Raw genomic sequence first — 230,686 nt, 5'->3', positions numbered from 1 at the left:
ATACCTTGCGGTACAGGCAAAGAGCGATGTCGAGCAGGTGCGCGGACGCCTGGACGCGGTCACCCACTCGAGCACCGCCCTGTTCGCGGCCACCGCGCTGCGCGAGCGCCGCGAGAGCGGTCGAGCCGACGCCGAGGCGCGCGCGGAGGCCGCCGACCGCGCCTACGAACAGGCCCTCACCGACCGCGAAACCCTGCAGCGCTCCAGCGCGTACGAGGGTAAGCAGCAGCTCGACGACCTGGCGGACGCGGTCAGGCGCCTCGAGACCTCCGCCGCGGTACACCGCGACAAGGCCACCAAGGCCCAGCAGGCCGTGGGCCAGCGCGGCGCGGAGGCCGAACGGGCCCGCACCGCGGTCGAATCCGCGGCCGCGGCCCTCTCACGCGGCGAGGACGAGCTGCGCGCGGCCGCCGAGGAAGCCGGGATCGCCTGGTCGGCGCTGCCGGAATCCGCACGCGCGGAACATCTGACGACGACCGTTCGCAGTCATGCCGAGGAGCGCGATGCCGACGTGCGCGCGGTCCGCCAGGCGCTGACGCTGGTCGACACCGCCGCCGCCGACCGGACTCGCACCGAGCGCGCCGCCCAGCGCGCGGGCGAGCAACGCGACACCGCCGCCGCCGACTTGGCCCGTGCCGAGGGCTCGGTCACCCTGGCTCGCTCCGAAACCGCTGCGGCGCTGCGAGAATGGTGGGATACCCACGGCCGCGCATGGCGCGAGAGCGACGACGAGGCCGCCGGGAACTCCCCGGCCGGACTGTTCGCCGCGCTCGATGCCGCCCTGAGCCAGGCGGGCGCCGGCGATGCACCCACCCTGCCCGAGGTCCTGGCCGAACACACCGAACCGCTCACCGACGCGATCCACGCCCGACGCCAGACCGCGCTCGCCGCCGCCGAGCAGGCCACCACCCGGACCTCCGCGCTGCGCGCGGAGCGGGACCGGGTCGCCGCCGAAAAGGACGACGCCCCACCGCCGTTCCCCGCCCGCACCGGCCCCCGCGACGCCCACCTGGGCGCACCGCTGTGGCGCCTGGTGCGCTTTGCCGACGACGTCTCCCCCGAGCACGCCGCGGGGATCGAGTCCGCCCTGCAGGCGGCCGATCTGCTCGACGGCTGGGTCTGCACCGGGGCCGAACTGCCGCCACATGATTCGGATCAGTTCCTCGTCCCGCTGCCTCCCGAGCTGCGTCCGGCGGGGCGCACTCTCGCTGACGTGCTTGTGGTAGAGGATGATTCGGATGCCCTGACCGTTCCTCGCGAGACCGTCCGCGGCGTACTCGCCTCCATCGCGCTCGCGGACGCAGTCAACCGCGGCGATACGTCGACGCCAGGGACCCCCACTCGTCGATCGCCCGGCGGAGCAGCCCGGAATACGTCGACGACGCCCGGTGATGCCGCGACCCGGCCCGAGGGCAACGCGACCACACCCGAGAACAACGCCACCGCACTCGGCGGCACTGCGACCACGCGCGCCGACAACGCCGCCGCGCCCGGCGGTTGTACCGCCCCGTCGGCAACGGGAACGGACGTACTCAGAGTCGACGGTGCGATCTCCGGCTCGTCCCGTGCGCAGACCGGCCACTCGCGCGCGGCCGGCGCCCGCACCGCCGGTGACCCGGTGCTCATGACGGCCGGCACCGTCGATGGAATAGCGTCCGCCTCCATCACGATCGCCGCCGATGGCCGCTACCGCCAGGGCGTGCAGCTGGGCCGCCACACCAAACCGCACGCCGAATTCATCGGGGCCACCGCCCGTGCACGCCGCCGCGAGCTGCGGCTGGCCGAGCTCGCCGAGGCGATCGAGGCCACCGAGCAGGCGCGGCATGACGCCGTCACCGAGCAGGAGGCCGCGACCGCCGAGCTGACCCGAATCACCGCCGCCGCCAAGGCATTACCGCGCACCCACGCCGTCACCGCGGCTTTGCGCGCGGTGTCCGAGGCCGCAGGGATGCTGCGCTCGCGCACCGAGGGCGCGACTCAGGCCGAGCGCGATCTGGATCAGGCGGTGAGCGAATTCACCGTCGCCGACAAGAAGGTCCGGGCGGTCGCGGCCGCCCACAACGTCCCGCGCGATGCGGCCGAGCTCGACGCCCTGGCCGCCGCCATCCGGCACTTCGAGAACACCGGCACCGCACTGCTGCGGCTGCGCGGGGACCATCAGCGCGACCACGAACGCGCGCGCGAGACCGACGATCGTCTTGCCGAATCGCGAGATCTGGCCGAGGCATTCGCCGAGGAGGCCGAGTCCGCGCGCGCCGGGTACGAGGAGCAGTTGCGCAAGCTCGAGACGCTGCGGGAGGCCCTCGGCGCCGGGGCCGCCGACATCGACCGCGAGCTCGATCAGGCGCGCGAGCGGATCGAGGCGGCGCGCGCCGAGCAGAAGGCCGCGCGCCGGGCGGCGGCCGAGGCGATCGAGGGCGTGGGCACCGCCGAGGGCGCCTTCCGGGCCGCGCACGACGCGCTGGGCACGGCATTGACCGAACTGCTCTCCGATGTCAAACATCTCGCGCCCTACGCCCGACCGGATCTGCTGAGCCTGCTCGGTGCGCCGCCCGAGAGCCGCTGGCCCAGCAGCGAAGCCGCGTGGTCCACCGCCGAGCAACTGCTCTACCGCATCGAGACCGGCGGCCCGGAGATGGAGCTGCGCGTGCTCCCGGATGAGGTACAGACGCTGTTCGACAACCTTTCCGCCGCAACGTCTTCGGTGCGGGCGGGCGAGGCGGCCCGCAAGTCCACACGCAGCGCGGTGACCGCGGCGCTGCAGGAGTTCGACGCCGCCCTGGCCGCGGCCCGCCAGGACTACCGGCTGCAGTGGGACGCCGCCGACGGCCTGACCGTGGTCCAGGTGCACGACGATCAGGGCGTCGCGGCCCTGGCCGACTTCGCGGGGCGCATCGCCGCGGCTCGCTCGGATCAGGAGCTGCTGCTGACCGACGCCGAGCGCCGGATCCTCGAGGACGCGCTGCTGACGGGCCTGGCCCAGCAGATCCACGAACGCACCTGCGACGCACGCGATCTCATCGCCCGCATGGGCACCGAGATGAAGCAGCGCCGCATGTCCTCGGGCAACACCATCGGCGTGCACTGGGTGCTGGCGGACAATCTGTCCGAGTCGGCGCGCGCGGTGTGCAAGCTGCTGGACCGCGACGCGTCGGAGCTGGGCCCGGACGAGCTGGCCACCATCCGCGCTCATTTCGCCGCCGAGATCCGCTCCGCGCGCGCCGCGCACCCCGAGCGCTCGTATCCGGAAATCCTGGCCACCACACTCGACTACCGCACCTGGCGAATCTTCTCGTTCACGCTGATCACCGGCGACGGCAACGAGGACCGCCTCACCGTGGCCCGGCACAGCGCGCTGTCCGGCGGCGAGCAGTCCGTCTCCTTGCATCTGCCGCTGTTCGCCGCCGCCCACGTGATGCTCGATTCGGCCGATCCACAGGCACCGCGGCTGCTCGCGCTCGACGAGGCGTTCGCCGGCGTCGACGACAACGGCCGCAGCGAATTGCTGGGCCTGTCGGTCGATTTCGATCTGGATCTGTTCATGACCGGCTACGACCTGTGGATCACCTACGACCACGTGCCTGCCTGCGCGCACTACGACCTGGCCCACTCGGCGGCCGAGAACACAGTCAGCGCAACGCTTCTGGTGTGGGATTCGCGCGACCTGCTGGCCGAGCACGACGGTTCGGACCTGACCACAGCCCTGGGCTCGCCGAACCGCCGCCGCATCGCGCACACGGTCGAGGGGGCCATAACGCTGGACGAAGCGCTGGCCACCCCCTAGTCCCACTGCCGGCCGTCTTCTCGGTCCCCGCAATTCCGGCGTGCTGTCCACCGTCGTACGGCCCGCCTCGGCCGGAATCCGCTGGTTCGCTGAGGATCCCGACCCGAGCATGCCGGGCCGACCGCGGCAACGACGATCGACCGCCGGAAGGAGGTTGGACACCAGGTGCGCGGGGGCGATCGCGCTCTCACACGGTGATGCCCAGCGCCCCCGCGACAGCCCGGGTCGAATGCGCCGTGATCTCCGCGGGCTGCCGGCCGCGATGCTCGGCCAGGTCGTAGATGACGCGTTCGTCGAAGATGGTGATCCACAGCAGGACCGCGTAGGTGAGGTCGAGTTCGCGCTGGTCCTTCCCTCGCGCGCGAGGGCGCCCAGCACATCGGCAAGCATGGCGTGCATATCGGTGATCGCCTCGTCACCGTCGTTGAGCCGCTCGATGAATCCGGCGCCGCTGCGGATGTAGCGCACGGCCGGCCCCCACTGCATGGACTGCTCCACCCAGGTGGCGCAGAAGCGGTGCCGGTGGTACCCCTCCATCCTGAACGAACCCGCGCCCCGCCATGCCGACCGGGTCGGCATGGCCGCGCCGTCACAGCCGGTTCAGCAGGCCGATGCGCGGGGACACGGCCGAATCCAGCTGCAGCGCAATGATCACGGCGATGCTCAGATAGGTGCTCAGTGGGCACAGCGCCACCGCCGCGGCGTACAGGCCCTGCACGGCGACTATGCGGCGGCGGATTGCCCGCAGGTCCCGCGGGCCGGTCTGCTCGCCCAGCAGGCCCGCGCGTTCGGCGTATCGCAGCCCGGCGAGCTGCACCAGGCCCAGATACACCAGGTTCACCCAGTAGACCAGCAGCGCCAGCCGCGCGGCGGTGAACGCCGCCAGCAGCGCCGTCGCGAACGGCACGACCGCGATTCCGAACAGGAACATGATGTGGATCCACGCGAGCGTCCGGTCGCCACGGGCGATCAGGTTCAGCTGAGCCTGCTGGCCCAGCCAGAACATGCCCAGCGTCACGAAGCCGAGCAGGCAGATCGCGAACTTCGGGCCCACGTCGGTGATCACCTGCCAGACCGGCGCCTCGGCCGACGCCGCCCCCGGCGCCCACAGCAGGTGCTCGTGCCACACCTGGGTGGCGGGTACGTGCAGGTCGAGCACCAGCAGTGTCATTGCGACGGCGAAGATTCCATCGCTCAGCGCGGCCAGGCGACCGAGATCCTGTCCGGCGATGCGGTTGTAGTGGGCCATCACCCTCCTTGCGTGCCGGGCCAGTGTGACATCCGCGCCCGCGCCACTGTCGAGTAGAGAACTGCTGGTGCTCATCATGGCGCAGCCGAATCCGGCGACCGGCATGATGCCGTACTACCGGCACGCCTGGGCGCTCGCGCCGCTGCTCATCACGGTGATCTTCGCCGCGTACCTGTTCGCGCTGACGCCGGCGCTGCCCCTGCTCGGTACGCCCCCTCACGCAGGGGGTGGTGGTGGCGCATCGGGGTGGGCGCCGATTGCGCGATGGCACTGGCACATTCGGCCTGGATCGCCTGCCTCGCACGAATCTGCGCGGGCCTGTCGGTGGGCTTGGTCACCGGATCGCCGGCCGGGCTCATCCTCGAGCGCCGCGGCGAGCGCGGCCGCACCGCGATGGCAAGCGCGACCGTATTCGGTTCTGCGCTGGGCATATTCGCCGCGGCCACGGTCGCGCAATATCTGCCCGCCCCCGGGGTCACGGTCTACCTCGCGCACGCGATCGCGCTCGGGCTCGTCACCGCGCTCGTGCTGTCCGATCGTGCGGCACCCGCCGCGGCCGCCATGAGCACCGCACCTGCCCCGGCGGCAGACAGGGTCTGAAGCACGAAAACACCCGGTCGACAGGGTGATACAAATCGATGGCGCAGAATTGGCACCGAGTGCCGTGGCCCTACACCGACGCGAACCGCGCTGCGGCGCGGCGGTTCTCGGACGAGATGGTGCGTCACGCACTCGCCGTGGGCGGCACCGCCACCGGCGGGCACGGCATCGGTCTCGCCGAGAAGGAGTACCTGCGGCCCGAACACGGTGCCGCCGTGGACATCATGGCCGCGGTGAAACACGCCCTGGATCCGGACGGACTGCTCGATCCGGGCAAATCCTGGACGCGTGAGCCGGTCCGCTACTCAGCGCATTCCGGAATCACCGAGCACGGCACCGACGCTGGGGACCGACCCATCCCCGATGCCGGGCACGACGACCGCGGGGATCGGTGCGTCCCTGGTCGGCCGGCCGTGCTGGGCATAGCCGAGCCAGCCGGTGCCCACGAAGACCGCCAGCAGCAGCGCGGTCGGAAACTCCAGTAACAGCCACCCCGAGGAACCCCACAGCCCAGCCCATGCCCCGCCACGCTCCGGGCCGGTACCGCGCCGCGCGTCCACATCGTGTTTCCGGCCACCGAGGGGCACCGACCAGCCGCCCGAGTCCGCAACCCGCCCTTGCAACCCAACCTCCATTGTCTCGCACGGTCCGGTCAGATGCCCGGACGTCGCCGGATACCCACAATGCCGGTTCCCAATCTACGCCACACCGGGGATGGACAGCACATCCGGCGCGTTCTTCACAGTTAGCTGAAAGTCGGCCTCCAGCAATTTGTTACGGATGTCCGATTCGTTTCGGAGCGCGATCAGCGAGGCCATCGCGGATACCCCGATTCCGGAGACCAGCATCGATCCAGCAATTCGCGTGTGCATGCCGAGATGGTAACCGGCAATGTGCCACAGTCCGCGCGGGGCCCGCCGCCTTTGCTGACAGCCTCGAGAAAATCGCCTACCGAGCACTAGCATCGACGCGAGAAGTGTGCATTCCGGCGAGATCTCCATGCACTTACATGCCGTTAACCAATCATTCGCTACGCTGTCGCCCAGGCGCTCGATCGATCCACCGGTGCGCCATTGCTTCCCGGCCCGACGGACTCACGCTCAGGAGGTACCGACCGATGCCGCGCATGATCCGGATACTCTCCGCCGCACCGATTTTCGCGCTGAGTCTCGCGGCGTCGGAAGTCACGGCGGCCGCCGCACCGCCGGATCCGGCGACCGCCGAGCTGACCCTCATCCCTGGGCAAGGGGATGGCCTCCGGGGCGGCCACCGCCGCCAACTCGAACAACGCCATCCCGCCCCGCGGCACGGGATCGCCTCCAGCGCCGGCCCATCTGCTGTTCGCGGCCGCCGCCACGGTCGGCGCCGCGGCGTTGCTCGCGCTCACCGCCCTGTCCCCCGCGCGGACCGACGCCGGATCCGGCCGCGTATACCGGGTACCGTCGGACACCTGTGCCGACCGAAAAACCCCGACCCCGTGGAGCGCATCCGGTGAATTCGCATGACCGCCGCGGAGTATCCCGCCGCGCCCTGCTGAGAGGAGCAGCCGCGCTCACCGCCGGCGCGGGCGCCCTGACGTCCACCCCGCCCGCGGGGGCCTATCCGGCGGATTGGGACGGCCTGCGAAAGCGATTGCAGGGCACGCTGTCACTTCCCGGCGATGGCGACTACCGCTCCGCCGCACAGCTTTTCGATCCGCAGTTCGACTCGCAGACCCCTGCCGCCGTGGTTCAGGCCACCGGCGAACCGGATGTGCTGGCCGCCACCACCTTCGCACGCGATCACCGGCTCCCACTGGCCGTCCGTGCGGGCGGCCACTCGTATGTCGGCGCCTCGGCGACTACCGGCGCGGTGGTGATCGACCTGCGCGGCCTGTCCGCCATCACCCCCGACGGGGATCGGGTCACCATCGGCGCCGGGGCCACCGCCCACGCGGTGCTGGCCGCGCTGAACGCATCGGGCAGATCGCTGCCGCTGGGCACCTGCCCCACGGTCGGCGTCGCCGGACTCACCCTCGGCGGTGGTATCGGCGTCGACTCGCGCCGCTACGGCCTCGCCTGCGATCGGCTGGTCTCGGCGAACGTCGTACTGCCCGAAGGAGGTTCGGCGCAGACCTCCGCTACGCAGCTGCCGGGCCTATTCTGGGCGCTGCGCGGCGGCGGCGCCACCGCCGGCATCGTCACCTCACTGACCTACCGCACCTGCCCCGCCGAGAGCCGGGACATCGTGCGCCTGAGCTTCCCGGCCGGCGCGGCGGCACAGGTGCTCACCGGCTGGGCACGCTGGCAGCCGATCGCGGCCCGCACGGTCTGGTCGAACGTCGAAATATCCTCGGCGGCGGGCGAACTCGGCTGCGCGGTGCTGATCGTCACGCCCGCCGGACAGGGCGCCGCCGCCGGGGCCGCGCTCACCGCCGCCGCGGGCGCCACACCCACCGGCATCAATCGCCGGACCCTCGACCACATGGCGGCCGTCGACGATCTCGGCGGCGGCTCGACCACGCCACGCTCGACGAAGGTTGCCGGATCCGATGTGCTGGCCGAGCTGACCGCGGCGGTCGCGACCACCATCGTGGATATCGTCACTGCCCGATCCCGTTCGGGCGCATCCGGTTACGTCCTGATCGATCCGCTCGACGGCGCCGTCCGCGACACCGCCGCGGACGCCTCGGCCTTCCCCTGGCGCTCCCACGCCGCCACCCTGCAGTGGATCGTGGACGCCCCCGACGACCCCGCCGCCGCCCGCGACTGGATCACCGGCGCTCATCGCATCCTGGGGTCCGCGAGCGCCGGGGCGTACGCCAACTACATGGAACCACCGGCCGATCCGGCGCGCTACTACGCGGGCAACCTCGACCGCCTGCGCGCGGTGCGACGCAGCGTGGACCCGGACGGGCTGTTGCGCTCGGGGATCGACTGGTAGGCCACCGCGCGCTGCCGTAATCCGCTGGACCCGAGCGGATTACGGCAGACCCCGGCTACGGGCACGCCGGGAACCCGCCCTCAGATGCGTTCCTTGGACCGGGTGCGCACCCGCAGCGCGATCGGCTTCTGCGTCTCGGCGAAGAAGTCGTTGCCCTTGTCGTCCACGACGATGAAGGCCGGGAAGTTTTCGACCTCGATCTTCCAGACCGCCTCCATGCCGAGCTCCTGATACTCCAGGACCTCGACGGATTTGATGCAGTCCAGCGCCAGCCGCGCGGCGGGGCCGCCGATGGAACCGAGGTAGAACCCGCCGTGCTCCTTGCACGCCCGGGTGACCTGCGCGGACCGATTTCCCTTGGCCAGCATGACGAACGAGCCGCCCGCGGCCTGGAACTGGTCGACGTAGGAGTCCATGCGCCCGGCCGTGGTGGGACCGAACGAACCCGAGGCGTAGCCGTCGGGCGTCTTGGCCGGTCCGGCGTAGTAGACGGCCATATCGCGCAGGTACTGCGGCATTTCCTCGCCCGCGTCCAGGCGCTCCTTGATCTTGGCGTGCGCGATGTCGCGGGCCACGACCAGTGGCCCGGTCAGCGAGAGCCGGGTCTTCACGGGGTATTTCGACAGCTCGGCGCGGATCTCGGACATCGGCCGGTTCAGGTCGACCTCGACGACGTCGCCGCCGAGGATGGCGTCGGTCTGCTCCGGAAGATACTGCGCCGGTTCGCGTTCGAGCTGCTCGAGGAAGACGCCCTCGGGGGTGATCTTCGCCAGCGCCTGGCGGTCGGCCGAGCACGACACCGCGATTGCCACCGGGCAGCTCGCGCCGTGCCGCGGCAGCCGGATGACGCGCACGTCGTGGCAGAAGTACTTGCCGCCGAATTGCGCTCCGATGCCGAAGGATTGGGTGAGCTTGAACACCTCCTGCTCGAGCTCGAGGTCCCGGAAGCCGTGCGCGGCCATGGATCCTTCGGTCGGCATGGTGTCCAGATAGTGCGCCGAGGCGTATTTGGCCGTCTTCAGGGCGAACTCGGCCGAGGTGCCGCCGATGACGACTGCAAGGTGGTAGGGCGGGCAGGCGGCGGTGCCCAGCGAGCGGATCTTCTCGTCGAGGAACTCGAGCATCCGCTCCGGGTTCAGGATCGCCTTGGTCTCCTGGTACAGGAAGGACTTGTTGGCCGAGCCGCCACCCTTGGCCATGAACAGGAACTTGTACGCCGGATGCGCGGGATCCGTGGCGGTGGAATACAACTCGACCTGCGCAGGCAGGTTGGAGCCGGTGTTCTTCTCGTCCCACATGGTGATCGGGGCGAGCTGGGAGTAGCGCAGGTTCAGCTTCGTGTAGGCGTCGTAGACGCCGCGGCTGATCCATTCGGCATCGTCGGCTCCGGTCAGAACTCCCTCGGACTTCTTACCCATCACGATCGCGGTGCCGGTGTCCTGGCACATCGGCAGGATGCCGCCCGCGGAGATGTTGACGTTCTTGAGCAGGTCCAGCGCCACGAACCGGTCGTTGCCCGAGGACTCGGGATCGTCGATGATCTTGCGCAGCTGGGCCAGATGCGCCGGGCGCAGGTAGTGGCTGATGTCGTGCATCGCCTCGGCGGTCAGCATCCGCAGCACGTCGGGCTCGACCTGCAGGAACGTCCGCCCGCCCGCGCTGAAGGTGCTCACGCCCTCGGTGGTCAGCAGCCGGTACGGGGTCTCGTCCGCGCCGGTCGGCAGCAGATCCGAGTACAGGAACTCAGGCGCGGTCACGAATCGCACACTCCTCGAACTTTGGGGGCCTGGGCCGCCGCACGTGCGCGTCAGACGGCATTTCGCACTGTATCCAGCGGCCACCGCCGCCCATTTGTAAGGCAAACCTAATGACATATAGGTTGCACCTTCAACAGGGTGGGTGTACCTCTCATTGAGGGGGGTGAACGAACAACGGATGAAGGCGAAGGCGTGACGAGACGCGGTGTGGGTGCGGTAAAGGTTGTGGGCAATGTGAGCGCTACCAGCATGAACGATTACGGGCCTGGTGCAACATCGTGACTGAAACCCGCTGGCTCGACACCGTCGAGAGCCGGGCCTGGCTCGGGTTCGTGTTCACCCGGGACCTGATCGCCGCCGCCGTGGGCCGTGATTCGCTGCGCGCGGCGAACCTCACCTATGTGGAGTACACCGTGCTGGCGCGCCTGGCCGACGCGCCCGACCACCGGCGCAGCTTCGCCGAGCTGGCCGCGGTGCTCGAATGGTCGCAGAGCCGCCTGTCGCACCAGATCACCCGCATGGAGAAGCGCGGACTCGTTGCCCGCGAGTCGATTCCGGACGACGCCCGCCGCACCGCGGCCGTGCTCACCGGCAAGGGCTCCGACGTCCTGACCACCGCCGCGCCCGCGTACGTCGACAGCGTCCGGCGCAACATGATCGACGTGCTCGACCGTGATCAACTCGCCGCGCTGGCTGATATCTACGACACACTGCTCGACCATCATCGCGGCCCGTCGGACAGGCGGATCACCCCGGGAGACGGGAAGATCGGTAATCTCAACGGGCATGCGGGCTGAGTCACCGTCGTGCTATCAATGTTTCGTTTGGCAAGCAGCGGGTATCGGCTAAGACTAGGCTCGGCAAGGCATGCGAGATGCGGCCGTGTGCGAGCGACCCGAGGAGCAACCGACCTACCCTTACGGAAAGGGGCAGGAGTTTTCATGTCCGACGTGCCCACCGGCCTTTCGGCGGATTCGCTGCTGACCGGCCCGGTCGACAACCTGCTTCCGCAGCTGGTCGAGCATCTGCGTCAGAACCGCACCGAGCTGCGCGAGGAATGGGCGCGGCGCATCACCGACGCCCAGCTGCTGACCGCGATGACGCCCGAGGAGGTCTTCTCCGAGGCCACCTCGATCTACGACAACTATGTCGAGGTGCTCGAGACCGGTAGCGTCGAGGCCCTGCAGGCCTACGCCCGCGACCTGTCCGAGCGCATCATCCCGCGAGGCGTCGAGACCGACGAGGTCATCGGCATCGTGCTGTTGCTGCGAGATGTACTGGCCCGCAGCCTGTTCGAGAAGTACCAAACGGACTTCGAACTGCTCAAGAACGTGCTGGACGCGTACGAGCCCGCCGCGAACCGCATCGCCAACACTGTGGCCATCTCCTTCGTCCAGGAGCGCGAGCGCGTCATCCGCCAGCAGCAGGAGGCCATCCGCGAGCTCTCCACGCCAGTGCTGCAGGTGCGCGAGCAGCTGCTGATCCTGCCGATCATCGGTGTGCTGGACAGCCAGCGCGCCCGCCAGCTCACCGAACAGCTGCTGCGCGCGATCCGCGCGAATCGCGCGAAGGTCGTCGTCATCGACATCACCGGTGTGCCGATGATCGACTCCACGGTGGCCAACCACCTGGTGCAGACCGTCGACGCGTCGGGCCTGATGGGTGCGAACGTCATCCTCACCGGCCTGTCCTCGGAGATCGCGCTGGCGCTGGTGACCATCGGCCTGGACCTGACGAAGATGAACGCGGTCGGCGACCTGCAGGGTGGTATCGAAGAGGCGGAGCGATTGCTCGGATACGAGATCTCGCGCCTCACCGATCGCGACGGACGGTAACCCGGGGCGGGAATTATGCCTGTACCCATTCTGAAGCAGGGCACCTACCTGATCGCATCCGTGCAATCCGCGCTCACGGATGCCGATACCGAGCGCCTGCAGGACGACCTGATGACCTACGTCAGCAGGTACCGCGCGCAGGGAATCATCGTGGACGTCACCGCGATCGACGTAATGGACTCGTTCGCGGCACGCTCGCTGCGTACGATCGCCCATATGACCAAGCTGCGCGGCGCGGAGACGGTCATCGTCGGCCTGCAGCCCGAAGTCGCGTTCGCCATGGTCCAACTCGGCCTGACCTTCGAAGATATGCACACCGCCCTGGATCTCGAAGAGGGCCTGTCCTGGCTCAACAAGAAACTGAGCAGCGGCCGCCGCAACCAAGACGGAAATAACCGTGGTCGCTGACAATATGGTGATCGCGGTCAAGGTGTCGGGAGACATCGTTACCGCACGTCAGGCCGGGCGGGAACTAGCAGTGCAGCTTGGTTTCACCCTGACCGACATCACCATGATCTCCACGGCCATCTCGGAGATCGCCCGCAATATCACCAGTTACGCCGGCACCGGCGAGGTGCGGATCGCCGTGGAGGATCGCGAGGGACGCCGCGCACTGGTGGTGCAGGCCCACGATCAGGGGCCCGGCATCATCGACATTCCGCGTGCGCTGGAGGACGGCTATTCGACCGGGCACGGCCTGGGTCTCGGGCTGCCCGGTGCGAAGCGCCTCATGGACCGGCTGCTCATCGACTCGGCCCCCGGGCAGGGCACGCTGGTGGAGATGTGGAAGTGGGTACCCCGCGGTGCATGAAGACGGGCTCATCGGCACCATCGAATGGGCGACCGCGGGCCGCGCGCTCCCGGGACAGAAGGTGTGCGGCGACCGGGCGGTGGTGCTGGACGCGGGCGGCGATTCGGCGCTGTTCGCGGTGCTCGACGGCCTGGGGCACGGCCCCGCCGCCGCGGAAGCGGCCGACCGTGCCGCACAGGTACTTTCGGAGAACCGGGCCGAACCGCTGGACGTGCTGGCGGTGATGTGCCATCGCGCGATGACCGAAACCCGCGGCGCGGCACTGTCTCTCGCGAAGTTCATCTCCGGGGATCGGCTGGAATGGCTCGGGGTCGGCAATGTCGAGTCGCGCATCGTCGCGGCGGCGCCCGGCAAACCGGCGGTCCGCGCGGCCGCCCTGCTCACCGCGGGCATCGTCGGCTACCGGCTGCCGCCGAGCCTGCCCACCCAGATCGTGCCGGTGCGCCCGGGCGATCTGCTGCTGATGTCCACCGACGGCATCGTCAGCGACTTCGTCGACGGCATCGACCTGGCCCGGCCGACCGCCGAGATCACCGCCGACGTGCTGGCCAAACACTCCAAGGACACCGACGACGCGCTGGTGCTCGCCGCGCGCCAGCGCGGGCACACGGGTCTGGCGCCATGAGGGCAGCGCATGCCGGAGCCGAGCGCCAGCGAGGCGCGGGCATGAGCGGGCCGAGGCGGGTCACCGCCACCGGCAGGCCTCCACTATGACCAACGTGCTGGCCGAATTCCGCGAGGCATACACCAATGCCCTTCGCCTGCACCTGGATTCGCCGACCCAGTACACCCTCTCGGAGGGCTACGAGCTCGGCAGGCGCGCCCTCGTCGAGGGCGTCAGCATCCTGGACCTCACCGAACACCACTTCCGGCTGCTGGGGCAGTGGCATCTGCTGGCCTCGTCCGAACAGGTCCGCCAGCGCGGCGAGGATCCGGAATCCAACCGGACCGCGCTGGAATTCCTGCTGCAGACCCTCGCCGCGCTGGACGTGGCCACCCGCGGCTTCCTGGACAGCACCCGCTCCTACGAGCTGCAGCGGCTGCGCGCCGACGATCTCGAGGGCCGCGACGTCTTCCGCACCGCGCTGGTCGAATCGCTGCAGGACGGCTTCTTCGTGGCCGATTCGCGCGGCACCGTCACCGAGGTCAACTCGGCCTTCGGCGCGCTGACCGGATACGGCCCGGACGCGGTGCCGTACGCGGTGCCGCACCCCTGGGCGATCTCCGACGACTCGCACTATCCCGATCTGGGCACCGAGGCGGCCCGGTTCGTGATGCCGGTGCGGCACCGCGACGGCCGCCAGCTGTGGCTCGCGGTCAGCACCTCGTCGCTGATCCGTCCCGAGGACGACGAGCGGATCTTCGTCGGCACCATCCGCGACGTCACCGCCGAACACGACGCGCAGGCCCGCGACCAAGCCGTCTCGCGGCTGGCGACCGCGGTCGCCGCCTCCACCAGCGTGGTCGAGGTGCTCGCGGTCGGGCTCGAGGAGCTGCGCCACGCGATCGGCGCCGAGACCGCGGTCGTGTCGATGTGGCCGAACCGCCAGACCGGGCCTGAACTGTACGTCTCGGGCGGCGACGCTGCACAGTCGCGGCAGGTGCTCGACGCGCGGGCCCGTGCCCTGCTGGACCGGGTCCGGCTGCGACCCGGGCGCACGATGTTCGCGATCCCCGAGGGCGCGGCCAGCTCCGAGGGCATCGTGGCGCCGCTGGGCGAGACCGGCGACGCGGCGCTGTGGCTGCGCTTCGCCGCGCCGCGCGCGATCAGCCCGGGCGACTGGTCGCTGTTCTCGCTGCTGGTGGGGCAGCTCAGCCTGGCCGTGCAGCGCGCACGCAACTTCGATGCCGCCCGCTCGACCTCGCTGACCCTGCAGCGGGCCATGCTCGGACCGATCGAGCTGCCGCCGCGATTCTCGGTGCACTACGAGCCGGCGCTGCCGCCGCTCGAGATCGGCGGCGACTGGTACGACGTGGTGCAGCTGCGCGACGGCGCGATCGGCCTGGTGGTCGGTGACTGCGTCGGCCGTGGCCTGTCCGCGGCCGTCGTCATGGGCCAATTGCGCACGGCCGCACGGGCTCTGCTGCTGCGCGGCGCGGGCCCCGCGCAGCTGCTCGCCGAACTGGACACCGTTGCCGCCCGCATTCCGGGCGCCATGTGCACGACGGTGTGCGCGGCGATCCTGGACCCCGAGCGCGGCGTGCTGCGCTATTCGAACGCCGGGCACATGCCCCCGGTGCTGGCGGCGCCCGGCGCCAAGGGCCGGCTGCTCGAGGGCGGGCGCGGCGTGCCGCTGGCCACTTTCGACACCCAGCGCCCCGAGGCCACCACCGTCCTCGAGCCGGGCTCGACCCTGGTGCTGTTCACCGACGGCCTGGTCGAGCAGCGGGGCATCGACATCGATCTCCGCTTCGACGAGCTCGCCGACGAATTGTCCGGTGCGGCAGCGGATCTGCCGCGTGAGGTGGCCGACTCGGTGCTCTCGCGGCTGCGCCCGGCCGCGGGCTACGACGACGACGTCGCGATGGTCGTCTACCGGCAGCCGCCGCGCGCGCTGCGACTGGACGTGCCCGCCGAGGCAGGGCGGCTGGCCGAGCTACGGCGTGAGTTCGCCGCATGGCTCGGCGCCGCCGCGGTGCCGCACGAGCTGGCCACCGATCTGGTCGCCGCCGCGAACGAGGCGTGCTCCAACAGCATCGAGCACGCCTACCTCGGCGGCTCCCCCGGCCGCGTCGTGCTGTCCGCCGACTGCGCGCTGGACCAGGTCACCATCGAGGTGTCCGACAACGGCGTCTGGCGCCCGCTGCCGGACGATCCGGGCTACCGCGGGCGCGGCATCGCCATGATGCACGCGCTGACCGACGAGTTGGTGATCGACCACCTGGGCGTGGGCACCCGCGTGCATATGATGGCCAAACTGCCCGCCGAATCGTTCTCGGTCGCGAGCCGGATATGAATTCCCGGATCGGGTGCCGTAGCTGGGGTTTTCACATCGGAGAAAGCTACGAATCATCGGTGAATACGGCGGACGATGCGGCGCGGAGCGCTGGTTCATGGCAGATTGTCTTGATGTGACCAACACTTCCGGAGACGCGAACCCCCTCGCCGACGCGATGACCACATCGGTCTCGGTGCACGACGAAGCGACCGTCCTCACGGTGGCGGGTGAGGTCGATCTGGCGACCGCCCCGGCGCTGGAGAATGCGATCGAGGCAACGCTGGGCGGCAAGCCGGCGGCCGTGATCATCGATCTGTCCCAGGTGAGCTTCCTGGCCTCGGCCGGGATGGCCGCCCTCGTCGCCGCGCATCAGCGGGCGGGCGCCGACACCCGCATCGCCGTCGTCGCCGACGGCCCCGCCACCGGCCGCCAGCTCAAGATGACCAGCCTGGATCAGGTCTTCTCGTTGCATCCGACGCTGGAGGAAGCCCTGGCCGCGCTGCGCCGGGGATAGGCGGGCGCACCCGTCGTCCCGGCGTGCCGCCGGGACGGCAACCACCACCGACCGGACGATCGGGATCCCCACCGAGGGATCCCGATCGTCGTGTTCAGACCAGTTCGCGCAGCTGCTCGATCAGCTTCACCCGGTCGGCCGCCGTCTCGGCCATGGGCACCACGTTCAGCACGGTCACCCCCGCCTCGCGGAAGGCCTCCACCCGCTCGGCGACGAAGCTCGCCGAGCCGATCAGCGAGATGTCGCGTACCAGGTCGTCGGGCACGACCTTGGCGGCAGCCTCCTTCTCCCCCGACAGGTACAGCTCCTGGATGCGATCGGCCTCGGCGCCGTAGCCGTACTTGGTAGCCAGAGTGTGGTAGAAGTTCTTGCCCTTGGCCCCCATGCCGCCGATGTACAGCGCCAGATGCGGCTTGATGAACTCGCGCAGGCCCTCGACATTGTCGCCGATCGCGAGCGCGGGCCCGGCGAACACCTCGAGCTCGCCCAGCGCCGCCTCGCGCTTGGCCTTGCCCGCGCGCAGCGCGTCGCCCCACACGTCGTTCGCCTTCTCCGGCACGAAGAAGATCGGCTGCCAGCCCTCGGCGACCTCGGCGGCCAGCTCGACGTTCTTCGGCCCGAGCGCGGCCAGCAGCACCGGAATGCGCTCGCGCACCGGATGATTGATCAGCTTGAGCGGCTTGCCCAGCCCGGTGCCCCGCTCGGCCGGCAGCGGGATCGTGTAGTACTTGCCCTGGTGCTCCAGGCGCTCGCGCCGCCACACCTTGCGGCAGATCTCGATGACCTCGCGGGTGCGGCCGATCGGCGCGTCGTATGGCACGCCGTGGAAGCCCTCGATCACCTGCGGGCCCGAGGCGCCCAGGCCGAGGATGTAGCGACCGTCCGAGACGTAGTCCAGGCCGGCCGCGGTCATCGCGGTCAGGGTGGGGGTGCGAGTGTAGAGCTGCAGGATGCCCGAGGCCAGCTGCACGCGCTCGGTCTTGGCCGCCAGGTACCCGAGGGCGCTGACCGCGTCGTAGGAGTACGCCTCCGGGACGAACACGATGTCCAGGCCCGCCCGCTCCAGATCGGCGACCTCGGCCGCGACCTCCTTGAAGCCCCCCGCATAATTGATGCCCAATCCGATACGCATGAACGACAACCTACTGACACCGGGTACGGCCGCCCAGCAGGGGTCGTGACAGGCGGTGACGAGGGTCCCGGTACGGTTGTCCCAGGACGCATACGCCCGGGTAGTACGCGCCGATCGATCACCGAAACGGGAGGCCCCGCAGCATGTCTCAGGACACCGCATCGTCCACCGCCGCCACGACCTTCGGGGATGCGGCGATCGGGCGGTACCTGGACGATCTGGCGGCCAAGATCCCCGCCCCCGGCGGCGGCGCGGTGGCCGCGCTGCATGCCGCGCAGGGCGCTGCGCTCGTGGCCATGGTGGCCCGCTACACCACCCGCGCCAAGGATGCCGACAACCGTCCGGTCGTGGACCGCATCATCGCCGCCGCCGACGCCGCCCGCGCCCGCTCGCTGGCCTTGGCCGACGCCGACGCCGCGGCGTTCACCGCCGTCGGCGCGGCCTACAAGCTGCCCAAGGACACCGACGAGCAGGGCGCCGCGCGCGCCGCGGCCATCGGCGCCGCCCTGCTGGAGGCCGCCCGGGTGCCCGCCGCGGTGGTCGCCGAGGCCGACGAGATCCTTTCCCTCGCAGCCGATCTGCTCCCCATCGGCAACCCGAACGTGGTCACCGATATCGGTGCGGCCGCCGACGCGGCGCGCGCCGCGGCCACCAGCTCGCGGCTCAATATCGCCATCAACGTGGCCTCGCTCGGCGCGGAACAGGGCGCGGAGTTCGCCCCGGTGCTGCAGCGGATCGACGAGCTCACCGCCCGCGCGGACGCCGTGCACGCCGACGTGATCGCGGCAATCACCCGCTGAGCGCGCCATAACGGCCCCGTCCTGGGCATCCCCCTTCCGCTCGGCTCGAGACGGGCATCCGGCATGCACACGGGCCCTCGCACGCCGCGGCACGACATGCGGTAGTTTGGTAACGATGCGAGCACTTTTTGTAGATCGACATGATCATGGCGCATTAAAATGAAATGCCTCATAACCACACCATCCGAAGGGGGTGGGGCATGCGGCACATGATTCGTCATGGTTATTTCGCGCTAGCGATCGCGGCCCTCGCGACAATCACCACGGGCACCGCGGCGGCGGCATTCGTCGCGCCCCAATCGCAGTTACCTGCCGTGCAATCCATATCACCATCGAACGGTGCACTGGTGGGTATCGCCGATCCGGTCACGATCGATTTCGCAGCACCCGTGGCCGATCGCGCGTTCGCCGAGCGGGCCGTCACCGTCAGCGCCGATCGACCGTTGGCCGGGGCGTATGCCTGGAACGGCAACCGCGAACTGGTCTGGACGCCGACCCGATATCTCCCGGTGGACACGCAATTCACCGTCCGCGCGGGTACCGCGCACACCCAATTCCGCAGCAACGGCGGCACGCGCGCCGACGCCGATATGTCCGCGCACACATTCACCGTATTCCTGCCCGGTCAGGGACCCCGGGTGATGCTCGCTTCGATGGGTAAACCCGGACACGAAACACCGGTCGGCACGTTTCCCGTCCTGGAACGGCAGTCGCACGTCATCATGGATTCCAGCACCATCGGTATTCCGGTGAACAGCTCCGAGGGTTATCGTCTCGACGTCTATTACGCCGAACGGCTCACCTGGGGTGGGGTTTACGTCCATTCCGCACCGTGGTCGGTCAACCAGCAGGGCCACTCGAATGTCAGTCACGGTTGCATCAACCTCGCACCCGCGGACGCCCAGTGGTACTACAACAATGTAGGAATCGGCGACCCGGTCACCGTGCACTGGTGACCTGAGTTCGCCACGGAAACCTAGGCGCGGCTCGCGGCCGCGGCATCCACGACGTGCCGCATCAGCAGGGCGGTCGTCACCGGGCCCACGCCACCGGGCACCGGGCTCAGCGCGCTCGCCCTGCCCCGCACCGATTCAGCATCCACGTCGCCGACGATCTTTCCGTCGGGCCCCTCGTTGGTGCCCACGTCGATGACCACCGCGCCCTCGCGCACGTGCTCGCCCGTGATGAGCCCGGCGCGGCCCGCGGCGGCGACCACGATATCGGCGGCCCCGGTGACCGCCGCCAGATCCGTTGTGCGGGAATGGCAGACGGTGACGGTCGCATCCTCGGCGAGCAGCAGCTGGGCCAGCGGCTTGCCGACCACGTTGGAGCGCCCCACCACCGCGACATGCTTTCCGGCGAGCGGAATGTCGTGATGTTTGGCCAGTTCCACGACCGCCTCGGAGGTGGCCGGGGGGAATCCGGGCAGGCCCGCGGCCAGCAGCCCCAGCGAATGCGGGCTCACGCCGTCGACATCCTTGGCCGCGGCGATCGCGAGGCTGACATCCCGCAGGGCGACACCGGCGGGCAGCGGCGTCTGCAGCATGACCGCATCCACCGCGATATCCGCGCACAGCGCGCGCAGCTCGGCGCGGATCGCGTCGGCCGTGGTGTTCGGGCCCAGATCGACCGTGTCGCAGTCGATTCCGAGGCGCTCGGCGGCGCGCTGCAGCGATTTCACGTACCACCCGCTGGCCGGGTCGTCGTTCGCGACCACCAGCACCAGCCGCGGCGCGGCTCCGCGTTCGGCGAGCGCGGCGGCGCGCTGCTTGGAATCGGCATTGAGGGCGGCGGCGAGATCCTTGCCGGTGAGCGAAATGGTTTCCACGAACCCACACCCTATCCGGCCGCCCGCCGGACCCGCGCTCCGGGCGCGCCGTTCGGCAACCCAACCGCTACCGACATGAAACCGTGAATGTCGCAACGCCAAATCCTCGCCGGCCGACCATTCCGGTCGTATCGTGGTGGCGATCGAGCTCGAGCCAATTGCCAGCTACACATGCGTCACCCCGTTCTTTCCGGAAAGGTGTCGACAGCAGTGAAGATCGCAAGGCGTGTCAAAGCTCTCGTCGCGGCCGGTTCGGCCGTGCTCGCCATCGCCGGACCTCTGACGGGCATCGCGTCCGCCGAACGCACCGCCGCCGTCCCGGCGCTCGCCAGTCCCCTCTACGCGCAGGTCCAGGACAGTTTCATCGGCGGCAACGACGCCGCCGGGCTGGCCGGGCTCCGCACCATGGTCGGTGCGGCCCCCGACAACCCGCAGGCCTTGGCGATCCAGGCGATCTGGGCCGACTACGCCGGGGATCTGGTCACCCGCGAGACCGCGTTCGCCAGGCTGAACGTGATCGATCCGGGAATGGCCGCCGGGGCGCGGGGCGTGCTTGGCGCCATCGGCGCAGGCGTCGGCACCCTGCCGAATCCGATTCCAGCGATGATCGACGCGCAGACCGCCCTGGTGGTGCTCGGCTTCGGCCTGCTTCCCGACGGCACCATGCGGTCCGAGCTCGTGAACCGGCTGGAGGCGGCGTGGCTGCAGGCCGTCGCCGCGCCCGCGTCCACGATCGTCGTCACCGGCGGCGCCCCGCACAACGGCGTGACCGAGGCCGCCGCGATGGCGGGCTGGCTGATCGGGCACGGCATTCCGCCCTCGCGCATCCTGGTGGAGGATCGCTCGGGGTCGACCGTGCAGAACGCACTGTTCAGCACCCGGCTCATGCGCGCCCGCGGGATCGGCGGCGCCGTGGTCATCACCTCGCCCAACCACATTCGCCGGGCCGTGACCGATTTCATCGTCGCGGGCACCCGGGTGGTGGGCGCGATGACCTCGCCGAATTCGATCATCTCCTCGCTGGTCCCGCCGTCCAAGGCCGCGCAGTGGGGCATGTACGTGGATGCGGTGCATACGTTCCTGCCGAGTTCGTAGGGCCGGGCTGGGCGGCCCGTCGGTGCGACGTGCCGCCGGAATGCACGGCCGCGACACGAAATCTGGCCCGGGTCCCGGCACCGCCCGCCGGGATGACCTGGGTCGCCGCACGTCGGACACAATGATTCGGTGACGACGGCCGACAACGGAGCCCTGGTCGCCCGGCTGAGGGCGGCAGGGTGCGTATTCGCCGAGCAGGAGGCTGACCTGCTGACCGACGCCGCTTCGAGCGCGGCCGAGCTCGAAGCGCTGGTGACGCAGCGGGTTTCGGGAACCCCGCTGGAATATCTACTGGGCTGGACGGAATTTCGTGGGCTGCGGGTGGCGGTGCGCCCGGGCGTTTTCGTGCCACGGCAACGCACCGGCTTTCTCGTCGAGCGCGCCGTCTCGCATGCGCTCGGACAGGAGAGTGGCACGGCGCGCGTCGTGCTCGACATGTGTTGCGGCTGCGGTGCGCTCGGGCTGGCCGTGGCCACCGAGCTGTCCGCCGCCGGAATTCCCGTCGAGCTGGCCGCGAGCGATGTCGAGCCCGCCGCCGTGGCCTGCGCCCGCGACAACCTGGCACCACTCGGCGCGGCCGTGTACCAGGGTGATCTGTTCGCCCCGCTCCCGGCAGATCTGGCCGGGCGGGTCGATCTGCTGCTCGCCAACGTGCCGTACGTGCCGACAGCGGGAATCGCCGAGATGCCACCCGAGGCCCGCGATCACGAACCGCGCACCGCCCTGGACGGCGGCGCGGACGGCCTCGACGTTTTCCGTCGAGTCGCCGCGGCCGCGCCGCGATGGCTCGCGCCCGGTGGCGCGCTGCTGGTGGAGGCGAGCCGCGCGCAAGTACCGCTGGCCACGGAAATCCTTGCACACCAAGGGCTTACACCGGTCGTAGCCGAATCCGAGGAGCTTTACGCGACCGTCGTCCTGGGCATCTCACCCCCGCCGGGCGCGCCGCCTCAGGGCGCACCGACGACAGAACTGCCTCGCTGACGGTCACGATGCCGAACCCGAAGCGGTTCAGACAGATTCGCGGCTGTGCGGGAAATCAGGACCGACGGATGGCGGGATCGGACTGCCCCGGAGTATGACCCGGCGGATAGGTACCGCCTCCGGTCTGGGGAGACCCCTGGCCTGGCTGCGGGTAACCGCCATCGGTCGGGGGCTGCTGGTAACCGCCGGGCTGCGGCTGTCCGTATGCACCCGCCAGCGGCGGTTGCTGGTATGCGCCACCGGGCTGGGGCTGTTGGAAGGCTCCGGGCCGGCCCGGGAACATCATCGGGGGCTGGCCGGGGCCCAGGGCCTGGATTCGCTGGGTGATCGCGTCGATGCTGGTCTGCACGCCCTGCAGCCCGGCTTCGAAGGCGACGGGATCGGGTTTGGTTGTCGCGGAGGCGTATTGGGCGACGCCGGCCTCGACCGCTTCGACGGAGGCGGTGGCGTCGGGCAGGGCCTGGTCCCGGTGGGGCTGCGGCAGTGCGGCGATGGCGATCAGGTGGTTGTCCACCGCGAGGGCCGACTGTTCCAGTCCCGCACGTAGATTCACGCTCGCGGCGGTGTCGTAGGCGTTGACCGTGTGCAGCGCGCGCACCGCGTCGCGCAGGCGCCGGTGCAGCTTGGCCTCGGGGTCGTGCGAGCCCGCCCACGACGGTGGCGCGAGAGAGGGCATGCCCGGCACCACCTGATTGTCGTAGGCGATCGACTGCTTCTGATGGCGCCCGATCACCATCAGAATCGCGACCACACCGCCGACCAGCACCAGCAGCGCCAGCACGATCAGCAACAGGCTCAATCCCACGGTTACCTCCGCCGGGTCTTCGGATGATAAGAGTGATGCACGCTTGTACTCGCGCCGCTGTGGCCGTGGAACTTCATGAACAGTACAACCGCCACGATCACCACGATCAGCGCCACCGTGACCGCGATCGCGATCTTGACCTTGCTCCAGGGCCGATCACCGGACACCTGACCGGTCAGGCCGTTGATGTACACGTTGAACGGCTGATTCATATAGATCACGGTCAGCAGCCAGATCGGCAGCAGCACATGCTTGAACGCCAGCGAGTTCCAGTTCGAATTCAGCGAGTGGATGCGCTGCTGATCGCCGCCGATGTCCCGGCGGACGGTGTGCTCGATCTCGCGTTCCATCTCCGCACGCGCCTCGGGCAGCGACTCCTCGGCGTCGTAGTCGTAGGTGCGTGCCAGATGCCCGGCCACGTACTCCGGCGAGTAGGAGGTCGCCTCCACAATCGGCCACGGCTCGAGCGCCTTGACGCGGCCGCGATCCACCGCGTCGTTGGCCAGCACCGGCACGTCGGCGAACTGGTTCGCGACCTCGCCCTGCACCGGATACCACTGCACCCGGGTGATCGTCTGCAGGTCTCCGTCGTCGTCGCGATAGGTCTCGGTGTACTCGATGCCGCGCTCGCCCTGGTACCAGGTGTAGGTGTCGGCGTCGTAGGCGAAGTAGGCGTGATAGACGCTCGCGAACGAGCCGACCCGCTTGTACTTCTTGAACTGGCTCGGCGCGAACCAACGGCCCGAGACCCACTTCTCCACCAGCTCCCGCGCGTTCTTCTCATCGACGCGGAACGGCACCACGCCGTCGACCGGCAACCGCGCGGGCGCGTTGTGCACGTCGTCGCGCTGGATCGGGGTGGCGCAGTACGGGCACCTCGTCGCGGTCAGGCTGCCGACGAACGAGGTTGTGCCGCCACAGCTCTGGCATTTGATCTCGTGATTGCCGGTGACCTGCGGCCCCGACGTGGTGGCCTGCAGCGCACGCAACTCACCCATCGCCGCTCGCAGATCGCGCGTGGTCACCGGCCCACGCGGCGCCTGAATCTCGGAGTAGTTGCCACAGCTCGGGCACCGCAACTGCTGGCTGGCGATATCGAACTGCAACTGCCCGCCGCACGCCGAGCACGGATAGGTGCGGGTGTGCTCGGTGCTGTGCAGCATGGCCCTGTCGGGTTGCGGTGCAGGCGGTTTCGGAGCGGGGGGCTGCGGCGCACCAGCGGCGGCCGCGGGGTTGATGCTCACACCCATGACACCCGCCGGCGGAGTGAACGGCCGACCGGCAGCGGGCATCGGTGGTGGGTAACCACCCGGAGCGCCGCCCGGACCCCCGGGGGCGGGATTGGCAGGTGCGCCACCGGGCCCGGGGTAACCACCCGGAATCGGAGGCGGACCACCGAACTGCTGTGGCGCACCAGGATTCGGCACACCGCGATTCGGCGCACCGGGCGGCATCGTCGAGCCGCCAGAAACGGGTGGTGCGTAACCCTGCTGCGGACCACCCCAAACCGGCACCGCGGGCGAACCAGGCAATGGCGCACCCGGGCCGGCCGGCGGCGCTGACGGTGCGCCCGATCCGGAGTAGTTCACTGGACCCTGCGGCGTGGCCGGGCCACCGGATACGGAGAAGTTCACAGGCGATTGCGCACCCCACGGCGGGGCAGCACTATCGCGCTGCGGCGCAGGCGAATTCACACCCGGTGGCAGTGAGTCGCCCGGCCTCTGCGGACCGGCCGGCCCCCCGGGTACGGAAAGGTTCGGGGGCGGCTGCGCGCCCATGGGTGGAGCGCCCCTCTCACCTTGCGGCGCAGGCGAATTCGTCCACGGTGGCGGAGGGAAATTACCCGGCGGTGGATAACCGCCCGCCGGTCCGCCGCCCCCGGGCAGGGGCGGCGGATGGTGATCCGCATTCTGTTCAGGATTGTTCATCGCTCCCCCGGGACCGAACTGACATGCAACGACCGGCCGGACCTACTGCGCGGACGGCGGCGGGGGCGGGGTGCCTGGAAGGGGCGGCGGGCTGTTGAACAGGCCGGCCAGTGCGGGCACCGTCTCGGCCGCGGCCCAGGCGGACATCCCGGTCGACCATACGTTGGTCTGGGGGGTGAGCTGACCGCTGGTGACGAACTGGCGCAGCTGGTCGAGCGGGTACGGACCGGCGGCCTGACCGTTGAGCTCGACGTGGAACTGCTGCTGCGAGGGCAGCGGCGGTGGGGGCGGGGGCGTCTGGCCGTAGCCGGGCTGCTGCGGTGGATAGCCCGGCTGCTGCGGGTAGCCGCCCTGCGGCGGGTATCCGGGCTGCTGCTGCGGATAGCCCTGCTGGGGGTATTGCGGTGCGAGCCCGCCCTGCATGTTCCCGGCCATCTGGCCGCCGATCACGACGCCCATCCCCGCCTGCATGGCCGCGCCCATCGCGTTGCCGCCGCCCTCGTTCTGCGCGGCCGCGAGCATCGCATCCGCGGCCTGAGCCTGGGTGTAGCGATTCAGATCGCCGACGTTGCTGAGGAATCCACCGGCCTCCACGCCGCGCGCCACACCGCGCGTCATGGCCTGCTGGATCTCCTCCGGCAGCGAGATGGACATGGTGATCGCGTCGATGCCGATGCCGAACGACTGCACCCGCTGGGCGACGAATTCACGCAGCTGATCGGACAATTGGACCTGACGGCCCTGCAGATCGATGGCGCCCAGTCCACTGGCCAGCACCATGTCCGAGAAGGCCAGCGCGATATTGCGCCGGATCATCTCGGTGATCTGCTCCATGTCCACGACGCTCTCGGTGCCGATCACCTGACGCAGGAACGCGGCCGGATCGATCACCCGCACGATGGTGGTGCCATTCGCGCGCACCTGCACCATCTTGAAGTCGGGATCGCGCACGGTGACCGGCTGCGGTGTGCCCCAACGCAGATCGGTCACCGGACGGGTGTTGATGTAGTAGACCTCGGACCGGAATGGGCTGTTGAAGCCGTACTTCCACCCCTGCAGCGTGGACATGATCGGCATGTTCTCGCTGACCAGCTGGTAATGCCCGGGCCGGTACTGATCCGCGAGCTGGCCACGGTAGACGAACAGGGCGTGCTGCCCCTCACGCACGATCAGCTGCGCGCCGTTCTTGATCTCGTTGTCATACCGCGGAAAACGCCATGCCAGCGTCGTATTCGTCTCATCGAGCCACTCGATGATATCGATGAACTCGTTGCGAATCTTGTCCATCAGGCCCATGCTTGCCTCCGTCCTCCCTCGGGCAGCACCGCACCCGCCCACTCGGCGAGTATGTCACAGGTGGGACAGACTCCGAACGCCCCGTATTCCGCGGCATCGGCTCGGGAGCATCAGCCCTTGCGGCCGGTGAACTCCTCCATCGAGTGGTAGACGCCGACCGCGTCGAGATACGCGTCCCGCACCCGTAGCGGCAGCAGGCCCGAGATGGCGCGATTGAGGCGCGAGGTCCACGGCATCACCACCAGCGGCGCGCCCTTCTTCATCTCCTCCCACGCCGTCGCCACGGCCTCGTCCTGCTCGATGATCGGCGTGAAAAGGAATCCCTTGGCGCCGTTGAACATTCCGGTGTTGATGTACGTCGGGCAGAACGTGGTGACCCGGACGTGGTCGTTGCCGGACTGCTCGAGCTCCAGCCGCACCGAATCGGACCAGCCCAGCGCCGCCCACTTGGATCCCGCGTACACGCTCATGCGCGGATTGGCCACCAGCGCGGCCGACGACGCGATATTCAGCACCCGCGCGGGTGCGCGGCGGGACACCATGGTAGGCAGGAACTCTCGCGTAATGTACATGGGCGCAAGGGAATTGACAGCGACCGTGCGCTCGATGTCGCCCGGATCCGCGGTCTCCCAGAAGTATCCGTTGCCACGCACGATGCCCGCGTTGTTGATCAGCACGTCCAGCTCGCCGACCTCCGCGCGAACCACGGCGGCCGCCGACGCGATCGCCTCGCGGTCCGAGACGTCGACCACCTGATGGTGCACCGCCCCGGGGCCCAGCGCGGCCAGCTCGTCGGCCGTCTGTTTCAGGGCCTGCTCGTTGATGTCCCAGAGCACCACGTGGGCCGCCCGTTCGCGCATGGCCCGCTCGGCGAACGAGCGGCCCAGGCCCATGGCCGCGCCGGTGATGAGGACGGCCTTGCCCGCTACCGAATCCATATCCGCTTCCCGTCGAGTTGGAGGTGAGATCACTGCTGCCGCAGGGTCTTCATGAGGCCGAAGTACAGCGTCATGGTCTTCGCCCACAGCGCCTCGGAGACGCCGGGCGGCGGCGCGATGGGCAGTGCGCGCTGCACCGCGATGGTCTGGGTGTCGATGTATTTGAGCAGGCCCTCGGGTCCGTGGCGCCGGCCGCCGCCGGAGATGCCCAGGCCGCCCGAGGGGGCGGCCACGCTGCCCCATGCGGCGATGAAACCCTCGTTGACGTTGACCGATCCGGCGTTGACCCGAGCGGCGATCTCCCGTGCCCGATCGATGTCCCGGCTCCACACGCTGGCATTGAGCCCGTAGGCGGTGTCGTTGGCCTGCTCGACGGCCTCGTCGTCGCTGTGCACCCGGTAGACCGACACCACCGGCCCGAAGGTCTCCTCGCGGTACACCGTCATGCCGGGGCGCACGTCGGTCAGCACGGTCGGCTCGTAGAAGTACGGGCCGAGATCGGGGCGCGGGCGGCCGCCGGCGAGCACGGTGGCGCCCTTGGCCACCGCATCGTCGACATGCGCGGTGACGGTGTCGATCTGGCGCTGGAATGTCAGCGACCCGATCTCGTAGGAGTAGTCCCGCGCCGAGCCGAGAATCAAATCCTTGGTGCGCCGGGTGAATTCGGCGACGAATTTCTCGTACACGCTGTCGTGCACGTAGATTCGCTCGATCGATTCGCACAACTGACCGGCCGACGCGAAACATGCCCGCACCGAGATCCGCGCGGCCACATCGACATCGGCGTCAGCGAGTACCAACAGCGGGTTCTTCCCACCCAATTCGAGCGAATAGCCGATCAGCCGCTGCCCGGCCTGGGTGGCGATGGTGCGGCCGGTGGCACTGGATCCGGTGTAGTCGACATAGTCGGCGCGGGCGATCACCTCGCCGCCGATCACCGAACCGCGGCCCAGGACCGCCTGCCACAGGCCCTCGGGCAGGCCCGCACGCCGGGCCGCGTCGATGGCCCACAGCGCGGTCAGCGCGGTCTGATTGTCCGGCCGCGCGACGACGGCATTGCCCGCGACCAGGGCGGGCAGCGCATCGGAGGCGGCGAGTGCGAGCGGGTAGTTCCACGGGGAGATGACCGCGACCACGCCCTTGGGGCGATGGCGCACCTCCACCCGGGTGAGCACGGGCAGCACCCCGCGCGGGGTGCGCGGGGCCAGCAGCCGCTGCGCCTGCGAGGCGTAGTAGCGGGCATTCACCGCCACGTCGCCCACCTCGTCGAAGGCGTGCACGCGCGACTTGCCGGTCTCGGCCTGCACGATGTCCAGGATCTCGTCCTGCTCGGCCAGCACCAGGTCGTGGAAGCGGCGCAGCACCGCAACCCGTTCGCGCACGGGCACTTTCGCCCATTGCGCCTGCGCGGTGCGGGCGGTGGCGAACGCGTCCTCGATATCGGCGGTGCTGGACTGCGGCAGCTCGGCGATCAGCTCGCCGGTGGCCGGTGCCGACACGGTGACCGCGGGCGCCCCACCGGCGCGGGCGTGTACGAGCAGGCGCCGCACGAGCGCGGGCGGCAGTGCCGGGGCCGCCTCGACGGCGAAACCCGGCGCGACGGCGGCCAGGTGCGGGGCGGACGTCATCGGTGACCCTCTCGATCGCTGGGCCTTGCCCAGGCACGGTCTTTTATCTAACACCAGTGTTACGTGAACACTAGTGTTAGATTAATAGCCACGCGCCGCGTCTTGTCAAGCGGACGCCGTCGATCGAGGAGGTTTCACCGCATGACCAGCGACGCCGTGCTCACCTCTCACAGCGGCACCCGCCGGGGACGACCCCCGCAGACCCCCGAGCAGGCCGACGAGGTGCGCACCCGCATCGAGGCGGCGACCGGGGAGGTCTTCACCGAACACGGCTCGCGCGGCCTGAGCGTGGCCCGGATCATCGAGCGGGCCGGCATCTCCCGGCCGACGTTCTACCGCTACTTCGGCAATGCCGAAGAGCCGCTGCACGCGATGCTCACCGTGTCCAACGCGGGGCTGGTCGGCGGCCTCCGGACCGCGCTCGCGCATTCGGACGAGCCGGTGCAACTGGTGATCGCGATCATCGACGCCTACCTCGCCTGGGCGCGCGGGCACGGGCCGATGCTGCGCCCGGTCTTCGCCGAACTCCACGATCCGGCCTCCCCCGTCTCGGCCTACCGCGAACGGGCCTTCGACGACATCCGCGCGCTGGTCCGCGCCAAGTTCGCCGCGCTCGGCCGCGCCCTGCCCAGCCCGCTGGACCTCGACACCTCGCTGCAGACCTGCGAATACGTCGTCTACCGGGTCTCCTCGACCGCGGCCGAACCCGATCCGGACGAGGTGGCCACCGCCCGGCTGACCATGATCCGCAGTGTGGTGGTCACCCTCGGCGGGCGCGCCGATGTCGAACGGGCGCTGGCGATTCCGGGACTATTCGACGAGCGGTGAGCGAACCGCCGGTCAGGCGGCGATCGGGGTGACGCGGTCGTCGAAATCGATATGGTGACCCTGCAGCCACATCATGGATTCGCCGCCGTCCTTGGCCGCCCTGCGGAACATGATGGGCAGCAGCGCATCCCGCACCACACGGGCCACCGGGCCCGCCGCCTTCGAGTTGGAGGACCGGTGCCCGTTCTTGACGGCACTGCGCCAGGATCACCGCGTCCTCGAGGGCCATCGAGGCGCCCTGCCCGGCCGCGGGCGAGGTCACATGGGCGGCGTCGCCGATGTGCCCAGCGGCTTGCCCTTGCCGTTGCCGAAGCTCATGGTCTCCACCGGGAAACCGAGCTTCTCGACCGGGCCCGCCGCGTCGATGGCGTGCAGCGCGTCCATGCCGTTGGCCTGGAAGTTCAGCCAGGATCCGCGCTGGTCGGCGCCGGCCTCGTCGCGTTCGTAGATGCTGGACTCGATGCCGACTCGCCGCAGGGCCATGGACAGCACCGGCCCGGCGACGCCGGCGCCGATGATCAGTGCGTGGGTCATGGGATACTCCTATCATAAAGCTCGACAAGCATGTAACTTGAGAATCAAGCGATTTTAGTATGGAAGGCGAATTGCTCGAATGTCAAGCGAAACCGACCGGATTGCTGCCACGCTGGGAGAGACCGTGGAGGGCTACCAGGCCGCGGTGGACGACTTCGACCGCGAGGTCGCCCGCCTACTCGGCGTCAACGAGACCGACGTGCGCTGCCTGGAGATCCTCATTCAGGAGACGTCCGACACCGCCACCCCGCGCCTGCTGGCCGATCGGCTCGGGCTGACGACGGGCAGCGTCACCGCCATGCTCGACCGGCTCGAGAAGATCGGCTACATCACCCGCGCGCCGCACCCCACCGATCGCCGCAAGCTCCTGGTGCGCGCGACCGCGACCGCGGCCGACCGAGCCTGGGAGCTGATCATGCCTCTGGTGCAGGACAGCGAGCGACAGCTGCTGCCCGACTACACCGAGCAGCAGCTGCGCCTCGTCACGGAATTTCTGGGCCGCCTCACCGACCTGCAGCAATCCCACGTGCAGCGGCTGCGGGCGCTGCGGCCCTTCCCGCGACCACAGCGGGATTCCTGACCGGCCGGCTCACCCGCGCAGGCCGCTGGCGCGCAGCACACGGCGGCCGATACCGGCGCGGATCGCGTCTTCCGTGCCGATGATGCGGACGTGCCTGCGGGCGCGGGTGATGGCGGTATAGAGCAGTTCGCGGGTGAGCAGCGTCGATTCGGGACCGGGCAGCACCACCGAGACCGTGCCGTACTGGCTGCCCTGGCTGCGGTGGATGGTCATCGCGTAGACCGTTGTGACACCGGGGAATTGGGTCGGATGCACCAGATAGGGCTCGCTGCCCCGCTGTAGCGCCGCGCGCAGCGAACCGTCGGGACCGCGGACGATCACGCCGGTGTCGCCGTTGTAGATCCGCGCCTCGTGGTCGTTCGCGGTCACCAGCAGGGGCTGACCCGGGAACCACCCTCCCGCACCGGATTCGGTACCGATCCCGGCCGCGGCCACCCAGCCGGCGGCCATCGAGTCCCAGCGCTCGACGCCGAACCGGCCCTGCCGGTGCGCGCACAGCAGCCGATGCGACTCCATGGCGACCAGGGCCGCGGATGCGTCGCCGCGCTCGGCCGCATCGGTACAGTCGCGCGCCACCCGCGTGACATCCACACGGACCGAGGCAATGTCGTCCGGTCCGCAGAGCGAGAGCTCCGCACCCCCGTCCGTCAGCAGTCCGAGCGCGGCATCGGCATCCCCGGCACGGACCGCGACCGCCAGATCGGCGATGCGGCCGCCGAAACGCCTGCCCCGGGTCAGGCGAATGATGCCCCCGCGCAACCGATCCCGCTCCCGGGCGGTCAGCGCTTCGCCCTGCTGGGCGCCGGATCCGGTTCCGAGTTCCGCGCCGAGCACCTGCTCCAGCTGCGGATTCGGCGGGCCCGCGACGGGTCCGGCGACCAGGTCCGCGAGCACCGCGCCCGCATCCACCGAGGCCAGCTGGTCGGGATCGCCGACCAGGACCAGCCGGGCGTCACGACGCACCGCCGGGAGCAGGCTGCTGGTCATCGTCAGCGACACCATCGAGGTCTCGTCGACGACGATCACGTCGTACGGCAGCCGGTTGAATTCGTGGTGCCGGAATCGGGTGGCGCCGCCGCGCTGCCAGCCCAGCAGGCGGTGCAGGGTGGCGGCGGTGAGCTCCGGCAGCTCCAGCTCCACGGCCTGCTCGCGCACCGATTCCTGCAGGCGCGCGGCGGCCTTGCCGGTGGGCGCCGCGAGCGCGATGCGCAGCGCGGGCGCGCCCGGCATCGCGCGCTGATGGGCCACCAGCAGAGCCAGAATGCGGGCGATGGTGTGTGTCTTTCCGGTGCCCGGCCCGCCGGCGACGACGGTGGTCCACTGGGTCGCGGCCAGCGCGGCCGCGACGCGCTGACGATCCGGCGGATCACCCGGCGCACCGGAGTCCGGGAACAGCCGATCCAGCTGCCGCCGAATTGTTTCCGGATCGATCAGCGGATGGGTGGCGGCGCGTTCGGTCAGCACCTCCCGGATCGTCTGCTCCTGGCGATAGTAGCGATCCAGATACAACAGCGGGCCCGCGCCGCCGGACTCCACCAGCCGCAGCGGGCGCAGCGGCCCGGCGGCGCTCCCCACGATCAACGGGCTGACCCGCAGCGCGGCAAGCACATCCGGCACCCGCGGCCACGGCAGGGTCTCGGGATCGATCAGATCCGGATCGCCGTCCCCCTCGAAACCCTCACCGTCCACACCGATCTCGTGCATCCGCTCCAGCTCGAGGCACACCGAACCGGACCGCACCGCGCGCACCGCCAGCGCCGTCGTCAGCAGCACGGCCTCGTTCTCCTCGCGGCCCAGCTTGCCCAGCCGCAGGGCCACATGGACATCCGCGGCCGAGAGCACGCCCGCCTCGTTGAAGACGCGTAACAGTCCGGTCGCCCGCTGCGCCAACTGAATCGCGGTCATCGCGCCTCCCGGTCCCGCCGCCACCACGCGGCACAAGCACCACCGCCACCCGCGAGCCCGGGGCGATCACCCGAGCCGCTACTCACAGCATCGATGCGGATCACTCGCTCGCCTCCCGCCCGCGCTCGGACCTCCCCGCAAGCAGATCGGACAGGTCCCGCACCAGCGCGACCGGCGGATCCCACTCGAATACGCCATGACCGGAGGGTGTTTCGGGGCCGATCATGCCGCGGACGAACAGATAGCGGATGCCGCCCAGGTGCCGGGACGGGTCGTAGTCGGGCATGCGCCAGCGCAGATAGCGGTGCAGGGCGGCGGAATACAGTAGCGCCTGCAGCGGATAGTGGGAGCGCATCATTTCCGCGGCCATGCGGTCGCGGGTGTAGTGCGCCACGGTCAGCTCGCCGGTGCCCAGGCGGTTGGTCTTGTAGTCGACGACGACGAAACGCGGTCCGGCCGTGCGCAGGACGGCGTCGATGCTGCCGGTGAGGAAGCCGCGCAGGGGCGTGTCCGGGAGGGTATCGATCTGGTCGGCGTACCCGGCGAAGACGTCGTCGGGTCGCAGATGCTTGCGCAGCAGGTCCGCGATCCGCCGCAGCGTGACCCGCTCGGCGCGCGGGTTGTCGCCGCCCGCGAGCGGGAGTTCGAAGTCCAGCTCGTTCAGCCGGTCGCGGCCGGAAATCCGCGCCAGGGATCCCATGTCGCTGCCGTCACACGCCGGCCCGAGGGGGGTGTGCAGCACCGCGAGCAGGGACCTCGTCAGCACCTCGAGGTCGATGTCGGCCAGCAGCTCGGCGACGGCCTGCGCGCAGCGGGCGCGGACCTCGGCGGCGAGGTCCGGCGCATCGGTATCGACGTATTCGAGCACGCCGTGCACCAGCGTGCCGAAATCGGCACCGTAGGGCAGCGTGTTCATGAGCGAGGGTGCGGCGGAATCGAATTCGACCTCCTCGAGCTCCGCGGCCGGAGCCTCGGGTTCATCCGTGATGCCCTCGGGCGCCTCCGGTCCGGCGGCGTGCGACTCGTGGGCCCCGGCGGTCAGCGCCGAATACGACGTGCGCCGCCAGTCCTGGTCGACGGTTCGATCGAACCGTGCCGCGGCGAATTCCGCGGGGACGGAATCCTCGCGCTCCCAGCGCGACCGGACCGCGGGCACCCGCTGCACCGGCTCCAGGGCGATCACCTCGCCCGGCGCGGTGGCGGCCCACTGCGAAAGCTGTTCCAGCACTGCCGCATCCACCGGCACCTCGCTGCGGCCCGGCACCTCGGGACTGCCGGGCATACGGCCCAGGATCATCCGGTGCAGCGGCGCGGCCCCGGTCCCGTAGGTGGGCGCCCACCACGCCACCACCTGGCATTGGGCGCGGGTCAGGGCCACATAGAGCAGGCGCAGTTCCTCCCCGGATTCCTCGGTCTCGCTGCGCCGTTTGCGGTCGTTGTAGCCGCGCGCCTCCGGGCCCCCGACGTCGAGCACGCGGCCGCCGTCCTCGGCGTGGAACACCAGCGTCGCCGGATACGGATTGCGCGCGTTGTCCCAGGCGAACGGCAGGTACACGATCGGGAATTCCAGGCCCTTGCTGGCATGGACGGTGGCGATCTGCACCGCCGCGGCATCGCGATCCAGGCGGCGGCTGCGATCGGATACCGCGCCCGAGGCGGGATCGCGCACCCGGTCGCCCAGCCATCGGGACAGCGCCGACAGGCCGAGCGATTCCCGCAGCGCGGCCTGATCGAGCAGCTGGGCGATGTGCCGCAGGTCGGTCAGCCGGCGCTCCCCACCCGCGACCGCGAGCAGCCGGGGCGCGAGCCGGACGTCGGTGGCCAGCCGCTCGAACACCGCGGCGAATCCGGCGCGGCCGAACAGCCGCGCCGACTCGCGCAGCTGCTGGGCCAGCCGACCCACCAGATCGGCTCCGCCGGAATCGATCTCGGCGGCCGAGCAGCCCAACAGCGGGGTCGCAGCGGCCAGCCGGACCCGGTCGCCGCGGTGCGGCTGCTCCAGGGCGCGCAGCAGCCACAGCCAGTCGACCGCGCTCTGGGTGGCGAAGACGCTCGCCCCACCGGCCAGCACCGAGGCCACGCCCACCTCGTCCAGCGCCGATCGCACGACGTCGATCTGCGAGCGGGTCCGCACCAGCACCGCGATATCGCCGGGTCCGGCGGCCCGCTCACCGATCGTCACATTCGAGTCGAGCAGCCGCACGATATCGGCGGCCAGGTCCTGCGCGACGCGGGAGCGTTGCCGGCCCACCGCCGGGAAGCCGGGCTTGTTCAGCGGTCCCGCACCGGTGCGGGGAAAACACCTCAGCCGCAAGGGAATCAGCGGATCCCCAGCAGCTCGCAGGACACCGGCGGCTCGCCCGGCGGCAACGTCTCCACCGGGTGCCCGCCCAGCACCGGCCGACTCGGCCGCTGCCCGCCCAGCAACGCCCTGCGCACCGTCTGTCTGCCCAGTGACGCCCTGCCCAACAGTCGCGCGCTCACCGGCGTGGTCGTCGGCTTCCCTTGCGGCACCCGCACTGTCGGTGCCCCTCATGCGGTCTTCGTCTCGCCCACCGAGCCCGAGCCGGGTCCACGGGCGCACCGCCCGAACCGGGTGCACGGCAATCTCCTTGTGCCCCAGCGTCGCACCGCCCATGACGTGTTCCAGCGCCGTCAGCAGACCGGCGTCGCTGCGCCGGTTCACCGTCAGCTCCCGGCGCCGGTCCGCCTGCGCCACCGCATCCAGATAGCTGAAAACCTCCGCGCCCCGGAAGGCGTAGATCGCCTGCTTCGGGTCGCCGACCAGCACCAGAGTGCGGTGACCGTGGAAGGCGCCGCGCAGGATGTCCCACTGCAGCGGATCGGTGTCCTGGAACTCGTCGACCAGCACCACCCGGAACCGGTCCCGGATCCGCCCGCGGGCGCGCTCGCCGTGCACCGGGTCCGCGAGCACGTCGTGCAGCAGCACGAGCAGGTCGTCGAAGTCACGGATTCCCGACAGGCGTTTGCGCCGTTCGGTTTCCACGCGCACCGCGGCGGCGAAGGCGACTCGCTCGGAGGCGGTCTCGTCGCCGTCCTCCGCATCCGGGACCAGCCGGGCGTGCCGGTCGCGGACCGCGGCGATCGCCAGGGCACGCGCGTCCTTCAATGCGAAGGGCGGTGCGGTGCGGGCGTATCGGGCCAGGAACAGATCCTCGGCGACGGTCGCGACCAGGTCGTCGACGTCCTCGACCATCCGCACGCCCGGATCCTGCTCCCCCGCCAGCCCGAGCTCGTCCAGCATCCGCTGGCAGAAGCTGTGCGTGGTGGCAATGGTGCCCGCGTCGAAGTCCGACAGCGCCGCCAGCAGCCGCGATCGCCGCTGCCCCACGCGCACCGAATCCCCCTGCGCGAGATGGCGAATCAGCTCGTCCGCGCTCTGCCGCGCGGCATCGGGATCCGCCAGCCCGGCCGCGGCCGCGACGAACCGGTCCCGCGCCCGCTCCCGCAACTCCTGCGTCGCGGCCCGGCTGAACGTCACCAGCAGCAACTGCGAGATATCGACCTCGCCCTCGGCCACGTACCGCACCGCCAGCCCGACGATCGCGTACGTCTTCCCGGTCCCCGCACTCGCCTCCAGCACGGTCGTCCCGGTCGGCAACTCCCCGCACAACTCGAAGGCGCGCCCGCCGATGTCGACGGCACCGACATCGTCCGCACTCGGCTCGGACCTTCGCGCCGATTCCGGCATGTCCTCGGGGATGCCACCAACCTCGGTCGCGCCCTGCTCGAATCCCGGTGCCGGTTCGGGCGGTGGAACCGGCGCGGCCGCGTCGCCGGGCTCGGCGAACAGACCCCCGGTCGGCGCCGATGCGGAACGTTGTGCCGCCGGCTTGGCGCCCGGGCGGCGGCGCGGGCGGTGAGCGGGGGCCTCGACGGGGAACAGTTCCTCGGTCATGTCCTCTTTCATGGCTGGCCCTGGGTTTCGACGGCCAGCAGCGGATTCCACAGGCGACGGGCCAGGGCGCCGAAGCGGGTGCTCTCGCCGGACGGATCGGGCTCGGGCAGCGGAGTTTCCAGCAGTTCCAGGCGCGGGGACTGCCCCCAGATGTAGCGCAGGTAGCGGTCGGTGTGCTCGCCGTAGGCCTTGGGGCCGTTCGGGCCGCCGAGGAATTCCTGATCGGCCGCGGCGCGCGCCTCGGCGATCGTCGCGCCCTGGCAGCGGCGCTCGGCGTACACCGCCGAGGCGGCGGGGGCGATGGGCAGCGGCTCGGCCAGCCCCTCGTCGCGCAGCGCCACCAGATCGCGCAGGATCTCCTGCGCCGCCGCGCCATTGGGGGCGGCGAGCACCGAACGCCAGGCGGGACGGCCGAATCGGCCGCGGCCGATGGTCAGAGCCCGCCAGCCCTGATGCCGCTCGGTCGCCGCCAGGGCCAGCACCCGCACCCAGGCCGCGGCCCGATGCTTCGCGGCCAGGCGGGAGAAGGTGGTCCGCACCACCGCGTCGTCGTGCACGTCCGCGACGGTACCGCTGAGCAGCCGGCCCTCCCCCAGATCGACCGCGATATCGACGCTGCGCGAGGGCAGTTCGTGAATCGGGCGCGCCACTCGCACCAGCCGGTCGACGGTGTTCTCGACGTCGTCGAGCACCGCGGCACCCAGCCCGAACGGCGGCAGCGTCCCGCGCCGCCACTCGGCCGCGCGCAGCGCCTCGGCCGGTGTGCCGTGCAGCCGGGCGGCCAGCATGCGTTCTCCCATATTCCATTTCGCCAGGCCGTCCAGCTCGATCGGCAGGCGCTCGTCGATCTCCTCGTCCTCCTCGGGCACCCGGATGCCCAGGCGTTGCCACAGGAATGCCCGCACCGGATGTTCGACGAACGAAATCAGTTCCGCCAGTTCCACATCCGATCGCACCGCGGCCGGAAGCGGGGCCGGCAGGAAGTCCGGCGGCGACTGCGCCGGACGGGCCGCGGCCCGCGCCCCGGCCAGCGCGACGACATCGAAGCTGAACGGCCGCGCCGGATCGAAGTTCCGGCCGTCGAAGGCCTGCAACGGATGTCGCACGCGGACCGGCCCGAGCTCGCCGCCGCGCTGCGCGGCGAGCGCATCGAGCAGTTCGGCGACCGGGATCGCGGGCGGGCGGTGCGCGCCGGTTACCGGATCGGCGCCGGTGTGCACCAGCACCAGTCGTTCCCGCGCCGCCATGATTGCATCGAGCAGGAGCTGGCGATCCTCACCGCGAGCATCGCGCTCGCCGACGCGCGGGCGACGGGCGAGCACGTCGTCGCCGTCGATGCCGCCCGCCCGCGGGAACACCTCGTCGTCCAGGCCCAGCAGCACCACCACGCGATGCGGCACCGAGCGCAGCTGCGCCAGCCCGCAGACGGTCAGCTCACCGGTGCGGAAATTGGTGCGTCCCGGGCGCGCGGTGAGCCGGGAGTGCAGCAGCGCGGTGATATCGGGCAGCCGCAACGGGACGTCACCGCCGTGCTCCAGCGCCTCGGACAGCTCGTGCCGCGCCTGCACGCCCTGCCAGGCATTGGCGTAGGACACCTCGGTGAGCAACTCCAGCGTGCGGCCGAGCACCTGACGCCACTCGTGCGCGGGCCGCGGGCCGCCGGCGGGGTCGGCCGGGGTCGGCCCCCGCAGCTCCCGCACGCACACCGCGAGCCGGTCGGTGAACTCGGCGAATCGGCCCGCGAGGTCGACATCGCCGGAGTCCACGTCGTCCAGGGGCAGCGCGAGATCCAGCCAGTCCTGCGAGGATTCGCTCGCCGTAACGCCGAGCAGGATGCGGTCGACCGCGGAATTGAGCGTGTTCTGCGCGAATTCGCCCAGGCCGAAGGCCTGCCGCTGCCGCAGCCCGATCCCCCACCGCGCCCCGGTCTCGGCGGCCCATTCGCGCAGCCGCTCGATGTCGTCGTCGTCGAATCCGCACCGCAGCCGGACCGGTTCGGCGGCGGCCAGATCCAGCACCTGGGTGACGGTCACCCGGCCGTCGGCCAGCTCGAACAGGCTCAGCAGCACCGCCAGCACGGGATTGGCCGCGCCGGACGTGCGATCGGCCAGCCGGACGCGCAGGCCGTGGCCGGGATGGACCGCGGCCGTAGACATCTCGTGCCCGCGCGGATCGGCGTGCCCGAAGGCGGCGCGCACCAGCGGCCCGAACGTGTCGAGGTCCGGGCACAGCACCACCACATCGCGTGCCTCGAGGGTGGGATCGGCGGCGAACAGGCCCAGCAGCACATCGCGCAGCACCTCGACCTGCCGCGCCGTGCCGTGGCAGGAATGGACCTGCACCGTACCGTCGTCGAGCGCGGAATCGGCGCGCGGCGGCCACACGTCGGTCCGGATGCCCTCCTGCAGCGCGGAAAGCAGTGTCCGCGGGGAGCTTTCGGCGGGCATCGGATAGCTGGTATCGACCACCGGCCCCAGCGCGCCGAGGCGCCGCTGCAGTTCCCGCGCATCCCTGCCCAGCCCCGCCAGCAGCGGATGTGCCACCGACAGCGCGCTCGCATCCTCGGCCCGTGCCGGTGAATGCGCGGAAATCACTGCGGTGGAACCGGTTTCATCTTCGGCATCGAACGACACGGCACCGGAGGCCCATTCGGCGGCCAGCCTCTCCCACATCGCCGGGCTCGGATGCACGAGCCACAGGTGCACGTCCCGGTGCTGTCCGAGGGCCGCCAGCACCGCCAGCTGGTCGGCGCTCAGGCGGTTCGGGCCGAACAGCGAGATCCGTTGCGGCAGATCGACGATACCCGGTTCGGCTCGCAACCGCGCACAGCCGCCCGGGAGACGTTCGGCGGGGCTCGGGGCGCCGATTTCCGCGCGCAGCCGCCGCCACAGCTCGGGCTGCCAGCGCAGATCCCCGGGCAGCTCGGCGCCGCAGCCGTCGGTATCGGCGCCGGCGGCCCACTCGGAGATCAGGGCCGGCCGCTGGGCGGCATAGCCGTCGAACAGCGCCGCGATACCGGCGGCCGTGGCGAACCTCCGGCCCGCCCGATGACCGCGGGCAGTATCCGCTCCGGGCACGTCGGTGCGTGTCGCGGCACCGAGATGGCGAGCCGGAACCGCACACCACGGTTCGGTGAGCGAGGCGTCGAGCACGCGCAACAGCGTCCACACCATCCGCTCCGGGGCCCACGGATCCCGGTCCGGGGCGATGCCGGTCGCCGCGCCCAGCGCCTCGGCCGTCAGCGCGGCCACCGCCGCGAACCGAACGTTCGCGCACACCCCGTCGCCGGCGGACGCACCGAGTGCACCGGCCAGCCGCTGCGCGAGCCACCGCTGCACACCCATCCCCGGGACTGCCACGACCTCCGCGGCGAACGGATCGGTCAGCGGTCGCGCGAGCACCGACGCGAGCTCGTCGGCGAGCACATCCGCCCGCTCGGCCCGGTGGATGTACAGCGTCATCGACCGCCTCCTGTAGTTGTTGCCTGCGCGCGGCCCCGGAAGCCGAATACCGGCGCGGTCACTCGATCCGGGCCGGGTCGACGGCGCGAACCGGTGTGGTCACGTGCGCCGTCTCGATCCGATTCCGCGGCAGGGGCGCCTCGCGCATACGCCGGACAGCGCCCGCACGCCTCCGCTCGGGCGGCACCGGGCCGGAGCGCAACCCTACGGCATCACCGACGCCGCCCGGATATCCGACTCTCCACCTCCGTTCGCCGCGGTGATCGCCGCCCGCGCCCCCGCGTCTTCGGCGGATCGACCATTCGGCTACGCGTCACGCGCCCCACCGACGGCGCTGTCACGGGCAGATTGCCACGGTCCATTCATCGTGCACCCGGTTCCGGGCGCATCGCTGCCGACACACCGTGGCGCATGTGCGCACCGCGGGACCGATTACGGCCACAACTCCCGCCGATGACCCGGCTATTCTGCAGCGATTGCCCATGAGCACCGTATTGACCGAAATACCTGCTACATACCAAATTCGTAGCAACACAAGCGGATCCGTGCGAGACACGTCATCTGTGCGCCACGGAGAATTCGCTACCGCGTGTCACACCGGATGCCGGTGCGCGATGTGCCACAGTGCTCTGCGGGGAGGCAACGGGAGAAGCGGTTTTCGAAAGGCTGGTTCGGTTGATGTCTGCGTCGGTGATTCCCCTCATGCCCAGATCGGGGTTCACGGTTCGCCGGATAGGCGACCGCTGGGAACTTGTCAACTCGCGGCACTACGGCCGCACCAGCGTCCTGCATTCCTGGCCCCGCGACCGCCACACCGAGGCGTTCGCACACTGCTACCGCCTCAACGGCCGCAGCGTCGAGGAACTGCTCGCCGCGTTCCGCTGAGGTCGCGGCCGCGTCGTCAAATCCGCTGCGCGGCAACGACCACGCCGCTGCTAGCACAACCTCGACCCGAGCTCAAGAGGTGCGCGAGGGCCGCCCGTCTGTCTAATGTGGTGCACCGTGCGTTATCCCCGCGCCGCCGCGCGCACCTCACGTCCCTCGCGGATCGCCGTCGGCGCCTGCGTCCTCACCGCCGGTCTGCTGACCGCCGCACCCACCGTGCATCCCGCGCCCGCCGCGGCCGTGCCGATTCGGGTGCAGGGCTGTATCGGCAGCTTCGACTGCGATATGAGCCAGCGCATCGCCGAGGCCAACTCGTATCTCGCGGGCCGGCCGGGTGTCACGGGTTACGTTGTGCGCGACCGCAATACCGGCGCGGTGTACAGCAACAACAACGCCAATACGCTGTTCTGGACCGCCTCGACGATCAAGCTGGCGATCGCGGAGGATCTGATCAACCGTGAGCGCGTCGGCGCCATCGTGATCAGCCCGCAGGACCGCGGACTGCTCGAGCACATGCTCGCCACCTCGAACGACAATGCGGCCGATATCCTGTGGGCCAAATACGCCGGTCCGGACCACCGGGCGTTCAACAACGCCTTCCGCGCCAACGGCATGACCGGCCTGGTCCCCCGTCCCACACCCCCCGACCGGGTGTTCCCGGACTGGGGCTTCCAGCAGTGCACGCCCGCGGACCTGGACCGCCTGATGTCCAACGTCCTGGACCACATGAACCCCGCCGACAAGGCATATCTGCTGGACCGCATGCGCAATGTCGACGTCGACCAGCACTGGGGCGTCTGGGGCGCCGGTTCCGCGATGCGCCCGGGCCTGAAGAACGGCTGGTCGCAGGAGCAGTCCGGCTGGGTGGTCAACTCCGTCGGCTTCGCCGGCCCCAACGAGCGCTACACCCTGGCGATCATGAACAACCTGGGCAACCAGGGCGGCTACAACGACGGCGAAGAGACCACCACCCACGTGGCGCAGCTGCTGTTCCAGGGCCGCGGATAAGACGGTTCCGGCGGATTCGCAACGCGGCGAATCCGCCGAAACCTTTGTCCCGCAACGCTTAACGAGCACCGTCGGCGTAGCCGTCCGAAACCGCGCACGGCCGGAGCGAATGCGGAGGTACGCCTAACGTCGGCGCAACAGCATGGGGGCGCCGTCGCGGGGGAAGGGGATGGTGCTGAAACCCCACGGCATCAGGTAGTCGTCGGGGAAGCTCCACTCGTAGTCGCGCACCATGGCCGCGATGATCACCTTGACCTCGAGGGTGCCGAAGTGCATGCCGATGCACTTGTGCGCGCCCGCACCGAACGGCAGCCAGGCCAGGCGGTGTGACTTGTCCTCGCGGCGATGCTCGGCGAAGCGTTCGGGATCGAAACGCTCCGGATGCGACCAGAATTCGGGCAGCAGATGATTCACCCCGTACGCGAGATCGATGTAGGTCCCGGCCGGAATGTAATGCCCGGCGATCTGGGTGTCCCGGACCGCCTTCCGCACCAGCCCGGGCACGGGCGGCACCAGCCGCAGGCACTCCTTGATGACCAGATCGAGATCGTGCAGCTTGTCCAGATCGGCGATGGTCGGCGCCGCGCCGCCGATCTCGGCGTGCATGGCCAGTGCCTCTTCCCGCACCCGCTGCTGCCACTCGGGATGACGCCCCAGGTAGTAGGCGATCGCCGTGGCGGTCGTCGTCGTGGTGTCGTGCGCCGCCATGATCAGGAAGATCATGTGATTCACGACGTCGGCGTCGCTGAACTGCTCCCCGTCCTCGGTGCGGGCATGGCAGAGCGCGGAGAAGAAGTCCGGCGTGTCCGACAGCCGCTTCTCCGGAATCATCCGCGTGAAGTACTCCTCGAGTACCTTGCGGCCCCGCAGGCCGCGATGCCACGGCGTGCCCGGCACCGGACGGCGCACCAGCGAGAGCGCGGCATGGGTGGAGTCCAGGAAGGCCGCCCCGAGGCGCTTGCGCTCGGGCCCCGGATCGGCCGCCATGAAGACGTCCGTCGCGGTCTCGAGCGTCAGATCCTTGACCGTCGGATACAGCTTGACGCGCCGGGCATCGGCGCCGTCGGGCACCCACTGCCCGATGGCCTTGTCCACGACCGGGCCCAGCGCGGCCAAGTATGCCGCGAGCCGGTCACGCGTGAAGGCCTGCTGCATGATCCGGCGATGGAACATGTGCTCGTCGAATTCGAGCAGCAGCAGCCCCCGGTGGAAGAACGGGCCGATGAACCAGTCCCAGCCCTGGCCGAAGTCGTTGCGCCGCTTGGCGATAACCTCGTCGACGGCCTCGGGGCCGGCGACGAACGCGCGCTGCACCCCCAGGGTCGGGTTGTAACTGACCGGCCCGTAGCGGTGATAGCGATCCACCAGCTCCGCGGTTCCCCAGCGCAGGAACTGCAGCGAGCGCCCGATGTGCGGCAGCCCCGCGTCGCCGCGGACCGGCTTCAGGCCGCTCTCGGCCGGCGCGGGGGCCAGGATCTTGTCGCGAGTGGGCAGGGTGCGTAGTAATCGGTCGATCGGATGCCTGTCCGGTATCTGCAGGAAACCGAGGTTTTCCCGTTCGGCACTGTCGACGCTGACCATGAAAATGAGCCTCCCAATAAAAGTACATCACGTACATTACCGGTAGGATGAGATTGTGACAAGGGATACACCAGAGACGAGGTCCGCGCATCCGCAGCGCGGTTCCGGGCGTTCGCGGGGCAGGCCCCCCGGGCCGCCGCGCGATCCCGTCGCACGGCGCGGTGAGCTCCTGGACGCCGCCGAGCGGGTGGCCACCACGGGCACGCCGATCACCATCGCGCAGGTCGCCGCGGAGGCCGGATACGCCCGCACCGCCGTCTACGCCGTCTTCCCCGATATGCCCGCCCTGGTCGACGCGCTCGCCGAGCGGCACATGGCGAGCCTGCTCGCCTCCGCGAACGCGCTGCTGGCCAGGCCGCTGCCCGTGCGCGAGCTACTGCGCGACATCGTGGCGCTGGTCTGTGATTTCGTCGACGCGAATCCGAACCTGTACCACCTGATGATGCAGCGCCTGCAGTCCGACGATGCCACGGTGTGCGGTCACCGCCGCCCCTTCTTCGCCCGGCTGTCCGACTGGGGCACAGTGGTTTTCGAGGCGATCCTGGAGGCCGTCGGCGCCGATCCCATGGTTGCGCGCGTGTGGGCGAGCGCTACCGCCGGCGCGATCCTGATGTCGGCCGAGGACTGGAGCCGCACCCCCATCCGCGATCGCGGCGCATTCATCGACGGGCTCACCGCATTCCTGTGGCCCGCGATCGACAGCATCGGCGGCGACCGGTTCGTCGGACCGCTGATCGTGCCCGCGGGCACCGGGACCGGCCCGCCCGACGCCTGAACCGAATGCGCCGTACCGAACCGCTCGTCGTGACTGTCGGCGAGTCGCCGACTACCGTATGGCGTGTCGGGAGACCAAACGCATTGCGCGAGGAGCGGGAGAACATGAGCAACCAGACCAGCGGTAAGCAGCGCCACCGCGTGGTGGTGATCGGTTCCGGCTTCGGCGGCCTGTTCGCGTGCAAGCACCTCAGACACGCCGAGGTCGATATCGTCCTGATCTCCAAGACCTCGACCCACCTGTTCCAGCCGCTGCTCTACCAGGTGGCCACCGGCATCCTGTCCACCGGTGAGATCGCCCCGGCCACCCGCATCGTGCTGCGCAAGCAGGAGAACGTCCAGGTGATCATGGGCGACGTGCACGATATCGACCTGACCAACCGCACCATCACCTCGGAGCTGCTCAACCGGGACACCGTCACCCCGTTCGACAGCCTGATCGTGGCCACCGGCGCCCAGCAGTCCTATTTCGGCAACGATCATTTCGCCACGTACGCCCCGGGCATGAAGACCATCGATGATGCGCTCGAGCTGCGGGCGCGCATTCTCGGGTCGTTCGAGGAGGCCGAGCTCGCCCCCACGCAGGAACTGCGCGACCGGTTCATGACCTTCGTCGTCGTCGGCGCGGGACCCACCGGCGTCGAGCTGGCCGGGCAGATCGCCGAGCTCGCCGACCGCACCCTGGTCGGGACGTTCCGCAACATCGATCCGCGCGACGCCCGCGTCATCCTGGTCGAGGGCGCCGATGCGGTGCTCAAGCCCATGGGCCCCAAGCTGGGCGGTAAGGCGCAGCAGCGGCTGGAGAAGATGGGCGTGGAGATTCAGCTCAACGCCATGGTCACCGATGTCGACGCGCGCGGGGTGACGATCAAGGACCAGGACGGCGAGCGCCGCATCGAGGCCGCGTGCAAGGTCTGGTCGGCCGGCGTGCAGGCCAGCGAGCTGGGCCCGATGCTCGCCGAGCGCTCCGAAGGCACCGAGGTCGACCGAGCTGGGCGCGTCATCGTCGAAAAGGACCTGACGATCAAGGGGCACCCGAACGTCTTCGTCGTCGGCGACCTGATGTCGGTGCCCGGCGTGCCCGGGCAGGCGCAGGGCGCGATCCAGGGCGCGACGTATGCCGCCAAGCAGATCAAGGCCGAGCTGGCGGGCAAGCAGCAGCCGGCGCAGCGCGCGCCGTTCAAGTACTTCGACAAGGGCAGCATGGCCACCATCTCGCGCTTCGACGCGGTGTGCCAGATCGGCAAGCTGGAGTTCAGCGGCTTCTTCGCCTGGCTGATGTGGCTCGGGCTGCACCTGTACTACCTGGTCGGGTTCCGCAGCCGGTTCATGACCGTCGTGCAGTGGTTCGTGGCCTTCCTCGGCCGGCACCGCGGGCAGATGGCCGCGACCGAGCAGTGGGTGTTCGCGCGGCTGGCCCTGGAGGCGCTGGCCGGCAACGACGAGGATGCCTCCGAGGTGCGCGCCGAGGCCGACCTCGGCGCCGGCAACGGTGCGGCGAACAAGCCGGCGCCTAAGGCCGGATAGCACTCGAACAGTTAATTTTCAGCTACATCAGCGCCTTTCGCGCATACCAGGAGTCGACCCATCCGATCCCCCCGTGGATCCGAATGCCGTGCGTCGATATCCCCTGCATAAGAAAGGTGACCGATGGCCGGAGGTAAACACCGCGCGCCGAACCCGCATCGCAATCGGGTCGGCAGCGTCGTCGCGGCGGGTGCTGTACCCCTAGTAGTGGCGATCGTCGGAGGCGGTACCGCAAACGCGGCGCCCAGCCAGCCGCAGCCGACATCGCATCAGGATCAGGCCCCGCAGTGGCCGGCGACCTCCGCGCCCGACGTCCACCCGTACCAGGGCCTGCGCATTCCGAGCACCACGCTCAGCTCGCTGCAGAACGCCCGGCCCATGCCGGACAAGAGCTACCTGGCCCCGGTCGGCGCCCTGCACCTGCCGGCGCCGGTGCCCGCCGTTCCGCCGATCGCGCCGCCGCCGGGCGAGCTCCGCTTCGGCGACGTCCAGGTGCCCGCCCCGGCCTGGATCGATCGCGAGCAGGCCATCGAAATCAACGACCAATCCGCCCAGGCCGAGGCGAATCTGGCGACCTTCCTCGACTCGGTCGGTATGGAACGCAGCCGTTCCGACCGGATCGCTGGCCAGACGATCGGCAGCGCCGCCATGGGCGCGGTGGCGGGCGCGACCGCCTCGGCACCGGTCGCGCTCACCTCCGGCCTCGTCGGCGGGGTGCTCGGACTCGTGGCCGGCCTGCCGTTCGTTCCGGTGGGCATCGTCGCAGGACCGGTCCTGGGGGCCGCCATGGGCGCGGGTGCGATCACCGTGCCCGCGGCAGCCGTTGGCGCGGCGGCCGGCGCCGCGGTCGGCGCGGTCAATTCGTTCAACGCACCACCGCGCGTCGTCGGCGACTGATTCCGGCGCACGAGCCCGGCGGAAGGCAGACCATTCGGTCCGCTTTCCGCCGGGCTCAACTCCTTTCATTCAATCATCCAATCATTGGACATTCGTGCCCGAAACCAGCCATTCGAACACCGCAATGCGCGGATAATGGCTCGGCACGGGGGATTTCGATGAGAGTGCAAGGAGCGCCCATGCGCGGCAAGACATTACTGCGACTACTGGCCATCGCCGGGGTCGTCAGCCTGGCCGGATGCAGTAGCACCGCAACGAAGAACACGGCCGACAGCAGCGGCGCGAACACACCCGCCGCCGCGCCCACGATCACCAGCGAGCCGTTCGGTCAGGTGAGTGGCACGGCGGTGAGCCGCTACACCCTGACGAACGGTCACGGCATGCGGGTGCGAATCCTGACCTACGGCGGCATCATTCAATCCGTCGAGGTCCCCGACAAGTCCGGGCACGTCGACAACGTGACGCTCGGCCTCCCGACCCTGGATTCCTACCTCGCCCTCACCGGCTCGGCAAAGACCTTCTTCGGGGCCATCATCGGCCGCTACGGCAACCGGATCGCCAAGGGCACGTTCACCCTCGACGGCATCCAATACCATCTGCCGATCAACAACAACGGCAACAGCCTGCACGGCGGCACCGACGGCTTCGATACCAAGGTCTGGCAGGCAACCTCGCTACAGGGCGGCGGCACGGTCGGACTGAAGCTGCAATACACCAGTCCCGCAGGCGAAATGGGGTATCCGGGCACCCTGTCGACCACGGTCACCTACACCCTGAATCAGAAGAACGAGCTGAGGATCGACTATGCGGCGACCACCGACGCCCCGACGGTGATCAACCTGACCAATCACAGCTACTTCAACCTGGCCGGCGAGTCCGCGCTCAACGTCTACGACCAGAAGGTGACGATCAACGCCGATTCGTACACCCCCACCGACGCGACCCAGATACCCACCGGGCAGATCGTCCCGGTCAAGGGCACCCCGTTCGATTTCACCACGCCCACCGCGGTCGGCGCGCACATCAACGCCGATGACCCTCAGCTGCTGCTGGCTCAGGGCTACGACCACAACTGGGTCATCAACCGCGGCAGCAGCACCGGGCTCGTCGAGGCGGCCAAGGTGGAAGATCCGGCGTCGGGCCGCACACTAACGGTGTCGACCACCGAGCCCGGAGTCCAGTTCTACACGTCCAATTTCATCGCGGGAACCTTCACCGGCACCAGCGGTCACATCTACCGCCAGGGCGCGGGAATGACCTTCGAGACCCAGCACTACCCCGACTCCCCCAACCACACCGACTTCCCCTCCACCACGCTCAATCCGGGCCAAACCTACAACTCCACAACGGTTTTCGCCTTCGGAACCGCATAGACGGCAGTGCGGGCCGCGCCGGCGCACCCGGAGCGGCCCACGCTCCCCAGCCTCGGGCTGATCACCCTGCAGGTGTGCTTCACCAGCGGGTCGGTCCGAGAAATACGCCAGTGGACCATGCGCTGCCTCGACGCCACCCGGGAGGCGATCCCGCAGCCCACCGAACTCCAGATCGGGGCCATGGCCACCATCGCGTGGCTCGCCACCCTCCAGGGCACCCATGAGGATGATCGCCGCCGGACGACCCGATCGCGAGAAGCTGGTCGCCATGGCCCTCGAAATCGCCCACCTGGCCGGCGGCACCACGACCCTGCGAGCCAAGCTCGGCACCGACATGCAGGCATCGGGCCCCCTCCTCGACGAATCCGAGAAGGCTATCGCCGTCGCCCGGGTACTGGGACCCGATGCCTACGCCGCGGCAGCGGCCTGGGGCATGCGTCTGCGTCCGGAGCGCAACGAGGTACTGCGGCTGGCGCTGGGCACACTGACCACCGAGACGTCAGCGGACAAGGCCCCCGAATCGCACGGGTACGACCTGTCCCACACCGAACAGCAGGTTGCGATTCTGGCCGCGGCCGGGTGGACCAACACCGCCATTGCCGGCCGTCGTGGCAAGTTGCCCCGGACCGTCGACGCCCAAATCTCGGCCATCTTCCGTAAGCTGGACATCACCTCGCGCGCGGACATCACTGCGCACATACCCGGGGGATTCGCCGACCAGGTCCGGCGCGAAGCCACCCGACGACCGCACTGACCGAACGAGACGGTCGTTGTTCGATGCTTAGCCGGTCACGACCGTGTTCGGCCCAGGCGCGCGGCGCTGCCGGGAAGGCGCTTGGATCCACGGCGCGACCGCAGGTACGTAGCAGGTATCGGTAGTCCCTAGGTATGTTACCGATGTGCTCTTGCTATCATGGGCGCATGATGGTAGCCGTGTGGCGAGATGGCCGCACAGCGATAACAGATCCATCCGGCTCACCACGCAATGTCTCCGGTGGCCGGCCGACGCCAACCGGAACCGAAATCACCCATGACTACTGTTCTACTACCTCTGGCATACGGATACCTGCGCGACGATCTACTCGGTGACGGCGACTCGAATTCGATTGAAGACCGGCTACGGAGGGCCGCCCGGTCGCTCGGCTTCGAGCTGGCCACGGTATTTCATGAGCCCTCGCCCCAGAATGGGACGTTGCCGCCCGCGTTCGTCGATCTCGTCCAGGAATGCCGGCGAGCGGCGGCACATGTGGTGATCACCCTCCGTGGGCACCTGTCCGAAATGGCAACATGCAAGATGGTGCTGCTGACGATTCTCGATGTGCGTGCCGGCGCCGCGGTGCACGAAGTGGAGATCTGATCCGATCCTGCGGGCCGCCCCGGCTTCCGGAGCGGCCCGCATCCCCTCATTCGCTGGTGGCGATTCACCCGTCCAACGCGCGCGGCAGCCGGTATTCGGCGTGCACGAGGGCCAGCAGCTCCTCGACCGAGGTCTCGGCGGAGGGCTTGTCGAAGGTGATCTCGCCGTGCTGGAGCAGATTCACCCGATCACACACGTCCACGACCTGGCTGTAGTTGTGCGCGATCAGGATGATCGCCAGATCACCCTGCTGCTTGAGCCGATCCAGCAGCTGCAGGATCTGCCCGCCCTCCTTGGCGCCCATGGCCGCGAGTGGCTCGTCGAGCAGCAGCAGCTTGGCATCGGAGTGCACCGAGCGGGCCACCGCGATGGCCTGGCGCTGGCCACCCGAGAGGGACCCCACCTCAGCGGTCACCGACGGAATGTTGATTCCGATGCGGTCCAGGGATTCTCGCGCCTTGCGCTTCATCTCCGCCCGGCGCAGGAACGGCAGCGGACGATGCACGAGTTCCTTGTTCAGGTGCAGGTTCAGGTACACCGGAAGGTCCGGGACCAATGCCAGATCCTGGAACACCGTCTCGATGCCGAGCGACCGGGCGTGCATCACCGAGCGTAGCCGAGTCTGGTTGCCCTCGAACAGCAGTCGGCCTTGGTCGGGTTGATGGAATCCGGTCAGGATCTTGATCAGCGTCGACTTACCCGCGCCGTTGTCTCCGATGAGTCCCAGGATTTCGCCCCGGCGCACATGGAGATTGATATCGCGCAGCGCCTGCACCGCACCGAACCGCTTTCCGACGTGCTCGGCGCGGATGATGTCATCGGAATCACCGCCGCCGGACACGTTGTCCGGCACGGGATTCGAATCGGACTCTGTCATGTGCGACTCACTCGCTTGCGTAGGTGACCGAGGTACACGTTCAGCAGCATCGCGATCACGATCGCGATACCCAGCACCACGTCGAAGGTATTGGCGTTGACCCCGGCCAGGGCGAAGCCGTCGAAGACGATGCCCAGCAGTATCGAGCCGAGCAGAGCGCCGACCACGGTGCCGCGCCCGCCCAGCAGCGCGGTGCCGCCGATCACGGCCGAGGCGACCGCGAGGAACATCGTGTTCGGGCCGCCATTGGTCGGATCGAACGATCCCAGCCGCAGCCCGTCGATGATGCCGCCGAGGCCCGCCAGGGTGCCGGCGATCGAGAAGTTCACGATCTTCACCAGATTCACCCGGATACCGGCCTCGGCCGCCCCCACGGGATTACCGCCGGTGGCCTGCGTGCTCACGCCGAATCGCGTGGCGGACAGCAGGATCTGCATCACCACCACGATTCCGAGCACCCACAGTGGCTCGGCCCAATGGGCCTTGCCGAACAGCTGTACCACCCAGCCCGAGGACGGCGCGGCGATCGGTGCACCGTTCGACATCAGCAGCGAGATACCCTCCAGCAGGAAGGAACTGCCGAGCGTCACGATGAACGACGCGATCCCGAACCGAGTGGTGACGAAGCCGTTCAACGCGCCGATTCCCGCGCAGATCGCCAGCGCCAGCAGCACCGCCAGGATCAGCGGGGTGCCGCCGTTGTAGAACGACATGAGAATGAACGGCGACAGGGTGAACATGAAGCCCGTCGACAGATCGATCTCGCCGCAGATCAGCAGCATCACCTCGCCCGCGGCCACGATCGCCCACGGCGCCAGGTAGTGGACGATCGTGAGGTAGTTATCCGAGCTGTTGAACCCGTGGGTCGTGCCGCTGAAATAGATCGCCACCGCGACGGTGGCGATCAGGATGCTCAATTCCTTCTGCCGCACCAGCGGTTGCAGCACGGCGGCGCCGAAGGTCCGTTCCGTCACGCCGCCGCCACCTCTGCCGCCGGGGTCGCCCGTGCCCGTTGACGCAATGCTCTGCGCACCATCCACGCTCACTCAGATCTGCACGGTCGAGGGCTGCGGTAGCGGGATCGCCGAGGGCATCGTGCCGAGGTTGTGCCCCTGCTGGCCCTCGTACGCGCTGCCCGTGTTGTACGCCGCCACATTGCCTTTCGTCACGAAGGTCAGGCCCGTGTCGGTCTGCGGCGGCGCGAGCAGCGTGCCGGACACCCGATACAGGTACAGGTACAGCACCGACAGGAAGCCCTGCATGTAGGCGGACTGGTCGATGGTGAAATCCAGTGCGCCCGAGGCGACCCCCTTGATGGTGTCGGACAGCGTGTCGAAGCCGCCGGCATGCACCTTGCCCGCGATGTTCTTGCTCGAGATCAGCTGGGCGATCGAGGCGGTACTGCCCGCGTCGACGGCGTACAGGCCCGCCGCGTCGGGCTGACCGGCGTACGCGGCGGTCATCGCGTTCAGCTCACCGGCCTGCTCCGCACCGGTATTGATCGACTTGACCACCACATTCGGCGCGGCCTGCTTCAGCGCCGCGGTGAGCCCGTCGAGGCGGGGCTGCAGATTGTTCGCGCCCGGCTGGGCGATGCCGACCAGGATCGTGCCCGAGGTGACGGTCTGCGCGATCCGCTGCCCCATGAGCAGCCCGGACTGGTACAGATCCTGCCCGATGTATGCCAGCGGATAGTTGCCCGGCGCGGTCGCGTTGTAGGCGACCACCGGAATGCCCTTGGCCAGCGCGGATTTCGTGGGCTCGATGAAGGCGTTGTTGTCGGTCAGCGGGATCGCGATGCCCGCGGCGCCGGAATTGATCGCATTGTCGAAGGCACTCACCATCTCCGAGACGGTGCCGTTCTCCGAGCCGGTCCACTGCGGGGTCGGCAAGCCCAGCAGTTTGGACGCATCGTCGAGGGCGGTGCGGGTCGGGATGAAGAACGAGTTCGTCGTGACGTGGTTGACGAAGACAAACTTCCATCCCGGCGTGGACGGGAAATTACCCACGCCGCCACCGGATTTCGTGCCTGTCGCGCTCGCGCAGGCCGAGAGCAGCGAGCCCACCGCCGCGGCGCCGCCCACGCCACCGAGCAGCTTCAACGCTCCGCGCCGACTGGCGGAACCGGTGATCCGGGCCGCCGTATCGGAAATATTCTCTGTCATCAGGAATTCCTCATCTACCAACTGTCCCGGATGTACCCCGGGTGTACTTCGTGTCGTCCGGCCGCGCCGGACCGGATCGAAACTCAGTCATCGGCCGCCTGGCGGCGCTCCCAGCCGGTGCTGAACAGGTTGAAGTTCACCGGCTTTCGCGGATGGTCCGCCAGCTTCTCGTGATCGAGAGCGATGCCCAGACCGGGCCCCTGCGGCAGCGGGAAGTACCCGTCGACGACCTCGGGCAGGCCCGGGCAGCATTCCTTGACGAAAACATCGGCGAAATCGTTGAAATGTTCCTGCACCTTGAAGTTCACGGTCGTCGCGGCCAGGTGCAGGTTCGCGGCGGTGGAGATGGGTCCGCCGACGTTGTGCGGGGCCATCAGGATGTAGTGCGATTCCGCCGTGGCCGCCAGTTTCTTCGCCTCCCAGAGCCCGCCGGAATGCGTGATATCGGTCTGCAGGATGTCCGCGGCCTGCAGCTCGAACAGCTCCCGGTAGTCGAACCGGGTGTGCATGCGCTCGCCGGTCGCGATGGGAATGTCGGTGTGCTCGGCCACCTTCGCCAGCGCCCTCAGATTCTCCGGCGGCACCGGCTCCTCGAGCCAGGCCGGACGGTACGGTTCGAGCAGACCGGCCAAGCGGATCGCGGTGGCCGGATTGAACCGGCCGTGCATCTCGATCATGATCTCGACGTCGGGCCCGACCGCGTCGCGCACCGCCGCCACCAGCTCGAGCGAGCGCGCGGTCTCGGCATTGTCCAGCTCGAACATGCCCGCGCCGAACGGATCCAGCTTCAATGCCCGGTAGCCGCGCTCGACGACCCGGCTCGCGGCCGCGGCGAACTGCTCGCCGGTCCGCTCCACCTGGTACCAGCCGTTGGCGTAGGCCTTGATGCGCTCGCGCACCGCACCGCCGAGCAGGCGGTACACCGGGACCCCCAGCGCCTTGCCCTGGATGTCCCAGCAGGCGATCTCGACCGCGGCGAGCGCGGACATCGCGATCTCTCCGGCCCGCGCGTAGTCCAGGCGCATCATCCGGTGCACCAGCGATTCCACCTCGAAGGGATCGCTGCCGCGGATGTGATTGACGGTGGCCTCGGCCAGAAACCCGAGCAGCGCGTCGGTGTGGTTGAGCATGCGGACCTCGCCCAGCCCCGTCACGCCCTCGTCGGTCTGGACCTCGAGGATGGTGAGATTGCGCCACGCCGTGCCCAGGACGTGGGTGATCAATCCGGTGATCTTCATCAGTATTCCTGTCGTGCAGTCGAACCGAAGGGTACAGCGCTTTGACATTTACCATCCAATCATTCGATGATTTGGTCATGACCAATTTGGCGGGCCCGCTGGGCAGGCATCGCACGATGCACGGGCGCGTGGTGGACCTGCTCGGGGCACGGGTGGTCTCGGGTGTCTACGCCGAGAACGCCCAGCTGCCCAACGAATCCGACCTCGCGTCCGAGCTGGGCGTGAGCCGGGGCGGCGTGCGGGAGGCCGTGAAGGCGCTGGCTGCCAGGGGCTTGGTGGATCCGCGGCCGCGGGTGGGTACCCGGGTGCTGCCGCGTTCGGCCTGGAATCTGATGGACCCCGAGGTGATCGGCTGGCACAGCACCGATTCGTCGTTCGTGCGCGACCTGCTCGAGCTCCGGCTCATCGTCGAGCCGGGCGCCGCGCGCCTGGCCGCCGAGCGGGTGGACGCGGCCCAGATCGCCGCCATGACCACCGCTTACGACGCGATGGCCGAGCATGCGACCCGGCTGCCCGAGCACTCTGCCGAATTCGTCGCCGCGGACCTCGCCTTCCATCTGGCGCTGCTGCGTGCCAGCGGAAATCAGCTGGTGGAACAGCTCGGGCGGCTCCTGGAGACCGGACTGCAGCACGGGCTGGAGGCGACCAGCGAGCTGCCCGGCGGGGTGGAGCGCACCCTGCCGATGCATCGGGCGGTCCTGGATGCGGTGCGCCGCCACCGACCCGAGGCCGCCGCGAAGGCGAGTAGGCAATTGATCGAGACCACCGCCGCGGCGATGGCGGCCCGAACGGAGTAGCACATGCCCGGACGAGTACGAGATTTCCTGCGGGCCGGGGGTTTTCCCGAAGCGGACGGTCCCGCCCCGGCGTCGAGCACGAAGCGCTTTCCCGACGGCGCCCAGTACCGCGTCGAAATCCCCAGTGTGGAGGGGCCCGCGGTGCTGGAGGCGGTTCTGCAGGAGGCCGCGGCGCGAGATGTGCTGTTGCACCGGATCTCCCAGGGCAGCGGGGTCATGCTGCTGACCGATACCGAGCTCGCGGCGATGGCGGCCCTGGGCGCGCGGGCCGCGGTCGAGGTGAGCCTGTTCGCGCGGCCGCTGGCCGGATGGGCCACGGGGGCCGCGGCGCTGGCGTCCGGCGCGGGTGCCCTCGCCGCGCAGGCCCGCGGTGCCGAGCAGCTGACCCAATGCCTGCTCGACATCGAGCGGGCAGCCGATTTCGGGGTGCGCAGCGTGCTGATCACCGATATCGGAGTGCTGGCCACCGCCGCGCGGATGCGCGCGGAGGGATACCTGCCCGCCGATCTGCAATTCAAGATCAGTGTCCAGATGGGCCTGGCGAATCCGGCGTCGATCCGGATCGCGCAGGACCTGGGCGCGGACACCTACAACGTCCCCACCGACCTGAGCCTGTCCCAGCTGGCCACGATCCGCGCCGCGGTCGACATTCCGCTGGACATCTACATCGAGGCCCCCGACGATCAGGGCGGATTCGTGCGGCACTACGAGATCGCCGAGATCGTGCGCGTCGCCGCGCCGGTGTATCTGAAGTTCGGGCTGCGCAACGCCCCGAACATCTACCCCAGCGGCACGCATCTCGAGGCGACCGCGGTGGCACTGGGCCGCGAGCGGGTGCGCCGCGCGCGCATCGGGCTGGATCTGCTGCACCGGTTGGACCCGGATGCGACCACCTCCGAGCGGGCGGCGAAGGGGTTGGCGGTGCCGGTTCCGGCTGCGAATGCCGAGGTCCCGAGATGATGTCCCACGCACACGTGGATGCCGGTAGTCAGCGGTCGGCCGAGCACCTCCACTCCGAACTCCGCCCGGACGTCCGCCGGATTCCGTACCCGACGCCGAGCTCATTTACGTCGCGCAGGCACTCGGTGGTGCTGTGCCGCAACCGTTTTCACCGAGCGGCCCGCTGATGTCCCCGCGGGCGGTATACGTCGACGCGCCGGGGCAGGTGCGGGTCGCGGAGATGGCACCGCGCGAGCCCGGGCCGGGAGAGGCGCTGGTCCGGGTAGCGTGGGCGGGTATCTGCGGATCCGATCTGGAGGTGGTAGCCGGAACCCGGCCCGCGCCGTATGTGTCCTATCCGGTGACGCCGGGACACGAGTGGTCCGGGACGGTGGACTCGGTCGGCCCGGATGTCGCGCCCGGTCTGGTCGGCAAAAAGGTTGTGGGCGAGGGCTTTCGCTCGTGCCTGCGCTGCGACGCCTGCCGTAGCGGGGATACCAATCTGTGTGTGAGCGGTTACGCGGAGACCGGATTCACCGATCCCGGCGCCTGGGCCGGCTACCTCACCCTGCCCGCGCGGCTGCTGCATGTACTCCCCGATGCGGCCGATCTGCGGGCCGCCGCGGCGCTCGAGCCGGCGGCGTGTGTCGCAGCGGCATGTCTGAAGATCGCCGTACAGCCCGGCGAGCGGGTCGCCGTGGTCGGCGCGGGTACCCTCGGGCTGCTGGCCACGCAGTTGCTGGCGGCTGTGTATCCGGGGGCGCTCACCGTCATCGATCGCCGGGCGGAGCGTGAACCTCTCGCCCGGCTATGCGGCGCAACGCATTTCACGACGCACCCGACCGATTCTGGCGCGCGTTACGATGCGGTGCTCGAGGCCGCGGGCGGCACGGCGACCGCGCGGCTGGCGATCGGGCTGGTGCGCCGGGGCGGGCGAGCGGTGCTGACCGGCATTCCAGCCGGGCCGGCGGACCCGATCTCACCGTCCGATCTGGTGCTCGACCAGATCACCGTGCACACCGTATTCGGCGCACCCTCGCGCGCGTGGACCTACGCGGTGCGTGCCTTCGCCGCCGGAGCGCTGAATCCGGCCCCGCTGATGTCGCGGGAGTTCCCGCTCGAGGAGGTTTCGATGGCCCTGCAGGCGCTGCGCGACGGCGATTCGGTGAAAGTGCTGCTACGCCCGTGACTCTCGCAGAACAGATCACCGCGCCGGTCGCCGATCACGGTGAAGGCCCGGTATGGCACCACGGCTGGCCCGGCCTCCGCTGGGTGGACATGCTCGCCGGTGACGTGCTCGAACTCCATTCCCGCACAGGCGAGATCCGCCGACTCGGGGTCGGCACGGTGGCCGCGGCCCTGCGCCCGCGCGCGGACGGCGGCGTGGTGATCGCGATCGAGCGCGGATTCGCTCTGGCCGACAACGATTTTCACACCGTCACGCCACTGCCCGAACTCTGGTCCGATCCCGGCATCCGGATGAACGAGGGCAGCTGCGATCCGGACGGCCGGTTCTATTGCGGCTCCATGGGATACGACGCGGCATCCGGCGCGGGCGCCCTGTATCGGCTCGACCCCGACGGCACCACCCGCGCGGTGCTCGACGGGGTCACCATCTCCAACGGCCTCGCCTGGAGCCCGGACGGAACCACCGCGTACTACGTCGACACCCCCACCCAGTGCATCGACGCCTTCGACTACGATTCGGAATCCGGCCTCTCCCACCGCAGAACCGCAGTACGGATTCCCGAGGAGTCCGGCTCCCCGGACGGCCTGACCGTCGACGCCGACGGCAACATCTGGGTGGCCCTCTGGAACGGCGGCGCGGTCCATCAGTACTCCCCCACCGGCACCCTGCTCGACATCATCCACCTCCCCGCCGCCCAGGTCACCGCCTGCACCTTCGGTGGCCCGAACCTGAACGAGCTCTACATCACGACATCCCGAAACGGCCTGGGCGACAACGCCGAACCGGCGGCGGGCGCACTCTTCCGCGCCACCCTGGGCGTCACCGGCCTGCCGACCTCGACCTACCGCGGCCCGGGGTAACCTGTCCGCCGTTCGATGTGAGCCGGCCTCGTTGTATCGGATCCAGGGCCGCCGCCGCCGCGGCCATGGCGAGGCCGAAGGCGCCGTCGAGGACGGCCCGGTCCGCGGAATCCGATGCGCCGTGCTCGGCGAAGGCCGCGGTGTGGTGGGCGGCGCCGTGGACGTCGTAGCCGAGGAGGGGATGAATGGCCGGCACGACATGGGACACGTTGCCCATGTCGGTGGAGGCGATCGCGTCGGTGGTCACCGCCACGGTCCGGCCACGACTGCGCATCGCATTCCGGTATGCGCCGGAAAGGAATTGGTCCTGCCGCAGGTCCGCGAAAGCATTGCCGGTCCTGCTCACCGTCAACTCCGCGCCGGTGGCACACTGCCCCGCGGCGAGACAGCCGTGCACCCGGGACTCGACCGCTCGCAGGGTCGCGGCGTCGGGAGCGCGCACCTCGATCTCGAGCCGGGCGCGGTCGGGGATGACATTCGTGGCGCTGCCACCCTCGACGGCGATCAACGAGACGACGACCCCGGGTGGAAGCTGCTGTCGCGCAAGGCCGATGGCGGTCTGAGCCACAGTGATGGCGTCCAGCGCGTTCACACCGTCGAACGGTGCGGTGGCGGCGTGGGCCGGTCGGCCGCGGTAGAGCACGTCCCACTGCGACATGGCCAGCGAGGTCCCGCCGACCGCGTCGACGGCGGCGGCGTGGGCCATCATCGCGAAGGAGACGTCGTCGAAGAAGCCCTCCTCGAGCAGGTCCACCTTGCCGCCGGTGGTTTCCTCGGCCGGGGTGCCCAGGACCTTGACCGTCAGCCCCAGCGGCTCCGCGACGACCGCGAGCGCGAGCGCGGCGCCCACCGCGGCGGCGGCGTTCACATTGTGCCCGCAGGCGTGTCCGATGCCGGGTAGCGCGTCGTACTCGACGCAGAGTGCGGCCGTCAGGCCGCCGTCGCCCGATCGAGCGCTCAATGCCGTTGAGGCAGTGGGCTGTTCGGCATCGAGCGTGAAACCTTCGGCGAGCAGCAGCTCGCGGACGCGACGCACCGCGCGTTCCTCCTGGCCGCCGAGCTCGGGATCGGCGTGCAGGGCATGACTGAGGGTCAGGATCGACGAGCGCACCTGGGACAGCCGTTCGGTGATGCCCTCCGCGATGTGCAGGGGTACGCCCGGGACGTCGACGGTCATGCCGGAATCTCCGCCGCACCGGTCTTCATCGCTCGCGGGTACGCCGCACCGATGACGCCGGCGAACGCGGCGGCGACCCCGAGGACCGCCCAGATCGACAGCATCCCGGTCTCGGTGATCCGCCCGGTCCCGGAGACGAACGCCGCGGACAGCATGCGCACCACCGCGGCGCCGACCGCGATGCCCACCGACAGGGCGAGCTCGTTCAGGCCCGCCGCGGACGAGGTCTCGTGCACCGGCACCGCCTCCACCGACAGCGCGCGGGTAGCGGCCTGATACGTGCCCAGGGCGAGGTTGAAGAACGTGAAGCCGACGATGTACAACGCCAGGGACCGGTGCCCCAGGGCCATGGTCGCGAAGCCGCCCGCGAGCAGCACACCGGCGACGACGAAGCCGCTGCGATCACCGAATCGCGCGAGCAGGCGAGCGGTGGAGACCGATGTCAGCAGCGACCCGATGGACGTGAGCGCCAGCACCAGCGCGATGGCGAACGACGACATCCGGAAGCCGTAGCCGGCGTCGGCCGGGTCCGCGTGGAGAAATATGTCGTTGGTCCCGAAGTAGCTGATCGATGCGAAGCCGAACAGGAAGGTCGAGCCGGTGACCACGCTGAGCCGCCGGATTCGCAACATGCCCAGATCGAGGAAGCGGCGCCCGGGGGTATGCGCGTAACGCAGGTCCATGCGGATCCACGCGATCAGCAGCAGCACGCCGGCCACACCGGACCCGAGCGTCTTCGGATCGGCCCAGCCCCAGTCGGGTCCCATGGACAGCGCCACCACGAGGCCGATCAGCCCCAGCGAGCAGGCGCCCAGCGGCAGCACGGCGAGCGGCTCGCGCGAGGGTGTGCCGGCATCGGGGATGACGAACGAGCAGATCGCCGCGGCGGCCGCGAATGGTACCGCCACCCAGAAGCCGAGCGTGGGATCGTGCTCGCTGACGATGCCGGCGAGCAGGCCGCCGCAGCCCACCATGATCATCAGGATGCCGATCAGCACGCTGACTCCGGTGCGCGTATGCGCCGGGGCGGCCGCGCGCATGATGCCCATCATCAGCGGGATGAATCCGACCACGCAGGTGAGCGCAACGACCCCGACGGTGACCGTGAGAAGGGTGGGGTGCACGGCCATCAGCAGGGCTCCGAGCGCGACCACCAGGGTTGACCAGCGCAGCACGAGGCGGTAGCCGTAGCTGTCGCCCAGCCGGGACAGGATCGGCGTCAGCACGGCGAAGCTGACATTCGAGATCAGGAACAGCCCGTTGATGGCGGGGTCATCGATGCGGAAGACGGGGCCGAGCGCGGGCAGGATCGGATTCAGATAGCCCTGCGTCACGCCGCTGAGCGATTCGATCACCGCCATCGCCGCGAGGGTTGTGGCTATCGTGCGGCCGACCGGCGGCGCCACTGCGGCCGGAAGATTGCGAACCATGTCGACTCCTTCGTACTTCCTCGACACCCGGCTCGGCAAGCTCGCGGAGCCGGGCGCCCGATTCATGAGGTGGATCACACCGTATGGTCGAGGTTGCATAACGCGAAGAATTGATGGGAATCAGCCATCGAAGGCAGGACAGTGCAGGATTCATCCACATTCGACGAGATCGATCTCGAGATCATCGGTGCCCTCCAGGTCAATCCGCGCATCGGCTGGGACGCGCTGGCCCAGGTGCTCGGGTCGTCCGCGGCCACCGTCTCGCGGCGGTGGGCGGCGTTGCACGACGCGCGCCTCGCGTGGGTCACCCCGGCCCCCGGGCCCCGCTATCTGGCGGCCGGCTGGTCGGCATTTCTGCAGATCGCGGCCACACCGAACGCGCATGAGGCGCTGCTGGAGCAGCTGTGCGAGGAGCCTGCCTTCGCCACCGTGTCGCTGGTGTCCGGGCGGTACGACATCCTGGTGGACTGCTTCGCCTCGTCCCCGGCGGAGCTCACCGACGTCGTCACCGCGTCGTTCGCGCGATTGCCCGGAGTGATCCGTCGCGATGTGCTCTTCACCGCGGAGGTGTACCGGCAGGCCACCGAGTGGCGCAGCGGGGTGCTCGAACCGTCCGAGACCAGGAGCCTGACGACGCCCCCGCACACCGCGTCTCCCGGCTTCTCCCCCGATCGGGTCGACCGGGCCATGCTGGCGGCGTTGACGCACGATGGCCGCGCGAGCCTGGCCACGCTGGCGCAGGAGTGCGGTATCTCACCGCAGACCGTGCGGCGGCGGCTGGACCGGATCCTCGACGCGGGCTACGTGGCCCTGCGCTGTGACGCCTCCTCCGACGCCAGCCCAGGGTTCCGGGAGGTCACGCTGTTGCTCAACGTGCCGGCCGACGATATCGCCACCGTCGGCCGCTATTTCGCCGACCTGACCGCCTGCCGGGTCAGCGCCCATGTGATCGGCGCGGAAAATCTGCTGGTCACCCTGTGGGTGCGGAACTATCTCGAGGTCCGCGACCACGAGCGCGTCCTCGCGCGGCTCGCGCCGGGCAGCACGGTCGTCGGCCGCCAGGCGGTCATGCGCACCTACAAGCGTCTCGGTCACGTGCTGGATGCCCGGGGCCGGCGCACCCGGTACATCGCGTTGCCCCTGGGGTGATCTTCTCGGCGTCGATTGTCATTCCTGCCCCAGGGCGGACGGCACCGGCGTTCCCGATGCGAATCTACGTCTTCCCGACCGGGTCGTCGAAGGGAATACGCAGCGTCTCCGCCTCGGGGTCCGGACAGTAGGTCGCCTTAGAGAACCCACAGTTGTGCCCTGTGTAGTCACGCGACTACAGTGATGAACACGCAAGTGTAGTCAAACGACTACATCCCGGAATTCGAGGAAGAAGGTTGTGATGACAGTCGTTGTCGACAAAGATCCCGCTGCCGGATTCGGTGCTCAGCCGGTCCAATTGCCGGGCTACCCGGTGTGGTCGGGGCCGTTCAGCTATATGGCCGCCGAGCGCGATCGGCTGGCCGGACTGCAGTGGGAGCATTTCGATGCCCGCCAGGTGGCCGCGACGATCGGCGCGGAGATCTCCGGGGTGGATCTGACCGCCGAGCTCCCGAATTCGGTAGTGGTCGAACTGCGTCAGGCACTGCACGAGTACAAGGTCTTGTTCTTCCGGGACCAGCCGTTCACCCCGGAACAGCAGGTGGCCTTCGCCCGCCGGTTCGGCACGCTGGAGGTCCACCCGTTCATCCCGTCCAACACCGGTCAGCCGGAGCTGGTGCGGTTCGAAAAGAGCGCGCAGGTCAGCGGATTCGAGAACGCGTGGCATCACGACGTGACCTGGCGGGAGCAGCCGTCGATGGGCGCGGTCCTGCATGCGATCTCGGTGCCTCCGATCGGCGGCGACACGTTGTTCTCGGACATGTACGCCGCCTACGACGCCCTCGACCTCGACACCCGCGCCCTGGTCGAAAACCTCGATGCCGTACACGATTTCACCCGTGCGTTCGGTCATATGCTCGACGAGGAGAAGCGCAAGGAGATGCGCGCGCAGTATCCGCCCGTCCTGCATCCGGTCGTGTGCACGCACGCGGTCACCGGCCGCAAGCACCTCTACGTCAACCGGGTGTTCACCGACCGGATCGAGGGCATGGACCTCGAGGAGGGGCGGGCACTGATCGATCGCCTGTGCCGCACCGCCGATGCCCCCGAGCACCAGGCGCGGTTGCAGTGGCAGCCCGACACCGTCGCGTTCTGGGACAACCGCGCGGTGCAGCACTACGCCGCCAGCGACTACTGGCCCCGGATCCGGGTCATGGAGCGGGCCTCGATCGTCGGCCCGCGTCCCGCCCGCTGAATGGGAGCCCGCACCGGCCGGCCCGAGCGCTCGCCCGGGCCGGCCGGGGTGCGCAGCGCGGCAAAGACGCTGGCACGCACGATCATCGTGCGTGGTGGCGCACGACACCTGGTCGACGCCGCGGCGCCGATCCTGGTGTTCCTGACCGGCTACCAGATGTTCGGGTGGGGGTGGCCGTGCTGTCGACGGTTGCCGCGGCCGGGCGATCGCGGTGTGGCGCTGGGTGCGCGGTGATCGAATCCGATTGCGGCACAGCCGGATCAGGCATAGCCGTGCCCGGTCGTGGTGGGCTCACGGCGACCGGGCGATTCCTTAACGAGCGCCGAAGCAGCGACACGAAGGCCGGCGTTGTCGACAGGTTCGTCCGACAGCCGGGGACCCGTCCACGTGTACAGGGTGCCGCCTGCGGCGAGCTCGAGTAACGCCGAATCCAAACCGCTTGTGCGCGACGGAGTGTCGTCGGGATAGCACAGGACGCTGGTCAACGCCCGGGGCGCGCAGAGGGCGTCGTCGGCGGGTGCGTCCATGCCGAGTTCCAGGCGGTGCCGGAGCAGGGGCGTGTCCGCGATATCGGCGATCAGGTCGCCACGCCAGTGGCCGAAATCCTCGCCGGTGCGGCCGATCTGGATGCGCTCGCGCAGGCGCAGGCGGGCATTCGGGGCCAGCAGGACGGTGCCGGCGGATTCGTGTGCGGCCCCGCCCGCGACGATCGTCGGTTCCGGGTCGAAGTCCAGCTCGGCCTGCTCACCGACCGCGAAATGCCAGTGCGCGTGCGAGATTCGCGTCGTGCGGCCGGGCAGGACGATCGTCGCTGCCACCGAGCGCACGCGCAGGCGGGCGCCCGGTTCGACCACTATCGTGATATCGAGCCGGTCGCCGCCCAATGGTGTTGCGGCCGTGCCGATCAGGTGGACCGTGTCGGGGCCGGTGTGCCGTGCGGCCAGCCCGCCCGTGGCGTGGATCCGCGGCAGGACGCCGGGGCGGGCGACGATGCGTAGGTCAGTGTCCAATGGTCGAACCCGCGGCCGCGCGCAGCTGCTCGCGCACCCAGGCCAGCACGGGGGACGCGGCCGGATCCTCTGTGAGCGAGGTGAACACGAACGGGCGGCCCTGGCGGACCTTTGCCGAATCGCGATCCATCACGGCCAGATCCGCGCCGACCATCGGGGCCAGATCGGTCTTGTTGATCACCAGCAGATCCGAATACGTGACGCCCGGGCCGCCCTTGCGCGGCACCTTGTCACCGCCCGCGACGTCGACCACGAAGATCTGCGCGTCGATCAGGCCGGAGGAGAAGGTGGCGGTCAGATTGTCGCCGCCCGATTCGACAAGGATCAGGTCCAGCGGCGGATTGGCATCGATCAGGTCGTCGATGGCATCGAGGTTGGCGGTGATGTCGTCGCGGATCGCGGTGTGCGGGCAGCCTCCGGTCTGCACCGCGGTGATCCGCTCGTCCGGCAACACGGCGTGGCGACGCAGGAAGTCGGCGTCCTCGGTGGTGTAGATGTCGTTGGTCAGCACCGCCAGCGACAGCTCGTCGCGCAGCTGGCGGCACAGTGCGGCGGTCAGCGCGGTCTTGCCGGACCCCACCGGGCCGCCGATGCCGATCCGCAGCGGCTCGCCCGCTGTGCGCGTGCGCTTGGGGCGGTCGTGGCCGTGATCGTGCGGTTCACCGTCGATCAGATGTGGGGGCATATCGGTAACTCCTCTCGCCCGGTCATCCTGCCCGATCCGCATGACGGGCCTGTTACCCGACCGCATCGACGAGTCGGTTGCTAGGACGCGAACAGCGGCATTTCACGGTCGGGATGGCGCTGGGCGAGCAGGTCCTGCAGCGGATCGGACAGCGCGGCCGGGCCGCGCACCGCCGCGGCGGCGGTGGCGTCGCACAGCTCCGCGAGCCGTATGGTGCACGCGGCGACCGCTGCCGGATCCAGGGCCAGCAGGCGCTGTGCGGCCGTCGCGGCGCCGGTCATCGTGGTGTAGACGACGACCGCCGCGATCTCCCGTGGGCTCACAGCCGCGGCGATCCCGACCATCCCGAATACGGTCGACTGATGCGGACGCGATCGCAACGCGGCCCAATCATGCTGCGGCCATACCTGTTTCGCCAGTCGCAGCAGGCCCCGGCCCTGCGCTCGCGAGGCAGCCCGCGCCGCCGGTGCGGGGGTGCGCGCATCGGCCTCGGCCTCCGCCCGCGCGGGTTCCAGCTCCCCCGCGCAGACCGCCGCCGCCAGCGACGCCGCCACCAGCCCCGAGGTGCGAATCCGCCGCCGCAGATACAGCTCCACCGACGCCACATCGCGCACCAGCCCGGAGGTCACCGCCTCCTCGACACCGCCGGAATGCACGTGCCCGCCGATCGGCAGCCTCGAATCGGCCAGGGTCAGCAGGGTCGCGATACTCATTCGCGCATGTCCGGGTCTTGCATGCGTCCGAGCATAACCGCCTGCTCAGCGGCGAAAGGTCCGCGACATGAAGCGCTGCGCGGAACCGCGCGTGATATCCGACCACGCCTGCACCGGCCCGCTCCACCACGGCGAGATCTCCACCGGCTTCGCGACGACGGCATGGCAGACCACGTCGGCCGCCTCCTCGGCGGTCAGGCCGGGCATGTTGCCGAAGTTCGTGGGCGCGCTCATCCGGGTGTGCACCAGCGGCATGTACACCGAGGTGGTGGTGACGTTGTCACTGGCGATCTCGGTGGCGACGGTGCGCAGCCACACGTCGAAGGCACTCTTGGACGCGGCGTACGCCGACCAGCCCGGGGCCGGCGGCATCCGCAGGCCCCAGGTGGAGATGTTCACGATGTGGCCCGCACGACGCTCCTGCATGCTGGGCAGCAGGGTGAGCAGCAGCCGGACCGGGCCCAGGTAGTTGATGTCGATGGTGCGGGTGAAGTCGTGGAAGCGGTCGTAGGACCGGTCGATCGCGCGGCGAATGGACCTGCCCGCGTTGTTGATCACGATATCGACGTGTCCGTGCGCGGCGAGCAGGTCGCGCCCGAGCCGATCGGTGGCCTCCATGTCGGTGAGGTCGGCACGGTAGACGTGCGCGACACCCCCGGCATCCGCGATCTCCGCGGCCACGGACTCCAGCTCCTGCATCGACCGCGCCACCAGCAGCACGGTCGCCCCGGCCGCGGCGAGCTTGAAGCACCGTCTCGCGCCCGATCCCGTGCGAGGCACCCGTGACGAGCACGACCTTCCCCGACACCGCCTCGCGCAGGGCGTGCTCGCGCGGGCGGAAGGTGGGATACAACAGCCGTGTCGCAACCCGCTCGGCCAGCGGGCGTCCGTTGCCGGACGGTGTCTCGGTCACGACTCCACCTCGCTGGCGCTCGGCTCCGTCGCGCCCGACGCGGACTGCACCCATGGTTCGCTCCGCTGCGCTCCACTCACGACTCCACCTCGCTGGCGCTCGGCTCCGTCGCGCCCGACGCGGACTGCACCCATGGTTCGCTCCGCTGCGCTCCACTCACGACTCGACTCTATGCGCAGGCGGTGATCTTCGCGCCCGAAAAGTGGAGTAGATCCCGCCTCCCGAGGCCCGGCTCCGGCTGCGGCACACCGTGATCACCACCGCCCGCGGCCTGTCCCCGCCAATCGGCGGAGTCCGCGGGTCTTCGACGATCTCCCAGCAGCCCGCCTACGACCTCGTGACACCGCGGTCCGCTGTGCTGGTCTGCGGCGTGTGGGCCGCCCGACGCCGCCCCGCGAACACCGCGATCACCGCCATGATCGCCATCAGACCCGCGCCGGTGGCCGTCGCGACATGCAACCCGTGGACGAACGACGAGCGTGCGGCGTGCGCGAGGGCCGTATCGCCGCCGGCGTGCAGCAGCGTCTCCCCCAGCGTCGGCGCGTAGTGCCCGCCGGACCGGAACACCAGCGCCGCAAGCGATCCCAGCAGTGCCAGGCCCAGGCCGTTGCCCAGTTCGAAACTGGTCTCGGAGATGCCGACGGCCGACCCGGCCCGCTCGGGCGGCACCGAGGACACCGAGACCTCCGACACGAGGGTGAACATGATGCCGTAGCCCATCCCCGCGATTGTGGAACCCGCGATGTACCAGCCGATTCCGCCGTCGACGCCGAGTCCGACGAGCATCAGGGTGCCCGCGGCCGTCGCGCTCAGCGCGGTCACGAACGCGGCGCGCGTGCCGAGGCGCCGGGCCACCCGTGCGCCACCCATCGAGCAGGCGAAGACCGCTGCTGCGGCGGGGATACCCAGCACCGCCGCGGTGAGCACGTCCTTCCCGGCCACCGACTGCAGGTAGGTGCTGACGAGGTAGCTCGAACCCGCCAGCGCCATCATGCCGATCGTCGAGGTGCCGATCGCTACCGGAAACAGCCCGCGCCGGAACAGGCTCAGGTCCAGCAGCGGTTCGGCCAGGTGGCGCTGCCGTCGCACGAATGCCACCAGCACCACCAGCCCGAATACGCCGAGCACCACCGCGAGCGCGTCGATTCCCTCGGCCGCCATCCGTTTGATCGCATAGATCACCGGCAGGATTCCGGCGATGGACATCGCTACGCTCAGCAGATCCAGCGGCCCTCGCGCGGCCTCGCGATGTTCGGGCAGGACGAAAGGACCCAGCGCCAGCAGCACCAGCAGCACCGGCGTATTGATCAGAAAGACCGAGCCCCACCAGAATTGATGCAACAGCAGACCGCCGATCAGCGGCCCGGCCGCGGAGCCGCCGGCGAAGAAGGCCGTCCAGATGCCGATCGCGGCGGCGCGGCGGCGCGGATCGGGAAACAGGCTCGAGATCAGCGCCAGGCTCGAGGGCAGCAGCGTGGCCCCGCCGATCCCCATCAGCGCCCGCGCGGCGATCAGCACCGCCGCACTCGGGGCGAAGGCCGCCAGCACCGAGGCCAGCCCGAAGACGCTCGCCCCCGCCAGCAGGATGTTCCGCCTGCCGATCCGATCGCCCAGATTGCCCATCGTCACCAGCAGCCCGGCGAGCAGGAATCCGTAGATGTCCAGGATCCACAGCTGCTGGGTGGCATCGGGATCCAGGTGCACGGTCAGCGTCGGCATCGCCAGGTAGAGCACCGACATGTCCATCGACACCAGCAGCACCGGGAGGATCAGCACGGCAAGGCCCAGCCAGGCGCGCCGCGTAGTCGCGGGCACGCCGGTGTCGATATCGATCATCACCTATCCTTCGAGTCGTGCGTACGACGTACGCGGTAATCTGGGTACAGCGTACGCAGCCCGTCGGGAAAACGAAAGCGAGTTCATATGGGCACATCGCGCAGCGAGCCCGACACCAAACTCACCCGCGCCGCCATCGTCGACGCGGCGATCGCGCTGGCCGACGAGGCCGGGGTGGACGCGGTGTCGATGCGGCGCATCGCCGACCGGATGGGCGCGGGTGCGATGTCGCTGTACCGGCACGTCCCGAACAAAGACGCGCTGCTGGCCGAGATGACCGATGAGGTGGCCCGGCGCAATCCATATCCCGATCCGGAGCCGGGCTGGACCTGGCGCGACCGGGTGCGCATCGCCGCCGACATCGATTGGCGGCTGTACCAGGAGCATCCATGGGTGCTGTTCACATTCGCCGTGCCGAGGTACAACTTCGGCCCGTCCAGCCTGGCCTGCCTGGCGTGGCTGGTAGACGGATTCGGCGAGCTCACCGGCGATCCGCACGAGGCCACCCGGATGTCCCTGTCGGTGTGGAGCTACATCGCCGGCATCGCGCTGCAGCAGGTCAGCGCCTCGATGCTGGCGCGGCGGGACGGCGATCCGGAGGAGACCTCAGGATTGTCCGCGCTCTTGGAGGGCACGCCGCGGTGGCCCACGCCCACGGCCCTGGCCGCGCTCGAGGGCACCGGCCGCGGCGATCTGCTCGATCCCGCCCACCTGCTGCGCTCCGGCCTGGATGCCATGTGTGACGGTTTCGAATCGGGGCATTGATCGGTACCGACCGCCGAATTCGTGCGGGCTCGACGCGCCGCACGTGGAGTGTCACACAAAGGAGTTGATCGGCCCGCCCCGATTAATACGCGTGCGCGGCATCGTCTGCACCGACGCATCCCGTGCGGCCTCGCACAGTGCGCGGATCCGCACGCACCGCCGAGACTCCAGGAGTTGAGCTACGCCGACGGCGGCCATATCGTCGGCGTCCGCCGATACTTCACCCCGACATCGGCAGCAGCATCGAATTCGACTGTCGCGACACCTAACCCGGCACAGGCCGCCCAACCTCAGGAGATGCGGTGACCACCAAACGATCACCCAACCGCAGTCGGCGACGCTCGACCGCCCTGACCACCCTGTGCGTGGCGGTCGGACTCACAGCATGCTCGGCCCCGGCCCACGACTTCGGCGAGCACGACCACGGTCCGGGAATTCCAGCCGGGGCGAGGATCGGATCTCTGCCACCACTGCCGGCACCATGGAATTCTGCAACGCGGCGACCCGGCCGCAGTGGCAATCGCTGCGGTCCAAGCCGTCTTCGACTGGGATCCCGAACGAGGCGACCCCGGCCCGGAAATTGCGGCCCGGCGGGCAGCGCCCCTGTTCATGCTCCGGGCGGCTGCCCAGTACCAGCCGTATCCGATTCCTCGGGCCACCTGCCAGGAATGGATGGACGAACACGCCACAATTACCGCAGTCACGGCGATCAGCTCCGAAGAACATCCCGCCGACTCCACAGTTAGCTGGCAACGCAAGACCGCCACCACCCTGACCGTAACCGCACCAGCAAAGGCGTCAGCCACCTGGACCGTGGTCAGTCTTGTCACCGAGCAGAAGCAGCCATTGTGGACGACTTCAGCGCTTATTCATCTCGAATCCCACGACCAGGCTCGCGATCTTGATATCGGCGTAGGCGGGCAGGCGCCCAGGCGCGCAGCCCGGATTTCGGCTGACATAGGTCCTCCGCGATGTGGGCAGGATTGCCCTGGCCTGCGCGTTTGCGACCGGACAGCCTTGCATGTGCGGTAGCTGAATCGGTATCCCGATGAGACTCTGCATTCGAAGTTCTTCTCACTGACTGCTAGGAATGCGATGACCAACGCGACTCTGTCCCCGCCCGCCATCCATCGGTCCGTCGGGACCCGACTGCGTGGGGGCGGTGTGATCACCTCGGTGCAGGATATGGTGCGTGCGCTGCCTGCCCCGATCCTTCCGGGGGACACCGTGCGGGCCGCCACCGTGGGCGATCTCGCTTCCGTCCACGTCATCGATTCGCGCACTGTCGCCGTCGTGGCCCGCCGTGACCGCCATATTCAGCCGATCGTCGCAAGGATCGCCCAGCATCTGCCCGGCCTCGACGTCACCGTCATTCGCAGCGCGATCACCGTCTCCATCGCCTGACCCACCCCGGCCACCAGCAGGTTTGTGGAGGGATGCTCTGCTGAGCGTGGGGCGATGGAATGCTCATCGATTCGATCTCGAGCGTGTGTGAGTCGAGGTGCAGCAGCAGGGATCGCGGCGGCGCTCTTGCCCGGCCTGCCGGTTCACCTGCACAGCGAGGAATACCGCTGGATCACCGGCGGCGCGGTCGCTCCGGTCGGCGGCGTGCGCGACTCGCTGCGCGACCGCCCGCTCGAGCGGTTCGACCTCGACGGACCACCGGTGCTGACCTTTACCCCGCAGCCGCGACCTGTTCGGCGACGGCAGTGTGGTGCTTGTCGATCTGGCCGGTCACACCTGGCCCGCCACACAGTGACCATCGTCCCCACCCACGATCACGATGCGAGCAGCCGGTTCATCACCAACGGATCGATCCCACGTGATCGGTCGCCGAGGTTGCGTGTCCTGCGGTCAAGCCCAGCGCGGGACAGTCGTGAATATCATTGCTGCATGGTGTAATCGATCCTCCTGCACACATTCTGGCGCATCAGGACTCTCACAACCGATGGACCTGCTCACCGGGTTCCAGTCAACTGTACGAAGCGATGCAGTCAGCAGTGGTGAACATCGGATTCTGTTGTGCTGGATCAACTCTCGTGCCAACCCTACCGAACAACGCTGTGCCGGTGGGCCTATGTCTCGAGAAACGATCTGGTCGGCGATCCGACTCGCTCGGCTGAGGCCGAAAGACCGCTGTGGAGGCGCCGAATCCGATCAGTGGCCGGCGAGACCGACGAATGGCAACACCGTGGTACACGAAACCGGCTGCGGGTGTCCGGGATCCAGAGCATTGCGCACGACGGCGACTGCGACCGGATCGTAGGTGAGTTCGAGGTGATCGGTGTAGTCGGTCGGGCACAAGTCCTGCACGACGACATTGTGCGCGTTGGGTGCATCGTCGATCAGGCCGGTGGTGTATGGGGTCGCGATCTCGTCGTACTTGGTGACGATGGCGGTGAAACGCACTCGGGGCGCCACCCGTGGATCCGGGTTCAGGATGTGCAGAAACGGTGACCCGGGAGTGAGCGCGCAGGGGCCGCAGATCGAGGTCACCTGCTGGTGGGCGCCGACCACGTCCATCAGCGCTCCGCCCGCCGTGGCCGCACCACTGACGGTGGAACCGTGGAGTGAACCGGCCATACTGACGAGATCGGAGACCTTCGGCGCACCGCCCAGATGGTTGAGGTAGTAGAAGGCGACGGCGCCGCCGTTGGAATGTCCCACCAGCGAGACCTGGTCGGCGCCGGTGGCCGCGCGGACCCGGTCGATGAAGGCGGCGACCTGGTGCGCGCTGTCCTCGATCGGGGTGAGGGAACCGAATACCGGTCCGAGGAAGCTGGTGCCGTAGGTCAGGCTGAATACGCAGTACCCCTCCCGGGCCAGCACCGGCGACATCGTGTTCCAGGTGAGGGTCTGATTGCTGAAGCCATGTATCAGCACGACGGGATGCGGATGGCCCGGGCCGGGCCGACAGGCCCAGTTGTTCGCGGCGGGTGGCGCCTGGCCGGGATCGGCGGCCTGTGCGGCCGCCGCGCTGGGGTAGCTGTAGGTCGGATCGGGCCCCAGGGCGGGTGCGGCGGTCGCGGTGCCGGCCGCGATTGCCGTCAACGCTGTGGCAACGGCAGTGCCCAGTCTCGCCAAATACATCGTTGGTCTCCATGTCGAGAGGTTCGTCGGCTATCCTGTAACCTATGACCGACCGGTCGGTCACAGGTTAGCGGGTGGACAGTGCCCGCGAAAGAGGAAGTGAGAATCCACCTTGCCGCGTTCAGCCGAGCCAGGTCGCAATGCCCTGCTGGCAGCGGGAGTCGATGTCGCGGAGCGGGAAGGGCTGCGCGGACTGTCGGTGAATGCGGTGGTGGCCGCGGCAGGGATGGCGAAAGGCAGCTTCTACCACCACTTTGCGAATCGGCGCGGGTATGTCGTCGCACTGCACGGCGCCTATCACGAGCAGTTGACCCAGGTGATCACCGCTGCGATCGCGGAGCTCGAGCCGGGGGCACGGCGGCTGCGGGTAGGGATGGCGGCCTACCTCGATGCCTGTCTGCACACTCGGGGGACGAAAGCCTTTCTCGCGCAATCACGCACGGACACCGATCTGATCGACGAGGTGGATGCCCGGAACCGGGTCTTCGCCACGCTGATCGAACCGGACGTGGCCTCGCTCGGCTGGACCGATCCCGCGGCTGTCGCACACCTGGTGATCGCGATGGTGGCCGAGGTTGCGCTGGCCGAACTCTATTCCGGCGGGCGGCGGGACGAGCTGCGGGCGGCCGCCATGGCACTGCTCCAACGCCGACCCTGAGTGCCGGACTATCGTCATTGACCCGAGGTAAACCGTCACAGCCCACCGCGGCAGATCCGAGCACAACCTACACACCGCGCTGCGATCGCTGTTCCGCGGACTCAAACGCGAGAAGAGAATCTTCACCGACCCCGCCCGCGGCCTCGTGCGCCACTACGCACGCCACCTTCCCAGACCACTGCCCACCGACCGGCTCCGCCGCCTGCTCGACCCCCTCGACCATCCCCGCGACAAGCTCGCCGTCGCCCTGGTCGCAATCCACGCCCTCGGTGTCGACGAACTGCGCAATCTCCACCTCGATGACCTCGACCGCAGCGCCGGCACCCTCACCATCGCGCGAGCCCACACCCACCGCATCATCCTGGACGAAACGCTGATGACCCTTGCCTACCACTGGCTTACCTATCGAGCCCGGCGTTGGCCGGCCACCAGCAACCGTCACTTGTTCGTCAGCGACTACACCGTCAAGGGCGACGCACCGATGAGCCGATACGGCTGGTTGGCGTGTGGTGCTCGATCCCACGGTGGAGATCCGCCACCGCGAGGGCGGCTCGACACGCCACGCGCCGTTCCGGAAGGTCCGCAACCATCACCGCAGTGCGCTGCGGTTCTACATCGACTACAACCGAGGCCGCCCGTGGATCGTGCTGACCCCGGTTGTCGCGGCGGGATTGGTTCTGCGCGGCGCGGTCTCGGTGCTGCGTACTGCGATATCGCAGCGCCGGGACTGACAGCTTCCCCATGCCGCGCACAGTGCGAGCGCAACGCGTTTGGGTTCGATGATGTGTGCTGGTCGATCAGGGCCCATCCGAGCACCCAGTGCAGGATCTCCTCGTGATGGCTCGCGGTGGGCCGACGGTCCCAGGTGGGTAGGTCGCGGATCGCGACCGACTGCGGCGTTCTTCCTGGAGCAGGCGGGGGTGGGTACGCAGGAGTTGACGGACCATCCTGTCGGGCAGATACCCTGACCTCGAGCAAGGGCCGGCCGAGGTGGATGATTCGCGGATATCCCTGTGCCTCAGTGTATTTGGGTGGTTAAGTGATTAAGCTGGCCAAGGCCATGACTGGCATGGTGTGCGGGGGTCGTTGCGATGTAGCGTGGCGATCCATCCGTCCGAGGTGCCGTCTGGGTGGACGCACAGCTTGCGAACGCAGCCCTCGAGCCGGAAGCCGTTCCGCCAGGCCGTCTTTGCCGAGGCCCAGTTGCCGACTACGGCAACTGGTCGAGGGTAGATATTCGAACCCTGCAGTATTCCCCTCCGATTCGGGCTGGGGCTCGGGCTCAGAAGGGAGTGTCTGGCGCGTCGGTTTCGCCGGAGGAGGCTGGGACAGAAAGGGCTCTCGTGGCATATCGCGGAGAGTAGGGGTGTCCAGGTGTCGATCTCATGACGGGGCATTTGGGCGGCGTGTTCGCCGAACAGCGTTGATGTGCCGTCGTCGCTGATGAGGAAGGTCGCGCTATTGTCTTCCTGCTTGACGAGCAGTTTCGAACCGCGCGCCATGCGGCTATGAGAGTGCGGTAACGAGTGCTCGCTCGAAGAGTTGGGCCGAGTCTATTCGGAGCCTTGTTCCTCGCGAGCAGCGTTATAGATCTGCCCCATCTTCGAGATCTGCCCCATCTTCGTCAGAGATGCTGATCCCTTGCCAAAAGTTCACACGCACCCCCCGCGCGGTCGGTGTCGTGTCTACTACATAGTGAGCGACCACGCTGCCGTTGACGTCCTCTACCTCGATGACGCTCGGGATAACGGACCCGCCGGTGGCGACGAAGACCGGTTTGCCGTCGCGGTAGTGCACCGACAGCGTGGCCGCGGTCTCCGGTTCTGGTTCGGTCGGGGATACGTCGACTATCTGCATGGTGGGGTTCTCCGGTCCCGGTTTCCGTTCGGCCATCACATGCCTCCCGCGTAGATCGAACGACGATCAACAGGGTATTGCAGGGCGAATTACCTTGTGCAGCAATGGATTAATTCGGGCGGACGTCCGGTTTTCGGCATGAGCGCTCACCCGTTGCAGCTGTGGCCAGCGCACGAGTGCAGCGTGTACGGCCTGACTCCCGACGACGGAGCCCAGCATCCGTCTGCGCTGGTTGTGCCATCGCCGACTTCCGCCACCGACAGCGAGCGACGACAGCCACGAGCCCATTCAAAAGCTTGTGCACGACATAAAGCCGGTAAGCGCGCGGCAGGTGATGCCCAAGGCATGACCTGCGGGTTCGGTGAATCGTTGACGATCGACGCGCGTCATGGCACAAGACCGCTACTACCAAGCTCTTTGGGTTTGACAGCCCAAAAAAAGCACGTAAAGTGGGCTGCGAAACCCAATCGAGGAGAGTATCTCATGACGGTGCAGAACGAGTCCGACGCGCGTGACGGCACGCTCATGCAGGCATCAGGCACCGGCGCCCCCGCGTCCAGGCCAGCGCCGAACACACCTGGAAATCCCCAAGAAGGACACCCCCGCCGCTGGGCGATCATGGGCGTGCTGAGCACGGTCGCATCCATGGCCCTGCTCGACTTCTTCGTCGTGAACGTCTCCCTGGACGGAATGAGCCACTCCTACCCGGGATCGGGCATATCCGCCCTCTCCTGGGTGCTCAACGCCTACGCGATCGTTTTCGCCGCCGCCCTCGTCCCGGCCGGGCGAATCGCGGACCTCTGGGGACGCAAACGGGTCCTGCTTACCGGGATCGCCGTGTTCACCGCCGCATCCGTCCTCGCCGCCGCCGCACCCGACCTCGCAGTACTGATCATCGCCAGAGCCATCCAGGCGGTCGGTGCGGCGATGATCGTCCCAACCACCCTCGGCCTGCTGCTGCCCTCGTTCAACAAGCGCCAGCACACCCTGGTCGTCGGACTGTGGGCGGGCACCGGAGGCGTGGCCGCCTCCGCCGGACCGCCCATCGGCGGCCTGCTGGTGAGCATCTCGTGGCGGTGGATCTTCCTGATCAACCTGCCGATCGGCATCGCCACGATCATTGCCGGCGCCATCCTGCTGCCCGAGATCCGGCAGCCCAAGGGAACCCGGCTGCCCGACCCCGCCTCCGTGATCGGCCTGTTCGCCGCGGTCGGCCTGCTGATCCTGGCCACCGTCCAGGGGCCCGCATGGGGCTGGGGCAACTCACGCACGATCGGCCTGTTCATCGCCGCGGCCGTCGCCGCCGTAGCGACCCTCCAGCGCACGCTGCGGGCCGCCTCGCCGGTGATCGAGAAGCGGCTGTTCGAAAGCCGCATCTTCACCGCCTCCGCCGTCGGTCTGATCCTGTTCTCCACCGGCTTTTCGATCTTCCTGCTCGGCGGCGCGCTGTTCATGCAGAACATCTGGCACTACTCCGCGCTGCGCGCCGGCAGCGGGATCGCCCCCGCCCCTGTCGTCTCGATCGTCTTCGCCGTCCTGGCCGGACCGATCAACAAGCGCTTCGGACGCGTGCTGCCGACCGTGACCGGAACGCTCGCGATGACAGTTGCCGCCGTCATCTGGCTGCTCACCGTGAACACCGGCTCCGACTACTGGACCAGCCTGTTCCCGGGGCTGATCGCCATGGGCATCGCTGGCGGGCTCACCTGGGCCTCGATGTACGCCGCGGCCGGAACCCTTCCGCCGGACCGCGCCACCACCGGCAGCGCTGTGCTCAACATGGGCCGCCAAATCGGTGCCGCCATCGGCATCGCCCTGCTGGTCGTCCTGACCGTAGGTGGCGACCCCATCGCCGACTACCACCACGCCTGGATCCTGCAGGCAGCCCTCGGGGTCCTGGCCGCCGGCACGATCATCGCCTTCGGCCGCCAGAAGAAGGCTCGAGGGTGGTAAGCCTCTACTGGGGATGGGTGGGGTTCAACAAGCTCCACAACGCCATCAACAAGGCCCGCCCGGCGGAGTTTCCCGAGATATCCGCGGCACTGGCAACGCTGCGCGAACTCGCCGCGATCCTGCCCGACCGTGCTCAGCCTCGGCGCAGCTCGGCGCCCCCCGATCGGACCCCGAGTCGGCGGGCGCAGCAGCGCTCAGCGTCAACATCACCAGCAGCAGCCAGCAAAAAACGCGCCGGACCGCCCGTCGCGTCCACATGCTGGACAGGGATCGGACCGACGGGTAACGCCCCCTGCTCATATCGGCACAGGTCACTCCTGCACCGGGGCAGGTGGTGCGTGCCGTGAGCTCTGTTGCGAGGCCTCGACGCCCAGGTCGGGGCTTTCTCGCATTCGGCGCGGTCGAAGTCATGCCGGCAGGTCTGCGTTGACCGCTTCCGGAAGTCGTGCGGCGCTCAGCCCCGACATAGGGTGGTCTCGTGCCGGAGCTAACGTTGAGGAAGCCGCCGAGGTGACCCCGGCTTGGCGCTCAGGCCCAGGCAGTACGCGGCTGCAGCGGGGACAGCCGGGCACGGTTGGGGACCGATGGTCCCGTCCGATCCTGCCCCGGCGCGCTGAGGGCCGTCGGGTATCCACGCTCGAGGAGGACGGTCATGGCGAATCCGGATATGTACGAGCGGTTCCTCGACCTGCACCTGCGTGAGGGCGGGTTCGTGATGCCCAACGCCTGGGACGGGCTGTCCGCGCTGCTGCTCGAGGCCGCCGGTTTCGAGGCTATCGGTACTTCCTCGGCGGCGCTTGCCTCGGCGCTCGGGCGGCTCGATGGGCGACACGCGGTCAGCCTCGAGGAGCACCTCGAGCACGCCCGCCTGCTCGGCCGGCTCAGCGCGCTGCCGATCAACGGGGACTTCGAAGACGGCTACGGCGAGCGTCCGGCTGATGTAGCGGCGACCGTGAAGGCCGCGATCGAGGCCGGGCTGGCCGGAATCGGCATCGAGGACACCTCTGGTAACCCCGACTCTCCCATCCGCGAGTTCGACGACGCCGTCGCCCGCGTGCGCGCCGCCGCCGAAGTGGCCAAGGGCCGGATCATGCTGACCGGCCGCACCGACAACTTCATCCAGGGTCGCCCCGACCTCGAGGACACGATCCGGCGGCTGACCGCGTTCGCCGAAGCCGGCGCCGACGTGCTCTACGCCCCCTACCCGCCCAACATGGACTCCGTGGTCGCCATCGTGAAGGCCGTCGCCCCGAAACCGGTCAACGTGGTCGTGAGCCCGGCCGATGGACCGGTCACCGTCGCCGAACTCCAGCGTGCGGGAGTCGTGCGCATCAGCACGGGCGCCGCCCTCTACACCCGGGTCATGGGCGCGCTCCAGCAAGCCGCCACCCAACTCGCCCATGGCGATATTGGAGCAGCCACCGACGGAATGTCCTTCAGCCAGGCCCACCAGCTGATCGCAGACGCACAAGGGGATGGGGAATGAGCGACGAGCCGGACATCGAAACCAACTGAGCGCCCGCTAGCTCCATCCGGATCAGTACAGGTACATCGCCGGCTGCGGGCAGATCCTGGCGCACGGCTTCACCGCAGCCCTGCCCGAGTTCCCGCTGTGCGACGAGAATGCAGTTCCAAGAGGTGATCGCGACCGGTCGTTCATCGACTCGGCGGCGCACCACGCGCGCATCCGCCTCCTCGGCGACCCCGACCGACGCTTCGGCCCAGGCCCAATCCCGCCGCGATCTCGCGCCGCTGCCGCAGGTCCTTGTCCCTGGCCGAACCCACCAGGTCCTTGCTGAACAGGTGGGTCGAGGCGAACCGGGATACGACGACCGTCGACTTGCCCGAGGCCTGCAAGCCGACGAGGACCGCGAGTTCCAGTTCCATGCGGCAAGTCTGTCGCGCGCCAAGCGATCCTGCGGCCAGGCTCGCAAACCTGGCGTGTGCGCTCGAGCCCGGGTATGTGCGCGAATTCCGGTGGGATGCGGCCTTACGCAGACTTCTTGCGGGCGGCGAAGGATGCCACGTAGGCGAGGGCGCCGTTGAGCGCATTGCGCAGCGGGGTGACGTCGTTGGCCGCCTGCGTCAGCAGCATGCCTCCCTGGAAGGCCGCCATGAGCACGTCGGCCAGCTGGTCGGGGTCCGCGGTGCGGCGCAGCTCCCCCCGCTCACGCATGGCGCTCAGGCCGCGACGGAACAGGTCCTCCCACAGCTGGAAGCCCTCGTCTATCTCCTCCCTGGTATCCGGATCGGTCTTAAGGATCTCTCCGGCCAAAGACCCATAGCTGCAGCCGCCTCGGCACACCTCCTCCCGCTCGATATAGGAGTCGGCCCACAAGCGCAGGGATGCGAAGGAGTCGAGCCCGCCGAGCTGCGGGATCTTATGAAGGTCGATGATGCGGTCGGCCCGCCACGCGATCACGGCACGCACGAGGCTCTCCCTGTCGCCGAAGTAGTGCGAGAGCTGGGACCCGCTCACACCGGCCGCCTTGCGCACGTCCTCGTTGCTCACGCCGTGCACGCCGTGCTCGTAGATCAGCTCGGCGGCTGCCTCGACGATCCGCGTCCTGGTCGCCAGGCCCTTCGGCGTCAGTTTCGACATCGCCTCGATAGTGCTCGTCATACCAGCTATGCTACTCCCAGAATTGGGCTTGAAAACCCATAAATCTTGGCGTCTACTAGGCGGCACGGCCCAAAAAAATGGGTCTTCCAGCTCAAATCTCGATGCGAGGAGCGCGACCGATGACCCGCTCCGAATCGAAACCGTTCGATGTGGGCGTTCCGCTCTCGTGCCGCATAGGCCGGTCGATCATCGGAACCACAGAGTCCCAGGCCGAGGCATGGCACCACACCGTTTGGCCGATTGATCTGCGTATCCGGTGTGAGACGGTCATTGCGGCTTGAGCGCCGCGTCGAACACAGTGCCTACAACAGGGCAGTTCAGGAGACGAGCCGCATGAACATCCCCCAACCCGCGAACGAAGCCATCCCCCAACCCTCGAACGAAGCCATCGCCCGGCCGGGCGGTCGCGGCACCAAGGCCACACATGAGGCGGAGCAATCGCGGCCTGGACCGACGGAGCGTGCCCATACGGCCCGGACTCTCCTCGAATCCACCGCTCTCACTTTGCCCGATGTCGCGGCGCTCGCGGGATTCTCCGGAAGACGGGCCATGGCCTCGTCCCTGACAGCCACGTTCGGGGCGGCCCCACGGGTCCTTCGAGCTCAGGCTCGAACCAGCGGAACCTCCGCGATGCCTGGCGAGGTGACGGTACGCCTGGGCTTTACCGCCCCCATGGATTTCGCCCACACGCTGGCATACCTGCGGCTTCGAACCGTTCCGGCATTCGAGAGCATCACCGACACCGCGTATACGCGTACGATGCACACCGCCGGCGGCCCGGTGCGCTTCACACTATGGGACGCAGGCGATGCGATCGAATGCCACCTCGAACTGCGAGACACACGCGACATCGAGGTGGCTTTGCGCCGGATCAGGTTCCTGCTCGACCTCGACGCGGACCCGGTCGCCATCGATGCGCTGCTGAGCAGCGATCCTGCGGTGGCCGCATTAGTCCTCAAACGTCCGGGCCTACGATCGCCGGGCGCCGTCGACGGCTTCGAGATCGCCGTGCGGGGCATCATCGGACAGCAGATCTCCGTTCAGGCCGCACGCATGCGCCTGAATCAGATCGTGACCGACTACGGGTCGGACGCCATGCCGGATGGTCTCGCCAAACTGTTCCCGACACCCGCACAGTTCGCCGCCATCAACCCCGAGGCGTTGGCGATGCCCCGCTCGCGGGCACGCTCCCTGATCGCGCTCGCCGAGACGTGCGCGTCGGGAGGCTTGACGCTCGGGCCCGAGGCCGACCGCGACGCCGAACACGCAATCCTGCTGGCACTGCACGGCATCGGGCCCTGGACCGCCGAATACATCCGGATGCGCGCCATGGGCGATCCCGACATCCTGCTCACCACAGATCTCGGGCTGCTACGCGCCGCGCAGAAGCGCGGCATAAGCCTCGAGCAGCGCCGCGCCGACATCTCACCCTGGCGCTCCTACCTGTCCAACCACCTGTGGGCCGCGCACCCACCGCCCCCCGGCTCGCCGCACAGCCCCCCGACGACCGAGGCAGCCAGGCGTAGCCCCACCGGGGTTCGTACCGAGAGGACATCAGAACCATGCCTTACCGCAACCGGGTGACCCCCCTGGGAGAGATCACCGCCATACCGCTACGCGGCGCCTGGACCGGCAATCGCGGGATCATCCACAAAGGGCACGAGATCGTGCGCCTGCACGGCGGGGACCTCTGGATAACCTGCGGGCTGGAGTTCAACGGCCGCCACGTGGAGCAGTGGAAACCGCACCGCCGGACTTGGTTGTTCTTCTACGACGAGGCCGTCTCGTTCGCCGCCGGTCATCGCCCGTGCGGAGAGTGCCGCCACCGCGACTACACGGCCTTCAAAAACGCCTGGCCGCGAGAGAGCGGCGACGAGGGACCGCCGAGCGCACGGCAGATGAACCGGCGCCTGCACGCCGAACGCATGATCAAGGGCACCCGGCGGCGGCGCCTTCACGACCTGGAATGGCACACGCTTCCGAACGGGGCCTTCGTCCTGCACGACAGGACACCGGCACTGGTGCTGGACTCGGAGCTAATCGAGTGGACCGAACGCGGCTACGAGAACCGCTGGCCTCGCCCCGCGCGCGGACAGGCCGAGGTCATCACCCCGCCCGCGATCCTCGCGATCCTGCGCGCGGGCTACCGCGCCCAGATCGACGAGTCGGCCGTCTCTCGCTAAGGACCACCCTGCACTCCAGGCCCGGCCCGGCGCAAGACCGCTACTACCAAGCCTTTCACCTGCACCGTCACAGTCGGCGCATGCGCTTGACACTCCTCAGCATCCTCCAAGTTTTTTGGGTTTGACAGACCAAAAAAATCCATTAGAATGGGTCGTGTAACCCAATTATGGAGAGCATCTCATGACGGTACAGAACGAGTCCGAAGCGCGTGACGGGATGCTCATGCAGCCACCAGACACCGGCGCCCCCGCGCCCAGGCCGCCGCCGAACACGATCCGGCGATAACGAACACATCAGGGCGCCCGCTGCTGCAGGCGGTGGGCGCCCTGGCGCTACCCCCAACGAGTGGCCCGGCACGTTCACTACATATTCTTCCAGATCACATGTTCTTCCAGATCCTGGACGCAGTCGCCGAATTCGAGCACGCCCTCACGGGGTTCCGATAGTAATCGACGAGAATCCAACGAAGTTCGGCATATCCCCCGGTAGGGATGATTTATCGGTGACACCTCTTTGAATCCGGGTGTCACCGCCGACAGCACCTTCAGCTCCGGTTATTCTGACATCCGCCCGATTTTCGGCGAGTACTACGGCGACCCCAAGCGCGAAGAGTGGACCGGCGCGGCAGATCCGAACCGGCCCGACTGGTACGCGGAGTACATGGTGGCCGAAGAGGCCGAGACGGAGCTCTTCAATGAATCTGTATGACACCGACGGCGAAACCGATATTATATGTTTGCTGGGGCGCGGCAGTTGCATGCTGGTCTACATACACATGTGAATCGCGTACTCCGTTCCGAAGTGCGAAGCGAATTTTCGAAGAGAGCAGGTATCTATGCCTGAGACAAAAGAATTCGACGTTGCCATCATCGGCGGCGGCACAGGTGGTGCGCATGTTGCGCCCTATCTTGCGGCCGAAGGGCTCAAGGTCGCTTTGGTTGAGGATCGCCTCATTGGCGGCGAATGCCATTACTGGGCATGCAATCCGACGAAAACACTGCTTCGTCCGATTGAGGTCTTTGCCTTAGCGAAAGCCGTTCCAGGCGTGCGCGAGACGGTGAAAAGCGATCAGCCGGACATAGCTGCGGTTTTCGCTAAGCGAGACGAAATCATCAACCATCTCTCCGATGACGCGGCCGTGGCCGCATTCAAGCAGGCCGGCATCGAAGTAATCCATGCTCACGGGCGGCTATCGGGGGAACGGCAGGTCACGCTGACGTACGCCGATGGTCATGAGGACTCCCTCCATGCCAGGCATGCGGTCGTTCTTGTGACCGGCACCCGCCCCGCTATTCCCGACATACCAGGCCTGGCCAGCGTACAGCCGTGGACCAATCGCGATCTATCGGTCATGACGCACGTACCGCCACGCACTCTGGTGGTCGGCGGCGGTGTCGTCGGCGTGGAATTCGCGACCATCCTGGCCGGCTTGGGCTCCGATGTCACCCTATTGGTGCGCGGAAATACCCTACTGCATAACTCTGAACCCGTCGCCGCCGAAATGGTCGCTGAATCTCTGCGCCGCAAGGGTGTAAAGATTCATTTCGGGACTCAGTTGTCGGCGGCATCACGCCCCGTCGTCGACGGAGCCGTCACCGCCACCTTCGGCGATCAGCGCATCGAAGTCGACGAAATCGTGATGGCCACTGGACGGTTGGTCAACACCGGCGGCCTCGGCCTGGACACGGTAGGGCTGCGCGACGGTGACTTCGTGCAGGTCGACAACCATCTGCAGACCATCGGAGTCGACGGCGACTGGCTGTACGCAATGGGTGACACCACCGGGCGCGCAATGCTGTCCCATATCTCTCAGTACCACGCCGTGATCGTCGCCGACGTGATTGCTGCCCGTGCCCGAGGCCGCGAGCTCGGCAACGACGAGTTGATCGCCCGTGACGCGAGCAACCTTCCACAGGTGATATTCACCGACCCACAGGTGGTCGAAGTGGGGCGCACGGAAAGCCAAGCCTGCGCAGACGGCTTCGCGGTCACTACGCGCCCCGCCCGATTCCCGGAGGCGGATCACACTCTCGCCCTACAACGCGATGGCTTCGATGCCTGGGCGAAACTTGTCATCGACGCAGACACCGACACACTGCTGGGCGCAACCTTCGTCGGGCCACAGTTCGCCGAACTAGTCCAGGCGGCCACCCTCGCCGTTGTCGCCAAGGTACCGGTGGATGTACTTCGCCATGTCGTGGCGCCGCATCCGTCGGTCAATCAGATATGGAACCCACTGCTCGCTAGGGAAAGGTAACAAGCATGGAACGGGAAATCATCCGGATCGAACCCATCGACAGCAATTTCGAGAAGTGGGGCGCGCCGGTGTCGACCTGCACCCGGGCCGGCAACATGGTGTTCGTCTCGGGCATGCCGCCTTTCGACCCCGACACCGGGGAAATCCTCGCGAACGCGCCGTTCGAACACCAGGTCGAGCTCATCCTCACCCAGGTGAAGAAGGCGCTCGAGGCCGCCGGCTCGGACCTCGACCATGTGCTGAAATGCAACGTGATGTGCATCTCGGCCGACCGCTTCAACACTTTCAACAAGGTCTACAAGCGCTTCTTCCCGAAGAACCCGCCTGCCCGCATCTTCTTCTGCGTACCGGAGTGGACGGGCCCCTTCGACATCGAGGTCGACTGTATCGCCGTCACGAAGGACTGACCGCGTGGGCCGCCGAGCAGCGCGGGAAGCGCTGAGCGCAGGCGGGCCATGGCGAAGCCGAGGAAGCTCTGCGTCTTGAAGGGAAGCGTGTCCCGCCCCGCAGTGAAGTGTCGTGGCCGCGACTGCCGCGTCGGCGTCTCGGTCGCATAAAGGGGTCCCGGTAGTAATCGGGGTCGCCGTGGTACTCGCCGAAAATCGGGCGGATACCGGAGTAACCGTAGCTGAAGGTGCTGTCGGCGGTGTCGCCCGGATTCAAAGGGGCGTCACCGATAAATCATCCCTACCGGGGGGATATGCCGACCTTCGTTGGATTCTAGGCGGTTACACTACCTGAACCCCGTAGAGGTGCGGACGTCACCGAACGGTACGGCTCAGGCAACCGAAGTGCACCCGACTACCCGCTCGTCTGCATGAGCGCGCGTTCGCTTGACACGCCCAGACGGGGCGATACATGCCGTCAGTGACGTCAGATTTGGCCGATTCCAGTGGATCTGAGCTTGCCAGTGCCGCCGCGGGCAACGCCAGCCAGAACAGCCCGCAGCGACCAGGCGCCGGACGGCATGCCTAGCCAGAGGTTGAACTGCTGCTCGGTATTCCGAGAGGACCGCTAACGTGTTCGTCTGCCGACTGAGTGAACCGATCGACTACGTCGAGGGTTCGGCGCCACTTCACAAATGGATCGACGACAACCCCGATCACCTCACCTGGTCAGACCCTCACGAGGTGTTATCCCCGATTACCGTGTGGTTGCGGTTGCGTGGGATACGTTGGGGGGTTGTCCGTCAGCGAGCGCCTTTTTCGGTTGCTGTGGATATGGTGGTGGATTATTGATGAGTAAGGATGATCCGTTTCAGACGTTTCGTGACGAGTTTGTGCCGGTCGCGGACGAGTTGAGTGCAGCCGGTTTCGAGGATGCCGAAGAGGTCGGTCGGGGTGGTTTCGGGGTGGTGTATCGGTGTACGCAGGCCTCGTTGGATCGGACGGTGGCGGTGAAGGTATTGACCGCCGAGCTGGATCGGGAGAATCAGGCGCGGTTCGTGCGGGAGCAGCAGGTGATGGGCCGGTTGACTGGTCATCCGAATGTCGTCACGGTGTTGCAGGCGGGTACCACTGCGGGTGGGCGCCCGTTTCTGGTGATGCCGTATTACTCGTTGGGTTCTCTGGATGTGCGGATCCGTCGCTGGGGGCCGCTGGCGGTGGAGTCGGTGTTGTGGGTCGGGGTGAAGATCGCTGGGGCGCTGCAGAGCGCGCATCGGTTGCACATCGTGCATCGGGACGTGAAGCCGGGAAATATTCTGCTCACCGATTACGGTGAGCCGGCGTTGACGGATTTCGGTATCGCCCGCATTGCGGGTGGGTTCCGGACCGGGGCGGGGACGGTGACCGGGTCTCCGGCGTTTACCGCGCCGGAGGTGCTCGAGGGGCGGGTTCCGACTCCGGCGGCGGATGTGTATGGGTTGGGTGCGACGTTGTTTTGTGCGTTGACCGGGCATGCGGCGTTCGAGCGGCGTACTGGGGAGAACGTGGTGACCCAGTTTCTGCGGATCACCACCGAGCCGGTGCCGGATCTGCGTGACAGCGGTGTTACTGATGATGTGTCGGTGGTGGTGGTGGCGGCGATGAGCCGTGATCCGGGTGAGCGGCCGTCGGCGGAGGCATTGGGGGAGGCGATCCGGCAGGTGCAACGGCACCACGGGTTCGGTGTGGATGAGATGGCGTTGCAGGGTGAACCGGTCCCGCAGCGCCGCGACCACGAACCACAGACACGGGGATGGGACCCGCCACCGGTGGTGGTGGGTCGTGGTAGAGCGGGTAGCTTGCCGTTGGAGCTGACCAGTTTCGTGGGGCGGCGCACCGAGGTGGCGGAGGTGAAGAATCTGCTGGCCTCCTCGCGGCTGGTGACCCTGACCGGGGTCGGTGGGGTCGGCAAGACACGACTGGCGCTACGAGCCGCCGCGGCTGTGCGGCACGATGTCGACGACGAGATGTGGTTTGTCGACCTGGCCAATCTGTCGGATCCATCGCTGCTGATAGAGGTGGTTGCAGGCGCACTGGGCCTTCATGATCAGTCGACACGGCCATTGCACGAAGTCGTGATCAACTATCTGTCCGCCCGGCGGGCGCTGCTGGTCTTGGACAACTGCGAGCAGGTGGTGGTGGCCGTGGCGGAGTTGGTCGAAACACTGTTGCGGGCATGTCCGAACCTCCGGGTCCTGATCACCAGTCGGGAACTGTTGGATATCGCGGGGGAGGCGGTGCTGCATGTGCTGCCGCTGACGGTTCCGGATCCGGGCCGGGCACCATCGTTGCGGGGACTGCCGCGGTATGACGCGGTGACATTGTTCGCCGACCGCGCCGCCGCCGCGGTGAGCGGCTTCACCCTCGGCGAGAACAATGTAGCTACCGTGGCCCGCATCTGTGCCCGCCTGGATGGGTTGCCGCTGGCGATCGAGCTGGCGGCGGCGCGGATGCGGATGATGTCGCCGGAGCAGATCCTGGGGCGGCTCGACGATCGGTTCGCGTTGCTGACTCGAAGCAGCCGCACCGCGCCGACGCGGCAGCAGACACTGTGGTTGTGTATCGACTGGAGCTATGAGTTGTGCACTCCGGACGAGCAGCGGTTGTGGGCCCGTTTGTCGGTGTTCGTGGGCGGTTTCGAGCTCGAGGCCGCGGAGCAGGTGTGCGGATACTATATGGCGCCGGGCAGCGTGCTCGATGTCTTGTCTTCGCTGGTGGACAAGTCGGTCCTGATCCGGGAGGAATCCGATGCCGTCGTGCGGTTCCGGATGCTGGACACCGTGTGGGACTACGGTCGGCAGAAGTTGCAGGAGTCCGGCGAAGCCGATCTGCTACGGCGTCGGTACCGCGACTGGTATCAGCGGTTGGCGCTGGACGCCGAGGCCGAGTGGGTCAGTGATCGCCAGCTCGATTGGGTCGCGCGCCTGGAACGTGAGGAACCCAATTTGCGGGAGGCGCTCGAATGCAGCCTGGCAGAGGACACTGAGGGGGCGGCCGAAGCCGGACTGCGCACCGCCGGTGCGCTGTGGCTGTTCTGGACGTACTTTGGCCTGCTCGGAGAAGGCCGGCGTTGGATCGACCGCATCCTGGCCCACCCGAAGGTCTACTCGATACCCGACCGTGTCAAGGCGCTGCACACCGGCGCCGTGATGGCTGCAATCCAGGGTGACCTCGAAGCGGCAGCCGCCTTGGTGCAGCACGCACGCGCGCTCGCCGAGCAAGCTCCCACTCCGGAAATCCGAGCGCTGGTCGACTATGCCCAAGGCTATCTGGCGTTCTACGAGGGTGACCTCGCCTCGGCCTCGGCCGCCCTCGAACGCGTCATCGAGGTGTTCGGCGCGAATCCGCGAGAGTCTCGGTACGTCGGCGCTTTGATCACTCTCGGTTTGAACCATGCCATGCACGGCGACCCCGCGCGAGCGATCGAATATCACGGGAAAGTACTGGCGATCACCGAGAAATACGGCGAAACGGTGTTCCGGTCCACCGCGCTGTGGGCCCTGGGCACCGCGGTATGGAAGCAGGGCGACCGGCGACGGTCTCAAGAACTGCTCACCGAGGCGCTGCGCATCAACCGGCGGGTGCGCAGCGCTATGCTTGCCGCGCAGAGTCTCGAGGCGCTTGCCTGGATCGCTGCTGCCGATGGGGCTGCCGAGCACGCCGCCGTTCTGTTGGGAGCCGCGGGCGAACTGTGGCAGTCCACAGGTAACATCCTGTTCGGCGTCCCGGAGCTGTTGGCCTACCACGAGGAATGCCACCGGACGGTGCGTGCCGCCCTCGGCGCGCGCGGATTCGTGGCGGCTTTTCGGCGCGGCCAGGTGAAGGGCATGGATGCCGCGGTGGCCTATGCACTCGGGGAGCAGCCCACCCACGCCGCGCGCCCGTCGGGGGAGTTGACCAAACGCGAGCGGCAGGTCGCGGAACTGATCGCCCAAGGCCTGACCAACAAGCAGATCGCCGCGAAACTGGTGATCGCGCAACGTACCGCTGAGGGGCATACGGAACATATCCTGTCCAAGCTCGGATTCACCTCCCGCGCTCAGATCGTGGCCTGGGTCCTGGAAGACGCTGAGCAATTTAATGGCGCATAGCCTTGCCGTAGCGGACGTACTGCGGCTGGTACCCAGGCAGGGCCTCGGCAAAGTCGTGTTTCAGCAGGCCAATAGCAGTTCGACGGAGCGGTTGTAGTCGCGGGCATGGTGTCCCAGGGCGGCGGCGATGTTGGTGTGGCCGGCCAGGCGGAGCAGGCTCGTGAGGGTCTGACCAGGTGAGGTGATCGGGGTTGTCGTCGATCCATTTGTGAAGTGGCGCCAGGCCCTGGACGTAGTCGATCGGTTCGCTCAGTCGGCAGACGAACACGTCAGCGGTCCTCTCGAAATACCGGGCAGCAGTTCAACTTTGGCCAGGCATGCCGTCGGGTGCCTGCTCGGTCGTGGTGATGGTGCAGGCGAGGAATTGTGCCCAGCTTGTCTGGGCGTAGGCGGCCCATCGATGGGCGGAGGTCGGGCTGACGCCGAACATGTCGGTGACGACGATCGTGTCGAGGTCGGCGATGTTGGCCATCATTGCGGTGTTGCGGGCGGCGAGGCTGGGGAGGCCGAGCTTGTTGAGGGTGTCGCTCACTCCGTGGATGTTCCGGGGCCGACTGGGTGGACACCCCGGCAGGAGGTAGGGCGGTTGCGCTGCTGGGCGGGTGGTCGCCGGGGCGTGTTGGATCTGCTGTTCGATGAGTGCGGCCAGCGATGGCGGCATGACCACGGGGTGTTGGTCGATGATCAGGTAGGCGTTGGTGTCGTCGCGGGAGAACCGGTCGACGGTGAGTTCGAGAATGCGGGCGACGGGGAGGGCGTAGAGCCGGACCAGCGCTCCGATGATGCGGAACGGGAGTGGCAGGGTGTCGTCGGTCAGGCAGCGGCGAAGCTGCTCGGTGTGATCGGCTGTATTCTGAAACTGTTGTGGGAGTGAGGTTTTGATGCGTGGAATCTCGATATTGTTGGCGATCTGCATCGGCGTCACGGCCGTGGCGGTGACCGCGTCGACCTGATCGTCGGTCAGCGGAAGCGGCACGCGGGACGGCGCGGCACCCACGCGCAGGCGACGTGTCGGGTCGACGAAGACCAGTCGGTGCCGCTTGGCAAACCGGAACAGTGAGCGCAGCGCGACGAACGTTCCGACCCGTTTGTGCCCGGTCAGCCGGTTCAGCACTACGGACACGTCGGCCTGGGTGACCTCGCGCAGGTGCGATCGGGTGCTCGCCCACTCGGTCAATGGCGGATGTGCCCGGCTGAAGTAGGCGCGCAACGTCGCCTCCGCCCGAGGCCGCGCTCGTTCCTCGCCTTCGTGCAGCACCAGCATCCAGGCCCGGACGTCGTCACGGAATCCCGGTGGGAGAGTGGCGGTTCGGCGGTCGATCCACTGCCGGGTCGGTGACTCGGTGTCGTCGACGAGCCGACCGCACTGTTCGAGCACCCGCGCCGCGATCCGGGACTGCCAGACGTTGCCCAGTTCGGCACGGACCTGGCTGAGCCGGATCGGCCTGTCTTCACCATTGGCCGCCAATACGCGCCGCAACTGGTCGCCCCGGCGTCGCAGCGTTTCGAGGCTCCAGCCGCCGACATGGGCCATATCGAACAGTCGTTCCAGGACTTCTTGCTCGGCTCTGTCGGTTGGTTCGCCGAAGATCTCGGCGAACCGGAGGCCGACGAGCGGACGGGGCCGACGTTGGCGTGCGTGAACCTGGCAGCCATAACAGGCGTCTTCCCTGTCAAGTCTGGGTGTGTTGCCGAACCGGGATGACGAGAGACCACCGCGGTGTGGCGACAGGTTTTAGTTGCCACTTGCAGGTTGTATCTGTCACCAGGTGAGCGGTCGGATCTGTCACCATGTGATCCGTGGTAGCGGGGATTCACCGGAACGAGTTGGTGCGGGTTGCCGCGCGCGACAATGCCGAGTGGTGCGATGTGATGTGCCGGTCGCATGGAATAACAGGCGAATTCGACGCTGCCGTGTGGTCGAGTGCGCGTCGGACGCCTCCTCTGTATCCGGATGCGGTGACGCTGAGTCCGCAGGCGTCGGTCCAAGACATTCTGGCGCGGATCGACTGCAGCACGCCGGGTGCCTCGGTCAAGGACAGTTTTGCTTGTCTCGACCTGTCCGACGCCGGGTTTCGCGTGCTGTTCGAGGCACAGTGGATCTATCGGTCGACGGATCGGCCGCCCCCGGCCTCGACGCAGCAGCCGTGGACCGCTGTTGCTGACGTTGGAGAGCTCACCGACTGGGCCGCCGCTTGGGGTCGGAATGGTCAGACTGGTGGGGTGTTCCGGCCGGAGTTGCTGATTGAGGACTCGGTTTCGGTGCTCGGCTGCCGGGATGTCAACGGTCAGCTGGTTGCCGGAGCGGTCGTGCATCGCAGTGAGTCGGCGGTCGGGGTGTCGAATCTGTTCTATTCAGATATTTCGGCTGAGAACGCCTGGGCCGGGTGTTTGAGCACCGTCGCCCGATTGTGGCCTGGCAGTGCCGTTGTCGGCTATGAGAAGGGTGCAGACTTAGCCGCAGCCGTCGGCCACGGTTGCGACCCAGTCGGAGGAGTGCGGGTCTGGATGGTCTCGGCTGAAGTCGACGGGATGGACGGTTGAGCCACCAACGCTGCCCGTAGGTGACAACTGCAACCTGCAGATAGTCCGCGTAGAGCCGGACCAGCTCGGCGCTGATCGGGACGGTGCGCTGCTGTGGTGATTTCGCGCGAGCCCGGTTGTCGTTGATCCGACGGGTGACGGTCAGCTCCCGCTCGGCCACGGCCAGATCCTCGTGCCGCAGGCCGAGGGCTTCACCGATCCGAATGCCGCTGTCCCACAACAATGCCCACAAGAAGCGATCTCGCAGCCGTGTGCAGCTATCCAGAATGGCCTGCACCTGGGTGGCTGTGATCAAGGTGGGCCGCTTGCGGGCCGCAGCGAGCTTGATCGTGCGCCGCCGTTCGGGCTTGCCGCCGCTGAGGTGGAAGAGGAACGGCTTCCACCCCGACCTACGCCGCTGGGCCGGGGCCAACTCGGTGACCAGATCTCCCAGATCGACACCGTGCCGGGCGTGGAAGGTATACAGACCACCGACGGCGGAGAGCTTTCGGTTGATCGTCACCGCCGAGCAATGATGCTGTGCGGAGGGCAACACGGCCACCCCGCCGGCGCGGCCGGCGGGTGGCAGCCGCAGCCACGAGACGAACTCGCCGAGGTCTTCCAACCGGACCTCGCGCCAGTCCAGGCCGCGGATATCGAGGTAGACGAACCAGTCCTTCAGATCGTGGGCGTACGCCTTGATCGTGTTCGGGGACCGCTCGATATCGGTCATGTAGGCCAGGTAGCGCTCGATCGGCTCTACTGGCCCGCCGTCGCCGAGAACGTTCCATGAATCAAGCGACGAGCCGGTCGTCAGTACCCGCTGTACGAGCATCGAACCTCCGAAGAATCTGCGTGATGGACGGCAGCAGATAACCACCTCCACGACGCCGATTCACCCGGTACTTCCCTGCGTGGTGCACGTGATGGACACCCATTCGGGGGCTGTAGATAGCCTGCGAAAACCTTGGGGGATAACCGAATTCGGTCCAGTGAGTGATCGTGCTGTGGCGCAGGCAGTGAACATCGAGGTTCTCGTCCAGGTCCGCGGCCCGCCGGATCTCCACGAACGCCTCGTTGATCGAGCGCGGCGAGAACCTGCCCACCCGCTCGGTGACCCACAGCGCCGGATCTTTCCCGGCGAGAACCGTGGTCGCAGCTCTGTGAGCCACTCCTCCAACACATCCACGGCCCAGTCCATCTCCGGCACCAACAACACCGACCGCCGCTTGGGCGGCGAGCCCTTCGACGCCTTGCCGAACCGCACCGTCACGCTGCCGACACCGTGCAACTGCGGCAGCTTCGGATTGCACCGCAGGTCAACCAGGTCCAGCTTCGAGGTCTCGGTGCGGCGCAACCCGAACGCATAGATCGTCTTGATCACCGCCGCGTCGCGCGCAGCGCACAGCGCGCCCTTCACACCCCGCCCGGCGATCTTGCCCGGGCGCGCCTCGGCCGCGGCGAACGACGCCTGGATCTCGTCGTAGGTCAACGGCCGCCGACGCGGGTCGCCCTCGTAATCCACACGGTGCACGACCGAGTTGCCCTCATGAAAGATCAGCTGCGGCACCTCACCGAACCGCTTCTCACACTCCCCGGCCCATCCATAACGGGTATCGCACAGGAACTCGAGGAACAGGTTGATCTCGACCTCGTAGGCACGAACCGTCGACACCTTGCGCGGCCGCTCCCGGTTGCGCAGGTCGTCGATGAACGCCTCACCCTCCGCAGGTGTCCACTGCCACGGATACAACCCAGTGAAGTCCACCAGCCGGCGCATCAACCGCAGCCGTGGGGCGATACACGAATCCTTCAGGAACCGAGCAGACTGCTGACGCCTCCAAGCCTCCAACATCGCCTCGAACACCGCCGACGCCGGATCGAGGTGAACAACGTTGTCCGCCAACACCAGATGCGCAGAACCGAGCGGCTGCAGGGTCACTCAACCGTTGTAACCGATGCAACGTTGATGTAGCGCGTGTCGATGCCCAGCTGGGAGCGTCCAGACATCACGGACAGCCACTGACAACCATCGGACTGGAAGTCCGGCAGCTGCTGACGCATGCTGGGGTGAATATCATAGGCGTCCAGATCGTTTGGCATGACAAAGGCAACGCCGTCGGCTTCATCGTTGATCGTCGGCTCGCCCGAGACCGGGCGGCCGATGTAGCAGTTCTCGTATCGTTGGCGGACCTCGCCGTCGGTGTAGGCGACGATATGGTGCGGATTGCTGTACACCCCAAGGAATCCCGTGATCTGCGCGGTGATGCCGGTTTCCTCGGCGCATTCGCGGATGGCGCATTCGGCGGCGGTCTCACCGAAGTCCATGGCCCCGCCGGGTAGTGCCCATTGGTCGGTGTCGCGGCGCCGCTGTCGAGCGTGCGGCTACCCGGCGGACCACCTCGACCACAAGCCCGTGGGCTTGGCGCGGCCACGCACTGCTGCCATGCGTTTGTCAGCTCTCTACTGTTGCGGCGGAGTGCAGCGACTTCGCCCTTCAGCTGTCGCTCCCATTCCGGAATGTCGGCACTCACGGCGTCCTGGGCCGTTCGATGATCGTGCCTGGCACGATGATCGGTTTCAGCTCGGCGTCGAGTGCGATCGTCGTCTTGCCTGGGGCCGTGTGGATCTCGATGGTCCTGATCGTCGCGTCGGTAGGACTGCCAGCGTGCTGGACCGTGAGGGTATCGCCGATGTGGACCGGCTCGCCCGACAGGACGCCGGTGACGAAGATCCATTGGGCACGGCTGCGGAGAGCATCGACGCGCTCGACAAGTAGGCGTGAGATCGGCTCGGTCATAATCTATTCCCTCGCCATGTTGCTACGTGGGCGTCTTCGGCTGCGTGGCTTCTTCCTCGTTCGCTGCGGTTGCCGAGCTTATGACAACGCCGAACTCCTTGCCAACCGTCCTTGACGTCGGTGAACGGTTCTGTCCTACCCCGGGTGTAACGTCCGCCGGTATGGGGCCTGCCACTGCTGTCGTTGCGGATATCATTGCCGGGATCACGCCGTTCGATGATCTCGAACAACGGCATATGGCAACGACTTTGGACTGGCTCGGGTCGACCGATGACATCTTCCGCCGCGCCAAACCCGCGACGCCCTCACCCCACCTGGTCGCCTACGTGGTCCTCATCGATCCTCGGGAACGCGGCGTCTATCTCGGGCAGCACCTCAAGGCTGGCCTGCATCTGCCGATGGGCGGACACGTCGAGCCCGGCGAGCATCCACTCGCAGCCGCGCGTCGCGAGGCCGCCGAGGAACTGGGCATAGAAGCACTATTTGACCTGGTCGGCGACGCCCCTCTGTTCCTCACGCGAACTACCACGGTCGGCCAGACGGCAGGGCACATCGATGTGTCGCTGTGGTTCGTGGCCCGTGGCGAGCGCGCCCGCGAGTATCCGCTGGATCCGGACGAGTTCGCCGGCGGCCTGTGGTGGGATCTGGACCCGTATGGACTTCCCGCCACCGATCCGCATCTTCCACGATTCATTCGCAAACTCGACAGCGTCCTGACTCCACAGGCGATGCCTTGAGCGTCCTGATCGTGTTGCGCGGCAACTCGGGCTCGGGCAAATCGACGATAGCCCGCGCGGTGCAGCAACGATTCCCACGTGCCAGTTGCCTTGTTGTGCCGCAGGATACGATCCGCAGGCGCATGCTCCGAGAGTTCGATATTCCTGCAGCGACCAATATCGATCTCATCGAGCACGTCGCTGCATTCGGGTTGGCGCCCGATCACCTGCCGCTGAAGACGACCATGAACATCGCCAAGCTCCGGGATCAACTCATTGGTGCAGGGTGAAGATCTGCGAGGGCTGTGTCGGCAGAGTCTTTGTCTAAGAGACGATTTCGCCAAGAGTGCACGTGTCAGTAGGTCTAGTTTGTGTCGGTGCCTCGGTATTGCTCGACGGAGATTGGTTCGACACCGGGCTTCATGTGGTCGAGGTAGAGCCGTCCGTGCAGGTGGTCGATCTCGTTGGCGACCAGGCGTGCGACGCCGCGCTCGAACCCGCGGCTACCTGACCGATTCACCACCAGCGACGTCCCGCACCAGCTTGGCCAATCGCTGCCCCGCATCCGGGCGCCCCAGCTCGCGCGCGGCCTTGCCCACCCGCGCTCGGGCATCCGGATCGCTCAGCAACTGCGCCACAGCCGCACCGACGCTCTTGCTGGTCACCGTCCCCGACACCGTGATCGCAGCACCCGCCTCGGTGAGCAGCCGCGCCGCCCGCGCCTGCTCACCCCCGGCTGAGGACGACAGCGGAATCAGTACCGCGGGCTTGCCCAACGCGGTCAGTTCGGCGATCGTCCCGGCGCCAGCACGGCACACCACCACCTCGGCCAGCGCCAATGCCATCCAATGCTCGCACACGCATCCGTCCCTCACTGCGACCCTCACGAAGGGCCTCAGACATCGCACGTGCAATGCCGATATCATCCGGGTGAATTGCGGGCGTCGGCTCGTCCTGCAGTCCTTCCCAGGCAATGCCAGGCATCGGCCGACCCATCCAACGCAGCAGTTGCAGCGTTCGCGCATTCATGATGACGCGGTACTCGCCTTCGTCAGCGGACGTGTCGAGCACTCGGTGCTCGAGGATCGTTACCGGTGGTGCCACAGGTGTCTCAGTCGCCGGCCCGATATCGTGTGTGATTCCACGCAACAACTTCTCGACCTTGGCATCTGGTCCGGTCTCGTGGACCATTCGGCAGGAGTAATGAGCAGCGCGGAGCTCGCCGTCCTGGCGTTGTATGGTCCATACCTGTTGGGTCTCGGCGCCATCCTCTGCTTGTACGAGCCGAGCTAACGAGTCACCTTGTTTGGCGTAGTTCGGTGTCAGCGGTTCGGCGAATACGGCAGCGATCGAATGCTCCCGAAGTGCATCGAATTCCTCGGGCGGATACCCCATGAGAGCAAGCAAATCATCACTCCGTCGTGACGTATCGGCGGTGAGGTCGAAAACCCATGCGCCAGCCCGGTCCCGCGGCGGGACAGCCTCGGTTGGGGGACCTGACCGCAACATCACGCCGTGCAGATGATTCGGCGAAATCACCAGCGGCACAGCGATAGTACGGCGGGTCCCATCAGCGGACACCCGGTCGACCTGCCGGTAAGTGGCGGCCGCCTCCGCGATAGCGACCCTGGCCTCGGCCAGCGTGGTTCGGTTCTTGATGATGCTATCCAAAGGCACGAACTTCTTCGGCGCCCGCCCTACCGCGATTACGGTGGGCCGCCGCCCCCGGAACATCTCGAGCAGCAGCCATTTCGTTGCCATGTCGCCCCCTTCAGCGATAGGTTTTCCATCATTCGAACGCTGTGCCGATGCCCCGTCATTGCTTTGGTCTTGAGATGAGCCGAAGGAACTCGCCGAAGTGCGGGCCAGCGATCCGGGCGGCGAGTTCGGTGCGCCGGGCGTCTGCTCCGATCAGCACCCGGGCGCTACCGCGCTCGACACCAGGATTCGGCGGGCGGCTTCGTCGGCATCGGTCCGGGCGATTTGGTCCTCGAAGCGGGTGACGATCGCATTACGGTCGACGTCCGGCGCCAGCCACGCAGACCGCGAAATCGGTGTCCGGACCCCACCCGGATACACCGCGGTCACTGCAACATTCGTGCCCGCAAGCTCGGCCCGTAGCGATTCGGTGAAACCTCGCAGTGCGAACTTCGAGGCGCAGTATGGTCCGTGGTGCGCCGAGCCGATAAGACCCAAAGCCGATGACACGGTCGCGATCGACGCTGGCCGGCCGGTGCCGATCAAGTGCGGCAAGAACGCCCTGGCACCGATGGCGCTTTCCAGGCCGTCCGATTCAGCGGGGAGATCGTGGCGACAACCCCGCCCTGTCCGGCATGCCGCGACTCAGACGGCGGGATAGAAGCTGCGGCCGTTCGCACCGCCCGACACCGACCACACCTCGACGATCTTGCCGTCGACGAAGCGCAGGATGTCGGTCCCGCTGATGTCCATCACACCGTCCGGCGTCGGGCGGCTCGCACCGTAAGGCCGGGCGATGATGCCCGAGCGTTCACCGTCGGCCCGCACTACCGGCACCCCCTGCGCCTCGTATCGCAGCCCGGGCCGTTCCGCACGGAACTGCTCGATCCGCTTCGCGAGCGCCTGCGGATCACGGATCGTGTCGAAGGCGTCCGCCCCCGGCTGCGCATACCGCAGGGTGACCTCCGGCGCGACGATCTCCTCGGCGACCGCGAGATCGCCGTTCCACAGCACGACCCAGCGCTCGAACAGCTCGATACCGAATTCGCTCATCACATGCTCCCAATAGTCTCATTGATACGGTTTCGACGAGATGAATGTATAGTCTCAGTGAGATGGTGTCAATGGGAAGAAGGAACGGGAGGTGGCAATGCCCGAGTTCGGGCTGCAGGACCACATCGTGCTGGGGCTGATCGCGCGGCACGGCCCGCTCACCCCGTACGAGCTGAAGGCGCGGGTCGAGGAGGGGGTCGAGTATTTCTGGCCGATCCCGCACGCTCAGCTTTACCGGGTGCCGGTACGGCTGGCCGAACAGGGCCTCCTGCGCGAGGAGGCGGAGGAGACCGGACGGCGGCGCCGGGTCTTCCATCTCACCGACGCAGGCCGTGCGGCGCTGCGGCACTGGCTGGCCGATCCGGTCTGCCCGCCGCCCGAGACCCGCGATCCCGCGCAGCTGAAGCTGTTTTTCGCCGATCTGGGCGCACCCGGTGACGTGGTCGCGCTGGCCAACGGCCAAGCGGCAGAGCATCGCCGATGGCTGGAGCAGTACCGCGAACTGCATACCGCGATCGACCCGCACGACAGCGCCCGGGCCGAATCACGCGCCCGGATACTGGAACTGGGCATCATGCACGAGCAAGCGTACGTCGATTTCTGGGAAGATCTGGCGCGACAGCCGAAGCGCTCACCCGCCCGAAACGACGGCAAGCAGTAGGCCGCCCCCGGCGCCCGGCAACAACCCGATCGGTCCAGGAACACCGGACGACCACCCCGTGGCCGGGCTGAGCATCGATACGGTCGGAATCGTATGGCTCGATTCCGGCTCATTCGCAGCGTCTAGTCGACGACGCTCACTCGAGAACGATCGCGTACGCGAAACCGTCCCATCCCTTGCTCCCGACGGTCTGCAGGGCAGTCGCATCCAGGCGGGGTTCGGCGGCGAGCAGTTCCAGGACCTCGCGGCTGGCGCGGACCATCTCGTCCGGGGAGTCCGCGTCGGCGATGCCGCCCTCGCGGACCACATTGTCGACGATGACCACCGAACCGGGGCGGGTCAGGCGCAGCGCCCACCGCACATAGTTGGCGTTGTTGACCTTGTCGGCGTCGATGAAGACCAGATCGAACGGTTCGGGCCGCTCCGCCTCGAGGACGGGCAGGCTGTCCAGGGCCGCACCGACCCGGATCTCGACGCGCTTGCCGACACCGGCCCGGTCCAGATTCTCCCGGGCGACCTCGGCATGGTGTTCCCGGAATTCCATGGTGACGACCTGCCCCTCCTCGCCGACCGCCCGCGCCAGCCAGATCGTGCTGTAGCCGCCGAGGGTGCCGATCTCCAGCACCCGCCGCGCCCGCATCGACCGCGCGATCAGGTTCAGGAACTTCCCCTGCGGCGGCGAGACGTCGATGGGCGGGAGCCCCGCGGCCGAATTCGCCTCCCGCACAAACGAATCCCCGTCCCCAACCATGGTCTGCACCAGATAGTTGTCTACCGCGTCCCACTCGGAATTCGTCATACCATCAGTGTGCCAGCCCGCACCGACAAGATCGACGGCTTGCTCATCGAACCACGGACAGGGCGGCACTCAGAACAGGAAATACCGTTGCGCCATGGGCAACTCCGCGGCGGGCTGCTCGGCCCAGACCTCGCCGTCCACCCGGACTGTGAAGGTGTCCGGATCGACCTCGATGCGAGGCATGGCGTCGTTGTGCGGCAGATCGGCCTTGGTGCGGCTGCGGACGTTGGCGACCGGAACCAGCTTCCGGTGCACGCGCAGGCGGTCGGCCAGGCCCGATTCGATGGCCTGCTCGGAGACGAAATGCAGCGACGTGCCCGCGGCGACGGCCGGGGCCGCGCCGAACATGGGGCGCGGCAGCACCGGCTGCGGGGTCGGGATCGAGGCGTTCGCATCGCCCATGGCCGCCCACGCGATCGCGCCGCCCTTGAGCACCGCATGCGGGCGCACCCCGAAGAACGCGGGCTCCCACAGCACCAGGTCGGCCAGCTTGCCGACCTCGATGGAACCGATCTCGTGGTCCAGGCCGTGCGTAATCGCCGGGCAGATAGTGTATTTCGCGACATAGCGCCGCACCCGGTTGTTGTCCGCGGCGCCGTCCCCGGGCAGCGCGCCCCGGCGGCGCTTCATCATGTGCGCGGTCTGCCAGGTGCGCATCACCACCTCGCCGATGCGGCCCATGGCCTGTGAATCGCTGCCGATCATCGAGATCGCGCCCAGGTCGTGCAGCAGATCCTCCGCGGCGATGGTGGAGGGGCGGATCCGGCTCTCGGCGAAGGCCAGATCCTCCGGGATGGCCGGATTCAGGTGATGGCACACCATGAGCATGTCCAGATGCTCGTCGAGGGTGTTGATGGTATGCGGCCGGGTGGGATTGGTGGAGCTGGGCATCACGTTGGGATGCGCGGCGACGGTGATGATGTCGGGCGCGTGCCCGCCGCCGGCGCCCTCGGTGTGATACGAGTGGATGGCCCGGCCCGCGATCGCGGCGAGGGTGTCCTCTACGAATCCGGCCTCGTTCAGGGTGTCCGAATGCAGCGCCACCTGCACGCCCGCGGCATCGGCCACCGTCAGGCAGGCATCGATCGCCGCCGGCGTGGTACCCCAGTCCTCGTGCAGCTTGAATCCGCCCGCGCCGCCGCGCAATTGCTCCCACATGGCCTCGTGGCGCACCGTGTTGCCCTTGCCGAGCAGCAGGATGTTCACCGGCCAGCCGTCGGTGGCCTCGAGCATTCGGCCCAGGTGCCAGGCGCCGGGACTGACCGTGGTCGCCTTGCTGCCCTCGGCCGGGCCGGTGCCGCCGCCGATCATCGTGGTGATGCCGCCGCCCAGGGCCTCCTCGAGCAGCTGCGGGCAGATGAAGTGCACGTGGCAGTCGATCGCGCCGGGGGTGACGATGCGGCCGTTGCCCGCGATGATCTCCGTCGACGCCCCGATCACCAGATCCGGATGCACGCCGTTCATGGTGTCCGGATTGCCGGCCTTGCCGATCGCGCAGATGCGGCCGTCGCGAATGCCGATGTCGGCCTTGATGATTCCCCAGTGATCCACGATCACCACGCCGGTGATGACGGTGTCGGGGGCGCCCTCGGCGCGGGTCGCGCGGGCCTGGCCCATCGACTCGCGCAGCACCTTGCCGCCGCCGAAGACGGCCTCGTCACCGGCCGATCCCGGCCCGCCGCTGCGGTCCTCGGTGATCTCGATCAGCAGATCGGTGTCCGCCAGGCGAATTCGATCGCCCACGGTGGGCCCGAACAGTTCGGCGTAGCGGGCGCGGCTGAGTCTGCTCATAGTGTTCCGTCCACAATTCCGCGTTCGGTGGAGGCCGACAGGGCGTCCAGGGGCCCGGGGGCCTGCAGGCTGATCCCGTACACTTCGCGGGTCCCACCCAGGGGCACCAGCGAGACTCGTTGCCCCAGACCGGGTTCGAAGCGCACGGCGGTGCCGGCGGGAATGTCCAGGCGGCGGCCGTGCGCCGCGGCCCGATCGAAGTCCAGCGCGGCGTTGGCCTGCGGGAAATGCACGTGCGAGCCGACCTGGACCGGCCGGTCACCGGTATTGACCACATCGAGTTCGATCCGGTCCGCACCGGCGTTGATCTCGACGGGATCCTCGGCGTACAGAAATTCGCCGGGGACCAGGGAGCTGCGGGTATTCGGGGCGGTCGCGCCCGGATGATCCTGACCCATAACGCGTTTCAGCCGATCGGGTGGTGGACGGTGACGAGCTTGGTGCCGTCGGGGAAGGTCGCCTCGACCTGCACGTCGGCGATCATCTCCGGGATGCCGTCCATGACGTCGTCGCGGGTCAGGACCGTGCGGCCGGAGGCCATCAGCTCGGCGACGGTGCGGCCGTCGCGGGCGCCTTCGAGCACGTGATCGGTGATGATCGCCACAGCCTCGGGGTGATTGAGCCGCAGCCCGCGGGCCCGGCGACGACGGGCCAGCTCGGCCGCGTAGCTGAGCATCAGTCGTTCCTGCTCATGCGGCGACAATCGCATGCTGGCTCTCCTCGGGCGGATCAATAAGGTACATCAATAAGTGTCGGCAATTCTGGCACGGCGGGCGCGCCCCCGCGAGCCGACTCCCTCACCCGGGTCGTCGGCGCAACCCGCCTCGACCTGCGGCGTCGCCCGGGCCGCGGCGGCATCACGCCGCGGCGGGCAGATTCTGCAGGCGCACCTGGCCGCGCGCGACGACGCGATCGGTTTCGTCGGTGATCACGACCTGCCACAGCTGCTGCAGGCGGCCGCGGTGCAGCGGCGTGGCGACCGCGCGCAGCACGCCCTCGCGGACCGCGCGCAGGAAATCGGTGTTGTTGTTCACGCCGACGACCGTGCCGCGATCGCCGTACCAGACCCCGCCGCCGATGCTGGCCAGCGTCTCGATCACGGTGCAGTACACGCCGCCGTTGACGATGCCCGCGGGCTGGTGCTGCTGGGGTGACACCACCCATTCCCCGACGACGCGCTCGGGTGAGATCTCCGTGTACTTCAGGCCGATCAGATCGGTGAAGAATCCCTCGCTCAACTGGGCCATGGCCGCGGGCGTCAGATCCGCCAGCGAACGGATCTCGGGCCGATCGTGCTGTGTCATGAGAAAAACAGTCGCACAGGTCCCGGACCATCCGGTTCGCGGGGTGGTAGCGGGTTCTACAGCCCGGCCAGGAAGCGTGTCAGCGCCTCGTTGACCTCCGCCGGGCGCTCCTGCTGAGCCCAGTGTCCACAGCCGGGCAGCACCACCGTCTCGCGCAGCCCGGGTATCAGGGTGGGCAGCGCGCCGATGAGACCCGGGGCGTTGGCGCCGAACGAGTCCCGGTCGCCGTACACGAACAGGCCCGGCACGGTGATCCGTGCCCCGTCCCAGGCGGCCATGAGCTCCCAGCTCAGATCCGTTGCGCGGTAATAGTTCAGCCCGCCGGTGAAGCCGGTCCTCGCGAATGTCGATACCAGCGCGTCGAACTCGGCCGGGGTGAGCCACGGCGGCGGTGCACCCGGATCCGGATGGGCGTCCAGCCAACGTCCGCCCGGCGCCAGGACCGGATCCCACAGTTGTTGCGCAGCACCGGATCCCGAGTACAACACGCGACGGAACGTCTCGGTGAGATCGGCCGACAGTTCGGCCTCGGCCGGCCCCTCCTGCTGGAAGTGCTGAATGTAGTGCCGCTCACCGAACCGCTCACACATCATCGCTCGCAGGCTGCGCGGGCCGCGCGGCACATACGGCACGCTCAGGCCCGCTACCGCGCGGATCCGGTCCGGGCGCAACAGCGCGGTCGTCCAAGCGACCATCGCGCCCCAGTCGTGCCCGACGACGACCGCCCGGTCGGCGCCGAGCGCATCGAGCAGGCCGATCACGTCCCCGGCGAGGTGCAGCTGGGTGTAATGCCGGACGCCCTCGGGCGCCTCGGTGTCGCCGTATCCACGCAGGTCGGGCGCGACCGCGTGGTATCCCGCCGCTGCGAGCACGGGCAGCTGATGCCGCCACGCGGCGGAGTAGGCGAGGAATCCGTGCAGCAGCACCACCAGCGGGCCGCTGCCCGCCTCCGCGAGATGCATTCGGATACCGTTGGATTCGACGAATCGATGCGAAATGCTCACGCGGGCAGACGATATCGGCGATGCATCCGCAGGGTAAGAACGTACCCTCGGGTGCGGTAGTAAACCGCGGGTATGCGTCCAGGACAGGGCCGTGCCACGTCACGAAGGGGTGAGGCAGACCACGCGGGCGCCGGGTTACCCGACGAGAGCGGCGGGTCCCGCCCGAAGGACGGAACCCGCCGCGGCAGTGGATCGGGGAGTCGACCGCAGCCCTCGGGACTCGCTCGCGATCCGTGCGCCGCGCTCGACTATAGGCCAGGCTTACCTAACCAGGCAAGAGCGCCGCACCGGCAGGCCCAGCTCCTGCATCGCCGCCAGCAGGGCCTGCCCCCGCTCGGCACCACGCGTCGACGAGGTGCCCGCCAGATCCGGCACATAGGTCGACGCGCCGACCACGGTCTCAGCCACCAGCGCCCAGAACCGGCGCGGGCTCAGCCCCGCACACCGCCATACGTTCTGCTGCAACAGCGTCAGTGCGGCCACACACCGATGCGCCAACCACACCAGCAGCGCCCACTCGCACGGCAACACGACCACGCCCGGCTCCCCCGCCAGCCGATCCCCCTCCACGACGCGAATCGTGGTATCCGACAGGCCCGCCCAGTCGACGCCACCGTCGTTGTCGGTGTGCACCCACAGGTTCTCGAGCCCGGGGTCCCACGCCCGCCCCTCGGCCACCAGCAGCGCGACCACCCGGCCGACCACGGCATGGATGAGCGCCGTGGCGACAACCTCCGCGGCGACGTCGGCACTGCTCATCTCGGCCGCGTGCCGCCGGTACATCAGCTCGATGCGGCCCTCGCGCAGCCCGTCGGACAGCCGCCACCAGCGGCGCCTGCCGTGCTCGGCCATTGCGGCCACGGCGTAGACGCGCGGATGCTCCGGCTGCAGCGCGCGCAGCCGCTCACAGACACGCCCGAAGGCCTGTTCGCAGCGACGGGTCGGGCAGGCGGTGATCGGTTCGAACATTCGAACCTCCTCCTCGGTTGGCAATGCGGACCGAAACGGAAGATAGGTTAGGCTTACCAAGCTTTCTGAGCAATGCTTCGATTCGCGTCAGCAGTTATTCGTCGCCGCGACCGGGCTGGTCGCCCACGATCGACATCCGGTCGACACCGCTCACGGTCCGCCGAACGCCACGCCGCCCGGGCCGGCGTCCGAACCACCCGTGAAAAATCCCACACAGCTACCGACGGGTTACGACGACCCGTAGTACGCGTTTGTGTCGTTGACTCCGTAAGCTTGTGGGATGGCAGGTCTTGGTGAACTCGAGAAAGCGGTCATGGACCAGTTGTGGTCCGCCGATCAACCGCAGACGGTCCGGCAGGTCCACGAGGCCCTCGCAGCGCATCGCGAACTCGCGTACACCACCGTGATGACCGTTCTGCAGCGTCTGGCGAAGAAGGATCTGGTGGTTCAGCAGCGCGACGATCGCGCGCATCGCTACGCACCGGTGCACACCCGCGACGAACTGGTCGCCAGCCTGATGGTCGACGCGCTGCAACAGGCGGACGAGGTGGGCAGCCGCCGCGCGGCCCTGGTGCACTTCGTCGAACAGGTCGGCAACGACGGGGCTGCGGCGCTTCGCGAGGCACTCGCTAAGCTCGAAGCCACCGAGGCCGCGCGCACGTCCGACAGGACGCGCACAGCATCCGACGACAAGGGGGTCGCCCCGCAGCAGTAGGTTTGGCTGCGGCGGCCGAATCCACTGGCCGCACGCAGCCTGCGTCGCGATCTCGGGCCCTGGCCCCACAACGCAGTGAGCTGAGCATGAACGCAACCGCGCCGGTATTCGCCGGTCTCGCTTTGCTTCTCGCGGGACCGGTCCCAGCCCTGCTCAGCCGAGCCTCGTGGCCGTACCGGACCCCGCGGGCGGCACTGGTGCTGTGGCAGGCGGTCGCCCTCGCCGCGGTGCTCAGCGCGTTCGGTTCCGGCCTGGCCATCGCGAGCCTGCTGCTGGTGCCCGGCCCGGACGGGCGGCCCACCACCTCCCCTACTCGGGAGATCCATGCGCTCGGCCTGTCGCTGTGGCTGGCGTACGTCATCGTCTTCGCGCTCACCCTGATCGTCGGCGCCCGGCTGATCTATATGGTGGTCCGGGTCGGCATCCACACCCGTCGTCGCCGCACCCGCCACCGGATCCTGGTCGATCTGCTGGATCAAGGCGGCGAGCTCAGCGGCCACCGGGCCGCCGACATCCGGGTGCTGGCCGCGGCCGAGCCGATCGCGTACTGCCTGCCGGGCCTGCGCCGGCGGGTCGTGCTCAGCCAGGGCACTTTCACCAATTTGTCGGAACCCGAGCTCACCGCCATCGTCAGCCACGAGCGCTCGCATCTACGGGCTCGCCACGACCTGGTGCTCGAGGCGTTCACGGCCGCGCACGAGGCCTACCCCCGGTTCGTGCGCAGCAAGTCGGCGCTGGACTCGGTGAAGCTGCTGATCGAGCTGCTCGCCGACGATTCCGCGATCAAGGTCACCGGCCCGACGCCGCTGGCCCGCGCGCTGGTGGCCTGCTCGAACTCCACCGCGCCGCAGGGCGCGATGGCCGTGGGCGGCCCGACCACGCTGATCCGGATTCAGCGCCTGTCCGGCCCGCTCGGGGATCTGCGCATCGCGTCGGCAGCCTATCTCGCCGCCGCGGCCATCCTGATCGTGCCGACCCTCGCCGTCGCGATTCCCTGGCTCGTCGAGCTGGACCGATTGTTCAGTGTCTGAGCCGGGCGGGGCCGCGACCGCGCTCGCCGGGCTGGGCCTGCCGGTGCCCCTGGTGCAGGCGCTGCGCAGGGCGGGCCTGAACAGTGCCTTCCCGATTCAGGCCGCGGCGATTCCCGATATTCTCGCCGGGCGCGACGTGCTCGGACGCGCGGCCACCGGCTCCGGCAAGACGCTGGCCTTCGGGCTGCCGATGCTGGTCCGGCTCACCCGGGCCGCCTCGGCGCCGCGCCGTCCGCGCGGAGTGATCCTCGCACCTACCCGCGAGCTGGCCCTGCAGATCGAGCGGGCGCTCGACGAACCCGCGCTGGCCTTGGGCCTGCGGCTGGGCACGGCCGTCGGCGGCGTCCCGATCAAGCGTCAGGCCGAGCGCCTGACCCGCGGCGTGGATGTGCTCATCGGCACCCCGGGCCGTCTCGCCGACCTGATCGCCCAGGGCGCCGCCGCGCTGGACGACGTTCGGGTGGTCGCCGTCGACGAGGCCGACCACATGGCCCAGCTCGGCTTCCTCGACCAGGTCACCGTGCTGCTGGACCGGCTGCCCGCCGACGCCCAGCACCTGCTGTTCTCGGCCACGCTCGACGACGCCGTCGACACGCTGGTACGGCGATACCTCACCGATCCGGTGACCCACGCGGTCGACACCGCGGTCCCGGCCGCACCGCGGGCCGCTCGAGAATCCGGTTCTGCCACAGGCGCTTCCGGCGCGAGCCCGGCGGCCGATGCCCCGGCCGCGACCGGACCGGCCATCGCGCACCACCTGCTGCACATCCGCAAGGCCGACAAGCGCGCCGTGGTCACCGAGATCGCCGCCCGCGAGGGCCGGACGTTGCTGTTCGTGCGCACCCAGTACGGCGCGGACAAGCTTGCCCGCCGGTTGCGGGAGTCGGGCATCGGTGCGGTCGTCCTGCACGGCGGCAAGGCCCAGAATCAGCGCACCCGGACCCTGGCCGCCTTCGCCGACGGGACGGCCCCTGTGCTCGTGGCGACCGACGTCGCGGCGCGCGGCATCCACGTCGACGACATCTCCCTGGTCGTGCACGTGGATCCGCCCGCCGACCCCAAGGACTACCTGCACCGCGCGGGCCGCACCGCCCGCGCGGGCGACACCGGCACCGTCGTCACCCTGGTCACCGACGACGAACGCGCCGAATTCGATGCCCTCGTCCGCCGGGCCGGGGTCACCATGACCGAATCCCGCATCCGCCCGGGCACTCGCGAGCTGACAGCCCTGACCGGCGCCCGCCAGCCCTCCGGCCGGCCGATCCCGGACCCCGCGGCTCCCCCGCCCGCCCCGGCGAACACCACCGGCCGAACCCAGCCCCAGCGTCCATTCTCCCGCCGGAGCAATCGGCCGTCGCGCTGACCTCGAGTTCCCCGGCCCCGGCCCGGCACGCATCACGCGCCTCGACCTGGCGCCCGGGCAGCAACTCTTCGGGCGCACGTCCCACCTCGATTCCGTTTGCGCGCATCCGTTTCGGTCAGGATCGCCGCTACGCTTCGGCCGCCATCGCCACCGCCGCGCCGCCGGATCGCCCAGCGCCCATTCACATTCCGATGGCGGCGTCAGCTCTCCCGCGCAGCCGCCCGGCGCCCTCGGCCGAATCCCTCACGCGCACCGCCGATTCGGCCACACCTCCCCTGAGCTGCACTGCGAACCGAAACTCGATTCGCGACGTACATTCGAGTCGGTACACGCTATCGACGAGGGGAAGACACTTATGGTTCAGATCGGTACGGGCCTGCCGAACCAGATCCGCAACGTGCGCCCGGACAGCATTCCGGAGTTCGCACGCCGCGCGGAAAAGGCCGGCTTCTCCACGCTCAGCACGGTCGGCCGCACCGCCTACCCCGGCGTCCAGGACACCGTGGCGCTGGCCGCCGCGGCGGGTGCGACCAGCACGATCGGGCTCCTGAGCGGCGTCATGCTCGCCCCGACCTGGCCCGCGGTGCTGCTGGCGAAGGAGCTGGCGGGCATCGACGGGATCTCCGGCGGCCGGCTCACGGCCGGAGTCGGTGTCGGTGTCCGGCCGGACGACTTCGTGGCCGATGGGTACGGCACGTCCGGGCGGGGCGCGCGATTCGACCGCGATCTGGAGACCTACGCCGCGGTGTGGGAGGGCAAGCCGGTCGGCGGCGGGACGAATCCGGCCGTGCCGCAGGGCACCCGGAAGATCCCACTGCTGTTCGGCGGTTTCGCCCCGGCCGCCCTGGACCGGATGGCGCGCTGGGGTGAGGGCTACGTGGGCGGGTCACTGCCGCCCGCGATGGTGGGTCCATCGTTCGACGCGGCCCGCGAGGCCTGGCGGCGCGGTGGACGCGAGGGCTCGCCACGAATCGTCGCGCTGGCGTACTACGCCCTGGGCGACGGCGACGCGGGCCGCGACAACGTCTACGACTACTACAGCGTCACACCGGATTTCGCGAAGATCACCTCCGGCGCGGTCTGCACGACGCCCGAGGCGGTCCGGGAGGCGGTCGCGGGCTTCACCGATCTGGGCGCCGACGAGATCCTGTTCAACCCGGGCACCGACGACCCGGACGATGTCGCGCGCCTGGCCGAGATCGTCTTCTGACGACCCCGATCCGTGACGGGTGCGGCCGGTCCGCCGGGCCGGCCGCGCATCCGGGCACGCGCCGTTCCCGCCGCGCCTGCCCGGACACTCCCGCCGGTCCCCTACAATCGTGGGAGTGCAGTTCCTTCCCGGCCACCAGCCCCCCTACGACCTGACCTACGACGACATCTTCCTCGTCCCGAATCGGACGGATGTGGCGTCCCGATTCGACGTGGACCTGTCGACCAGCGATGGGACCGGCACGACCATCCCGATCGTGGTGGCGAATATGACCGCCGTCGCCGGCCGCCGGATGGCCGAGACGGTCGCCCGCCGCGGCGGCATCGTGGTGCTCCCGCAGGATCTGCCGCTCGGCGCGGCCGCCGACACCATCTCCTTCGTCAAGAGCCGGTCCCTGGTCGCCGACACCCCCGTGGTACTCGACCCGGACCACTCGGTCTCCGAGGCCCTGGCCCTGATGCACAAGCGCGCACACGGCGCGGTCGTGGTCGTGGAGAACGACCGTCCGATCGGCGTCGTCACCGAGGCCGCCTGCGCCGATGTCGACCGGTTCGCGCGGCTGCGCGCGGTCGCGGACGCCTCGTTCGTCACCGCCCCCGCCGACGCATCGCCGCGCGAGATCTTCGAGCTGCTGGAATCCCGGCACGCCGCCCTCGTCGTACTGCTCGCGGCGGACGGCACGCTCGCGGGCGTGCTCACCCGCACCGGCGCGATCCGCACGGGCATCTACGATCCCGCGGTCGACGCGGCGGGCAAGCTGCGCATCGCCGCCGCGGTCGGCATCAACGGCGACATCCCGGCCAAGGCCAAGGCACTGGTGGACGCGGGTGCGGACGTGCTGGTGATGGACACCGCGCACGGTCATCAGGTCAAGATGCTCGAGGCGCTGCGCTCGGTCGCCGACCTGCGCCTGGGCGTGCCGCTGGTGGCCGGCAACGTCGTCTCCGCCGAGGGCACCCGCGATCTGGCCGAGGCCGGGGCCGACATCATCAAGGTCGGCGTCGGGCCCGGCGCCATGTGCACCACCCGAATGATGACCGGCGTGGGCCGCCCGCAGTTCTCCGCGGTGGCCGAATGTTCCGCCGCGGCGCGTGAGATCGGCGTGCACGTGTGGGCCGACGGCGGCGTGCGCCACCCGCGCGACGTGGCCCTGGCCATCGCCGCGGGCGCGTCCAACGTGATGATCGGCTCCTGGTTCGCCGGCACCTACGAATCCCCCGGCGACCTGCGCACCGACCGCAACGGCAACGTGTACAAGGAGAGCTTCGGCATGGCGTCCAAGCGCGCGGTCGCCGCGCGCACCGTCACCGACGGCGCCTTCGACCGGGCCCGCAAGGCGCTGTTCGAGGAAGGCATCTCGTCCTCGCGGATGCGCCTGGACCCGGAGCGTCCGGGCGTCGAGGACCTCATCGACCACATCTGCTCGGGCGTGCGCAGCGCGTGCACCTACGCCGGGGCCCGCTCGCTGGCCGAACTGCACGACAAGGCGGTGCTCGGCGTGCAGTCCGCCGCCGGATTCGCCGAGGGCCGCCCGCTGCCGTCGGGCTGGTAGCAGCAGAAGTCTGTGCGATGCCCGTGGCCACCCGCCGCGGGCATCGCCTCGTAGTGGGCACATCGCGACCGCGTGCGGATGTGACCGTCACCGCGCGGCGCGGCCGGGATTTCGCGGGTGAGTGCCGGTAACATGATGATTGCCGGACCCGGTAACACAATTCCCGCGGACGGCGTTTATCTTGATAATCCGCTACCACCTGCGAAAGGAACCAGTTGTCACCCGCGTCCGAGGGCGCCACTACGGAGGGCTCCTCTACCGAGCCGGGTGACCGACCCGGCGCCCCCGTCATCGCAGCAATTAGAGGTCATTCGGTCCGAACCGGACATTGGGGACGGTGCTGACCGTGTCAGTCGTGCTCACAGTGCTCAGCCTGGTGGGTTTCATCGCGCTCACCGCGGGCACCGCCCTGTTCGTCGCCGCCGAATTCTCCCTCACCGCGCTCGAGCGCAGCACCGTCGAGGCGCACGCCCGCGAGGGTGACCGCCGCGCCCGCCGGGTCCGCAAGGCCCATCGCACGCTGTCGTTCCAGCTGTCCGGAGCTCAGCTCGGCATCACCCTCACCACCCTGGTCACCGGCTATATCGCCGCACCGGTCCTGGCCCGGCTGTTCGAACCGCTGTGCACCGCACTCGGCGCGAGCCCCGGTGCAGCACAGGGCATTTCCCTGGCGATCTCGCTGATCCTGGCGACCTCGCTGTCGATGATCTACGGCGAACTGGTGCCCAAGAACATCGCCATCGCCGCCCCGCTGGCCACCGCCCGCATGACCGCCATCCCGATGATCGCGTTCTCCGGGGTCTTCGCCTGGCTGATCAAACTGCTCAACGGCACCGCCAACTGGGTGGTGCGGCGTCTGGGCATCGAACCGGCCGAGGAGCTGCGTTCCGCGCGCTCCCCGGAGGAACTGGGCTCGCTGGTGCGCACGTCCGCGCGGCGCGGTGTGCTGGATCAGCGGACCGCGCAGGTGGTGGATCGTTCGCTGGAGTTCGGCGAGCGCAGCGCGGAGGAACTCATGACCCCGCGGGTGAAGATCGAGGTTCTGGACCAGAACGACACCATCGCCGACCTGATCGCCGCCGCGAGCCGCACCGGATTCTCCCGGTTCCCGGTGATCGATGGGGATCTGGACAACACCCTGGGCGTCGTGCACGTCAAGCAGACGTTCCTGCATCCGGTGCGGGAGCGCCGCACCATCCGCCTGCGCTCGATCGCGCGCCCGGTGCCGATCGTGCCGGCCAGCCTCGACGGCGACGAGGTGCTCGAGCGGGTGCGCGCCGACGGCATGCAGGTCGCGCTGGTGGTCGACGAATACGGCGGCACCGCGGGCATCGTGACGATGGAGGACATCATCGAGGAGATCCTCGGCGATGTGCGCGACGAACACGACGAGGAAGAGGTCGAGGTGCGCCGCACCGCGTCCGGATGGAACTGTTCAGGCCTGCTGCGGATCGACGAGGTCGCCCGCACCACCGGATACGACGCCCCGGAGGGCGAATACGAAACCCTCGGCGGCCTGGTGCTGACCCGGCTCGGCCGCATCCCGGAACCCGGCGACGAGGTGACGCTGCCCAATCCCGGCTCCGGGCAGCGCAATTCGATGGAGCCACACATCCGCGGCGGCTGGGTCGCCCGCGTGGAGCGCATGGACGGCCGCCGGATCGACCGGGTGCTGCTGGTGCCGGTCGACGCCGACACGATGGCCGGATGGGAGCTCAGCCATGGATAACCGATCCGGATTCACGCTCGCACGGGCACGTCGCGCCGCACCCGGGGTAGTCGACGCGCGGAGTCCATGGGCCGGGTGGGAGCTCAGCCATGGGTGATCTGTTCGGGATCGTACTGACGCTGGCGCTGCTGGGCTGCAACGCCTTCTTCGTCGGCGCCGAGTTCGCGCTCATCTCCGCGCGCCGCGACCGCCTCGAGGCCCTGGCCGCACAGGGGAAACGCGGCGCACACACCGTGATCCGCGCCGGTGAGCACCTGTCGATGATGCTGGCCGCCGCGCAGCTGGGCATCACCATCTGCTCGCTGCTGCTGGGCCGCATCGGCGAACCCGCGATCGCCCACCTGCTGCACGGGCCGTTCCGCTTGGCGCACATGCCGGACCAGCTGCTGCATCCGATCGCGTTCGCGCTGTCGCTGGGCCTGGTGGTCATGCTGCACATGCTGCTGGGCGAGATGATTCCGAAGAACATCGCCCTGGCTGGACCGGAACGCGTTGCGCTGCTGCTGGTTCCGATGTTGCTCCGCTGGCTGCGCCTGGCGCGGCCGCTGATCATGCTCTACAACCTGGCGGCGAATCTGTCGCTGCGGGCGTTGCGCATTCAGCCGAAGGACGAGCTCGACACCACGGTGTCTTCGGTGGAGCTCGCCGAGATGCTGGGCGAATCCCGTTCGGAGGGGCTGATCGACGAGGAGGAGCACCGCCGGCTCACCCAGGCCCTGGGCACCACCGACCGCATCGTCGCCGATGTGATGGTGCCCCTGGCCACGACCCGATGCGTGCCGCTGCGCGGGGACGGCACCACGCTGGGCGATATCGAATCCGCCGTGGCCGAGACCGGTTTCTCCCGCTATCCGGTCCGCACCGACGACGGCTCGCTGGTCGGCTACCTGCACGTGAAGGATGTGCTGGACAAGGTCGCCGACGACGATGCGGGCCCCGCCACCCCCATCCCGCGCACCGATATCCGCCCGCTGCCCACGGTCAGCATGGGCACGACGCTGTACGAGGCCCTGGCCCGGCTGCGCCGCACCAGCAGTCACCTCGGGCGCGTGGTCGACAGCCGCGGGAACACGGTGGGTATCGTGGCCCTCGAGGATCTGGTGGAAGAGTTCGTCGGCACGGTGCGCGACGCGACGCACCGTATCGCCGAATGAGCGGTGCGCAGCGGAGCGAATCATCGGCACAGCGCGCGCCGCGCATGCCGGAGCCGAGCGCCAGCGAGGCGCAGGCATGAGTAGTGTGAGCATTCTCGTACTGCCCGAGCGCGATTGGCGCGCTCGGGCGGCGGCCCATCGCGACCGGGTCGACGCCCTGGTCGGCCCGTACCTGGAGCGGCGGGCCGCGGGCTCGAAGCATCCAGTGATCGATTTCCTGTTCACCTACTACGGCCACAAGCCGGCGCAATTACGCCGCTGGCATCCCGGTTACGGTGTGGCACTCGAAAATGCGGCCGAGTACGACGGTGCGCGGGGGTACCATCGCGCACCGGACGCAACGACGGACGCCGCCGCGTGGACCGCCGATCCCGCCTATCTCGCCCGCCGTCACGACACCCTCGAGTTCGTGGCAAATCTCCTGCGCGCCACCGCGTCCCGGCCCGCGCACCTGTCCTGTTTCGGCCTGCACGAGTGGGCGATGGTCTATCGCAGCGACGAGGTCCGCCATCAGCAGGTCCCCCTGCGCCTGGGCCATGCGGGCACCGACGCGGTCGTGGAGTCGATGCCCCTGCGCTGCACCCACTTCGACGCCTTCCGCTTCTTCACCCCAGAGGCCGTACCGCGCAACACCGAGCCACTCACCCGCGAATCCCAGATCCTGCGCGAGCAGCCCGGCTGCCTGCACGCCAACATGGATCTCTACAAGTGGACCTTCAAGCTGATCCCGCTGGCCGACTCGGCACTGCTGCTGGACTGCTTCGAATTTGCCTGCGCCGCGCGGGAATTGGATATGCGCGCCAGCCCCTACGAGCTGTCCGAGTACGGTTACGCGCCCGTCCGCATCGAAACGCCCGCGGGCCGCGCGGAATACGTGCGAGGCCAGTCCGATCTCACCGAGCGCGCCGGTCGGTTACGCACTCGCCTGCTCGACGAGTGCACCCGCCTGCTGGCCGCCGCGCGCGCACAGCCGCCGAACGGCGCAGGTGTTCGAGACCACGAGAGCGGGTAAGGATCGATGACCGGAAATATCGGTCAGGCCCTACACTCGACGCACACGCAACGCTCTCGACGGAGGTGATCAGCGGTTGAATCCCAGGGATCCACGCGATCAGTACACCGCACGTTACGAACCCGGCTACCAGCCGGAGAACTATAGCGAATCCGCATACGGCCGGGATCCCGGATACGATCGGCGTCCCGACTACGGTCGAGACCCAGGTTACGACCGGCGTCCGGACCACGGTCGAGACCCGGGATACGACCGGCGTCCCGACTATGGCCGAGACCCCGGATACGACGCGTATCAGCGATCCGATTATCCGGAACGCAGGCCCCGGCGGTCGGGGCCCGAGGTCGACATCGGCAAGTTCGCCGGAGGCGTCTTCGCCGCGGCGGTGGTCTCGGCGCTCGCGGCCTGGCTGTGCGCATGGGTCATCGAGGTCATCGGCACGCGAATGACCCAGAACGGCAGGTTCGGGGTGTGGAACCCGATGGCGCAGGACGCGTACTGGTTCGCGGTGGCCGCCGGCCTGTGTGCCGTGCTGGCCGGGGTGCTCTACTACGCGCTGCGCCTGGCAACGCCCTCGCCGGAGGTGTTCTTCACCTGGATCGTCGGCATGCTGACGGCCGCGGCGGTGATCACTCCCCTGTTGTTCTCCAACGACATCTGGGTGGGCGTCACCACCGCCATCGAGCACCTGGTTATCGGGCTCCCGATTCTCAGCATGGTCCGCATGGTCGGCATCAGGAGCGTCATCTACCGGTGAGGCCCGCCACGGCGGTCGATCTCCTCGATCCGGCGGCGGAGCTCGGCCATCCGGCGGTGTCTGTGCTGGAAGGCATACTCCGCTCCGGACAGGAACGCGGCGAGTTCCGCGACTTCGACCCGACGGTGATGACAACCCTGGTGCAGCGCGCCATCGATGGGCTGCCTTTCCTTCTCGATATCCGACCTGGCCTGGACATCGCCGCGTACGGGCGCGAGGTGTCGACCGCTTTCGATCTCGCGACAAGGGCACAGCGATGACCAGTGCACCCGACGGCACGACTCCCGTCACCGCGTCGTCCCAGGATCAGGTGGACGCGGCATCTGCGGTGACTGCGGGGCGACCAGCCAACCTGGCTCGCCAGCTGGCCACCTTCGGCTTCGACATCGGTGCACCGATCGCCGCCTACTATCTGCTGCACGGTCTCGGGGTGAACAACCTGGTCGCGCTCGGCGCCGGCGCCGTCTTTCCCGCTCTCGGTGCGGGCTACAGCTTGGCCGTCAAGCGCCGCGCCGATACCGTGTCCCTGCTGGTGCTCGGTACGCTGGGCGTCTCGATTCTGACGGCGGTCATCTCGCGCGACCCGAGATTCCTGCTGACCAAAGAGGGCCTGATAACGGGCCTGTGGGGAGCATGGTTTCTGGCCAGCGTATGGGCCCGCAGGCCGGCCGCGTTCCTGTTCGCCCGCCCGTTCATGGAGGGCAGACGGGCATTCGCCGTCCGCGACTGGGACGCACTGTGGCAGGTCGACCCCCGCTTCCGGCGGCTCTGGCGGGTGTCGAGCGTGATCTGGGGCCTCGGCATCCTCGGCGACGCGGCAGTTCGGGTTGTCATGGCGTACACCCTGCCGATCCACGTCGTTCCCGGGCTCAGCGGAGCGCTCTGGCCGGTGACCTTCATCGTCCTTCAAGTCGTGACCAACATCTACTACATGGTCGCCGGCCTGAACCGGATGCTCGGCGCGCGTTGGCTGGGCCGACGGGCCAACGCGCCCGGCGACGTCCAGGCCGCGCCCCCTCAGGTAAGCACCGATTCCTCATTAGATCCGAGCGATCTCCAAGCCAACTCGACCGATCGACCCCGATAGATCCTCGAAAATCACTGTCCCCAAAACGAACTTACCGGCGGGTCATGTGAGCTATCGTTCCGGACTGTCGGCGTTGCTTGCAGCACAGGCGATCGCGCGACGGGGATTACCGGCCAGGCAGTTTGGGGTTCGCGATGGGGCGATTCACGGGCATTCGGCGTTCGAAACCGGTGCTGGTGGTGTTGGCGGCGCTACTCGCAGCGGTGACGCTGCCGCTCGGCGGTGCGTCGGCGGACCTGCAGTCCGATATCGCCACCCAGGTGCAGCAATTCCTCGATGTGGGAACGGCTTCCGTGCCGCGCGCGGACTGCGGTCCCGGATCGATGCCGGAAACCGGTCTGCAGGGCGATGTTCCGGCCGCCGACCGCGACAACGGCCGCAGCACACAGGGTTACACCTGCAACATGTCGTTGGTCGGCGGATACGAGGGGCGCGGCGGCGGCATCACCTCCACCACCTACGACCACTGCTCGTACACCGGCTCGTTCTTCCCAGGCAACCTGCTGGGCCCGGCGCAGGGCGTGCAGGTGCTCGACGTGTCCGATCCGGCACATCCGGTGCTCACCGCGACGCTCACCGAACCGGCGATGCTGGCCGGGACCTGGGAGAGCCTGAAGGTCAATGTCGCGCGAAAGCTGCTCGTGGGCACCGGCGTTCCCATCGGCGAGGGCGCGGGGTACATGTCGGTCTACGACATCTCCGACTGCGCGCATCCGCGGCTGCTCAATCCCGGGCCGGGATCCAATCTCCTGATGCCGCTGCCGATCACCACGCACGAGGGCGGCTTCTCCCCGGACGGGCGAACCTATTGGGCCTCAGGGATCGCACCGGGCTTCGTCAGCGCGATCGACCTGACGAATCCGGCCGACCCGCACGTGATCTGGCAGGGCCTGACCGGAATCGAGGCGCACGGCTTCGGGGTCAGCCCCGACGGCAACCGGATGTACCTCTCGGCGCTGGCCGGGTTCACCGTGCTCGATATCAGCGCGGTGCAGCGCCGCGACCCGAATCCCCAGGTCCAGCACATCGGCCGGGTCTTCTGGACGGACGGCTGGGCCACTCAGCACAGCATTCCGGTCAGCTACGGCGGCAGACCGTATCTGTTCACCGTCGACGAGGCCGGGGCCGGTGGCGTCAAGCTCGTCGACATCTCCGACGAACGCAATCCGCGCGTGGTCGACAAGATCAAGCTGGAGATCGACCTGCCCAATCACCTGGACAGCAATCTGGCCTCCTCGATGGGCGGCTCGGTGTTCTCCTACGACGCGCACTACTGCGCGGCCGATCGCCCCGACAATCCGACCGCCCTGGCCTGCGGCTGGGAATCCTCCGGCATCCGGGTATTCGACGTGCGGGATCCGTTCCACGCCCGCGAGATCGCGTATTACAACCCGCCCGCGCGTACCGGGCAGAACCTGCAGCTGTGGAATTCCCCGCACGCGCTGGGCTCGCTGATCGGACCGCCCGCACTGGAGGGCTTCTCGATGGCGCGGGCGGTCCTGGACGGGAAATTCGATCCGGCCAAGGCACTCTCGCCACGCTCGGGAATGCTCGCCTTCGGCGATGTCTCCAGCGACTGGTGTTTCGCCCCGCCGGAGTGGCACGGCAGCCAGCTGTGGACCACCTGCAACGACAACGGATTCATGGTACTGCAGCTGGGAAACGGCGTGTATTCCCCACCGGCGGACCAGCATTCGATCGTGGGCTCGTAGATGGACCGCTGGTACCGCCTGGGATCGTACCTCGCCTCCGCGCTGATCCTGCTGGTGATCGGCGCCGCGCTGCGGCCACTGATAGTGCCCGGACATCCCGCAGCCCCACCGATTCTCACCGCCACCGAGATCGGTTTCGCGCAGGACATGACCGCACACCACGAGCAGGCACTGCTCATGGTGCAACGCCTGGACCCCGGGGCCGACCCGACGGTGCTGCGGCTGTCGCAGCAGATCGATCAGACGCAGCGCACGGAGATCGGCATGCTGCTCGCCTGGCTGCGCCTGGCGAACGCCTCGCCCACCGACGACCATCCGATGGCCTGGATGCATTCCATGTCCACACAGCCGCATTCCATGGGACCCACGACGCTCGCCACCTCACCGAACACCATGCCCGGCATGGCTTCCCAGGCAGACCTCGACAACCTCGCCGCTGCCCGCGGCCACGACGCATCCGTCCTGTTCCTGCAGCTGATGTACCGCCACCACGTGGGCGGCGTCACGATGGCCCGGGCCGCTGACCTGCAGCTCACCTCCGGCGCGGTCAAAGAGGAAGCGCGGGCAATGATCACCGAGCAGGGCGAGGAGGTCGGGCTCATCCTTGCTCTGCTGGACCAGTTGGGCGCCGCCCCGCTGCCGTAGGCCTGGACTACCCGGGCCCGAACGGCTGTGACCCGAAAACGACCGCGCCCGCCGGAATTCCGGCGGGCGCGGTCGTTTGCCCGATATGACGTCCCGTTACAGCGGCGGAAAGCCGGACGACCCCGTGGACAGCCAGGTCCAGAATGCATCCACATGTGCCACGAGCACATTGAGGATGTCGATGGCGGTGCTGCTCATCACTAATCCTTACATCAGGTTATCGGTAAGCGTCACCCATGGTAGCCACAAGGCCGCGACGCGATGGGATCAGCGCTCCGGAACCCACGGCCCGGAAGGACCCGGGCCGTAGGTGAGGGCCAGATCGAACGGGTGCCGGTTCCAGGTATCGATGGCCAATCCGGCCAGCACTCCCGCAACCTCGACCCCGGACCGGCTGGCCGGAGCCGAAAGGGTCTGCCCCGGACCGGATTGCGCCTGATCTCGCCAGACCTCGGCGCCGACCGGTGCCGGGCTGGTCTCGATCAGCGAGTACCACTGCCCGTCCGGCCCGCGGGTCACCGCGGACAGGACGTAGGGAGCGACAGGCGGCTCCTGGCCACCGGATTCGACGACTACCAACTCGCCGCGCTCGGCAGCGGACAGGGCTGCCCGGCCGAGCCACCGGCAGAAGGCCATCCACGAATCGCGTGTGACGGCAGCCTTCGCCGTCTGCTCGTCGACCCGTGTCAGCGGCACGGAGGCGATCTGCGACACACCACCGTCCGGACTCCGGTACCGCGCCACCAACGCGAGGTGTGCGGACCGGCCGTCGGCGGCGACAGTCAGCAGCCCCATCTCCCGAAAGCGATTCCGGCCCATCGGTACTCGGGCGACCTGCCCGCCCCCGACGAGGTCGAGCAGCAGATCGGGCCGCTCGAGCCACCAGTAGGTCGCCTCCTGACCACCCCAGATCGGCAGATACGGCCCGATCACGGGACCCAATTCCACCGTATGCACCACATCGCCGACCGACATCCCCGCATCCATGCCCAGGATGCTAACGAACGATGCGGCTGACGGCGATCACAAATTCCCGATGGTGTGTTCGAGCCTGCGCGCCACCAGTTCCCGCGCCTGTTCGCGCAGCGCGGGCCGGTATCCGCTGGGGTACACCGGATCCGCGGGGGTGTACTGCTTCAGTACCTCGCGGGCGAGGGTGATCTTGTGGACCTCAGTGGGCCCGTCCGCGATGGCCATCACCTGGGCGTAGGTCATCATGTCGGTGAACGGCAGATCGGTGCTGACGCCGATCGCGCCGTGCAGATGCATGGCGCGCTGGGCGATATCGTGCATCACCTTCGGCATGGCCACCTTGATCGCGGCGATGTCGTGCCGGACCTTCAGGTAGTCCTGTTCCTTATCGATGCGCCAGGCCGTGCGCAGCACCAGCAGGCGGAACTGCTCCATCTCGATCCAGGATTCGGCGATCTTCTCCTGCGTCAGCTGCAGCCCGCCGAGCACGCCCTTGCGCATCGGCCGCGACACCGCGCGCTCGCACATCATGTCGAATGCCTTGCGCACCAGGGCAACCGTGCGCATCGCATGGTGCACCCGGCCGCCGCCGAGCCGGGTCTGGGCGACGATGAAACCCAGTCCCTCGGTACCGAGCAGAGCATCTGCGGGCACTCGGACGTCGGTGAAGCGCAGATGCCCCTCGTGCTCGCTGAAGCCGGGCACCGTGAAGTTCCGGACGATCTCCAGCCCGGGCGCGTCGGCCGGGACGATGAACATCGACAGGCGCTGGTGCGGTGGGGCCTCCGGGTCGGTGACCACCATGACGATGTGGAAGGCGGCGAATTCAGCGGCGGAGTTGAACCACTTCTCGCCGTTGATGACCCACTCGTCACCCTCGCGCACCGCGCGGGTCCGGAACGCCGTCGGATCGGAGCCGCCGGTCGGCTCGGTCATCACGTAGCAGGAGCCGATCTCGCCGTCGAGCAGGGGCTGCAGATACTTCGCCTTCTGCTCGGGGGTGCCGTAGTGAGCCAGGATCTCGGCATTGCCGGAATCGGGCGCCTGACAACCGAAGACGAGCGGCGCCCACAGCGAGGTGCCGATCGTCTCGTTCAGCAGCGCCAGTTTCAGCTGCCCGTAGCCGGGACCGCCGAGTTCGGGGCCCAGGTGACACGCCCACAGTCCCTGCTGTTTCACCTGCTCCTGCAGCGGTTTCATCAGCGCCCGGATCTCGGGGTCGGTGCGGTCGTAGGGGTTCGGGTACAGCAGGTCCAGCGGTTCCACCTCGGTGCGGACGAACTCCGCGACCCAGTCCAGTTTCCTCTGGTAGTCCGGATCGGTCTCGAAATCCCAAGCCATGATCAGCCTTTCGTGGGTGTGCAGGAGTGGTTGAGGACCCCGTCCAGGACGGTGGCCGTGAGTATGTCGGCGATCTCGGCCGGCGAGCGCTCCCCATGCGGGCGATACCAGAGGGTCACCGTGTTCAGCATGCCCAGCAGGCTGTTGGTGACGACGTGATCGGCGGTACGCAGCGCGCCCGCGGCGCACCCCGCGTCGATCACCCGCTGCCAGCACCGCTGCACCCGATCGCGCAGCTCCTGCAACTCGTTCGCGCGCTCGCCGGTCAGCGCGGAACCGTCCCGCAGCTGGATCGCGACCTCGCGCCGACGCTCGACGATCAGCTCGACATAACCCTGAATCAGATTGCGCAGCTGGGTGATCGGGTCGTCGCCGGAATCCGCGACGCGCTCCCCGTCGTCGAGAATGAGCTGAATGTAGTCTCGCAGGATCTCCCACAGCAGCTCCTCCTTGGAGCCGATGTGGTAGTACAGCGCGCCCCGCTGCACCCCCGCCCGATCGCCGATCTCGGCGACACCGGTGCCGTGAAACCCCTTCTCCGCGAACAGTTCCACCGCCGCGCTCACGATCCGCGCCCGGGTCGCGCCCGGCGTCGACTGCGCGGCGGGCGGACGGCCCCGGCGTCGCGGCGCGGCGGCCTGCGTCATCGCCAGCCGCCGTCGAGCGCAAGCGTGGACCCGGTGCAGAATGCCGAGGCATCGGTCGCGAAATACAGTGCCGCGCCGACGATATCGCCCGGCTGCCCGACCCGGCCCAGGGCATTGTGCCGGACCAGCTCCGCGCGCAGCGCATCCGGCCACGCCTTGGCGATATCGGTCTCGAACGGACCGCACTGAATCGTATTGACCCGCACCGCGGGTCCGTAGGTCTGCGCGAGACCCGCTGTCAGCGCGTTCAATCCGGCCTTCGCCGCGGCATAGGGCACCGCGAGCGGCTCGGGGCGCGCCGCCTCGATCGAGGAGACGTTGATGATCGAACCGCCGCCGGCCGCGGCCATCCGCGCCCCGATCGCGGCGGCCAGCCGGAACGGCCCCTTGAGGTTCACGGCCATCACCTTGTCGAACATCTGCTCGGTGACCTGGTCCAGGCTCGGATACAGCAGCGACATCCCCGCGTTGTTGACCAGCACGTCGACCTTGCCGAATTCGCCGTAGGCGGTCTCGATCAGCCGATCGCACTGCGCCCAGTCGCCGACGTTGCACGCCACCGGCAGCGCCCGGCGCCCGTGCTTGCGCCGCACCTCCTCGGCCAGCCCGATGCACCCGTCGACCTTGCGGCTCGCGATCACCACATCCGCACCCGCCGCGGCGAAGGCCAGCACCATCTCGCGCCCCAGCCCCCGGCTACCGCCGGTCACCAACACGACACGGCCCGCCAGCGCCTGCTCCATCCGGCCACTCCCCTCGCGCAGAAATGTTCCAGTCAGTACATTAAGTCGCGCGCGATCGAACCACAAGACCCCTTCGGCGATATCCGGAACCAAAACCGCCACGACCACGTCTAATAGGAATTAGGCATAGCAACATCGACTCGAGGCGAGACGACGACGATCGCTATTTCCAGGAGCGCAACCGGGAGGGCTGGCTCGAATGACGGCCGCCTTCCATCGGGGCCGAAGCGGGCCGCGGACTACCCCCGAGTAACATGACAACCGTACTTTTTGCATCCGACTTTCTCGAAGTGAGGCAGGTAGATGACGGAGCGGATTCAGGTCGGCGGGCTTCAGGTCGCAAGTGTTCTCCACGCGTTCGTTGAGAACGAGGCGCTGCCGGGCACCGGCGTAGATTCCGCCGCGTTCTGGTCCGGCGCCGAGGCCGTCATCAACGACCTGGCCCCGCGCAACCGCGCCCTGCTGGCCGAGCGCGACGAGATCCAGGGCAAGCTCGACGCCTGGCACGCCGAGAACCCGGGCACCGGTTACGACAAGGCCGCCTACAAGGCCTTCCTCACCGAGATCGGGTACCTGCGTCCCGAGCCCGCCGGCTTCGCCATCGGCACCGAGAACGTCGACGACGAGATCGCCACCACCGCCGGCCCGCAGCTGGTGGTTCCGGTGATGAACGCCCGTTTCGCGATCAACGCCGCGAACGCGCGCTGGGGTTCGCTGTACGACGCGCTGTACGGCACCGACGCCATCCCCGAGACGGGCGGCGCGGAGAAGGGCAGCGGCTACAACAAGGTCCGCGGCGACAAGGTCATCGAGTGGGCGCGCAACTTCCTCGACGATGCCGTGCCGCTGATCACCGGCTCGCACATCGGTTCGCAGGCCTACAAGATCGTCGACGGCGAGCTCGAGGTCACCCTCGAGGACGGCACCGACATCGGCCTGGCCGACGCCTCGGCCCTGGTCGGCTACCTCGGCACGCCCGAATCCCCGACCTCGGTGCTGTTGCGGCACAACGGCCTGCACATCGAGATCCAGATCGACCCCTCCTCGCCCATCGGCAGCACCGATACCGCCGGGGTCAAGGACGTGGTGCTGGAGTCCGCGGTCACCACGATCATGGACTTCGAGGATTCGGTCGCCGCGGTCGACGCCGAGGACAAGGTCCTGGGCTACACCAACTGGCTCGGCCTGATGAAGGGCGATCTGGCCGAGGCGGTCACCAAGGGCGGCAAGACCTTCACCCGCACCATGAACCCGGACCGGGTCTACACCGGCCTGGACGGGAAAGAGGTTGTGCTGCACGGCCGTTCGCTGCTGTTCGTGCGCAACGTCGGCCACCTGATGACCAGCGACGCGATCCTGGACGCCCAGGGCAACGAGGTGCCCGAGGGCATCCTGGACGGCCTGTTCACCTCGCTCATCGCGGTGCACAGCCTGCGCGGCCAGGCCCGGGTCGCCAACTCGCGCACCGGTTCGGTCTACATCGTCAAGCCCAAGATGCACGGCCCCGACGAGGTCGCCTTCGCCAACGAGCTGTTCGGCCGCGTCGAGGGCGTGCTTGGCCTGCCCGCCAACACGCTCAAGGTCGGCATCATGGACGAGGAGCGCCGCACCACGGTCAACCTGAAGGCCTGCATCGAGGCCGCGCGCGACCGCGTGGTGTTCATCAACACCGGCTTCCTGGACCGCACCGGCGACGAGATCCACACCTCCATGGAGGCCGGGCCGATGGTCCGCAAGGCCGACATGAAGAAGCAGCAGTGGATCGCCTCCTACGAGGACTGGAACGTCGACGCGGGCCTGTTCGCCGCGCTGCCGCACAAGGCGCAGATCGGCAAGGGCATGTGGGCGATGCCGGACCTGATGCACGACATGCTCGAGCAGAAGATCGGCCACCCGCGCGCGGGCGCGACCACCGCGTGGGTGCCCTCCCCCACCGCCGCCACCCTGCACGCCACGCACTACCACCTGGTGGACGTGTTCAAGCGGCAGGCCGAGATCGCCCGGGGCGGCGCGCGAGCCACCGTCGATCAGATCCTGGAGATCCCGCTGGCCGCGAACCCCGACTGGCCCGCCGACGAGATCGCCAACGAGCTGGACAACAACTCCCAGTCCATCCTCGGCTACGTGGTGCGCTGGATCGACCAGGGCGTGGGCTGCTCCAAGGTGCCCGACATCAACGATGTCGCGCTCATGGAAGACCGTGCGACCCTGCGCATTTCGAGCCAGCTGATGGCGAACTGGCTGCGCCACGGCATCGTCACCGCCGACCAGGTGGTCGCGAGCCTCGAGCGCATGGCGCCGGTGGTCGACCGGCAGAACGCGGGCGACGCGGCCTACCGGCCGATGGCCCCGGACTTCGCCGGCAGCGTCGCGTTCCAGGCGGCCAAGGAGCTCGTCCTCGAGGGCGGCACCCAGCCCAACGGCTACACCGAGCCGATCCTGCACCGGCGTCGCCGCGAGGCCAAGGCGCTGGCCGCCAAGGGCTGAGCCGCGCGCCCAGCTGCCACACCTCACGAGTCCCCCGGTCGAACACGACCGGGGGACTCGTCGTCTACCACCCTCGGTGACAGCTCACGACCACATCGCGCCGACGCCCGGCTCCGCCTCCCGAATCGCCGAACCCGCACGGGGAAATGGCCGCACCCTGCTCAGCGCCGCCTACGACGCAGCGAGCGCCTCACCTTCCCGCCCAATCGTCGTCCACCGGCCACCCGTTGGCGACCAAATGCGTTCGCACACGGTGCATGTCGGATTCGTGCGGCATCTCGTGGGTGAGCTTCGTGATCGCCACCCCGACGTCGGCACGGTCGGCCGGCAGCGCACCGTGCTCGATGAGGGCGTCGGTCACCGTGATCACCTCGTCCTCGGTGAGGCGGCGGGTGAGCAGGGCCAGCAGCGGGACGTAGTCGTGCTCGGGCACGCCCTGCGGGTATCCCGCCCGCAACCACTCGACGATTTTCGCTAGAACCTCGGATAACGCCATGTTTTACCAGTTCTGTCGGTCCGGGTACGGACTGGTCCACGGACGGTCATATTCGGCCGTCGAGCAACACGCCCGGGACGGCAACTTGGCTGTAATCGTCATGCCCCGAAGGGATTTACGCAAGCGCGGCGGACACTCAATTCTGTACCCGCGGCGAGGGAAATACGTAAAAAAACACGCCGAGGGGCCGCACCGCGTCGGCGGTGCGGCCCCTCGACCCGAATTGTGTTGTGAGATCAGCTTTTCCGGGCGAGAAACCGCCCAGGCAGGCTCAACTCTTCTTCGCTCCGAACAGCTGAACATCGAATGTATGGCTGATGAAATCCTTGGCGATGTACAGGATTCCGAGCAGCACCGCGACAATCACGATCCCGAAGCACAGGTACGCGATCGCCTGGGCGGCCGTATTGCGCCCGCTCGGTGCGCCGTTCGCGGTCGTGGTCTCCATCGACCAGAACCGCACCCCGACGGCGAAGATCAGCGGCAGCCCGGCGCCGAGGATCAGCGCGACCAGCGCCACCTCGCCGAGCGACTTCACGATGGCATCGAGTGTATGCATTCCCGCGCTCCCCTCAGGCCGCCGTCATGGATTTCTCGGCGAGGTCGGACGGCGGAGTGAGCCCGCCCTCCCACTCCTCGTTGACATTGCTGGTGTCGACCGGGTTGCTGCGCGAGCGCAGATAGATGTAGCTCGACACCGCGATCAGGATCACCAGATCGATGAGCACACCGCCGAGGCCGCCCACCAGGTCGGTGATCCCCCAGCACAGCGCACCGACGAGGCCGGCCAGCGGCAGGGTGATCACCCACGCGACGCACATCCGGCCGAACACGCCCCAGCGCACCTCCGCGCCCGGCTTGCCCAGGCCCGTACCGAGAATCGAGCCGGTGGCCGCGTGCGTGGTCGACAGCGGCAGGCCGAACTGCGCCGAGGTGAGAATGATCGCCGCCGAGGACGCCTCGGCCGCGAAGCCCTGCGGCGCGTCGATCTCCACCAGGCCCTTGCCGAGGGTGCGGATGATCCGCCAGCCGCCGAGGTAGGTGCCCAGGGCGATGGCCAGCGCGCAGCAGACCTTCACCCACATCGGGATGGAGTCGTGGTTGGTGTAGGTGCCGTACGCGACCAGGGCCATGAAGATAACGCCCATTGTCTTCTGCGCGTCGTTGGTGCCGTGCGCCAGCGACACCAGTGCCGCGGAACCGATCTGGCCGATCCGGAAGCTCTTGCGCACCTTGGTCTCGTCCGAGGCGCGAGTGAGCCGGTAGACCAGGAAGGTGCCCAGCCCCGCGACCACGCCCGCGACGACGGGCGCCAGCACGGCCGGGATGATGATCTTGTTGATCAGGCCGGTGCTCTGGTTACCGGTCCAGATCACCCCGCTGGCCCCGAGCGCCGCCATCGCGGCGCCGATCAGCCCGCCGAACAGCGCGTGCGTGGAGCTGGACGGAATACCGAACAGCCAGGTGAGCAGGTTCCACAGGATCCCGCCGACCAAACCCGCGAACACGATCTCGAGCAGCGCCATGTGATGCACGTTGTTGATGTTCAGCAGCCCACCGGAAACGGTCTTGGCGACCTCCACCGACAGGAACGCGCCGACGAGGTTCAGCGCCCCCGACATCGCCACGGCGGTGCGCGGCCCCAGGGCTCCGGTGGCGATCGAGGTCGCCATCGCGTTCGCGGTGTCGTGGAAGCCGTTGGTGAAGTCGAAAGCCAGGGCCGTGACTATGACTATTACTAGGACAATGAGTTCTGCGCTCACGACTCCACCTCGCTGGCGCTCGGCTCCGTCGTGCGCGCAGCGCACCCTGTATCTGGTTCGCTCGCAAGCTCGCTCACGCTTGAAGTTTCATGCCAACCCGCACAGCCCACTACCGCACGCGCGGGTATTCATACGACGTTCAGCAGATCATCCACCAACGGACATCCAACAGTGTCCGTACGGAAATGCTACCCGCGCGTATCGGCCACGGCGGCCACCCCGCGGCGATGCGATCACGAAGTTCGATGGGCGCCGGCACCTTCGCGCCAACCGTGGGCATCGGGCTCCCCATCCGATGAGCGTGCCGCCGGGACTGCCGGTCGAAATAGCCTGGCACGCAGCCGAATCCCTGGGCTCAGCATTCGTCGGGTGCGGGCTTGCCCTGCAGGCGCTCATCGAGCCAGGCGACCAGCAATCCCCACCCGGTATCCCCGGCGATGAAGTGCTCGCCCGGCACGTCCCGATAGATGCCGGGCACGCCCAGCGCGCACTGCTGGCGATACAGCTCGCGCGCGCCCGCCGCCGGGATCCAGAATTCCTGCGCGCCGTTGTAGATCATCAGCGGCATCGCGGACTTCAGTGCCGACAGGTCGGTCTCCCGGAATGTCCGCCGCGCCACGGCGCTGTGCAGCGGATCGGCGATGTTGGCGGCGATATCGATCGAGGGCTGCAGCAGGCCCGGCAGCCCGACAACGGTCATGCAGGAGTCCTTCAGCGGCGAGGTGGCGACCTGCTGCGCCAGGTTGTTCATGGTGGCCAGGATCTCGGGATGCTCACGCCCGATGCCGAATACGGCCCCCATGAATACCCCGGAGGCCAGATTGCCGTTCATCGTGGTCGAGAGCATCCGGTAGTCCGCGGGCACCCCGCCCATCGCGGCCCCCGCGGCCGAACCAGCCAATTCCGGTGCGTAGGAGCGCAACAGCACCGCCGCCGCGCGCGTGGCGATCGCCCCGCCGGAATATCCCGTCATGGCGAACCGGCTCGCACCGAGCTCGGCGGGCATCAGATTACGCACGGCGCGAATGGAATCCAGCACGGCATGTGCGGCCACGTACGGCTCGGCGTACGCCATGTCCGGGCCCTCGTGATCGGGGATCAGGACCGCGTAGCCGCGCAGCGCGGCGAGCTGGGTCAAGGGCGGGAAGAAGTCCGCGGAATTGGTGTTGGCCGAATATCCGTGGGCCAGGGTATATCCCGGGTTGCACTGGCGTCCGAGACCGTCGATGGCGAGGTTGTTCACCAGCAGCGGCCGGTCGCCCGGGCCCGTCCACGGGGTGGCGGGCAGCACCAATGAGGCGGTGGCGTAGGAGGGTTCGCCGTGTGCGCCGGTGGTACGAAACTTCAGCTGCAGCACCCGCTGCAGCGGCACGGTGAGCAACGGGGCCGCGGTCGCGGTCACATCACGGGTGGTGACGACCCGGCCCGGCGTCAGTTGCGCCAGATTCGCCGGAGGGTTGTCGAACAGCGGATCACCCACGTTGTCGGGCAGCACCGCCAGCCGCAGCGCCGCGGCATCCGTTGCCGCACCGGACGATTGCGGTGCCACATTTCCGGACCGCGGTGCGGTGTCGCCGGGGTGCGGTGTAGCCGGGGCCTCCGGCAGCGCCGGGCGCGGTACCACGGTGTCGATCCACTGCTGCAGATCGGGCACGCTGAGGCTGCGTGGGAGCGGAATCACCGGTGGCGCAGGCGGATTCGACGCCGGCGGTTGAGCGTTCGCGGTGGCTGCCAGCGAACAGCACGAGACCACGACCATCAGCGCCACGGCACACCGAGCCCACACGGGCCACCCCACAATCCACACGGAACCGGCATCGCGGCGAGGGCTCCAGCTCCAACCCCGAGCCTTCGTCACGATCATGTAATTCGATCGTATCGCCCACCAGCCTGAGAAATGCCACTCGTTTTCCACACTGTGACCGAGTGGCTGGCCGGGAATAAAACCGAGTGGCCGGGAATAAATCCGACCGCCCGCATGCTGCACCTGTCGCACGGTCGCGGGTGGGGCAAAAAAATAACCCGACAACGCGCTAACGCTGTGCCACCATGAAGACGATGAATCAACGACCCCGCCGGGCGCGGGGCCGTGCACTGTTCGGCGAGCACCGGAAGGAGGTGGCTGATGTCCCCGGAGACCAATCCTCTGTCAATGAGTACCCCTGTCCCGCAGCGGCTTTACGCGGCGTGCGATGAGCGCGGAGCCCGGAAGCTCGGCCACCTCGCATTGCCAGCCTGATTCCAGGCCACCCTTCCCGCTCCGCCTCTTCACGAAACATGGTGACACCCATGACCTTCCGTCGTGCCGCAGACGCGGCCCCCACCCCCGACAACTGGATAAACGCCGGCGTGCTGGTGCTCAACGCCTCCTACGAGGCGCTCACCGAGATCGCCGCCGACCGGGCCGTGGTGCTGCTCATCACCGGCGCCGCGGAGACAGTCGCCGAGCGCGAGCCGCGGTTCCCGATCCGCTCCAAGCACGTGGAAGTCGTGCTCCCCGAGACGATTCGGCTGCGGCGCTACGTCTACCTGGAGCACCGCGTCCTGGTGCACGACGACGAGAGCCGCGCCACCCTCGCCGGGATTCTGCGCCGCGACGACCACCGGTGCGGATACTGCGCCGGCTGGGCCCGCACGGTGGACCACATTCGCCCCCGCAGCCGTGGCGGGCCGAACACCTGGTCCAACCTCATCGCCGCCTGCTCGCCCTGCAACACCCGCAAGGCGGACCGCACGCCCGAGGAGGCCGGGATGCGGTTGCTGTGGGAGCCCAAGGCACCCGACGAGATGGCCCGAACCCAACGGCGGATCTGGAAGGACCTGGCCGCCACGTAACCCCGGGAAAGGAGGGGATCCGATATGACAATCGCAGTGCAGGAGCCGACCCTGGTGGATCTGTTCCCGCTCTCGGACGCGAAGGACTGGCAGGCCGCGGCCTGCCGGGGTGACCCGAATCACGATGCGTGGTTCCCGTACCCGTCGCAGGATTTCGAGTACGCCCGCGGCATCTGCGCCGGCTGCCCCATCCGGCGCCAGTGCGGCGAGTTCGCCTCGCGCACCGGCCAGTCCGGCGTCTGGGGCGGCCACGAGTACGACCGCGGGCGCCTGATCCGCGAATGAGAGCCGAACCGTCCCGGCGCCCCGGTGGCGCCGGGACGGTGGCCGTCCGGCGCGACCATTTTCGCATGACCATACACTGATCGCCGTGGGTACACATCGCAGTGCAGGCGGATCACGAGGCGTCAGCAAAGGTCTAGTTATCATCGTGGTCGCGGTGCTGTTGCTGGTGGTGGCGGTTGTCGGCTGGTTCTGGCTGGGGCGGCACTCGGCCGCGCAGAGCCGCGACGCGGCCGGTGAATGTGTCGAGGGCCCCTCGACCGTGAATGTCACCGTGGATCCGGATATCGCCACCCAGGTGCGCGCGGCCGCCGATCGGTACAACGCCACGAAACCGCACGTCCGCGACCACTGCATCACCGTCGCGGTGAACCCGCAGGCGTCGGCGGCCATGGTGGCGGGGTTCGCCGGCAAGTCCTGGGACACCAAACTGGGCGCGCCCCCGGCCCTCTGGATCCCGGACTCTTCGCGGTCGGTCCAGGCCATGCGGATCCCCGGCGTCATCGAGGGGACCCCGGCGGCGGTGGCGGTGAGCCCGATCGTGCTCGCCGTGCCGGACCAGCTGCGCCAGGCCCTGACGAGCAACAAGATCGGCTGGTCGGACCTGCCCAAGCTGCAGCAGGGGTCGCTGAGCCAGGTCGGCCTGAGCGGCTGGGGCGGGCTGCGCATGGCGATGCCTACGGGGGACGACACCGTGGCCGCGGCCGCCGCCGTCGGGGCCGCGGTCTCGGGCTCGGACCCGCTGAACGACGAGTCCGCCAAGTCCGGACAGGTGGTCTCCGCAATCTCCCGGCTGGCCCAGGGCGCACCGCAGGTCGGCGATACGCTCACCGCGCTGACCACGGTGGGCACCGCTTCACCCCCCTCGAACGCAGCCATCCACGCGGTCGCAGTTAGTGAACAGCAACTGAAATCGCGGGGCGGTCTGGCCGAATACCGGCCCACCGGATCCGATCCGGTCGCCGACCACCCGGCCGCCCTGCTCACCGGTACCTGGGTCGATCAGACCCAGCAGGTCGTCGCGGGCATGTTCGCCGACTATCTGCGCGCGCCCGCGCAGCAGCAACTGTTCGCCGCCGCCGGATTCTCCGCCGCGCCACCGCAGCCCGTGCCGGTCCCGGCCAAATCGGTTCTCGACCAGGTTCATTCGGTACTCGCGAACCCGGTGCTCGGCGTGCAGTCCACCGTGCTCATCGACACGTCCGCGGCGATGGGGGCCAACGACGGCTCGATGACTCGGCTGAACAACACGGTCGGCGCGATCAGCTCCACTCTGGACACCATGCCCGGCGATTTCGGGCTCGGTGCGTGGACCTATGCCGAGGACATCGACGGTGAGCCGTACCGCGTCGTGTCCAAGACCGCCCCGCTCACCCAGCAGCATCGCTCGGATCTGGCCCAAGCCCTCGGCCAGGTCACGGCCACCGAGTCGCACTCGGACCACACCTATCCGGCCCTCGAGGCGGCGTACAAGGCCGCGGTGAGCAACTTCGGCGCCGGCCGGACCAACAAGGTGCTGCTGGTCACCGCCGGCCCGAACGACGACTCCTCGCTCACCGGCACCCAGCTGATCTCCGACATCACCGCCGCGATGGATCCGGCCCACCCGGTCCGCATCGACGTCATCGTCATCGGCGGCCAGGGCGCGGCGACCCTGCAGACACTGACACAGAAGACCGGTGGCACCTACACCAAGGTCGCCACCTCGGACAACCTGGCCTTCGGCACCGCGATCAACAACGCGCTCACCGCCCCCTGAGTCCGGCGCCCGCCCGGTCGCGGGCGCCGGTCGGGCGGCTCAGTCGGCGTACGCCTCGAGCGGCGGGCAGCTGCAGACCAGGTTGCGGTCGCCGTACGCACCGTCGATGCGGCGCACCGAGGGCCAGACCTTCGCGCGGGCCGAGCCCAGGCCCTGCGGGTAGACCGCCGTTTCGCGACTGTAGGGGTGCGTCCACTCCCCGACCAGGCACGCCGCGGTGTGCGGGGCGCCGCGCAGGGGGCTCTCCGCGACCGGCCAGACCCCGGCCTCGACCTGGTCGATCTCGGCCTTGATGGCGATCATGGCGTCGATGAACGCGTCGATCTCGTGCAGATCCTCGCTCTCGGTGGGCTCCACCATCAGGGTGCCCGCGACCGGGAAGCTCATGGTCGGCGCGTGGAATCCGTAGTCCGCCAGGCGCTTGGCCACATCGTCGACCGTGACGCCCGTGCGCTTGGTGATCTCGCGCAGGTCCAGGATGCATTCGTGAGCGACCGCTCCCCCAGCGCCCGTGTACAGCACCGGGAAGTGCGGATCCAGCCGCCGCGCAATGTAATTGGCCGAGGCGATCGCGGTCAGGGTGGCCCGGCGCAGGCCGTCCGCGCCCATCATGCGAATGTAGGCCCAGGTGATCGGCAGGATCGACGCGGAACCATAGCGTGCCGCCGACACCGCGTGCGAACCCGGCTCGAGCGGATCACCGGGCAGGTACGGCGCCAGGTGCTCGCGCACAGCCACGGGGCCGACGCCCGGACCGCCGCCGCCGTGCGGAATGCAGAAGGTCTTGTGCAGGTTCAGATGCGACACGTCACCGCCGAACCGGCCCGGACGGGCAAGTCCGACAAGGGCATTCAGATTCGCGCCGTCCACGTACACCTGGCCGCCGGCGTCGTGCACCAGCGCGCACAGCTCGGCGACCTCCTGCTCGTAGACGCCATGTGTGGACGGGTAGGTGATCATGATGCAGGCCAGCCGGTCCGCGTGGTCGGCGATCTTCGCGCGCAGATCGTCGAGGTCGACATCGCCGTTCGCACGGCACTTCACGACCTCCACGCGCAGTCCGGCCATCGCCGCCGACGCGGCGTTGGTGCCGTGCGCGCTGGACGGGATCAGACAGGTATCCCGATGCGTGTCACCGCGATCCACGTGGTAGCGGCGGATCGCCAGCAGACCCGCGTACTCGCCCTGGCTCCCGGCGTTGGGCTGCAGGCTGACCCGGTCGTAGCCGGTGATCGCGCACAGCCAGGCCTCGAGATCCTCGATCACCCGCAGGATGCCGGGCGCGTCGTGTTCCGGCGCATAGGGATGCAGGCGGGCGAATCCCGGCCAGGTGATCGGCTCCATCTCCGCGGCCGCGTTCAGCTTCATGGTGCAGGAGCCGAGCGGAATCATGCTGCGGTCCAGCGCGATATCCTTGTCCGAGAGCCGTCGCAGATACCGCAGCATCGCGGTCTCGGTGTGGTACAGGGTGAACGCCGGATGGGTCAGGAATTCCGACGTGCGGTCCTCGATCGCGGACGCCCCCACCATCTCGGACTCTGCCTCCGCACCGGAATCGGGTGTGGCGCCGAAGGATTCGAGCACCACCGCCACATGGGCAGCCGTGGTCGCCTCGTCGCAGGCGACCGACACGTGGTCGTGGTCCACCAGGCGCAGATTGATCCCCCGGCCCTGCGCCTTGGCCACCACGGCCTCCGCGCCGCCGGGCACCCGCACCAGCACGGTGTCGAAGAACCGTTCGTGCACAACGGCTTCGGAGTCCGCGGCGGTCAGCCCCGCGGCGAGCGAGCGGGCGTGCCCGTGCACCCGCCGCGCGATCGCGCGCAGCCCGTCGGCGCCGTGGTACGAGGCGTACATCGCGGCCACGATCGCCAGCAACACCTGCGCGGTGCAGATGTTCGAGGTCGCCTTCTCGCGGCGGATGTGTTGTTCGCGGGTCTGCAGCGCCAGGCGATAGGCGGTGTTGCCGTCGGCGTCGACCGACACACCCACCAGGCGCCCGGGCAGCTGACGCGCATGCGCGGTGCGCACCGCGAGATATCCGGCGTGCGGGCCACCGAAGCCCATCGGCACGCCGAAACGCTGTGTGGTGCCGAAACATACGTCCGCGCCCTGCTCGCCCGGCGGCGTGATAAGGGTCAGCGCGAGCAGGTCGGCGCCCGTGGCCACCAGCGCACCCCGCTCGTGCGCCGCGGCGATCAGCGCCGTCCAGTCGACGATGCGGCCCGAGGCGCCGGGCGCCTGCAGCAGCACGCCGAAGAACTCGCCCTCGGGCAGTACGCCCGCGCTCAGATCGGCCTCGACGATCTCGATCCCCAGGGGCTCCGCGCGGGTGTACAGCACGGTGCGGGTCTGCGGGAACAGGTCCGCATCGATCAGCAGCCGCAGGGATTTGCTCCCCCGATTCGCGCGGTGCAGCAGCGTCATCGCCTCCGCGGCCGCAGTCGCCTCGTCGAGCATGGACGCGTTCGCGACGTCCATCCCGGTCAGATCCGAGACCATGGTCTGGAAGTTGAGCAGCGCCTCGAGCCTGCCCTGGCTGATCTCCGGCTGGTACGGCGTGTAGGCGGTGTACCAGGCCGGATTCTCCAGCAGATTGCGCACCAGCACCGGCGGGGTGAGCGTGTCGTAGTAGCCCAGGCCGATCATCGAGGTGGCCACGGCGTTCGAGTGGGCCAGCGCCGCGAGTTCGGCCAGCACCTCGTGCTCGGACGCGGCGGGCGGTAGCCCGGCCAGTCCGGTCGCGGCCGGATCGTCGAGAATGTTCGCGGGCAGGGCCCGCCCGGCCAGCTCGTCGAGCGTGCGCACGCCGACAACGTCGAGAATGCGGTCCAGGCCCGCGGAGTCGGGGCCGATGTGGCGGTCGGCGAAGGGTCGGGTCACGGCAGCTCCCAGGGGCTCGGGCGGGTGTCGACCGGGGTCGACTATCGGGCCCTCCCCCTCTGTCGTGGCGCCTGAGAGATTCGGGATGCGCGCATCCCTTTCCCCATGGGCGGATGGTCCGCATTGTGTGCGGCCATCGCTTTCCAGAGGCGTCGAAAGTCCGCACGGTCCCTTGTGCCTGAGAGATTGACGGGGAGGTGCTGCTCCTTCGGCGCCCGGGCGAACCCGGGACTCTCCCGCACGGCGTCGACGCACTGCCAGTCTAAGCCGGTTCACATGTCGAACGTATTACCGACCCCGCCAACCACCGATCTCCGACTCGAGCCCCGGCGCACTGCGCGGTGCGGCGCCAACAAGCCAACTGATCTCGTTGGCACATGGGTAACTCCACAGGAGAAAGTCTCGGATTACCCTCCGCCCCCCCGATAGCGGGAATCGCCGCAGGACTGAGGGTCAGGGACGAGGCTTCTGCCCGCTTTTAGGCTGGATCGGTTGATCGCACACGTACCACTTCCGGCACGAGAAGGGGCTATACGTTTGATTCACAAAATCGCGACCGCCGCCGCGGTCGGCATCCTGTCCGTCTTCCTGTCCGCAGGCGTGGCCACCGCCCAGGTGTTGGACCCGGGATCGGGAGAAGGGCGAGTGGGGAAGCAAACCGCTCCGGAGTCCGGCAAGACCTTGGCCCAAGCTGAGAAGCCTGCACCGATGAACGCGACCGTTGATGATCGCACCGGGAAGGCCCGTGACGGACGGCACGACACAGGCAGGTTGCTCAGTGGTGCCACGGGCACCGACTACAGGAATCGGGCCGGTGCTGTCGAACCCGTGCAGATCTTCGACCCGCAGAGTTCTGATGATGGCGGCAGCGCGGGTGGTGCCGACAACGAGGACAAGGGTGAAGGCAAGGGCAAAGGTAAGGGCGGCAAGGGCGGGGGCAAAGGTAAGGGGGGCAAGGGCAAGGACAAGGACAGAGACGAGGACTCGGGCGAACACTGAATAAGTAGCGTCCATCCGCTGGTCGGAGTCCGGTCCTGTTGGATGAGTCGGGACTGGACTCCGTCGGCTCAGATCCCGCTGATCCGCTCCGGCTCGATGACGAACATGACCCGCACCTGGTCGCGGCCGCCGTACCAGGGGTACGGGCCGCCGAGATAGCGCTGGGCGAGTTTTTCGATGTGTTCGTTCGCGCCCTCTTTCCGCACCTCCTGCACCCGCCCGCGCACCTGGAAGTACCGCCGCTGCTGCTCGGGATCGGTGACCGTCAGCGCCACCCGCGGATCGCGCTGGATGTTCTTCGTCTTCACGTGCGTGAGCACGCTGTTGATCAGCACGTGCTGGCCATCGGTGTCCACCCAGGTCTGGGTGAGCTGCGGCGACCCGTCCGGCATGGTCGTGGCCAGGTAGCACAGCAACTCTATGAGCGCTTTGCAGCTGGGCCCCGAGCAGCGGATGGACGCTACTCTGCGGCCGGGGCCAGTCGGCGACGAGCACGCGCGATAGCGCCGAGCACCAGTGCGACAGGGGCGGCCACGGCGAGGAGTTCGAGGCCGAGATGTTCGCCCGAGAGCTTGGTCCCGAAGAGGTACTCGGGCCGGGGCGGCGCGTAGTTCTGACGGCGGGAGTTCAGGTCCACCGCCTTTACCGCGACGGTGGCCATAGCCTGGCACCGGGCCTGCTCCCGCTCGTGATCGCAGGCGCTCCGCATTCGCTGTTCGAGCGCGGTGTCGACGGCTCGGCGCGCCCACGGGCCCAGCGGCTGCCCGTGGGCGTCGGCGTAGCGCAACATGTCGTAGCCGAGGTCGTGCGCCTGGCACGCGGTCCGGAATTCGGCGGGCAAGCGCACCGGCGAGGAACATGCGCCACCCGGATCGACCAGCAGCCCGTCCGTGATCACCGGCCGGTATCCAATTTCGTCGGCGAAATCCGTCGGAATCGCGACCGCCCCCGGATGTGCTCCGGTCAACTCCGCGACAGCCGCCCGGGCTGCGGGATTTTCCGGAGCCGCAGACGCACGGGCTGCGGGATTTTCCGCACCCGCAGAACCCACGGCCGCCCCGGCAACCGGCTGCGGGACAACGAACACCACGAGAGCCCCGAGCGCACCGAGGCCCGCCACCACCTGCCTCCGCCGCGATTTCCAGGTGGCCCCAGCTAGGGAACGAGCAGTGCCAGGGCGGCGAGAATGCCCACGACCGGGACGGTTCAGCGCAGCCACGGCACGAAAGCGGTGCGCGACAGCAGGAATACGGCTGTCGGTCTCCGCAACGGGTGCATGATTGCTGAGTTCGGGCGGGAGTGTCGGAGCCTTCGAGTGCATGATCGGATCCCAGGGTCTCGGTGGCGGCGATCTTCGTACCTCCAATTTCCCTGTTCGGCGGTACCTGCGATAGCAACCCTCGAGATCACTCCCGGCCCCCCGAGGGTGGGGCGGGATCTCACCCCAGGGTGCGGGCCTGGGAGTGAATCATTCGACCAGCTCGCACATGTCCTGCCGGTAGATCGGCAGCCAGCCAAGAACCAACAGCGCCAACCCGCGGTCCGAACGACAACCCGATGACCGCCGAAACGCAGCGCCGGGCACGCCCAGGCGGTGGCCCGCAACCCAACCGCCGGCCCGACACCCAGTTCTCCCTGCATCTGACGACACGCAGAAATCGCGGGGAGGCGGGGGAGCCGCATCCTCAGTCCTGCAGGGGCAGGTCGAGCCGTCCGGCGGTGAGGGTGATGGTGGCACCAGGGGTAGTGACACCGGCGTAGCGGCTGTCGTGGGTACCGACGATCAGGGTGAGCCGGTGCCCGGCCGCGACGACCCAGTCGACCGGCTGCAATTCGACTGTGGCGGAACCGGTTCCGGTCACCGTGACGGGGGCGTGGCTGAGCAACACACCGCTGCTGTCGGGGCCCTCGTCGTACAGGTATGCGACGAGAGTGGCGGGGTGTGCCGTGCCGAGAGTCACGGTGAGGTCGGGCAGACCGACGAGCCGGCGCGGCGCGGCGAACACGGCGGTACGCCACGCCGGGCTGACAGCGCCCAATGGCGTGGGCGGCACGGTCCCCAGATATTGCAGTGCACCGGTGAGATACACCGGGCCGCTGTCGACGCCGGCGGCGCCGCCGACGAGGGTGGTGGCGGTGGCTGCCGCCGCCGCACCGAGCACGCCGGCGCCGAGCGCGAGCCCGGTGGTGGGTCGCAGGTCCGCGACGGCCATGGGCGCCGAATACTGCTGACCGCCGAGCATTTCGGCGGGCGAGCTGGTCATCGGGGCCAGGTGCAGGGGCGGTTCGCCGAGCAGGCCGGGGTCGGTGCCGCGCAGCGCGGCATCGAGCCAGCGGTAGGCGGTATCCCAATCGTGGTTGGGCAGGCCCAGATAGCCGCCGGGGGCGTCGGATACCGAATGGTCGCCGGCGGACAGCTCCAGCCGCAGCGGGCCGGGATAGCCGGCGAAGGCATCCACAAGCTGCCGGGGCGGATACAGCGAGTCGCCCCACGCCTGGCCGACGAACACCGCGGGCCTGTTGGCCGCCAGTGCCCGCATGTCGACATCGCGGGCGGCGGTGAACCGCTGCGGGTCCGCCGCGTCGAGGATATGGCGGGCGTCGGCGCCGAACCGGCTGGTGGCGCCGCCCAGCAGGCGCTGGGTGCCGATGGCCTCGACATCGGCGGTACCGCCGGGAAACCACGCCCGGGTAAGGTCGGCCCAGCCGCCGAGACTGACCACCGCCCGGATTCGCCGATCGTGTGCGGCAGCCAGCAGACCGGTGCCGCCACCGTTGCCCATGCCCGCCACCGCTGCCGCGCCGGTGCCGAATCGGCCACCGGCCCAGTCGATCAGTTCGGAGACGTCCTGGATCTCGCGCGGGCCGGCGAAGTCGAACTCGCCCGTGGAGCCGAAGGTGCCACGCGGGTCGTAGACGATGACCGTGTAGCCACGCGAGTGCAGCGCCTGCAGCGGGGCCTGGTACATCAGCCGCGGCACGCCGACCTCACCGGGGATCAGCACCAGCGGGCTGCCGGGCGCGGCGGGTAACACCGTCGCCTCGATTCGCACACCGTCGGACATGACGACATCGACCTGCTCCGGTCCGGCAGCGGCGGCAGGACCGATCCCCAGGGTCGACAGCACCACCACCGACATCGCGACAAAGGTTTTCACCGGTCGGGCTCTCACTGGTACACCGCCGCAAGGATCTCGTCGAACAGGGGATTGGCGAAGCGTTCCCGCAGCTGCGCCGGATCCACGCCGCCGGCCGCGGCGATCCGGCGGACATGTGCGGCGAACCGGGGAATCTGCTCGGCGTAGGCGACCTCGCGCAGGTATTCGGCAGGGCGACGGCCCTCGATGCTGCGCGGCCACTGCTTGGCCCAGTGCGGGCGCACATTGAGCCGCGCGCCGTCCGCGCCGGTGATCCCGGCCCAGCGATCGTAGAGCTGCTGGATGAAGCTGTTCCACTCGGACTGCGGCACCAGCTGGCTGGTGAGTACCTCGATGGAGCAGGTGCCGAACGTGTTGCCGTAGGTCGGGGACATATCCACCGACGATCCACCCATCACCCGCATCTCCAGGGCCACCCGCATCGGCGCATCGGGCCGGGAATAGACCAGGTTGATGGCCTCCCACCACGCGCGCGCGGGCACCGTCCAGTCGGGCTTGCCGTCCACGGCGGCGGGAATCGGAATCTCGACCTCCATGTCCAGCACCCGCCAATTGCGCACCCCGCGCCGGAAGTGGATGGCGTCGATGAGCGGCGTCGCCACCGGTGGATCGTCCGGGCCGCAGTGCAGCAGCCCGACCGTGGTGACCGCGCCCAGTACCTCGGCCTGCGTCCGGCCGGGGGCAGCGCGCCACGCCGGCACCTGCTCGAGCATGGTGGACAGCCATTCCTCCAGGTAGTGCAGGACGTTGTCGAGATAGTCGGGAGTCGACCGGGCGGGCGGGCCGTCGTTGCTCCAGGTGTTGACATAGACGTCGGGACGGTAGGGGAACCAGAACCATTCGGCGTAGTAGTCCTGTTCCGCGCGGCGGGTGAACTCGCGCCAGGCGGCGTCGCGTTGCGCGTCGGTGACCGAGATCGCCAGCTCCGGCGGCACCTGCTGGCCGGGCGCGGGCGGGACCGCCAGCAGCGCCGGCACCATCATCGGCTTCATGCTCGCGTACGTCATCGGGTCGAGCCGGAAGGTGATCGCGGTAAGGATGCCGAGGATGCCGAAAGCACCGGCCGCGGCGGTGATCAGCTCCGGATCCGACACCGTCTGCAGTTCGCCGCGCGCGTTGACGAATTCGACCGCGGCGACCAGATCGCTGATCGTCTGGTTGCGCAGCCCTGCCCCGTGACAAATCATCGAAATGCTGCCACCCAGGGTGATTTCGGAGAGCACCACGTTCAAGGGCAGGGTCCAGCGGCGGTTTCCACCGGTGGAACTGAGCATCCAATCGCGAAACTGCTGATTGGTGGTGGCCGCCCCGACCCGCACGAGCCCCTTGCCGTCGACGATGCCGACGAACGTGCAGCCCTGCAGCTGATTGTCCCGGTCGACCGGCGCGAGGTCGGCGGGCAGATTGTCAACCTGCTCGAGTTGCAGCATGGAGATCAGCACCCCGCCGTCGGCGCCGAAGACGTCGTTCCAGGAATGCCGGTACCCGGCCGCCCGCACCGCCCGGCGCTGCCGTGCCGCCCACGCAACGATGTTGCACACCCCGGCCTTCGTGGTCGGCACGAAGGTGTATTCGGGGACGTTGTCCACGGTCAGGCCCCAATTGTGGAAGCGGTAGCCGGGCACGTACCGCACCGGGCGACCGGTGCTCTCCAGGATGTCCGGGAACTCCTGCGCCTGCGCGTCGATGAACGCCCGCAATTCGGCGACCTCGTCGGACAGCTCGAACGGTGACTCCCCGATGCCGGTGAGGCTACTCGCACCTTCCACGGCCGCGATGACATCGCGCACCGGCCGTGGCAGCGACTCCGACAGGTTCCGCACCGCCGGATCGGTTTTCAGGAATTCCAGCACCAGCCGGTCGGCCGTGGTCCGGTCGACGCCCGGGCGGCGCAGCGCCGCCAGCAGGTGCGCGACCGCATCGTCGCGCGGCGCGGGCGGCGGGTCGGCGACCGCGGCCGGGGTGAGCCAGGCCGGCGGCAGCGCCGAAAGACCCAGCAGCAGTGCGGGCAACGATTTCAGCAGCATGCGGCGTTGGGTGTGCATGGGGGTCAGCCGACCAGCGGTGCAACGAACTCGCACGGGACGGGGTGTGGATGCTCCGGATCGAGCACGTTGAGGACGTACATCGCCGCGCGCCGGCTGGCGGCAATGGACAGGTGGTCGGAATAGTCGATATCGCACCCGTCCTGCACGACGATGGTGGTTGCGTTTGGTGCATCGCCGGCGCCGGCGGTATAGGGCACGACGAACTCGTCATATCGGGTCAGGATGTTGGTGTAGACAACCCCCGGCGCGTAGAGCCCGTCGCTGTTCAGTTCAGTCAGCAGCGGCGAGCCGGCGAGCACCTGCAGGCACGACTCGCACACGGCATCCATCGAGCCTTCGAAGTCCGGCCCGAAGCCGTTGCGCCGCGCGTAGTCTCGCGCGGTCACCGCACCGAATGCCGCCGATCCGGTGTGGTTGGCGCCGAGCGAGACGATCCGGTGCACCACCGCCGCCCCGCCGCGGCGCTTGACGTAGTAGTTCGCCGCCACGGTGCCCTCGGAGTGCGCCACGATGTCGACCTGATGAGCCCCGGTCGCCGCCAGTACCCGGTCCACGAATGCCGCGATCTCCGCACTGCTGCTTGCGATGTCGCGCAATCCGGCGAACGCGGGCACCGGCCACGGCTGCTGCGGGTAACCACCGTAGGTGACCGCGAACACGCAGTAGCCCTCGTTCGCGAGCAGCGGTACGTAGGTGCCCCAGTCGGTTTGGGCATTGGAGGCGAAGCCGTGCACCAGCACCACCGGATCGGGATGCGCCGCGCTCGGAACGCAGTGCCAGTCGTTGCTCCCCGGCAACGACCCACCGGGGTTGCGCACCTCGTTCACGATCCCGGCCCCGAACATGTAGGACACCGGCAGCTCGGCCCGTGCCACACCCCCGCTCAACCCCGAGGCCAATGCCACCCCAGCGATCACTCCCACAGCCCAGTGCCGCACAGTCCCCTACCTCATGATCTAGAACGTGTTGCAGCAATATAACGTGCGGCGCAGATTAACTCCAGTACAACTCCTATTTAATGAAGAAGAGACTACATAGAACACGTTCTGGCTGTAACGCTGTTTCACATTAACCGCAGGCCGCCTCCATGCCGAGAATTCGATGGTCCCGCAGGCCCCGCGATAGCCCGCGGATTGCAAGCTAATGAAGCGTCGGGCACTCGTTCGGCGCGGGCTCTCCGCGCAGCCTGGCGTCGATCCAGTCGGCGGCGCCGCCGGCTCCGCCGACCATCGCGGCCACATGCTCGCCCGGTACGGTGCGGAATTCGGCCGGAACACCGAGGCTGCACTGTTGCCGGTACATCTGCTGGGCCCCCGCGATGGGAATCCAGAAGTCGCTCCCCCCGTGGTAGACGTACAGCGGGGCAGCCGATTTGCGGTCCGTCAGGTTCGTCAGCCGCTCGATGTCCTCGGCGATACCGCTCTCGAGCGGATGGTCGATATTCGCGGCGACATCGATCGGGATTCCCACCGCGCCGAGCGGTCCGTCGGCTTCACCGCAGATGTCCTTCAGCGGTGAGGTCGCCACCCACTGCGCGAGATGGTTCATGTACTTCAGCATCTCGGGGTGTACGCGCGCCATCGCCAACGACACCGACAACAGGATTCCGGACGCGCTGTGGCCATTGAACACGTGCGCTACCACGCCGTAGTCGGTCACCAGCCCACCTACGGCCGAACCAACCAGCACACCCGCCAGCTCCGGTGCATACTCGTGCAGGAGCATCGTCGTCGCATACGACGCGATCGCCCCACCCGAATAGCCGCTGACCGCGAAACGACTGTCACCGAACTCTTTCGGAAGTTGCGACCGGACGGCACGAATCGAATCGAGGGTCACGTGCCCCGCGACCGTGGGCTCGGCATACGCCATCCGCGGGCCTTCGTGGTCGGGTACGAGGACCGCGTGGCCTTTGCTCAGCGCCGCACCGACTCCCGGTAGGAAGACGTTGATGTCGTTGTTGTCGTGGACTCCGTGCGCGAAGGTATAGCCCGGGGTGCAGCGCAGCCCGAGCGCGTTGATCGGCATGGTGGTCACTTCCACCGGCCGGGCGCCGGGCCCGGTCCATGCCGCGGCGGGAACGAGGAAGGTCGCCGTGCCGTACGACGGTGCACCTGACGCCCCAGTGGTTCGGAACTTCAACAGCAGTGCCCGCGCGATCGGCGCGTTGACGAGTGCGGCGACCGGCGCCGTCACGTCACGCGATTCGATCAGCTGACCCGGACGCAATCCGTCGAGGCCGGCGGGCCACGCGTCGAACGCCGGGTCTCCGGTCGGCGACGGCAATATCGATTTCCACAGGGCCAACTGGTCGCCGCTCGTCTGCGCCGGTGTCGGGGACAGCGGCGGCCTAGGGATGGTGTGGTCGATCCACGCCTGCAGCGGGGACGGCGCCGGATCGGCCGCGGTCGGCGGCGGCCCGGACGTGCCGGGCGGCCCCTCGTCGGCTCGTGCGGGCTGCGCGGTGACCGCCATACACCCGGCCAGCAATGTGATTACAAGCATCGAAAGTGATCTCACCGATTTTCCTCATTCCGAACGACGTTGTCATATAACTTGTTTCATCAAGCTGTCTGCCGGCAGAGCGCCGAAGATCGTCCGCACCATCGTCTTGGTGAGAGATTCGGCCGAGCCCGCCGGTCGAACCGGTCCGAAATGTCCCCGGCGTAATGGCCGGAACGGCAGGTCCGCACCGATCCCGCCGGCGGCCGGACGTGGCTCGTCCCGGTCCGGCCGAACCCGGCGAACCTCTGCCGGGCGCGCGGCCTCATCACGCTCCGGCGGCTGGTCGGCCGCCGGAAAGCGCTCCGAAAACGATCATGCCGACCACGAGTTCGGGTCGGACCGGGAGTAAGGCCCTGGAGGGCCTAGCGCGGCACGGCACATTCGCTCGGCGCCGGCCCACCGCGCAACCGTGCGGTGATCCAGTCGTCGAGCCCCGGCGAGCCGGTGACATAACCGATCAAATGCTCGCCTGGTACGACGCGGAAGACGGCCGGCACACCACGGCTGCACTGTTGCTGGTACACACGCCGGGCGTCCTCGAGGGGAATCCAGGGATCGAGCGCGCCATGGTAGATGTACAGCGGCACAGCCGATTTCCGATCGGCCAAATTGAATTGGCCGTACAGCTTTTCGGCGATCGGGCTGTCGAGCGGGTCGCCGATGTTCGCCGCGACATCCATCGGGAATCCGACCACACCGAGCGGCCCGTCGACGTCGCCGCAGATGTCCCGCACCGGAGAGGTCGCGACCCACTGCGCGAGATGGTTCATGTACTGCAACATCTCGGGATGTTCACGCGCTATCGCCAACGTCACCGACAGCAGGATCCCGGAGGAGATGTTGCCGTTGAACCGGTGAGCCACGTCGGCATAGTCGGTGACCAGCCCACCCGAGGCCGCTCCCACCAGCACGCCGGAAAGCTCTGGAGCGTACTCGTCGAGCAGCATCGCGGCCGCATAGGAGGCGATCGCCCCACCCGAGTAACCGATGGCCACGTAGCGGCTGTCACGGAACTCGCCAGGCGAGTAGGCCCGCACAGCGCGGATCGAATCGAGCATCACGTGCCCGGCGACATTCGGCTCGGCGTAGGCCATCAGCGGGCCCTCGTGGTCGGGCACGAGGACCGCGTGCCCCTGACCGAGCGCCCACCAGATGGACGGCATAAACGTCGTGAGATCGGTGTTCGGGTGGTCGAGTACACCGTGCGACAGCTGGTAGCCCGGGGTGCAGTGCGCGCCGAGAGAGTTGATCGGCAGCGCGTTCACCTCCACCGGCCGGGTCCCGGGCCCGGTCCACTGGGCCGCCGGAACGATCAACGTCGCGGTACCGAAGGAGGGCGCGCCCGACGCCGAGGTGGAGCGGAACTTCAGCAGCACCGCGCGCTGAATCGGTATCGTCATGCGCGGGGCCGTGGTCGCCGTCACATCGCGCGACTCGATGATCTGGCCCGGACTCAGGGAACCGAGGCCGGCGGGCCAGGAGTCGAAGGTCGGGTCCCCCGTCTGCGGTGACAACACCGCACGCCACAATGCCGCCTGCGAATCACCGACGGAATGTTGCGGCCCCGGAGCCAGCTGCGGTGCCGGTACGGTGCTGTTGATCCATTCCTGCAATGGCGATGGAGCGGGATTCGCCGCCGTCGACGGCGCGGGGCCGCCACCTGGCCCGTCGTCCGCCCGTGCGGGCTGCCCGCTCGACAACACGCAGCCGACCATTATCGAAACCGCAACTACCAGAAGCGCTCGCACAACCACATCCTTGATCCCCGGACGAACCCGCCGCGAGCGTACCTACTGTCGGTCCCGCCTACAAACGATTTATGACCGGGCTGCGATCGATCGCGATTCTAATTTGTGGCAGTAAGAGCTGAGCACCAAACCCCTTCCCTCACTTGGCCGGTCACGGAGCCGGCCGACCTCGGTGGCGATGTTGTCGGTGGCCAGCCGCGCGTCGAGTAGCCAGACCGACATCCCCACCGACTACCTATAGGTGTTGCTGCGCAGAACCTTTCAAACGTAGACCCGTACACCGACACACTCGACGCTGTCGCGCGAGACCGCGGATCCCTTCTACAGGGAAGTCAACGCTGATCGGGGAGGTTTGCGTCCCAAAGGCACTCACCCACCACCATCACCCCTATTGGGGAGACGTCAAAATTGGCCGTTACCAACATCTTCTGCGTCAGTGTGGTGTCAAATATCACTCGCCGGTCGTGAGCGCGAGAATTGGAACCGCTTCGGCGCGGATTTCGACACTGCTTCGGGCGTGGAGCCGAGCGGTGCCGAGTGCGGATCTCGGCAGGATCGGCACCGGCAGCCCGCGGCGCTTGTGACCCTCGTACGCCACGCGGCGCGCGACCTCAGCCCATCGCTGAAACGACTGCGGTGTCGCTGATCTCGACCAGGCGACGGCGTGCCTTCGGATCGTCGGCCTGCGCGTGGGGACGGCTCTGGCTGGTGCCATTGAAATACCGGCCCGTTGTCTGCGCCAGCCCCGGATCGCAGATCAGCCGAAGTGTGGCATCCGCGCCCTGGCCGACCGTGCTGATCGGCGTGATGCCGGATTCCAGCACCATGGTCGTCGCCATGAGTGTGGCCGGGTGCAGGGCGTTCACGGTGACGCCGGTCCCGTCGAGTTCCTCGGCGTACTCGATGGTAGCCATGATCATCGCCAGCTTGGCGCGGCAGTAGGCGGTGTAGGCGTCGTGGCCGTTCTCGGGGGTCGGATCGTCGAGGTTGATCTCGTGCTGCCCGGCGGAGGCTACGTTCACCACCCGCGCCGGAGCCGAGGCCCGCAGCAGCGGAAGCAAGCGCCGCGTCAGTCGATACGGGGCCAGATGGTTGACTGCCCACAGCAATTCGTTGCCGTCGGCGCTGAGTTCACGTTTCCCGTCCGGGGGGCCGCCGGTTCCCGCGTTGTTCACCAGCACATCCAATCGTGAAGTGCTGGCGATGATCTCGTCGGCCAGCTGGTCCACCTGCTCGAGTCGTGACAGGTCGGCCAGGATGATCCGCGGCGTGTGTCCGCTCGCGGCCGTTACCTCAGCCGCGACCGCATCGGCCCGATCGGGGTTGCGACCGTGCAGGATCAGCCGCGCGTCCGCTGCGCCGAGACGCACCGCGAGTTCGCGGCCGAGTCCGTCCGTGGCGCCCGTGATGAGCACGGTGCGATCGGTCATGCGGCCGATGTTGGTGTCGCTCATAACTTTTCCTTGTAGTTTCATTTCCCGTCCTCGCATCTTCGACTCAGCCACAGGAAGCCGTGTACGACGAATCCGCGTTGGTGGCGGAACCGGCACCTCGAGCGGAGCTCACGCCAGTGTCTCCGCCGTGGCGACGAGCGTCGCTCGGCCCAGGATGTGGCCGGCGATGGTGAATCCGAGCAGAGCCGGAGTGGAGTCGGAGGCGATGCCGATGTCGTCGACATCCAGGGCGTGCACGGTGACGAAATAGCGATGCTCACCGTGTCCTGCCGGCGGTGCCGCACCGATGTACCGGGGCAGCCGTGCGTCGTTCGGCAATTGGAATGAGCCGACCGGCAACCCGATGCCCGCGTCGTCCCCGGCGCCCTCGGGAAGGCTGGTCGTCGTGGCCGGGATGTTGGCGACAGCCCAGTGCCAAAAGCCGGAGCCGGTGGGGGCGTCTGGGTCGTACACGGTCACGGCGTAACTCTTGGTGCCTGCTGGGGCGCCACTCCAACTCAGATGCGGGGAAACGTCTTTGCCGCCCGGGGTGCCGGAGGAGCACTGTGCGGGTTGCCAGGCGGCGCCGTCGCTCACCGTGGTGCTGGTGACGGTGAACGAGGCCGCCTCGGGGAGCCTGGCAAAGGGGTTGTTTGCGTTCATCGTGTCGGGCCTTTCGAGTCGTGTACCGGATCAGTAAGATCGACGATAGCAACAATAATCGATTATCGGCAATATGGTCTATGATCGAACCATGACCCGGACGGCCCACACCCCGACCTCGCCGGAGAAGCAGATGCTTTCCGAGCGGGTCTACACACACTTGCGGCACGCGATCATGCGCGGCCAGTACGCGCCCGGCGTCGCGCTCAAGCCGCAGGACCTATCCAGGCAACACGGCGTGAGCCTGGCTGTGGTGCGGGAAGCGCTCGTGCGACTGGTCGGTGAGGGCCTGGCCGAACGACTCACCAATCGCGGCTTCGCCGTCCCGGCTTATTCCGATCACCGTTGGCAGCAGATCGGCGAGGCCCGCCGGACCATCGAGCCGGTCCTGCTACGCATGTCGATCGAACGTGGTGACGTCGACTGGGAGGGCGATGTCCGAGCTGCCCACCACCGCTTGGCGCGTACACCGGTATTCACCCCGGAGGACGGCGAGTACTACAGCGAGGCCTGGGCCGAGGCCCATCGGGTGTTCCATCGCACCCTTCTGGAAGGGAGCGGCAACCCGGTGTTGCTGGAGACCTTCGACCGGATGTGGGTCGCGAGCGAGCTGGCTCGCCGCTGGTCGGCGTACCGCGACCCCGACCGCGACGGCATCGACGAGCATCGCCGATTGGAGGAGGCAGCGCTGGCCCGCGACCCCGACACCGCCGCCGACCTACTGACCCGACACCTCACCCTCACGACGGCTGCACTGGCAGAACAAGAAAGCCGACATCGACCCTGACGTAGGTTGCCCTCCGACCGGCCGGAGCGTCGTCAGGTAGTGGCGGTTGGGACTGCGGCCACGGCGGCGTGGGGATAGGGAGCCGAACGGGGCACGGTCGCTTACTGATCCGATCCCCGCGTGGGGCGGACGAGCGGCAGGAAGATCATGTCAACGATCTGCTCGATGCCTTCCTCAGGCATCGGTTCGAGTGTCATGAGGACGTGGTGGCGGAGCAGGTCCATGGGCAGGGCTCGGATCCGCGGAATCAACCGGTCGGGGTCGATTTCGCCGCGCTCGACGCCGGCCGCCAGAACGTCATCCAACGCGTGGTCGTGTCCGCCGATCAGGGCTTCGCGCATGTCGGCCAGGGTTCTGCCGGTCTCCTGATAGTAGCCACCAAGCTGCACGCCCAGCATGGTGGCGAGGTCGAGGCGGGCGTTGTTGGCCCTGCGTAGCAGTGCGATCAGATCGCCGCGCAGGCTGCCGGTGTCGGGCGTCGGGTTGCCACGCTGCGCGCCGACGTGGGCGATGGTCGCGTCCAGCAGTTCCTGCCGGGTGGCCCATCGGCGGGCGATGACCGGACGGCTGGTGCCAGCCCGATTGGCCACGGCCTCGAGGGTGAATCCGGCGTAGCCGTTCTCACGCAGCACCGCCCAGGCGGCGCTCAACAGGGCCTCCTGCAGCGCCGACCCGCGGCGGCGGTGGACCCCTCGATCACTCTTTGGATGCACTTGCGCATCTTATCAACTACTCGTATTCTGAGCAGCATAAGATGCAGTTCTGCATCTAATTAGCTGTCATGGGAGGAAGAGATGAGCGACCACGACATGATCCAGACCGACGTCCTTGTCATCGGTGCTGGTCCGGTAGGACTCACGCTGGCCTGCGATCTCGCCCGCCGGGGCATCACCTGCCGCGTGATCGAGCGGGACACCGCACCGAACCGCGCGTCCAAGGCCAAGACAATCCAGTCCCGCTCGCTGGAGGTACTGGACGACCTCGGCGCCGTCGATCACGTCGTGCGCACCGGCGTCGCCGATCTGCCGGTGCGATTCCACGATCGGTCCGGAGACGTTGTCGATCGGCCCTCGATCGTGGTGCGCGCCAGGGATACCTTTCACACTCCCTACCCCGACGCGCTGTGGATCGGGCAGTTCGATGTCGAGCACGCGCTGCGCGAACGACTGCGCGAACTGGGTGGCATGGTCGAATACGGCGTGGCAGCAGTCGACCTCACCCAGGACACCGAGGGGGTCGCGGTGACCCTGCGGACAGCGCAGGGCGACAGCACGATCCGGGCGCGCTACGTCGTGGGAACCGACGGCGGCAAGAGCACGACCCGCAAGCTGATCGACTTGCACTTGGAGGGACAGACCTACGAGTCGCAGCGCTGGTACATCGGCGATGTCACCGTCGCTGACCTGGACCACAGCCACATGCACATCTGGCCGTCCGACAAGGGAATGCTCGTGCTCACGCCGCTGCCCAACAGCGACCTGTTTCAACTCCAGACCCCCATCCCGGCGCAGGCGCAGCCGGCGGAACCGAGCCTCGAGCTGTACCAGCAACTGCTCGACGAACGAGCCGCCGACGTCAAGCTGACCAGCGCGAACTGGCTTTCGATCTATCGCGTCAACGTCCGCATGGTGACCGACTACCGCCGGGGCCGCGTACTGCTCGCGGGCGACGCCGCGCACGTACATTCCCCGGCCGGCGGTCAGGGCATGAACACCGGGATCCAGGACGCCTACAACTTGGGCTGGAAACTGGGTGCGGTCATCGAAGGAGCAGACCCTGGCCTGCTGGACACCTATGGCGCCGAGCGGATTCCCGTTGCCCGCAGGGTCCTCGCGTTGAGCACGGACAAGATCGACCGCACGACCGAGCGGATGGGCGGCGATATCGACGAGCTGAGTTCAGCCCTGGGCGAGATCGCCGATGACGCCGTCACCACCGGCCTCGGCATCCACTACCACCCCAAACAAGCTGCGGCCAACTCCGCGGCACCGGTTGCCGGCGACCGGGCACCGAACGTCACCGGCCTGGCGGGCCCCGAGTTCAGCGGCGATCTGTTCGACCTCACCCGCGGCCCGCACTGGAACCTGATCGCCTTCGACAACGACGATCCCACCATCGCCGATAACCTCGACCCGATCCACATGCGCGTGCACCGGATCAGTTCCACGACAGCACGCGGGATTCTCGATGGCCGTGGCGAATTCCAGGAAATCTACGCACCCCGCCCGGGCGAGCTCATCCTGATCCGCCCAGACGGCCACATCGCCGCGCGTGGCACCGAAATCCAGCCGCCCCTGCTTTGGCAATAGCAGCAGGTCGGTGGCGGCTACTTCGACGCAACACGCCCAAAGCGGCCCCGATTGGACCACAATGGGGTGAGGGGGCATCGAACACATAGGCGACCGGATGGAGGTGGATACGACTCAGACCAGGTATCGGCTAGACGATGAGCCCTCTGCGCCGGCCGCGGTCGCCTTCGTGCACAAGCGCCTGGATGCGACCGATCTGCACGCGTTCATCCGGTCCTCACCGGCCAAGCTGATCGCCCTCGGGTTGCTGCTGGCGGCATTGTGCCTGCTGGCGGGTGCGGTGACGGCTACGGCGGTGAGCAGCCGCCAGCACTCCCTGGACTATCTGCTGAACACGGCCGAACCGGATGCCAATTTGGCGCAGAGCCTGTACACCTCGCTGTCGATGACCGACGCCGCCGCCGGCACCGCGTTCCTGTCCAGCGGACTGGAACCCACATCGGTGCGCGAACGCTACTACCAGGCACTGGGCGAGGCCTCGGCCGACCTGGTCGCGCAGTCGAACAGCGCCGACGACGCTCCGGACTCTCAGCTGCGCACCCGCATCGCGACCGGACTGCCCATCTACGCCGGCCTGGTCGAAACCGCCCGCGCCAACAACCGAGACGACCATTCCGTGGGCGCCGCCTACCTGAGCGAAGCGTCGCACCTGATGCGGACCACGATGCTGCCGGAGGCGGCAGAACTGCAGCAGCACCGGTCCGACGCGATCATCGCCACCCAGCGCAATCACGTGCGGCCGCCATGGTCGGCGATCCTGCTGCCGCTGGTGGCGCTGGCCGCGTTGGTCGCCGTCCAGCTGTATCTGGCGCGACGCTGGCGCCGGGTGTTCAACCTGGGCCTGCTGCTGACCTCCGTCACAGTGGTCAGCCTGCTGACCTGGACGGTGCTCGCCGGGTCGATCTCGGCAGTCTCGACCACCGAGGCCCGCGACAACGGCATGGTGCCGGCCACCGAGCTGACCCAGAGCCGCATCCAGGTGGAGCGGGCCCGTGCCGCCGAAACCCTGAAACTTGTGCGCCGCCAAGTCGGTGGCGACTACGACCGCAACTACGACGACGCCACCACCAAAGTGGCCCAGTTGCTCAACCAATACCCGCGCCGCGCAACAGATTTCAGTGACGTCAGCACTGCCCGCGCCGCCCTGGTCCGCTGGCGCGAAGCGCACCAGCGGATGAACGACGCGCTGGCCCGCGGCGACTTCCCGGGCGCCGACGCGATCGCGGTCGGCCCCGACCCGACCGGAGCTGCCGTGAACGTGGACACGCTCGACCACGCGCTCGGTAACGGCATCGCTGAGACCCGAAACACGTTGCGCGCCGGAATCTTCGACGCGGCCCGCGCACTGGATCTGCTCGCACCGGGCGCGCTGGCGCTGTCGGTGCTGGCCGCGGCGTTCGTGGTGCTGGGTCTGTGGCCGAGACTGCGGGAGTACCGATGACTGCGCGGCGAACCTTGACCATCCTGCTGGCGGCGACCGCTCTGCTGGTGCCGGGCTGCGGCCAGGAGTTACACTCGCCCCCCGATCGCACGGTCGGCTACAACGAACCGCCGCCGCTGCCCGTGAACGCCGCTCCGGCGGCGACCAATTCGCCACCCCCGCCGGATATCGGGCAGCACTGCGGGGATCCGACGGCCAGCCTGCGCCCGGTCGATGTCGGCCGCGGCCCCAACCTCGACGCCATACGCGCCCGCGGCCGGCTAGTAGTCGGAACGGACGCGAGCACCAGTCTGTTCAGCTTCCGAGATCCGGTCAGCGGCACCACCCTCGCCGGTTTCGACATCGACATCGCCAAGGAGATCGCCCGCGATCTGTTCGGCGACCCCGAACGGGTGGAATACCGGATGCTCGGCTCCGACGAACGCGAACGCGTCCTGCAAGAGCACACCGTCGATGTGGTGGTGAAGACCATGACCGTCACCTGCGACCGGCGGCAGGACGCCGCATTCTCCAGCGTGTACCTGATGGCGCATCAGCGGGTACTGGCGGTGAAGAACTCCGGCATCACCGACCTGGCCGACCTGGCCGGCAAGCGCGTGTGCGTGGTCCCCGGCACCACCTCGCTGGACCGGATCCGGCGCGAGCAGCCCGCCGCCTCCATTCTGACCGTACCGACCTGGGACGACTGCCTGGTCGTGCTGCAGCAGCGCGAAGTGGACGCAGTGAGCACCGACGACATGGTGCTCGCCGGCCTGGCTGTCCAGGACCCGAACATCGAGGTGGTCGGCGGCAATATCGCCGACGAGCCGTACGCTGTCGGCATCCCCAAGGGCAACGACGACGTCGTGCGGTTCGTCAATGCCACCCTGGAACGCATCCGCGCCGACGGCACCTGGGATCGCCTCTATCGGCATTGGCTGTCGCCGCTGCTCGGCCCCTCCCCCGGTCCGCCACGCCCGCACTATGCGGACTGATACCGACGTCCGAGCGGGGAGCTACCCAGTTTTACGGTTCTCTCGTACCTTGCGGCGGAAGGCGAGTTCGTCCTCGGGGCGCTCGGTATGGCTCTCCGCCCGCTCGGCCGGAAAGGCGGCGATCGCGCCGGTCAGCTCGCGCATGGCGCCGCTGACGGCGATGCCGAAGACACCCTGCCCACCCTGCAGTAAATCGACGACCTCCTCGGGCGAGGCGCACTCGTAGACCGTTGCGCCGTCGGAGAACAGGGTGATGCCGGCCAGATCCTCGACCCCGCGGCTGCGCAGGTGATCGACCGCGATGCGAATGTTCTGCAGCGAGATGCCGGCATCCAGTAGCCGCTTGACGATCTTCAGGACCAGGATGTCCTTGAACGAGTACAGCCGCTGGCTGCCCGACCCGGTGGCGCTGCGGATCGACGGGACGACCAGGCCGGTGCGGGCCCAGTAGTCGAGCTGCCGGTAGGTGATCCCGGCCACCTGGCATGCGCTGGGCACCCGGTAGCCCACCAGTTCGTCGGGCACGGTGTCATCGGGGAACAGCCCTGGCTGCACCACCGCGGCGGGCCGCGTCTCAGATGGTGTCTGCGGTTGGTCTCCCACTGACTACTCCCTCACTGCATTGCCGAAGCAGAACAACGGCCTAACTGTCGAGGCTACCCTTCCGATTGTCTCGGCAGCACGGGCATCGAACCAAACTCCGCTCGGAGCGTGTTTCTCGACCTCTACGTGAGAGTTATTGCTGTGGGCAAACTCCCGGTCATCGGCACGCTGGAGCGTGCCGAGGTGACGACCCGCTCGAGCAAGCCGAGATGCCGCCGGGCCCGCCTCAGCTGTCCGTCGCCTTGAAGTCGTCCGGGGAGACCGATTCCAGGAATTCCTTGAACTTCTCCACCTCGTCCTCGCGCTCGTCGGGCATTACCAGCCCCGCCTCCTCGAGCACCGGCTCCTCCGCGTAGATCGGGCAACCCACCCGCAAGGCGATAGCTACCGAATCCGACGGACGCGCCGAGATCCGCAGATCGTTCTCGAACACCAGGTCCGCGTAGAAGGTGCCCTCCTGCAGATCCACGATCCGGACCTCTTTGAGGGTATGCCCCAAATCGTGGATCAGGATCTTGATCAGGTCGTGAGTGAGCGGGCGGATAGGCGTAACGCCCTCCTGCTCGAGCACGATCGCCGTCGCCTCGGCCTGGCCGATCCAGATCGGTAGGTACCGATCGCCGGACACCTCACGGAGCAACAGCACGGGCTGATTCTGGGGTTGCTCGACACGGATGCCGATCACACGCATTTCAGTCATGACTCGCCACTGCCTCCCAATACTCGCGGCCGTCCAGCATGCCACCACAAGGGCCGACCGTAACACCGAGTCTAGGCGAAGATTTCAGCCTCCGAGGGTGCCCCGCACCGACGTCTTCACAAGGCTGGTATGCAGCGTCAGCGACAACGCCGCGAGTTCGCGCACGGTCTCCTCCGCGCGTGCTCGCGCATCGGCGTCGCGGCTCTTGGCGATCGGCGCCACGATCTGCGCGATCATCGCCGCCTCGCGATCCGCGGCGAGCTTGAACGCGCGCAGATGCCGCGCCTCCAAACCGAATTCACTCATCGCTTTGGCCGTGCGCGCCAGCGTCACCGCCTCGGCGTCGAAATATCCGGCCGCGCCCGGGGTGATCAGATTGGCGCGGATCAGCTCGGCCAGGAACTTCTCCTCGATCCCGGCCTGTTCGAGCAGATCCGCACGGGCGATACGGATTTCGGCGTCGAACCGGAGCTCGTCCGGGGTCACCTCACCCGGGACCACGCCCAGCCTCCGCGGCGGGGCGAGAGCCGGGCCGGGCCGGGCGGGCTCGGGCATACGCCCCGAACCGCCGGACCCGTTCGTGGCGCCGTCCGCCCGAGCGCGCGCCTCGCGCACCCCGAGCGTCGCGGCACCGCTGTCGATCGCCTCCAGCTGCTCCTTGATCACCTTCAACGGCAGGTACTGGTCGCGCTGCGCGGTCAGCACGAACTTGAGCCGCTCCACATCCGCGACCGAAAACCTGCGGTAACCCGAGGGCGTACGCTCCGGGCTGATCAGCCCCTCCGACTCGAGGAAGCGGATCTTGGAGATGGTGATGTCCGGAAAATCCGGACGCAGTAGATCCAGCACGGAGCCGATCGACATCCCTCCGCGGGTCCACTGCGCAGCGCCTGTCATCTCGTGCCGAGTCCTACAGCCCGGCCGTCTCGCCGGCGGGTCGCGGGCCGGTCAGGAACACCAGGCGGAACTTGCCGATCTGCACCTCGTCACCGTTCTGCAGCTCCGAGGAATCCACCGGTTCGCGGTTGACGTACGTGCCGTTCAGGCTGCCCACATCGACCACCTGGAAGGTGTCCTCGTCCTGCCGGAACTCCGCGTGACGACGGCTCACCGTGACATCATCGAGAAAGATGTCGCTGTCGGGGTGGCGCCCCGCCGAGGTGGTCGGCTGATCCAGCAGGAACCGCGAGCCCGCATTCGGGCCGCGCTTGACCACCAGCAGCGCCGCGCCCGCGGGCAGCCCCTCGACACCCTGCACCGGCTGCTCGCCGGTCTGCTCTGCGGAGCGCGACGCGTCGACCTCGTTGAGGAAATCAGCGCGGAATACCGATGTCGTCTCGGCCGCGCTCTCCCCGTAACCCGGGTCTTTGTTCTCGCTCACCCTTGCTCTCCTCCTCGAACCGATTATCCGTACAAGCTTCCGATTCCGACACTGCCGTCACCCAGCGCGACCGGCTGTCGCGCCCTTCGACATTCCGGACCGGCCGCCCGCACATCTGTTGGCATTGACCGTACCCTGCCAGGGCGATCCCGTGCAGGTAGAACTGTGAAGGCCGCTTCAGCCTGCGGTAACTCCTTGATAACCTGCGGCGTCGAGCAGTTCGGCGAGCGCGGAATCCAGCGTTGCCGCGTCCTGTACCTCGAGCTCGAACAGCCAGCCGTCGCCGTACGGGTCGGTGTTGAGGTTCTCGGGCGAGGCATCCAGATCGTCGTTCACCGCAACGACTTTCGCGGCGAACGGGGCGTAGATGTCCGAGACGCTCTTGGTGGATTCGACCTCGGCGATGCCCTCGCCGGACTTGGCGTCGGTCTCCACCGCGGGCAGCTGCACGAACACGATGTCACCGAGCTGTGACTGGGCGAAGTCGGTGATGCCCACCCGCACGCGTGTCGGGCCCAGTCGACGCACCCATTCGTGCTCCTCGGTATAGCGCAAATCCTCGGGAAGGTCGGTCACAGCAGAAGTTCCTTTCGCGGGGCGTGCCTGTGGCGAACACTTTAATCACTGCGGCGAATTGCGCGGTATGGCCGGTATCGCGCGGCCCACCGCCAGGGCCTTGCCGAGATAGAGCACCCCGGTCCACACGTAGACCGCCGTGCCCCAGATCAGAAATGCCCACCCGAAGGCCCGCCCGAAACCTGCCAGTGGCCAATCCATCTGACCGGCCAGCAGCCACGGCAGCGCGGCCATCAGCGCGAACGTCGCGGCCTTGCCGAGATAGATCACCTCCGGCGGATCCAGGGCGCGGCGGCGATAGATCGACAGCGTCGCGGTCAGCACCAGATCCCGGCCGATCAGCACGACCACGAACGGCCACGGCAGGATCCCGCGCACCAGCAGCCCGAGCAGCGTGGCAACCAGGTAGAGCCGGTCGACGAACGGATCCAGCAGCGCGCCCAGGCGCGAATACTGATCCAGCAGCCGGGCGAGTTTGCCGTCCAGGTAGTCGGTGACGCCGCTGGCCACCAGCAACGCGAACGCCCAGCCGTCGGCCTTGACGGCGAGCACCAGCCACAGGAACACCGGCACCCCGATCAGCCGCAGCACGCTGAGTGCATTGGGCACGGTCAGGATGCGATCCGGGGTCGCCGCCGCGGGCGCGCGCTCGCGCTCGGGCACCGGCTCGGTGTCCGGTGCCGGCGGCTCGGCGCCGGGTTCGCTCGTCACAGCCTGTTGCTTACCCCAATCCGGCGCAAACCGCCATTCTCCCTAGCGGTGCGCCGCGCCGACACGATCGGTCACGGGGTGGGCGACGCGGCACACCACGGTGACACGGCGGTCGGTCACAGGGTGGGCGACGCGGCACACCACGGTGACACGGCGATCGGTCACGGGATGGACGACCCGGCACACCACGGTGACACGGCGGTCCGCGCCAGGGTTCTTTACCACGCGCAAACCCGGCCGCGGCCGCCGCACACCGCCCGGCGCGGTCGGTCAGGGGGTGGGCGGCGCGGCCAGCCGTGATGACAGAATGAGCCGGAAAGTGTTCCACGCGGCGCGCGCGTCCGGCGTGCTTGTGCGAGAGGAAGACCATGTCCGACTTCGACTACGACGTGATCGTGATCGGCTCCGGCTTCGGCGGTAGCGTCAGCGCGCTGCGGCTGACCGAGAAGGGCTACCGCGTCGCCGTGCTCGAATCCGGCCGCCGGTGGCCGGCCGAGTCCATTCCGAAGTCGAATTGGAATGTGCGCAAGTCGATCTGGGCGCCCCGGCTGGGCCTGACCGGTCCGCAGCGGATCAGCCTGCTCGGCAGGTGCGCGGTGTTCTCCGCGTCCGGGGTCGGCGGTGGTTCGCTGATCTACGGCAACACTCTCTACGAGCCGCTGCCCAACTTCTACCGCGACCGGCAGTGGGCCCACATCACCGACTGGCGCGACGAGCTCGCCCCGTACTACGACCAGGCCAAGCGCATGCTCGGCGTGGCGCCCAATCCGCGCGTCACCCCCGCGGACGACGTGATCCGCGAGATCGCGGAGGATCTCGGCGTCGCGGACACCTACCACCCCACCAACGTGGGCGTCTTCTTCAACGAGGACGATCCGGGCACGGAGGTGGACGACCCGTACTTCGGCGGCGCGGGCCCGCGCCGCAACGGCTGCATCCACTGCGCGCGCTGCTTCACCGGCTGCCCGCACAACGCCAAGAACACCACCCCCACCAACTACCTCTACCTGGCCGAGCAGGCCGGGGCGCACGTGGTCGAGCTGACCACCGCGACGAAGGTGCGCCCGATGGTCGGGGGCGGGTACGCCATCGAGACCGCCCGCTCGGATCGCTGGATTCGCAAGCAGCGCAGAACCTTCACCGCCGAGCAGGTGGTGTTCGCCGCGGCCGCCCTGGGCACCCAGAAGCTGCTGCACAAGATGCGGGAGGAGAAGGTACTGCCGCGGCTGTCGCCGCGGCTGGGCGAACTTACCCGCAGCAACTCCGAGGCCATCCTGAACGTGGTGAGCCGCGAGCGGAGCGATTTCGCCGAGGGCGTGGCCATCACCTCCTCCATCCACCCCGAGCCGGACACCCACATCGAGGTGTGCCACTACGGCAAGGGACAGAACGCGCTGTTTCCGATGTCCGTGCCGATCGTGGACGGCGGCGCGTTCCGCTTCGTGCGGTTCCTGCTGGCGACGGTCGTGCATCCGATGGTGTTCCTGCGCAGCCTCAATTCCAGGCACGCGTCGGAGAAGTCGGTGATCCTGCTGGTCATGCAGTCCCTGGACAACTCGCTGACCTCCTACCGGCGGTGGGGGCAGCTGCGCACCAAGCAGGGCACCGGCACCCCGAATCCGACCTGGATCCCGGTGGCCCACGACATCGGCCGCCGCTTCGGGGAGAAGGTGGGCGGCGACGTGCACGGCCTGGCCATGGACGTGTTCAACATCCCCGCGACAGCGCACTACATCGGCGGCTGTGTGATCGGCGAGGGACCCGAGAGCGGCGTGGTCGACCCCTATCAGCGCGTGTTCGGCCATCCGGGCCTGCACATCGCCGACGGCTCGGCGGTGACCGCGAATCTGGGCGTCAACCCGTCACTGACCATCACCGCGCAGGCCGAGCGCGCAATGGCGTTCTGGCCCAACAAGGGTGCGGCCGATCCGCGCCCGGAACTGGGCGAGTCGTACCGGCGGATCGAGCCGGTCGCACCGATCCAGCCGTCGGTGCCCGTGTGGGCGCCGGGCGCGCTGCGGCTGCCGATCACCCCCGTCGATCCGGTCTACCGGTAAACACTTACGGGCCAGATCCGTCTGCATTCCCGTTCGAGCACTTAAGCTGTGCGATAACGAGTGTCGAGGGGAAAGGGCGGGCCGCCAATGCTCGTGCGCGTACAGAATGCCGCTGGCACCCTGGCCGAGCGGGTGCTCATCGATTGGTTGCGCACCTGGAAGGGCCCGGGCGATCCGCACGGGGTGGCCACGGTGAACTGCAGCCTGTTCCACGAGGATCAATTACATCAATTCGATGCGATCGTGTGGACCCCGTCCAGCTGCGTGGTCATCGAGGCCGAGGCGCTGGTGGAGCAGGTGTCCGGCGAGCTGGAGGTGCCGCTGGACGGTCCGTGGCGGGTGGGCAACCAGGTCGTCACCCTCGAGGGGGGCGAACGGCGCACGCCCCTGGACTCCTCGCGCGATCACACCTACGCGCTGCAGAGCTGGCTGGCCCAGCGCGGCCTGGGGCAGCGGGTCGTGCAGGGCGCGGTGCTGGTGGTGCCGCCGCAGGGGTCGGAACTGCGGGTGCGGCAGTTCTGGAGCGATCCTGGACTCCAGGTGGTGCTCGGCGACAACCCCAGGAATCTGTCCGACTACCTCGACGCGCAGGCCTCGCAGGGGCGGGCGCAATGGACGATCAACGACGTGGCGATGTCGTTCCGCGGGATGAGCATCCTGCCGTATCTCCCCGCGCCGCAGGACCTGGTCGCGGAGGGCTTCGGCGGCCCGGTGGACACCACGCTGTGGCACGGCGGACCGCAGCAGGCCCAGGCCGAGGCGTTTCGGGAGGAGCAGGCGCAGGCCGCACTGACCCCCTCGTCCCGGATGGCCATCGAGATGCCCTGGTACAGCCCGTGGAAGCTCTACCCGACGCAGGAGGGCGGCATCAATCTGGGCCGGGGGTTCATGCGGGTGGCGCTGCTGCTGGGCATGCTCATCGCGGTCGCGTGGCTGCTGTGGTTCGTAGCCTCGGCGTTCGTGCAGTTCGGCCCGGGCTGAACGCCGCGTACAGCGCGGTCGTCAGGGCGACCGCGATGGCCGCGCCACCCACGATGTCCGTCGGATAGTGGTATCCGAATCCGATCATGCCGATCGCGATCGCCACCAGCAGCACCGCCGCCACGGCGAACTCGGCGGCCCGCACGCGCGCGGTCGGGGCGACGAGCACGAAACCCGTGGCGATCGCGACGAATTGAACGGTGTGGCCGCTGGGATAGGCCAGGTAGTGGTGAAGATGCCGGTGCCACACGTACTTCAGCGCGAACGTGTTGAGCGCGACCACGAGTTCCGGTGCGACGAGCAGGAATCCGGCCCGCCACCAGTCCCGCCGCCACGCGTACCACAGCGCGCCCAGCAGCATGACCGGCACGATGACGTAGGCGTCGCTGGGCGTCACCAGGATCCGGAGCACGGCGGGGTGTGCGTCGAAGGTGGTGTGCACCCAGGAGTCCACGGCCCGGTCGAATCCGGTGGGGCCGGCGCCCGGCGGAAAGGTCAGCGGCAGCAGGACGGTGATCAGCACACCGAGCAGGACGATCGTGGCGAGCAGCGCGGTGCTGCGGATCGCCGGGGTGGACGGTCGGTTCACGCCTCGACCCTAATGGGGCGTGGGGCCGAGGCGACGTCCCACCGATCTCCTACTCCCCCTGGTGCGAGCTCGGATCGTCCAGCATCGCCGCGCGCAGGGTGCCGGCGGGGACGCCCATCGCCGCGACGAGGGTGGCCGCGTGCGGGCGCAGCCGGTCCACCAGCTCGTTCACCCCGCGGCGCACCAGCTTTGCCCGGTCCACCGACATGAATCGGTGCATGATGTACCAGGCCTGGTTCTGCTCCAGCGAGGAGTAGACGAACAGGTCGCAGACCGTTTCGGCCAGCGCCCGGGCCTGTGGATCCTCGATCTCGGCGATTCCCTCGATGAACGCCTCCAGCACCAGCCGCTCCATGTGCGCCTCGCCGGCCAGCAGGATGTGGTCCTGGGCGTTGTTGAACGCCTCGAAGGGCCCGGTCTCCCTGGCACGGGCCCGCAGCCGGTGCGCGGCGGTCCGCACCAGGTAGTCCTCGCGGTCGGCCAGCAGCTGCAACTGCACCGCGCGACGGGACAGGTCACCGTCGTCGACCGAATCGCCGCCGCGGTCGCGCAGCCGCTGAATCAGCTGGCGCACACCGGAACTCTCGCGCACGACGTCGCGGGCCATCGTCGAGGCGAATCGCACCCAGCCCAGCGCGTCCAGATCCCGCACCTCGTCGGAGTAGGCCGTCAGCAGTTCCTTGGCCACCAGCTGGGTGAGCACCACGTTGTCGCCCTCGAAGGTGGTGAACACGTCGGTGTCGGCCTTCAGGGTGACCAGGCGATTCTCGGTCAGATAGCCCGCGCCGCCGCACGCCTCGCGGCACTCCTGGATGCTCCGGGTGGCGTGGCGGGTCTGGGCGACCTTGAGCCCGGCCGCACGCTTTTCCAGGGCCCGCTGCGCGCCCGGATCCAGATCCTGTCCGGTCTGCACCAGATGCATGCGGCGCACCAGATCGTTCTGCGCGAACGCCAGCGCGAAGGCACGCGCCACGTGCGGCAACAGGCGCCGCTGGTGATTGCGGTAGTCCAGCAGCAGCACCTCCTGCCCGGTGTCGGGATCGTCGAACTGGCGGCGCTTCTCGGCGTAGTCGACCGCGATGGTCAGCGCGACCCGCGCGGCCGCGGCGGCCGCGCCGCCAACGCTGACCCGCCCGCGCACCAGGGCGCCCAGGGTGGTGAAGAAGCGGCGGCCGGGATTCTCGATCTCCGAGGAATAGGTTCCGTCCGGGTCGACGTCGGCGTAGCGGTTGAGCAGATTCTCGCGCGGGATGCGGACGTGATCGAACAGGATGCGGCCGTTGTCCACACCGGGCAGCCCGCCCTTGAGCCCGCAGTCGCCCGTGGTGACGCCGGGCAGATCGTTGCCGACCGCGTCGCGGATCGGCACCAGGAAGCAGTGCACGCCGCGGCCCTCGCCGCCGGTGATCAGCTGCGCGAACACCGCGGCCATGCGGGCGTGTTCGGCGGCGCCGCCGATGTAGTCCTTGCGCGCGGACTCGGTCGGGCTGTGCACCACGAATTCCTGGGTCACCGGATCGTACGTGGCGGTGGTCTCCAGGCTCGCCACGTCGCTGCCGTGCCCGGATTCGGTCATCGCGAAGCAGCCCAGCAGGTCCAGCGTCAGCAGCCGCTTCACCACTTCGGTGTGGCGGTCGGTGCCCAGGTTCTCGACCGCGCCGCCGAACAGGCCCCACTGCACACCGCTCTTCACCCACAGCGACAGATCCGTGTAGGCGAGCATCTCGAGCCCGGTGACCGCGCCGCCGGGATCGCCGGTGCCGCCGTGCTCGACGCGGAAACCCCGTTCGGCCACACCGAATCCCGCGACCAGGCGCATCTGGTCCAGGACCCGCGAGCGCGCCGCCCGGTAGTCCAGATACGGATCGCCGTAGAGGCTCTCGTCGTCCAGCCAGCCGCGGGCCTGCTCGCGCACGTCCCGCCACGGGCCGTCCAGGGCCGCGCGCAGATGGTCCGCCGTCCGGGTGTCGCTCTCGGATGCCATGATCCGAGCCTATCTTCGGCAGGCCGGGTGCTCCCGCGGGCGAGGGCGCACGTCGGCGCGTCGGTGTATCGCGCCCGGAGAACTGTCGTCATCGGGACCGTGTGACCGCGACACCGGCGATGAGGTGCATCACCGTGCCCCGGTCGGCGGTGGCTCATATGCGTGCCGGGGCTGACACATTCTTTACGCACCCCTAACGTTGTTTCATGTGAGTGACGAGGTGGATGCAGTCGAGATCGGAGAGGCGGCGGTCCCGCGCCGGCGCGCACGCTGGCGACGCGCGATCGACAGGGTGATCGACAGGTTGGTGGCCGAGCGCATCGCCACCGTGGACGCGGTCGTGGAGGCGCCGGCCCCGCTGCGGCCGATCGACCTGTCCGACGACGCCGCCGTCACGCAGGTGATGGAGCTGGCCGAGCGGGTCGGCGAGGTGGTGCTGGCCTCGGGCACCGCGGTCACCGACACCACCACCCAGGTCGAATTCATCGCCGCCACCTACGGTTTGGACCGCTGCGATATCGACGTCACCTACAACTCGATTCGTATCTCCGCCGACCGCGGGCCCAAGCTGCCGCCCGCCTCGACCATGCGGGTGGTGCAGTACCGCACGCTCGACTTCACCCGGCTGGCCGCGGTCGACCGGCTCACCCGCCGCATCCGGCGCGAGGTGGTCCCGCCCGAGGAGGCGCACGCGGCCCTGGACGAGATCACCTCCGCGCCGCATCCCTACAACCGCTGGGTTGCCACCGCCGGCTGGGCGGTGCTGGCGGCCTCGATCGCCTTGCTGCTGGGCGGCGGCATCCTGGTCGCGGCGACCAGCTGTGTGGCCACCGCCGCAATCGACCGCACCAACCGGGCGCTGAACTACCGCGACCTGCCCTCGTTCTTCCAGGCGATGGTCGGCGGCGCGATCGCCACCATCCCCGCGATCCTGCTCGCCACCTTCGCCCTGCACATCGAGGCGAATCCCTCGATCATCGTCGCGGCCGGAATCACCGTGCTGCTCAGTGGATTACAGCTGGTCGGTGCCGTCGAGGACGCGATAACCGGCGCGCCGATCACCGCCTCCGCCCGCATGCTCGAGGTCATGATGATGACCGGCGGAATCATCGCCGGGGTCGCGCTGGCGCTGAAGGCGGCCGATCTGCTGCATGCGGTCGCGCCGCCGATCGACATCTCGTCCTCGACGCAGAGCATCAACAACCTTCCGATGAAGGTGCTCGCCGGTGCGGTGGCCTCGCTGACCTTCGCGTTGGCCTGCTACGCCGAGCGCCGGGCCCTGGCCGCCGCCGGGATGAGCGGCGCGTCCGCCACGGTCTGCTATCTGCTGGTGCAGCAGTCCGGCTTCGGCCCGGTGGTCTCCTCCGGTGTGGCCGCGTGCGTCGTGGGCCTGGCCGGTGGTCTCATGGCCCGCCGGGCGCTGACCCCGCCACTGGTGGTCGCGGTGGCCGGAATCACCCCGCTGCTACCGGGTTTGACGGTGTACCGGGGCCTGTCGGCGCTGCTCAACGGCCACCAGCTGGTCGGATTGAACCAGCTGCTGGCCGCGTTCGGCGTGGGCTGCGCCCTCGCCGCCGGGGTCACCCTGGGCGAATGGTTCGCCCGATTCCTGCGGCGCCCGCGAATCCTGCAGCGATTCCAGGGAATTCGACGGCCGACGTTCCACACCGGCGAGTACCCGATCGTCCCGCCGTCGTAGGCCGCCCGCGCGGTCAGATCCCGATGGTGCGGGCCAGATCCTCGAGGGTGGCGTCGAACAGCGCGTCCGGATCCTCCACGGCCATCGGGTAATTGCCGAACACCTCGAGGGTGACGTGACCGTAGATCCGGGCCCAGAACATGATCATCAGGTATGTCACGCCCAGATCGAGCTTCTCGGCCGGGAAGTCCTGTCCCGATTCGGCAAGCACGGCAAGCAATTCGGTCTGAAACCGCTTCAGATCCGCGCACAGCACCTCGGGGATCGCGTCCGTCGGCGGGGTCGCGATGTCGTAGGCGGTCAGCAGCCGCCCGGCCGCCTGCAGGAAGATGCGGCCGAACGGCTCGTCGAATTGCCGCATGGCACTGGTGTTCCCGCCCGCCGGGGAGGCGAAGACCAGCGTGAACTCGGGCCCGTGGTCCAGCGCCCAGCGCCGGAAGCCGCGGCAGATGGCCAGCAGCTGCACCATGCCGTCGTCCGGTAGCTCCGCGACCTGCGCGGCCAGCTGAGCCGCCAGCTCCGCGCAGATGTCCAGGCGTAGCGCGGTGACCAGATCCTCGCGCGAGGAGTAGTAGCGATACAGGGCGGGCGCGGTGATGCCGAGGGCGCGCGCGATCGCGCGCAGCGTCACCGCCTCCGGGCCCTGCTCTGCCAGTAGGGTTCTGGCCTCTCGCCGGATGTCCGCGTCGCTCACCGCGGGCACCCGGCCCCGCCTAGCGGGCTCACTCATAAGCAACCTGCCAGCTCTTGATTCCGTTCAACCAACCCGAGCGTAGCCGCACGGGCTCGGAAACCTGACGCAGGTTGGGCATTACGTCGGCAATCGCATTGAAGATGAGATCGAGCTGCAGGCGGGCCAGGTTGGCCCCGACGCAATAGTGCGTGCCGGTGCCGCCGAATCCCACGTGCGGGTTGGGGTTGCGCAGGATATCGAACTCGAACGGCTTGTCGAACCGCTCCTCGTCGAAGTTGGCCGAGGCGTAGAACAGCCCGACCCGGTCGCCCTTGTTGATGTGCTGGCCGCCGATCTCGGTGTCGGACAGGGCGGTTCGCTGGAACGCGATCACCGGCGTAGCCCACCGGACGATCTCGTCCGGCGCGGTGCGCGGCCGCTGCTGCTTGTACAGCTCCCACTGCTCGGGGAAGTCGACGAACGCCTTCATGCCGTGGGTCGTGGCGTTACGCGTGGTTTCGTTGCCCGCGACCGCGAGAAGGATGACGAACCAGGCGAATTCGTCCGAGCCGAGCGATTCGCCGTCCATGTCGGCGGTGACCAGCTGGCTGACGATGTCGTCGGCCGGGCACCCGCGCCGCTCCTCGGCCAGATTCCAGGAGTAGCCCATGATCTCGGCCGTGGCCATCTTGTGGTCGCCGCCGAAGTCCGGATCGTCGTAGCCCATCATGGTGTTGGACCACTCGAACAGCTTGCCGCGATCGGACTGCGGGACGCCCAGCAGCTCCGCGATCGCCTGCAGCGGCAGCTCCGAGGCGACCTGGGTGACGAAGTCGCCGCCGCCGGACTTCTTGGCCTCGTGCACGATTCGCTCGGCGCGATCGCGCAGGGCGTTGCGCAGGCTCTCCACCGCGCGCGGGGTGAAGCCCTTGGAGATGATGCGGCGCAGCTTGTCGTGCGCGGGCGGGTCCTGGTTGACCAGCATCCCGCGCTGGATGTCGATCTCCTCGCGGGCGATGTCGTCGTAGAAGCGGATCACCGCCGTGTTCTCGAAGTTCGAGAACACCTCGGGGTTCTTCGAGATCTCCTTGATGTCGTCCAGCCGGCTGACGACCCAGTAGCCGTTGTCGCCGAAGCCGGCGATGTTGTGCGGCTGCTCGACCCACCAGACCGGGGCGGTCTTGCGCAGCTCGGCCCATTCGGCGACAGGCAAACGCTTGGCAAGCAGATCGGGGTCGGTGAAATCGAAGCCGTGAGAGATGGACGGTGCGGACACGGGTGGCCTCCTCTAGAACGAGTTCAGACGAGTGAACCACACCACACCCTATTTTGTGAACACCTATTATTAAACTCCGTAAACTTTCTTGGGCAGCTCTCGGTAGGCACCGTCGCCGCGGGTCACGGCCCCGATCGTCTTGTTGCCGCGACGATCCGGATCCACGCGGAGTCGCACTCCCCCAAAGCGTTTCGAACCCGCATCGCAGGAGTGGTCGACGATGTTCTCGCAGACACCGCCCTCGGTATCCAGGAGGGCCGGATTCCCCAGCGCCGGTGCATTATTCGGAAGCAGCCGGACCGTACCCACCGGTCTGCACGGCGGGCGGGCGATATCGGCGGTCCCCAGGGCCTACTCCGGGCCCGCGACCACGTCGACCTCCGGTTCCACCGGACTCACGAGCGCCGCCAGGGCAGCGGCCGTCTCCGGGGACAGCATCGTCGCATGCGTGGCGGGCAGGGTGCGCTCGATGACGCGGCCGGTGACGAACTCGCGCCACTCCGCCGGATCGCCGTCCGGATCGGGCTCCAATTCCGGTGTGACATAGACGATATCGCCGTCGAACCGGTCGGGGACGTGGCCCGATTCGATCGGTGTCACCGCCGCGGTGTACATCCGGCGCACCTGCGCGGGCGTCAGCGCCGTCAGTTCGGCCGGAATCGCCGCCATCAGCAACGCCAGCCGGTCGTCGGGCAGTGCGGCCAGATCCTCCTGCGGGCCGATCTCGATGCCGATCTCCCGCACGGCCGCGGTGAATTCGGCGCGGAACCGGGCCGGATCGGTATGACAGGTACTGTCCAGCATGGTCAGACCCGCGACCCGCTCGCCCGCGGCCTGCAGTCGCGTCGCGATCGCGTGCGCGATCACCCCGCCGCGCGACCAGCCGAGCAGGTGATACGGCCCCTCGGGCTGCACCGATCGGATCGCCGCGACGTAGCGCGTCGCCAGGTCGGCGATCGATCCCACCGGGGTCTGAGGCTCGCCGATCGCCGGCGTCTGCAGCCCGTACAGCGGCCGCCCCGGCAACGATTCGGCCAGCACCGCATAACTCCACGCCAGCCCGAGCATCGGATGCACACAGAACAGCGGGACGCCGCGCCCCTCGGCGCGGATCGGCAGCAGCACGCCCAGGCCGTCGTCGACGCCGGCGCCGGCCGCCGCGGCGGCCACCGTCGCGGCCAGCGCCTCCACCGTCGCCGCGGTGAACAGCCACTGCACCTGCGGCCGGATCCCGAACCGCTCGCCCAGCAGGGCCACCACCCGGGTGGCGAGCAGGCTGTTGCCGCCGAGCTCGAAGAAGTTGTCGTCCAGCCCGATCCGCTCGTGACCCAGCACCTCGGTCAGCACCTCGGCGACGAGCAGTTCGGCCTCGCTCACCGGCGCCCGATAGGCGGTCGCCTCGAACTCCGGCGCGGGCAGGGCCTTGCGGTCGACCTTCCCCGACGCGTTCACCGGCAACGCGTCCAGCGCGACAATGATGTTCGGCACCATGTAACCGGGAACATGTTCCGCCAGAGCCGCTTTCGCGGCCCGGGTGTCGAAATCGGCCGCCGCGGCCACGAAGGCGACGAGCCGGTCGCCGCGCCGGTCATCGGTCACCACGCGCGCCGCGGCCTGCCGCACGCCCTCGAGCCCCGTCAGCGCCGCCTCGATCTCGCCCAGTTCGATCCGCAGGCCGCGCAGCTTCACCTGGAAATCGGTGCGGCCCAGATATTCCAGCGCGCCGGCCCGCGTGCGGCGAACCAGATCGCCGGTGCGGTACATGCGCCCGCCCGCGGGATCGTGCGGGTCGGCGACGAAGCGTTCCGCGGTCAGGTCCACCCGGCCCCGATATCCCCGCGCCAGCTGGACGCCGGTCAGATACAGCTCACCGGCCACGCCCGGGGGCACCGGGCGCAGGCGCGAATCCAAGACGTAGACACCGGTATTCATCGCCGGCCAGCCCAGCGGCACCCGCCCGGTCGCCGCGAGGACGTCGGGTGTGCACCGCTGCATCAGGGAGGTCACCGTGGCCTCGGTCGGGCCGTAGTGGTTGTCGACCGAGACGTCCGGGTATCGCCGCCGCATCCGCGTCAGCACGCTGCGCGGCAGCTCCTCGCCGCCGGCCAGCACGTGCCGCAGCGACCCGGGCAGCTCGGCGTCCGCACCGAGCAACGACCCGAGTAGCGAGGGCGCACCATTCATCTGCGTGACCGAGTACCGGTGCATCAGGCCCAGCAGATAGTCCAGATCCCGCTCGCCGTCGTGCCGGGCCACCACGATCCGCGCACCGAACAGCAACGGGCCGAACAGTTCCACCACCGAGGCGTCGAAGGTGACCGGAGTCTTGTGCAGCACAACGTCTCCCGGGCACAGGACGTAGTGCTCCCGCTCCCACAGCACGTAGTTGACGAGCGCTCCGTGCGGGATCATCACCCCCTTGGGCCGACCGGTCGAGCCGGAGGTGAAGATGACGTAGGCGGTATTGGAGGCACGCAGCGGCGCACGGCGTTCGGCATCGCTCACCTGATCGGCACTGTACGCACTCAGCTCCGCCGGGGCGATGCGCAGTTGCCGCCAGCGATCCTCGCCCACCTCCGGCACGCCCGCGCCGAGCAGCACGCAGTGCGGGCGGGCCGTATCCAGGATGTAGCGATTGCGTTCGGCCGGGTGATCCGGATTGAGCGGCACGTAGGCCCCGCCCGCGGCGAGCACCGCGTGAATGGTCACCACCATGTCCAGCGATCGCCGCATGGCCAGGGCCACCATCGATTCCGGGCCGACGCCGTCGGCGATCAGCCGTCGCGCCAGCCGGTTCACCCGGGCCGCGAACTCGGCGTAGGTGAGCGTGGCGTCCTCGGCGACGACCGCGGGCGCGTCCGGCGTACAGGCTGCCTGAGCGGCCAGCATTGCCGGCACCAGGGCGATCGGACGCGGGAGGTGTGTACCGGCGTGCACGAGCGCGGCCTGGCGCTCCGCGGGGCTGAGCAGGTCGATGTCACCGACCGCCAGGGCCGGATCGGCCACCGCTCCCGACAGCAGCCGCTCGAAGCGGCCGGCAAAACCGGCAATGGTCTCGGAATCGAAAAGATCCGTGGCATAGGTCAATTCGGCAATGATCCCGGCGGGCGCGCCATCCGTGTCGAACCGCTCACTCAGGGTGAGGTTCAGATCGAATTGGGATATGCCCGTCTCCGCGGGCAGCAGCCCGATCGACACCTCCCCCAGGTCCAGGCTCGGGGTCTGCTGGTTCTGCAACACCAGCATCGTCTGGAACAGTGGGTTGCGGGCCTGCGACCGTGGTGGATCCAGCACCTCGACCAATCGCTCGAACGGCACGTCCGCATGGTCGAAGGCGGCCAGGTCGCCCGCGGTCACCGCGGCCAGCAGGCTCTCGAAGGAGGCGGCTGGGTCGACCCGGGTGCGCAGCGCCAGGGTATTGACGAACATGCCCACCAGATCGTCGAGTTCGGCCGCGCCGCGGCCCGCGATCGGAGTGCCCACGACGATGTCGTCGATGCCCGAGAGCCGGGCCAGCAGCACCGCGTACGCGGTGTGTACGACGCCGAACAACGTCGCATGGCGTTGCGCGGCAAGCACACCCGCCGCGCGATGCAGGTCGGCAGGCAGCACGAAACGGTGTGTCGCCCCGCGCCCCGCGGCCACCGCGGGCCGGGGCCGGTCCGACGGCAGATCCAGCTGATCGGGAATGCCGCGCAGCGCCGCGGTCCAGTAGGCGAGCTGACGCGCCGCGAGGCTGTCCGGGTCGGTCTCGTCGCCGAGCAGATGCTGTTGCCAGAGTGCGTAATCCGCGTACTGCACCGGCAGGGGGCGCCACTGCGGAGCGCTACCGGCCGCGCGGGCCGCGTAGGCGAGGGCCACGTCGCGGGCCAGCGGCCCCATCGAGAACCCGTCGGCGTTGATGTGGTGCACGACCAGCACCAGCACGTAGTCGCCGGCCTCCGGATCGGCCGACGGAGCGCTCGCGGTGTCGGGTTCCGTGCCGGGGTTCACCCGGAGCAGCGCGGCCCGGAAGGGCGGGGCCGCGGTGACATCGAATCCCGCCCCGACGATCTCGATGAGCCGAGCGGCCACCTGCTCGCCGTCGACATCCTCCGGCGTCAGCGGCGGAACGACCGCGTCCGCGGGCAGGATGTCCTGATACGCCCCCTCGACATCGGAGGGGTAGCGCGTGCGCAGCGCCTCGTGCCTGCCGAGCACATCGCCGGCCGCCGCGGCCAGGGCGGCCACGTCGAGCCGTCCGGTCAGCCGGACCGCGAGCGGGATGTTGTACGCCGGGGAATCCGGCGCCAGGCGGTTCAGGAACCACATCCGGCGCTGTGCGAACGACAGCGGAATCCGTTGCGGCCGTGCACCGGCCACGAGTGCGGGGCGCGGCGCGGCGGCACCCGCGCCGGAGCGGGCGGCCAGCCGCGCGACGGTCGGCGCATCGAACAGATCCCGCACTCCGAGGCCCGTGCCGAGCGCCGCATTGATCCGGGCCATCGCCCGCATCCCGATCAGCGAGTTGCCGCCGAGGTCGAAGAAGTTGTCGTCCAGCCCGATTCGCGGCGTTCCGAGCAGCTCGGCGAAGACCGCGGCCACGGCGCGCTCGGCAGCGGTGGCCGGTTCCCGGAACTCCGGCCCGGCCGCCGCGTGCACCGGCGGCAGCGCGCGGCGATCGAGTTTGCCGCTCGGCGTGAGCGGCAATCGGTCGAGCACGACCAGGTGATGCGGAACCATGTAGGCGGGCAACCGCTTTCCGGCCGAGTCGCTCACCGCGGCGGTGTCGATGGTCCGTCCGGGCGCCGGCACCAGATAGGCGGCCAGGAACTCGCCCACCCGCTCCTGCCGCGCCACCACGACGACCGCCCGCTCGACCCCGGGGGCCTGCGCCAGTGCGGCCTCGATCTCACCCAGTTCGATGCGCAGCCCGCGCAGCTTCACCTGGAAATCGGTGCGGCCCAGGAACTCCAGCTCGCCACCGGCGCCCATTCGGACCCGATCGCCGGTACGGTACATGCGGGTCCCCGCGCCGCCGAACGGATCGGCGACGAACCGGCCCGCGCTCTGCCCGGCGGCCGCCTCGTATCCGCGAGCCAGCTGCACGCCCGCCAGATACAGCTCGCCGGGAACCCCGGGCGGCACCCGGTGCAGCCGCGAATCCAGCACGTACGCGGTGGTATTGCGGATCGGCCGGCCGATCGGCACCCGGGAGCCCGGCCGCACCGGGCCCGTACACCGGTGCATGGTGGAGGTAACGGTCGCCTCGGTCGGGCCGTAGGTGTTGTCCACGATCGCGCCGTGCCGCTCGTGCACCCGCGTCAGCAGCGCGGGCGGCAGCTCCTCGCCGCCGAGCGAGAAGTACCGCAGCGAGGCTGGTAGCTCCGCGGCGTCGTCGGCGAGCAGCAGCGCCAGCAGCGACGGCACGAACTCGAGGATCGCCACGTCGTATCGTCGCGCTGTCGCCAGGAGGTAGTCCGGGTCCAGATGGCCGTCGTGGCGGGCGATCACCAGCCGCGCGCCGATCTGCAACGGCAGGAACAACTCCCAGACCGAGGCGTCGAACGTGAAGGGCGTCTTGTGCAGCATCGTGTCGCCGGGGCCGAGGTCGTATTGCTCACGCATCCACCGCATCTGGTTGACCACCGCGCGATGGGTGATGACCACGCCCTTGGGCCGGCCGGTGGATCCCGAGGTGAACAGCACATAGGCGGCATTCGAATCGCGCAGCGGCGCACGCCGGTCCGCGTCGGTCACCGGATCGGGCGAGTACGGTGACAGGTCCAGTTGATCGATCCGCACGCCCAGATCCGGATCCGCGCCCGCGGTCAGCACGCAGACCGGCCGGGTGGTGTCCAGGATGTAGCGAATCCGTTCGATCGGATGATCCGGATCGATCGGCACGTAGGCCCCACCGGCGGCGAGCACGGCGTAGACCGCGGCCAGCATGTCGGCCGACCGGCGCATCGCCACCGCGACCCGGGTCTCCGGCCGCACACCCGCCGAGATCAGCTGGCGGGCAAGGCGATTCACCCGGGCCGCGAATTCGGCGTAGGTCCACTCCCGCTCGTCGAAGACGACCGCGACGGCGTCGGGGGTCCGTGCGGCCTGCGCGGAGAAACCGTCCCACAGGGTGCCGGGCGTGGCGCGGGGGCCGCTGACCGACGCCAGCAGCGCCCGCTCGGAGGCCGACAGCAGCTGGATGTCCCCGATGGCGACCTTCTCGTCGTGGCTCACCTCGGTCAGGATCGCCACGTAGCGCCGCGCGATGGATTCGGCGGTGGCGTGGTCGAACAGGTCGGTGGCGTAGTCGATCGCACCGGCCACGGCGCCGCCGGGCTCCTCGGTCAGCGTGACGCTCAGATCCAGCTTGGCGACCGTGATGTCGAGCCCGACCGGCTCGATCTCCAAGGCGGACAACGCGATCCGCGGCTGCTCGAAGTTCTGCAGCATCAGCAGCACCTGGAACAGCGGCGCGTAGGCCAGCGCGTGGCCGGGCCGGACCAGCTCCACCACCCGGTCGATGCCCAGGTCCCAGTTGTCGAAGGCGGCCAGGTCGGTCTCCCGCACCGACTCGATGAGCTCGGAGAACGACTGCCCGGGCGGGACTTCGGTGCGCAGCGCCAGGGAGTTGCCGAACATGCCGACCAGATCGTCCAGCTCCGGCTCCCCGCGCCCGGAGATCTGGGTGCCGATGGTGATGTCGGCGGTGCCCGACAGCCGCGCCAGCAGCACGGCCAGGGCGGCGTGCGCGACCATGAACAGCGAGGCATTGTGCGCGTCGGCGATGCGCCGCAGCCCGGTGACGACATCCGCGTCGACGGCGAACGCGACCATGCCGCCGCGGCCCGAGGGCAGCGCGGGGCGCGGGCGGTCTGCGGGCAGCTCGAGCAGTTCGGGCGATCCCTCCAGCCGTTCGCGCCAGTAGCGGGCCTGGGTGGCCGCCAGGGATTCGGGGTCGGTCTCGTCGCCGAGCAGATCCCGCTGCCACAGCACGTAATCGGCGTACTCCACCGCCAGCGGGGCCCACGCGGGGGCCGATCCGACGCTGCGCGAGTGATAGGCGCTGACCATGTCCCGCGCCAGCGGCGCGAGCGAGGTGCCGTCGCAGGCGATGTGGTGCGCAACCACGGCCAGCACGTGCTCGCGGGCGCCGATCCGGAACAGCCTGGCCCGCAGGGGAAGATCGGTGCGTAGGTCGAATCCGGCCGCGGCGCCCAGCAGCAGGCGCCCGGAGAGCTCCTGCGCGGCTACGGGTTCGGGTGTCAGCTCGGGGACGGCCTCGCCGACCGGCAGCACCCGCTGCACCGGCTGTCCCTCGTGGGCGGGGTAGATCGTGCGCAGCGGCGCGTGCCGGGCGATCACGTCGGCCAGCGCCGCGCGCAGGGCACCCAGGTCGAGGTCGCCGGTCAGCCGCATCGCGAACGGAATGTTGTACGACGGTGAGGCCGTGTCGAACTGGTTGGTGAGCCACAGCCGCTGCTGGGCCGCGGACACCGGCAGCGGATCGGGCCGCTCGCGGCGCACCAGCGGCGGGCGCCGTCGCTCGGACTGGGTACCCACCGCGGCGGCCAGCTCGGCGATGGTGTCGGCGGTGAAGAACAGCCGCGGCGGCACCCGCAGGCCGAGCTCGGCCCCGATCCGCGCGGCCGCGCGCACCGCCAGCAGCGAATTGCCGCCCAGGGCGAAGAAATCGTCGTCGAGCCCGACCCGCTCCACGCCCAGGACCTCCGCGATGGCGGCGGCGACGGCGCGCTCGTGATCGGTTGCGGGCGCGCGGTATTCGCGCATCGACAGCGGCGGATCCGGCAGCGCGGCCCGGTCCAGCTTGCCGACCGGGGTCAGCGGAATCCGGTCCAGCACCAGCACGACGGGCGGGACCATGTGGGCGGGCAGGGTGGCCGCGACGAAGTCGCGCACCCGCTGCGGATCCGGCGCGGTGCCGGGCGTGGCCACCACGTATCCAACCAGGATCGTTTCCCCCGAAGGTGTTTCGCGCCCCAGGGTGACCGCGAAATCGACCTCCGGATGCGCGGTCAGGGCCGCGTCGATCTCTCCCAGCTCGATCCGGAAGCCGCGGATCTTCACCTGGAAGTCGTTGCGCCCCAGGTATTCCACGTTCTCCCGCGCCCCGGTGCGGGCCAGATCGCCGGTGCGGTACATTCGCCCGCCCGGCAGCCCCGCCGGATCGGCCACGAACCGCGCCGCGGTCAACCCCGGGCGGCGGTGATATCCGCGCGCCAGGCCCGGCCCGGCCAGATACAGCTCGCCCGCCTCCCCGCCCGGCGCCGCGCCGAGGCGGGTATCGAGGATCTGCGAGGTCATCCCCCGGATCGCGCGGCCGATGGTGACCGGTTCCCCTGGCACCAGCGGATCGCTGATATTGGTCATGATGGTGGTCTCGGTCGGCCCGTAACCGTTGTGGAATCGGCGCATACCCCCGCCCGCGAGCGGTATCGCCCAGCGCTGCACCAGCTCCGGCGGGCAGGCCTCGCCCCCGGCCACGACGACGGCCAGCTCGTCGAGCCCGGCCGGATCCACCGAGGCCAGCGCGGCGGGAGTCACGAAGGCATGGGTGACGCGTTCGCGCCGCAACAGCTCGGCCAGCTCGGCGCCGCCGTAGATCTCCGCGGGCGCGATCACCATGCTCGCACCCGCGCCGATGGCCAGCAGCAGCTCCAGCACCGAGGCATCGAAGCTGGGCGAGGCGAAGTGCAGGGTCCGCGACCGCGCGGTCACCGCGTACCGTTCGCGTTGCTCGGCACAGAAATTCGCGAGCCCGGCGTGGGTGACGACGACGCCCTTGGGCAGCCCCGTCGAGCCGGAGGTGTAGATCACGTACGCCGGATGCGCGCCCTGCAACGGGCGCACCCGATCCTCGTGCGTAACCGGTTCGGAACCCACGGCGTCCAATCGGCCGCCGAACTCGGGGTCGTCGAGGACCAGCCAGGAGTCCCCGGGCAGCCGGTCCACCGTCGCGCGGACCGAAAGACCCAGCACCGCACCCGAATCGGAGACCAGATGTGCCACTCGATCGGGCGGGTAGTTCGGATCCACCGGCACGAACGCCGCGCCCGCCTTGGCCACCGCCCACACGGCCGCGACCGACCACACCGAGCGCTCGATGCCCACGGCGACCAGATCCTCGGGCCCGATGCCGCGGGCGATCAGCACTCGCGCCAATCGCGTTGACCAAGCATCCAGTTCGCGATAGGTGAGCGACCGGTGCACATCGCGCACCGCGACGCCGCCCGGATTTGCTTCGACCGCCAGGCTCAGCAGGGTGGGCAGCGTGCGAACCGCGGGCACCCGGCGCGGGCGCGGGCGGGGGCGGCCTGCCGCGCGCCGGGCCGTCCCGGGAGATTCATCCGACGACATTCGATCCCCCGGCTTGCGCGCGAATACTCGGTACCGCCTTTCGGAAATCGCCACCCCGAAGGGTGGCGGCGCATAAACAGTCGGTCCCGAGCATCCTTCTTTTCCCTATTCGGCGGCCCCGTCCGGGCCCATCTCAATCGTATCGGCGCCTGATCGCGCCGAGTTACGCCCGGGCGGGCTCTTTTCCGGGGCTCGGCGGCCCGGAATCGTGGGCAAACGCCGGATCCGGGGCGATCGACCCGGCGAAATAGAGGCGGCGAATGCGCGCGATGTGGGTACCGTCACAAACCGCCCCCGTCCGTACCGGCCGAATTCCCCGGTCGGCGACCGACGGACGAGGGCGAACCGTCCGAAAGTTCGATTCGCCGCGCACGCTCCGGACGGTATCGTCGGGGCAGAATTTAGGTAACCCAAAGTAGCGCCGGACCGAAGCGAGGACTGCCCGACCATGCCCGAGACCAGCACGCCGCCCGAGATCGCGCCGTTCTCCGCGCGCATCCGCACCGCTACCGAGCGGCAACACGCGGACGCGGAGAGCTCCACGTTCATGAGCGACATGCTCGGCGGCGGCCTGGGCGTGGCGGCGTTCTACCGCTACACCGGGCAGCTGTGGCACATCTACCGGGCGCTCGAGGAGCACGCGGACACCCTCGCGCAGGATCCGGTGGCGGGCCCGTTCGTCCGGCCCGAACTCGCGCGGGTGGCCCACCTCGAGGACGATCTGGCGCACCTCGGTGGCGAGAACTGGCGCGCGGACCTCGAACCGCTGCCCTCGACCGCGGCCTACGCCACGCGGGTGCTCGAGTGCGCGCAGACGTGGCCGGCCGGATATGTCGCGCACCATTACACCCGCTATCTGGGCGATCTGTCGGGCGGCCAGGTCATCCGCGGCACCGCCGAGAAGCTGTGGCAGCTGCCCAAGCGCGGCGACGGTGTGCGGTTCTACGTCTTCGATCAGATCCCGAACCCGGCCGCCTTCAAGCGCGAGTACCGCGACCTGCTCGACGGCCTGGCCGTGGACGAGTTGGAGCGCCAGCGGGTCCTGGGCGAGTGCCAGGGCGCTTTCGATTTCAATACGGCGATGTTCCACGAGCTGGCCGCGGAATTCCCGCTCCGGCACCAGGGTTGAGCTCGCCCCAATCCGATCGGCAACGGATGCCGACGGGTAGCCGAGCGCTACCGCCGGTTATATGAAAACCATTGACACGGATACCAATAGGCGCTCCCACGTGGTGACACGTCCCACACCACGGGGAGCGCCTTTTGGTTTGCAGACAATTGCGCGCGCCGGTAAAGTTACTCACCAGTTAGGCACGAAGGGGTTCCTATCCGATCCCCGAGTTTGCTAGCGGGGATGGCTCGCGTCCGCATCCACCGGAGAATGCCGGACGAACTGTGTCATGACGCACCTGAAAGTTGTTGCGTCGCACCATGTTCGACATTCAGGAGGGACGATGGTCTCCTATATCGTGACCGGCGGCACCGGATTTCTGGGGCGCCGGGTCGTCACCGAATTGCTCGCCCGCGACGCGGGGGCGGTGGTCCACGTGCTCGTGCGCGAGGCCTCGGTCGCCAAGCTCGCCGAGCTCACGGACGGCTGGGGCGCGAGCGACCGCGTCTTCCCGCTCATCGGCGATCTGACCATGGAAGACCTTGGGCTGCACGATGATCCGCCGACCGCCGAGCACGTGATCCACCTCGGCGCGGTCTACGACATGACCGCCGACGAGGAAGCCGCCTACGCGGCCAACGTCACCGGCACCCGCGCGGTGATCGCCCTGGCGACCGGCCTGGGCGCGATGCTGCACCACGTGTCGTCCGTGGCCGTGGCCGGGGACCACCGCGGGTACTTCTTCGAGGACGATTTCGACCTGGGGCAGAATCTCGAATCCCCGTACCACCGAACCAAATTCGCCGCCGAGAAGCTGGTGCGCGAGGCGCCGGGGCTGCGCTGGCGGGTGTATCGCCCCGCGATCATCGCCGGGGATTCCCGCACCGGGGAGATGGACAAGGTCGACGGCCCCTACTACTTCTTCCCCGCCATCGCCCGCCTGGCGGGGCTGCCGTCCGAGCTGCCGATGATGCTGCCCGATCTGGGCGCCACCAATATCGTCCCGGTCGACTACGTGGCCACGGCGATGGTGGAACTGATCCGGCGTCCAGGTCGCAATCGCCGCACGTACCACCTGGTCAATCCCGAACCGCAGCCGTTCGCCGAGATCTACGCCGCGCTGGCCCGGGCCGGGGGCGCACCCTCGGCGCTGGGCACGCTGCCGGGCAGCGGGGCCGCGCTGCGCGCCCTGGCACAGCTGCCGGGCGTGCCCCGGCTACGCGACTATCTGCTGGACCAGTCGGGAATTCCGCCCGAGGTCGCCCCGCACGTCTCGTTCGCCTCGCACTTCGTCTCCGATTCCACCCGCTCCCAGCTGCGCGGCCTGACCCCGCCGCGCTTCGAGGACTACGCGCCGGCACTGTGGGAGTTCTGGCGCACCTCCATGGATCCGGATCGAGCGCGGCCCGCCGACGGCGGCGATCGGCTGCGCGGCCGGACGGTCCTGATCACCGGGGCGTCGTCGGGTATCGGCCTGGCCACCGCGCACGAGGTCGCCCGGCGCGGAGCCACGGTGCTGATGGTGGCGCGCGGGACCGAGGAGCTCGAGGCCGCCGCGTCCGAGATTCGAGCGAACGGCGGTGCGGCCCAGGCGTACACGTGCGACATCACCAGCGAGAAGGAGGTCGAGCTGCTGGTCAAGCAGGTGCTCGCCGACTACCACCACGTCGATTACGTGGTGAACAACGCGGGCCGCTCGATCCGCCGCTCGGTCGCCAACTCCACCGACCGGATGCACGATTTCGAGCGGACGATGGCGGTGAACTACTTCGGCGCGGTGCGATTGATCCTGGCGCTGCTGCCCTCGATGCGCGAGCGCCGCGCCGGTCACTTCGTCAACATCTCCTCGATCGCGGTGCAGACCAAGATGCCGAGGTTCGGGGCGTACGCGGCGAGCAAATCGGCGCTGGATGCCTTCAGCGAGGTCGCGGCGACGGAGAACGCCGACGCCGGAATCACCTTCACCTCGGTGCGGATGCCGCTGGTGCGCACCCCGATGATCGCCCCGACCGACGCGTACCGCTCCTTCCCCGCGCACAGCCCCGAGCAGGCCGCGGCCATCGTGGTGCGGGCGCTGACCGATCGCCCCGCCCGCATCGACACCCCGATCGGGACCGTCGCGCAGGTGCTGGACACCGTGATGCCGTCGGTGAAGAAGGCGATCCTGAACCGGAGTTTCCGGATGGATCGGGATTCCGCTGCCGCCCGGGGTATTTCCGGAGACAGCGAGCACGACCGACCGCAGGCGGACTCCGAGAAGCGGTCCGGCGAGGGTGGATTGCTGCTCACCCTCGCGCCCGTCATCCAGCCCATGATGGGCATGCCCGGCCCGCTCACCCGCATCACGAACCGAATCCCCGGCCTGCACTGGTGATTTCCGGTTCACCGGAGGCACCCGATCGCTGCCCGCAGGGATGACGATCGGGTGCCCGCCGGGCCGGTAGCGCGCGAAATTCACCGGCGCGCAGCGCGGACGCAGCCTCGGTCTGTCACAGTCGAGGACTATGAATCTGCGTCAGCGCGCGGTCGAGGCGACGATCGCCGTGCTCTTCGTGGTACTCGTGGTCAGCTGCGGCGGCAACGGCTCGAAGCCCGTGCCGCCGGCAACGTCGGGCATTCCGCTGGTTACCACGGACAATCTGCCACCCGCGCAACCGGGCGAGGTGCACCTGTTCGCGATCAACGATCTGCACGGCAATCTGGAACCGCCGCAGGGCGGCAACGGGCACGTCGGCGCGTACACCGCGGGCGGTGCGGCCTACCTCGCCGCCCACCTGGCGCGCCTGCACGCGGCGTATCCGGCCAGCGCGATCGTGTCCGCCGGGGACAACGTCAGCGCCAGCCCGCTGATCTCGGCGCTGTTCCACGACGAGCCGACCATCGACTACATGAACGACCTCGGCGTCGCCGCCTCCTCGGTCGGCAATCACGAATTCGACCACGGCATACCGGAATTGCGACGGATACGGCAGGGCGGATGCGCCGCCACCGGCTGTTCTCCCGGTTCGCCCTTCACGGGCGCGGTGTTCCCGTATCTGGCGGCGAATGTCACCGACACCAACGGCCAACTTCCCCCGGGGCTGCAGCCGTGGACGATGCTGCGGGTCGGCGGCCACAGGATCGGGGTCGTCGGCGTCGTGACCCCGGCGACCGCGGGCATCGTCATGCCCACGGCCATCGCGGGCTACACCTTCGGCGACGAGGCCGAGGCCATCGACAAGTATGTGCCGCAACTGAAGTCCGCGGGCGCGGAAACGATCGTCGCGCTGATCCACGACGGCGGCGCGCAGCAGACCCACGGGGCTCCCTCCGATTACAACGGCTGCGCGGGTATCACCCCGAACGTCACCGCTCTGGCACAGCACGTCGATCCGGCCGTGCGCGTGCTGCTCACCGGCCACACCCACCTGGCCTACAACTGCGTCATCGATGGCAAGGTGGTCACCCAGGGCGCCTCGTACGGTCGGCTGATCACCGATGTCACGCTGCGCTTCCACGGCGGCAAGGTCGATGCCACGGCCGTCAATCGGGTGGTCACCCGCACCGTCACCCCCGATCCGGCTACACAGAAACTGGTCGACTTCTACGCCGCCCAGTCCGCGCCGCTGGCCGCCCGGGTCATCGGCTCCACCGCCGGGCCACTGCCGAACGAACCGGCGCCGGGCGGGGATTCGCCGCTGGGTGACGTCATCGCCGACTCCATGCTCGCGGCCATGGCTCCCGCCCAGGCGTCGGTCGCAGTGATGAATCCCGGTGGCGTGCGGGCGGATCTGAGCGGCAGCGCCGTCACCTACGAGCAGGCCTACACGGTGGAGCCGTTCGGCAACGAGGTGGTGACCGTCGCCCTGACCGGTGCGCAACTTCTCGCGCTGCTCGAGCAGCAGTGGGACAACCGCGTCGCCCCGGGCGTGCTGTCCGCGGCGGGCATCACCTACGCGTACTCCGACGCCGCGCCCAAGGGACACAAAGTGATCGCCGACACGGTCCGTGTCGGCGATCAACCCCTCGATCCCGCTGCGGTATACCAGGTTTCGACCAACAACTACCTCGCCTCGGGCGGCGACGGCTTCAGCGTCTTCACCCAGGGCCGGCCCAGCGGCGTCGGACCGTCGGATCTGGATGCCCTCGAGTCCTACCTCGCGGCTCACCCGAATCTGGTACCGCCACCGAGCCGAATCCAGCGCCGCTGAGTTCACCCACCCCGCCGGCTCCGCAAACTCCGCCGACTCACCATCCCCGAGGTCCGAATTCACAGCCGGTTGGCCGTGAAGTCCGCTGCCGCAACGAAATCGCCGCCGTAGGCCACGTGCGCGGCCGGGTTCAGCCCGCCCGCGCAGACGGGATCGCCCGGGGCGCAATAGTTCGCGGTGCGGGCGGCGTACTCCCCCGGCACGCCGGTTCCGGCCAGCCGCAGCGGATCGCCGAACAGCAGCACCGCCGCCACCCGCGAGCCCAGGGCGCCGTCCAGCCGGACCGCACCGGGAATCGGGGCGGTGATGCCGGTGCCCAGCGCCGTGTGCACAACCACGGCGCCCTGCGAATAACCGACCAGGACGAACCGCTGACCGGGACAGGCCGCGGCCTGACCCGCCACGTGCGCGACGAGGTCGCCACTGCCGTCGCCGACGGACAGGACATTGGTCAGATCGGCCGGGTAGTTCACCCGATATCCGCTGGTACTCAGGGGCAATCGGCGTTGCAGCTGGGCGTACAGGGGATCACCGACCGCGCTGCCGAGATAGCCCGGCTCCCCGGTCCCCCTGGCCACCACCACGTCCACGGCCGCGCATCCCTGTGCGACGGCCCGCGGCGCCGGGTACAGCACGCCCGCCAGCACCAGCCAGACGGCGAATATCCCTGCGATGCGCCATTTTCCGAACAGCAAACCCTTCCGGTCGCCCATGATTCCCACCTACTCACGCCGTTGTGAGAGGCTGAGTGACACTTGTCAGTGACTATTATCCCAGCCCTATAGGGCCCAAGGTAGGAGGTGCGCCGGGGGGCGGCAACGAACTCTGCCGAAGAGATACCCAATCGGCACGCAACCGTATCCACCCGAATCTCGTTACCGGAGGGCGACTCTCATTACCACATTGAACTGAATGACCGACCGGTTTGTGACGGATCTCCCGTCCCACTGAGCGGGAAAAATAGAACACGTTCTCATACGCTATACGCATGGAACGAATGACCGGGCTGGACGCCAGCTTCCTCTACCTCGAAACCGATACTCAGCTACTGCACGTGTGCGCCCTACTGGTCCTGGACCCCGTCGCCGCGGGCACGAACTACGAATTCGCCGAGCTGAAGGCCGAACTCGGCCGCCGCCTGCATCTGGTGCCGTCCATGCGGCGCCGGCCCCATCGGGTGCCGTTCGACCTCGATCACCCGGTGTGGGTGGAGGACAAGAACTTCGACCTCGATTACCACATCCGGCGGATCGGGGTTCCGGCACCGGGCGGGCAGCGCGAACTGGACGAGCTCACCGCCGATATCGCCGGACGGTCCATGGATCACGACCGCCCGCTGTGGGAGATGTGGGTCGTCGAGGGCCTCGCGGACGGCCGGATCGCGATCATCTCCAAGTACCATCACGCCGCGGTGGACGGCATCACCGGCACGAACATGATGATGCACCTGTGCGATCTGGAGCCCGGCGTGCGCTATCCGGAGCCCGAGCGACGGGAGATCGGCGAATCGGCGCCGAACGACGTGATGCTCGCCGCCGGGGGCCTGCTTCGCCTGCCCGCCAAGCTCGGCGTCTTCGGCATGGTGCCGAAAACCGTTGGCATGGTTGGCGGTTTCATCGAGCGGCGGCGAAACGACAAGAAGGGCATGGCGATTCCGTTCACCGCGCCACGCACGCCGTTCAACCGGACCATCACCCCGCACCGCACGATCGCGTGCACCAAGGCGACCCTGTCGGACATCAAGGACATCCGGGCGGCCTTCGGGGTCAAGGTGAACGACGTGGTGCTGGCCGTCGTGGCCGGGGCGCTGCGGGACTATCTGCGCTCACACGGCGAACTGCCCGACACCTCGCTGATCGCCTCGGTCCCGGTGTCCACGCACGGCGCCTCCCGGCACGAGCAGGGCATCAACAAGGTCTCCTCGCTGTTCGCCCGGCTCTACACCGATATCGAGGACCCCGTCGAGCGGCTCGGGCTGATCGCCGAATTCAATCGTGGTGCCAAGCAGGAGCACGACCTGATCGGCGCGGACTTCCTGCAGGACTGGGCGCAGTACGCGCCGCCGAATCTGTTCCAGCTCGCCGCGCGCGCATATTCGGAATTCGATCTGGCCGACCGGCATCCGGTCGTGCACAATCTGGTCGTATCGAACGTGCCGGGACCGCAGGTGCCGCTGTACTTCCTGGGCCACCGCATCGAGGCGATGCATCCGTTCGGGCCCGTCTTCCACGGCGCCGGGTTGAACATCACGGTGCTGTCCTGCGGCGGCGACCTGAACTTCGGCTTCATCGCCTGCCGTGAGCTGGTCCCTGGCATCGAGGAGATGGCCGAGGCCGTGCACTACAGCATCGCCGAACTGCTCAAGGCCGCTCGCGCCGAGAACTAGCGGCGCCCCTACTGCCGGGCGGCTACCGCCGCACAGGCCTCGAGGAGCACCGGGACAAAGGCGTCCGCCTCGAGTACGCAGGCCGCGTGCCCGGCCTTGGCCAGGAAGATCTCCGCGCCCGGGATCATCTTCGCCATCTCCAGCTGCCGATAGACCGGCAGCGCCCGATCCTGCGTCGTGATGACCACCGCCGCAGGCACTTTCAGGCTCGCCAGCCACGGCGTGGAGTCGAATCGGCCGAGCTGGGCGATCGCCTCCGCCATCGCCAGGCCGTTCACACTGCGCATCTCCGACAGCGCCCACCGATCCATTCGCCCCGTGTCCCAGGAGATCTGCGGCAGTTCGGGCAGCCGCTCCCCCGTGCGCTCCACGCGCCGTGCCACCGTGTCGGACATCATCCGCCCGAGCGCGCCCACGCTCCGGTGGAACGCTCGCTCGCGCCACGTCTCCTGGAATCGGTAGGTGGTGGCGCACAACACGATTCCACCGACGCGATCGGGATGCCGGTGCGCGGCGAGCTGTGCGACGATGCCGCCCATCGAGTACCCGGCCAGGATCGGGCGCCGCACGCCGATCAGATCGGCGATCGCGATCACGTCGTCGGCAAGATCATCCAGATCGAAACGGGGAGAACGGATTCCATGGCCGTGCCAGCGCTGGTCGAACAGCACCACCCGATAGTGCTGCGACAGCTCCTCGAGGGCCGGGAACCAGTTCAGCATGGCGGTGGTGACCAGCCCGTGCAGCAGGATCACGGTGGGCGCGCCGTCGGGACCCGGAATATCCACCAGATAGGTCCGGCCGCGGCCCGGCAGCTCCACCATCGTCCCGGCCGGCACCCGGTTCATCCGGGTGACGCGCCGCCCGAGCCGGCGGCCCGGACCGCGCCGGCGGCCGGGACGAGACGCGCTGGATAGCGGGTCCTGGTGCGCCGCCCGATCTGCCATGTCCCGACTGCCTCCTGCCACCCGCGTAAAATTAGAACGCGTTTCAATCGATGATGACACATCGACTGCTCGGCGGCGCGCGGGGGCGCTCACGAACAGGGCACGGGACCGGGAGTCATCGCGATCGGAGACGCCACCGGGGGCGCGGCGTCCGCCGAGGGCGCGGGCAGCGCGTAGAGGCTGTGGCCGGTGTGCTGCAGCCGCCCGGGGTCGACCGTGATGCCCGGCACCTCCGCCTGATGGCCGTCGTCGTCGGTCACCAGCACGGTGAACGGCCCCGGCCCGAGCCCGGAGATCGACCAGGAATCGTCCATGCCGCGCGTGAGGGTATATCCCGGGCCGCCGGAATCGGCGCGAATCTCTACCCGGCTCAACGGATTTCCGGTATCGGTGAACTGTATTCCCAGCCAGGCCGATGACGAGCCGTCGGCGACCCGGTACACCAGATCCGGTGGGGGCGAGGGGTTGTGCACGCGGCTGATGCCGATCCGGGCGACGCCGGCCGCGAGGTCGGCGATCCGGGCGAAGGCCACGGCGCTCAGATCGTATTGGTGCGGGCCGCATCCCGGGCAGCGGTCCACGATCTGGGCGCGCACGGTGCCCAGGGGACCGTTCAGGTCGACGTACGTCCCGCACGCGGCGCTGTCGGCGTATTCGTCGGGCGGCACCGCGACGTAGTAACCGTCCGGCGGCAGGTCCGGGAACGAGCAGGCCACCCGCGGGCTGAAGGTGTAGTAGCGGGCCTGGCCGGCCATCGGCGGATCGACCCGCTCGTCGTCCGAGACCTGTTCGGGGGCAGGAGTGTTCGTGGTCGTCACGACGCGGACCGGCGTCGGGACGACCGGCGTCGGGACGACCGCGGAGCGGCAGGCCGCCGGATGCGGCCGTACCGCCCACACCGTCGCGGCCACCACCGCCGCGATCACCGGTGCCGTCCACAGCCACGGCGGCACCGCCCGGGTATTCTCCCGCTGCGTCACCCGATGCATCGACCCTCCTGCGCCCGCGTCACCACCTCGCACCTCTCAGCAAAGCAGCAGAGACCGGGCAATCGGACACGAATCGTGAACCCTACCTGCAATACTCGGCGTGTCTTCGGCGTGTCAGGCCCGATAGGCACTGCACTGGCTAACTTTCCGTACGCGAGCTCTCCGCCGTCCGGGCCGACGGTGACAACCGGTGCACCGTGTACCTTCGGTTCGCGAGCGAGGCGTGTTGCTTGACTTGGAGCGCACTCCAGCTCGTACCGTTCTCACCATGCGCTTTGCCTTCAAAACATCGCCGCAGGAAACCACCTGGGCCGACATGCTCGCGGTCTGGAAGGCCGCCGACGAGATCGACGTCTACGAGTCCGGATGGACCTTCGATCACTTCTACCCGATCTTCTCCGATTCGACCGGCCCGTGCCTCGAGGGCTGGACCACGCTGACCGCGCTCGCGCAGGCCACCACCCGCCTGCGGCTGGGCACGATGGTCACCGGCGTGCACTATCGGCATCCCGCGGTGCTTGCCAATATGGCCGCGGCGCTGGACATCATCTCCGGCGGACGACTCGAACTGGGCATCGGCGCGGGCTGGAACGAGGAGGAGTCCGGCGCCTACGGCATCGAATTGGGCACCCTCACCGAGCGATTCGACCGCTTCGAAGAGGCGTGCCAGGTGCTGATCGGCCTGTTGTCCCAGGAGACAACCGATTTCGACGGCAAGTACTACCAGCTGAAGGCCGCGCGCAACGAGCCCAAGGGCCCGCAGCGCCCGCATCCGCCCATCGTGATCGGTGGCAACGGCGAAAAGCGCACCCTGCGCATCACGGCCCGCTACGCCCAGCACTGGAACTTCCCCGGCGGCACCCCCGAGGAGTTCGCCCGCAAGCGTGACGTGCTGGCCGCCCACTGCGCCGACATCGGCCGCGACCCCGCCGAGATCACCCACTCGGCGCAGGTCCGGCTCGACCCGAGCAAGGGGTACGGCGCGGTGGTCGAATGGGCCGCGTCCATGGCCGAGCAGGGCACGGACCTGGCGGTCGTCTACATCCCCACCCCGCACGACCCCGCCGTGCTGGAGCCGCTGGCCGAGGCGATCCGGGACTCCGGGCTGCTCTCCTCGTAGCGCACCGCCTGGTCGGAGCGGTTCCGATCACCGGGAATGCCTGTCGTCGCGGCGCCGGAATGCGCTTACCGTCGGAATGTCCCCACTACGGGGTGGGGACTACCGACAGCATTTCGGAGGTCCGTGGATGTCGCACGAGGTTGTTCGCCGAGTCGAGGAGGTCGCCCCGCAGCTGGCCGCGGCCGCCGAGGAGACCGAGCGCGGAGGCAAGCTCTCCGACGAGAGCGTCAAACTGGTGCGCCAGGCGGGGGTCATGCGGATGCTGCAGCCCGCCGACTTCGGCGGCTATGCGGCACATCCGCGCGATTTCGCCGAGGCGGTCATGGCGGTGTCGAAGCACTGCGGATCCACAGGCTGGGTCTGCGGTGTGGGCGGCGTGCATCCGTGGGAGATGGCGCTGATGGACCGCAAGCTGCAGGCCGAACTGTGGAGTGAGAACCCGGATTCCTGGATGGCGTCCCCGTACGCCGCCCAGGGCCTCGCCGTGCCGACGGACGGCGGCTACATCGTCAAGGGGCACTGGAACTTCTCCTCCGGCACCGACCACTGCGACTGGGTCGTGCTCGGCGCGATGGTCGCCGACGCCGAGGGCAAGCCCGCGGATCCGCGCAAGGTGATCCACGTGGTGATCCCGCGCAAGGACTACACGATCGTGGACGACTCGTGGGACGTGATCGGCCTGTGCGGCACCGGCAGTAAGGACGTCATCGTCGACGGTGCGTTCATCCCCGAGTACCGCACCATTGATTCCGACGAGGTCGCGCAGGGCGAGCTCGCCGCCGAGCGCGCGGGCCGCACCGAGACGGTGTACCGGCTGCCGTTCTGGGCGATGTTCCCGCTGGGCATCACCTCGGCGGTCATCGGCATCTGCGAGGGCGCGCTCGCCGCGCACCTGGACTACCAGCGCGAGCGGGTCACCGCGATGGGCACCCGGATCAAGGACGATCCCTATGTGCTGTCGGCGATCTCGGAGGCCGCGGCCGATATCGCCGCCTCGCGCACCCAGCTGCTCGACGGCATCAGCCGCGTCTACGACAAGGCCGACGCCGGTCAGGCCATCAGCTTCGAGGACCGCTCGCTGGTGCGCCGCAACCAGGTTCGCTCCGCCTGGCGCGCGGTGAGCGCCGTCGACGAGATCTTCGCCCGCTCCGGCGGCAACGCCGCCCGCAGAACCAATGTGCTGCAGCGCTTCTGGCGCGATGCCCACGTCGGTCTGCAGCATGCCATCCACACCCCCGGCTCGCTGTACCATTCGGTCGCCCTGACCTCCATGGGCGTGGAGCCGGAGGGCGCGCTGCGCGCGATGATCTGATTTCCGTACCGAAAGTGCCGGTCCCCTTCGGAAGTCCGTGGGCGACCGGCACTTTCGCGTTGTCAGTCCGCCGGGTGCGCGCAGCAGTCGTGCGGTGCCTGCTTCGCCTGGTTTCCGGCCTCGCCCTCGTCGATGGCGTTCGCGACCCTGCCCAGCCACTCCGAGGCGGTCTCGTCGACCGCGGAGGCGTACTCGTCGTTCCAGTTCCACCACTCGTAGGGCGCGGTCTGCGGGTAGCCCTCGGGCGAATCCTCCCAGTTCTCCTGGCGGCCCAGGGCCGTCATGTCCAGGTAGCTCCAGGTGTTTCCGAAGTACTCGTCACCGCGGCGGTTGATGAAATAGGTGCGGTACACCCGGTCGCCCTCGCGAATGAAGGCGTTGGTGCCGTGCCATTCGTCGACACCGAAGTCGGCATCGAAATCATCGGTGATCGTGTACCAGGGGATCCTGGACCAGCCCATCCGGGCCTTCACCTTCGCGATCTCGGGTTGCGGTGCGCGCGAGGCGAATACGAGCGTGGTGTCGCGTGCATTCAGGTGCGCGGGATTGCCCACGTGGTCGGCGATCATGGAGCAGCCGCGGCAGGCGTGCTCGGGCCAGCCGACCACGCCGGGCTCGAAGAACGCGCGGTAGACGATCAGCTGACGGCGGCCCTGGAACAGCTCCAGCAGGCTCGCCGGGCCCTTGGGACCGTCGAATACGTACTGCTTGCCGATCTCCACCCACGGCATCCGGCGGCGCCGGGCGGCCAGCTCGTCGTGGGCCCGCATCACCTCCTTCTCCCGCACCAGCAGCTCGAGGCGCGCAGCCTCCCACTCGTCCTGCGAAACGATCGGTGGTGTCTTCATTCCAGCTCCCTGTCGAGGATGTTCCTCAGCGCATCGAGCGGGCCGTCCCAGTCCCGCGCCAGCGCGGCGAGGAATTGTTGCGCCACTTGCATTGGCGCGGAACACAATCGGTAACGCACCCGGCGCCGCTCCCCCGGTTCCGCGGTCACCAGACCGGCCTCGGACAGTAGCGTCAGATGTTTGGCGATCGCCTGGCGGGTGATCGGCAGCCGGGCCGCCAGGTCGGTCGCCGTGGCGGGCCCGGCGGACGCCAGCGCCGCGAGGATCGCGCGCCGGCTCGGATCCGCCAGGGCCACGAAGACCTGCTCGGCAATCGCCTCCTGGTCAGGCCGCATCGAGGTAGTCGACCAGCTCGCCGAGCTCGCTGGACCAGCCGCGGGTGTTGCCGTCGAACGCCGTCTTGTGGGCGTCATCGGTGAGTTGCGCGAAGCCGGACTCGACCACGGTCAGGCGCGTGCCCGCCGCCACCGGCTCCAGCGTGAACTCCACGTAGGTGCGGCGCGGATCCCCCTCGGGCAGCCCGTATATATGCCAGGTGAACCCGAACACCCGCGGTTCCTCCACCCGCTCGACCCGCATGTCGGCAGAGAACTCGTTCTCCTTCCACCGCATCCACGCCGTACCACCCGGCCTCAGCTCGATGCCCGCCTCGTTACCGAACCAGCTGCCCAACCCCTCGGCCGTGGTCAGCGCCGCCCACACCCTCGCGGGCGGGTGCGCAAGCTCGATAGTCCGCTCGATCCGATCAGGAAATCCCATCAGCACACCTCCGTAGTAGCAACCTATGGGTTGCAATAGTATTGCAACCCATAGGTTGCGTCAATCCCCTCTCGCGGAAACCCGAGCAACCGAGTTCACCGGATCCTGTTCCCATCATTGGGAGACCGGCCATGCTGATGTGGGTAGCTAAGGTGGCCGCGACATGCTGCTGCAATGGGGTGAGCCACATGACTGAGGTGAGCCACATGACTGAATTGATCGAACAGGTCGAAAACCTCGCACGAGAGTTCGCGGCGCGCGGTGCAACTGCGGGAACGCTGGAGATGCACCACAATGCGGTGGGCGGCTACGGCGCACGAGCGCACGGCTCGATCGGCACGCTGATGCTGCCACGACAGTGGCCGGATACCGCAGCCATCTCGGCGGCGGTGCGTGCTGAACTAGGCGTGAACACGGACGCGGACGACATGGTGCAGATGCGGCTGCGAGTGCGGGGCGACAGCTACGAGTTCCAGTACCGCTGCCAGTCACAGCATTACGAGAACGAGCTGGGGTGGGATTTCACCCGACAGGTGATCTGCGACCCCACTTATCGATACCCCGGCCATGCCGTTCCATCGCCGGTCGACGAAAACCCCGATGGCCGCACCACTGATCCGGGGTTGGTCGCGACCGTGGCCGAACTGGTCCGCGAGTACGTAGAGCTGCGCACTCGGCAAGACGGCCACGCACCGCAGCTGGGCGCCGGAATAACCGAAACCGAGATCGCCGCAGCCGAGTCGCGGATTGGTTTCCGGCTACCAGAGGAGCTGCGTGCGCTGTATCGGGTGGTGGGCTATGACGATGACGACCAAGGTCTGATGGCTTTCACCGCGCTTCGGCCTTTGGCTACCGTCGCCGCGACCCATCTCAATGACGACATCGAGGTGGCCGATCACTACGGCGCCGGCACTGTCGGTGCCTGGAGGGACTCGCTATTCGCCGGCCTCGGTCGCACCGTGCTCGAGTCCTGGCCCCACGGCGTGGTGCGCCGAATCTCGCGCAGCCCGAAATGGGTGATCATCGGCAGCAGCGGCCGCGACGTAACCGCCGTCGACCTCGACCCCGGTCCGATCGGAGTGTCGGGGCAGGTAATCGAATTCGAACCCGACGGGTTGGACGCCGCTGTTCGGCGGGACGACTCGGTTCTCGCAATGCTGCGGCGGACAGTCGAATCCCTGCGAGTGGGCGAGTCGGTGTGGGAGTACTACGACACCGAAATCGCCGACCATCCGAATGAGCACGCGCATCTGCGCGGCGCCGGCGAATCGGTCGCGGAGCTTCCCGGTGCAATCGCCGTACAGAGTCTCACAGTCGACGGCCGTGACTCGTTCGACGCCGCGGAACTGGCGGCGCTGCCCCTGCTGCGGCAGCTGCAAGTGCGCGGTGTCGAATCGGTGCAGCTGTCCGTGCCGCACACGGTTCCGCTGGAACAGCTGGACCTTACCGCGCCACGTATCGAGCTGGAGCCGCTGGCGGGTCACCCGGTCCTGTGGGACCTCTCCCTTTCCGGAGCGACCGGGCCGGTGCACATCGCCCCGTTGGCCACATTGCCGTCGCTGCAACGCCTGGACATCTCGGAGATCGAGGTCTTCGACCTCGAGGCGGTCGCCGCGCTGCCGGCCTTGCGGGTGTTGGTGGCCACCGTGCGGCAGTGGCGGCTGCTGCGTGACCGGGACGCGGTGCCCGCCGGATTGGCTGCCGCGGAGCTGGTAGGCGACGCCGCTTTCGACGACGAGATCGCTTGGGCCGCAGGTTTCGGCGTCAACCCCGGCACTGCTTCACTGCCGATCATGCGCGGCACACTCTGACCGATCGGAGCCGCGCCCCACGACCCCCGACCGGTTTCGACCTGCCGACACATGCCACTCCGATCACGCTCGGACTCGGTCCGGGCAACGTCAGTCTGAACACGATGCTGACCGAAATCGCCAAGCTCGAGGCTGTTCGGGAGACCGGACAGACTACTGAGCCTTCCCATTCGTGAGAGGCGGCGCAGGTGGATCCTGCGACCACAACCGTCAGGTGGTGTCACTATTCACCGATACCAACATCTTCCGATCCCGATCTACTGTCCGGAAACGCTGTGGAAGACGGGCGGCGGTTCCGGCCCGGGTAAGCGCCCAGCTTCAATCGTCCGCGGCATCCGGATCGCGCAGCGGCCGGTGGCCGCCGCCGAAGTCTGGCAGGTGGAAGCTGCGTGAGATGCCGGGTCACAACTACGCGGCCACACGTTGCGGCACGCAGAAACGAATATGCCGATCGCCCTTCGGAATCCGCTGGGCGACCGGCACATTCGGTAATTGTGCTCAGTTGACCTGACGACCCTCGCCCCAGTACTTCGCCCGCAGCGCCTTCTTGTCCGGCTTGCCCAGCGGGCTCACCGGGATGGACTCGGCGAACTCCACCGTCTTGGGCGAGTACACCGCCCCCTTACGCTCCTTCACCAGCGCCTGCAGTTCCTCGGCGGGCACGGTCTTGCCGGGACGCAGGACCACGATCGCGGTCACCGATTCGCCCCACTTGTCGTCCGGCACACCGATGACCGCGGCCGCGGCCACCGCCGGATGCGCGGACAGCACGTCCTCCACCTCGCGGGGGAAGACGTTGAAACCGCCCGAGACGATCATGTCCTTCTTGCGGTCCACGATGTACAGGAAGCCTTCGGCGTCCTTGCGGGCCACGTCACCGGTGTGCAGCCAGCCGAATTTCGTTGCCTCCTCGGTCTGTTCGGGCTTGTTCAGGTAACCCCGCATGACCAGCGGGCCGCGCACGCAGATCTCGCCGGGCTCGCCGTCGGCGACCTCGTTGCCCTCGTCGTCCAGCAGCGCCACGTGTAGCCACGGAACGGGACGGCCGCAGCTGGCCAGCCGCTCGGGCTTGGACAGGTCGTGATCCGCGCGGCGCAGCAGCGAGATCGTCATCGGGCATTCGGCCTGGCCGTAGAACTGCACGAAGATCGGCCCGAACCGCTCGATCGCCTCGGCCAGGCGTGCCGGGGAGATGGCCGAGGCGCCGTAGTAGACCGTCTCCAGACTCGACAGGTCGTACTTGTCCAGATCCGGGAAGTCGAGCAGCGCATACAGCATGGTCGGGACCAGCATCGTGGCGGTGATCTTGTACTTTTCGATTGCCGCGCACAACTTTTCGGGGTTGAAGCCGGGCAGCACCACGATCGAGCCGCCCATCATGCTGGTCGGATTCCAGAACGCGCCGCCCGCGTGGCTCAGCGGGGTGCACACGAGAAACCTTGTCTCGCTGGGCCATTCCCATTCGGTCATCTGGATGCGCAGCATCGTAGAGGTGCCGCGGTTGGTCATCTGCACGCCCTTGGGCTTGCCGGTGGTGCCGCCGGTGTAGGCGAGGCTGAACACGTCGTCCGGGCTCACCGCGGGCCCCCGCAGGCGCTGGGGTTCGAAGCCCGCCACGGTGGCCAGCAGATCGGTGCCGGCCTCGGTGGGCCCGAAGGCGACCAGATTCTTCAGGCCCGGCACCCGCGCGGCGAGATCGGCGGCGCGCTGCTCGAAGGTGGCCGGGTCGTAGACGAGGGTGTCGATGCCCGCGTCCTCGAGCACGTAGGCGTGGTCGTCCAGCGAGCCCATCGGATGCAGCGCCATCGACCGGATCCCGGACAGCGCGTTGGCGCCCTGCGCGATCAGCACCTCGGGGCGGTTGGCGGACAGGACCGCGATCGCGTTGCCCCTGCCGATCCCCAGCGAAGCGTACGCCTGGGCGAAGCGGCTGATCTGATCGCGCACCTGCGCGTAAGTGAGCTCGGCGTCGCCGACGTACATCGCGGTGCGGTCGGCGTAGCGGTCGAGCGAGCGGATCAGGATGTCCACCGGCAGCGGATCACGGTGCAGGAAATCGTCGTGCTGCGGGATGACAGAGGCCATCGGTCATGAGCCTTTCGCTGAGTAACGAATCACCCTCCAAGTTAGAACACGTTACAAAAATCCGATACCCCACCCGCCGCGGCGAGTGGGAAACGCCGCGCCTACCGGGACGAAGCGGTCAGCCCAGCCGCACCGGAAGGGCCGCCAGATCGTTCTGAGTCAGTACCGGCAGGTTGTGCAGTTCCGCCGGCGCGACGGCCAGGCTCAGCTCCGGGAAGCGCTCGAACAGCGCGGGCAGCGCGATCGCGGCCTCGAGCCGGGCCAGCGCCGCGCCCGGGCAGATGTGCGGGCCGTAGCCGAAGGTGATGTTGCGGTGCGCGGTCGGCCGGGTGATGTCGAAATCGTCGGCGTCCTCGCCGTGCACGGCGGTGTCGCGACCGATCGCCCGGTAGGACATCACCACGCCCTCCCCCTTCTCGATCACCATGTCGCCGACCGTGATGTCCTCGGTGGCGAACCGCATCAGCAGATGCACCACCGGGCCGTCCCAGCGCAGCGTCTCCTCGATCACCTGCTTCCACTCGACCTCGCCGGCGCGTACCCGCTTCAGCTGCTCGGGGTGGGTCAGCAGCGCCCGCACCGCGCAGACGATCAGGCTGACCGTGGTCTCGTGCCCGGCCGCGACCAGCGCGCGCAGATTGCCCTCGACCTCCTCCTCGGTCAGCGGCTCGCCGCCCTCGTCGGCCTGGATAAGCGCGGAGGTCAGATCGTCGGTGGGGTTCGCGGTCCTCTCGCGCACCATCGCCGAGAAGTACGCGATCATGTTCTCGATGATGCCCAGGCGCTGCTCCTGCGGGGTCAGCAGCGAGAAGAACGCCTTCCACTCCTCGAGCAGTGTCGGATGGTCCGCGCGATCCACCCCCATCAGCTCGCTGACCACCCGCATCGGCAGCGGATAGGCGAAGACGGCCTTCAGGTCCACCACCTCGCCGCCGCTGCCCGCGTCGGCCAGGTCGTCGAGCAGCTCCTTGGTGAACCGTTCGATCATGGGCCGCAACGCTTCCAGGCGCCGCGGCGTCAGCGCCTGGGTGGTCTTGATGCGCAGCCGGCGGTGCTCGGCGCCGTCGACGGTGAACATCGACCGGCCCGCGTCGACCATGCCGATCAGCGGCCACTCCCGGGTGACAGTGCCCGAGGCGTAGAGCGACCACGCGTTGATGTCCTTGACCAGCCGCGGATCCACCAGCAGTTGCCGGGCGATCTGATGGTCGGTGATGGACCAGGCGGGCACGCCGAGCAGGTCGATGCGCGCCACCGGGCCCTCGGCGCGCACGCGGGCGGTCTCCCCGGCCAGATCGCTCATCATCGGATCGATCGCAATGGGACATTTACTGGTCATGGGAACCTCCGACTGCACGAACTGGTGTGAAATGAACCGGGAGAGAGGTCATTCCGCGCAGGAACGGTGAGGGGCGGCGCACCAGGTTCTGCGGCGGCACCGCCAGGTCGATGTCGGGCAGCCGGTCCAGCAGCACCTCGATACCGGTCCGGGCGATGATTTCGGCGATCTGCTGCGCCGGGAACGGGCAACGGTATTCGCCGTGACTGAACGCGAAGTGCGCGCTGTTGCCCGTGTGCGCCGGTTCGGTGTCGTCGACCAGATGCGCACGCACGTGCGGATCCAGATTCGCCGCGCCCAGGCCGAGCAGGAGCATGTCGCCCTCGCGAATCACCTTGTCCGCCAGGCGCGTATCGCGCGTGGCCCACCGTCCGGCCAGGATCTGTGTCGGGCCGTCCTCCCACAGCGCCTCGTTCATCGCCTGCCCGACACTGCGCCGCCCGCCGCCGAACGCCGCGGCGAAACGGTCGTCGGTGAGCATCAGGTGCAGCGAATTGACCAGCCAGTCGGCGGTCGTTAGATGCCCCGCGGCCAGAATGGCCTGCACGTCGCAGCCATACTCCTCGTCGGTGAACGGCTCGGGGAACCCGAGCATCGCGGCGATCAGGGTGTCCGGTTCACCGTGCGCGATCCGCTCCCGCTCGATGCGCACCTGCGCGTGCGAGAGTTCCATGAACCGCAGGTGCGCCGCCTGCGCCTCGGCGCCGCCGTCGGCGAGGGTCTTCATCGTCCACGCGAGCTCGGGGGCCACCTCGTCCGAGAATCCCATGACCCGCGCCAGGGCCAGCACCGGCAGCGCCACGGCGAATTCCGAAACCAGTTCGGCCTCACCACGACCGCAGAACGCGTCGATCAGGTCGTCGGCCAGATCCTCACAGGTGCGCCGCAATTCGAACGGGTCGATCGCCTCCAGCGCGGGCTCGACCATGTCGACATGGCGCCGGTGCTCCGCGCCCGCGGTGAAGTAGATCGAGGGCATGGGCTGGCCGACCATCGGCAGCAGCGGCCAGTCCGGCGGAATATTGGGCCACTGATTCCACAGGGCCACATTGCGCGGGAACAGATTCGGGTCGCTGGTTACCTGGTGCAGCTCGCGGTAGCCGATCACCAGCCAGGCCGGGATCCCGCCGGGCAACTCGACCGCGACCACGGGCCCGTGGTCGCGGCGCATCTCGTTGTAGAGGTGGTGCGGATCGGTGTGGAACCGCGGACCGCTCAGCGGCACCACCGCGGACTCCCGGTGCACCGGACAGGCGCCGTTGTGCTCGAAGGCGAGGTGGTCGAATCCGGCTTCGGGGCTGGTCATGTCGCGGACTCCTGGCTCGGGACGGCACCGGCGTACAGGTGCTCGACGAGGGTGATCAGGACCTGCTTGCCGGACGCGCGGGAGCGGGCATCGCAATCCAGCAGCGGCACATGGGGATCCAGATCCAGCGCCGAGCGCACCTCGGCGAGATCGGCGGTATGCCCGAAGTCGTTGCAGGCCACCACGAACGGGGTGTGCTGATATTCCAGGCGATCGATGGCGTACCAGCAGTCGGCGATCCGGTGCGGGTCGACCAGCACGATCGCCCCGAGGGCGCCGGTGAACAGCCGGTCCCACAGGAACCAGAACCGCTCCTGGCCCGGCGCGCCGAACAGGTACAGCACGTGTTCGGCGTCGATGGTGATGCGTCCGAAGTCGAAGGCCACCGTGGTGGTCGACTTGCCGGGGACTCGGCTCGAATCATCCACGCCCACACCGGCATCGGTCATTGTCGCCTCGGTGTCCAGCGGGCGGATCTCGCTCACCGAGCGGACCAGGGTGGTCTTGCCGACCCCGAACCCGCCGACGATGACGATCTTGAGGCCCTGCTGAACGGTGTCCCCCAGCGGTGCGTTCGCGCGGGTGGGCGGTTCAGAGATTACGAAGTCCAACGAGCACCTTCTCGAGGGTGGAGGCATCGGCCGTCCCCGGCCAGCGCGCGCCGGGCGCGGCCTGGCCGAAGGTGGGATGCCGCACGGTGATCCGACCCGCGAGCAGCAGGTCCGACAGCAGGATCGTGGTGATGCCGACCGGCAGCCGCAACTCGGCCGCGATCTCGACTACCGCGGTCGGCGCGCGGCACATGCCCAGGATCGCAACGTGTTCGGACTGCATGCCCGGCACGGGAGCGCATTCGCTGACGACGAGGGTGACCAGGTCGAAGGCGTCCGAATCCGGCCTGCTGCGCCCGCCGGTGAGCGTATACAGCCGATCGGGCCCCTCGTCCCGGACCGATCTGCTCATCTCCGTATCCATGTGCGGGGCGCGTGAATACGCTCCGCCGCCGAGCCGTGCCGCGGATACCTCATGAGATCCCCCCGTTCCGCGGCGCCACCGCCAGGTGGTGCCCGAGCTGCTCGACCAGCTCGGCCATGTTGTGCCCCACCAGACCGGCGTCGGCCTCCTCGGCCGCGACCAGCGCGAGATGGGTGCCCTGCCCGGCCTGGACGATGAACAGAATCCCGCCGTGGAACTCCGTCATCGACTGGCGCACACCGCCTCTGCCGTCGCCGAACTCGACCGAGGCGCCGTGCGAGAGGCTTTGGATGCCCGCGGCGATCGCGGCCAGCTGATCGGCCTTGTCCACGGTCAGCTCGGGCGTGTGCGACATCTTGAGCCCGTCGCTGGACAACAGCAGCGCGTGGCGGGACTGCGGGGTGCGGGCCAGCAGCTGCTCGAGGAGCCAGCCCAGCTGAGCGGGCGCGGATGTCGTCATAGTTCGTTCTCCACGGGTGGGGGCGGGGTGGTGGGCGTATTCCCGGCCACGGCGTCCAGCCCCGCGACCGCGCGCTGAAAGGCCGCCAGCGCGGAGGGCCGCGAGGGCGCCGCCGGCGTGACGTGCGGGACCACGGGCGGTTCGCCCAGGCCTTCCGGATGGACCGCGGCCAGGGTGCTGCCCCGCCGCCGCTGGGGCAGCGGAGCCTCCAAGGGCTCGTCGCGCGCGACCAGCGCGTGCGAAGACGTGTCGGACCGCGCCGCGGGCAGCTGCCGGAAGTCGTTGTGGGAGGCGGTAATCGACGCGGGGGAAGTTGCCGAGACGGCGCGCTCGGCCCGCGCGGTCAGATCACGCGGCACCACCACGACCACCGCGGTGCCGCCGATGGCCGAGGGCCGGTACGACACCGTCAGGCCGTGCTTGCGAGCAAGGTGCCCGACCACGGCCAGGCCGAGGCGGGTACCGGTCAGGGAGGACAGATCCGAGCCGCCACGCTCGCCCGCGCCCCGGCCCGACACAGCCTGTTCGGCACGGCGCAGCGCGGATTCGCTCATCACCAGCCCGCTGTCCTCGATGGTGATCACTACACCCGCGGGCACCTCGGCGGCGTAGACGTGCACCTCGGTGGTCGGTGGGGAGAAGTTGCAGGCATTGTCGAGCAGTTCGGCCAGCGCATGCATCACGCCCTCGGCGGCATGCCCCGCGACACCGATATCGGTGATGGCGCGCAACCGAATTCGCTGATATCCCGCTACTCGGCCCATCGCCCCGCGCAGGATCGATTCCATCGCAATGGGTTTGGCCCAGCGCCGCCCGGTCCGGGCGCCGCTCAGCACGGCGATGCTGTCGGCGAGGCGCCCGGCCTGGGCCGTGCGGTGATCCAGCGCCAGCAGGTCCGCCAGGACCCTCGGATCGCCGTGCCTGTGCTCCATCTCGCGAAGTTCGGCGAGCATGCTGGTGGTCATCGCCTGCATCCGGCCCGCCGCGCCGGCGAATGCGGCCAGCGCGGAGGAGCGGCGGCCGTCGCTCTGCCGGGCCCGCACCGCCTGCTCGCTCACCGCCTGCTCGGCCACGGCAATGCGCATCGCGGCATCGTCACCGACCGCGACGAGCCGGGACGTGAGCTCCTCGTGCACCGCGGCCAGCCGGGCCGAGGCCTCCCGATGCACCGCCTCGAGGGTCTGTTCGGCCTGTTCGGCAGCGGTGCGGTAGCGACGCGCCTGCGCGGCGTAATACGCACCCGCGGCGGCGATCACGCACACGACCAGCCCCGCGGCCGAACAGCCGAGCGTCAGCGGCGCGCGCACATCGACCGGCGCGCTGAACACCGCGCCCATCACGGCCACGGCCATCACGACCGCGCATGCCCCGAAGACCGCATAGGCCGAGCGGAGCTCACGCCGGGGCGAATGGGCGGGAAGACCGTCGGGCGGATTCACTGACACGGCCAATTTCTGCACTTCCACCCTAGTAACCGAAAAATCGCGGAAACCGATGCGGCGCGCGCAGCGCGAACTCACCCCGATTACGCAGGCCGACAGCTGGTTTCAACCCGGGCAGAGCATAACCCCATGGACACAGTTGTGCCACCCGAGATGGAGGGATCACATCGGGCTACGACCGAGCATTACTTCCGTTGAATGGAATCATTAACGAAGGCATACCTATTGAAATGTGAACGAGATGTACCCGGGATAGACGCGCAACAAACTCCGGCGTCCCGGTCATCGGCGTGTCGTCCAGGCGACACGCCGATGCCGCAGCGTCAGGTAGCGACGGTCTGGACAACGCGGCGCCGGGCGCCGGCGATGCCGCGCCGGATTGCCATGGGGCATTCAGGAATTCGCCCGCAAACGAACCGTGCCGACCGGACCGTACGGCGCGCCGGTAGGTCGCGGCGCTCAGCGCGCACCCAGCAGGTGTTCCAGCGCAAGCTGGTCGAGCCGTTCGAAGGCCATGCCACGGCGGCCCGCCTCCTCCGGATCGAACTCCTCGAAGCTGGAGCGGTCCGCCAGCAGCGCGGCCAGGCCGTCGGCGGCGGTGGGAACGGCGAGCTCGTCCAGGCGCGCCGCGCGCAGCGCCTCGCGCACCTCCGGGTCCTCGCGGAACGCGCGCGCCCGCGCGGCCAGGATCAGGTAGTTCCGCATGCAGGCCGCGGCGGCGGTCCACACCCCGTCGAAATCCTCGGTGCGCGCGGGCTTGAAGTCGAAATGCCGCGGGCCCCGGTAGTCGCTGCGCTCGAGCAGGTCGACGAGCCAGAATGCCTGGCGCAGATCGCCCGCGCCGAAACGGAAGTCCTGATCGTATTTCGGGCCCGTCTGGCCATTGAGGTCGATATGGAACAGTTTGCCGTGCCACAGCGCCTGCGCGATGCCGTGCGGAAAGTTCAGCCCGGCCATCTGTTCGTGTCCCACTTCGGGATTGAGCCCGAAGCGCTCGGAATTTTCCAGTTCCTCGATGAACGCCAGCGCATGCCCGATGGTGGGCAGCAGAATGTCCCCGCGCGGCTCGTTCGGCTTGGGCTCGATGGCGAAGCGGATGTCGTAGCCCTGCTGCTCGACGTAGGCGGCGAGCAGATCGAACGCCTCCTTCAGCCGATCCAGCGCGACCCGGACATCCTTGGCCGCACCGGATTCCGCGCCCTCGCGCCCACCCCAGGCGACATAGGTGCTCGCGCCCAGCTCCACGGCCAGGTCGATGTTGCGAATGGTCTTGCGCAGCGCGTAGCGGCGCACGTCGCGGTCGTTGGCGGTGAACGCCCCGTCCTTGAACACCGGATGGGTGAACAGATTCGTGGTGGCCATCGGCACCGCCAGGCCGAATTTATCCAGTGCCGCACGGAATCTCGCTATCGTCGCGGCGCGCTGGGCCTCTGTTGCGTCGAACGGGACGAGGTCGTTGTCGTGGAAGGTGATGCCGTACGCGCCCAGCTCGGCCAGGCGCTCGATCGACTCCACCGGGTCCAGCGGCGGGCGGGTCGGGTCGCCGAACGGATCGCGCCCCTGCCAGCCGACGGTCCACAGACCGAAGGTGAACCGATCGGCGGGGGTGGGGGTGAACGGGTCGGTGGTGGCCATGGGCAGCTCCGAACTTTGCGCGGGAATCCCTATTTGTAAACTCGAAAAACAAATATAGTGTGCTAGGAGCGGGATGGGAAGGCCGTCCGGGAATCAGGAGCGGAACATGGCTGCGCAGCGGGTCGTCATCGGGCTCGACAGCTCGACCCAGGCCACCAAGGCCGTGGCCGTGGACGCCGAGAGCGGGCAGGTGCTGGGCGAGGGACGCGCGCCGCACACCGTCAGTACCGGCGCGGGCCGCGAGAGCGACCCAAGGCAGTGGTGGTCGGCGCTGTGCGCGGCGATCGAGCAGACCGGGTATGCCGCACGGGCCGAGGCGCTGTCGATCGGCGGGCAGCAGCACGGCCTGGTCACGCTCGATGCCGCGGGCGATCCGGTCCGCCCGGCGCTGCTGTGGAACGACGTGCGGTCCGCGCCGCAGGCCGCCGCGCTGGTCAACCGGTTCGGGGCGGGGTGGTGGGCCACGCGGATCGGGTCGGTACCCAACGCCTCGTTCACCGCCGCCAAGTGGGCGTGGCTGCGCGAACACGAGCCCCACCATGCCGATCATGTTGCGGCCGTTCGTCTTCCGCACGACTATCTCATCGAGCGACTGACCGGCGAGAGTGTGACCGACCGCGGCGACGTGTCGGGCACGGCGTGGTGGACGCCGTCCGGTTACGACGCCGAGGTGCTCGCGGCCATCGGTCTCGATTCGGCCGCCCTGCCGATCGTCGCGTCGCCGGACCGGCCCGCGGGCCATACCCGCGCCGATATTCCGGTGCGGCAGGGCATTCCGGTCGGCGTCGGCACCGGCGACAATATGGCGGCGGCGCTGGGCCTGGGCCTCGCGCCCGGCATGCCGGTGCTCAGCCTGGGCACCTCCGGCACGGTCTATGCCCGCACCCGCGCCCGGCCGCACGACCCCACGGGCGTCGTCGCCGGATTCGCCGATGCGGGCGCGGACTGGCTGCCCCTGGCCTGCACGCTCAACTGCACTCAGGCGATCGACCGCATCGCCGCATTGCTGAGCCTGGACCGGAACGCTGTCGAGCCGGGCGGCTCGGCCGTGGTACTCCCCTATCTCGACGGGGAACGCACGCCGCAGCTTCCGTTCGCCAGCGGGCTGATGCATGGCCTGCGCCACGACACCACCCCGGGGCAGCTACTCCAGGCCGCGTACGACGGGGCCGTCTATTCTCTGCTCGCCGCACTGGATCTCGTACTCAGCCCTTCGAGCGCAATCGGACTCGCCGCCGCACCATCGGCCGGAGGCGAGGCGGACAGTTCCGCTTCGCCACAATCGAACCCGGAGACATCGCCCGATCGCAACACTGCCCGATCGGATGGCGATGTGCCCGCGCCCGATCCGGCGACGCCCCTGCTGCTGATCGGCGGCGGCGCGCGCGGAACGGCCTGGCAGCAGACCGTGCTTCGCTTGTCAGGGCGAGCGGTGCAGATCCCGCCCGCGGGGGAACTGGTCGCGCTCGGCGCGGCCGCCCAGGCGGCCGGACTGCTCACCGGCGAGGACCCCTACGCTGTCGCCCGCCGCTGGCGCACGGCCGAAGGCCCACTGCTGGAACCGGTCCCCCGCGACACCGAGGCGCTGGAGCGGATCGCCGCGACACTGCGGGCGGCCGAGCCGCTGCTCACCGCCGGGGGCGCAGCGTGATCTCGTGGGACCCAGCGCCACCGAGCACGGCGGTACCGCTCGTCGGCGGGGCGCCACCCACCAGCGGAGCGTCAGTCGTCGACGGGGCGCCAGTCGTCGACGATGTCTCACATGTCGATGAGGCGCCGCGGTGACCGAAGCCCCGCCCCGGGCGGCCGCATCCCAGTCCGGTATGCGGCGGCAGAATCTGGCGCTCGTATTGCGCACCGTCGCAACGGAGTCGGACCTCTCGCGCGCCGACGTCGCGGGAAAGACCGGGCTCACCCGCGCTGCCGTCTCGAGTCTCGTCGACGAGCTCATCGCCTCGAACCTGCTGCGGGAGGGCCCGATCGCAGCCTCCGGCAGGGCGGGCCGACCGGGGCGGACGCTGGCGCTCAGCGATACCGGGCCCGCCGGGTTCGGGCTGGAGATCGGCGTCGGGCACCTCGGCGCCTGCGTGGTGGACCTGCGCGGCGAGGTGCGCGCGCGGCGTCGCACCGAGGTGCACAACGCGCACCGCGCGCCGGTCGCGGTGGTGCGAGAGCTGGCCGCGCTCGCCGCGGCGGTCCGGACGGACGCCGAGGACCTGGGCCTGCGTCCGCTGCCGCCCGTCTTGTCGATCCCCGGCCTGCCCGGCCAGCGACCCGGAATCGTCACGCACGCACCGCATCTCGGCTGGCACGAGGTCGCGATCGGCGAACTCTGGCCGGGACCGGATCTCCCGCGACTGGAGAACGAGGCCAATCTCGGTGCGCTGGCCGAACTCTGGAGCGCGGGAGCGCCGGGGAACTTCCTGCACGTCTCCGCCGAGGCCGGCATCGGCGCGGCCCTGGTCATCGACGGCCGCCTCTACGGCGGCGCCCGCGGCTACGCCGGGGAACTCGGCCACATGACGGTCCATCCGGACGGCCCCCACTGCCCCTGCGGTTCCCGCGGCTGCCTGGAGCTGTACGCCAATCAGGACGCCGTCCTGCGCGCGGCCGGGCTGCGCGAGGAGCCGGGCACGGACCCGGTCACGGTGCTCACCGCCAGCGCCCGGGCCGGGCACCGAGACACCACGCGGGCGATCGAACAGGCCGGGGACGCACTCGGTATCGCGCTGGCCGGCGCAATCGGCCTGATCGACCCCGCCGCGGTCGTGCTCGGCGGGGCCTACGCCGACCTGGGGTCCTGGCTGCTGCCCCGCATCCGCCGCCAGCTCGAAACCCGCCTCACCGTACGACCTTTCGATGTTCGCACGGTTACCGCGTCTCCCCTCGGCCGCAGCGGGCCGATTCTCGGCGCGGCCCTGCGCGCGGTCCAGGAGGTCCTGCGTGATCCGGGCACCCTCGCCACGAGCTCTCGCAACTCGGCGTAATGCCTTGGCCGCATAGGGCGGGACCCGGCCTCCCGCGGCCGAGCGCACCAATATCCGCCAGCTTGCGGATAGTCGCGGAATCTTGCGCCGGATACGCTGCTGCTCGAACCGAGATCGCTTCCGACTCGCACAAAGACTCCGGAGTTCTGCATGAATTCGATCAGAGCCATTGCCGCCGCCGCCCTGAGCCTCACCGCCTTCGCCGGCGGCGCGGTAGCGCTGGGTTCCGGCACCGCGTCGGCCGCCTCGTACAACGGCGCATGCGGAGCGGGCTACGCGGTGATCGATCATCAAGACCTGCTCGGCGGCACCACCTTCCTGACCTACAACAACGGCAACGGGACCAATTGCGTTGTCACCGTTCGGGACCAGCCCGGTGCGCCGATCAACGTGATGGCCGGCATCGGCCTCGATATGAACCATATGCAGGAAGACAACGGCAACTACACCACGTACGCGGGCCCGAAGTACCAGTACGCGCCGCATACCTGCATCTCGTGGGAGGGGCGCATCCAGCCGCCCCCGCCGTACCAGGGCGGGAACTTCTTCCTCAAGGGCGGCCACTGCCAGTAGGGCGGCACCCGGGCCGACCGCACCGATGCCCCGGGCACCGGTCGGCATGCGGTCCGGTGTGGGCGCTCAGCGTAATGCGTTGACCGCGTGGTAGATCACTGCAATCAGGCGCTCGCAGTCGCGGCCGGGACCCGCCGGGAACGGGAAGAGCCGGCGGGTGTAGCCGAAGGCCACGCCGTTGCGCGGGTCGGCGAAGGCCTGCTGCCCGCCCGCGCCGCTGTGTCCGAAGGAGCCCTGCCCCAGCGCCGGGTAATACTCGGACGTAGCGTGGAAGCCGGGGGTAAAGGCCTTGCGGCTGCGGGCCACGAGGTCGGAGCCGATGGACTGAATCTGGCCGAATGCCGCGAGCGTTCGCGGATTCAGCAGCGGCGCAGCGGTGTTCAGCGGGCCGATCGCCGCCGCGTACATGCGCGCCAGGCCCCGCGCGGAGGCGATGCCGCCGAGCGAGGCGGGACCTTGCTTGCGAATCACCTCCAGGTTCGGCAGCTCCCAGACCTGCGGGCCGTGCGGGTTGTTCCGATTGAAGGCGATGCCGGACAGGCTGTCCGGGGCCGTTGCCTGTGCGGCCGATTCGGCCCGGCGCTCGGGGGTCATCACCGCGGGAAGCGTTGGCAGGAAACGTGATTCGAGATCGTCGGGCAGCCCGAAGTGGAAGTCCACCGCGTACCGATCGCGGATTCGCTCGGCGAACAGTTCCTGCACGCTCACACCGGTGGCGCGGCGCACCACCTCACCGCTCAACGCCGCGGCGACCAGCGCGTGATAGCCGAACGCCACACCGGGACGCCAATAGGGCTGCTGCGCACCGAGACGTTCCGCGATCGCCTGGTCGTCGGCGAGTTCCTCGAGCGTGAAACCGGAGTCCGCGCCGGTCAATCCGGCCCGGTGCGCCAGCAGATCGCGCAGCGGAATCTCCCCCTTGCCGTGCACGGCGAACTCCGGCCAGTAGTCGGCCACCCGCCGGTCCAGATCCAGCACACCGTCCTGCACGAGCCGGGCGACGACCAGATGCGCGGCGCCCTTGCTCGCGGAATACGCGCCGAGCAGCGAATCGCCGCCGATGCCCGGCCCGGTCCACAGGTCCACCACGCACTCCCCCCGCCGATACGCCACCATCTGCGCGGCATAATCGGCTCCCTCACTCGCCGCCACCGCGGCGAATTCGTCGCGCACCGGCTCGAATCCGTCGGCGACCACACCCAGAACTGCTGACTCCCGCGCCATCCGACTCTCCTGTCCGCGATCCGCCCCGCGCCGAGGCACAGCCCGACCCTAGCAGCATTTGTGACCAATGGATATTAATTATGACCTGGTCCATTTCGTATAGTCGTGGCCATGGCCGATGCCACAGCACCCCCGCGCCGCCCGGGACGACCCGCGCAGCTGAACCGCGAGCGGATCGTCGACGCGGCGCTGGACTCGGCGAATCTGGACACCCTCACCATGCGGCAGCTGGCCGCGCGCCTCGAGGTCACCCACGGCGCGCTCTACCGCTGGGTCCGCAATCGCGACGAGCTCTCCGACCTCATCAACGAGGTCATGATCGATCGCGTGCTGCCGCGGGACACCCCGCACGGCCCCGACTGGCGCCCCTGGCTCACCCGCGTCGCCTGGGCCATGCACGATCGCTTCCTGGCCGTCCCCGGCTACGCCACCCGCCTGTCCCGGCCGCACCGCCACACCACCCGGGCCCTCGACCGCGTCCGGCGGGAGGTCGTCGCGGCCTTCACCGGCGCCGGCGTGTCTCCCGCCCTCGCCGAGCAGAGCTGGTACATCTTCATCACCTCGCTCGTCAGCTGGCTTGCCGCACAAGAGAATCCGCTCCACCTCGGCGAGGCCGCGCCCCGCTTCGACCTGTTCCTCGACGTCCTGCTGCGCGGCCTGCCCGCCCGGGAGCCGGAGTAGAACACGACGCGGAACGGCGCGTCGGCCGGACGCGGGGCTGCGGGCCGTTCATGCTGGGCCGAGCCGGTGAATTCTCTCCAGAAAGGCGCGCCCTATGCGCATCGTCGCCGATATCCTCGTCGGACTGCTCGCGGCCCTGCACGTCTACATCCTCGTGCTGGAAATGTTCCTGTGGACCACGCCGCGCGGGCGCGCCGCGTTCGGCAGCACCCCGGAATTCGCGGAGCAGACCAAGGTGCTGGCCGCGAATCAGGGCCTGTACAACGGTTTTCTGGCCGCGGGCCTGATCTGGGGACTCATCGCCTCGGATCCGGTCGGGTCCGCCGCGAAGATCTTCTTCGCCGCCTGCGTCGTGGTCGCCGGGTTGTACGGGGGCTTCACCGCCAGTCGCCGCATCCTGCTCGTTCAGGCGCTGCCGGGTGCGATCACACTCATCGCGGCGGCGCTGGCCGCCTAGGCGCGGCGGCTAGTCGATCACCAGGACGAGCTTGCCGCGCACCCCACCGGCCTCGCCGACGCGGTGCGCCTGGGCGACATCGGCCAGCGGGAAGGTTTGTGCGACAGGAAGAACGAAGCGGCCCGACTCGATCAACTCGCCGATCTCGCCGAGCACATGGGTCGCGCGACCCGAATCCCCGCGACTGAACCGCACCCCGTGTTCCTGGGCGCCCGCGACATCGGCGATCGTCACCACGTGCCCCTTCCCACCGGCGAGCTCGATGAGCTCGGGCAGCACCCCGCTTCCGGCGACGTCCAGCGCGAGATCCACACCCGCGGGCGCAAGTTCCCGAACCCGCGCGGCCATGCCCTCGCCGTAGGCGACAGGCTCCGCACCCAGCGAACGAACAACCTCGTGATTGGCCGGACCGGCCGTGCCGATCACGCGCGCGCCGCGGGCCACCGCGAATTGCACCGCGGCACTGCCGACACTGCCGGATGCCCCGTTGACGAGCAGCGTGCCGCCGGCCACGAGGCCGAGCTGATCCAGCGCGCGCATTGCCGTCTCGATGGCCGCTGGAAGCGCTGCGGCGCCGGCGAAGTCGAGCGACGGCGGGATCGGCGCATAGTGCGACAGCACCGCCAGCTCGGCCTGCGCCGACCCATCGGCGGCGAATCCGAATACGCGATCGCCCAGGGCCACATCCCGCACGCCCGCACCGAGCTCGTCGACCACGCCCGCCGCCTCGTACCCGAGGGTCTGCGGGAGTTCCTCGTCCATCAGGCCGCGGCGTTTCTTCCAGTCGCTCGCGTTAACACCGGCCGCGCGCACCGCAATCCGAACCTGCCCCGGGCCCGGATGCGGATCGGGCAGCTCGACGATCTCGAGCACCTCCGGACCCCCGAACCGGCTGAAACGGGCTGCCTGCATTGTCGATTCCCCTCTCGAGCCGCATTCCCGGACGCAGACAGCCTACGGACTGAACGGGTCAGGCTCGGCCCGGGCAGCCTCCCCGAGACGCCCGTTCAGCGCAAGACCGGCCGAAGCGCGTCACGGGTCAGGTCCGCCAGCGCAAGATATCCGTCCACGGCCATGATCAGATCCGCCTCGGCGAGCAGTGAGCGCAGCACGTGCACGATGCCCGCCTCGCCGCCCAGGGCCAGGCCGTAGGCATAGGGGCGGCCGATGCCGACCGCCGTTGCCCCCAGCGCCAGGGCCTTGATGATGTCGGCGCCGCTGCGGATTCCGGAGTCGAACAACACCGGCAGGCCGTCGGCGGCCTCCACGACGCCCGGCAGTGCGTCCAGGGCGGGCAGGCCGCCATTGGCCTGGCGCCCACCGTGATTCGAGCAGTAGATGCCGTCGACGCCGCCGTCCTTGGCACGGCGCACATCGTCGGGATGGCAGAGGCCCTTCACGATCAGTGGCAGCTTCGTCAGCGAGCGCAGCCACGGCAGGTCCTCCCAGGTGAGCGGGTTGCCGAAGACCTGGATCCAGCGCAGGATTGCCGCTTGCGGATCCTGCTCGGGCGGCGCGGCCAGGCTCGCCCGGAAGACCGGATCGGTGAAGTAGTTGGCGAGGCAGTGCCCGCGCAGCTGCGGGAAATTCCCGGTCGACAGGTCCCGTGGCCGCCAGCCGGTCACCCAGGTGTCGAGCGTGACGACGATGCCCTTGAATCCGGCCTGCTCGGCGCGCTGCACCAGGCTGGCCGCGAGGTCGCGATCGGTCGGGGTGTACAGCTGGAAAAGCCCCGGCGTCGAACCGAATTCGGCCGCAACCTGCTCGAGCGGATCGACCGTCAGCGTGGAGGCCACCATCGGCACTCCGGTGCGGGCCGCGGCGCGGGCGGTGGCCAGATCGCCGTGGCCGTCCTGCGCGCACAGCCCGATCACGCCGACCGGCGCCATGAAGACCGGAGCCGGGAGCGTCATGCCGAACACCTCGACCGACAGATCGCGCTGCTTGGCCCCGACGAACATCCGCGGAACCAGCCCCCACCGCTCGAAGGCGGTGACATTCGCGCGCTGGGTGTACTCGTCCCCCGCCCCGCCCGCGACATACGACCACACCGACGGCGGCAGGGCCGCGCGCGCCCGTTCCTCGAGCTCGGCGAACTTCATCGGCAGATCCGGCAAGACCCCGCGCAGGCCGTTGAAATAGATCTCGTTCTGAAAGTCCCCGAAGCTCATGCCGCGCTCTCCTGTTCGCCGGGCCGTCAGGTCCACCGTCCGCTCCGGAGCGCCCGTCCACCGGCACCGCCGAAGCGGACGGCGGAGTGTCACGCATGAGCCTAGCCGCCCAGGCGGCATACCGATACAAGAATGTATCGACAGTGGCCGTGCGGGGCCGCCGACCGCTCAGGCGCGGGCGCTTTCGGCTCAGCCGAAGGTCTGCCCCGCGGTCAACCCGCCGTCGACGACGAATTCCGAGCCCGTGCAATAGCTGGATTCCTGACTCGCCAGGAACACGACGAGGTCGCTGACCTCCTCGGGAACACCAAGCCGGCCAACGGTATTCGCGGTGCGATCAATATCCGGCACCTGGCCCGCCATGGCCCCGATCATCGGGGTCGCGATGCCGCCGGGGTGCACCGAGTTCACCCGGACGCCGTGCGGGGCCAGTTCCAGCGCGGCGGACTTGGTCAGCCCGCGCACGCCGAACTTGGAGGCGGTGTAGGCGTGCATTCCGGACACGCCCTGCATGCCCGCGGCGGAGGAGATGTTGACGACCGCGGCCGGGCGCGCGGCGACGAGCGCGTCCCGGGCGGCGCTCAGGCCCAGGAACGGACCGGTCAGATTCACCGAAAGCACTCGGTCCCACTGCTTTTCGGTGTACGTGCCCAGCGGGCCGCCGTCGAGCAGGCCCGCGTTGTTGACCAGCACGTTGAGCAGGCCGAACCGTTCGACGGTCGCGGACACCGCCGCCGCCCACTCCTCGGCGCTGGTCACGTCGAGGTGCACGTACGCGGCGCGCTCGCCCAGCTCGTCCGCGAGCAGCTTGCCCGCATCGTCGGCGATATCGGCGAGCATCACCGACGCCCCCTCGGCCACGAACGCCCGGGCGTGCGATGCGCCCATTCCCGAGGCCGCGCCGGTGATCAGCGCCACCCGCCCCGCCAAACGTCCTGTCACAGTGCGTCACTCCTGTTGATCATTGATGAATCCATTTCTGCCCGTTGATGTTCCAGACCGCCCAGAAACCCGGTCACTCGGTTGCGGTCGGCGTCGCGACCGGCCGCGCCAACCGCAGCACGCAATGGGTCCCGGTATAGATCGTGGGCATGCATTCGTTGCAGTGAATGCACGCCGACCGGGTCGCCGGATCGGACTGAATGCGGCGCAACAGGTCCGGCTCCCGCAGCAGCGCCCGGCCCATGGCCATGAAGTCGAACCCCTCGGCCCGTGCGGTCCGCATGGTGTCCAGATTCGTGATGCCGCCCAACAGGATCAGCGGCATCGACAGCTCACGCCGGAACTGCCGGGCCCGGTCGAGCAGATAGGCCTCATGATAGGGATATTCGCGCAGGAATTTCTTGCCGACAACCCGAAATCCCCAGCGCGCCGGAATCGGCAGCGTCTTGGCGAACGAACTACGCGGCGCGTCACCATGAAACAGCAGCATCGGATTGAGCAGTGAACTGCCCGCGGTCAATTCGAGCGCGTCGAGGGCGCCGTCCGCTTCGAGCCAGGCCGCCACCTGCAGCGAGCTCTCCATGGACAGACCTCCGGGCACGCCGTCGGCCATGTTCAGCTTGGCGGTTACCGCCAGCCGCCCTCCCACCGCCTCGCGCACCGCACGCGCGATCTCGCGAGTCAGCCGGGCCCGCTTCTCGTCCGAGCCGCCGTACCCGTCGCTGCGCCGGTTCAGCTTCGGGCTCAGGAACGAGCTCGCCAGATAGTTGTGCCCGAAATGGATCTCGACCGCATCGAACCCGGCCCGCTCGGCCAGGCGCGCCGCATCGGCATGGGCGGCAACGAGTTCGGCGAGCTCGGATTCGCTCGGAACCTTCATCATCCGCATGCCGAGCGGACTGAACATCCGGCTGGGCGCGAGCGCTGGCGCGCGATTCGAGGCGGCATTGGCCACCGGCCCGGCGTGGCCGAGCTGCGCGCTCACCGCCGCCCCCTCGGCGTGCACCGCGTCGGTGAGCTTGCGCAGTCCCGGCAGCGCCTCGGGGCGCATCCAGAGCTGATGCCGATCGGTGCGGCCGCCCGGCGCCACCGCGCAATACGCCACGGTGGTCATCCCGACGCCGCCCGCGGCGACCTCCCGGTGGAAGGCGATCAGGTCGTCCGTCACCAGGGCGTCGGGTGTGCGGCCCTCGAAGGTGGCGGCCTTGATCACCCTGTTGCGCAGCGTGATCGGCCCCAGCGTGGCCGGTGCGAAAATATCGTCGTTCATCTGTCTTCTCCTGTACTGCCGATCAATCCGGCAATCACGAAATCACGCAGCGTCGCAACGGAATTCGCGGAAAGTTCCGAACCTCGCGCTTCGACCGCGCCGAACCGCATGATGATCAGGTTGAAGGCGAGCAGCAGGCGGCGCCGGCCCTCCTGCGCGTCCGGGCCGGGCAGCAGCCCGTCCCAGGTATCGATCCGGAACCACGGGCGGGTCCAGACCAGCGGGGGCCGCCCCAGCACGAATTGCGCGAGCAGCCGCAGATGCAGCCTGCCCACCGGATCCGCGGCCAGCTCGACGAACGGCTCGATCACCGCGTCGACCACCTCGGGTACCGACGCGCCGCGCGCGGCCAGCGCCGTGAGCCGCGCATCCCACAGCTCGCCGAGCCGGTCCTCGAGCAGCGCCGCGACCAGCGCCTCCTTGGAGCCGAAATGGTAGTGCACCGCAGCGGGATTCGCGCCCGCCGCCGCGCAGATGCCACGCACGGACACCTCGTCGTACCGCTCGGTCAGCAGCAGCCGCTCGGCCGCGGCCAACAGCCGCTCCCGCGTGCCCGCCGGGCTCTGAAGCTTCTCGCTGCCACTCGCCATACGCCCAGTGAAACACACTTCAAACGTTGATTCAATCGTTGATTGAATACCGGCTACCGCGATCTCGGTGGCCGGAACGCGCCCTTACCGCGGCCCGACCTCATGCCCTAACGTCCGCAGGGAACGACAATGCCCAGCGAGAAAGGCGGATCCACCACGATGGCCGAACTGACGTACGAGAACACGCTGCGGGAGTTGCACACGGACGCGGGAGTGCTGCGGTACCACGAGGCCGGGGACGGGCCGCCGCTGTTGATGCTGCACGGTTCGGGTCCCGGGGTGAGCGGCTGGCGCAACTACCGCGGCAATCTCGCGTTCTTCGCCCAGCATTTCCGCTGCCTGGTGCTGGAATTCCCCGGATTCGGCGTCAGCGATCCGACCGACGAGCATCCGATGGTGGCCGCGCCGGCGGCGGTGCTGCGCTTCCTGAAGGGGCTGGGTCTCGACCAGGTCGACGTGATCGGCAACTCGATGGGCGGGATCGTCGCGGCGAATCTGGCCATCGCGCAGCCGAACCTGTTCCGCCGCATCGTGACCATCGGCGGCGTGGGCCGCAACATCTTCAGCCCCGGACCCGGCGAGGGCATCAACCTGCTGATGGATTTCACCGACAATCCCTCGCGTGAGGCGCTGGTCAGCTGGCTGCACTCGATGGTGTACGACCGCACGATCGTCACCGAGGAGATGATCGAGGAGCGCTGGGCGCTGGCCACCGAGCCCAAGACGCTGGAATCGGCGCGGCGCATGTACAGCCGCGCGGCCATGACCGCGACCGTAGCGGCCGCCGCGGCCTCGGATCAGCCCCCGTACTGGGCGATGCTGCACAAGATCACCGCGCCGACGCTCGTCACCTGGGGCCGCGACGATCGGGTCAGCCCGGTCGACATGGCGCTGCTGCCGCTGCGCACGCTGCCGCGCGGCGAGATCCATATCTTCCCGAACTGCGGGCACTGGGTGATGATCGAGCAGAAGGCCGCCTGGGAAAGCGCGGTCATGGCGTTCCTCACCCGTCCGGACACCGAATAGCGCTGGGACACGGCACTTCTCGTAGGTGACGGCCCGGCCCCGAAATCCGGGGCCGGGCCGTCATCGATGCGGAGCCGTTGAATCATCCAGATCCACATCGGGGAAGGGTGGTTATTTCGCGGTGAGCGCGATCTTGGCGTTGCGACCGGGGCGCTCGCTCGCGGCCGCGGCCTCGGCTGCCGACTCCAGCGGATACGCGCTCTCGACCTCGAGCCGCAGCACGCCCCGCGCGGCCGCGTCGACGAGCTCGCCGATCAGCTTCCGGCGCTGTTCGGGGCCGATCTCCTCGGCGCGCTTGGATCCCCAGAAGCCCTTCACCACAGCCTGTTTGAAGATCATCGCGCCCGGATTGATCGACATCGGCTGCCCGGACAGCGCACCGAAGGAAATCAGCTCGCCGCGCGGGCCCAGCAGCGTCAGCAGATCGTTCGAGGCTGGGCCGCCGACCTGATCCACCGCGCGCGCCACGCCCTCCCCGCCGACCGACTCGGTGGCACGCGCCACCCAGTCGGCGGACTCGGTGTCCACGACCGGCTCGAAGCCCAGCTCCCCCAGCGCCCGCACCGACGCCGGTCCGCGCACCAGGTTCAGCACGTGGACTCCGCGTTGGCGCGCAAGCACATTCAGCAGGCGGCCGACCGCGCCGTTCGCGGCGTTCACCGCAATCCACTGGCCGGGTCGCACATCGAGATCCTCGAGCAGCATCAGCGCGCTCAGCGGCATCGCCAGCAGCTGGGCCGCGGTCTCGTCGCTCACCGCCTCGGGCACCGGCACCACCTGTGCCGCGTCGGCCAGGAAGTACTCCGCCCACGCCCCCTGGATACCCGAAACACTCACGCGTTGACCGACTTCCAGGCCCGTGACCTCAGGCCCCACCGCGTCGACGCGGCCCACGGCCTCGGTCCCGGGAATCGCGGGTAGCGGCGGCCGGTAGCCGTACACGCCACGCACGATCGCCAGATCGTGATTGTGAATGGGCGCGAGAATCATCGCGACTCGCACCTGCCCGGGGCCCGGCTCCGGCAGCGGGCGCTCCGCGGCCGCGAGAACGCCTGTGGGCTCGCCGAATTCCTCGATTACTACTGCACGCATGCTTTCGCTCCTTCTGTTCGGTTCGTCCTGTCGCGCCCGATCGATCGCCCACGCGTCAGCGCAGGCAGCCTCGGGCAGTCCTGCCCCCTGAGGTCGATATGGTTGGCGCCGAGGGGATTACCAGCTCACGTAATCACCCTCGGCAATGTTGTTCCTCGATTGCTGTCGCCCCGCACCGGATGAGCCTGCGCGGTGAGGCAGGTCCGCCGACACTCGGCTCAGCGTTGCCGATACGAATAGGGCCGTGCACACGCCCGGCCCCACCGTGTCCTCAGTCCTCGGCGATCAGCACCTGGACGGGGATGTTGCCGCGGGTGGCGTTGGAGTACGGGCACACCTGGTGCGCGGCGTCGGCCAGCTCTTGCGCCTCTTCGCGGGACAGGTGCGGCAGCGACACCTCGAGGGTGACCTCCAGCCCGAACCCGCCGGCGTCGTTCGAGCCGATGCCGACCTTCGCGCCGACCGCCGAGTCGTCGATGTTCGCCTTGGCCCGCGCGCCGACCAGCCGCAGCGCGGAATGGAAGCAGGCCGCGTACCCGGCCGCGAACAGCTGCTCGGGATTGGTGCCCTCGCCGTTGCCGCCCATCTCCTTCGGAATCGAGAGTGAGACGTCGACCTTGCCGTCGGTGGTGCGGGCGTGCCCGTTGCGGCCGTCGCCGGTCGCCAGCGCCTCGGCCGTGTACAGAATTGCCATCTCAAATCTCCTTCGCGGTATGGGCGCTCAGCGCCCCGTTCAGGCGCTGCAGCAGGCCGCGCAGCGTCCCGAGTTCATCGGGTGACAGACCGGTGACACCAGCCATCTCCTCCGGGATGCCGCAGGCCGCCGCGCGCAGGTCGCGGCCGGTCGGGGTGAGGCGGATCTCGACGCGGCGCTCGTCGGCCGCCGAACGGCTGCGCACCACGAAGCCCGCCGCCTCGAGCCGCTTGAGCAGCGGCGACAACGTTCCGGAGTCCAGCGCCAGCGCCGTGCACAGCTCGCCGACACTGCGGCCGTCCCGCTCCCACAGCACCAGCATCACCAGGTACTGCGGGTAGGTCAGGCCCATCGCCTCCAGCTTCGGGCGGTACACCGCGGTCATCGCCCGCGACGCCGCGTACAGCGGGAAACACAGCTGCTGATCGAGTGCCAGTTGATCGGTCACAAGCAACACTGTAGACCACAACTATATTGTGCACAACCATTATGTCTGTGATTCGGCGAACTCCGCGCCGACGGCCCGTCCCGGATTATTCGTCCGCGGGCGGCAGATCCGACGGCGGGATGTTCGCGATGCGCTCGGCCTCCGCCTCGACCGCGGCGGCGTCCACGTACGCCTCGGTGGTCAGCTCCAGCATGCTCGCCCAGCGGGCGATCCGCGGACGCCAGCGCAGGATGTAGGCGTGCGCGTGCGCGGCCTCGGCCATATCCCCGCTGGCCTCGGCCTTGCTCCTGGCGGCGGTCGCCGCGGCCACGGTGTTCTCGGCCAGGGCCAGCTGTTCCCGGCAGTGATCCGGGGTGAAGATCTCCTCGCGCACGGTGTCAGCCTCGACCCGCAGGGTGGCGACCAGGCTGCGCAGCCGCGGATCCAGCGGCTGCAGCGTCGGGCGCCCGCCCGCCGCCGCGGCCTTTGCGCGCCGGGCCCGCCGCTCGGCGTCCTTGCGCTCCCATTCGGCCAGTTCCTCGCGGTAGCCCTCGACGGCGTCAGCCGTCACCGTCCGATAGACCAATTCCGTTGTCAGGCTGAACTTCTCGACGCCCTCGTGATCGAACACCAGCCCGCGCACGTCCCGCACGGGCCGATCCGGATCGGGCCTGTCCTCCACCCGCGCATCGAGCACGTCGTGATAGTGCCCATCGGTGACGTCGTCGCAGAGCGTGTCGAACAGCGCGGTCCCGACCTCCACATAGGTGCGGCACACCCGCCCGCTGATTTCCTCTGGCGCCCCGAACAGTCCCTCGCCCGTCTCCACCCGGCTCGTGCCGTCGAAGCGGTTGTAGGTGAGCTCCCAGCGGTAGGTGTCCGACCCGTTCATCGTGTCCTTTCGTCGGCCCGGCCCGAGGGCCTAGGCGGGCAGCTCGACACCCTCCGCGGCCGCCTTCGCCGTCACCTCGTCCGGGAAGATGTTCCGGAACAGGTACAGATCCTGGCCCAGACGCCAGCCCGGCGCCAGCGCAACGGCGTAGCGCTCGAAATATCCCAGCTGCTTGCCCATCAGGATCAGCTGCTCGGGCCCGGACGCACCCCGGCGCTTGCCGAATTCGACCAGCCGCGCGGCCACCTTGCCCATATCGAGCTTGGCGAGTTTGCCCGACAGCACCGGCGCCAGCGCGGTGGCGAGCTGGCGGCCGATGGTGGCATCGTCGCCCGCATCGCCTTCGACGAGATCCAGCTCCCGCAGCGCCCGCGCCACCGGGCGGAAGTCCCCGTCGATCGCGCTGGCATGGAACAGTGCCCGCACGAATTTGCGCCACTCGGGGCCCATCTTGCCGACGATGCCGAAATCGAGCATCGCCGCGCGGCCGTCGTCCAGTAGCCACAGGTTGCCCGCGTGCACGTCGCCGTGGAAGAGCCCGTGCACCACCACGCTCTCCAGCCACGCCTTGACCAGCCGGCGGATCAGCAACTCCGGATCCGGGTGCGCGGCACGGATATCGTCGAACCGGTCCAGCGGCATTCCGCTCATCCGCTCCATGCACAGCACCCGCGGCCCGGAATACTCCCAGAACACCTCCGGCACCACGACACTGGCATTGTCGCCGAAAGCCCGCAGGTTCGCGCGAGCGCGGGTCTGGTTGTCGGCCTCGTTGCGGAAGTCCAGTTCGGCCACGGTGGTCTCGTACAGATCGCGGACCACGCCCTCGGCATTCACCACGCGCGCGTTCTCCGAGCGGCGCTCCATCAGCCCGGCCAGCCGGAAGGCCGCGCGCAGGTCGACGATCATCTTCCGGCCGATATCGGGGCGCTGCACCTTCACCACCGCGGGGCGGCCGTCCGCGAGTACGCAGCCGTGCACCTGGGCCACGGACGCGGCGGACAGCGGTGTGTCGTCGAATTCCCGGAACAGCTCCGCGATCGGGCGGCCCAGATCCGCCTCGATGATGTTGCGCGCATCCACGGCCGGGAACGGCGGCACGTCGTCGAGGCAGCGCAGACACGCATCGGCCAGCTCGGCCGGGAAGGCGCCGGGCGAGGACGCGATCAGCTGGCCGAGTTTGACGAACATCGGGCCGAGCACCTCGAAGCCGTCGACGGTGCCGTCGGCCATCGAGCGGCGGCGGGCGGACTTGCGCAGCCCACCGCGCAGCACCCGGCGCACCACGCAACCGCCGAGCACCGAGCCGATGACGACGGTGCGCCTGAGCTCGGCGAAGCCGAATTTCTCCAGGGCCGGGCGCAGCGCCTCGCCCTCCGGCGGGGCCGCGGCGGTCATCGGTCCGGCGGTCACAGCGCGGCTCCCGCGCCCGTCCGCCCGGACCGCACCGCACTGTCCGCTATGCCCGCATTGTCCGCCACCTCGACCATGAGGCCGCCCGTCATACGCATCGCTCCCGACCGCCCTGTCCGTATCCGCAACGTCCATATCGCCACGAAACACCTGTTCGTGACGTCTACCCGAGCGGCGGCCGCCGTCGGCGAACACCGGCATCCAGGTCTACGGCACAGAGTGTACGACCCGACCACCGGGGTACCGGTGATCGGCGACACGCCGCGTGACACACCCACCGCCTCATCGACGAGCTCGCCGACGGCCGGCAACCGTAGGTCGCACGAGTTCATCCGGATCAAGGACGTTCGCACTTGTGCAATGCGGTCGCCAATGCGCCACGGTTTCACCGATTTTCACACCCATGCCCGCCAATCACGAACCAATCACGGAAGATCACGCTCAGCGCGGCCCGTAATCGAGCCTGATTGCCTTGCCGTGGAACGCCTGAGCGATCGCATTCCACGCCGCGGGCAGCTCCGCGGCGAAGTCGGGCCAGGAGTGGGTTCCGGCCGGCTCCAGGTTCACCGTGGCCGGAATGTGCAGCTGCACAAGGCGTTGCGCGAAGCGCTCGGTGCACTCGAGCGCACCGGCCTCCAGCGCCGCGCCGCCACCCACCGCCCGCAGTGCAGCGGACACGTCCGGCGCATCGGCGACCGCGTCGAGATCGGGCACGCTGGGCACCCCGGTGGCGGCCGAGAGGTAGAGGGCGGTGCCGCGCAACGTCGCCGCACCCAGGAAGCTGTCGTGGGCGACCCACTCCGGGGAACCCGGCGGCCCCCACAGGTTCTCGGGGTCGCCCCCGCGCGAGGCAACGGTGATCCGGGTCACGGCCTCCCCGACATCGCCCGCGGTGGAATAGCAGCCGCTGATTCCGGCCACCGCGTGGAAGAAGCCCGGATGCCGCTGGGCCAGCATCATCGCACCCTGTGCGCCCATCGACACGCCCGCGATCGCCCGGCGGCCGTCCGAGTTCAGATACCCCTCCACGATCGGCGGCAGCTCCTTGATCAGGAACGTCTCCCATCGATTCAGGCCGAGGGTGTGGTCGTAATGGTCCCAATCGCTGTACATGCTGCCCACGCCGCCGCCGGTCAGCACCACGTCGACCGGCTTGTCCGCGAAGAATTCGGCCGCGCGGCCCTTGGCCAGCCAGTCCGAGGTCGGCTCGCCGTCGACGCCGTCGAGCAGGTACAACACGGGCCGGGGCCCGGATCCGGTCCCGTGCAGCACATCCACCGGGATGGCCCGCCGCATGGACGCGGATTCGACGTACAGCCGATCCCACTGCGGTCCGCGAGGTTCGATGCGCAACAGGCCGGATCGGGTGATCGCCGAGTTCACCGGGGGTGGCCCGGGCGGCGGATCGGCCGCGGCGGGTGCGGCCAGCACCGCGCTGGCCGCCAGTGCCGCCAGCGCGGTGATCGTCGTCCGCGACATCGAGCACTCCTTACGACCCAGCATTTACGACTGGCAGGTTAGGGGACCGGGATTCGGTTGTCATGTGGAGGCCCCGCCGGACGCTGGGGTAAGGGTGACATCCGGCGGGGTTGTCCACCACGACGCACACGCACCGGGTGGCGGGAGGGGTTGGAAGTCCAGTTGCCCCAGGTGCGAGGCGCGTTACCGGGCGGATGATTTCGGGACGCCGCCCGGCAGTGGATGGCGCGGCGACCGGACCGGGCTCTCCTTCCTGTTCCGAGTGCGGAGCCGGCGCCTACCGCGGCACCGACCGCGCAAACACCGGCGCCGCGTTGCAGATCACGATACGGCCACGGAACCATCGAAGTCACGAAACCGTGATGATCCACTGACAATTCATCAACCATCGGCCACAAGCCTAGTTGCACAACACAAATCCGACTCGATCGATATCTCGAAATGCAATTTCATCGTCAATATCACCAGTTACAGACAGGCCCGAGCGAGCGAAATTCCTACGGGCACGTATCATTTGCTCGCCACCATGCCGAGCACGCGCAGCGGCCGCCGCACGTGCGCCGGGGGACCGCCGAACCCGCTGGCAGAGTGCAAGTCGGTGAGCGTAATCTCGATGTCAGGGAATATCGCCACCGGCGGTAGCGGCCACGTTGCGATCACGACGCCCGGACCGAAGCTGGCGGTATCGACGGGTGCTGCACAGACGGATTGACATCGGGTGTCGGGCAGATCGGCTGCGCCGGAGTGGTTTTCGCTACGCCGGCGAAGCACAGCGGGCTCCCGGCGAATCGAGGAGTACCCATGGCGCACGACGTCACCGCGTGCGCATCTTCGGTCGCGGCCGGCCTGCGGCCGTTCGAGTTCGTTTGCCTGAGTAGGGCATTCACGGTAGATGTTCGAGGGTGAACGTGGATCGGGTACAGACCTCGGCGCTGCGGCGCAGCTGGACCGAGTTACCGCAGGCCACGCGGGCCGCGGTCGACAAGGTGGCCGGTCCCGTAGTGCGCGTGGAATCCGTGGATGCCGGGTTCAGCTCCCACCTCGCCACCGTGATCGAGACCGCGGCGGGGCGCACGTTCGTCAAGGGCATTCGCGCCGACGACCCGGAGGTGTGGACCCAGCGGCGCGAGGCCGCGCTCGGACCGCACGTCGTGCCGATCGGCCCGGCGCTGCGCTGGCGGCTCACCGCGGGAGGCTGGGATCTGCTCGGCTTCGACTACATAGCCGGACACTTCGCCGATTACCGGCTCGACTCGGACCTGGCGGCGACGGCCGCGACGATGACCACGCTCGCGCGCCTGCACCCCCCGCCCGACGTCGAACTCAACGATGCGGTAAAACGCTGGGGCCGCTACGCCCCCGACTCCGCGGACCGGGCCCTGTTCGGCGGAACCGCACTCCTTCATACCGACTGGAACTACAGCAACGTCATCATCGAAGACTCCGGGACGGCACGGCTCGTGGACTGGCCGTGGGCCACGCGCGGCGCGGCATGGATCGATCCGGCGTGCTGGATCGTCTGGCTCATCTTCGCGGGCCGCGAACCCGTCGAGGCCGAACGCTGGGCCGCCCGGGTACCGGTTTGGCACACGGCGACACACGGTGCGTTACGGGCCTTCTCGGCGGCGCTGGCGGGCGAATGGAGTGCCACCGCGGACCGGCGGCCCAACGTCTGGACACAGGGCCTGCGCGATGCGGCACTGCAGTGGGCCGACCACCGCGCCACGCCGTGACGGATCGCGATCACACCGCGACACGCCGAAGACCGCGACACGACACAGACTCCGCGACACACCGCGACACACCAGCGACACTCCGGACAATTTCTCATGAAGTCGAACGCACCCCCGCTACCGTGCGACGATTGAACCGGCGTCCAGATAGCAACACCATAAACGCGGTAACGGTAGCCCCGAGACACACCGCAATCAGACAACAGCAACCGTTCAGCAGCCGAAATGCAGTCTGCGACTGCATATTCGATGTTGCAGATGTGCTTGCATCTGCTCGCTACACGGTCATAGACTCTGCATGCAAGGCAATACAGGGGACTACCAGACAGCCGTAGGGTGAACCCGAGACCAATTCAGGCCTTCGGTCAGCTCACGGCGTGGCGTCAGGGGCGTTCGAATGAACCAGCCATTGGACCTCAGCCGGCTCGGAATTATCGATAGAAACCGAACCGGGCATCAGATTTATTCGCGGGAGACCGCAACGTGTTTCGTCATCGAGGCGGTCGAGTCCACTGGCGCGGCCACACGCGATGATTTCGATGTCGAGCGAATCGTCAGTACGGCCCACGCGATGGTGAACGATTGGAATCTCACCTCGCTCCAGCCGGAAGCATTCTGGCGCATCGCCTCAACTTGTATAAAGCAATAATATTTCACTAGAGAGCCGTGGATGGCGAAGGGGCCGTCGGCGAAAGCCGATGGCCCCTTCGTGATCAACGAGTCGTGCCACGCGACGACGAAGGGATACCGCACTCCCCCGCCGTAGCGGAATCAGCGCAGCTTGGCGGCCTCTTCGACCAGCATCCGGCGCGAGCGGTCCGGTGGCTCGGCCTGCACGCTCAGCCGGTCCATCACCTGCCGGTACATCTCCAGGTCCTGCTGCCGATCCAGATACAGCGCACTGGTGAGTTGCTCCAAATAGACAATATCGGGCAATTCCGGCTCGGCGAATCGGAGCATCGTGAACGAACTGCCCGCTGCCGCATTACCGCCCGCGGCGTACGGCAGCACCTGAATGGTCACGCTCGGCCAGGACGACGCCTCGACGAGATGCTCGAGCTGGGCCCGCAGCACATCGGGACCGCCGATCGGCCGGTGCAGCACCGACTCGTCGATGACCGCCCACAGCGTGGGACCGCCACGCCGCTCCAGGATGTCCTGCCGCTTGCGGCGCAGCTCGACACGGCGGCTGGTCTCGACGTTCTCATGGCCCAGCGCAACGACGGCGCGGGCATACTCCTCGGTCTGCAACAGACCGGGAACCAGTTGCCCTTCAAAGGTTCTGATCGCCTTGGCGGCGTGCTCGAGGCCCAGATAGGTCTCGAACCAGGGCGGCAGCAGATCGCTGTAGCGATGCCACCAGCCGGGCTGATTGGCCTTGCGGACCAGATCCAGCAGCGTCTCGCGCTCATCCGCATCGTCAATGCCGTACAGCGTCAACAGATCTCGGATGTCACGTTCCTTGAAACCCGTGCGCCCGAGCTCGAGCCGGCTGATCTTGGCGTGCGAACCCCGGATGTACTCGCCGGCCGCCTCGCGCGTGATCTGCGCCTGCTCCCGCAATTTGCGGAGCTGACCGCCGACCGCGATCCGAAGGGCCGTCGGACCGCGTTCGGCGACAAGCGATTCCACGCGGCCGATCCGAACGGGTTCTGCGATCATGAAATCTACTCCGATGCTCGACAATCACCGGCAGTGAAGGTCACAACCTCGTACACGGCAGTTGCCGAATACGTACCCGCTCGTCGCGAACCGACACCGCGCCGAGGCCAATGTTACCGTTCACCCTGCGAGATCGTCGAATTCCCCACTCTTTGCTCCGCGCAGGAATGCATCGATCTCTGGGCGCGTATAGACCAGTACCGCACCCTCGGGATCCCGGGAATTGCGGACGGCGACCAGACCATTCGCCATGTGGGCCACCTCTACGCAGTTTCCGCTCGGATTACTGAAGGTGCTCTTGCGCCAGGACAGGTCGGACGTACGACCAACACCTGCGGTCATTTCTGCCTCCTCGAATTGACGTGTGACGAACCGCCGCCCGGTGCGGCACCGCCGGTTCTTGCAGATGTTCACTCAGATGTTCTTGCATATGAACCGACACTCCGACGATAGCACGTCGGTTGCCGGAGATCGAGAGTTCGGCGCATCGAAACCGTAAGGGCGGCAACAATATCGATCTTGATATGTCAAGACGGAAGAGGTTGCGAATCCCGCAACGAATAACAACCGGACAGTCGGTTTTAGGCCGAAAAAACGACCCATAGAGCGCCAACGCCCCCCGGACAAGTACATTCGTCTGTGCAGATGTTCTTGCATTTGCATGCGACATCGTCATAAAATCTTCAACAACGACACGGCCGGACAACGCCGGACGGTTTAGGCCCCGCGCCACCATCACCACCGCAAATTCCCAGCGAACAGCTAGAGGCGTCCATGACCCATACGATTCGGCCCCCAGGCCTCCGCGAACCACACGGCGGCCCCGCATCATCCGGCGATTGCGGCAGTGAACCGTGGGATCTCACCTACGCTCGCGCCCGCACCATTCTGGGTGCGCACGACCGCCATGTCGGCTGCCGGCAGTGGATTGCGGCCGCGGCGTATCTGTCGGCCGGTCTCGACTACGAGTAACGCCGAACTCGACAGCCCCGCAGCACCGTACCCGTCGGTCAAGCCCGATCTACACGAAAGACATTCGGTAGCAACCGTTCCGACCGGGCACCGCGAACGCGGTTGCGTCCTACCATGTATGTGACGCACCATTCGCCCCGCGGAACGAGCTCACCATGATGATGTTGGCCGTGCACGAGGTCATCCTCGCCCAGATTTCGAACCCGACGCCGGAGACCCCGCCGTTGGCGAACAAGATCATGCAGCTGGTGCATTACTTCACGTGGTTCATGCTGCTGTCCGGGACCACCGCGATCATCTATGCCGGCGGCCGGTTCGCCTGGGAGAAGTGGAGCGGGAGCAGCCTCGACTCGCCGAAGATGGTGGCGGGCGCGCTGATCGGCGGCACGGTCGCCACCAGCGCCGGTACGCTCATGCAATCGATTATCGGACAACTCGGGCATTGAGGTAGGTGCGGGTGGCAGGGCGAAGGACCGACACCCGCGGCCGAATCCGTTCGGTGGCAATGGAGTTGTTCTCCGCGCAGGGGTATGACCAGACCTCGATCCGGCAGATAGCCGAGCGCCTGGGCATCACGAAAGCCGCGGTCTACTACCACTTCCCCGCAAAGGAGGACATCGTCGTCAGCCTCGCCGACGATCTGCGGGCCGGGGTCGACGAGATCCTCGCGTGGGCCGCGTCGGCGAATCTGCCACCGCGCGAGGCGGGCCGGGAGATCCTGCGGCGCTACGGCACGGTGATGCACGAGACCGGCCGCGATATGACGCGCTTCATGTACGAGAACCAGGCAGCGTTCCGCCGGCTGGGCGTCGGCGCCGCGCTGCGCTACCAGTTCCGCCAGATCGCCGACGCCATCACCGCGCCGGACCGTGATCCGCTGGCGATTTTCCATGCGCGCCAGGCACTCGCGGCGATCTCCTGGAGCGTCGGCATGATGGGCGATGTCGAGCTGACCGACGAGCAATGCCGTGACGCGGCCGTCAAGATCGCCCTAGACATCTACGAATCCGCCCAGGCAACCCCCGAAACCGATGCTGAGGACCCAATTTCGCCTCGATAGCAAACTGGTCGCGTGTCTAACGCGGGCGTTTCGCGACATATGCCCCACAATGAGCACGCAAAGCTCGTCGGCTAGAGGGAAGTTCATGTATACGCGCAAGACCCTGATCTCGCTGTCCGCGTCCATACTCTGCGTTCCGATGCTCATCGCCGGGTGCTCGTCCGCCCATGCGACGAAATCCCCCGTCGCGGCCCACCAGCCCGGCCCCGGAGCCAAGACCGCCGCGTCCGTTCCGGTGGGTCCGGGCCCCTCGGGCACCTACACCGTGCAGGCCCAACCGGCCCCCGGCACATGCCATTACGGCAAGACCTCCGACGGCCAGCCGCTTCCCGACCCGAACTGCACTCCGGGTGCGACCAATCCGAAGGTCACCTCCGCCGATCAGGCCCAGACCATCTGCGCGAGCGGCTACACCTCCTCGATCCGCCCGCCCGCCAACATCACCGGCCGCGAGAAGGACGCCAACGCCAAGTCCTACGGCTTCACCGGCGCCATGCACGATGCCGAGTACGACCATCTGATCTCGCTCGAACTCGGCGGCGACCCCAACGATCCGCGAAACCTGTGGGTCGAACCGCCCTCGCCCGGCCACACACCCGGTGCGGGCCCGAACAACCCGAAGGACACCGTAGAGAATCAGCTGCACTCGCTGGTGTGTGCGGGCAAGGTCAATCTCACCGACGCCCAGAGCGCCATCGCCACCAACTGGACCACGGCGCTGGCCACCGTCGGCCACCCCGGCGGCAAGTAACTACTCGCGTATCCCCGTGACGAGGCTGACCCGCGCGGGCAACAGCCTCGCCTGCGGGCCGAGGCCGGCCGTCGAACGGCCGTGTGCGCGAAGATAATCGCCCACATAGGTCCGTTCGGCACGCCAGCCACGCTCGGCCAGCCAGGCCGCGACCTCCTGGCGCGGGTCGTTGTAGATCAGCTTGGTCCACTCCTCGCCGCCGGTGTCGTTGCTCTCGGGCGAATCCTCGATCGCCGCGAGGTCCTGCGGTGTCAGGGGATCCATCTGCTCGACCGCCACGCGGCTGCCGGCGGCGCTGAGCGCATCGAGGGCGGTGAACAGCTCGTCCTGGGCGGCGGGCTGCAGGTAGATCAGCAGGCCCTCGACCAGCCAGGCGGTCGGCGATGCGGGGTCGAATCCCTGCTCGCGCAATGCCTTCGGCCAGTCTTCGCGCAGGTCGGCCGCGACCTCGCGACGATCGGCCCGGGGCTTGTCGCCCTTGGCGGACAGGGTTTCGCGCTTGAATTCCAGCACCTGCGGTCGGTCCAGCTCATAGACGACCGTGCCGTCCGGCCAGTCCAGGCGATAGGCGCGCGCGTCCAGGCCCGCGGCCAGGATCACCACCTGCCTGATGCCCGCGGCCATCGCCGCGGCGAAATAGTCGTCGAAGTAGCGGGTGCGGGCGATCTGGAATTGCCGGAAGACCCGAGCGAATTCGGAGTCGGTGACCGGATTGCCCGAGTACGCGCCGTCGAGCATCGCGGCCCACTCCGGCCCCGCGGCCCGCACGAACACCTCGGCGAACGGATCGACGGCCAGCGGATCGGGCTCGCGCCCGGCGATCGCGCGGGCCATCGCGACGTACAGCGCGGTGGATCCGACGCCCGTGGTGATGCTCCAGGAATCTCCCTCGGTACGCATATCACCACGGTACCGATCATGATCGGTACGTGCGCGCCACCAGGGCCGATCGCAGGTACCACAGGCCCGAGGGCCGATTCGGATCGATGCCGGTCAGCTGCCCGACCCGCTTGAGCCGGTAATCGATGGTGTTGGTGTGCACGTGCAGCCCGCGCGCGGTGCGCTGGCGGTTGAGGTTGTTGGCGATGTGATGCTGCAGCGTGGTCATCAGGTCGGGGTGGTCGTCGAGGGGGTCCAGCAGCGAGCCGAGATGTTCGCGGCCCGGGCCCGGCCGGGTGAGCTGATATTCCAGGGCCAGATCGTCGAACCGGTACAGCCCGTCCAGGCAGTCCAGCCGATGCACGATGTCGAGCAGTTCGTGCGCGCGGTCAGCGGCGTCGGAGATCTCCTCGGCCCGTCCGTGCACCATCGCGGCCCGGATCGGCGCCTGGGCGGCGCGGCTGAGCCTGGCCAGCAGACCGTCGAGCGCGTCGTCGTCGATGGTGGACACGGGGATCAGCACCGTGCCGCCGTCCACGCTCAGCAGCGACAGCGCCGATTCCCCACAGCACGTGGCCAATTCGGCCTGCACCCGCCGAAGCTTGCGGCGCGCCACCACCTTCCCGTCCAGCCGCGGGTCGCGCTCCTGTTGATGTGGCGAAATCGATAGCGCCAGCACGTGATAGGACGGTGCGATCTCCAGACCGCATTCCCGGGCCATCGTCGCGGTGGAATGCCCGCCCAGCAGTGCGGAGGTGAGAGTGTGCACCGCGGTGTGATGCTCGCTCACCACCGCCCGGTACTCCTTCACATACGCGACCGACACCGTCGAGGTCAGGATGCCCAGAATCTCCAGCATCCGGCGCGTGGTGACCAGCACGGTCGGATAGTCCTCGGCGGTGGCCTGCGCGAACACCAGATCGAAGCCGATCTTGAAGCCCTCGTGGACCGCCAGGTGGATGGTGTCGATCGGAATGCCCTCGCGGGCCCATTCCGCCGCGGCCGCCTGCACCCGTTCGGTTTTCGCGGCGATGTCGCCGCCGTCGAGCATGCTGGTGGTGATCTCCACGCAGAGCCGGGTGATGGTGGCGACATCGCCGTGCAGCACGTCGTCCGGCAGCGTGCCGCAGGGCGCGACGTTGGCGATGAAGTGGTCGACCATCCGGCGCGAGAGGGCCCAGACATCCTGCAGCGGCTGGGAAGCCGGACGGCCGGAGACGATCAGATCGGGGGCCGGGGGCGTGACGGACATGGTGGCTCCTTCCGCGCTCGCCGTGGTAGCGCGCACCGATTACGGTATCCCGCAATGCTTCCCATATCCGGTGCCATCGGATTGCCTTGTGGCCGGGGAATATCCCCCGCCGCGGATGTTGTGACGGATCACAAGGCGCGGCGGGACGCGCAAGAGCCGTTCCACCGGATAGCTCCCGCCCACAGGATCCAGACGGAACTCCCGGTCCGTAGGGCGGAACCGGGATGGTGCGCTCCCGGCGCCCCGGGCGAGCGGCTTCACTGCGCCGGAGGCAGCGGGCTCGGCGTGAAGAATTCCTCGAGCGGCGTGGGCCCGGTGTAGCGGCGACAGTTGCAACCGACCCATTCCTTCATACCGTGACCATTCTTCCGAAAGATCTCGGCGTGGCAGGCGCCGCTGTCGCGATCGTGCAGCGCCAAGTCGTGTCCGCAGCCGCACGGCGCGGGCAGGGAGGCGGTCTTCGGGGCTCGGCGGCCCAGCCGGCCGCCGAGCCATCCGACGCCGACGAGTGCGGCGCCGACGGTGAGGGTGATGGGATCGAACATGGTTCTAGTATATTTATACGTATACCGAAGTCGATAGGGGTTCGCCCTGATCCGTCCCCCGAGCGCAATCGACGTCTCGAGCCCTGCGGGGATGTGGCGGAGGTGCACGCATGCGCCGGCTATTGCCCACTCTCGTAGCTGTGCATCGTCGCTGAGCTGGCTGTGACAGCCTGATTTGGCCCCGGTGTGACGGTCTGATGTGGCCCCGGTTGCGGCGCGCCGGGCTGGTTGTGACGGTTTGATTTGGGATCTGACCCACTTTCCGTGACGAAAGGTGTTGTGCTGCAGCGCAGCGGGTCTGCGGTGTCATCGTTGTGCGGCTGTGAGGAGCACGCGTTTGCGGAGCAGTGGAAGCCCGGCGGTGACCGCGTCCAGGTCGGACTCGAGCCCAATGGCGAAGGAGGTCAGGCCGGGCAGCTCATCAGCCCGGACAGCGGCGATCCAGCTTAAGTAGCCGATTATGTGATGGTTCGTCTGCATCACACGAAGCGTCGGCGCGCGCGTTGGGTGACTCGGGAGCTACCGCGAGGCTGGGGGCAGGAGCCGGCCGCTGAGGACGGGACGGTTGGTCGGGTGATGAGGCGGCCGTCCTCGGCGTATTGGAACACCGCTCCCGGTTTCATGTTGGTGTGCAGCTCCAGTGCCGCGGTTCCGATCGAGGCGCGCAGCACCAGTCCTCGATCATAAATGGATTTCCAACTGCCGTGCTCCCACGCCCATGCCCAGCTTCGGTAATGCCCTGCGCTGACCACATATCCGTCGAATGTGTAGAGATGGCCGCCCAGCTCGTAGTGGAAGTCATCCGGCCCGCGCTCCGCCACGGTGTTTTGGTCGACGCCCATCCGATCCAATAGCTCCCGGGCGCTGATCTGACGCGCGAAGGTGAGGCCGACCAGCGGCAGATCCCTGCCGTACCAGCCACTCCGGCGGACAAGCCGGTTCCACGCGCCGGGCTATTGCGGGACTCGATGGAAGTTCAACGTCCGGAAATGCCGGATACCGCGCTGACCGAACCGGCCAGCGCGAGGCGACGCCGGCCGGAACTTGGTGCGCCGCAGAACGTCCGCTACTGCCGATGAGCGTCTCTCGGCGAGCTCAAATCCCCTCGGGCCGGTCTTCTCTGATCAAGACTCCTGTCACGGAGTCGTAGAACCCCTCCCGTCGCGTGTGCGGTAGGGGAACCTCGGCCAACTTTCCGTCGTAGATCATCCACAGCCCGAAGCAGTCGTCCTCTTCATCATGGACGAGCACCTGCACTGACTCCGGACGCGGCCACGGTAGCGCTTCGAGATACGACAGCAGCTCGCCCCAGGTGTTTCGGTAGAACTGGATCACCCAGGCGTAGCACTCGGCCGAACGATACTGAAAACCTGCGCCCGAGAACTTGGCGTCGTCGATTGCGACGAAGGTCTGATGCCATGGCCGGGAATCATCAGTGTGTTCTAGGTGCTCCATGACCTCCTCGGCCCCGCGTGCCAAGACAATAACCTCAGCGAATCTACTCATCGGACAACAGCCTTCCTGTACGACTGCGTATCCCAGTCACCCGCAAACCGTAAAGGCACACGATTGCGAGCACGAAGGAATATCCGCACATGCCGCATGGTGCGCGTTCAGCCGGCAGCTCCTGATCGCTTGCCCGACAGCGCTTCCCAGCGCCGAGCCCGGAACGCGCCCTTGCCGAGGGTCGCGCACTCTATGCCGCGGATGGTCAGCCCGGACGGCGTGGCAGACACCGCCTAGGGCAGCACGCCATTCTGTTCGGTCGTTCGGGTCGCTCGGCGGTTCCGCCGGAGGTAGAGCGCGGTCGCCGCGGCGCCCAGGCACAGGGCGGCGGCGCTGAGCCCGAGCGACCAGTGGACGCCGACGGCCGCCCCGACCAGCCCGACGGTGAAGCCGCTGCCCGCGCGCAGTCCACTGGAGGACACGCCGTAGAGCCCGATCACCCGGCCCCGGTCGGCGGCCGGGGCCAGCAACTGCACGACGGTCTGCCCGATCGACATCGATGCCAGGTTCGCCACCCCGCCGACCACCAGCATCACGACCGCGAGCGGATAGCTGGCGGTGGCGGCGAAGCACAGACTCGTCAGTCCGTAGACCGCCGTGCTGACGACGGCGGCCTTGACCGTCGGTCTGATGCGGCCGGTCGCTTCGAGCAGCATCCCGCCGACGACCCCGCCGATCCCGTTGGCGAACAGCAGCACGCCGTAGGTCAGTCCGGCATCGCCCGCACCGAGGTCGTGCGCGAAGATCGGCATGGACGTCTGCATCGACGCGCCGACGAAGAACGAGCCGAGCCCGGCGAGCACGATCATGCTGACCAGCGTCCGGTTCGACCGAACCTCGCGGAACACGCGCAGCGAATCGAGTACGCCGACCCGCGGTCGCGCCGCGCCGCCGTCGCGGGTATGGCCGGTGAACCTGGTCCGGAACAGGAAGAGCGTAAGCGGCAGGTAGAACACGATATTGGCGAAGATGCCCGCGGTCGGGCCGAGCCCGAGCAGCAGCGCCGAGCCGACCACTGGGCCGAACAGGATGCCGAGGCTGCGGAAGGTGGCATTGAGCCGGACCGCGCTGGGCAGCTCCCGGTGCCCGACGAAGTCGTGCAGCATCAGCTGCTCCCCCGGAGCCCACAGCGACCCGGCGCAGCCGTGCAGGACGAGCAGAACGCACGCCTCCCAAACCCGCAGCGAGCCGGTGAGGAACAGCACGCCCCAAGCCGCGGAGACGGCCATGAACAGCACCTGCGCCGCTTGGATGAGGCGACGGCAGTCATGGCGGTCCGCGAGCGATCCGAAGTAGACGGAGAACAACAGGAACGGTACCCAGTGGCTGATGACCTCGAACCCGGCCAGCGCCGGTGAGTGGAACTTCTGCCAGAGCACCCAGTAGGTGATGACGTGCTCGATGTTGTCGGCCATCATCGCCAGCGCGGCGCCGAACAGATACGGCCGACAGTCGCGGTTACGTAGGGCCGCGAACTTACGGACCGGGGCGGGGCCCGTTGCGTCGGGAGCGGATTCGAGGACGTGGGTGGCGACCCCGCAGGCGTTGCACATGGTTGCGCTTTCTCTTCAGGGGACGGGGGTCACTCGTGCATGGCGATGCCGTCGGCGTCGGTCATTCCGCTAGAGTAGACGCAACGTTGCGTTGCGTACAGGCCTGAGCACGCTGCACTCCCGTACGCACAGAGGAGGACCCGAATGGCAAGCGACACCGCGCACCACGGAAACCGGCACCGGCGCAGTGAGCAAGCCCGCCGCGCGGTGCTCCACGCGACCGACGACCTACTGGTCGAGCGCGGATTCGCCGGGCTCACGATCGAGGGGATCGCAGCCAGGGCCGGCGTCGCCAAGCAGACCATTTACCGCTGGTGGCCGTCCAAGACCGAGATCCTGATGGACACCTTCACCGACGACGCCGCCCAGCACCTCACGCCGCCCGACAGCGGCGACCTCGGCGAAGACCTGCGGACCCACCTGCGGAACCTCGCCGAATTCCTGACGACGTCGGACGCCGGGGCCGTCTTCCGCGCCCTCGCCGGACAGGCGCAGCACGACCCGGAGGTCGCGACCAGGCTGCGCACGGACCATCTCGGCAGCCAGCGCGATCGCGAGCGCCTACCGCTGCAGCGCGCCCGCGACCGCGGCGAGCTGCCGCCGGAAACCGATATCGACTTCCTGACGGACCAGCTCGTCGGCCCGATCTACTACCGCGCCCTGGTCACCGGTGAACCCGTCCCGAAGGAGTACACCGACCGGCTCGTCGCCCAGATACTGCGCTAGTGCAAGTCTCCCAATCGGTCTTCGCTGCTTGTGCCCGATAGGTCGCTGTGCCGGGCATCATGTTCGCCGTGGCGATGGCGGTCGGTGATCGGTATCAGGTTCTGACGGCGTAACCTCGCCAACAATCGCCTTGTCGCGGAGGGAATGCTGTTCCGGTTGCGGACCGGGGTGCCCTAATACCGCGAGTTCGCTGCTGGATCGGTGAGATCCGCTGCGGCGTTGGATGTCCGGAAATGCCGCCGCGACCATCCACACCCTCGCCGCCGCGGCCACTTCAGGTTGACATAGCCACCGAGCTGGATCAATTGCCGCAGTACCCACTCGCCGTCATGATGCGGAGGAATCGCGAGCCGATCGGCTTCCTTCTCCGTGTGCGCGCGACCCTACCGGCTCATTGGAGATGCACGCATGCGCCGCCCATCGCCCACTCTCGTAGCTGAGCATCGTCGCTGAGCTGGATCAATTGCCGCAGTACCCACTCGCCGTAGTGATTCCGGGCATCGCGGAGCCGATCGGGGGCGTTCGCCGTCTGCGCGCGCAGTGCGGCGATCAGCTCGTCGACGACGGTGTCGATATCCGTGCCCGCGGCGGCGATGGGGAGCCCGCGCACGGTCGCCGACCAGGAGCCGTTCTCGCGCGCGACCTCCACCGGGGAGGGACACAGCGCGGTGAGGGCGGTGCGCAGAAATTCGGCGTCGACGAGCGCCATTCGTCCCGCGCCGGATCTGACGGTCGCGGCGCTCGCTGCCGCAGCGACGTCCGGCATGGGTTCCAACCGGGCCGCGACCGAGTCATCATCGTTACTCGAGGACATAGTTTCTCCAATCATGTTGTCTTGCAGGTACTTCGGCCAGCAGGACCGACGACTCGCTGATCGGTGCCGCGGCCAGGCTCGCCCGCCAGCGCATGCTGTCGGCCGCCTCTTGTGCCACAACCCCTCCTGGAACCTCTGGTGCGCTGGAACCTCACGAGGCAGCGATATCCGGCCAGGAGTGTCGAGGTGCCCCTGCGCATCCGGACCGGACACTTATTCGCCGCACGGTTCGCTGCGTCCTGAGCTCGGCCGCCGACGGCTTCGACCTGCACAGTTCCGCTATCAGTCACCCATACCGCTCGAGTAGCACTGCGGTGCAACCAGTTCCGACCAGTACTCGCGGCGAATCGCGTCCCACAGCGGCGACAGGCCGGGGAATCGTTCCCGGGCCTCGGCCAGATCCGGGGCGGCGGTGACGAATTCGGTGTGTAGCAGCGGCGGCTGCGCACTGCCGTCCGCCCGGGCCACCTCCATGATTCGCGCACTCCAGTGCACCAATCGCCACGCGGCCACCCATCCCCCGGCCTCGGTCCGGCGCTCGCCCGCGCCCGCCGTCACGACCGGTTCCCTTCGGGGACAACGCGGTTCGGATCGGGCGACGTGAAGACCCGTGCCCAGGTCGTCGCCGGGCAGACGGTCTCCAGGTCGAAGGCCTCGCAGACCCGCGCGGGCCGGTCGTCCACCGCGGCCAGATCGAATACCACGATCGCGGCCGCGTCCAGGGCCGCCGCCAGGCCGAGCGCGTAGCCGATCGGATCCGGGGCGTCGTCCGGAGGGCGGTTGGGTCGACCACAGGCGCGGTGGTCGAGTTGCCTCGACTCCGTTTCCTGTGGCCGCCCGCCGAACCGGACGTGCGAGTTTCCCCGCATCCGGCTCTCCATGGATTTCATGCCAGTGCTCCTGTG

208 protein-coding genes, 2 pseudogenes and 1 riboswitch (1 of these 211 cut by a window edge) are annotated in these 230,686 nt (G+C 68.5%); of the genes and pseudogenes, 94 read left to right on the top strand and 116 right to left on the bottom strand.

Features of this window, described 5'->3' with window-relative positions; genetic code table 11:
* Nucleotides 1–3,784, top strand: partial view of an SbcC/MukB-like Walker B domain-containing protein gene (locus KO481_RS10785; RefSeq protein ID WP_215916917.1) — the 3' portion only. The gene continues 779 nt to the left of window position 1, outside the view; 3,784 of the gene's 4,563 nt are visible here — the last part of the coding sequence; its start codon lies off the left edge, out of view; its stop codon occupies nt 3,782–3,784.
* Between the two features lie 229 nt (nt 3,785–4,013).
* Entirely contained in the window at nt 4,014–4,247 is a 234-nt protein-coding gene (locus tag KO481_RS10780; protein WP_215916916.1) for a hypothetical protein, read from the top strand.
* Nucleotides 4,248–4,373: 126 nt separating this feature from the next.
* Here the strand turns inward: KO481_RS10780 and KO481_RS10775 are convergent, their stop codons facing one another.
* A complete protein-coding gene (locus KO481_RS10775) occupies nt 4,374–5,138 on the bottom strand; it encodes a TMEM175 family protein (RefSeq protein WP_215916915.1) in 765 nt (254 codons plus the stop codon).
* Between the two features lie 159 nt (nt 5,139–5,297).
* Here KO481_RS10775 and KO481_RS10770 point away from each other — a divergent pair, with 159 nt between their 5' ends.
* A complete protein-coding gene (locus KO481_RS10770; RefSeq protein WP_215916914.1) occupies nt 5,298–5,633 on the top strand; it encodes a hypothetical protein in 336 nt (111 codons plus the stop codon).
* A 38-nt stretch (nt 5,634–5,671) separates the two neighbouring features.
* A complete protein-coding gene (locus KO481_RS10765; RefSeq protein WP_215916913.1) occupies nt 5,672–6,118 on the top strand; it encodes an FAD-binding oxidoreductase in 447 nt (148 codons plus the stop codon).
* 213 nt (nt 6,119–6,331) lie between these two features.
* Here KO481_RS10765 and KO481_RS10760 read toward each other — a convergent pair whose 3' ends face one another.
* Nucleotides 6,332–6,505 carry a hypothetical protein gene (locus tag KO481_RS10760; protein WP_215916912.1) on the bottom strand — a complete coding sequence of 58 codons (174 nt, stop codon included), beginning with the start codon at nt 6,503–6,505 and terminating at the stop codon, nt 6,332–6,334.
* Nucleotides 6,506–6,883: 378 nt separating this feature from the next.
* Between KO481_RS10760 and KO481_RS10755 the strand changes: the two genes are divergently transcribed.
* Together KO481_RS10755 and KO481_RS10750 are read left to right on the top strand one after the other, a co-directional pair.
* The gene (locus KO481_RS10755) at nt 6,884–7,138 is read left to right on the top strand and encodes a hypothetical protein (protein ID WP_215916911.1); all 255 of its coding nucleotides are present in this window, start codon (nt 6,884–6,886) and stop codon (nt 7,136–7,138) included.
* Entirely contained in the window at nt 7,125–8,555 is a 1,431-nt protein-coding gene (locus KO481_RS10750; RefSeq protein ID WP_215916910.1) for an FAD-binding oxidoreductase, read from the top strand. Before KO481_RS10755 ends, KO481_RS10750 begins: the two co-directional genes overlap by 14 nt.
* A gap of 80 nt (nt 8,556–8,635) precedes the next feature.
* On the opposite strand, the gene KO481_RS10745 is transcribed toward KO481_RS10750, so the two are convergent.
* Nucleotides 8,636–10,312 (bottom strand): fumarate hydratase, encoded by a 1,677-nt coding sequence (locus tag KO481_RS10745; RefSeq protein ID WP_215916909.1) that lies wholly within the window; start codon nt 10,310–10,312, stop codon nt 8,636–8,638.
* A 278-nt stretch (nt 10,313–10,590) separates the two neighbouring features.
* Between KO481_RS10745 and KO481_RS10740 the strand changes: the two genes are divergently transcribed.
* From KO481_RS10740 to KO481_RS10710, 7 genes are all read left to right on the top strand, one after another.
* Entirely contained in the window at nt 10,591–11,109 is a 519-nt protein-coding gene (locus KO481_RS10740) for a MarR family winged helix-turn-helix transcriptional regulator (RefSeq protein ID WP_215916908.1), read from the top strand.
* A gap of 144 nt (nt 11,110–11,253) precedes the next feature.
* A complete protein-coding gene (locus KO481_RS10735; RefSeq protein ID WP_215916907.1) occupies nt 11,254–12,147 on the top strand; it encodes an STAS domain-containing protein in 894 nt (297 codons plus the stop codon).
* A gap of 15 nt (nt 12,148–12,162) precedes the next feature.
* Nucleotides 12,163–12,555, top strand: coding sequence for an STAS domain-containing protein (locus tag KO481_RS10730; RefSeq protein ID WP_215916906.1), 393 nt, complete (start codon nt 12,163–12,165; stop codon nt 12,553–12,555).
* A 4-nt stretch (nt 12,556–12,559) separates the two neighbouring features.
* Nucleotides 12,560–12,958 carry an ATP-binding protein gene (locus KO481_RS10725; protein WP_215917333.1) on the top strand — a complete coding sequence of 133 codons (399 nt, stop codon included), beginning with the start codon at nt 12,560–12,562 and terminating at the stop codon, nt 12,956–12,958.
* On the top strand, nt 12,951–13,583 hold the full coding sequence (locus KO481_RS10720) for a SpoIIE family protein phosphatase (protein ID WP_215916905.1): 633 nt from the start codon (nt 12,951–12,953) through the stop codon (nt 13,581–13,583). Before KO481_RS10725 ends, KO481_RS10720 begins: the two co-directional genes overlap by 8 nt.
* An 85-nt stretch (nt 13,584–13,668) precedes the next feature.
* A complete protein-coding gene (locus tag KO481_RS10715; protein ID WP_215916904.1) occupies nt 13,669–15,915 on the top strand; it encodes a SpoIIE family protein phosphatase in 2,247 nt (748 codons plus the stop codon).
* A gap of 157 nt (nt 15,916–16,072) precedes the next feature.
* Entirely contained in the window at nt 16,073–16,411 is a 339-nt protein-coding gene (locus KO481_RS10710) for an STAS domain-containing protein (RefSeq protein ID WP_215917332.1), read from the top strand.
* Between the two features lie 94 nt (nt 16,412–16,505).
* Here the strand turns inward: KO481_RS10710 and KO481_RS10705 are convergent, their stop codons facing one another.
* The gene (locus KO481_RS10705) at nt 16,506–17,543 is read right to left on the bottom strand and encodes an LLM class F420-dependent oxidoreductase (RefSeq protein WP_215916903.1); all 1,038 of its coding nucleotides are present in this window, start codon (nt 17,541–17,543) and stop codon (nt 16,506–16,508) included.
* A gap of 143 nt (nt 17,544–17,686) precedes the next feature.
* Here KO481_RS10705 and KO481_RS10700 point away from each other — a divergent pair, with 143 nt between their 5' ends.
* Both KO481_RS10700 and KO481_RS10695 read left to right on the top strand, forming a co-directional pair.
* Complete coding sequence (locus KO481_RS10700) at nt 17,687–18,343, top strand: cyclodeaminase/cyclohydrolase family protein (protein ID WP_215916902.1); 657 nt, start codon at nt 17,687–17,689, stop codon at nt 18,341–18,343.
* A 200-nt stretch (nt 18,344–18,543) separates the two neighbouring features.
* On the top strand, nt 18,544–19,299 hold the full coding sequence (locus tag KO481_RS10695; RefSeq protein ID WP_215916901.1) for a L,D-transpeptidase: 756 nt from the start codon (nt 18,544–18,546) through the stop codon (nt 19,297–19,299).
* A gap of 20 nt (nt 19,300–19,319) precedes the next feature.
* Here KO481_RS10695 and KO481_RS10690 read toward each other — a convergent pair whose 3' ends face one another.
* Complete coding sequence (locus KO481_RS10690) at nt 19,320–20,171, bottom strand: bifunctional 5,10-methylenetetrahydrofolate dehydrogenase/5,10-methenyltetrahydrofolate cyclohydrolase (protein ID WP_215916900.1); 852 nt, start codon at nt 20,169–20,171, stop codon at nt 19,320–19,322.
* 210 nt (nt 20,172–20,381) lie between these two features.
* Between KO481_RS10690 and KO481_RS10685 the strand changes: the two genes are divergently transcribed.
* Together KO481_RS10685 and KO481_RS10680 are read left to right on the top strand one after the other, a co-directional pair.
* The gene (locus tag KO481_RS10685) at nt 20,382–21,266 is read left to right on the top strand and encodes a YdcF family protein (RefSeq protein WP_308166497.1); all 885 of its coding nucleotides are present in this window, start codon (nt 20,382–20,384) and stop codon (nt 21,264–21,266) included.
* 129 nt (nt 21,267–21,395) lie between these two features.
* Nucleotides 21,396–22,247, top strand: a complete 852-nt coding sequence (locus KO481_RS10680) for a putative protein N(5)-glutamine methyltransferase (protein ID WP_215916898.1) — start codon at nt 21,396–21,398, stop codon at nt 22,245–22,247.
* A 55-nt stretch (nt 22,248–22,302) separates the two neighbouring features.
* On the opposite strand, the gene KO481_RS10675 is transcribed toward KO481_RS10680, so the two are convergent.
* The 5 genes from KO481_RS10675 to KO481_RS10655 form a co-directional block, all read right to left on the bottom strand.
* Nucleotides 22,303–23,052 carry a hypothetical protein gene (locus KO481_RS10675; protein WP_215916897.1) on the bottom strand — a complete coding sequence of 250 codons (750 nt, stop codon included), beginning with the start codon at nt 23,050–23,052 and terminating at the stop codon, nt 22,303–22,305.
* Nucleotides 23,053–23,054: 2 nt separating this feature from the next.
* The gene (locus KO481_RS10670) at nt 23,055–24,302 is read right to left on the bottom strand and encodes a TFIIB-type zinc ribbon-containing protein (protein WP_215917331.1); all 1,248 of its coding nucleotides are present in this window, start codon (nt 24,300–24,302) and stop codon (nt 23,055–23,057) included.
* 720 nt (nt 24,303–25,022) lie between these two features.
* Nucleotides 25,023–26,276, bottom strand: a complete 1,254-nt coding sequence (locus tag KO481_RS10665; RefSeq protein ID WP_215916896.1) for an SPFH domain-containing protein — start codon at nt 26,274–26,276, stop codon at nt 25,023–25,025.
* 110 nt (nt 26,277–26,386) lie between these two features.
* Nucleotides 26,387–27,214 carry an SDR family NAD(P)-dependent oxidoreductase gene (locus KO481_RS10660; RefSeq protein WP_215916895.1) on the bottom strand — a complete coding sequence of 276 codons (828 nt, stop codon included), beginning with the start codon at nt 27,212–27,214 and terminating at the stop codon, nt 26,387–26,389.
* Nucleotides 27,215–27,243: 29 nt separating this feature from the next.
* Nucleotides 27,244–28,842 (bottom strand): succinic semialdehyde dehydrogenase, encoded by a 1,599-nt coding sequence (locus tag KO481_RS10655; protein ID WP_215916894.1) that lies wholly within the window; start codon nt 28,840–28,842, stop codon nt 27,244–27,246.
* Nucleotides 28,843–28,983: 141 nt separating this feature from the next.
* On the opposite strand from KO481_RS10655, the gene KO481_RS10650 reads away from it, so the two are divergent.
* Nucleotides 28,984–29,670: a TetR/AcrR family transcriptional regulator gene (locus KO481_RS10650; RefSeq protein ID WP_215916893.1), complete on the top strand. Its 687-nt coding sequence runs from the start codon at nt 28,984–28,986 to the stop codon at nt 29,668–29,670.
* 12 nt (nt 29,671–29,682) lie between these two features.
* Here the strand turns inward: KO481_RS10650 and KO481_RS43880 are convergent, their stop codons facing one another.
* Together KO481_RS43880 and KO481_RS10645 are read right to left on the bottom strand one after the other, a co-directional pair.
* The gene (locus KO481_RS43880) at nt 29,683–29,817 is read right to left on the bottom strand and encodes a hypothetical protein (protein ID WP_281066053.1); all 135 of its coding nucleotides are present in this window, start codon (nt 29,815–29,817) and stop codon (nt 29,683–29,685) included.
* 111 nt (nt 29,818–29,928) lie between these two features.
* Nucleotides 29,929–30,204, bottom strand: coding sequence for an FAD-dependent oxidoreductase (locus KO481_RS10645; RefSeq protein ID WP_215916892.1), 276 nt, complete (start codon nt 30,202–30,204; stop codon nt 29,929–29,931).
* 79 nt (nt 30,205–30,283) lie between these two features.
* On the opposite strand from KO481_RS10645, the gene KO481_RS10640 reads away from it, so the two are divergent.
* Nucleotides 30,284–30,784, top strand: a complete 501-nt coding sequence (locus tag KO481_RS10640) for a MarR family winged helix-turn-helix transcriptional regulator (protein WP_245400732.1) — start codon at nt 30,284–30,286, stop codon at nt 30,782–30,784.
* Between the two features lie 9 nt (nt 30,785–30,793).
* On the opposite strand, the gene recD is transcribed toward KO481_RS10640, so the two are convergent.
* The 3 genes from recD to recC form a co-directional block, all read right to left on the bottom strand.
* On the bottom strand, nt 30,794–32,689 hold the full coding sequence (gene recD / locus KO481_RS10635) for an exodeoxyribonuclease V subunit alpha (RefSeq protein WP_215916891.1): 1,896 nt from the start codon (nt 32,687–32,689) through the stop codon (nt 30,794–30,796).
* Between the two features lie 100 nt (nt 32,690–32,789).
* Nucleotides 32,790–36,608, bottom strand: coding sequence for a UvrD-helicase domain-containing protein (locus tag KO481_RS10630; protein ID WP_372451986.1), 3,819 nt, complete (start codon nt 36,606–36,608; stop codon nt 32,790–32,792).
* Nucleotides 36,609–36,616: 8 nt separating this feature from the next.
* A complete protein-coding gene (recC, locus tag KO481_RS10620) occupies nt 36,617–40,069 on the bottom strand; it encodes an exodeoxyribonuclease V subunit gamma (RefSeq protein ID WP_215916890.1) in 3,453 nt (1,150 codons plus the stop codon).
* Nucleotides 40,070–40,771: 702 nt separating this feature from the next.
* Here recC and KO481_RS10615 point away from each other — a divergent pair.
* Both KO481_RS10615 and KO481_RS10610 read left to right on the top strand, forming a co-directional pair.
* The gene (locus tag KO481_RS10615; protein WP_245400731.1) at nt 40,772–40,954 is read left to right on the top strand and encodes a hypothetical protein; all 183 of its coding nucleotides are present in this window, start codon (nt 40,772–40,774) and stop codon (nt 40,952–40,954) included.
* 117 nt (nt 40,955–41,071) lie between these two features.
* Nucleotides 41,072–41,962, top strand: coding sequence for a serine hydrolase (locus KO481_RS10610; protein WP_308166495.1), 891 nt, complete (start codon nt 41,072–41,074; stop codon nt 41,960–41,962).
* Between the two features lie 123 nt (nt 41,963–42,085).
* Here KO481_RS10610 and KO481_RS10605 read toward each other — a convergent pair whose 3' ends face one another.
* Nucleotides 42,086–43,543, bottom strand: a complete 1,458-nt coding sequence (locus KO481_RS10605; protein ID WP_215916887.1) for a cytochrome P450 — start codon at nt 43,541–43,543, stop codon at nt 42,086–42,088.
* Nucleotides 43,544–43,598: 55 nt separating this feature from the next.
* On the opposite strand from KO481_RS10605, the gene KO481_RS10600 reads away from it, so the two are divergent.
* From KO481_RS10600 to KO481_RS10575, 6 genes are all read left to right on the top strand, one after another.
* A complete protein-coding gene (locus tag KO481_RS10600; protein ID WP_215916886.1) occupies nt 43,599–44,318 on the top strand; it encodes a TetR/AcrR family transcriptional regulator in 720 nt (239 codons plus the stop codon).
* A gap of 104 nt (nt 44,319–44,422) precedes the next feature.
* The gene (locus KO481_RS10595; RefSeq protein WP_215916885.1) at nt 44,423–45,844 is read left to right on the top strand and encodes an NAD(P)/FAD-dependent oxidoreductase; all 1,422 of its coding nucleotides are present in this window, start codon (nt 44,423–44,425) and stop codon (nt 45,842–45,844) included.
* 123 nt (nt 45,845–45,967) lie between these two features.
* Nucleotides 45,968–46,741, top strand: a complete 774-nt coding sequence (locus tag KO481_RS10590) for a hypothetical protein (RefSeq protein WP_215916884.1) — start codon at nt 45,968–45,970, stop codon at nt 46,739–46,741.
* A 179-nt stretch (nt 46,742–46,920) separates the two neighbouring features.
* Nucleotides 46,921–48,114, top strand: coding sequence for an aldose epimerase family protein (locus KO481_RS10585; RefSeq protein WP_215916883.1), 1,194 nt, complete (start codon nt 46,921–46,923; stop codon nt 48,112–48,114).
* Nucleotides 48,115–48,334: 220 nt separating this feature from the next.
* Complete coding sequence (locus KO481_RS10580) at nt 48,335–48,868, top strand: helix-turn-helix transcriptional regulator (protein WP_215916882.1); 534 nt, start codon at nt 48,335–48,337, stop codon at nt 48,866–48,868.
* Between the two features lie 276 nt (nt 48,869–49,144).
* On the top strand, nt 49,145–49,471 hold the full coding sequence (locus tag KO481_RS10575; RefSeq protein WP_215916881.1) for a hypothetical protein: 327 nt from the start codon (nt 49,145–49,147) through the stop codon (nt 49,469–49,471).
* A 64-nt stretch (nt 49,472–49,535) separates the two neighbouring features.
* Here the strand turns inward: KO481_RS10575 and KO481_RS10570 are convergent, their stop codons facing one another.
* The 4 genes from KO481_RS10570 to KO481_RS10555 form a co-directional block, all read right to left on the bottom strand.
* A complete protein-coding gene (locus tag KO481_RS10570; RefSeq protein WP_215916880.1) occupies nt 49,536–50,348 on the bottom strand; it encodes an ATP-binding cassette domain-containing protein in 813 nt (270 codons plus the stop codon).
* Entirely contained in the window at nt 50,345–51,322 is a 978-nt protein-coding gene (locus KO481_RS10565; protein WP_215916879.1) for an ABC transporter permease, read from the bottom strand. The genes KO481_RS10570 and KO481_RS10565 overlap by 4 nt, the downstream gene beginning before the upstream one ends.
* Before the next feature lie 72 nt (nt 51,323–51,394).
* Nucleotides 51,395–52,513: a substrate-binding domain-containing protein gene (locus KO481_RS10560; RefSeq protein WP_215916878.1), complete on the bottom strand. Its 1,119-nt coding sequence runs from the start codon at nt 52,511–52,513 to the stop codon at nt 51,395–51,397.
* 83 nt (nt 52,514–52,596) lie between these two features.
* Nucleotides 52,597–53,751, bottom strand: a complete 1,155-nt coding sequence (locus KO481_RS10555) for a mandelate racemase/muconate lactonizing enzyme family protein (RefSeq protein ID WP_215916877.1) — start codon at nt 53,749–53,751, stop codon at nt 52,597–52,599.
* A gap of 77 nt (nt 53,752–53,828) precedes the next feature.
* On the opposite strand from KO481_RS10555, the gene KO481_RS10550 reads away from it, so the two are divergent.
* From KO481_RS10550 to KO481_RS10535, 4 genes are all read left to right on the top strand, one after another.
* On the top strand, nt 53,829–54,548 hold the full coding sequence (locus KO481_RS10550) for a FadR/GntR family transcriptional regulator (protein ID WP_215916876.1): 720 nt from the start codon (nt 53,829–53,831) through the stop codon (nt 54,546–54,548).
* A gap of 3 nt (nt 54,549–54,551) precedes the next feature.
* Nucleotides 54,552–55,508 carry a U32 family peptidase gene (locus KO481_RS10545; RefSeq protein WP_215916875.1) on the top strand — a complete coding sequence of 319 codons (957 nt, stop codon included), beginning with the start codon at nt 54,552–54,554 and terminating at the stop codon, nt 55,506–55,508.
* Nucleotides 55,509–55,641: 133 nt separating this feature from the next.
* Nucleotides 55,642–56,676 carry a zinc-dependent alcohol dehydrogenase gene (locus KO481_RS10540; RefSeq protein ID WP_215916874.1) on the top strand — a complete coding sequence of 345 codons (1,035 nt, stop codon included), beginning with the start codon at nt 55,642–55,644 and terminating at the stop codon, nt 56,674–56,676.
* Nucleotides 56,673–57,536 carry an SMP-30/gluconolactonase/LRE family protein gene (locus KO481_RS10535; protein ID WP_215916873.1) on the top strand — a complete coding sequence of 288 codons (864 nt, stop codon included), beginning with the start codon at nt 56,673–56,675 and terminating at the stop codon, nt 57,534–57,536. Before KO481_RS10540 ends, KO481_RS10535 begins: the two co-directional genes overlap by 4 nt.
* Here KO481_RS10535 and KO481_RS10530 read toward each other — a convergent pair.
* Together KO481_RS10530 and KO481_RS10525 are read right to left on the bottom strand one after the other, a co-directional pair.
* Nucleotides 57,496–58,713, bottom strand: coding sequence for an amidohydrolase (locus tag KO481_RS10530; RefSeq protein ID WP_215916872.1), 1,218 nt, complete (start codon nt 58,711–58,713; stop codon nt 57,496–57,498). The two genes, KO481_RS10535 and KO481_RS10530, sit on opposite strands and share 41 nt — an antisense overlap.
* Entirely contained in the window at nt 58,710–60,143 is a 1,434-nt protein-coding gene (locus tag KO481_RS10525; protein ID WP_215916871.1) for an MFS transporter, read from the bottom strand. Before KO481_RS10525 ends, KO481_RS10530 begins: the two co-directional genes overlap by 4 nt.
* Before the next feature lie 141 nt (nt 60,144–60,284).
* Between KO481_RS10525 and KO481_RS43870 the strand changes: the two genes are divergently transcribed.
* The 3 genes from KO481_RS43870 to KO481_RS10510 all read left to right on the top strand — a co-directional run bounded on the left by KO481_RS43870 (nt 60,285) and on the right by KO481_RS10510 (nt 62,721).
* Nucleotides 60,285–61,292 (top strand): Lrp/AsnC family transcriptional regulator, encoded by a 1,008-nt coding sequence (locus tag KO481_RS43870; RefSeq protein WP_215916870.1) that lies wholly within the window; start codon nt 60,285–60,287, stop codon nt 61,290–61,292.
* Between the two features lie 241 nt (nt 61,293–61,533).
* Nucleotides 61,534–62,487 (top strand): TauD/TfdA dioxygenase family protein, encoded by a 954-nt coding sequence (locus KO481_RS10515; protein ID WP_215916869.1) that lies wholly within the window; start codon nt 61,534–61,536, stop codon nt 62,485–62,487.
* Nucleotides 62,488–62,721, top strand: coding sequence for a hypothetical protein (locus KO481_RS10510; RefSeq protein WP_215916868.1), 234 nt, complete (start codon nt 62,488–62,490; stop codon nt 62,719–62,721).
* 26 nt (nt 62,722–62,747) lie between these two features.
* On the opposite strand, the gene KO481_RS10505 is transcribed toward KO481_RS10510, so the two are convergent.
* The 5 genes from KO481_RS10505 to KO481_RS10485 form a co-directional block, all read right to left on the bottom strand.
* Complete coding sequence (locus KO481_RS10505) at nt 62,748–63,497, bottom strand: urease accessory protein UreD (protein ID WP_215916867.1); 750 nt, start codon at nt 63,495–63,497, stop codon at nt 62,748–62,750.
* Nucleotides 63,487–64,182, bottom strand: coding sequence for an urease accessory protein UreG (gene ureG / locus KO481_RS10500; RefSeq protein WP_215916866.1), 696 nt, complete (start codon nt 64,180–64,182; stop codon nt 63,487–63,489). Before ureG ends, KO481_RS10505 begins: the two co-directional genes overlap by 11 nt.
* An 80-nt stretch (nt 64,183–64,262) precedes the next feature.
* The gene (locus tag KO481_RS10495; RefSeq protein ID WP_215916865.1) at nt 64,263–64,895 is read right to left on the bottom strand and encodes an urease accessory protein UreF; all 633 of its coding nucleotides are present in this window, start codon (nt 64,893–64,895) and stop codon (nt 64,263–64,265) included.
* 45 nt (nt 64,896–64,940) lie between these two features.
* The gene (locus KO481_RS10490) at nt 64,941–65,675 is read right to left on the bottom strand and encodes an SDR family NAD(P)-dependent oxidoreductase (RefSeq protein WP_308166488.1); all 735 of its coding nucleotides are present in this window, start codon (nt 65,673–65,675) and stop codon (nt 64,941–64,943) included.
* A 460-nt stretch (nt 65,676–66,135) separates the two neighbouring features.
* Nucleotides 66,136–67,644 carry an MFS transporter gene (locus tag KO481_RS10485; RefSeq protein WP_215916864.1) on the bottom strand — a complete coding sequence of 503 codons (1,509 nt, stop codon included), beginning with the start codon at nt 67,642–67,644 and terminating at the stop codon, nt 66,136–66,138.
* Nucleotides 67,645–67,731: 87 nt separating this feature from the next.
* Between KO481_RS10485 and KO481_RS10480 the strand changes: the two genes are divergently transcribed.
* Together KO481_RS10480 and KO481_RS10475 are read left to right on the top strand one after the other, a co-directional pair.
* Nucleotides 67,732–68,409 (top strand): TetR/AcrR family transcriptional regulator, encoded by a 678-nt coding sequence (locus tag KO481_RS10480; RefSeq protein WP_215916863.1) that lies wholly within the window; start codon nt 67,732–67,734, stop codon nt 68,407–68,409.
* A gap of 1,095 nt (nt 68,410–69,504) precedes the next feature.
* On the top strand, nt 69,505–69,813 hold the full coding sequence (locus KO481_RS10475) for a hypothetical protein (RefSeq protein WP_215916862.1): 309 nt from the start codon (nt 69,505–69,507) through the stop codon (nt 69,811–69,813).
* A 753-nt stretch (nt 69,814–70,566) separates the two neighbouring features.
* On the opposite strand, the gene KO481_RS10470 is transcribed toward KO481_RS10475, so the two are convergent.
* Complete coding sequence (locus tag KO481_RS10470; protein ID WP_215916861.1) at nt 70,567–71,499, bottom strand: esterase/lipase family protein; 933 nt, start codon at nt 71,497–71,499, stop codon at nt 70,567–70,569.
* A gap of 112 nt (nt 71,500–71,611) precedes the next feature.
* On the opposite strand from KO481_RS10470, the gene KO481_RS10465 reads away from it, so the two are divergent.
* Nucleotides 71,612–72,157, top strand: a complete 546-nt coding sequence (locus KO481_RS10465) for a TetR/AcrR family transcriptional regulator (protein ID WP_215916860.1) — start codon at nt 71,612–71,614, stop codon at nt 72,155–72,157.
* 67 nt (nt 72,158–72,224) lie between these two features.
* Here the strand turns inward: KO481_RS10465 and KO481_RS10460 are convergent, their stop codons facing one another.
* Nucleotides 72,225–72,551 carry a hypothetical protein gene (locus KO481_RS10460; protein WP_215916859.1) on the bottom strand — a complete coding sequence of 109 codons (327 nt, stop codon included), beginning with the start codon at nt 72,549–72,551 and terminating at the stop codon, nt 72,225–72,227.
* Nucleotides 72,552–72,663: 112 nt separating this feature from the next.
* Between KO481_RS10460 and KO481_RS10455 the strand changes: the two genes are divergently transcribed.
* Nucleotides 72,664–72,888: a hypothetical protein gene (locus KO481_RS10455; protein WP_245400729.1), complete on the top strand. Its 225-nt coding sequence runs from the start codon at nt 72,664–72,666 to the stop codon at nt 72,886–72,888.
* Between the two features lie 853 nt (nt 72,889–73,741).
* Here KO481_RS10455 and KO481_RS10450 read toward each other — a convergent pair.
* A complete protein-coding gene (locus KO481_RS10450) occupies nt 73,742–74,050 on the bottom strand; it encodes a hypothetical protein (protein ID WP_215916858.1) in 309 nt (102 codons plus the stop codon).
* A gap of 447 nt (nt 74,051–74,497) precedes the next feature.
* On the opposite strand from KO481_RS10450, the gene KO481_RS10445 reads away from it, so the two are divergent.
* The gene (locus KO481_RS10445) at nt 74,498–75,967 is read left to right on the top strand and encodes an MFS transporter (protein ID WP_215916857.1); all 1,470 of its coding nucleotides are present in this window, start codon (nt 74,498–74,500) and stop codon (nt 75,965–75,967) included.
* 652 nt (nt 75,968–76,619) lie between these two features.
* Complete coding sequence (locus KO481_RS10440; RefSeq protein ID WP_215916856.1) at nt 76,620–77,453, top strand: isocitrate lyase/PEP mutase family protein; 834 nt, start codon at nt 76,620–76,622, stop codon at nt 77,451–77,453.
* Between the two features lie 170 nt (nt 77,454–77,623).
* On the opposite strand, the gene KO481_RS10435 is transcribed toward KO481_RS10440, so the two are convergent.
* Both KO481_RS10435 and KO481_RS10430 read right to left on the bottom strand, forming a co-directional pair.
* Nucleotides 77,624–77,854, bottom strand: coding sequence for a hypothetical protein (locus KO481_RS10435; RefSeq protein WP_215916855.1), 231 nt, complete (start codon nt 77,852–77,854; stop codon nt 77,624–77,626).
* Between the two features lie 103 nt (nt 77,855–77,957).
* A complete protein-coding gene (locus tag KO481_RS10430; RefSeq protein WP_245400728.1) occupies nt 77,958–78,590 on the bottom strand; it encodes a TetR/AcrR family transcriptional regulator in 633 nt (210 codons plus the stop codon).
* A 630-nt stretch (nt 78,591–79,220) separates the two neighbouring features.
* Here KO481_RS10430 and KO481_RS10425 point away from each other — a divergent pair.
* From KO481_RS10425 to KO481_RS10400, 6 genes are all read left to right on the top strand, one after another.
* Nucleotides 79,221–80,174: a DNA-3-methyladenine glycosylase family protein gene (locus KO481_RS10425; protein ID WP_215916854.1), complete on the top strand. Its 954-nt coding sequence runs from the start codon at nt 79,221–79,223 to the stop codon at nt 80,172–80,174.
* Nucleotides 80,171–80,773 (top strand): hypothetical protein, encoded by a 603-nt coding sequence (locus KO481_RS10420; RefSeq protein ID WP_308166487.1) that lies wholly within the window; start codon nt 80,171–80,173, stop codon nt 80,771–80,773. The genes KO481_RS10425 and KO481_RS10420 overlap by 4 nt, the downstream gene beginning before the upstream one ends.
* A gap of 514 nt (nt 80,774–81,287) precedes the next feature.
* Nucleotides 81,288–81,482 (top strand): hypothetical protein, encoded by a 195-nt coding sequence (locus tag KO481_RS10415; RefSeq protein WP_215917394.1) that lies wholly within the window; start codon nt 81,288–81,290, stop codon nt 81,480–81,482.
* Nucleotides 81,483–81,609: 127 nt separating this feature from the next.
* Nucleotides 81,610–83,031, top strand: a complete 1,422-nt coding sequence (locus KO481_RS10410; protein ID WP_215916852.1) for a dihydrolipoyl dehydrogenase family protein — start codon at nt 81,610–81,612, stop codon at nt 83,029–83,031.
* Nucleotides 83,032–83,036: 5 nt separating this feature from the next.
* Nucleotides 83,037–83,438, top strand: a complete 402-nt coding sequence (locus tag KO481_RS10405) for a RidA family protein (RefSeq protein ID WP_215916851.1) — start codon at nt 83,037–83,039, stop codon at nt 83,436–83,438.
* A gap of 830 nt (nt 83,439–84,268) precedes the next feature.
* Complete coding sequence (locus KO481_RS10400; protein ID WP_215916850.1) at nt 84,269–87,547, top strand: protein kinase domain-containing protein; 3,279 nt, start codon at nt 84,269–84,271, stop codon at nt 87,545–87,547.
* 301 nt (nt 87,548–87,848) lie between these two features.
* Here KO481_RS10400 and KO481_RS10395 read toward each other — a convergent pair whose 3' ends face one another.
* From KO481_RS10395 to KO481_RS10375, 5 genes and pseudogenes are all read right to left on the bottom strand, one after another.
* Entirely contained in the window at nt 87,849–89,081 is a 1,233-nt protein-coding gene (locus tag KO481_RS10395) for a site-specific integrase (RefSeq protein ID WP_215916849.1), read from the bottom strand.
* A gap of 747 nt (nt 89,082–89,828) precedes the next feature.
* Nucleotides 89,829–90,905 (bottom strand): tyrosine-type recombinase/integrase, encoded by a 1,077-nt coding sequence (locus tag KO481_RS10390; RefSeq protein ID WP_215916848.1) that lies wholly within the window; start codon nt 90,903–90,905, stop codon nt 89,829–89,831.
* Nucleotides 90,865–91,979: pseudogene (locus tag KO481_RS10385) on the bottom strand (tyrosine-type recombinase/integrase). The gene KO481_RS10390 and the pseudogene KO481_RS10385 overlap by 41 nt, the downstream one beginning before the upstream one ends.
* Nucleotides 91,980–92,008: 29 nt before the next feature.
* Nucleotides 92,009–92,431, bottom strand: a pseudogene (locus tag KO481_RS10380) (NUDIX hydrolase); the annotation flags it as partial.
* Between the two features lie 169 nt (nt 92,432–92,600).
* On the bottom strand, nt 92,601–92,870 hold the full coding sequence (locus KO481_RS10375) for a hypothetical protein (protein ID WP_215916847.1): 270 nt from the start codon (nt 92,868–92,870) through the stop codon (nt 92,601–92,603).
* A gap of 26 nt (nt 92,871–92,896) precedes the next feature.
* Between KO481_RS10375 and KO481_RS10370 the strand changes: the two genes are divergently transcribed.
* Both KO481_RS10370 and KO481_RS10365 read left to right on the top strand, forming a co-directional pair.
* The gene (locus tag KO481_RS10370) at nt 92,897–93,607 is read left to right on the top strand and encodes an NUDIX domain-containing protein (protein WP_215916846.1); all 711 of its coding nucleotides are present in this window, start codon (nt 92,897–92,899) and stop codon (nt 93,605–93,607) included.
* Nucleotides 93,604–93,876 carry an AAA family ATPase gene (locus KO481_RS10365; RefSeq protein ID WP_215916845.1) on the top strand — a complete coding sequence of 91 codons (273 nt, stop codon included), beginning with the start codon at nt 93,604–93,606 and terminating at the stop codon, nt 93,874–93,876. The genes KO481_RS10370 and KO481_RS10365 overlap by 4 nt, the downstream gene beginning before the upstream one ends.
* Nucleotides 93,877–94,089: 213 nt before the next feature.
* Here KO481_RS10365 and KO481_RS10360 read toward each other — a convergent pair whose 3' ends face one another.
* The 4 genes from KO481_RS10360 to KO481_RS10345 form a co-directional block, all read right to left on the bottom strand.
* Nucleotides 94,090–94,431, bottom strand: coding sequence for a glycosyltransferase (locus tag KO481_RS10360; protein ID WP_245400726.1), 342 nt, complete (start codon nt 94,429–94,431; stop codon nt 94,090–94,092).
* Nucleotides 94,313–95,347: a GAF domain-containing protein gene (locus KO481_RS10355; RefSeq protein WP_215916844.1), complete on the bottom strand. Its 1,035-nt coding sequence runs from the start codon at nt 95,345–95,347 to the stop codon at nt 94,313–94,315. Before KO481_RS10355 ends, KO481_RS10360 begins: the two co-directional genes overlap by 119 nt.
* A gap of 150 nt (nt 95,348–95,497) precedes the next feature.
* The gene (locus tag KO481_RS44710; RefSeq protein WP_372451985.1) at nt 95,498–95,794 is read right to left on the bottom strand and encodes an SDR family NAD(P)-dependent oxidoreductase; all 297 of its coding nucleotides are present in this window, start codon (nt 95,792–95,794) and stop codon (nt 95,498–95,500) included.
* A 135-nt stretch (nt 95,795–95,929) separates the two neighbouring features.
* Complete coding sequence (locus KO481_RS10345; protein WP_215916842.1) at nt 95,930–96,337, bottom strand: nuclear transport factor 2 family protein; 408 nt, start codon at nt 96,335–96,337, stop codon at nt 95,930–95,932.
* A 97-nt stretch (nt 96,338–96,434) separates the two neighbouring features.
* Here KO481_RS10345 and KO481_RS10340 point away from each other — a divergent pair, with 97 nt between their 5' ends.
* Nucleotides 96,435–96,998: a PadR family transcriptional regulator gene (locus KO481_RS10340; protein ID WP_245400786.1), complete on the top strand. Its 564-nt coding sequence runs from the start codon at nt 96,435–96,437 to the stop codon at nt 96,996–96,998.
* 136 nt (nt 96,999–97,134) lie between these two features.
* Here KO481_RS10340 and KO481_RS10335 read toward each other — a convergent pair whose 3' ends face one another.
* From KO481_RS10335 to KO481_RS10305, 7 genes are all read right to left on the bottom strand, one after another.
* Nucleotides 97,135–97,797, bottom strand: coding sequence for an O-methyltransferase (locus KO481_RS10335; protein WP_215916840.1), 663 nt, complete (start codon nt 97,795–97,797; stop codon nt 97,135–97,137).
* A gap of 69 nt (nt 97,798–97,866) precedes the next feature.
* Entirely contained in the window at nt 97,867–99,588 is a 1,722-nt protein-coding gene (locus tag KO481_RS10330) for an urease subunit alpha (RefSeq protein ID WP_215916839.1), read from the bottom strand.
* On the bottom strand, nt 99,585–99,986 hold the full coding sequence (locus KO481_RS10325; RefSeq protein WP_215916838.1) for an urease subunit beta: 402 nt from the start codon (nt 99,984–99,986) through the stop codon (nt 99,585–99,587). The genes KO481_RS10330 and KO481_RS10325 overlap by 4 nt, the downstream gene beginning before the upstream one ends.
* A gap of 8 nt (nt 99,987–99,994) precedes the next feature.
* A complete protein-coding gene (locus KO481_RS10320) occupies nt 99,995–100,297 on the bottom strand; it encodes an urease subunit gamma (protein ID WP_215916837.1) in 303 nt (100 codons plus the stop codon).
* 148 nt (nt 100,298–100,445) lie between these two features.
* The gene (locus KO481_RS10315) at nt 100,446–100,892 is read right to left on the bottom strand and encodes a PaaI family thioesterase (RefSeq protein ID WP_215916836.1); all 447 of its coding nucleotides are present in this window, start codon (nt 100,890–100,892) and stop codon (nt 100,446–100,448) included.
* Nucleotides 100,893–100,948: 56 nt separating this feature from the next.
* Nucleotides 100,949–101,896, bottom strand: coding sequence for an alpha/beta fold hydrolase (locus KO481_RS10310; RefSeq protein WP_308166486.1), 948 nt, complete (start codon nt 101,894–101,896; stop codon nt 100,949–100,951).
* A gap of 261 nt (nt 101,897–102,157) precedes the next feature.
* Nucleotides 102,158–102,865 (bottom strand): hypothetical protein, encoded by a 708-nt coding sequence (locus KO481_RS10305; protein ID WP_215916835.1) that lies wholly within the window; start codon nt 102,863–102,865, stop codon nt 102,158–102,160.
* Between the two features lie 280 nt (nt 102,866–103,145).
* On the opposite strand from KO481_RS10305, the gene KO481_RS10300 reads away from it, so the two are divergent.
* The 13 genes from KO481_RS10300 to KO481_RS10240 all read left to right on the top strand — a co-directional run bounded on the left by KO481_RS10300 (nt 103,146) and on the right by KO481_RS10240 (nt 116,832).
* Nucleotides 103,146–103,580, top strand: coding sequence for a BlaI/MecI/CopY family transcriptional regulator (locus KO481_RS10300; RefSeq protein ID WP_215916834.1), 435 nt, complete (start codon nt 103,146–103,148; stop codon nt 103,578–103,580).
* 86 nt (nt 103,581–103,666) lie between these two features.
* On the top strand, nt 103,667–104,611 hold the full coding sequence (locus tag KO481_RS10295; RefSeq protein WP_215916833.1) for a M56 family metallopeptidase: 945 nt from the start codon (nt 103,667–103,669) through the stop codon (nt 104,609–104,611).
* Nucleotides 104,604–105,974 carry a DEAD/DEAH box helicase gene (locus tag KO481_RS10290; protein ID WP_308166485.1) on the top strand — a complete coding sequence of 457 codons (1,371 nt, stop codon included), beginning with the start codon at nt 104,604–104,606 and terminating at the stop codon, nt 105,972–105,974. The genes KO481_RS10295 and KO481_RS10290 overlap by 8 nt, the downstream gene beginning before the upstream one ends.
* Nucleotides 105,975–106,329: 355 nt before the next feature.
* Nucleotides 106,330–107,184 (top strand): LLM class flavin-dependent oxidoreductase, encoded by an 855-nt coding sequence (locus tag KO481_RS10285; RefSeq protein ID WP_215916832.1) that lies wholly within the window; start codon nt 106,330–106,332, stop codon nt 107,182–107,184.
* Between the two features lie 115 nt (nt 107,185–107,299).
* Complete coding sequence (locus KO481_RS10280) at nt 107,300–108,736, top strand: GuaB1 family IMP dehydrogenase-related protein (protein WP_215916831.1); 1,437 nt, start codon at nt 107,300–107,302, stop codon at nt 108,734–108,736.
* Between the two features lie 346 nt (nt 108,737–109,082).
* Nucleotides 109,083–110,465 (top strand): hemolysin family protein, encoded by a 1,383-nt coding sequence (locus KO481_RS10275; protein ID WP_215917324.1) that lies wholly within the window; start codon nt 109,083–109,085, stop codon nt 110,463–110,465.
* 89 nt (nt 110,466–110,554) lie between these two features.
* Nucleotides 110,555–111,619, top strand: coding sequence for a hemolysin family protein (locus tag KO481_RS10270; RefSeq protein WP_215916830.1), 1,065 nt, complete (start codon nt 110,555–110,557; stop codon nt 111,617–111,619).
* Between the two features lie 76 nt (nt 111,620–111,695).
* On the top strand, nt 111,696–112,631 hold the full coding sequence (locus KO481_RS10265) for a 3-methyladenine DNA glycosylase (protein ID WP_215916829.1): 936 nt from the start codon (nt 111,696–111,698) through the stop codon (nt 112,629–112,631).
* Between the two features lie 76 nt (nt 112,632–112,707).
* Nucleotides 112,708–113,388, top strand: coding sequence for a DUF6069 family protein (locus tag KO481_RS10260; RefSeq protein WP_215916828.1), 681 nt, complete (start codon nt 112,708–112,710; stop codon nt 113,386–113,388).
* Complete coding sequence (locus KO481_RS10255) at nt 113,385–113,648, top strand: hypothetical protein (protein ID WP_215916827.1); 264 nt, start codon at nt 113,385–113,387, stop codon at nt 113,646–113,648. The genes KO481_RS10260 and KO481_RS10255 overlap by 4 nt, the downstream gene beginning before the upstream one ends.
* Complete coding sequence (locus KO481_RS10250; RefSeq protein WP_215916826.1) at nt 113,645–114,475, top strand: VC0807 family protein; 831 nt, start codon at nt 113,645–113,647, stop codon at nt 114,473–114,475. Before KO481_RS10255 ends, KO481_RS10250 begins: the two co-directional genes overlap by 4 nt.
* A 134-nt stretch (nt 114,476–114,609) precedes the next feature.
* The gene (locus tag KO481_RS10245; RefSeq protein ID WP_215916825.1) at nt 114,610–116,187 is read left to right on the top strand and encodes an LVIVD repeat-containing protein; all 1,578 of its coding nucleotides are present in this window, start codon (nt 114,610–114,612) and stop codon (nt 116,185–116,187) included.
* A complete protein-coding gene (locus KO481_RS10240; protein WP_215916824.1) occupies nt 116,188–116,832 on the top strand; it encodes a DUF305 domain-containing protein in 645 nt (214 codons plus the stop codon).
* Nucleotides 116,833–117,099: 267 nt separating this feature from the next.
* Here the strand turns inward: KO481_RS10240 and KO481_RS10235 are convergent, their stop codons facing one another.
* From KO481_RS10235 to KO481_RS10220, 4 genes are read right to left on the bottom strand one after another with little or no spacing between them, the layout of a single operon-like run.
* Nucleotides 117,100–117,819 (bottom strand): hypothetical protein, encoded by a 720-nt coding sequence (locus KO481_RS10235; RefSeq protein WP_215916823.1) that lies wholly within the window; start codon nt 117,817–117,819, stop codon nt 117,100–117,102.
* A gap of 36 nt (nt 117,820–117,855) precedes the next feature.
* Nucleotides 117,856–119,145 carry an acyl-CoA dehydrogenase family protein gene (locus KO481_RS10230; RefSeq protein ID WP_215916822.1) on the bottom strand — a complete coding sequence of 430 codons (1,290 nt, stop codon included), beginning with the start codon at nt 119,143–119,145 and terminating at the stop codon, nt 117,856–117,858.
* Nucleotides 119,146–119,147: 2 nt separating this feature from the next.
* Nucleotides 119,148–119,792, bottom strand: coding sequence for a TetR/AcrR family transcriptional regulator (locus KO481_RS10225; RefSeq protein WP_215916821.1), 645 nt, complete (start codon nt 119,790–119,792; stop codon nt 119,148–119,150).
* The gene (locus tag KO481_RS10220) at nt 119,789–120,535 is read right to left on the bottom strand and encodes an SDR family NAD(P)-dependent oxidoreductase (protein WP_215916820.1); all 747 of its coding nucleotides are present in this window, start codon (nt 120,533–120,535) and stop codon (nt 119,789–119,791) included. Before KO481_RS10220 ends, KO481_RS10225 begins: the two co-directional genes overlap by 4 nt.
* Before the next feature lie 303 nt (nt 120,536–120,838).
* Between KO481_RS10220 and KO481_RS10215 the strand changes: the two genes are divergently transcribed.
* Nucleotides 120,839–123,022, top strand: coding sequence for a malate synthase G (locus KO481_RS10215; RefSeq protein WP_215916819.1), 2,184 nt, complete (start codon nt 120,839–120,841; stop codon nt 123,020–123,022).
* 190 nt (nt 123,023–123,212) lie between these two features.
* On the opposite strand, the gene KO481_RS10210 is transcribed toward KO481_RS10215, so the two are convergent.
* The 4 genes from KO481_RS10210 to KO481_RS10195 form a co-directional block, all read right to left on the bottom strand.
* Nucleotides 123,213–123,518 carry a DUF3349 domain-containing protein gene (locus KO481_RS10210; protein WP_215916818.1) on the bottom strand — a complete coding sequence of 102 codons (306 nt, stop codon included), beginning with the start codon at nt 123,516–123,518 and terminating at the stop codon, nt 123,213–123,215.
* 271 nt (nt 123,519–123,789) lie between these two features.
* Nucleotides 123,790–124,077 (bottom strand): hypothetical protein, encoded by a 288-nt coding sequence (locus KO481_RS10205; RefSeq protein WP_215916817.1) that lies wholly within the window; start codon nt 124,075–124,077, stop codon nt 123,790–123,792.
* Nucleotides 124,078–124,090: 13 nt separating this feature from the next.
* Nucleotides 124,091–125,281, bottom strand: coding sequence for an inorganic phosphate transporter (locus KO481_RS10200; protein ID WP_215916816.1), 1,191 nt, complete (start codon nt 125,279–125,281; stop codon nt 124,091–124,093).
* Nucleotides 125,282–125,636: 355 nt separating this feature from the next.
* Nucleotides 125,637–126,935 carry a lipase family protein gene (locus KO481_RS10195; RefSeq protein ID WP_308166484.1) on the bottom strand — a complete coding sequence of 433 codons (1,299 nt, stop codon included), beginning with the start codon at nt 126,933–126,935 and terminating at the stop codon, nt 125,637–125,639.
* Nucleotides 126,936–127,570: 635 nt separating this feature from the next.
* Here KO481_RS10195 and KO481_RS10190 point away from each other — a divergent pair.
* The 3 genes from KO481_RS10190 to KO481_RS10180 all read left to right on the top strand — a co-directional run bounded on the left by KO481_RS10190 (nt 127,571) and on the right by KO481_RS10180 (nt 130,157).
* A complete protein-coding gene (locus KO481_RS10190; RefSeq protein WP_215916815.1) occupies nt 127,571–128,116 on the top strand; it encodes an HNH endonuclease in 546 nt (181 codons plus the stop codon).
* Nucleotides 128,117–128,140: 24 nt separating this feature from the next.
* A complete protein-coding gene (locus tag KO481_RS10185) occupies nt 128,141–128,401 on the top strand; it encodes a WhiB family transcriptional regulator (RefSeq protein WP_215916814.1) in 261 nt (86 codons plus the stop codon).
* A 145-nt stretch (nt 128,402–128,546) separates the two neighbouring features.
* Complete coding sequence (locus KO481_RS10180) at nt 128,547–130,157, top strand: substrate-binding domain-containing protein (RefSeq protein ID WP_308166482.1); 1,611 nt, start codon at nt 128,547–128,549, stop codon at nt 130,155–130,157.
* 39 nt (nt 130,158–130,196) lie between these two features.
* On the opposite strand, the gene gcvP is transcribed toward KO481_RS10180, so the two are convergent.
* Nucleotides 130,197–133,040, bottom strand: a complete 2,844-nt coding sequence (gcvP, locus tag KO481_RS10175) for an aminomethyl-transferring glycine dehydrogenase (protein WP_215916812.1) — start codon at nt 133,038–133,040, stop codon at nt 130,197–130,199.
* A gap of 155 nt (nt 133,041–133,195) precedes the next feature.
* Nucleotides 133,196–133,289, bottom strand: a riboswitch (glycine riboswitch).
* Nucleotides 133,290–133,577: 288 nt separating this feature from the next.
* Here gcvP and KO481_RS10170 point away from each other — a divergent pair.
* A complete protein-coding gene (locus KO481_RS10170) occupies nt 133,578–134,039 on the top strand; it encodes a hypothetical protein (RefSeq protein ID WP_215916811.1) in 462 nt (153 codons plus the stop codon).
* Between the two features lie 68 nt (nt 134,040–134,107).
* Here the strand turns inward: KO481_RS10170 and KO481_RS10165 are convergent, their stop codons facing one another.
* The 9 genes from KO481_RS10165 to KO481_RS10125 form a co-directional block, all read right to left on the bottom strand.
* Nucleotides 134,108–134,455: a TIGR03618 family F420-dependent PPOX class oxidoreductase gene (locus KO481_RS10165; RefSeq protein ID WP_281066052.1), complete on the bottom strand. Its 348-nt coding sequence runs from the start codon at nt 134,453–134,455 to the stop codon at nt 134,108–134,110.
* A 44-nt stretch (nt 134,456–134,499) separates the two neighbouring features.
* Entirely contained in the window at nt 134,500–134,937 is a 438-nt protein-coding gene (locus KO481_RS10160; RefSeq protein WP_215916809.1) for a hypothetical protein, read from the bottom strand.
* A 787-nt stretch (nt 134,938–135,724) separates the two neighbouring features.
* A complete protein-coding gene (locus KO481_RS10155) occupies nt 135,725–137,197 on the bottom strand; it encodes an alpha/beta fold hydrolase (RefSeq protein ID WP_215916808.1) in 1,473 nt (490 codons plus the stop codon).
* Nucleotides 137,198–137,208: 11 nt separating this feature from the next.
* Complete coding sequence (locus KO481_RS10150) at nt 137,209–139,242, bottom strand: FAD-binding protein (protein WP_215916807.1); 2,034 nt, start codon at nt 139,240–139,242, stop codon at nt 137,209–137,211.
* Nucleotides 139,243–139,247: 5 nt separating this feature from the next.
* On the bottom strand, nt 139,248–140,168 hold the full coding sequence (locus KO481_RS10145; protein ID WP_308166481.1) for an esterase/lipase family protein: 921 nt from the start codon (nt 140,166–140,168) through the stop codon (nt 139,248–139,250).
* 217 nt (nt 140,169–140,385) lie between these two features.
* Entirely contained in the window at nt 140,386–141,765 is a 1,380-nt protein-coding gene (locus KO481_RS10140; RefSeq protein WP_308166480.1) for a lipase family protein, read from the bottom strand.
* A 347-nt stretch (nt 141,766–142,112) separates the two neighbouring features.
* Complete coding sequence (locus tag KO481_RS10135) at nt 142,113–143,267, bottom strand: lipase family protein (RefSeq protein WP_308166479.1); 1,155 nt, start codon at nt 143,265–143,267, stop codon at nt 142,113–142,115.
* Between the two features lie 842 nt (nt 143,268–144,109).
* A complete protein-coding gene (locus KO481_RS10130; protein WP_245400725.1) occupies nt 144,110–144,952 on the bottom strand; it encodes an SDR family NAD(P)-dependent oxidoreductase in 843 nt (280 codons plus the stop codon).
* A 108-nt stretch (nt 144,953–145,060) separates the two neighbouring features.
* A complete protein-coding gene (locus KO481_RS10125; protein ID WP_215916806.1) occupies nt 145,061–145,594 on the bottom strand; it encodes a YbhB/YbcL family Raf kinase inhibitor-like protein in 534 nt (177 codons plus the stop codon).
* Nucleotides 145,595–145,685: 91 nt separating this feature from the next.
* Between KO481_RS10125 and KO481_RS10120 the strand changes: the two genes are divergently transcribed.
* Entirely contained in the window at nt 145,686–146,381 is a 696-nt protein-coding gene (locus KO481_RS10120) for a GntR family transcriptional regulator (RefSeq protein WP_215916805.1), read from the top strand.
* Between the two features lie 101 nt (nt 146,382–146,482).
* Here the strand turns inward: KO481_RS10120 and KO481_RS10115 are convergent, their stop codons facing one another.
* Nucleotides 146,483–147,094, bottom strand: a complete 612-nt coding sequence (locus KO481_RS10115; protein ID WP_215916804.1) for a TetR/AcrR family transcriptional regulator — start codon at nt 147,092–147,094, stop codon at nt 146,483–146,485.
* A gap of 81 nt (nt 147,095–147,175) precedes the next feature.
* On the opposite strand from KO481_RS10115, the gene KO481_RS10110 reads away from it, so the two are divergent.
* From KO481_RS10110 to KO481_RS10100, 3 genes are all read left to right on the top strand, one after another.
* Complete coding sequence (locus KO481_RS10110; protein ID WP_215916803.1) at nt 147,176–148,690, top strand: FAD-dependent oxidoreductase; 1,515 nt, start codon at nt 147,176–147,178, stop codon at nt 148,688–148,690.
* A 97-nt stretch (nt 148,691–148,787) separates the two neighbouring features.
* Entirely contained in the window at nt 148,788–150,131 is a 1,344-nt protein-coding gene (locus KO481_RS10105; RefSeq protein ID WP_215916802.1) for a GlnX family signal transduction membrane protein, read from the top strand.
* Complete coding sequence (locus KO481_RS10100) at nt 150,128–151,105, top strand: glutamate ABC transporter substrate-binding protein (RefSeq protein WP_215916801.1); 978 nt, start codon at nt 150,128–150,130, stop codon at nt 151,103–151,105. The genes KO481_RS10105 and KO481_RS10100 overlap by 4 nt, the downstream gene beginning before the upstream one ends.
* Nucleotides 151,106–151,126: 21 nt before the next feature.
* Here the strand turns inward: KO481_RS10100 and KO481_RS10095 are convergent, their stop codons facing one another.
* The 6 genes from KO481_RS10095 to KO481_RS10070 all read right to left on the bottom strand — a co-directional run bounded on the left by KO481_RS10095 (nt 151,127) and on the right by KO481_RS10070 (nt 155,028).
* Entirely contained in the window at nt 151,127–151,708 is a 582-nt protein-coding gene (locus KO481_RS10095) for a MerR family transcriptional regulator (RefSeq protein WP_308166478.1), read from the bottom strand.
* 226 nt (nt 151,709–151,934) lie between these two features.
* A complete protein-coding gene (locus KO481_RS10090; protein WP_215916800.1) occupies nt 151,935–152,408 on the bottom strand; it encodes a bifunctional nuclease family protein in 474 nt (157 codons plus the stop codon).
* Between the two features lie 84 nt (nt 152,409–152,492).
* On the bottom strand, nt 152,493–153,272 hold the full coding sequence (ftsR, locus tag KO481_RS10085) for a transcriptional regulator FtsR (RefSeq protein ID WP_215916799.1): 780 nt from the start codon (nt 153,270–153,272) through the stop codon (nt 152,493–152,495).
* Nucleotides 153,273–153,318: 46 nt separating this feature from the next.
* Nucleotides 153,319–153,789 carry an oxoglutarate dehydrogenase inhibitor Odhl gene (gene odhI, locus KO481_RS10080; RefSeq protein ID WP_215916798.1) on the bottom strand — a complete coding sequence of 157 codons (471 nt, stop codon included), beginning with the start codon at nt 153,787–153,789 and terminating at the stop codon, nt 153,319–153,321.
* A 177-nt stretch (nt 153,790–153,966) separates the two neighbouring features.
* Entirely contained in the window at nt 153,967–154,365 is a 399-nt protein-coding gene (gcvH, locus tag KO481_RS10075; protein ID WP_215916797.1) for a glycine cleavage system protein GcvH, read from the bottom strand.
* Between the two features lie 45 nt (nt 154,366–154,410).
* Nucleotides 154,411–155,028, bottom strand: a complete 618-nt coding sequence (locus tag KO481_RS10070) for a CDP-alcohol phosphatidyltransferase family protein (protein WP_215917317.1) — start codon at nt 155,026–155,028, stop codon at nt 154,411–154,413.
* A 416-nt stretch (nt 155,029–155,444) separates the two neighbouring features.
* Between KO481_RS10070 and KO481_RS10065 the strand changes: the two genes are divergently transcribed.
* Nucleotides 155,445–157,133 (top strand): GMC oxidoreductase, encoded by a 1,689-nt coding sequence (locus tag KO481_RS10065; RefSeq protein WP_215916796.1) that lies wholly within the window; start codon nt 155,445–155,447, stop codon nt 157,131–157,133.
* Nucleotides 157,134–157,220: 87 nt separating this feature from the next.
* Nucleotides 157,221–158,114 (top strand): NERD domain-containing protein, encoded by an 894-nt coding sequence (locus tag KO481_RS10060; RefSeq protein ID WP_215916795.1) that lies wholly within the window; start codon nt 157,221–157,223, stop codon nt 158,112–158,114.
* On the opposite strand, the gene KO481_RS10055 is transcribed toward KO481_RS10060, so the two are convergent.
* Together KO481_RS10055 and KO481_RS10050 are read right to left on the bottom strand one after the other, a co-directional pair.
* A complete protein-coding gene (locus KO481_RS10055; RefSeq protein WP_308166477.1) occupies nt 158,050–158,703 on the bottom strand; it encodes a phosphatase PAP2 family protein in 654 nt (217 codons plus the stop codon). The two genes, KO481_RS10060 and KO481_RS10055, sit on opposite strands and share 65 nt — an antisense overlap.
* Nucleotides 158,704–158,752: 49 nt before the next feature.
* Nucleotides 158,753–160,687, bottom strand: coding sequence for an acyl-CoA dehydrogenase family protein (locus tag KO481_RS10050; protein WP_215916794.1), 1,935 nt, complete (start codon nt 160,685–160,687; stop codon nt 158,753–158,755).
* 283 nt (nt 160,688–160,970) lie between these two features.
* On the opposite strand from KO481_RS10050, the gene KO481_RS10045 reads away from it, so the two are divergent.
* Nucleotides 160,971–162,386, top strand: a complete 1,416-nt coding sequence (locus KO481_RS10045) for a threonine/serine exporter family protein (RefSeq protein WP_215917315.1) — start codon at nt 160,971–160,973, stop codon at nt 162,384–162,386.
* A gap of 13 nt (nt 162,387–162,399) precedes the next feature.
* Here KO481_RS10045 and KO481_RS10040 read toward each other — a convergent pair whose 3' ends face one another.
* From KO481_RS10040 to KO481_RS10030, 3 genes are all read right to left on the bottom strand, one after another.
* Entirely contained in the window at nt 162,400–163,116 is a 717-nt protein-coding gene (locus KO481_RS10040; RefSeq protein WP_215916793.1) for a TetR/AcrR family transcriptional regulator, read from the bottom strand.
* Nucleotides 163,109–164,335 carry a cytochrome P450 gene (locus KO481_RS10035; RefSeq protein ID WP_215916792.1) on the bottom strand — a complete coding sequence of 409 codons (1,227 nt, stop codon included), beginning with the start codon at nt 164,333–164,335 and terminating at the stop codon, nt 163,109–163,111. Before KO481_RS10035 ends, KO481_RS10040 begins: the two co-directional genes overlap by 8 nt.
* 351 nt (nt 164,336–164,686) lie before the next feature.
* Nucleotides 164,687–173,695 (bottom strand): non-ribosomal peptide synthetase, encoded by a 9,009-nt coding sequence (locus tag KO481_RS10030; RefSeq protein WP_215916791.1) that lies wholly within the window; start codon nt 173,693–173,695, stop codon nt 164,687–164,689.
* A 448-nt stretch (nt 173,696–174,143) separates the two neighbouring features.
* Here KO481_RS10030 and KO481_RS10025 point away from each other — a divergent pair, with 448 nt between their 5' ends.
* The 3 genes from KO481_RS10025 (at nt 174,144) to KO481_RS10015 (ending at nt 178,996) form a co-directional block, all read left to right on the top strand.
* On the top strand, nt 174,144–174,824 hold the full coding sequence (locus KO481_RS10025) for a biliverdin-producing heme oxygenase (protein WP_215916790.1): 681 nt from the start codon (nt 174,144–174,146) through the stop codon (nt 174,822–174,824).
* Between the two features lie 325 nt (nt 174,825–175,149).
* Nucleotides 175,150–177,180, top strand: coding sequence for an SDR family oxidoreductase (locus KO481_RS10020; RefSeq protein ID WP_215916789.1), 2,031 nt, complete (start codon nt 175,150–175,152; stop codon nt 177,178–177,180).
* A 130-nt stretch (nt 177,181–177,310) separates the two neighbouring features.
* A complete protein-coding gene (locus KO481_RS10015; RefSeq protein WP_215916788.1) occupies nt 177,311–178,996 on the top strand; it encodes a bifunctional metallophosphatase/5'-nucleotidase in 1,686 nt (561 codons plus the stop codon).
* 59 nt (nt 178,997–179,055) lie between these two features.
* Here KO481_RS10015 and KO481_RS10010 read toward each other — a convergent pair whose 3' ends face one another.
* Nucleotides 179,056–179,709 (bottom strand): cutinase family protein, encoded by a 654-nt coding sequence (locus KO481_RS10010; RefSeq protein WP_215916787.1) that lies wholly within the window; start codon nt 179,707–179,709, stop codon nt 179,056–179,058.
* Nucleotides 179,710–179,984: 275 nt separating this feature from the next.
* Between KO481_RS10010 and KO481_RS10005 the strand changes: the two genes are divergently transcribed.
* Nucleotides 179,985–181,382, top strand: coding sequence for a WS/DGAT/MGAT family O-acyltransferase (locus KO481_RS10005; protein WP_215916786.1), 1,398 nt, complete (start codon nt 179,985–179,987; stop codon nt 181,380–181,382).
* 8 nt (nt 181,383–181,390) lie between these two features.
* Here KO481_RS10005 and KO481_RS10000 read toward each other — a convergent pair whose 3' ends face one another.
* Together KO481_RS10000 and KO481_RS09995 are read right to left on the bottom strand one after the other, a co-directional pair.
* Nucleotides 181,391–182,329, bottom strand: a complete 939-nt coding sequence (locus KO481_RS10000; protein WP_245400724.1) for an alpha/beta fold hydrolase — start codon at nt 182,327–182,329, stop codon at nt 181,391–181,393.
* A gap of 89 nt (nt 182,330–182,418) precedes the next feature.
* Nucleotides 182,419–183,318 (bottom strand): expansin EXLX1 family cellulose-binding protein, encoded by a 900-nt coding sequence (locus tag KO481_RS09995; protein ID WP_215916785.1) that lies wholly within the window; start codon nt 183,316–183,318, stop codon nt 182,419–182,421.
* Nucleotides 183,319–183,586: 268 nt separating this feature from the next.
* Here KO481_RS09995 and KO481_RS09990 point away from each other — a divergent pair, with 268 nt between their 5' ends.
* Together KO481_RS09990 and KO481_RS09985 are read left to right on the top strand one after the other, a co-directional pair.
* Nucleotides 183,587–184,438, top strand: a complete 852-nt coding sequence (locus tag KO481_RS09990) for an LLM class F420-dependent oxidoreductase (RefSeq protein WP_215916784.1) — start codon at nt 183,587–183,589, stop codon at nt 184,436–184,438.
* Nucleotides 184,439–184,565: 127 nt separating this feature from the next.
* Nucleotides 184,566–185,750 (top strand): acyl-CoA dehydrogenase family protein, encoded by a 1,185-nt coding sequence (locus tag KO481_RS09985; RefSeq protein ID WP_215916783.1) that lies wholly within the window; start codon nt 184,566–184,568, stop codon nt 185,748–185,750.
* Nucleotides 185,751–185,812: 62 nt separating this feature from the next.
* Here KO481_RS09985 and KO481_RS09980 read toward each other — a convergent pair whose 3' ends face one another.
* From KO481_RS09980 to KO481_RS09970, 3 genes are read right to left on the bottom strand one after another with little or no spacing between them, the layout of a single operon-like run.
* Nucleotides 185,813–186,598: a DUF899 domain-containing protein gene (locus KO481_RS09980; RefSeq protein ID WP_215916782.1), complete on the bottom strand. Its 786-nt coding sequence runs from the start codon at nt 186,596–186,598 to the stop codon at nt 185,813–185,815.
* Complete coding sequence (locus KO481_RS09975) at nt 186,595–186,933, bottom strand: ArsR/SmtB family transcription factor (RefSeq protein WP_215916781.1); 339 nt, start codon at nt 186,931–186,933, stop codon at nt 186,595–186,597. The genes KO481_RS09980 and KO481_RS09975 overlap by 4 nt, the downstream gene beginning before the upstream one ends.
* On the bottom strand, nt 186,923–187,357 hold the full coding sequence (locus KO481_RS09970; RefSeq protein ID WP_215916780.1) for an SRPBCC domain-containing protein: 435 nt from the start codon (nt 187,355–187,357) through the stop codon (nt 186,923–186,925). The genes KO481_RS09975 and KO481_RS09970 overlap by 11 nt, the downstream gene beginning before the upstream one ends.
* 206 nt (nt 187,358–187,563) lie before the next feature.
* On the opposite strand from KO481_RS09970, the gene KO481_RS09965 reads away from it, so the two are divergent.
* The gene (locus tag KO481_RS09965) at nt 187,564–189,168 is read left to right on the top strand and encodes an SMI1/KNR4 family protein (protein WP_215916779.1); all 1,605 of its coding nucleotides are present in this window, start codon (nt 187,564–187,566) and stop codon (nt 189,166–189,168) included.
* A 498-nt stretch (nt 189,169–189,666) separates the two neighbouring features.
* On the opposite strand, the gene KO481_RS09960 is transcribed toward KO481_RS09965, so the two are convergent.
* From KO481_RS09960 to xylA, 8 genes are all read right to left on the bottom strand, one after another.
* Nucleotides 189,667–191,253 carry an AMP-binding protein gene (locus KO481_RS09960; protein WP_215916778.1) on the bottom strand — a complete coding sequence of 529 codons (1,587 nt, stop codon included), beginning with the start codon at nt 191,251–191,253 and terminating at the stop codon, nt 189,667–189,669.
* A gap of 118 nt (nt 191,254–191,371) precedes the next feature.
* The gene (locus KO481_RS09955) at nt 191,372–192,592 is read right to left on the bottom strand and encodes a cytochrome P450 family protein (protein ID WP_215916777.1); all 1,221 of its coding nucleotides are present in this window, start codon (nt 192,590–192,592) and stop codon (nt 191,372–191,374) included.
* Entirely contained in the window at nt 192,582–193,898 is a 1,317-nt protein-coding gene (locus KO481_RS09950; RefSeq protein WP_215916776.1) for a cytochrome P450 family protein, read from the bottom strand. Before KO481_RS09950 ends, KO481_RS09955 begins: the two co-directional genes overlap by 11 nt.
* Nucleotides 193,895–194,509, bottom strand: coding sequence for a GTP-binding protein (locus KO481_RS09945; RefSeq protein WP_245400723.1), 615 nt, complete (start codon nt 194,507–194,509; stop codon nt 193,895–193,897). The genes KO481_RS09950 and KO481_RS09945 overlap by 4 nt, the downstream gene beginning before the upstream one ends.
* On the bottom strand, nt 194,490–194,861 hold the full coding sequence (locus tag KO481_RS09940; protein WP_215916774.1) for a DUF742 domain-containing protein: 372 nt from the start codon (nt 194,859–194,861) through the stop codon (nt 194,490–194,492). Before KO481_RS09940 ends, KO481_RS09945 begins: the two co-directional genes overlap by 20 nt.
* A 61-nt stretch (nt 194,862–194,922) precedes the next feature.
* Nucleotides 194,923–195,333 carry a roadblock/LC7 domain-containing protein gene (locus tag KO481_RS09935; protein WP_215916773.1) on the bottom strand — a complete coding sequence of 137 codons (411 nt, stop codon included), beginning with the start codon at nt 195,331–195,333 and terminating at the stop codon, nt 194,923–194,925.
* The gene (locus KO481_RS09930) at nt 195,330–196,778 is read right to left on the bottom strand and encodes a sensor histidine kinase (RefSeq protein WP_308166474.1); all 1,449 of its coding nucleotides are present in this window, start codon (nt 196,776–196,778) and stop codon (nt 195,330–195,332) included. The genes KO481_RS09935 and KO481_RS09930 overlap by 4 nt, the downstream gene beginning before the upstream one ends.
* Nucleotides 196,779–197,234: 456 nt before the next feature.
* Nucleotides 197,235–198,410, bottom strand: coding sequence for a xylose isomerase (gene xylA, locus KO481_RS09925; RefSeq protein ID WP_215916772.1), 1,176 nt, complete (start codon nt 198,408–198,410; stop codon nt 197,235–197,237).
* Between the two features lie 106 nt (nt 198,411–198,516).
* Between xylA and KO481_RS09920 the strand changes: the two genes are divergently transcribed.
* The 3 genes from KO481_RS09920 to KO481_RS09910 all read left to right on the top strand — a co-directional run bounded on the left by KO481_RS09920 (nt 198,517) and on the right by KO481_RS09910 (nt 201,970).
* The gene (locus KO481_RS09920) at nt 198,517–200,061 is read left to right on the top strand and encodes an FGGY family carbohydrate kinase (RefSeq protein ID WP_215916771.1); all 1,545 of its coding nucleotides are present in this window, start codon (nt 198,517–198,519) and stop codon (nt 200,059–200,061) included.
* A gap of 130 nt (nt 200,062–200,191) precedes the next feature.
* Nucleotides 200,192–201,397, top strand: coding sequence for an ROK family transcriptional regulator (locus KO481_RS09915; RefSeq protein WP_215916770.1), 1,206 nt, complete (start codon nt 200,192–200,194; stop codon nt 201,395–201,397).
* A 150-nt stretch (nt 201,398–201,547) separates the two neighbouring features.
* Nucleotides 201,548–201,970 carry a hypothetical protein gene (locus tag KO481_RS09910; protein ID WP_215916769.1) on the top strand — a complete coding sequence of 141 codons (423 nt, stop codon included), beginning with the start codon at nt 201,548–201,550 and terminating at the stop codon, nt 201,968–201,970.
* Nucleotides 201,971–202,036: 66 nt separating this feature from the next.
* On the opposite strand, the gene KO481_RS09905 is transcribed toward KO481_RS09910, so the two are convergent.
* Nucleotides 202,037–203,194 carry a serine hydrolase domain-containing protein gene (locus KO481_RS09905; RefSeq protein ID WP_215916768.1) on the bottom strand — a complete coding sequence of 386 codons (1,158 nt, stop codon included), beginning with the start codon at nt 203,192–203,194 and terminating at the stop codon, nt 202,037–202,039.
* 111 nt (nt 203,195–203,305) lie between these two features.
* On the opposite strand from KO481_RS09905, the gene KO481_RS09900 reads away from it, so the two are divergent.
* Both KO481_RS09900 and KO481_RS09895 read left to right on the top strand, forming a co-directional pair.
* On the top strand, nt 203,306–203,875 hold the full coding sequence (locus KO481_RS09900) for a TetR/AcrR family transcriptional regulator (protein WP_215916767.1): 570 nt from the start codon (nt 203,306–203,308) through the stop codon (nt 203,873–203,875).
* Between the two features lie 94 nt (nt 203,876–203,969).
* A complete protein-coding gene (locus KO481_RS09895) occupies nt 203,970–204,332 on the top strand; it encodes a DUF1304 domain-containing protein (RefSeq protein ID WP_215916766.1) in 363 nt (120 codons plus the stop codon).
* A 9-nt stretch (nt 204,333–204,341) separates the two neighbouring features.
* On the opposite strand, the gene KO481_RS09890 is transcribed toward KO481_RS09895, so the two are convergent.
* The 5 genes from KO481_RS09890 to KO481_RS09870 all read right to left on the bottom strand — a co-directional run bounded on the left by KO481_RS09890 (nt 204,342) and on the right by KO481_RS09870 (nt 209,305).
* A complete protein-coding gene (locus KO481_RS09890) occupies nt 204,342–205,244 on the bottom strand; it encodes an NADP-dependent oxidoreductase (RefSeq protein WP_215916765.1) in 903 nt (300 codons plus the stop codon).
* Nucleotides 205,245–205,339: 95 nt separating this feature from the next.
* The gene (locus KO481_RS09885) at nt 205,340–206,503 is read right to left on the bottom strand and encodes a lactate 2-monooxygenase (protein ID WP_215916764.1); all 1,164 of its coding nucleotides are present in this window, start codon (nt 206,501–206,503) and stop codon (nt 205,340–205,342) included.
* Nucleotides 206,504–206,692: 189 nt separating this feature from the next.
* Nucleotides 206,693–207,445 (bottom strand): glucose 1-dehydrogenase, encoded by a 753-nt coding sequence (locus KO481_RS09880; protein WP_215916763.1) that lies wholly within the window; start codon nt 207,443–207,445, stop codon nt 206,693–206,695.
* 73 nt (nt 207,446–207,518) lie between these two features.
* On the bottom strand, nt 207,519–208,715 hold the full coding sequence (locus tag KO481_RS09875) for an NADH:flavin oxidoreductase (RefSeq protein ID WP_215916762.1): 1,197 nt from the start codon (nt 208,713–208,715) through the stop codon (nt 207,519–207,521).
* Complete coding sequence (locus KO481_RS09870) at nt 208,712–209,305, bottom strand: TetR family transcriptional regulator (protein ID WP_215916761.1); 594 nt, start codon at nt 209,303–209,305, stop codon at nt 208,712–208,714. Before KO481_RS09870 ends, KO481_RS09875 begins: the two co-directional genes overlap by 4 nt.
* A 159-nt stretch (nt 209,306–209,464) precedes the next feature.
* On the opposite strand from KO481_RS09870, the gene KO481_RS09865 reads away from it, so the two are divergent.
* A complete protein-coding gene (locus KO481_RS09865) occupies nt 209,465–210,331 on the top strand; it encodes an alpha/beta fold hydrolase (protein ID WP_215917312.1) in 867 nt (288 codons plus the stop codon).
* Nucleotides 210,332–210,442: 111 nt separating this feature from the next.
* On the opposite strand, the gene KO481_RS09860 is transcribed toward KO481_RS09865, so the two are convergent.
* From KO481_RS09860 to KO481_RS09835, 6 genes are all read right to left on the bottom strand, one after another.
* A complete protein-coding gene (locus KO481_RS09860) occupies nt 210,443–211,423 on the bottom strand; it encodes a zinc-binding dehydrogenase (protein ID WP_215916760.1) in 981 nt (326 codons plus the stop codon).
* 271 nt (nt 211,424–211,694) lie between these two features.
* Nucleotides 211,695–212,117: an organic hydroperoxide resistance protein gene (locus KO481_RS09855; RefSeq protein WP_215916759.1), complete on the bottom strand. Its 423-nt coding sequence runs from the start codon at nt 212,115–212,117 to the stop codon at nt 211,695–211,697.
* Between the two features lies 1 nt (nt 212,118).
* On the bottom strand, nt 212,119–212,565 hold the full coding sequence (locus tag KO481_RS09850) for a MarR family winged helix-turn-helix transcriptional regulator (RefSeq protein ID WP_308166473.1): 447 nt from the start codon (nt 212,563–212,565) through the stop codon (nt 212,119–212,121).
* A gap of 85 nt (nt 212,566–212,650) precedes the next feature.
* The gene (locus tag KO481_RS09845) at nt 212,651–213,436 is read right to left on the bottom strand and encodes a hypothetical protein (RefSeq protein WP_215916758.1); all 786 of its coding nucleotides are present in this window, start codon (nt 213,434–213,436) and stop codon (nt 212,651–212,653) included.
* Between the two features lie 30 nt (nt 213,437–213,466).
* Nucleotides 213,467–214,834, bottom strand: coding sequence for an ABC1 kinase family protein (locus KO481_RS09840; protein ID WP_215917310.1), 1,368 nt, complete (start codon nt 214,832–214,834; stop codon nt 213,467–213,469).
* Nucleotides 214,835–215,290: 456 nt separating this feature from the next.
* Nucleotides 215,291–216,328, bottom strand: coding sequence for an alpha/beta hydrolase (locus KO481_RS09835; RefSeq protein ID WP_215916757.1), 1,038 nt, complete (start codon nt 216,326–216,328; stop codon nt 215,291–215,293).
* Nucleotides 216,329–217,236: 908 nt separating this feature from the next.
* Here KO481_RS09835 and KO481_RS09830 point away from each other — a divergent pair.
* Together KO481_RS09830 and KO481_RS09825 are read left to right on the top strand one after the other, a co-directional pair.
* On the top strand, nt 217,237–218,061 hold the full coding sequence (locus KO481_RS09830) for a hypothetical protein (protein WP_215916756.1): 825 nt from the start codon (nt 217,237–217,239) through the stop codon (nt 218,059–218,061).
* A 397-nt stretch (nt 218,062–218,458) separates the two neighbouring features.
* The gene (locus KO481_RS09825; RefSeq protein WP_215916755.1) at nt 218,459–218,710 is read left to right on the top strand and encodes a hypothetical protein; all 252 of its coding nucleotides are present in this window, start codon (nt 218,459–218,461) and stop codon (nt 218,708–218,710) included.
* A 122-nt stretch (nt 218,711–218,832) separates the two neighbouring features.
* Here KO481_RS09825 and KO481_RS09820 read toward each other — a convergent pair whose 3' ends face one another.
* Entirely contained in the window at nt 218,833–219,723 is an 891-nt protein-coding gene (locus tag KO481_RS09820; RefSeq protein ID WP_215916754.1) for a Sco1979 family transcriptional regulator, read from the bottom strand.
* A 120-nt stretch (nt 219,724–219,843) separates the two neighbouring features.
* Nucleotides 219,844–220,065, bottom strand: a complete 222-nt coding sequence (locus KO481_RS09815; protein WP_215916753.1) for a DUF397 domain-containing protein — start codon at nt 220,063–220,065, stop codon at nt 219,844–219,846.
* Nucleotides 220,066–220,497: 432 nt separating this feature from the next.
* On the opposite strand from KO481_RS09815, the gene KO481_RS09810 reads away from it, so the two are divergent.
* The 4 genes from KO481_RS09810 to KO481_RS09795 all read left to right on the top strand — a co-directional run bounded on the left by KO481_RS09810 (nt 220,498) and on the right by KO481_RS09795 (nt 222,506).
* On the top strand, nt 220,498–220,695 hold the full coding sequence (locus KO481_RS09810; RefSeq protein ID WP_215916752.1) for a hypothetical protein: 198 nt from the start codon (nt 220,498–220,500) through the stop codon (nt 220,693–220,695).
* Nucleotides 220,696–220,850: 155 nt separating this feature from the next.
* Nucleotides 220,851–221,141: a hypothetical protein gene (locus KO481_RS09805; RefSeq protein ID WP_215916751.1), complete on the top strand. Its 291-nt coding sequence runs from the start codon at nt 220,851–220,853 to the stop codon at nt 221,139–221,141.
* Nucleotides 221,142–221,194: 53 nt separating this feature from the next.
* On the top strand, nt 221,195–221,755 hold the full coding sequence (locus tag KO481_RS09800; RefSeq protein ID WP_308166470.1) for a TetR/AcrR family transcriptional regulator: 561 nt from the start codon (nt 221,195–221,197) through the stop codon (nt 221,753–221,755).
* 85 nt (nt 221,756–221,840) lie between these two features.
* Nucleotides 221,841–222,506: a hypothetical protein gene (locus KO481_RS09795; RefSeq protein WP_215916750.1), complete on the top strand. Its 666-nt coding sequence runs from the start codon at nt 221,841–221,843 to the stop codon at nt 222,504–222,506.
* Here the strand turns inward: KO481_RS09795 and KO481_RS09790 are convergent, their stop codons facing one another.
* The 6 genes from KO481_RS09790 to KO481_RS09765 form a co-directional block, all read right to left on the bottom strand.
* Entirely contained in the window at nt 222,507–223,406 is a 900-nt protein-coding gene (locus KO481_RS09790; protein WP_215916749.1) for a class I SAM-dependent methyltransferase, read from the bottom strand. It lies immediately after the preceding gene.
* Between the two features lie 16 nt (nt 223,407–223,422).
* The gene (locus tag KO481_RS09785; RefSeq protein ID WP_215916748.1) at nt 223,423–224,637 is read right to left on the bottom strand and encodes a PucR family transcriptional regulator; all 1,215 of its coding nucleotides are present in this window, start codon (nt 224,635–224,637) and stop codon (nt 223,423–223,425) included.
* Nucleotides 224,638–224,894: 257 nt separating this feature from the next.
* Nucleotides 224,895–225,182 (bottom strand): hypothetical protein, encoded by a 288-nt coding sequence (locus tag KO481_RS09780; RefSeq protein ID WP_215916747.1) that lies wholly within the window; start codon nt 225,180–225,182, stop codon nt 224,895–224,897.
* 479 nt (nt 225,183–225,661) lie between these two features.
* A complete protein-coding gene (locus KO481_RS09775; RefSeq protein ID WP_215916746.1) occupies nt 225,662–226,024 on the bottom strand; it encodes a hypothetical protein in 363 nt (120 codons plus the stop codon).
* A gap of 253 nt (nt 226,025–226,277) precedes the next feature.
* Nucleotides 226,278–226,637: a hypothetical protein gene (locus KO481_RS09770; RefSeq protein WP_215916745.1), complete on the bottom strand. Its 360-nt coding sequence runs from the start codon at nt 226,635–226,637 to the stop codon at nt 226,278–226,280.
* 284 nt (nt 226,638–226,921) lie between these two features.
* Nucleotides 226,922–228,241 (bottom strand): MFS transporter, encoded by a 1,320-nt coding sequence (locus KO481_RS09765; protein WP_215916744.1) that lies wholly within the window; start codon nt 228,239–228,241, stop codon nt 226,922–226,924.
* Between the two features lie 144 nt (nt 228,242–228,385).
* On the opposite strand from KO481_RS09765, the gene KO481_RS09760 reads away from it, so the two are divergent.
* On the top strand, nt 228,386–228,967 hold the full coding sequence (locus tag KO481_RS09760; RefSeq protein WP_215916743.1) for a TetR/AcrR family transcriptional regulator: 582 nt from the start codon (nt 228,386–228,388) through the stop codon (nt 228,965–228,967).
* Nucleotides 228,968–229,358: 391 nt separating this feature from the next.
* Here the strand turns inward: KO481_RS09760 and KO481_RS09755 are convergent, their stop codons facing one another.
* The 4 genes from KO481_RS09755 to KO481_RS44705 form a co-directional block, all read right to left on the bottom strand.
* The gene (locus tag KO481_RS09755; protein ID WP_215916742.1) at nt 229,359–229,781 is read right to left on the bottom strand and encodes a prevent-host-death protein; all 423 of its coding nucleotides are present in this window, start codon (nt 229,779–229,781) and stop codon (nt 229,359–229,361) included.
* The gene (locus KO481_RS43865) at nt 229,768–229,899 is read right to left on the bottom strand and encodes a hypothetical protein (protein WP_281066051.1); all 132 of its coding nucleotides are present in this window, start codon (nt 229,897–229,899) and stop codon (nt 229,768–229,770) included. The genes KO481_RS09755 and KO481_RS43865 overlap by 14 nt, the downstream gene beginning before the upstream one ends.
* A 164-nt stretch (nt 229,900–230,063) precedes the next feature.
* The gene (locus tag KO481_RS09750) at nt 230,064–230,339 is read right to left on the bottom strand and encodes a hypothetical protein (protein WP_215916741.1); all 276 of its coding nucleotides are present in this window, start codon (nt 230,337–230,339) and stop codon (nt 230,064–230,066) included.
* Nucleotides 230,336–230,671 carry a hypothetical protein gene (locus KO481_RS44705; protein ID WP_215916740.1) on the bottom strand — a complete coding sequence of 112 codons (336 nt, stop codon included), beginning with the start codon at nt 230,669–230,671 and terminating at the stop codon, nt 230,336–230,338. The genes KO481_RS09750 and KO481_RS44705 overlap by 4 nt, the downstream gene beginning before the upstream one ends.
* Nucleotides 230,672–230,686 lie beyond the last annotated feature (15 nt).

It is taken from the genome of Nocardia albiluteola, assembly GCF_018860155.1.
Classification (GTDB): domain Bacteria; phylum Actinomycetota; class Actinomycetes; order Mycobacteriales; family Mycobacteriaceae; genus Nocardia; species Nocardia albiluteola.
The sequence above is the reverse complement of the archived record's forward strand: the minus strand, read 5'-3'. Positions and strand labels throughout refer to the sequence as shown.

What these genes read in the sequence shown, in the direction of transcription:
- KO481_RS10130 (WP_245400725.1), bottom strand. Translation starts at nt 144,952, where the DNA reads ATGAGCGACACCAACATCGGCCGCATGACCGATCGCACCGTGCTCATC.
- KO481_RS10400 (WP_215916850.1), top strand. Translation starts at nt 84,269, where the DNA reads ATGAGTAAGGATGATCCGTTTCAGACGTTTCGTGACGAGTTTGTGCCG.
- KO481_RS10710 (WP_215917332.1), top strand. Translation starts at nt 16,073, where the DNA reads ATGACCACATCGGTCTCGGTGCACGACGAAGCGACCGTCCTCACGGTG.
- KO481_RS10660 (WP_215916895.1), bottom strand. Translation starts at nt 27,214, where the DNA reads ATGGATTCGGTAGCGGGCAAGGCCGTCCTCATCACCGGCGCGGCCATG.
- KO481_RS44705 (WP_215916740.1), bottom strand. Translation starts at nt 230,671, where the DNA reads ATGAAATCCATGGAGAGCCGGATGCGGGGAAACTCGCACGTCCGGTTC.
- KO481_RS10485 (WP_215916864.1), bottom strand. Translation starts at nt 67,644, where the DNA reads ATGATCGATATCGACACCGGCGTGCCCGCGACTACGCGGCGCGCCTGG.
- KO481_RS10580 (WP_215916882.1), top strand. Translation starts at nt 48,335, where the DNA reads ATGAGGATGATCGCCGCCGGACGACCCGATCGCGAGAAGCTGGTCGCC.
- KO481_RS10375 (WP_215916847.1), bottom strand. Translation starts at nt 92,870, where the DNA reads ATGACCGAGCCGATCTCACGCCTACTTGTCGAGCGCGTCGATGCTCTC.
- KO481_RS09760 (WP_215916743.1), top strand. Translation starts at nt 228,386, where the DNA reads ATGGCAAGCGACACCGCGCACCACGGAAACCGGCACCGGCGCAGTGAG.
- KO481_RS09820 (WP_215916754.1), bottom strand. Translation starts at nt 219,723, where the DNA reads ATGATCGCAGAACCCGTTCGGATCGGCCGCGTGGAATCGCTTGTCGCC.
- KO481_RS09985 (WP_215916783.1), top strand. Translation starts at nt 184,566, where the DNA reads ATGTCGCACGAGGTTGTTCGCCGAGTCGAGGAGGTCGCCCCGCAGCTG.
- KO481_RS09860 (WP_215916760.1), bottom strand. Translation starts at nt 211,423, where the DNA reads ATGCGTGCAGTAGTAATCGAGGAATTCGGCGAGCCCACAGGCGTTCTC.
- KO481_RS10230 (WP_215916822.1), bottom strand. Translation starts at nt 119,145, where the DNA reads ATGGCTTGGGATTTCGAGACCGATCCGGACTACCAGAGGAAACTGGAC.
- KO481_RS09865 (WP_215917312.1), top strand. Translation starts at nt 209,465, where the DNA reads ATGGCCGAACTGACGTACGAGAACACGCTGCGGGAGTTGCACACGGAC.
- KO481_RS10030 (WP_215916791.1), bottom strand. Translation starts at nt 173,695, where the DNA reads ATGTCGTCGGATGAATCTCCCGGGACGGCCCGGCGCGCGGCAGGCCGC.
- KO481_RS09935 (WP_215916773.1), bottom strand. Translation starts at nt 195,333, where the DNA reads ATGACGACATCCGCGCCCGCTCAGCTGGGCTGGCTCCTCGAGCAGCTG.
- KO481_RS10305 (WP_215916835.1), bottom strand. Translation starts at nt 102,865, where the DNA reads ATGTTCGAACCGATCACCGCCTGCCCGACCCGTCGCTGCGAACAGGCC.
- KO481_RS10755 (WP_215916911.1), top strand. Translation starts at nt 6,884, where the DNA reads ATGGCCTCCGGGGCGGCCACCGCCGCCAACTCGAACAACGCCATCCCG.
- KO481_RS09765 (WP_215916744.1), bottom strand. Translation starts at nt 228,241, where the DNA reads ATGTGCAACGCCTGCGGGGTCGCCACCCACGTCCTCGAATCCGCTCCC.
- KO481_RS09940 (WP_215916774.1), bottom strand. Translation starts at nt 194,861, where the DNA reads ATGAGCAGATCGGTCCGGGACGAGGGGCCCGATCGGCTGTATACGCTC.
- KO481_RS10390 (WP_215916848.1), bottom strand. Translation starts at nt 90,905, where the DNA reads ATGCTCGTACAGCGGGTACTGACGACCGGCTCGTCGCTTGATTCATGG.
- KO481_RS10595 (WP_215916885.1), top strand. Translation starts at nt 44,423, where the DNA reads ATGAGCAACCAGACCAGCGGTAAGCAGCGCCACCGCGTGGTGGTGATC.
- KO481_RS10550 (WP_215916876.1), top strand. Translation starts at nt 53,829, where the DNA reads ATGACCAATTTGGCGGGCCCGCTGGGCAGGCATCGCACGATGCACGGG.
- xylA (WP_215916772.1), bottom strand. Translation starts at nt 198,410, where the DNA reads ATGGCCACCACCGACCCGTTCACCCCCACCCCCGCCGATCGGTTCACC.
- KO481_RS09970 (WP_215916780.1), bottom strand. Translation starts at nt 187,357, where the DNA reads ATGGGATTTCCTGATCGGATCGAGCGGACTATCGAGCTTGCGCACCCG.
- KO481_RS10450 (WP_215916858.1), bottom strand. Translation starts at nt 74,050, where the DNA reads ATGGCCGAACGGAAACCGGGACCGGAGAACCCCACCATGCAGATAGTC.
- KO481_RS10225 (WP_215916821.1), bottom strand. Translation starts at nt 119,792, where the DNA reads ATGACGCAGGCCGCCGCGCCGCGACGCCGGGGCCGTCCGCCCGCCGCG.
- KO481_RS09775 (WP_215916746.1), bottom strand. Translation starts at nt 226,024, where the DNA reads ATGGGCGTCGACCAAAACACCGTGGCGGAGCGCGGGCCGGATGACTTC.
- KO481_RS10760 (WP_215916912.1), bottom strand. Translation starts at nt 6,505, where the DNA reads ATGCACACGCGAATTGCTGGATCGATGCTGGTCTCCGGAATCGGGGTA.
- KO481_RS10555 (WP_215916877.1), bottom strand. Translation starts at nt 53,751, where the DNA reads ATGAAGATCACCGGATTGATCACCCACGTCCTGGGCACGGCGTGGCGC.
- KO481_RS09920 (WP_215916771.1), top strand. Translation starts at nt 198,517, where the DNA reads ATGGCTGCGCAGCGGGTCGTCATCGGGCTCGACAGCTCGACCCAGGCC.
- KO481_RS10105 (WP_215916802.1), top strand. Translation starts at nt 148,788, where the DNA reads ATGGAGGTGGATACGACTCAGACCAGGTATCGGCTAGACGATGAGCCC.
- KO481_RS09810 (WP_215916752.1), top strand. Translation starts at nt 220,498, where the DNA reads ATGACCCATACGATTCGGCCCCCAGGCCTCCGCGAACCACACGGCGGC.
- KO481_RS10120 (WP_215916805.1), top strand. Translation starts at nt 145,686, where the DNA reads ATGACCCGGACGGCCCACACCCCGACCTCGCCGGAGAAGCAGATGCTT.
- KO481_RS10005 (WP_215916786.1), top strand. Translation starts at nt 179,985, where the DNA reads ATGGAACGAATGACCGGGCTGGACGCCAGCTTCCTCTACCTCGAAACC.
- KO481_RS09950 (WP_215916776.1), bottom strand. Translation starts at nt 193,898, where the DNA reads ATGACCAGCCCCGAAGCCGGATTCGACCACCTCGCCTTCGAGCACAAC.
- KO481_RS10345 (WP_215916842.1), bottom strand. Translation starts at nt 96,337, where the DNA reads ATGAGCGAATTCGGTATCGAGCTGTTCGAGCGCTGGGTCGTGCTGTGG.
- KO481_RS10360 (WP_245400726.1), bottom strand. Translation starts at nt 94,431, where the DNA reads ATGGCATTGGCGCTGGCCGAGGTGGTGGTGTGCCGTGCTGGCGCCGGG.
- KO481_RS09965 (WP_215916779.1), top strand. Translation starts at nt 187,564, where the DNA reads ATGACTGAATTGATCGAACAGGTCGAAAACCTCGCACGAGAGTTCGCG.
- KO481_RS10000 (WP_245400724.1), bottom strand. Translation starts at nt 182,329, where the DNA reads ATGGCAGATCGGGCGGCGCACCAGGACCCGCTATCCAGCGCGTCTCGT.
- KO481_RS10330 (WP_215916839.1), bottom strand. Translation starts at nt 99,588, where the DNA reads ATGAGCAGACTCAGCCGCGCCCGCTACGCCGAACTGTTCGGGCCCACC.
- KO481_RS09870 (WP_215916761.1), bottom strand. Translation starts at nt 209,305, where the DNA reads ATGGCGAGTGGCAGCGAGAAGCTTCAGAGCCCGGCGGGCACGCGGGAG.
- KO481_RS10655 (WP_215916894.1), bottom strand. Translation starts at nt 28,842, where the DNA reads ATGACGTCCGCCCCGCACCTGGCCGCCGTCGCGCCGGGTTTCGCCGTC.
- KO481_RS10650 (WP_215916893.1), top strand. Translation starts at nt 28,984, where the DNA reads ATGACCAGCGACGCCGTGCTCACCTCTCACAGCGGCACCCGCCGGGGA.
- KO481_RS10015 (WP_215916788.1), top strand. Translation starts at nt 177,311, where the DNA reads ATGAATCTGCGTCAGCGCGCGGTCGAGGCGACGATCGCCGTGCTCTTC.
- KO481_RS10185 (WP_215916814.1), top strand. Translation starts at nt 128,141, where the DNA reads ATGACAATCGCAGTGCAGGAGCCGACCCTGGTGGATCTGTTCCCGCTC.
- KO481_RS10545 (WP_215916875.1), top strand. Translation starts at nt 54,552, where the DNA reads ATGCCCGGACGAGTACGAGATTTCCTGCGGGCCGGGGGTTTTCCCGAA.
- KO481_RS10560 (WP_215916878.1), bottom strand. Translation starts at nt 52,513, where the DNA reads ATGACAGAGAATATTTCCGATACGGCGGCCCGGATCACCGGTTCCGCC.
- KO481_RS10695 (WP_215916901.1), top strand. Translation starts at nt 18,544, where the DNA reads ATGCGGCACATGATTCGTCATGGTTATTTCGCGCTAGCGATCGCGGCC.
- KO481_RS10495 (WP_215916865.1), bottom strand. Translation starts at nt 64,895, where the DNA reads ATGAGTATCGCGACCCTGCTGACCCTGGCCGATTCGAGGCTGCCGATC.
- KO481_RS10300 (WP_215916834.1), top strand. Translation starts at nt 103,146, where the DNA reads ATGGCAGGTCTTGGTGAACTCGAGAAAGCGGTCATGGACCAGTTGTGG.
- KO481_RS10630 (WP_372451986.1), bottom strand. Translation starts at nt 36,608, where the DNA reads ATGACCGAGGAACTGTTCCCCGTCGAGGCCCCCGCTCACCGCCCGCGC.
- KO481_RS09895 (WP_215916766.1), top strand. Translation starts at nt 203,970, where the DNA reads ATGCGCATCGTCGCCGATATCCTCGTCGGACTGCTCGCGGCCCTGCAC.
- KO481_RS09960 (WP_215916778.1), bottom strand. Translation starts at nt 191,253, where the DNA reads ATGGCCTCTGTCATCCCGCAGCACGACGATTTCCTGCACCGTGATCCG.
- KO481_RS10210 (WP_215916818.1), bottom strand. Translation starts at nt 123,518, where the DNA reads ATGGCGTTATCCGAGGTTCTAGCGAAAATCGTCGAGTGGTTGCGGGCG.
- KO481_RS09785 (WP_215916748.1), bottom strand. Translation starts at nt 224,637, where the DNA reads ATGTCCGTCACGCCCCCGGCCCCCGATCTGATCGTCTCCGGCCGTCCG.
- KO481_RS10480 (WP_215916863.1), top strand. Translation starts at nt 67,732, where the DNA reads ATGGGCACATCGCGCAGCGAGCCCGACACCAAACTCACCCGCGCCGCC.
- KO481_RS09910 (WP_215916769.1), top strand. Translation starts at nt 201,548, where the DNA reads ATGAATTCGATCAGAGCCATTGCCGCCGCCGCCCTGAGCCTCACCGCC.
- KO481_RS09990 (WP_215916784.1), top strand. Translation starts at nt 183,587, where the DNA reads ATGCGCTTTGCCTTCAAAACATCGCCGCAGGAAACCACCTGGGCCGAC.
- KO481_RS10730 (WP_215916906.1), top strand. Translation starts at nt 12,163, where the DNA reads ATGCCTGTACCCATTCTGAAGCAGGGCACCTACCTGATCGCATCCGTG.
- KO481_RS10040 (WP_215916793.1), bottom strand. Translation starts at nt 163,116, where the DNA reads ATGAGTGAGCCCGCTAGGCGGGGCCGGGTGCCCGCGGTGAGCGACGCG.
- KO481_RS10700 (WP_215916902.1), top strand. Translation starts at nt 17,687, where the DNA reads ATGTCTCAGGACACCGCATCGTCCACCGCCGCCACGACCTTCGGGGAT.
- KO481_RS10025 (WP_215916790.1), top strand. Translation starts at nt 174,144, where the DNA reads ATGCCCGAGACCAGCACGCCGCCCGAGATCGCGCCGTTCTCCGCGCGC.
- KO481_RS09770 (WP_215916745.1), bottom strand. Translation starts at nt 226,637, where the DNA reads ATGGAGCACCTAGAACACACTGATGATTCCCGGCCATGGCATCAGACC.
- KO481_RS09995 (WP_215916785.1), bottom strand. Translation starts at nt 183,318, where the DNA reads ATGCATCGGGTGACGCAGCGGGAGAATACCCGGGCGGTGCCGCCGTGG.
- KO481_RS10395 (WP_215916849.1), bottom strand. Translation starts at nt 89,081, where the DNA reads ATGGCCCATGTCGGCGGCTGGAGCCTCGAAACGCTGCGACGCCGGGGC.
- KO481_RS10530 (WP_215916872.1), bottom strand. Translation starts at nt 58,713, where the DNA reads ATGACCGTCGACGTCCCGGGCGTACCCCTGCACATCGCGGAGGGCATC.
- KO481_RS09875 (WP_215916762.1), bottom strand. Translation starts at nt 208,715, where the DNA reads ATGAACGACGATATTTTCGCACCGGCCACGCTGGGGCCGATCACGCTG.
- KO481_RS09890 (WP_215916765.1), bottom strand. Translation starts at nt 205,244, where the DNA reads ATGCAGGCAGCCCGTTTCAGCCGGTTCGGGGGTCCGGAGGTGCTCGAG.
- KO481_RS10515 (WP_215916869.1), top strand. Translation starts at nt 61,534, where the DNA reads ATGACAGTCGTTGTCGACAAAGATCCCGCTGCCGGATTCGGTGCTCAG.
- KO481_RS10320 (WP_215916837.1), bottom strand. Translation starts at nt 100,297, where the DNA reads ATGCGATTGTCGCCGCATGAGCAGGAACGACTGATGCTCAGCTACGCG.
- KO481_RS10065 (WP_215916796.1), top strand. Translation starts at nt 155,445, where the DNA reads ATGTCCGACTTCGACTACGACGTGATCGTGATCGGCTCCGGCTTCGGC.
- KO481_RS09805 (WP_215916751.1), top strand. Translation starts at nt 220,851, where the DNA reads ATGATGATGTTGGCCGTGCACGAGGTCATCCTCGCCCAGATTTCGAAC.
- KO481_RS10440 (WP_215916856.1), top strand. Translation starts at nt 76,620, where the DNA reads ATGGCGAATCCGGATATGTACGAGCGGTTCCTCGACCTGCACCTGCGT.
- KO481_RS10050 (WP_215916794.1), bottom strand. Translation starts at nt 160,687, where the DNA reads ATGGCATCCGAGAGCGACACCCGGACGGCGGACCATCTGCGCGCGGCC.
- ureG (WP_215916866.1), bottom strand. Translation starts at nt 64,182, where the DNA reads ATGCCCCCACATCTGATCGACGGTGAACCGCACGATCACGGCCACGAC.
- KO481_RS10265 (WP_215916829.1), top strand. Translation starts at nt 111,696, where the DNA reads ATGAGTAGTGTGAGCATTCTCGTACTGCCCGAGCGCGATTGGCGCGCT.
- KO481_RS10335 (WP_215916840.1), bottom strand. Translation starts at nt 97,797, where the DNA reads ATGACGAATTCCGAGTGGGACGCGGTAGACAACTATCTGGTGCAGACC.
- KO481_RS10445 (WP_215916857.1), top strand. Translation starts at nt 74,498, where the DNA reads ATGACGGTGCAGAACGAGTCCGACGCGCGTGACGGCACGCTCATGCAG.
- KO481_RS10125 (WP_215916806.1), bottom strand. Translation starts at nt 145,594, where the DNA reads ATGAACGCAAACAACCCCTTTGCCAGGCTCCCCGAGGCGGCCTCGTTC.
- KO481_RS10010 (WP_215916787.1), bottom strand. Translation starts at nt 179,709, where the DNA reads ATGGGCGACCGGAAGGGTTTGCTGTTCGGAAAATGGCGCATCGCAGGG.
- KO481_RS10735 (WP_215916907.1), top strand. Translation starts at nt 11,254, where the DNA reads ATGTCCGACGTGCCCACCGGCCTTTCGGCGGATTCGCTGCTGACCGGC.
- KO481_RS10270 (WP_215916830.1), top strand. Translation starts at nt 110,555, where the DNA reads ATGGGTGATCTGTTCGGGATCGTACTGACGCTGGCGCTGCTGGGCTGC.
- KO481_RS09845 (WP_215916758.1), bottom strand. Translation starts at nt 213,436, where the DNA reads ATGAACGGGTCGGACACCTACCGCTGGGAGCTCACCTACAACCGCTTC.
- KO481_RS10585 (WP_215916883.1), top strand. Translation starts at nt 46,921, where the DNA reads ATGCGCGGCAAGACATTACTGCGACTACTGGCCATCGCCGGGGTCGTC.
- KO481_RS10615 (WP_245400731.1), top strand. Translation starts at nt 40,772, where the DNA reads ATGCCCAGATCGGGGTTCACGGTTCGCCGGATAGGCGACCGCTGGGAA.
- KO481_RS10770 (WP_215916914.1), top strand. Translation starts at nt 5,298, where the DNA reads ATGGCACTGGCACATTCGGCCTGGATCGCCTGCCTCGCACGAATCTGC.
- KO481_RS10110 (WP_215916803.1), top strand. Translation starts at nt 147,176, where the DNA reads ATGAGCGACCACGACATGATCCAGACCGACGTCCTTGTCATCGGTGCT.
- KO481_RS09900 (WP_215916767.1), top strand. Translation starts at nt 203,306, where the DNA reads ATGGCCGATGCCACAGCACCCCCGCGCCGCCCGGGACGACCCGCGCAG.
- KO481_RS10670 (WP_215917331.1), bottom strand. Translation starts at nt 24,302, where the DNA reads ATGGGTGTGAGCATCAACCCCGCGGCCGCCGCTGGTGCGCCGCAGCCC.
- KO481_RS10150 (WP_215916807.1), bottom strand. Translation starts at nt 139,242, where the DNA reads ATGCACACCCAACGCCGCATGCTGCTGAAATCGTTGCCCGCACTGCTG.
- KO481_RS10295 (WP_215916833.1), top strand. Translation starts at nt 103,667, where the DNA reads ATGAACGCAACCGCGCCGGTATTCGCCGGTCTCGCTTTGCTTCTCGCG.
- KO481_RS09905 (WP_215916768.1), bottom strand. Translation starts at nt 203,194, where the DNA reads ATGGCGCGGGAGTCAGCAGTTCTGGGTGTGGTCGCCGACGGATTCGAG.
- KO481_RS09855 (WP_215916759.1), bottom strand. Translation starts at nt 212,117, where the DNA reads ATGGCAATTCTGTACACGGCCGAGGCGCTGGCGACCGGCGACGGCCGC.
- KO481_RS10425 (WP_215916854.1), top strand. Translation starts at nt 79,221, where the DNA reads ATGCCTGGCGAGGTGACGGTACGCCTGGGCTTTACCGCCCCCATGGAT.
- KO481_RS09825 (WP_215916755.1), top strand. Translation starts at nt 218,459, where the DNA reads ATGAACCAGCCATTGGACCTCAGCCGGCTCGGAATTATCGATAGAAAC.
- KO481_RS10590 (WP_215916884.1), top strand. Translation starts at nt 45,968, where the DNA reads ATGGCCGGAGGTAAACACCGCGCGCCGAACCCGCATCGCAATCGGGTC.
- KO481_RS10190 (WP_215916815.1), top strand. Translation starts at nt 127,571, where the DNA reads ATGACCTTCCGTCGTGCCGCAGACGCGGCCCCCACCCCCGACAACTGG.
- KO481_RS10780 (WP_215916916.1), top strand. Translation starts at nt 4,014, where the DNA reads ATGCGCCGTGATCTCCGCGGGCTGCCGGCCGCGATGCTCGGCCAGGTC.
- KO481_RS10245 (WP_215916825.1), top strand. Translation starts at nt 114,610, where the DNA reads ATGGGGCGATTCACGGGCATTCGGCGTTCGAAACCGGTGCTGGTGGTG.
- KO481_RS09980 (WP_215916782.1), bottom strand. Translation starts at nt 186,598, where the DNA reads ATGAAGACACCACCGATCGTTTCGCAGGACGAGTGGGAGGCTGCGCGC.
- KO481_RS10510 (WP_215916868.1), top strand. Translation starts at nt 62,488, where the DNA reads ATGGGAGCCCGCACCGGCCGGCCCGAGCGCTCGCCCGGGCCGGCCGGG.
- KO481_RS10665 (WP_215916896.1), bottom strand. Translation starts at nt 26,276, where the DNA reads ATGGGCCTGATGGACAAGATTCGCAACGAGTTCATCGATATCATCGAG.
- KO481_RS10340 (WP_245400786.1), top strand. Translation starts at nt 96,435, where the DNA reads ATGCCCGAGTTCGGGCTGCAGGACCACATCGTGCTGGGGCTGATCGCG.
- KO481_RS09885 (WP_215916764.1), bottom strand. Translation starts at nt 206,503, where the DNA reads ATGAGCTTCGGGGACTTTCAGAACGAGATCTATTTCAACGGCCTGCGC.
- KO481_RS09795 (WP_215916750.1), top strand. Translation starts at nt 221,841, where the DNA reads ATGTATACGCGCAAGACCCTGATCTCGCTGTCCGCGTCCATACTCTGC.
- KO481_RS09835 (WP_215916757.1), bottom strand. Translation starts at nt 216,328, where the DNA reads ATGTCGCGGACGACGATCACCGCGCTGGCGGCACTGGCGGCCAGCGCG.
- KO481_RS10285 (WP_215916832.1), top strand. Translation starts at nt 106,330, where the DNA reads ATGGTTCAGATCGGTACGGGCCTGCCGAACCAGATCCGCAACGTGCGC.
- KO481_RS10060 (WP_215916795.1), top strand. Translation starts at nt 157,221, where the DNA reads ATGCTCGTGCGCGTACAGAATGCCGCTGGCACCCTGGCCGAGCGGGTG.
- KO481_RS10435 (WP_215916855.1), bottom strand. Translation starts at nt 77,854, where the DNA reads ATGGAACTGGAACTCGCGGTCCTCGTCGGCTTGCAGGCCTCGGGCAAG.
- KO481_RS10645 (WP_215916892.1), bottom strand. Translation starts at nt 30,204, where the DNA reads ATGACCCACGCACTGATCATCGGCGCCGGCGTCGCCGGGCCGGTGCTG.
- KO481_RS09840 (WP_215917310.1), bottom strand. Translation starts at nt 214,834, where the DNA reads ATGACCGCCGCGGCCCCGCCGGAGGGCGAGGCGCTGCGCCCGGCCCTG.
- KO481_RS10775 (WP_215916915.1), bottom strand. Translation starts at nt 5,138, where the DNA reads ATGCCGGTCGCCGGATTCGGCTGCGCCATGATGAGCACCAGCAGTTCT.
- KO481_RS09815 (WP_215916753.1), bottom strand. Translation starts at nt 220,065, where the DNA reads ATGACCGCAGGTGTTGGTCGTACGTCCGACCTGTCCTGGCGCAAGAGC.
- KO481_RS09955 (WP_215916777.1), bottom strand. Translation starts at nt 192,592, where the DNA reads ATGACCAGTAAATGTCCCATTGCGATCGATCCGATGATGAGCGATCTG.
- recD (WP_215916891.1), bottom strand. Translation starts at nt 32,689, where the DNA reads ATGACCGCGATTCAGTTGGCGCAGCGGGCGACCGGACTGTTACGCGTC.
- ftsR (WP_215916799.1), bottom strand. Translation starts at nt 153,272, where the DNA reads ATGTCGATCGGCTCCGTGCTGGATCTACTGCGTCCGGATTTTCCGGAC.
- KO481_RS10525 (WP_215916871.1), bottom strand. Translation starts at nt 60,143, where the DNA reads ATGGTTCGCAATCTTCCGGCCGCAGTGGCGCCGCCGGTCGGCCGCACG.
- KO481_RS10725 (WP_215917333.1), top strand. Translation starts at nt 12,560, where the DNA reads ATGGTGATCGCGGTCAAGGTGTCGGGAGACATCGTTACCGCACGTCAG.
- KO481_RS10020 (WP_215916789.1), top strand. Translation starts at nt 175,150, where the DNA reads ATGGTCTCCTATATCGTGACCGGCGGCACCGGATTTCTGGGGCGCCGG.
- KO481_RS10470 (WP_215916861.1), bottom strand. Translation starts at nt 71,499, where the DNA reads ATGTATTTGGCGAGACTGGGCACTGCCGTTGCCACAGCGTTGACGGCA.
- KO481_RS10575 (WP_215916881.1), top strand. Translation starts at nt 49,145, where the DNA reads ATGACTACTGTTCTACTACCTCTGGCATACGGATACCTGCGCGACGAT.
- KO481_RS10640 (WP_245400732.1), top strand. Translation starts at nt 30,284, where the DNA reads ATGTCAAGCGAAACCGACCGGATTGCTGCCACGCTGGGAGAGACCGTG.
- KO481_RS10325 (WP_215916838.1), bottom strand. Translation starts at nt 99,986, where the DNA reads ATGGGTCAGGATCATCCGGGCGCGACCGCCCCGAATACCCGCAGCTCC.
- KO481_RS10220 (WP_215916820.1), bottom strand. Translation starts at nt 120,535, where the DNA reads ATGGAGCAGGCGCTGGCGGGCCGTGTCGTGTTGGTGACCGGCGGTAGC.
- KO481_RS10410 (WP_215916852.1), top strand. Translation starts at nt 81,610, where the DNA reads ATGCCTGAGACAAAAGAATTCGACGTTGCCATCATCGGCGGCGGCACA.
- KO481_RS09975 (WP_215916781.1), bottom strand. Translation starts at nt 186,933, where the DNA reads ATGCGGCCTGACCAGGAGGCGATTGCCGAGCAGGTCTTCGTGGCCCTG.
- KO481_RS10475 (WP_215916862.1), top strand. Translation starts at nt 69,505, where the DNA reads ATGACCAACGCGACTCTGTCCCCGCCCGCCATCCATCGGTCCGTCGGG.
- KO481_RS10235 (WP_215916823.1), bottom strand. Translation starts at nt 117,819, where the DNA reads ATGGATGCGGGGATGTCGGTCGGCGATGTGGTGCATACGGTGGAATTG.
- KO481_RS10705 (WP_215916903.1), bottom strand. Translation starts at nt 17,543, where the DNA reads ATGCGTATCGGATTGGGCATCAATTATGCGGGGGGCTTCAAGGAGGTC.
- KO481_RS10215 (WP_215916819.1), top strand. Translation starts at nt 120,839, where the DNA reads ATGACGGAGCGGATTCAGGTCGGCGGGCTTCAGGTCGCAAGTGTTCTC.
- KO481_RS10100 (WP_215916801.1), top strand. Translation starts at nt 150,128, where the DNA reads ATGACTGCGCGGCGAACCTTGACCATCCTGCTGGCGGCGACCGCTCTG.
- recC (WP_215916890.1), bottom strand. Translation starts at nt 40,069, where the DNA reads ATGACGCTGTACATCCACCGGGCCGAGCGGGCGGATGTGCTCGCCGAC.
- KO481_RS10315 (WP_215916836.1), bottom strand. Translation starts at nt 100,892, where the DNA reads ATGACACAGCACGATCGGCCCGAGATCCGTTCGCTGGCGGATCTGACG.
- KO481_RS10250 (WP_215916826.1), top strand. Translation starts at nt 113,645, where the DNA reads ATGACCAGTGCACCCGACGGCACGACTCCCGTCACCGCGTCGTCCCAG.
- KO481_RS09755 (WP_215916742.1), bottom strand. Translation starts at nt 229,781, where the DNA reads ATGTCCTCGAGTAACGATGATGACTCGGTCGCGGCCCGGTTGGAACCC.
- KO481_RS10430 (WP_245400728.1), bottom strand. Translation starts at nt 78,590, where the DNA reads ATGACGAGCACTATCGAGGCGATGTCGAAACTGACGCCGAAGGGCCTG.
- KO481_RS09790 (WP_215916749.1), bottom strand. Translation starts at nt 223,406, where the DNA reads ATGCGTACCGAGGGAGATTCCTGGAGCATCACCACGGGCGTCGGATCC.
- KO481_RS10570 (WP_215916880.1), bottom strand. Translation starts at nt 50,348, where the DNA reads ATGACAGAGTCCGATTCGAATCCCGTGCCGGACAACGTGTCCGGCGGC.
- KO481_RS10090 (WP_215916800.1), bottom strand. Translation starts at nt 152,408, where the DNA reads ATGACTGAAATGCGTGTGATCGGCATCCGTGTCGAGCAACCCCAGAAT.
- KO481_RS10405 (WP_215916851.1), top strand. Translation starts at nt 83,037, where the DNA reads ATGGAACGGGAAATCATCCGGATCGAACCCATCGACAGCAATTTCGAG.
- KO481_RS10765 (WP_215916913.1), top strand. Translation starts at nt 5,672, where the DNA reads ATGGCGCAGAATTGGCACCGAGTGCCGTGGCCCTACACCGACGCGAAC.
- KO481_RS09780 (WP_215916747.1), bottom strand. Translation starts at nt 225,182, where the DNA reads ATGTTCGATCCCATCACCCTCACCGTCGGCGCCGCACTCGTCGGCGTC.
- KO481_RS10605 (WP_215916887.1), bottom strand. Translation starts at nt 43,543, where the DNA reads ATGGTCAGCGTCGACAGTGCCGAACGGGAAAACCTCGGTTTCCTGCAG.
- KO481_RS10715 (WP_215916904.1), top strand. Translation starts at nt 13,669, where the DNA reads ATGACCAACGTGCTGGCCGAATTCCGCGAGGCATACACCAATGCCCTT.
- KO481_RS10355 (WP_215916844.1), bottom strand. Translation starts at nt 95,347, where the DNA reads ATGGCAACGAAATGGCTGCTGCTCGAGATGTTCCGGGGGCGGCGGCCC.
- KO481_RS10205 (WP_215916817.1), bottom strand. Translation starts at nt 124,077, where the DNA reads ATGCATACACTCGATGCCATCGTGAAGTCGCTCGGCGAGGTGGCGCTG.
- KO481_RS10240 (WP_215916824.1), top strand. Translation starts at nt 116,188, where the DNA reads ATGGACCGCTGGTACCGCCTGGGATCGTACCTCGCCTCCGCGCTGATC.